The organism is Agrobacterium pusense (assembly GCF_900102105.1).
Classification (GTDB): Bacteria; Pseudomonadota; Alphaproteobacteria; order Rhizobiales; family Rhizobiaceae; genus Agrobacterium; species Agrobacterium pusense.
The window spans coordinates 1-227,680 of the sequence record NZ_FNBB01000006.1; the positions used below are offsets into that span (position 1 = coordinate 1).

215 protein-coding genes and 5 pseudogenes (1 of these 220 cut by a window edge) are annotated in these 227,680 nt (G+C 59.8%); 87 read left to right on the forward strand and 133 right to left on the reverse strand.

The features are described 5' to 3' along the window. The first annotated feature begins 249 nt into the window (after positions 1 to 249). The 5 genes and pseudogenes from BLU28_RS14910 to BLU28_RS25990 all read left to right on the forward strand — a co-directional run. On the forward strand, positions 250 to 810 hold the full coding sequence (locus BLU28_RS14910) for a P-loop nucleotide/nucleoside kinase family protein (protein ID WP_022563969.1): 561 nt from the start codon (positions 250 to 252) through the stop codon (positions 808 to 810). 23 nt (positions 811 to 833) lie between these two features. Next, the gene (locus tag BLU28_RS14915; protein ID WP_077987592.1) at positions 834 to 1,445 is read left to right on the forward strand and encodes a histidine phosphatase family protein; all 612 of its coding nucleotides are present in this window, start codon (positions 834 to 836) and stop codon (positions 1,443 to 1,445) included. Between the two features lie 106 nt (positions 1,446 to 1,551). Then, complete coding sequence (locus tag BLU28_RS14920) at positions 1,552 to 1,935, forward strand: ester cyclase (protein ID WP_077987591.1); 384 nt, start codon at positions 1,552 to 1,554, stop codon at positions 1,933 to 1,935. A gap of 208 nt (positions 1,936 to 2,143) precedes the next feature. Further along, a complete protein-coding gene (locus BLU28_RS14925) occupies positions 2,144 to 2,803 on the forward strand; it encodes an outer membrane protein (RefSeq protein ID WP_022563966.1) in 660 nt (219 codons plus the stop codon). 395 nt (positions 2,804 to 3,198) lie between these two features. Further along, positions 3,199 to 3,298, forward strand: a pseudogene (locus tag BLU28_RS25990) (alpha/beta fold hydrolase); the annotation flags it as partial. Between the two features lie 134 nt (positions 3,299 to 3,432). Here BLU28_RS25990 and BLU28_RS14930 read toward each other — a convergent pair. Both BLU28_RS14930 and BLU28_RS14935 read right to left on the reverse strand, forming a co-directional pair. Further along, positions 3,433 to 4,395: a D-2-hydroxyacid dehydrogenase family protein gene (locus tag BLU28_RS14930; RefSeq protein ID WP_022563964.1), complete on the reverse strand. Its 963-nt coding sequence runs from the start codon at positions 4,393 to 4,395 to the stop codon at positions 3,433 to 3,435. Next, positions 4,392 to 5,417 (reverse strand): NADP-dependent oxidoreductase, encoded by a 1,026-nt coding sequence (locus BLU28_RS14935; RefSeq protein WP_022563963.1) that lies wholly within the window; start codon positions 5,415 to 5,417, stop codon positions 4,392 to 4,394. The genes BLU28_RS14930 and BLU28_RS14935 overlap by 4 nt, the downstream gene beginning before the upstream one ends. Before the next feature lie 258 nt (positions 5,418 to 5,675). Here BLU28_RS14935 and BLU28_RS14940 point away from each other — a divergent pair, with 258 nt between their 5' ends. Next, positions 5,676 to 7,259 (forward strand): Na+/H+ antiporter, encoded by a 1,584-nt coding sequence (locus tag BLU28_RS14940; RefSeq protein WP_022563962.1) that lies wholly within the window; start codon positions 5,676 to 5,678, stop codon positions 7,257 to 7,259. A gap of 112 nt (positions 7,260 to 7,371) precedes the next feature. Here BLU28_RS14940 and BLU28_RS14945 read toward each other — a convergent pair whose 3' ends face one another. Further along, the gene (locus BLU28_RS14945; protein WP_022563961.1) at positions 7,372 to 8,184 is read right to left on the reverse strand and encodes a nickel-binding protein; all 813 of its coding nucleotides are present in this window, start codon (positions 8,182 to 8,184) and stop codon (positions 7,372 to 7,374) included. A gap of 164 nt (positions 8,185 to 8,348) precedes the next feature. Beyond that, positions 8,349 to 10,292: an ABC transporter ATP-binding protein/permease gene (locus tag BLU28_RS14950; protein ID WP_022563960.1), complete on the reverse strand. Its 1,944-nt coding sequence runs from the start codon at positions 10,290 to 10,292 to the stop codon at positions 8,349 to 8,351. A gap of 217 nt (positions 10,293 to 10,509) precedes the next feature. Here BLU28_RS14950 and BLU28_RS14955 point away from each other — a divergent pair, with 217 nt between their 5' ends. The 11 genes from BLU28_RS14955 (at position 10,510) to BLU28_RS15000 (ending at position 22,291) form a co-directional block, all read left to right on the forward strand. Then, on the forward strand, positions 10,510 to 11,718 hold the full coding sequence (locus tag BLU28_RS14955; protein WP_022563959.1) for an MFS transporter: 1,209 nt from the start codon (positions 10,510 to 10,512) through the stop codon (positions 11,716 to 11,718). Positions 11,719 to 11,855: 137 nt separating this feature from the next. Then, complete coding sequence (locus BLU28_RS14960; RefSeq protein WP_022563958.1) at positions 11,856 to 12,365, forward strand: cytochrome P460 family protein; 510 nt, start codon at positions 11,856 to 11,858, stop codon at positions 12,363 to 12,365. A 181-nt stretch (positions 12,366 to 12,546) separates the two neighbouring features. Beyond that, positions 12,547 to 14,325 (forward strand): cytochrome c biogenesis protein DipZ, encoded by a 1,779-nt coding sequence (locus BLU28_RS14965; protein ID WP_077987590.1) that lies wholly within the window; start codon positions 12,547 to 12,549, stop codon positions 14,323 to 14,325. A gap of 36 nt (positions 14,326 to 14,361) precedes the next feature. Then, positions 14,362 to 15,120, forward strand: coding sequence for an alpha/beta fold hydrolase (locus tag BLU28_RS14970; RefSeq protein WP_022563956.1), 759 nt, complete (start codon positions 14,362 to 14,364; stop codon positions 15,118 to 15,120). Between the two features lie 204 nt (positions 15,121 to 15,324). Beyond that, complete coding sequence (locus BLU28_RS14975) at positions 15,325 to 16,371, forward strand: alpha/beta fold hydrolase (protein ID WP_022563955.1); 1,047 nt, start codon at positions 15,325 to 15,327, stop codon at positions 16,369 to 16,371. A 94-nt stretch (positions 16,372 to 16,465) separates the two neighbouring features. Then, entirely contained in the window at positions 16,466 to 17,206 is a 741-nt protein-coding gene (locus tag BLU28_RS14980) for a response regulator (RefSeq protein WP_022563954.1), read from the forward strand. Continuing rightward, positions 17,203 to 18,519, forward strand: a complete 1,317-nt coding sequence (locus tag BLU28_RS14985; RefSeq protein WP_022563953.1) for an ATP-binding protein — start codon at positions 17,203 to 17,205, stop codon at positions 18,517 to 18,519. Before BLU28_RS14980 ends, BLU28_RS14985 begins: the two co-directional genes overlap by 4 nt. A gap of 143 nt (positions 18,520 to 18,662) precedes the next feature. Next, positions 18,663 to 19,079: an organic hydroperoxide resistance protein gene (locus tag BLU28_RS14990; RefSeq protein ID WP_022563952.1), complete on the forward strand. Its 417-nt coding sequence runs from the start codon at positions 18,663 to 18,665 to the stop codon at positions 19,077 to 19,079. After that, on the forward strand, positions 19,057 to 19,215 hold the full coding sequence (locus BLU28_RS26340; protein ID WP_173402660.1) for a hypothetical protein: 159 nt from the start codon (positions 19,057 to 19,059) through the stop codon (positions 19,213 to 19,215). Before BLU28_RS14990 ends, BLU28_RS26340 begins: the two co-directional genes overlap by 23 nt. A gap of 154 nt (positions 19,216 to 19,369) precedes the next feature. Then, entirely contained in the window at positions 19,370 to 20,788 is a 1,419-nt protein-coding gene (locus tag BLU28_RS14995) for an aldehyde dehydrogenase family protein (protein ID WP_077987589.1), read from the forward strand. 180 nt (positions 20,789 to 20,968) lie between these two features. Beyond that, positions 20,969 to 22,291, forward strand: a complete 1,323-nt coding sequence (locus BLU28_RS15000; RefSeq protein ID WP_022563950.1) for an epoxide hydrolase family protein — start codon at positions 20,969 to 20,971, stop codon at positions 22,289 to 22,291. A gap of 117 nt (positions 22,292 to 22,408) precedes the next feature. On the opposite strand, the gene BLU28_RS15005 is transcribed toward BLU28_RS15000, so the two are convergent. The 3 genes from BLU28_RS15005 to BLU28_RS15020 form a co-directional block, all read right to left on the reverse strand. Beyond that, entirely contained in the window at positions 22,409 to 22,615 is a 207-nt protein-coding gene (locus BLU28_RS15005) for a hypothetical protein (protein WP_022563949.1), read from the reverse strand. Between the two features lie 393 nt (positions 22,616 to 23,008). Further along, positions 23,009 to 23,989 carry an alpha/beta fold hydrolase gene (locus tag BLU28_RS15015; protein WP_022563948.1) on the reverse strand — a complete coding sequence of 327 codons (981 nt, stop codon included), beginning with the start codon at positions 23,987 to 23,989 and terminating at the stop codon, positions 23,009 to 23,011. A gap of 15 nt (positions 23,990 to 24,004) precedes the next feature. Next, positions 24,005 to 24,523 (reverse strand): Dps family protein, encoded by a 519-nt coding sequence (locus BLU28_RS15020; protein WP_006700527.1) that lies wholly within the window; start codon positions 24,521 to 24,523, stop codon positions 24,005 to 24,007. Positions 24,524 to 24,935: 412 nt separating this feature from the next. On the opposite strand from BLU28_RS15020, the gene BLU28_RS15025 reads away from it, so the two are divergent. The 9 genes from BLU28_RS15025 to BLU28_RS15065 all read left to right on the forward strand — a co-directional run bounded on the left by BLU28_RS15025 (position 24,936) and on the right by BLU28_RS15065 (position 36,059). After that, positions 24,936 to 27,230: an FdhF/YdeP family oxidoreductase gene (locus BLU28_RS15025; protein ID WP_022563947.1), complete on the forward strand. Its 2,295-nt coding sequence runs from the start codon at positions 24,936 to 24,938 to the stop codon at positions 27,228 to 27,230. Positions 27,231 to 27,428: 198 nt separating this feature from the next. After that, positions 27,429 to 29,009, forward strand: coding sequence for a PAS domain-containing sensor histidine kinase (locus BLU28_RS15030; RefSeq protein WP_022563946.1), 1,581 nt, complete (start codon positions 27,429 to 27,431; stop codon positions 29,007 to 29,009). Beyond that, positions 29,002 to 29,658, forward strand: coding sequence for a response regulator transcription factor (locus tag BLU28_RS15035; protein WP_006700524.1), 657 nt, complete (start codon positions 29,002 to 29,004; stop codon positions 29,656 to 29,658). The genes BLU28_RS15030 and BLU28_RS15035 overlap by 8 nt, the downstream gene beginning before the upstream one ends. Positions 29,659 to 29,724: 66 nt before the next feature. Further along, positions 29,725 to 30,099 carry a response regulator transcription factor gene (locus BLU28_RS15040; protein ID WP_004444449.1) on the forward strand — a complete coding sequence of 125 codons (375 nt, stop codon included), beginning with the start codon at positions 29,725 to 29,727 and terminating at the stop codon, positions 30,097 to 30,099. 274 nt (positions 30,100 to 30,373) lie between these two features. Then, positions 30,374 to 30,838 (forward strand): hypothetical protein, encoded by a 465-nt coding sequence (locus tag BLU28_RS15045; RefSeq protein ID WP_022563945.1) that lies wholly within the window; start codon positions 30,374 to 30,376, stop codon positions 30,836 to 30,838. 1 nt (position 30,839) lies between these two features. Then, a complete protein-coding gene (locus BLU28_RS15050; RefSeq protein ID WP_022563944.1) occupies positions 30,840 to 32,087 on the forward strand; it encodes an oxalate decarboxylase family bicupin in 1,248 nt (415 codons plus the stop codon). Positions 32,088 to 32,190: 103 nt separating this feature from the next. Further along, positions 32,191 to 33,303: an FAD binding domain-containing protein gene (locus tag BLU28_RS15055; protein WP_022563943.1), complete on the forward strand. Its 1,113-nt coding sequence runs from the start codon at positions 32,191 to 32,193 to the stop codon at positions 33,301 to 33,303. 95 nt (positions 33,304 to 33,398) lie between these two features. Then, complete coding sequence (locus BLU28_RS15060) at positions 33,399 to 34,208, forward strand: cyclase family protein (protein WP_022563942.1); 810 nt, start codon at positions 33,399 to 33,401, stop codon at positions 34,206 to 34,208. An 81-nt stretch (positions 34,209 to 34,289) separates the two neighbouring features. Beyond that, positions 34,290 to 36,059, forward strand: a complete 1,770-nt coding sequence (locus BLU28_RS15065) for a tetratricopeptide repeat protein (RefSeq protein ID WP_234794416.1) — start codon at positions 34,290 to 34,292, stop codon at positions 36,057 to 36,059. A gap of 47 nt (positions 36,060 to 36,106) precedes the next feature. On the opposite strand, the gene BLU28_RS15070 is transcribed toward BLU28_RS15065, so the two are convergent. The 9 genes from BLU28_RS15070 to BLU28_RS15110 form a co-directional block, all read right to left on the reverse strand. Continuing rightward, complete coding sequence (locus BLU28_RS15070; protein ID WP_022563940.1) at positions 36,107 to 36,805, reverse strand: glutathione S-transferase; 699 nt, start codon at positions 36,803 to 36,805, stop codon at positions 36,107 to 36,109. 66 nt (positions 36,806 to 36,871) lie between these two features. Then, on the reverse strand, positions 36,872 to 37,165 hold the full coding sequence (locus BLU28_RS15075; protein ID WP_022563939.1) for a hypothetical protein: 294 nt from the start codon (positions 37,163 to 37,165) through the stop codon (positions 36,872 to 36,874). A gap of 173 nt (positions 37,166 to 37,338) precedes the next feature. Further along, positions 37,339 to 39,129 (reverse strand): ABC transporter ATP-binding protein, encoded by a 1,791-nt coding sequence (locus BLU28_RS15080; RefSeq protein ID WP_022563938.1) that lies wholly within the window; start codon positions 39,127 to 39,129, stop codon positions 37,339 to 37,341. 451 nt (positions 39,130 to 39,580) lie between these two features. Further along, the gene (locus BLU28_RS15085) at positions 39,581 to 40,570 is read right to left on the reverse strand and encodes a Bug family tripartite tricarboxylate transporter substrate binding protein (protein WP_004444466.1); all 990 of its coding nucleotides are present in this window, start codon (positions 40,568 to 40,570) and stop codon (positions 39,581 to 39,583) included. A 100-nt stretch (positions 40,571 to 40,670) separates the two neighbouring features. Next, positions 40,671 to 41,363, reverse strand: coding sequence for a superoxide dismutase (locus tag BLU28_RS15090; protein WP_022563937.1), 693 nt, complete (start codon positions 41,361 to 41,363; stop codon positions 40,671 to 40,673). 165 nt (positions 41,364 to 41,528) lie between these two features. Continuing rightward, positions 41,529 to 41,855, reverse strand: a complete 327-nt coding sequence (locus BLU28_RS15095; protein ID WP_022563936.1) for a GCG_CRPN prefix-to-repeats domain-containing protein — start codon at positions 41,853 to 41,855, stop codon at positions 41,529 to 41,531. Between the two features lie 129 nt (positions 41,856 to 41,984). Continuing rightward, complete coding sequence (locus tag BLU28_RS15100) at positions 41,985 to 42,272, reverse strand: DUF3175 domain-containing protein (protein WP_006700511.1); 288 nt, start codon at positions 42,270 to 42,272, stop codon at positions 41,985 to 41,987. Positions 42,273 to 42,293: 21 nt separating this feature from the next. Further along, the gene (locus BLU28_RS15105) at positions 42,294 to 42,482 is read right to left on the reverse strand and encodes a hypothetical protein (RefSeq protein WP_006700510.1); all 189 of its coding nucleotides are present in this window, start codon (positions 42,480 to 42,482) and stop codon (positions 42,294 to 42,296) included. 14 nt (positions 42,483 to 42,496) lie between these two features. After that, the gene (locus BLU28_RS15110; RefSeq protein ID WP_022563935.1) at positions 42,497 to 42,700 is read right to left on the reverse strand and encodes a hypothetical protein; all 204 of its coding nucleotides are present in this window, start codon (positions 42,698 to 42,700) and stop codon (positions 42,497 to 42,499) included. Positions 42,701 to 42,842: 142 nt separating this feature from the next. Here BLU28_RS15110 and BLU28_RS15115 point away from each other — a divergent pair, with 142 nt between their 5' ends. Continuing rightward, positions 42,843 to 43,031 (forward strand): hypothetical protein, encoded by a 189-nt coding sequence (locus BLU28_RS15115; RefSeq protein WP_006700508.1) that lies wholly within the window; start codon positions 42,843 to 42,845, stop codon positions 43,029 to 43,031. Positions 43,032 to 43,079: 48 nt separating this feature from the next. After that, positions 43,080 to 43,319, forward strand: a complete 240-nt coding sequence (locus BLU28_RS15120) for a DUF6894 family protein (RefSeq protein ID WP_022563934.1) — start codon at positions 43,080 to 43,082, stop codon at positions 43,317 to 43,319. Here the strand turns inward: BLU28_RS15120 and BLU28_RS15125 are convergent. Both BLU28_RS15125 and BLU28_RS15130 read right to left on the reverse strand, forming a co-directional pair. Further along, entirely contained in the window at positions 43,275 to 44,048 is a 774-nt protein-coding gene (locus BLU28_RS15125) for a Crp/Fnr family transcriptional regulator (protein WP_022563933.1), read from the reverse strand. The genes BLU28_RS15120 and BLU28_RS15125 overlap by 45 nt on opposite strands. Before the next feature lie 171 nt (positions 44,049 to 44,219). Next, the gene (locus BLU28_RS15130; RefSeq protein ID WP_022563932.1) at positions 44,220 to 45,206 is read right to left on the reverse strand and encodes an MDR/zinc-dependent alcohol dehydrogenase-like family protein; all 987 of its coding nucleotides are present in this window, start codon (positions 45,204 to 45,206) and stop codon (positions 44,220 to 44,222) included. 214 nt (positions 45,207 to 45,420) lie between these two features. On the opposite strand from BLU28_RS15130, the gene BLU28_RS15135 reads away from it, so the two are divergent. From BLU28_RS15135 to BLU28_RS15180, 10 genes are all read left to right on the forward strand, one after another. Continuing rightward, a complete protein-coding gene (locus BLU28_RS15135; RefSeq protein WP_022563931.1) occupies positions 45,421 to 46,527 on the forward strand; it encodes an NAD-dependent epimerase/dehydratase family protein in 1,107 nt (368 codons plus the stop codon). Further along, positions 46,524 to 48,560, forward strand: coding sequence for an NAD-dependent epimerase/dehydratase family protein (locus BLU28_RS15140; RefSeq protein WP_077987588.1), 2,037 nt, complete (start codon positions 46,524 to 46,526; stop codon positions 48,558 to 48,560). Before BLU28_RS15135 ends, BLU28_RS15140 begins: the two co-directional genes overlap by 4 nt. Further along, the gene (locus BLU28_RS15145; protein WP_022563929.1) at positions 48,557 to 49,672 is read left to right on the forward strand and encodes a glycosyltransferase; all 1,116 of its coding nucleotides are present in this window, start codon (positions 48,557 to 48,559) and stop codon (positions 49,670 to 49,672) included. Before BLU28_RS15140 ends, BLU28_RS15145 begins: the two co-directional genes overlap by 4 nt. Before the next feature lie 3 nt (positions 49,673 to 49,675). Then, positions 49,676 to 50,806, forward strand: coding sequence for a CgeB family protein (locus BLU28_RS15150; RefSeq protein WP_022563928.1), 1,131 nt, complete (start codon positions 49,676 to 49,678; stop codon positions 50,804 to 50,806). Continuing rightward, positions 50,803 to 51,894 (forward strand): CgeB family protein, encoded by a 1,092-nt coding sequence (locus tag BLU28_RS15155; RefSeq protein WP_022563927.1) that lies wholly within the window; start codon positions 50,803 to 50,805, stop codon positions 51,892 to 51,894. The genes BLU28_RS15150 and BLU28_RS15155 overlap by 4 nt, the downstream gene beginning before the upstream one ends. Beyond that, complete coding sequence (locus tag BLU28_RS15160) at positions 51,891 to 53,042, forward strand: CgeB family protein (RefSeq protein WP_022563926.1); 1,152 nt, start codon at positions 51,891 to 51,893, stop codon at positions 53,040 to 53,042. Before BLU28_RS15155 ends, BLU28_RS15160 begins: the two co-directional genes overlap by 4 nt. Further along, the gene (locus BLU28_RS15165) at positions 53,017 to 54,051 is read left to right on the forward strand and encodes a UDP-glucuronic acid decarboxylase family protein (protein WP_022563925.1); all 1,035 of its coding nucleotides are present in this window, start codon (positions 53,017 to 53,019) and stop codon (positions 54,049 to 54,051) included. The genes BLU28_RS15160 and BLU28_RS15165 overlap by 26 nt, the downstream gene beginning before the upstream one ends. A 2-nt stretch (positions 54,052 to 54,053) precedes the next feature. Next, positions 54,054 to 54,788, forward strand: coding sequence for a TIGR04290 family methyltransferase (locus tag BLU28_RS15170; RefSeq protein WP_077987606.1), 735 nt, complete (start codon positions 54,054 to 54,056; stop codon positions 54,786 to 54,788). Positions 54,789 to 54,792: 4 nt separating this feature from the next. Beyond that, a complete protein-coding gene (locus BLU28_RS15175) occupies positions 54,793 to 55,449 on the forward strand; it encodes a UdgX family uracil-DNA binding protein (RefSeq protein WP_048902942.1) in 657 nt (218 codons plus the stop codon). Positions 55,450 to 55,531: 82 nt separating this feature from the next. Then, positions 55,532 to 55,879 carry a hypothetical protein gene (locus BLU28_RS15180; protein ID WP_022563922.1) on the forward strand — a complete coding sequence of 116 codons (348 nt, stop codon included), beginning with the start codon at positions 55,532 to 55,534 and terminating at the stop codon, positions 55,877 to 55,879. Between the two features lie 71 nt (positions 55,880 to 55,950). On the opposite strand, the gene BLU28_RS26345 is transcribed toward BLU28_RS15180, so the two are convergent. From BLU28_RS26345 to BLU28_RS15195, 4 genes are all read right to left on the reverse strand, one after another. Then, positions 55,951 to 56,097 (reverse strand): hypothetical protein, encoded by a 147-nt coding sequence (locus tag BLU28_RS26345; RefSeq protein ID WP_004444478.1) that lies wholly within the window; start codon positions 56,095 to 56,097, stop codon positions 55,951 to 55,953. 24 nt (positions 56,098 to 56,121) lie between these two features. Further along, complete coding sequence (locus tag BLU28_RS15185) at positions 56,122 to 56,346, reverse strand: hypothetical protein (RefSeq protein WP_006700497.1); 225 nt, start codon at positions 56,344 to 56,346, stop codon at positions 56,122 to 56,124. 28 nt (positions 56,347 to 56,374) lie between these two features. Further along, positions 56,375 to 56,755 (reverse strand): DUF982 domain-containing protein, encoded by a 381-nt coding sequence (locus BLU28_RS15190; RefSeq protein WP_139190403.1) that lies wholly within the window; start codon positions 56,753 to 56,755, stop codon positions 56,375 to 56,377. Positions 56,756 to 56,845: 90 nt separating this feature from the next. Then, positions 56,846 to 57,346: a YciE/YciF ferroxidase family protein gene (locus tag BLU28_RS15195; RefSeq protein ID WP_004444481.1), complete on the reverse strand. Its 501-nt coding sequence runs from the start codon at positions 57,344 to 57,346 to the stop codon at positions 56,846 to 56,848. A 243-nt stretch (positions 57,347 to 57,589) separates the two neighbouring features. Between BLU28_RS15195 and BLU28_RS15200 the strand changes: the two genes are divergently transcribed. The 6 genes from BLU28_RS15200 (at position 57,590) to glgA (ending at position 61,783) form a co-directional block, all read left to right on the forward strand. Next, a complete protein-coding gene (locus BLU28_RS15200) occupies positions 57,590 to 57,949 on the forward strand; it encodes a hypothetical protein (protein ID WP_022563920.1) in 360 nt (119 codons plus the stop codon). A 14-nt stretch (positions 57,950 to 57,963) separates the two neighbouring features. Next, complete coding sequence (locus tag BLU28_RS15205; protein ID WP_022563919.1) at positions 57,964 to 58,725, forward strand: Crp/Fnr family transcriptional regulator; 762 nt, start codon at positions 57,964 to 57,966, stop codon at positions 58,723 to 58,725. Positions 58,726 to 58,840: 115 nt separating this feature from the next. Continuing rightward, positions 58,841 to 59,077 carry a hypothetical protein gene (locus BLU28_RS15210; protein WP_022563918.1) on the forward strand — a complete coding sequence of 79 codons (237 nt, stop codon included), beginning with the start codon at positions 58,841 to 58,843 and terminating at the stop codon, positions 59,075 to 59,077. Between the two features lie 110 nt (positions 59,078 to 59,187). After that, entirely contained in the window at positions 59,188 to 59,802 is a 615-nt protein-coding gene (locus tag BLU28_RS15215; protein ID WP_022563917.1) for a cysteine hydrolase family protein, read from the forward strand. A 121-nt stretch (positions 59,803 to 59,923) separates the two neighbouring features. Next, positions 59,924 to 60,106 carry a hypothetical protein gene (locus BLU28_RS15220; RefSeq protein ID WP_004444486.1) on the forward strand — a complete coding sequence of 61 codons (183 nt, stop codon included), beginning with the start codon at positions 59,924 to 59,926 and terminating at the stop codon, positions 60,104 to 60,106. Positions 60,107 to 60,268: 162 nt separating this feature from the next. Continuing rightward, positions 60,269 to 61,783 carry a glycogen synthase GlgA gene (gene glgA / locus BLU28_RS15225; RefSeq protein WP_022563916.1) on the forward strand — a complete coding sequence of 505 codons (1,515 nt, stop codon included), beginning with the start codon at positions 60,269 to 60,271 and terminating at the stop codon, positions 61,781 to 61,783. 24 nt (positions 61,784 to 61,807) lie between these two features. On the opposite strand, the gene BLU28_RS15230 is transcribed toward glgA, so the two are convergent. Next, on the reverse strand, positions 61,808 to 62,020 hold the full coding sequence (locus BLU28_RS15230; protein WP_022563915.1) for a hypothetical protein: 213 nt from the start codon (positions 62,018 to 62,020) through the stop codon (positions 61,808 to 61,810). Between the two features lie 196 nt (positions 62,021 to 62,216). Here BLU28_RS15230 and BLU28_RS26605 point away from each other — a divergent pair, with 196 nt between their 5' ends. Both BLU28_RS26605 and BLU28_RS15235 read left to right on the forward strand, forming a co-directional pair. Further along, positions 62,217 to 62,768, forward strand: coding sequence for an alpha-amylase family protein (locus BLU28_RS26605; RefSeq protein ID WP_234794417.1), 552 nt, complete (start codon positions 62,217 to 62,219; stop codon positions 62,766 to 62,768). Beyond that, complete coding sequence (locus BLU28_RS15235; RefSeq protein ID WP_234794418.1) at positions 62,660 to 64,006, forward strand: DUF3459 domain-containing protein; 1,347 nt, start codon at positions 62,660 to 62,662, stop codon at positions 64,004 to 64,006. Before BLU28_RS26605 ends, BLU28_RS15235 begins: the two co-directional genes overlap by 109 nt. 2 nt (positions 64,007 to 64,008) lie before the next feature. Here the strand turns inward: BLU28_RS15235 and BLU28_RS15240 are convergent, their stop codons facing one another. The 4 genes from BLU28_RS15240 to BLU28_RS15255 all read right to left on the reverse strand — a co-directional run bounded on the left by BLU28_RS15240 (position 64,009) and on the right by BLU28_RS15255 (position 65,753). Further along, a complete protein-coding gene (locus BLU28_RS15240) occupies positions 64,009 to 64,533 on the reverse strand; it encodes a sigma-70 family RNA polymerase sigma factor (protein WP_022563912.1) in 525 nt (174 codons plus the stop codon). A gap of 95 nt (positions 64,534 to 64,628) precedes the next feature. After that, positions 64,629 to 65,324, reverse strand: a complete 696-nt coding sequence (locus BLU28_RS15245) for a class I SAM-dependent methyltransferase (RefSeq protein WP_022563911.1) — start codon at positions 65,322 to 65,324, stop codon at positions 64,629 to 64,631. Between the two features lie 11 nt (positions 65,325 to 65,335). Beyond that, the gene (locus BLU28_RS15250) at positions 65,336 to 65,593 is read right to left on the reverse strand and encodes a hypothetical protein (protein WP_048902941.1); all 258 of its coding nucleotides are present in this window, start codon (positions 65,591 to 65,593) and stop codon (positions 65,336 to 65,338) included. Beyond that, positions 65,562 to 65,753 carry a hypothetical protein gene (locus BLU28_RS15255; protein ID WP_022563909.1) on the reverse strand — a complete coding sequence of 64 codons (192 nt, stop codon included), beginning with the start codon at positions 65,751 to 65,753 and terminating at the stop codon, positions 65,562 to 65,564. The genes BLU28_RS15250 and BLU28_RS15255 overlap by 32 nt, the downstream gene beginning before the upstream one ends. Before the next feature lie 150 nt (positions 65,754 to 65,903). On the opposite strand from BLU28_RS15255, the gene BLU28_RS15260 reads away from it, so the two are divergent. Continuing rightward, positions 65,904 to 66,134, forward strand: coding sequence for a hypothetical protein (locus BLU28_RS15260; RefSeq protein ID WP_004444504.1), 231 nt, complete (start codon positions 65,904 to 65,906; stop codon positions 66,132 to 66,134). Between the two features lie 40 nt (positions 66,135 to 66,174). Here BLU28_RS15260 and BLU28_RS15265 read toward each other — a convergent pair whose 3' ends face one another. Then, positions 66,175 to 66,372, reverse strand: coding sequence for a hypothetical protein (locus BLU28_RS15265; RefSeq protein WP_022563908.1), 198 nt, complete (start codon positions 66,370 to 66,372; stop codon positions 66,175 to 66,177). Between the two features lie 329 nt (positions 66,373 to 66,701). Here BLU28_RS15265 and BLU28_RS15270 point away from each other — a divergent pair, with 329 nt between their 5' ends. Continuing rightward, positions 66,702 to 67,508, forward strand: coding sequence for a c-type cytochrome (locus BLU28_RS15270; RefSeq protein WP_139190405.1), 807 nt, complete (start codon positions 66,702 to 66,704; stop codon positions 67,506 to 67,508). Between the two features lie 4 nt (positions 67,509 to 67,512). On the opposite strand, the gene BLU28_RS15275 is transcribed toward BLU28_RS15270, so the two are convergent. From BLU28_RS15275 to BLU28_RS15310, 8 genes are read right to left on the reverse strand one after another with little or no spacing between them, the layout of a single operon-like run. Continuing rightward, complete coding sequence (locus BLU28_RS15275; RefSeq protein WP_022563906.1) at positions 67,513 to 67,920, reverse strand: c-type cytochrome; 408 nt, start codon at positions 67,918 to 67,920, stop codon at positions 67,513 to 67,515. Continuing rightward, the gene (locus BLU28_RS15280) at positions 67,901 to 68,788 is read right to left on the reverse strand and encodes a cytochrome c oxidase assembly protein (RefSeq protein ID WP_022563905.1); all 888 of its coding nucleotides are present in this window, start codon (positions 68,786 to 68,788) and stop codon (positions 67,901 to 67,903) included. The genes BLU28_RS15275 and BLU28_RS15280 overlap by 20 nt, the downstream gene beginning before the upstream one ends. Further along, positions 68,776 to 69,087: a hypothetical protein gene (locus BLU28_RS15285; protein WP_022563904.1), complete on the reverse strand. Its 312-nt coding sequence runs from the start codon at positions 69,085 to 69,087 to the stop codon at positions 68,776 to 68,778. Before BLU28_RS15285 ends, BLU28_RS15280 begins: the two co-directional genes overlap by 13 nt. Beyond that, positions 69,084 to 69,686, reverse strand: a complete 603-nt coding sequence (locus tag BLU28_RS15290; protein ID WP_022563903.1) for a cytochrome c oxidase subunit 3 — start codon at positions 69,684 to 69,686, stop codon at positions 69,084 to 69,086. The genes BLU28_RS15285 and BLU28_RS15290 overlap by 4 nt, the downstream gene beginning before the upstream one ends. Further along, a complete protein-coding gene (gene ctaD / locus BLU28_RS15295; RefSeq protein WP_022563902.1) occupies positions 69,683 to 71,593 on the reverse strand; it encodes a cytochrome c oxidase subunit I in 1,911 nt (636 codons plus the stop codon). The genes BLU28_RS15290 and ctaD overlap by 4 nt, the downstream gene beginning before the upstream one ends. Continuing rightward, positions 71,593 to 72,585: a cytochrome c oxidase subunit II gene (coxB, locus tag BLU28_RS15300; RefSeq protein ID WP_022563901.1), complete on the reverse strand. Its 993-nt coding sequence runs from the start codon at positions 72,583 to 72,585 to the stop codon at positions 71,593 to 71,595. Before coxB ends, ctaD begins: the two co-directional genes overlap by 1 nt. Further along, on the reverse strand, positions 72,582 to 73,184 hold the full coding sequence (locus BLU28_RS15305; RefSeq protein ID WP_022563900.1) for a c-type cytochrome: 603 nt from the start codon (positions 73,182 to 73,184) through the stop codon (positions 72,582 to 72,584). Before BLU28_RS15305 ends, coxB begins: the two co-directional genes overlap by 4 nt. An 18-nt stretch (positions 73,185 to 73,202) precedes the next feature. Further along, complete coding sequence (locus tag BLU28_RS15310) at positions 73,203 to 75,605, reverse strand: FdhF/YdeP family oxidoreductase (RefSeq protein ID WP_022563899.1); 2,403 nt, start codon at positions 75,603 to 75,605, stop codon at positions 73,203 to 73,205. A 204-nt stretch (positions 75,606 to 75,809) separates the two neighbouring features. On the opposite strand from BLU28_RS15310, the gene BLU28_RS15315 reads away from it, so the two are divergent. Further along, positions 75,810 to 76,979, forward strand: a complete 1,170-nt coding sequence (locus BLU28_RS15315) for a zinc-dependent alcohol dehydrogenase (RefSeq protein ID WP_022563898.1) — start codon at positions 75,810 to 75,812, stop codon at positions 76,977 to 76,979. 9 nt (positions 76,980 to 76,988) lie between these two features. Beyond that, a complete protein-coding gene (locus BLU28_RS15320; RefSeq protein ID WP_077987605.1) occupies positions 76,989 to 77,783 on the forward strand; it encodes an SDR family NAD(P)-dependent oxidoreductase in 795 nt (264 codons plus the stop codon). Between the two features lie 54 nt (positions 77,784 to 77,837). Here the strand turns inward: BLU28_RS15320 and BLU28_RS15325 are convergent. After that, positions 77,838 to 78,082 (reverse strand): annotated as a pseudogene (locus BLU28_RS15325) (hypothetical protein). Between the two features lie 187 nt (positions 78,083 to 78,269). Here BLU28_RS15325 and BLU28_RS15330 point away from each other — a divergent pair. After that, positions 78,270 to 78,482, forward strand: a complete 213-nt coding sequence (locus BLU28_RS15330; protein WP_035209601.1) for a hypothetical protein — start codon at positions 78,270 to 78,272, stop codon at positions 78,480 to 78,482. A 51-nt stretch (positions 78,483 to 78,533) separates the two neighbouring features. Here the strand turns inward: BLU28_RS15330 and BLU28_RS15335 are convergent, their stop codons facing one another. The 6 genes from BLU28_RS15335 to BLU28_RS15360 form a co-directional block, all read right to left on the reverse strand. Then, on the reverse strand, positions 78,534 to 79,193 hold the full coding sequence (locus BLU28_RS15335) for a DUF6766 family protein (RefSeq protein WP_173615968.1): 660 nt from the start codon (positions 79,191 to 79,193) through the stop codon (positions 78,534 to 78,536). A gap of 138 nt (positions 79,194 to 79,331) precedes the next feature. Then, positions 79,332 to 81,485 carry a catalase gene (gene katE, locus BLU28_RS15340; protein WP_077987586.1) on the reverse strand — a complete coding sequence of 718 codons (2,154 nt, stop codon included), beginning with the start codon at positions 81,483 to 81,485 and terminating at the stop codon, positions 79,332 to 79,334. A 45-nt stretch (positions 81,486 to 81,530) separates the two neighbouring features. Beyond that, entirely contained in the window at positions 81,531 to 82,133 is a 603-nt protein-coding gene (locus BLU28_RS15345; RefSeq protein WP_006700454.1) for a general stress protein, read from the reverse strand. A gap of 39 nt (positions 82,134 to 82,172) precedes the next feature. After that, positions 82,173 to 82,514, reverse strand: coding sequence for a hypothetical protein (locus BLU28_RS15350; protein WP_077987585.1), 342 nt, complete (start codon positions 82,512 to 82,514; stop codon positions 82,173 to 82,175). A 168-nt stretch (positions 82,515 to 82,682) separates the two neighbouring features. Continuing rightward, positions 82,683 to 83,300, reverse strand: a complete 618-nt coding sequence (locus BLU28_RS15355) for a flavodoxin family protein (protein ID WP_022563889.1) — start codon at positions 83,298 to 83,300, stop codon at positions 82,683 to 82,685. Between the two features lie 81 nt (positions 83,301 to 83,381). After that, positions 83,382 to 83,789, reverse strand: a complete 408-nt coding sequence (locus BLU28_RS15360; RefSeq protein WP_022563888.1) for a low affinity iron permease family protein — start codon at positions 83,787 to 83,789, stop codon at positions 83,382 to 83,384. Between the two features lie 244 nt (positions 83,790 to 84,033). Between BLU28_RS15360 and BLU28_RS15365 the strand changes: the two genes are divergently transcribed. The 7 genes and pseudogenes from BLU28_RS15365 (at position 84,034) to BLU28_RS15395 (ending at position 90,017) form a co-directional block, all read left to right on the forward strand. Continuing rightward, on the forward strand, positions 84,034 to 84,237 hold the full coding sequence (locus BLU28_RS15365; RefSeq protein ID WP_004444538.1) for a CsbD family protein: 204 nt from the start codon (positions 84,034 to 84,036) through the stop codon (positions 84,235 to 84,237). A gap of 234 nt (positions 84,238 to 84,471) precedes the next feature. Further along, positions 84,472 to 85,622: pseudogene (locus tag BLU28_RS15370) on the forward strand (extracellular solute-binding protein). A gap of 32 nt (positions 85,623 to 85,654) precedes the next feature. Beyond that, complete coding sequence (locus BLU28_RS15375) at positions 85,655 to 86,503, forward strand: ABC transporter permease (protein WP_004444540.1); 849 nt, start codon at positions 85,655 to 85,657, stop codon at positions 86,501 to 86,503. Position 86,504: 1 nt separating this feature from the next. Beyond that, positions 86,505 to 87,329 (forward strand): ABC transporter permease, encoded by an 825-nt coding sequence (locus BLU28_RS15380; protein ID WP_004444541.1) that lies wholly within the window; start codon positions 86,505 to 86,507, stop codon positions 87,327 to 87,329. Positions 87,330 to 87,338: 9 nt separating this feature from the next. Next, complete coding sequence (locus BLU28_RS15385; RefSeq protein WP_022563885.1) at positions 87,339 to 88,373, forward strand: ABC transporter ATP-binding protein; 1,035 nt, start codon at positions 87,339 to 87,341, stop codon at positions 88,371 to 88,373. A 1-nt stretch (position 88,374) separates the two neighbouring features. Further along, positions 88,375 to 89,211, forward strand: a complete 837-nt coding sequence (locus tag BLU28_RS15390; RefSeq protein ID WP_077987583.1) for a glycerophosphodiester phosphodiesterase — start codon at positions 88,375 to 88,377, stop codon at positions 89,209 to 89,211. Next, positions 89,208 to 90,017, forward strand: a complete 810-nt coding sequence (locus BLU28_RS15395) for an inositol monophosphatase family protein (RefSeq protein WP_072493736.1) — start codon at positions 89,208 to 89,210, stop codon at positions 90,015 to 90,017. The genes BLU28_RS15390 and BLU28_RS15395 overlap by 4 nt, the downstream gene beginning before the upstream one ends. A 39-nt stretch (positions 90,018 to 90,056) precedes the next feature. On the opposite strand, the gene BLU28_RS15400 is transcribed toward BLU28_RS15395, so the two are convergent. The 12 genes from BLU28_RS15400 to BLU28_RS15455 all read right to left on the reverse strand — a co-directional run bounded on the left by BLU28_RS15400 (position 90,057) and on the right by BLU28_RS15455 (position 106,102). Beyond that, positions 90,057 to 91,868 (reverse strand): ABC transporter ATP-binding protein, encoded by a 1,812-nt coding sequence (locus BLU28_RS15400; RefSeq protein WP_077987602.1) that lies wholly within the window; start codon positions 91,866 to 91,868, stop codon positions 90,057 to 90,059. Positions 91,869 to 91,872: 4 nt separating this feature from the next. Beyond that, a complete protein-coding gene (locus BLU28_RS15405) occupies positions 91,873 to 93,657 on the reverse strand; it encodes a gamma-glutamyltransferase family protein (RefSeq protein ID WP_077987582.1) in 1,785 nt (594 codons plus the stop codon). A 21-nt stretch (positions 93,658 to 93,678) separates the two neighbouring features. Continuing rightward, positions 93,679 to 94,551: an ABC transporter permease gene (locus tag BLU28_RS15410; protein ID WP_175477701.1), complete on the reverse strand. Its 873-nt coding sequence runs from the start codon at positions 94,549 to 94,551 to the stop codon at positions 93,679 to 93,681. 12 nt (positions 94,552 to 94,563) lie between these two features. Continuing rightward, positions 94,564 to 95,511, reverse strand: a complete 948-nt coding sequence (locus tag BLU28_RS15415; RefSeq protein ID WP_006700442.1) for an ABC transporter permease — start codon at positions 95,509 to 95,511, stop codon at positions 94,564 to 94,566. 67 nt (positions 95,512 to 95,578) lie between these two features. After that, complete coding sequence (locus tag BLU28_RS15420) at positions 95,579 to 97,087, reverse strand: ABC transporter substrate-binding protein (RefSeq protein WP_077987581.1); 1,509 nt, start codon at positions 97,085 to 97,087, stop codon at positions 95,579 to 95,581. Positions 97,088 to 97,165: 78 nt separating this feature from the next. Further along, positions 97,166 to 97,927 carry a FadR/GntR family transcriptional regulator gene (locus BLU28_RS15425; RefSeq protein WP_072493740.1) on the reverse strand — a complete coding sequence of 254 codons (762 nt, stop codon included), beginning with the start codon at positions 97,925 to 97,927 and terminating at the stop codon, positions 97,166 to 97,168. A 146-nt stretch (positions 97,928 to 98,073) separates the two neighbouring features. After that, positions 98,074 to 98,961, reverse strand: a complete 888-nt coding sequence (locus BLU28_RS15430; protein ID WP_077987580.1) for an aldose 1-epimerase — start codon at positions 98,959 to 98,961, stop codon at positions 98,074 to 98,076. Continuing rightward, on the reverse strand, positions 98,948 to 100,135 hold the full coding sequence (locus BLU28_RS15435) for a galactarate dehydratase (RefSeq protein ID WP_022563876.1): 1,188 nt from the start codon (positions 100,133 to 100,135) through the stop codon (positions 98,948 to 98,950). The genes BLU28_RS15430 and BLU28_RS15435 overlap by 14 nt, the downstream gene beginning before the upstream one ends. 42 nt (positions 100,136 to 100,177) lie before the next feature. Beyond that, a complete protein-coding gene (locus BLU28_RS15440) occupies positions 100,178 to 101,902 on the reverse strand; it encodes an ABC transporter ATP-binding protein (protein ID WP_175477702.1) in 1,725 nt (574 codons plus the stop codon). An 8-nt stretch (positions 101,903 to 101,910) separates the two neighbouring features. After that, a complete protein-coding gene (locus BLU28_RS15445) occupies positions 101,911 to 103,035 on the reverse strand; it encodes an ABC transporter permease (RefSeq protein WP_072493744.1) in 1,125 nt (374 codons plus the stop codon). A gap of 9 nt (positions 103,036 to 103,044) precedes the next feature. After that, on the reverse strand, positions 103,045 to 104,031 hold the full coding sequence (locus BLU28_RS15450) for an ABC transporter permease (protein ID WP_003521681.1): 987 nt from the start codon (positions 104,029 to 104,031) through the stop codon (positions 103,045 to 103,047). A 121-nt stretch (positions 104,032 to 104,152) separates the two neighbouring features. Further along, on the reverse strand, positions 104,153 to 106,102 hold the full coding sequence (locus tag BLU28_RS15455; RefSeq protein ID WP_077987600.1) for an ABC transporter substrate-binding protein: 1,950 nt from the start codon (positions 106,100 to 106,102) through the stop codon (positions 104,153 to 104,155). Positions 106,103 to 106,403: 301 nt separating this feature from the next. On the opposite strand from BLU28_RS15455, the gene BLU28_RS15460 reads away from it, so the two are divergent. Genes BLU28_RS15460 through BLU28_RS15470 form a run of 3 tightly spaced genes read left to right on the forward strand, consistent with a single transcriptional unit; the run spans position 106,404 to position 108,991 of the window. Continuing rightward, the gene (locus BLU28_RS15460) at positions 106,404 to 107,123 is read left to right on the forward strand and encodes a FadR/GntR family transcriptional regulator (protein ID WP_003521683.1); all 720 of its coding nucleotides are present in this window, start codon (positions 106,404 to 106,406) and stop codon (positions 107,121 to 107,123) included. Positions 107,124 to 107,181: 58 nt separating this feature from the next. After that, entirely contained in the window at positions 107,182 to 108,063 is an 882-nt protein-coding gene (locus BLU28_RS15465) for an SMP-30/gluconolactonase/LRE family protein (protein WP_072493745.1), read from the forward strand. 31 nt (positions 108,064 to 108,094) lie between these two features. Beyond that, a complete protein-coding gene (locus BLU28_RS15470) occupies positions 108,095 to 108,991 on the forward strand; it encodes a dihydrodipicolinate synthase family protein (protein WP_077987579.1) in 897 nt (298 codons plus the stop codon). A 135-nt stretch (positions 108,992 to 109,126) separates the two neighbouring features. Here the strand turns inward: BLU28_RS15470 and BLU28_RS15475 are convergent, their stop codons facing one another. The 8 genes from BLU28_RS15475 to BLU28_RS15510 form a co-directional block, all read right to left on the reverse strand. After that, complete coding sequence (locus tag BLU28_RS15475) at positions 109,127 to 110,779, reverse strand: OFA family MFS transporter (protein WP_077987578.1); 1,653 nt, start codon at positions 110,777 to 110,779, stop codon at positions 109,127 to 109,129. Positions 110,780 to 110,894: 115 nt separating this feature from the next. Next, positions 110,895 to 111,239: a formate dehydrogenase subunit delta gene (locus tag BLU28_RS15480; protein WP_077987577.1), complete on the reverse strand. Its 345-nt coding sequence runs from the start codon at positions 111,237 to 111,239 to the stop codon at positions 110,895 to 110,897. Between the two features lie 62 nt (positions 111,240 to 111,301). Beyond that, a complete protein-coding gene (gene fdhF, locus BLU28_RS15485) occupies positions 111,302 to 114,184 on the reverse strand; it encodes a formate dehydrogenase subunit alpha (RefSeq protein WP_077987576.1) in 2,883 nt (960 codons plus the stop codon). A 4-nt stretch (positions 114,185 to 114,188) separates the two neighbouring features. Then, on the reverse strand, positions 114,189 to 115,745 hold the full coding sequence (locus tag BLU28_RS15490) for a formate dehydrogenase beta subunit (RefSeq protein WP_077987575.1): 1,557 nt from the start codon (positions 115,743 to 115,745) through the stop codon (positions 114,189 to 114,191). Further along, complete coding sequence (locus tag BLU28_RS15495; protein WP_077987574.1) at positions 115,742 to 116,221, reverse strand: formate dehydrogenase subunit gamma; 480 nt, start codon at positions 116,219 to 116,221, stop codon at positions 115,742 to 115,744. Before BLU28_RS15495 ends, BLU28_RS15490 begins: the two co-directional genes overlap by 4 nt. A 114-nt stretch (positions 116,222 to 116,335) precedes the next feature. Next, positions 116,336 to 117,259 carry a LysR family transcriptional regulator gene (locus tag BLU28_RS15500; RefSeq protein WP_006700319.1) on the reverse strand — a complete coding sequence of 308 codons (924 nt, stop codon included), beginning with the start codon at positions 117,257 to 117,259 and terminating at the stop codon, positions 116,336 to 116,338. A gap of 99 nt (positions 117,260 to 117,358) precedes the next feature. Continuing rightward, positions 117,359 to 118,081, reverse strand: a complete 723-nt coding sequence (locus BLU28_RS15505; protein ID WP_072493768.1) for an aspartate/glutamate racemase family protein — start codon at positions 118,079 to 118,081, stop codon at positions 117,359 to 117,361. 21 nt (positions 118,082 to 118,102) lie between these two features. After that, entirely contained in the window at positions 118,103 to 118,732 is a 630-nt protein-coding gene (locus BLU28_RS15510; protein WP_077987599.1) for a flavin reductase family protein, read from the reverse strand. A gap of 129 nt (positions 118,733 to 118,861) precedes the next feature. Here BLU28_RS15510 and BLU28_RS15515 point away from each other — a divergent pair, with 129 nt between their 5' ends. Then, on the forward strand, positions 118,862 to 119,539 hold the full coding sequence (locus BLU28_RS15515) for a GntR family transcriptional regulator (protein WP_006700316.1): 678 nt from the start codon (positions 118,862 to 118,864) through the stop codon (positions 119,537 to 119,539). A 9-nt stretch (positions 119,540 to 119,548) separates the two neighbouring features. Here BLU28_RS15515 and BLU28_RS15520 read toward each other — a convergent pair whose 3' ends face one another. The 7 genes from BLU28_RS15520 to BLU28_RS15550 all read right to left on the reverse strand — a co-directional run bounded on the left by BLU28_RS15520 (position 119,549) and on the right by BLU28_RS15550 (position 127,977). Next, positions 119,549 to 120,571 (reverse strand): ABC transporter ATP-binding protein, encoded by a 1,023-nt coding sequence (locus BLU28_RS15520; protein ID WP_077987573.1) that lies wholly within the window; start codon positions 120,569 to 120,571, stop codon positions 119,549 to 119,551. Next, complete coding sequence (locus tag BLU28_RS15525; protein ID WP_004444579.1) at positions 120,568 to 121,551, reverse strand: ABC transporter ATP-binding protein; 984 nt, start codon at positions 121,549 to 121,551, stop codon at positions 120,568 to 120,570. The genes BLU28_RS15520 and BLU28_RS15525 overlap by 4 nt, the downstream gene beginning before the upstream one ends. Then, a complete protein-coding gene (locus BLU28_RS15530; protein WP_077987572.1) occupies positions 121,544 to 123,037 on the reverse strand; it encodes an amidohydrolase family protein in 1,494 nt (497 codons plus the stop codon). Before BLU28_RS15530 ends, BLU28_RS15525 begins: the two co-directional genes overlap by 8 nt. After that, complete coding sequence (locus BLU28_RS15535) at positions 123,037 to 124,230, reverse strand: amidohydrolase family protein (RefSeq protein WP_006700312.1); 1,194 nt, start codon at positions 124,228 to 124,230, stop codon at positions 123,037 to 123,039. The genes BLU28_RS15530 and BLU28_RS15535 overlap by 1 nt, the downstream gene beginning before the upstream one ends. A 5-nt stretch (positions 124,231 to 124,235) precedes the next feature. Then, positions 124,236 to 125,183, reverse strand: a complete 948-nt coding sequence (locus BLU28_RS15540) for an ABC transporter permease (protein WP_006700311.1) — start codon at positions 125,181 to 125,183, stop codon at positions 124,236 to 124,238. A gap of 18 nt (positions 125,184 to 125,201) precedes the next feature. Then, positions 125,202 to 126,170, reverse strand: coding sequence for an ABC transporter permease (locus tag BLU28_RS15545; RefSeq protein ID WP_004444583.1), 969 nt, complete (start codon positions 126,168 to 126,170; stop codon positions 125,202 to 125,204). 241 nt (positions 126,171 to 126,411) lie between these two features. Beyond that, positions 126,412 to 127,977 carry an ABC transporter substrate-binding protein gene (locus BLU28_RS15550; protein WP_077987571.1) on the reverse strand — a complete coding sequence of 522 codons (1,566 nt, stop codon included), beginning with the start codon at positions 127,975 to 127,977 and terminating at the stop codon, positions 126,412 to 126,414. 160 nt (positions 127,978 to 128,137) lie between these two features. Here BLU28_RS15550 and BLU28_RS15555 point away from each other — a divergent pair, with 160 nt between their 5' ends. Next, positions 128,138 to 129,673, forward strand: coding sequence for an amidohydrolase family protein (locus tag BLU28_RS15555; RefSeq protein WP_077987570.1), 1,536 nt, complete (start codon positions 128,138 to 128,140; stop codon positions 129,671 to 129,673). A gap of 189 nt (positions 129,674 to 129,862) precedes the next feature. Here the strand turns inward: BLU28_RS15555 and BLU28_RS15560 are convergent, their stop codons facing one another. The 7 genes from BLU28_RS15560 to BLU28_RS15590 all read right to left on the reverse strand — a co-directional run bounded on the left by BLU28_RS15560 (position 129,863) and on the right by BLU28_RS15590 (position 137,685). After that, positions 129,863 to 130,927 (reverse strand): porin, encoded by a 1,065-nt coding sequence (locus BLU28_RS15560; RefSeq protein WP_092651341.1) that lies wholly within the window; start codon positions 130,925 to 130,927, stop codon positions 129,863 to 129,865. Positions 130,928 to 131,379: 452 nt separating this feature from the next. After that, complete coding sequence (locus BLU28_RS15565) at positions 131,380 to 133,554, reverse strand: putative bifunctional diguanylate cyclase/phosphodiesterase (RefSeq protein WP_077987598.1); 2,175 nt, start codon at positions 133,552 to 133,554, stop codon at positions 131,380 to 131,382. A gap of 229 nt (positions 133,555 to 133,783) precedes the next feature. Beyond that, a complete protein-coding gene (locus BLU28_RS15570; protein WP_077987569.1) occupies positions 133,784 to 134,719 on the reverse strand; it encodes a 2-hydroxyacid dehydrogenase in 936 nt (311 codons plus the stop codon). A 23-nt stretch (positions 134,720 to 134,742) separates the two neighbouring features. After that, positions 134,743 to 135,474, reverse strand: a complete 732-nt coding sequence (locus tag BLU28_RS15575; protein WP_004444596.1) for an amino acid ABC transporter ATP-binding protein — start codon at positions 135,472 to 135,474, stop codon at positions 134,743 to 134,745. Next, positions 135,455 to 136,114: an amino acid ABC transporter permease gene (locus BLU28_RS15580; protein WP_044458914.1), complete on the reverse strand. Its 660-nt coding sequence runs from the start codon at positions 136,112 to 136,114 to the stop codon at positions 135,455 to 135,457. Before BLU28_RS15580 ends, BLU28_RS15575 begins: the two co-directional genes overlap by 20 nt. After that, positions 136,111 to 136,815: an amino acid ABC transporter permease gene (locus tag BLU28_RS15585; protein WP_077987567.1), complete on the reverse strand. Its 705-nt coding sequence runs from the start codon at positions 136,813 to 136,815 to the stop codon at positions 136,111 to 136,113. The genes BLU28_RS15580 and BLU28_RS15585 overlap by 4 nt, the downstream gene beginning before the upstream one ends. 66 nt (positions 136,816 to 136,881) lie before the next feature. Continuing rightward, positions 136,882 to 137,685, reverse strand: a complete 804-nt coding sequence (locus BLU28_RS15590; RefSeq protein WP_004444612.1) for a transporter substrate-binding domain-containing protein — start codon at positions 137,683 to 137,685, stop codon at positions 136,882 to 136,884. A gap of 295 nt (positions 137,686 to 137,980) precedes the next feature. On the opposite strand from BLU28_RS15590, the gene BLU28_RS15595 reads away from it, so the two are divergent. Together BLU28_RS15595 and BLU28_RS15600 are read left to right on the forward strand one after the other, a co-directional pair. Then, entirely contained in the window at positions 137,981 to 138,301 is a 321-nt protein-coding gene (locus tag BLU28_RS15595) for a hypothetical protein (RefSeq protein WP_006700306.1), read from the forward strand. Between the two features lie 172 nt (positions 138,302 to 138,473). Next, positions 138,474 to 139,496, forward strand: coding sequence for a LacI family DNA-binding transcriptional regulator (locus tag BLU28_RS15600; RefSeq protein WP_006700305.1), 1,023 nt, complete (start codon positions 138,474 to 138,476; stop codon positions 139,494 to 139,496). 118 nt (positions 139,497 to 139,614) lie between these two features. Here BLU28_RS15600 and BLU28_RS15605 read toward each other — a convergent pair whose 3' ends face one another. The 7 genes from BLU28_RS15605 to BLU28_RS15635 form a co-directional block, all read right to left on the reverse strand. After that, positions 139,615 to 140,643 carry a trans-3-hydroxy-L-proline dehydratase gene (locus BLU28_RS15605; RefSeq protein WP_077987566.1) on the reverse strand — a complete coding sequence of 343 codons (1,029 nt, stop codon included), beginning with the start codon at positions 140,641 to 140,643 and terminating at the stop codon, positions 139,615 to 139,617. Positions 140,644 to 140,653: 10 nt separating this feature from the next. Next, entirely contained in the window at positions 140,654 to 142,348 is a 1,695-nt protein-coding gene (gene lhpI, locus BLU28_RS15610) for a cis-3-hydroxy-L-proline dehydratase (protein WP_077987565.1), read from the reverse strand. A gap of 110 nt (positions 142,349 to 142,458) precedes the next feature. Further along, entirely contained in the window at positions 142,459 to 143,700 is a 1,242-nt protein-coding gene (locus BLU28_RS15615; RefSeq protein ID WP_077987564.1) for an NAD(P)/FAD-dependent oxidoreductase, read from the reverse strand. Beyond that, entirely contained in the window at positions 143,700 to 144,422 is a 723-nt protein-coding gene (locus BLU28_RS15620) for an amino acid ABC transporter ATP-binding protein (RefSeq protein WP_004444624.1), read from the reverse strand. The genes BLU28_RS15615 and BLU28_RS15620 overlap by 1 nt, the downstream gene beginning before the upstream one ends. Beyond that, a complete protein-coding gene (locus BLU28_RS15625) occupies positions 144,415 to 145,068 on the reverse strand; it encodes an amino acid ABC transporter permease (protein WP_006700301.1) in 654 nt (217 codons plus the stop codon). The genes BLU28_RS15620 and BLU28_RS15625 overlap by 8 nt, the downstream gene beginning before the upstream one ends. Before the next feature lie 12 nt (positions 145,069 to 145,080). Next, positions 145,081 to 145,746 (reverse strand): amino acid ABC transporter permease, encoded by a 666-nt coding sequence (locus BLU28_RS15630; RefSeq protein WP_004444628.1) that lies wholly within the window; start codon positions 145,744 to 145,746, stop codon positions 145,081 to 145,083. Between the two features lie 69 nt (positions 145,747 to 145,815). Then, positions 145,816 to 146,622 carry an ABC transporter substrate-binding protein gene (locus tag BLU28_RS15635; RefSeq protein ID WP_004444630.1) on the reverse strand — a complete coding sequence of 269 codons (807 nt, stop codon included), beginning with the start codon at positions 146,620 to 146,622 and terminating at the stop codon, positions 145,816 to 145,818. 444 nt (positions 146,623 to 147,066) lie between these two features. Between BLU28_RS15635 and BLU28_RS15645 the strand changes: the two genes are divergently transcribed. Then, positions 147,067 to 148,104, forward strand: coding sequence for an Ldh family oxidoreductase (locus BLU28_RS15645; protein WP_077987563.1), 1,038 nt, complete (start codon positions 147,067 to 147,069; stop codon positions 148,102 to 148,104). 287 nt (positions 148,105 to 148,391) lie between these two features. Here the strand turns inward: BLU28_RS15645 and BLU28_RS15650 are convergent, their stop codons facing one another. The 3 genes from BLU28_RS15650 to ftsZ form a co-directional block, all read right to left on the reverse strand. Continuing rightward, positions 148,392 to 149,357, reverse strand: coding sequence for a dihydrodipicolinate synthase family protein (locus tag BLU28_RS15650; protein ID WP_006700297.1), 966 nt, complete (start codon positions 149,355 to 149,357; stop codon positions 148,392 to 148,394). Between the two features lie 109 nt (positions 149,358 to 149,466). Next, on the reverse strand, positions 149,467 to 150,165 hold the full coding sequence (locus tag BLU28_RS15655; RefSeq protein ID WP_004444640.1) for a GntR family transcriptional regulator: 699 nt from the start codon (positions 150,163 to 150,165) through the stop codon (positions 149,467 to 149,469). Positions 150,166 to 150,406: 241 nt separating this feature from the next. Continuing rightward, positions 150,407 to 151,369 (reverse strand): cell division protein FtsZ, encoded by a 963-nt coding sequence (ftsZ, locus tag BLU28_RS15660; protein WP_004444641.1) that lies wholly within the window; start codon positions 151,367 to 151,369, stop codon positions 150,407 to 150,409. Positions 151,370 to 151,848: 479 nt separating this feature from the next. Here ftsZ and BLU28_RS15665 point away from each other — a divergent pair, with 479 nt between their 5' ends. Then, a complete protein-coding gene (locus tag BLU28_RS15665; protein ID WP_006700295.1) occupies positions 151,849 to 152,292 on the forward strand; it encodes a response regulator in 444 nt (147 codons plus the stop codon). A gap of 497 nt (positions 152,293 to 152,789) precedes the next feature. Here the strand turns inward: BLU28_RS15665 and BLU28_RS15670 are convergent, their stop codons facing one another. The 11 genes from BLU28_RS15670 to melA (BLU28_RS15720) form a co-directional block, all read right to left on the reverse strand. Then, positions 152,790 to 152,936, reverse strand: coding sequence for a DUF1127 domain-containing protein (locus BLU28_RS15670; RefSeq protein WP_004444643.1), 147 nt, complete (start codon positions 152,934 to 152,936; stop codon positions 152,790 to 152,792). Positions 152,937 to 153,153: 217 nt separating this feature from the next. Then, positions 153,154 to 153,756 (reverse strand): hypothetical protein, encoded by a 603-nt coding sequence (locus tag BLU28_RS15675; RefSeq protein WP_022563847.1) that lies wholly within the window; start codon positions 153,754 to 153,756, stop codon positions 153,154 to 153,156. Between the two features lie 138 nt (positions 153,757 to 153,894). Continuing rightward, complete coding sequence (locus tag BLU28_RS15680) at positions 153,895 to 155,013, reverse strand: ABC transporter permease (RefSeq protein ID WP_077987562.1); 1,119 nt, start codon at positions 155,011 to 155,013, stop codon at positions 153,895 to 153,897. Continuing rightward, entirely contained in the window at positions 155,010 to 157,778 is a 2,769-nt protein-coding gene (gene rbbA, locus BLU28_RS15685; protein WP_077987561.1) for a ribosome-associated ATPase/putative transporter RbbA, read from the reverse strand. Before rbbA ends, BLU28_RS15680 begins: the two co-directional genes overlap by 4 nt. An 11-nt stretch (positions 157,779 to 157,789) precedes the next feature. Next, positions 157,790 to 158,854: an HlyD family secretion protein gene (locus BLU28_RS15690; protein ID WP_077987560.1), complete on the reverse strand. Its 1,065-nt coding sequence runs from the start codon at positions 158,852 to 158,854 to the stop codon at positions 157,790 to 157,792. A 416-nt stretch (positions 158,855 to 159,270) separates the two neighbouring features. Further along, a complete protein-coding gene (melA, locus tag BLU28_RS15695; protein WP_077987559.1) occupies positions 159,271 to 160,644 on the reverse strand; it encodes an alpha-glucosidase/alpha-galactosidase in 1,374 nt (457 codons plus the stop codon). 23 nt (positions 160,645 to 160,667) lie between these two features. After that, positions 160,668 to 162,332, reverse strand: a complete 1,665-nt coding sequence (locus BLU28_RS15700) for an ABC transporter ATP-binding protein (RefSeq protein ID WP_022563841.1) — start codon at positions 162,330 to 162,332, stop codon at positions 160,668 to 160,670. Positions 162,333 to 162,345: 13 nt separating this feature from the next. Further along, positions 162,346 to 163,482, reverse strand: a complete 1,137-nt coding sequence (locus BLU28_RS15705) for an ABC transporter permease (RefSeq protein ID WP_022563840.1) — start codon at positions 163,480 to 163,482, stop codon at positions 162,346 to 162,348. Position 163,483: 1 nt separating this feature from the next. Further along, positions 163,484 to 164,491, reverse strand: coding sequence for an ABC transporter permease (locus tag BLU28_RS15710; protein ID WP_006700288.1), 1,008 nt, complete (start codon positions 164,489 to 164,491; stop codon positions 163,484 to 163,486). Between the two features lie 141 nt (positions 164,492 to 164,632). Further along, positions 164,633 to 166,720: an ABC transporter substrate-binding protein gene (locus BLU28_RS15715; RefSeq protein WP_022563838.1), complete on the reverse strand. Its 2,088-nt coding sequence runs from the start codon at positions 166,718 to 166,720 to the stop codon at positions 164,633 to 164,635. Between the two features lie 106 nt (positions 166,721 to 166,826). Then, positions 166,827 to 168,293 (reverse strand): alpha-glucosidase/alpha-galactosidase, encoded by a 1,467-nt coding sequence (gene melA, locus BLU28_RS15720; protein ID WP_034497937.1) that lies wholly within the window; start codon positions 168,291 to 168,293, stop codon positions 166,827 to 166,829. Positions 168,294 to 168,491: 198 nt separating this feature from the next. Here melA (BLU28_RS15720) and BLU28_RS15725 point away from each other — a divergent pair, with 198 nt between their 5' ends. Together BLU28_RS15725 and BLU28_RS15730 are read left to right on the forward strand one after the other, a co-directional pair. Next, positions 168,492 to 169,379, forward strand: coding sequence for an AraC family transcriptional regulator (locus tag BLU28_RS15725; protein ID WP_077987558.1), 888 nt, complete (start codon positions 168,492 to 168,494; stop codon positions 169,377 to 169,379). A 77-nt stretch (positions 169,380 to 169,456) separates the two neighbouring features. After that, positions 169,457 to 169,924, forward strand: coding sequence for a hypothetical protein (locus BLU28_RS15730; RefSeq protein WP_034497939.1), 468 nt, complete (start codon positions 169,457 to 169,459; stop codon positions 169,922 to 169,924). A gap of 10 nt (positions 169,925 to 169,934) precedes the next feature. On the opposite strand, the gene BLU28_RS15735 is transcribed toward BLU28_RS15730, so the two are convergent. Genes BLU28_RS15735 through BLU28_RS15745 form a run of 3 tightly spaced genes read right to left on the reverse strand, consistent with a single transcriptional unit; the run spans position 169,935 to position 174,491 of the window. Next, the gene (locus tag BLU28_RS15735) at positions 169,935 to 170,846 is read right to left on the reverse strand and encodes a DMT family transporter (protein WP_034497940.1); all 912 of its coding nucleotides are present in this window, start codon (positions 170,844 to 170,846) and stop codon (positions 169,935 to 169,937) included. Beyond that, the gene (locus BLU28_RS15740; protein ID WP_077987557.1) at positions 170,843 to 173,245 is read right to left on the reverse strand and encodes a PIG-L family deacetylase; all 2,403 of its coding nucleotides are present in this window, start codon (positions 173,243 to 173,245) and stop codon (positions 170,843 to 170,845) included. Before BLU28_RS15740 ends, BLU28_RS15735 begins: the two co-directional genes overlap by 4 nt. Positions 173,246 to 173,264: 19 nt before the next feature. Then, positions 173,265 to 174,491, reverse strand: a complete 1,227-nt coding sequence (locus BLU28_RS15745; protein ID WP_077987556.1) for an ROK family transcriptional regulator — start codon at positions 174,489 to 174,491, stop codon at positions 173,265 to 173,267. Between the two features lie 251 nt (positions 174,492 to 174,742). Between BLU28_RS15745 and BLU28_RS15750 the strand changes: the two genes are divergently transcribed. Genes BLU28_RS15750 through BLU28_RS15775 form a run of 6 tightly spaced genes read left to right on the forward strand, consistent with a single transcriptional unit; the run spans position 174,743 to position 181,243 of the window. Beyond that, positions 174,743 to 175,996, forward strand: coding sequence for an extracellular solute-binding protein (locus BLU28_RS15750; protein WP_037092597.1), 1,254 nt, complete (start codon positions 174,743 to 174,745; stop codon positions 175,994 to 175,996). Between the two features lie 17 nt (positions 175,997 to 176,013). Next, positions 176,014 to 176,955, forward strand: coding sequence for a carbohydrate ABC transporter permease (locus tag BLU28_RS15755; RefSeq protein WP_077987555.1), 942 nt, complete (start codon positions 176,014 to 176,016; stop codon positions 176,953 to 176,955). Next, complete coding sequence (locus BLU28_RS15760; RefSeq protein WP_006697289.1) at positions 176,952 to 177,794, forward strand: carbohydrate ABC transporter permease; 843 nt, start codon at positions 176,952 to 176,954, stop codon at positions 177,792 to 177,794. The genes BLU28_RS15755 and BLU28_RS15760 overlap by 4 nt, the downstream gene beginning before the upstream one ends. Positions 177,795 to 177,798: 4 nt before the next feature. Beyond that, positions 177,799 to 179,313: an argininosuccinate lyase gene (gene argH / locus BLU28_RS15765; RefSeq protein WP_077987554.1), complete on the forward strand. Its 1,515-nt coding sequence runs from the start codon at positions 177,799 to 177,801 to the stop codon at positions 179,311 to 179,313. After that, the gene (locus BLU28_RS15770) at positions 179,313 to 180,353 is read left to right on the forward strand and encodes an ABC transporter ATP-binding protein (RefSeq protein WP_077987553.1); all 1,041 of its coding nucleotides are present in this window, start codon (positions 179,313 to 179,315) and stop codon (positions 180,351 to 180,353) included. The genes argH and BLU28_RS15770 overlap by 1 nt, the downstream gene beginning before the upstream one ends. Then, positions 180,350 to 181,243, forward strand: coding sequence for a carbohydrate kinase family protein (locus BLU28_RS15775; protein WP_037092563.1), 894 nt, complete (start codon positions 180,350 to 180,352; stop codon positions 181,241 to 181,243). The genes BLU28_RS15770 and BLU28_RS15775 overlap by 4 nt, the downstream gene beginning before the upstream one ends. 15 nt (positions 181,244 to 181,258) lie before the next feature. Here BLU28_RS15775 and betC read toward each other — a convergent pair whose 3' ends face one another. Both betC and choX read right to left on the reverse strand, forming a co-directional pair. Then, the gene (gene betC, locus BLU28_RS15780; RefSeq protein WP_077987552.1) at positions 181,259 to 182,773 is read right to left on the reverse strand and encodes a choline-sulfatase; all 1,515 of its coding nucleotides are present in this window, start codon (positions 182,771 to 182,773) and stop codon (positions 181,259 to 181,261) included. Positions 182,774 to 182,787: 14 nt separating this feature from the next. Continuing rightward, entirely contained in the window at positions 182,788 to 183,741 is a 954-nt protein-coding gene (gene choX / locus BLU28_RS15785; protein ID WP_077987551.1) for a choline ABC transporter substrate-binding protein, read from the reverse strand. A 94-nt stretch (positions 183,742 to 183,835) separates the two neighbouring features. On the opposite strand from choX, the gene BLU28_RS15790 reads away from it, so the two are divergent. Next, positions 183,836 to 184,732, forward strand: coding sequence for a choline sulfate utilization transcriptional regulator (locus tag BLU28_RS15790; protein ID WP_022563824.1), 897 nt, complete (start codon positions 183,836 to 183,838; stop codon positions 184,730 to 184,732). A 29-nt stretch (positions 184,733 to 184,761) separates the two neighbouring features. Here BLU28_RS15790 and BLU28_RS15795 read toward each other — a convergent pair whose 3' ends face one another. The 6 genes from BLU28_RS15795 to BLU28_RS15820 all read right to left on the reverse strand — a co-directional run bounded on the left by BLU28_RS15795 (position 184,762) and on the right by BLU28_RS15820 (position 190,732). Next, the gene (locus BLU28_RS15795; protein ID WP_022563823.1) at positions 184,762 to 186,213 is read right to left on the reverse strand and encodes an aldehyde dehydrogenase; all 1,452 of its coding nucleotides are present in this window, start codon (positions 186,211 to 186,213) and stop codon (positions 184,762 to 184,764) included. Between the two features lie 16 nt (positions 186,214 to 186,229). Then, positions 186,230 to 186,952: an ABC transporter ATP-binding protein gene (locus BLU28_RS15800; protein ID WP_077987550.1), complete on the reverse strand. Its 723-nt coding sequence runs from the start codon at positions 186,950 to 186,952 to the stop codon at positions 186,230 to 186,232. Beyond that, on the reverse strand, positions 186,945 to 187,673 hold the full coding sequence (locus BLU28_RS15805) for an ABC transporter ATP-binding protein (protein WP_077987549.1): 729 nt from the start codon (positions 187,671 to 187,673) through the stop codon (positions 186,945 to 186,947). Before BLU28_RS15805 ends, BLU28_RS15800 begins: the two co-directional genes overlap by 8 nt. Beyond that, positions 187,670 to 188,578, reverse strand: a complete 909-nt coding sequence (locus tag BLU28_RS15810) for a branched-chain amino acid ABC transporter permease (protein ID WP_077987548.1) — start codon at positions 188,576 to 188,578, stop codon at positions 187,670 to 187,672. The genes BLU28_RS15805 and BLU28_RS15810 overlap by 4 nt, the downstream gene beginning before the upstream one ends. Continuing rightward, on the reverse strand, positions 188,575 to 189,447 hold the full coding sequence (locus BLU28_RS15815) for a branched-chain amino acid ABC transporter permease (protein WP_077987595.1): 873 nt from the start codon (positions 189,445 to 189,447) through the stop codon (positions 188,575 to 188,577). Before BLU28_RS15815 ends, BLU28_RS15810 begins: the two co-directional genes overlap by 4 nt. A gap of 70 nt (positions 189,448 to 189,517) precedes the next feature. After that, complete coding sequence (locus BLU28_RS15820; RefSeq protein ID WP_077987547.1) at positions 189,518 to 190,732, reverse strand: amino acid ABC transporter substrate-binding protein; 1,215 nt, start codon at positions 190,730 to 190,732, stop codon at positions 189,518 to 189,520. Between the two features lie 133 nt (positions 190,733 to 190,865). Here BLU28_RS15820 and BLU28_RS15825 point away from each other — a divergent pair, with 133 nt between their 5' ends. Beyond that, positions 190,866 to 191,738 (forward strand): helix-turn-helix transcriptional regulator, encoded by an 873-nt coding sequence (locus BLU28_RS15825; protein WP_022563817.1) that lies wholly within the window; start codon positions 190,866 to 190,868, stop codon positions 191,736 to 191,738. A 19-nt stretch (positions 191,739 to 191,757) separates the two neighbouring features. Here BLU28_RS15825 and BLU28_RS15830 read toward each other — a convergent pair whose 3' ends face one another. From BLU28_RS15830 to BLU28_RS15855, 6 genes and pseudogenes are all read right to left on the reverse strand, one after another. Then, positions 191,758 to 192,057, reverse strand: coding sequence for a HigA family addiction module antitoxin (locus BLU28_RS15830; protein ID WP_077987546.1), 300 nt, complete (start codon positions 192,055 to 192,057; stop codon positions 191,758 to 191,760). A gap of 55 nt (positions 192,058 to 192,112) precedes the next feature. Beyond that, positions 192,113 to 192,392, reverse strand: a pseudogene (locus BLU28_RS15835) (type II toxin-antitoxin system RelE/ParE family toxin). A gap of 74 nt (positions 192,393 to 192,466) precedes the next feature. Continuing rightward, positions 192,467 to 193,276, reverse strand: coding sequence for an ABC transporter ATP-binding protein (locus BLU28_RS15840; protein ID WP_077987545.1), 810 nt, complete (start codon positions 193,274 to 193,276; stop codon positions 192,467 to 192,469). Next, on the reverse strand, positions 193,273 to 194,307 hold the full coding sequence (locus BLU28_RS15845; RefSeq protein ID WP_077987544.1) for a FecCD family ABC transporter permease: 1,035 nt from the start codon (positions 194,305 to 194,307) through the stop codon (positions 193,273 to 193,275). Before BLU28_RS15845 ends, BLU28_RS15840 begins: the two co-directional genes overlap by 4 nt. A gap of 2 nt (positions 194,308 to 194,309) precedes the next feature. Then, entirely contained in the window at positions 194,310 to 195,347 is a 1,038-nt protein-coding gene (locus BLU28_RS15850) for a FecCD family ABC transporter permease (RefSeq protein ID WP_411462556.1), read from the reverse strand. 2 nt (positions 195,348 to 195,349) lie between these two features. Next, on the reverse strand, positions 195,350 to 196,357 hold the full coding sequence (locus BLU28_RS15855) for an iron-siderophore ABC transporter substrate-binding protein (RefSeq protein WP_077987594.1): 1,008 nt from the start codon (positions 196,355 to 196,357) through the stop codon (positions 195,350 to 195,352). 221 nt (positions 196,358 to 196,578) lie between these two features. Between BLU28_RS15855 and BLU28_RS15860 the strand changes: the two genes are divergently transcribed. Next, on the forward strand, positions 196,579 to 198,699 hold the full coding sequence (locus tag BLU28_RS15860) for a TonB-dependent siderophore receptor (RefSeq protein ID WP_077987542.1): 2,121 nt from the start codon (positions 196,579 to 196,581) through the stop codon (positions 198,697 to 198,699). A 133-nt stretch (positions 198,700 to 198,832) separates the two neighbouring features. Here BLU28_RS15860 and BLU28_RS15865 read toward each other — a convergent pair whose 3' ends face one another. Further along, positions 198,833 to 199,726 carry a helix-turn-helix domain-containing protein gene (locus tag BLU28_RS15865; protein ID WP_022563809.1) on the reverse strand — a complete coding sequence of 298 codons (894 nt, stop codon included), beginning with the start codon at positions 199,724 to 199,726 and terminating at the stop codon, positions 198,833 to 198,835. 222 nt (positions 199,727 to 199,948) lie between these two features. Here BLU28_RS15865 and BLU28_RS15870 point away from each other — a divergent pair, with 222 nt between their 5' ends. Then, the gene (locus tag BLU28_RS15870) at positions 199,949 to 200,125 is read left to right on the forward strand and encodes a hypothetical protein (RefSeq protein WP_004444725.1); all 177 of its coding nucleotides are present in this window, start codon (positions 199,949 to 199,951) and stop codon (positions 200,123 to 200,125) included. Positions 200,126 to 200,251: 126 nt separating this feature from the next. Here the strand turns inward: BLU28_RS15870 and katG are convergent, their stop codons facing one another. Next, entirely contained in the window at positions 200,252 to 202,423 is a 2,172-nt protein-coding gene (gene katG, locus BLU28_RS15875) for a catalase/peroxidase HPI (RefSeq protein ID WP_022563808.1), read from the reverse strand. A gap of 205 nt (positions 202,424 to 202,628) precedes the next feature. On the opposite strand from katG, the gene BLU28_RS15880 reads away from it, so the two are divergent. Then, positions 202,629 to 203,537 (forward strand): hydrogen peroxide-inducible genes activator, encoded by a 909-nt coding sequence (locus BLU28_RS15880; protein WP_037092575.1) that lies wholly within the window; start codon positions 202,629 to 202,631, stop codon positions 203,535 to 203,537. Positions 203,538 to 203,556: 19 nt separating this feature from the next. On the opposite strand, the gene BLU28_RS15885 is transcribed toward BLU28_RS15880, so the two are convergent. Then, positions 203,557 to 204,099, reverse strand: a complete 543-nt coding sequence (locus BLU28_RS15885) for an NUDIX hydrolase (RefSeq protein ID WP_077987541.1) — start codon at positions 204,097 to 204,099, stop codon at positions 203,557 to 203,559. 113 nt (positions 204,100 to 204,212) lie between these two features. Between BLU28_RS15885 and BLU28_RS15890 the strand changes: the two genes are divergently transcribed. From BLU28_RS15890 to ku (BLU28_RS15900), 3 genes are all read left to right on the forward strand, one after another. Then, positions 204,213 to 204,857: a DUF47 domain-containing protein gene (locus tag BLU28_RS15890; protein ID WP_022563805.1), complete on the forward strand. Its 645-nt coding sequence runs from the start codon at positions 204,213 to 204,215 to the stop codon at positions 204,855 to 204,857. Next, positions 204,857 to 205,861, forward strand: coding sequence for an inorganic phosphate transporter (locus BLU28_RS15895; RefSeq protein ID WP_004444749.1), 1,005 nt, complete (start codon positions 204,857 to 204,859; stop codon positions 205,859 to 205,861). The genes BLU28_RS15890 and BLU28_RS15895 overlap by 1 nt, the downstream gene beginning before the upstream one ends. An 86-nt stretch (positions 205,862 to 205,947) precedes the next feature. Further along, positions 205,948 to 206,739: a non-homologous end joining protein Ku gene (ku, locus tag BLU28_RS15900; RefSeq protein ID WP_022563803.1), complete on the forward strand. Its 792-nt coding sequence runs from the start codon at positions 205,948 to 205,950 to the stop codon at positions 206,737 to 206,739. A 9-nt stretch (positions 206,740 to 206,748) separates the two neighbouring features. On the opposite strand, the pseudogene ligD reads toward ku (BLU28_RS15900), so the two are convergent. From ligD to BLU28_RS15945, 9 genes and pseudogenes are all read right to left on the reverse strand, one after another. Further along, positions 206,749 to 207,678: pseudogene (ligD, locus tag BLU28_RS15905) on the reverse strand (non-homologous end-joining DNA ligase); the annotation flags it as partial. Positions 207,679 to 207,742: 64 nt separating this feature from the next. Next, positions 207,743 to 208,570, reverse strand: a complete 828-nt coding sequence (gene ku / locus BLU28_RS15910) for a non-homologous end joining protein Ku (RefSeq protein WP_077987539.1) — start codon at positions 208,568 to 208,570, stop codon at positions 207,743 to 207,745. Continuing rightward, on the reverse strand, positions 208,567 to 208,854 hold the full coding sequence (locus BLU28_RS15915) for a hypothetical protein (RefSeq protein WP_004444758.1): 288 nt from the start codon (positions 208,852 to 208,854) through the stop codon (positions 208,567 to 208,569). The genes ku (BLU28_RS15910) and BLU28_RS15915 overlap by 4 nt, the downstream gene beginning before the upstream one ends. A gap of 41 nt (positions 208,855 to 208,895) precedes the next feature. Next, on the reverse strand, positions 208,896 to 209,789 hold the full coding sequence (locus tag BLU28_RS15920) for an SDR family oxidoreductase (RefSeq protein ID WP_045533903.1): 894 nt from the start codon (positions 209,787 to 209,789) through the stop codon (positions 208,896 to 208,898). Between the two features lie 246 nt (positions 209,790 to 210,035). Then, complete coding sequence (locus tag BLU28_RS15925) at positions 210,036 to 212,375, reverse strand: bifunctional diguanylate cyclase/phosphodiesterase (RefSeq protein ID WP_077987538.1); 2,340 nt, start codon at positions 212,373 to 212,375, stop codon at positions 210,036 to 210,038. Positions 212,376 to 212,560: 185 nt separating this feature from the next. Next, entirely contained in the window at positions 212,561 to 213,664 is a 1,104-nt protein-coding gene (locus tag BLU28_RS15930; protein WP_092651345.1) for a hypothetical protein, read from the reverse strand. Positions 213,665 to 213,926: 262 nt separating this feature from the next. After that, positions 213,927 to 215,465, reverse strand: coding sequence for an ABC transporter substrate-binding protein (locus tag BLU28_RS15935; RefSeq protein ID WP_234704094.1), 1,539 nt, complete (start codon positions 215,463 to 215,465; stop codon positions 213,927 to 213,929). Positions 215,466 to 215,589: 124 nt separating this feature from the next. Next, complete coding sequence (locus BLU28_RS15940) at positions 215,590 to 216,570, reverse strand: mannonate dehydratase (RefSeq protein WP_077987537.1); 981 nt, start codon at positions 216,568 to 216,570, stop codon at positions 215,590 to 215,592. Between the two features lie 67 nt (positions 216,571 to 216,637). After that, complete coding sequence (locus BLU28_RS15945; RefSeq protein ID WP_004444769.1) at positions 216,638 to 217,351, reverse strand: FadR/GntR family transcriptional regulator; 714 nt, start codon at positions 217,349 to 217,351, stop codon at positions 216,638 to 216,640. A 206-nt stretch (positions 217,352 to 217,557) separates the two neighbouring features. On the opposite strand from BLU28_RS15945, the gene BLU28_RS15950 reads away from it, so the two are divergent. The 4 genes from BLU28_RS15950 to BLU28_RS15965 are packed head-to-tail and all read left to right on the forward strand — an operon-like array spanning position 217,558 to position 221,048. Continuing rightward, on the forward strand, positions 217,558 to 218,586 hold the full coding sequence (locus BLU28_RS15950) for an ABC transporter permease (protein WP_022563795.1): 1,029 nt from the start codon (positions 217,558 to 217,560) through the stop codon (positions 218,584 to 218,586). Next, positions 218,583 to 219,482 (forward strand): ABC transporter permease, encoded by a 900-nt coding sequence (locus tag BLU28_RS15955; protein ID WP_064264118.1) that lies wholly within the window; start codon positions 218,583 to 218,585, stop codon positions 219,480 to 219,482. Before BLU28_RS15950 ends, BLU28_RS15955 begins: the two co-directional genes overlap by 4 nt. After that, positions 219,469 to 220,314 carry an ABC transporter ATP-binding protein gene (locus BLU28_RS15960; protein ID WP_077987536.1) on the forward strand — a complete coding sequence of 282 codons (846 nt, stop codon included), beginning with the start codon at positions 219,469 to 219,471 and terminating at the stop codon, positions 220,312 to 220,314. Before BLU28_RS15955 ends, BLU28_RS15960 begins: the two co-directional genes overlap by 14 nt. Beyond that, complete coding sequence (locus tag BLU28_RS15965) at positions 220,311 to 221,048, forward strand: ABC transporter ATP-binding protein (RefSeq protein ID WP_034498002.1); 738 nt, start codon at positions 220,311 to 220,313, stop codon at positions 221,046 to 221,048. The genes BLU28_RS15960 and BLU28_RS15965 overlap by 4 nt, the downstream gene beginning before the upstream one ends. A 60-nt stretch (positions 221,049 to 221,108) precedes the next feature. On the opposite strand, the gene BLU28_RS15970 is transcribed toward BLU28_RS15965, so the two are convergent. The 6 genes in view from BLU28_RS15970 to BLU28_RS15995 are tightly spaced (at most 49 nt apart) and all read right to left on the reverse strand, a layout consistent with a single transcriptional unit that may run on beyond the window. Next, positions 221,109 to 222,161, reverse strand: coding sequence for an ABC transporter ATP-binding protein (locus BLU28_RS15970; protein WP_077987535.1), 1,053 nt, complete (start codon positions 222,159 to 222,161; stop codon positions 221,109 to 221,111). A 17-nt stretch (positions 222,162 to 222,178) separates the two neighbouring features. Next, positions 222,179 to 223,021: a carbohydrate ABC transporter permease gene (locus BLU28_RS15975; RefSeq protein WP_077987534.1), complete on the reverse strand. Its 843-nt coding sequence runs from the start codon at positions 223,019 to 223,021 to the stop codon at positions 222,179 to 222,181. Then, entirely contained in the window at positions 223,011 to 223,943 is a 933-nt protein-coding gene (locus BLU28_RS15980) for a carbohydrate ABC transporter permease (protein WP_064264112.1), read from the reverse strand. The genes BLU28_RS15975 and BLU28_RS15980 overlap by 11 nt, the downstream gene beginning before the upstream one ends. 10 nt (positions 223,944 to 223,953) lie before the next feature. Beyond that, positions 223,954 to 225,225 carry an ABC transporter substrate-binding protein gene (locus tag BLU28_RS15985; protein ID WP_077987533.1) on the reverse strand — a complete coding sequence of 424 codons (1,272 nt, stop codon included), beginning with the start codon at positions 225,223 to 225,225 and terminating at the stop codon, positions 223,954 to 223,956. 49 nt (positions 225,226 to 225,274) lie between these two features. Next, positions 225,275 to 226,876, reverse strand: a complete 1,602-nt coding sequence (locus BLU28_RS15990) for an FAD-dependent oxidoreductase (protein WP_077987532.1) — start codon at positions 226,874 to 226,876, stop codon at positions 225,275 to 225,277. 5 nt (positions 226,877 to 226,881) lie between these two features. Beyond that, positions 226,882 to 227,680, reverse strand: the 3' portion of a protein-coding gene (locus BLU28_RS15995; protein ID WP_077987531.1) for a LacI family DNA-binding transcriptional regulator. The gene runs 272 nt beyond the window's last position; the window shows 799 of its 1,071 coding nt (coding positions 273-1,071); the start codon falls outside the window, past its right edge — the gene reads right to left on this strand; the stop codon is at positions 226,882 to 226,884.

Below are 227,680 nucleotides of genomic sequence, written 5' to 3' on the forward strand. Positions count from 1 at the left end.
AGGTTGGCTATGGCTTACGACTGGTACCGCAATGAACGCGACGGCCGGTTCGATGAACTGGCGGCAGGACTGATATTCTTCACAATAATCACCCTCCTTCTGGCGTCAGCTTATCTCGTGACAAGCCTTGCCAGCTAGGGCGGTTCATTGCCTGCGTGCCGGCCAATATAGACGCCAGATTGGCAACATCGATAGCACAATGATCACATCATCATCCGATTTATGCCTGCCAAAGGTCAGTAATGGAACATGACGGACGATCTTGGCGGCCATATCCTGCTTCTCTCCGGCCATCCCGGCTCCGGCAAGTCGACAATCGCCGAAACGCTGGCTCACTTGCCCGGGGTACCAAAGGTGCATTTTCACAGCGATGATCTGTGGGGATATATCAAGTATGGCCGCATCGATCCCTGGCTACCGCAATCCCATCGGCAAAATCGCATGATCATGCAGATCGCCGCCGACGTTACCGATCGATACGCCAAAGACGGCTACTTCGTCATCCTTGACGGCGTCGTGCGACCGGACTGGTTGCCGACCTTTACGGCACCTGCCCGGCCACTCCACTACATCGTTCTGCGCACAACAGCGGCAGAGGCAATCGAACGCTGTCTGGCCCGCGGTGGCGACAGCCTGAGCGACCCCAATGTCGTGGCCGATCTCCACTCGCAGTTTGCCGATCTCGGCGCCTTTGAGCACCACGTCCTACAAGTGTCAGGCATGGACAAGGATCAGACTTTCCAGTCGGTCATCAATGCGCTGCAATCGGCACGTTTCCGTATCGATGCTTTGGATGAAAGCAATCGATAACGAACGGGCAGGATGAAACGAGCGTGGCTCTACCGACCCTTTACCTCCTTCGTCACGGCGAAACTGTCTGGAAGTCTCTTGGCCGGTTTCAAGAACAATTGGATTCACCCTTGACGCCACGCGGCGTTGAACAGGCGGACCAAGTTGCTCACCTGCTGTTCGACGCACTCTGCAACGATGACCAGTTGTTCCAGATGCAGATCAGTCCGCTGGGACGCGTGCGCGAGACCGCGGAACGCATAAAGGCCAAGGTGCCGCTTCCGTCTGTCGATGATGACCGACCGGTTGAGGTTACCACCGGCAACTGGGACGGGATGACGCGATTTGAGATCGACAACAAGTTTCCCGGCCATCTTGACGGGTCAAACGCGTTCGACTTGTATTTCAGGGCGCCAGACGGCGAAAGTTTAGATGACGCCTGCAAGCGCGCGATGTCATGGATCTCGGATATCCGGCATCCGACAATCGTCATTTCCCATGGTCTGTTCGCGCGGATCCTTCGCGGTGTTTTTCTCGGACTTTCAAAACACGAGATGCTCGAACTGCCCGTTCCGCAGGATGGATTTTACCGGCTAGACGATGGCAGGTGCGATCTCGTCACCGGTTCCCCGTCCATACCTGCACCTGTTCAATGACGGAGCACAGTTCGCTGTCCCAACGGACCGCGAGCAACGCGCAAACTGCTGACATCGACCCCGGCGCCGAAGCAGGCTCGACCCTTCGATCGATACGGAGAAACACATGCCGACACTTCAGGATATCTATCTTTCCTATCTCGACTGCCTCAACCGTCAGGCTTTCGATGAACTCGGAACCTTCGTCGCCGACAATGTCGAACACAACGGCCGACCATTCGGATTGTCGGGCTATCGCGACATGCTGGAAAACGACTTTGCCGACATTCCCGACCTGCGGTTCGAGGCAGAGATCCTTGTCATCGTGGCGACACGGGTTGCCGCCCGGCTTTCGTTCGATTGCATGCCCAAATCCACCTTCATGAGCCTTCCGGTCAATGGCAGGAGGGTTCAGTTCTGCGAGCATGTATTCTACGAATTTGAGCACATGAAAATCCGCAGGGTCTGGTCGGTCATCGACAAGCCCGCAATCGAACGTCAGCTTGGCTGAGAGCCCTGGCCTTGCAAAGACATCGGCGGCCGGCAAAGGTCCGTAAAATTACCCTGACGCGCGCGAGCGCAAGCGACTTCCCACCGCGCCCGGGCAGCCTCGAATTTATGCAGACCGCTGCACGGATCGCAGGCGTTGCACAAAAGTTACATCATTTTTCAGGCAAAAAGCATATGAATGATCTCTCACGTAAGGGAGTTCAGAGACTATGAAGAAAATCGTATCGACTATCGCATTCGTGCTCGCGGCATCGACTGCAATGGCGGCCGATGCCGTATCAGAAGTTCCTGCAGCCCCGGCAGCAGAGGTTGCGCCGCTGTTCAGCTGGACCGGATTTACCGCCGGTGTGCAGGCTGGTTACGGTTGGAACAACAATGACGCTTCGATCGTCGGCCTTCCCGGCGAAACGTCCGCAGATTTCGACGGCGCTCTCGCCGGCGGTTTCGTCGGCTTCAACTATGACCTTGGCAACAGCTGGGTCGTTGGCCTCGAGGCTGACTTCGAAAAGAACTGGGGCGATGATTCCGCCACCATTCTCGGCACGGGCTTTGACTACGGGTTTGACTGGCAGGGTTCGGTTCGTGGCCGCGTCGGCTACGCATTTGACCGTGCCCTGGTATACGGTACCGCAGGCTGGGCCTATGCTCGCGGTTACGCGGAAGTTCCGGGCATTGCCGACGTGAAGGAAACCTTCAACGGCTACACCGTCGGCGTTGGTCTCGACTATGCATTTACCGACATGGTGTTCGGACGCGTTGAGTACCGTTACACCGACTTCGGCGACAAGGATTTCAACTTCGGTGGCGCTGCAATCAACGCGGATGTCGACCAGCATGCAATCCGCGTCGGCCTCGGCGTAAAGTTCTGATCCACCTGGACAGCAACAACAAAAGCCCGGCCTTCGTGCCGGGCTTTTTCCTGTACCTTTTTAAAAGCGGCAGCAAGGAACCGGGGCCGGCAAGTGCGGGCAACCGGTTCGTCAGCGTATCCGCAGCACAATTACTGAACATGCCGACCAGGACCGAACGCGGACGGACACGTTCCTTCTTCCGCCAGCAGACGCTCAGCCGGTCTCATCCATGATCTTCCCTTTGAGCGAATCCTCAAGCAGTTGACGATCGGCACCACGCAGCGCCATCCGCGGCAATTGACGCCGCAGCAAGTCCCACAGCATCTGCGCATCCGTCCGCCGATTTTTGCAGTTGGTAGAGCATTCTCATGCCACGCAGCACCTCCAGCAGCACCTAAAGTTCCCGTTCCTTCAAGGCCTTCTCGGAAACCGACCAGACCGAGAACCTGAAGAATCTCCGTTCCGACGCTTGTTCTGCACGGTGAAGACGACCAGATCGTTCCGATCGCCGACCTGCTGGCCCTCATCAAGGGCTGATACTTTTGTGACATCAGAATGTCGCCGATCATTCGGCCGCATTATTATTTGGGCGAGGCCAGATGGTGCCGCCAGGCGGTGCGACGGGAACCAAGGGTCAACTCGGAAGTTCACAAAACCCGCAGTGGCGTTCCGTTCAGCCATGCGACGAGATTGTCCACGGTATCTCGATAGAAAATCCGATATGAGTTTTCGGTAACAAACCCGATATGAGGCGTCGCGATCACATTGCCAAAAGTCCGAAGCGGATGATTACTGGGCAAAGGCTCATGATCAAACACGTCCACTGCAAGACCTGCGATCCTCTTGGTTTCCAGGGCAGCGATCAAAGCTCCTTCATCGACAAGCGGACCTCGTGACGTATTCACGAGCCAGGCTGTTGGCTTCATCAAAGCCAGCTGCTCCTGACCGATTACGCCCTTCGTTCGCTCCGACAGAACAAGATGCAACGTCACCCAGTCGGACTCGCGAAGAAGCGTCTCTTTTTCAACCCGTCGCACACCGGCAGCTTCTGCCGCCTCATCGGTCAGATTCTGGCTCCAGGCGATCACGTCCATACCGAAAGCAAGCCCGACCTTTGCGATCTGGCGGCCGATCCTGCCCAGACCGATGACACCCAGCGTGCTGCCCGAAAGGTCGCGCCCGACCGTGGTTTGCCAGCCACCACTCCGAAACGAGGCAATTTCTGTGGAAATATGGCGTGCCGCCGCAAGGATGAGTGCCCAAGTCAGCTCCGGGGCGCCCGATCCGTTCGCACCCGTCGCCGAAACAACGATGCCAAGATCACGGGCCGCGGCAAGGTCGATTGAGGCGTTGCGCCCTCCAGTCGTTGCGATGAACCGCAGGTTCGGCAGGCGCTTGAGAACACGTCGCGGCAGCGGCGTCCGTTCGCGCATGACGCAGACAGCATCGAACGGCAAGAGACGATCAACCAGGCGTTCTTCGTCCGCGATGTGGTCATTGAAGATCGTGATTTCGGCACAGTCTTTCAATGGCGACCAGTCGGCGCTGGTGATCGCCACATTCTGGTAATCATCCAAAACCGCGATATTTCTTACGTCATGGCGGCTCATGAGACGACGCCACCGATTTTGACGATAAGCTTGCCGAAATTCTTGCCTTTCAGCATGCCGATGAAGGCGTCAGGAGCATTCTCCAATCCATCGACGACATCCTCGCGGTACCTGATCTCGCCGCTAGCGACCCTTGGGCCAATCTCCGCGAGAAAGTCATTGAAATGATCGGCCGCAAATTCAGTCTGGATGAAACCTCGAACGAGAAGGCTCTGTCTCAGGATCGCCGACATCGTTGCCGGAAGACGGTCTGTCTGCGACGAGTTTGCACCGTTATATTGAGAAACGAGGCCGCAGACGGGAACACGCCCGAACTGGTTTAGAAGAGGCAGTACCGCATCCCAGACGCGTCCTCCGACATTCTCGAAATAGACATCAATCCCGTTTGGAGAGGCCGCGTTCAGATCGCTGACAAAATTCTCCGAGCGATGATCAACCACGCTGTCGAAGCCAAGTTCATCCTTCACGAATGCACATTTGTCGGGCCCACCGGCTATACCGACTGCCCTCGCCCCGTAAAGCTTTGCAAGCTGTCCGACCATGGAACCAACGGGGCCAGAGGCTGCAGCGACAGCAACCGTCTCACCCTGCTTCGGTTTGCCAATGAACTTCAGACCACTCCATGCAGTAAATCCCGGCATGCCAAGGACGCCGATCGCGGTCGTGACCGGCGCGCCGTGCGTCTCGACCTTTCGTAGCAAGTCCCCATTGATGACCGCCCCCGTACACCAACCGGTCCGCCCGCGCACGATGTCGCCGGGCGCAAAACCGTTGTGCCGTGACTTCACCACCTCGCAGATCGTCTCGCCTTCCATGATACCGTCGATGGGTACAGGCGCCGCGTACGATTTGGCATCGCTCATACGCCCACGCATGTAAGGGTCGAGCGAAAGATAGAGAACGCGGACCGTGACATCGCCCTCGGCTGCTTCGCGCAGCTCGGCATCCTCAAGGCGGAAATTTTCATGCGATGGTTCTGCCAAGGGTCGGCTTGCCAGCACAATACGTTTTATCGTCATCATAAGGTTCGTTCCTCGTTTATTAGCCCAAGTCTTGGGCCGCCCTCGGCTTGGATATTCCACCGCTTCTCGAACTCCACGGGTGGCGGCATCCCATTCCTGATGTGCTTGCGTTTTGGGTTGTAGATCATTTTGATGTGCGGCGCTGCCTAAAGAACCGGTGATAATTGCCGGAACTCAGTCAAACCAGCAAAAATGACTGCGTTGCTTTTTCGCAAATCTCGTCATTTGATGTGAGTCCGACGCGGATTGGGGGCGCATATGGACGGTACGCATCTCTTCGAACTCGTGATCGCGATGTTTCTCGCCATCATCGTGCTGCACTACATCGCACATCGCATGGGCCTGCCGCCATCGGTAGCGCTACTGGTGGGCGGGGGAACGCTGGCGTTCCTTCCCGGCTTGCCCACGATCGCTGTCAATCCGGAACTGGTTCTTGTTATCTTTCTACCGCCACTGCTTCTCGACGGAGCGTGGTCGATCGCCGTCGATCGCCTGAAACGACACGTCTTCGGAATTGCATCTCTCGCGATCGGTGCAGTGCTGTTCACGACAATCGTCATCGCGGTCGTTGTCCACCTCCTGATGCCGTCTCTGCCATGGGCGGCCTGCGCAGCCCTTGGCGCCATCGTCTCACCTCCGGACGCCGTGTCAGCCCGTGCCGTGCTGGAAAGGGTTAAGATTCCGAGGCGTCTGCAAATCCTTCTTGAAGGTGAGAGCCTTCTCAACGACGCCAGCGGGCTCGTGCTCTTTCGTTTTGCTGTAGCGGCTGCGGCCGGAAGTACATTCAGCACCACCGACGCGATCGGCACCTTCATTTTTCTGGCCCTTGGAGGCGCCGCAACCGGCGTGGTCGTTGGCTTCGCATGGGTAAAGCTCGTCCGGCACCTTGGCGACGAGTACCTCATCATTGCCGCCACCGCAATCTTGTCATGGATCGCCTATCTTTTGGCGGAACAGATCCATGCGTCCGGTGTAATCGCCACCGTAACGGCCGGGCTGATAGCGTCATGGCATCAGCACACCGTCTTTTCTGCGGCGACGCGAATGCGCGGCACCTCATTCTGGAACGTCCTTGTTTTCCTGATGGAGGCTATGGTTTTCATCCTGATAGGACTATCGCTGCGGGACGTCGTTGAACGTGGCGGCGGCTTTGGCTCACTGGTTGGTTCGATGGCACTCCCCGCGGCCGCAATCCTCGTTTCGCTCGTCATCGCGCGGTTCGTGTGGATATTCACATCGGATCTGGTCATCAGGTTTTTTCACGGGGTCAAGGTCGCTCGCTCGACGCCCCTCGGAGCAGGAGGGGTGACGGCGCTCGGCTGGGCAGGCATGCGCGGCGTCGTGACGCTGGCACTTGCGCTCAGCCTGCCGGAGGATTTTCCCGGACGTGACTTCATTCTGGTCATGGCATTCGCGGTTATCGTGGGAACCGTTCTCATACAGGGAACGACGCTTGGGTGGATTATCGCCTGGGCGGGGCTTGGCAATATCGAACCGGAGCGCGCACCGATGACGATGAGTGAGGCTGAAGCCGCCATGGCGCAGGTCCAGCTCGCAGCCGTTCAGGGGCTTGCCTACGACGAAAGTGGGGAACTCATCCATCCCCAACTCCTGAAGAGATACGAACACCGGCTGGCAGCAAGTGTCAGATACGCCGAAAGTACCGAGAAATATTCGCCACTTCTTCATGCCCACTTCGATGTCGTTCTTCAGGCTGTCGCCGCCGGCAGAAAGGAACTTATTCGTCTGCGACGCGAAGGAAAGATCGACGATGAAACTCTAAGGGAGCTTGAGCATGATCTCGATCTTGAAGAGCTCGGCGCAATTTCTGCCAAGGCGTGACTGGCTGGATGCTTTCCAACTTAAGGAAACCAGCACCTATAAGCAGCAGGAAGCCAAGGAAAGCATCGCAACGGTAGTGCCGCGTCAGGATCAGCCCTGAAGAACACCATAATCAATGCAACCACTCGCAACGATAGGCTAGGACCGGCTTGGCGAAGCCTTTAAGCCTGTATCGATGGCCATATACGGGGACATCGGCGCTGCCATATTCCTGCAGGGTCTTGTCCGATATCAGGATCTGATCGCTATGGGCGGCAGCACAAAGCCTTGCAGCCAGTTGAACGGTCGTGCCGAAGAAATCATTGCTGTCTTCAACCGGCTCACCACAATCCAGCCCGATGCGGATGTGAATGGGTTCGCCCCTGTCGCTGTTGTAGCGATGGAAGGCGCGCTGAATATCGATTGCACAGTCGACTGCAAATGGCGTGGAGGAGAACACTGCCATTATGCCGTCCCCGGTGTGCTTTACCTCCCGTCCTGACCGTCTTACCAGACAGCCACGCACGAGCGCATCATGCGCGCGGACGAGTTCAGCTGCCATACGATCGCCCAGGCGAGCGGTCATTTCGGTTGAACCGACGATGTCAGTGAAAAGTATCGCACGGTGGCCAGCATCCATGTGTTTGGGGGCAGGCTCGAGCGGCGTCGGGTCCTGTATTCGCCCGAGAAACGCCTCCACAGCCGACAGAGCGACTTCCACAACTTCGCTGGCGACGAAACCGTGCGCTTCGCGGTGCACGCATTGCGCGGTTTCAGCATCCGGCGCATCCATGAGGCAGAAGGCGGTACCGCGCCTTTCATCGAACCAGTAGGTTAAAAACCTGACGCCATACCGGTCCTGAATGTCGATATCCTTAAGATGCGCGGCGGCAATATCGGCCGCAGAAACTCCGGCGAGCTCATGCCGGTCCATGAAGATAGGCATTGTTTCCTCCCCAGAGTATGTCGTTGCCTCATCTGGCGGCCAGATTACGACGTCACCGATTGACCGTCCACCGTTCATACGGGTGACGTGGAAAACATAGAAGCACCGAAAGAGCGATACTCATTCGCATTATATCAGGGGGTGGAGGTGCTGCGCGACTTTCGTCACCTGCGTTTGACCATGCGGCGGAGCAACGAGCCGGACCGGGCCTTCCTCGGAATGAGGTGGATATCGCTGACCAGCTTCGCGCCACCTTCCCGGCGTTCCAGCGTAATCTTGCGGCTGTGGAAGGCCTCCAGCTCAGCGCGATGTGCCACGCTGATGATCGTAGCATCTGGTAATTCGTCGATGACCGTCTGCATCATCCTGTCCTGGCTTTTTTCATCCAGGGCGGCGGTCGCTTCATCCATGACGATGATATCGGGATCGTTCAGCAGCAGGCGGGCAAAGGTGAGACGCTGTTTTTCACCACCGGAGAGCGTCTGGTCCCACGGCGCCTCTTCTTCCACCTTGTCCTTGAGGTGGCCGAGACCGACCTTGTCGAGAGCTGCGCCGATCTCGTCGGCAGTCCAGCTCTCCGCTGCCTGCGGATAACAGACCGCCCGACGAAGCGTTCCGGACGGAATATATGGCCGCTGCGGCAACATGAACAGCCGGCTACCGGCACGAAAACTGACGCTGCCGCCGCCCCATGGCCACAGGCCGGCGATTGCCCGCACGAGCGTGCTTTTTCCGGATCCGGATTCACCTGCGACGAGCACCCGCTCGCCGGGTCCGATTTCGACATCGGTTTCCTTAACGACAGCAGTACCATCGCCCAGCGAAACGGATACATCCTTGAGGCTCAGCATCGTCTCACCCTCCGTTTCACCGCGCACGATCCGGCCGAGCGTATCGCTCTGTTCGGCCCGCTCGAGGCCGTCAAGCGACATCATCAGCGATGCGACACGCCTTGCGCAGGCATTCCAGTCCGCCAGCCGGGGATAGTTATCGACCAGCCAGCCGAAGGCGGACTGAACGATGGTGAAAGCCGATGCCGCCTGCATGACCTGGCCCAGCGACATGCTTCCGTCGAGGAACTTCGGCGCGCACAGCAGGACCGGAACGACGGGCGCAATCAGCATCGATCCATGCGACACGACGGTGGTACGCATATATTGCTGCGCCATTCGTTTCCACTGATGCCGGACATTGCGGAACCTGCTGTCGAGATCGCTTCGCTCTTCTTCTTCGCCACCCAGCAGCGCAATGCTCTCGCCATTTTCCCTCACACGGGTCAGCGTATAGCGGAATTCCGCCTCGAGCTGGTTCTTGACTTCCGAGACTTTGACGAAGTTCCGGCCGATCCACGCAATCGAGCTTGAGGTTATAAGCGCGTAAATTACCGCTGCCACCACCAGAAAGCCGGGTATCGTTATCCAAACGCCGCCGATCGGCAACGTCAGCGCGCCGCCGATCGTCCACAGGACGACGATGAAGGTGGATGCCGATACGAAGGCGGCAATGACCCCTGCGACGAAATCCACCGGCGCTTCAGTGGCGATCCTCATGTCCTCCGACAGCCTCGCCTCCGGATTTTGATGGTCGCCGTCAATCAGGTTAAGCTGGTAATAGCGGCCATTTGCAATCCACCGGGAGACCAGCACCTTCGTCAACCAGGAGCGCCAGCGCCGCTGGATCCGCATCCTGACATAGACCTGCGATGTTACGATCAGGACGCTGCCCAGAACCAGCGGCGGGAATATGGAAGCGAGAAAATAGACCGTGGACGCATCCCGTTTTTCAATCGCGTCGAAGATGCCACGATTCCAGACGTTGACACCGTATTGGAAAGCGACATTGATGCCGATCATCACCAACAGGCCGATGGAGAACGGCCATGCCAGCCCGTCGCCACGGCGGCTCCAGAAGCCGCGCGCGCTGATCCAGAAGCGTTTCAGCAGATATTTTTTGCGGGCCTTCTCGGCTTCCTCGGGCGTCAGGCCCTCAGCAGGTTCGATTTCCTCCGGCGGCAGCGGCTCATCGGCTGCATTCTCGACATGTACTTTCCCTGCACCATTCTTGCCGGTGCCATCGGCTCGTTTCGAATTTGCGTCAGCATCGGTCATGGACGGCTAAACGGATGGCGGTTTGAAAGGTTGCCCGCCGGCAAAGATTTCCCGCGGGCAGAAAGGCGCACGACCCCCGGACACATCCCTGCGTCAACGCACGCGCCTGCGTTGTGCGCCGCACAAATTTGGACAAATAGGCATGAAATTCGGACTTTTAGATACATATCATCCAGCAAAATTCCTTTAAAACTCTCCCAACTCAAGGAGAGATACCATGACCGACACCACATCAGAGTTTGACGGGACAACAATGTCCCTCGACATCGAGGAGCAATCCGCGTGGACAGCCGCCACATGGTTCGCGGTTCTTTCGATGGCGGCCACCAGCTTTGCGCTGGTATCGGCCGAGTTCCTGCCGGCGGGACTGTTGACGCCGATGGCGCGTGACCTCGGTATCACCGAAGGGACCGCCGGACAGGTCGTCACGGCCACGGCATCCGTCGGCGCAGTGACGGCGCTGTTGAGCAACGTCCTCATCGGCAGGCTGAACCGCAAGACCGTGCTTGTCGGTCTGAGTGCACTGGCGATCGGCTCAAACCTTCTTGCTTCCTTTGCAACCGATTTCTGGCTTCTGTTGCTGGGCCGGGCCGGGCTCGGGATTGCTCTCAGCGGGTTCTGGGCGCTTTCGGTTGCCGTCGTGGCAAGGCTTGTCGGCGCAAATGCGACCGGGCGCGGCATGGCTATCGTTACCCTCGGCGTTTCGCTCGCCACAATCGCCGCGCCTTCGATGGGAGCCCTTATCAGCGACTGGCTGGGATGGCGCACGGCAATGTCGATGACGGCAGGGCTTGCCGTCATTGCCATGCTGCTGCAAATCCTCAGCCTGCCGTCGCTGCCTGCAAGCACCAGTAACAGCCTTTCCGATGTTTTCCGGCTGACGCGGCGGCGTAGCGTTCAGCTGGCCATGCTCGCGATCCTCCTGCTCATGACGGGACATTTCGCCGGATCGGTCTATGTCCGTCCCTTCCTCGAGCAGGTGACGCTCCTCGGTACAACGCCGATTGCTCTCGCACTGCTTGGATTTGGCGTCGCCTCGGTGATTGGCAACGTCGCGGGTGGCCGGATGGCTGATGCCAGTATCCGTCTCGCACTCATCGTCACCGCCGCGCTGATGGCATTTGCAACGATTTCCCTGGTTCTTTGGGGCGTCCATACCGGTGCCGCATTTGCTCTCGTCGCCCTTTGGGGCCTTGCCTTCGGCATGGCGCCTGTCGTGCTGCCGACCAACCTTTCCCGGGGCGCGCCGGATGCGCTGGAGGCGGCAGGCAGCCTGATGGTCGTTTCTTTCCAGGTGGCCATCAGCATCGGTGCAGTGTTCGGCGGCTATATCGTCGATTCCTACGGCGCCACCGCGCCGCTGGCTCTGACCGCGATCCTCGCGACATCCACCGTCGCGCTCGCGCTGCTACAGCGCGCCGATTGATATGTGTGTGCCGGCGCTTCCCTCGCCGGCACAATCGCTGCTACGATCTAATACATAAATCCCGGTTTCAGGAAACATGCCGGATACCTGCCGCGCAGATCATCGTCTGATCGTTTTCGGATCAGGCAGGATTTGTCATGAAGAACCAGATTTTCTTTGCCGTCACTCTTGCAGTTGCGGCAGCAGGTTTCGGAGCCGCTTATTCAAGCCTTGCGGACAGCCCGCCGGAAAACGCCTCACCCCTCTATGGCGTTACGCTTCCCGAGGGATATCGAGACTGGCGCTTCATCGCTCCCGCACAGGAAGCGCCGCCGCTCGATGAGCTTCGTGCCGTTCTGGCAAACGACATCGCCGTGAACGCTTACAAGAGCGGAACCCTGCCCTTCCCTGATGGCTCGATACTGGTGAAGCTTGCCTACAAGCGGCAGCAATCCGCGGAATTTCCACCAGCCACGGTGCCGGGCGCGGCAACCACCGTGCAGGTGATGGTCAAGGACTCCAGGAAATATCCTGACAGCCATGGCTGGGGCTTCGGGCGCTTCGTCAACGGCAAACCGGTCGATACCGCACAGCACGAGACTTGCCTTTCGTGTCATGTCGGCAACGTCAAGGACCACGATTTCGTTTTCACACGATACGCGCCCTGACGAGCAAAGGGCCACGCCGCCGTTACCCTTCATGGTCGACGGTCCGTCCGCTCGCCTACACTCCCATACAAAATCACCCACACACCGACACATCAGAGATACGCGACGCCGGGAAGGTGGCGCCATTACCGGCTCACCTTCGCCGCCCGGTGCCCCTAATCCCAGCTGAAAGGAAAAGATAATGACGCTTCTGGTCGTTGCCTATCTCGGGGGCGTGCTGACAATTCTCAGCCCCTGCATCCTGCCTATTCTTCCCTTCGTCTTCGCGCGGGCCGGCCAACCGTTCCTGCGCAGCACGCTGCCGCTGCTCGCCGGAATGTCGATCACCTTTGCCGCCGTTGCGACGCTCGCTGCCATCGGCGGCAGCTGGGCGATCAACGCCAACGAATATGGCCGGCTCGCCGCCCTTTCAATGCTCTCCCTTTTCGGAATTGGGCTGATGTCACCGAAGTTCGCCTCTGTCCTGTCCCATCCGGTCGTTGAATTCGGCAACCGACTTGCCAATGCCGCCGGCAAGCCCGATGCCGCCCCGACGGTCACTGGCTCCCTGCTGCTCGGCATCCCCACCGGGCTCCTGTGGGCGCCCTGCGCCGGCCCAATCCTCGGGATCGTGCTGACCGGTGCGGCCCTGAAGGGCGCCAATCTGGAAACCAGCCTGCTGCTTTCCGCCTATGCCGCCGGTGCTGCGACATCGCTTGCCGTCGCCGTCCTCATCGGAGGCAGGGTGTTTGCGGCGATGAAGCGTTCCCTCGGTTTCAGCGAGCGTGTTCGCCGGGCAACCGGGGCAGCGGTGCTGGCAGGCGTTGCCGCCATCGCCCTTGGACTGGACACCGGTTTTCTATCGCAGATTTCCTATGCCAGCACGACATCGTTCGAACAGCACGTTCTTGATCGTCTCGACGCCGCCAGAGGGCCCGAACAGAAGGTCGAAGTAGCGAAGAAATCCGCAGCCACAGCGCCGGACGGTGACGCTGCCACCATGCGCCCGGCACTGCCGGTTGAAGGCCCCGCGCCGTCCCTCGATGGTGCTGTCGAATGGCTGAACTCCCCGCCGCTCGCCCGTGAAGACTTGCGCGGCAAGGTCGTGCTCATCGACTTCTGGACCTATTCCTGCATCAACTGCATCCGCACCCTTCCTTATGTGCGTGCCTGGGCGGAGAAGTACAGGGATCAGGGTCTCGTCGTCATTGGCGTGCACGCGCCCGAATTTGCCTTCGAAAAGAAGATCGACAATGTCAGACAGGCCGTCGCCGGCTTCAAGATCGAGTATCCGGTAGCAATCGACAATGATTACAGGATCTGGCGCGCCTTCGATAACAGCTACTGGCCAGCGCATTACCTGATCGATGCCAAAGGCCAGATCCGTTACCACCATTTCGGTGAGGGAGACTACAGGGAGACCGAAGAGGCGATTCAGGATCTGCTGCGCGAGGCGGGCAGCACCGGCGCATCCGCCACCGAGACTGTGACGCCTGAGACAAAGGGGGCTGAAGCCGGCGCGGACATGAGCCACATGCTCTCCGGCGAAACCTATGTAGGCTACCGTCAGGCGCGAAGCTTTGCATCGAACGAGACAATACGTGCAGACGCGCCCCAAGACTATTCGGTCACGGCGCCTGCCCTCAATGAATGGGGGCTCTCCGGCGAATGGACGGTTGGCGCGGAAGCGGCCACCCTTGATGCGGCCAAAGGCGGTATCACCTACCGCTTCAGCGCCCGTGACCTGCATCTGGTGCTGGGTCCGATTGATTCCGGAAAGCCGGTCCGTTTCCAGGTGACCGTGGATGGCCATCCGCCGGGTCCTGATCATGGCGCCGATACGGATGCCAATGGCAATGGCGTCGTCACATCAACCCGCCTTTACCAGCTCGTTCGCCAGTCCGGCACCGTGACAGCAAAAACCTTCACCATCCGCTTCCTCGACCCCGGTGTGCAGGCCTACGCCTTCACCTTCGGTTGACCCGTTTTTATCCGGCCACATGAAAGGAATAACACGATGCATCATCGTCTCATGCCAAGATTCGCGCTCGCCTTTGCAACCGCGCTGATTGCGTTTGCCGCACAGGCAGCGGAGGTAAAGAATATCGTCATCGTCCACGGGGCGCTTGCAGATGGTTCTGCCTGGCGCAAGGCAACGGACATCCTCGAAAGCCGTGGTTTCAACGTCACCATCGTCCAGGAACCCATCACCTCGCTTGCCGATGATGTGGCAGCAACAAACCGCGTGCTCGATCTCCAGCAGGGCCCCAGCCTGCTGGTCGGACACAGCTACAGCGGCATGGTGATTTCGGAAGCTGGCAATCGGCCCGATGTGGCGGGGCTGGTGTATGTCGCCGCCTTCCAGCCGGAAAAGGGAGAGAGCCTTCTTGACCTCGCCACAGCAAAACCACCCGCCGGAAGCGGCATAAAGCAGACGAAGGATGGCGCCTTCCTCTATCTGGATCCGGCGGTCTTTGCGCAGGATTTCGCCGCCGACCTGCCCCGCGACGAGGCTGCCTTCATGGCCAAAAGCCAGGTCTTCGCCGCCAAGGCAGCCTTCGCAGCCAAGTCGGGCGAACCAGCCTGGAAAACAAAGAAAAGCTGGTCGATCATCGCGACGCAGGACAGGTCGATCAACCCCGATCTCGAGCGTGACATGGCAAAGCGCGCCGGCAGCGCGGTGACCGAGATCGCCGGGAGCCACGCAGTCTTCGCATCCAAGCCCGAAGAGGTCGCAGACGTCATCACAGAGGCTGCCCGGCGGTCCGCGAAATAAACACGGATCTGGTGGAACGCCACCACAGCCGCTCCTGACATCGGGAGCGGCTGATCTGCATTCAGAGGGCAAGCTGAATGTATCAGTCTGTATATAGAAGGCTCGCTGCTACAAAACCATTCACATCAGGTTCGCCCGGGACACATCGGGGATACACGTACAGCGTTAACTGCCTGTCATCCAAAAAGGACAGGAGAGACGAGAATGAATTCCGAGATCAATTTCCAGCGCCGCCGGTTCTTCGGCATTGCCGCAATGACTGTTGCCGCCGTAGAGTTCGGCGCGGCGGGCCTGGCCCAGGCCAAAGGCGAGGCGCCTTCAGCTACCCCGTCAGCACCAACAGGCGAAAAAACGTCCTTTGGGCCCCTGAAGCAGGTCAAAGCGGGTGTACTCGATGTCGGTTACGCCGAAGCCGGGCCCGAGGAGGGCCCGGTCGCTCTGCTGCTGCACGGATGGCCTTATGACATCTACAGCTATGTTGACGTTGCGCCCATCCTCGCTTCGGCAGGATATCGCGTGCTTATTCCCTATCTGCGCGGATACGGCACCACACGTTTTCTTTCTGATGAAACGGCACGCAACGGGCAGCAGGCAGCACTCGCGGTTGACATGATCGCCTTTCTCGATGCCCTTGGCGTGAGACAGGCCGTCGTGGCGGGCTATGACTGGGGCGCTCGCACGGCCGATATCATGGCGGCACTCTGGCCCGAGCGCTGCACCGGCCTCGTGTCGGTCAGCGGCTATCTGATCGGCAGTCAGGAAATCAACAAAAAGCCACTTCCGCCCAGGGCGGAACTTTCCTGGTGGTATCAGTTCTACTTCGCGACGGAACGCGGCCGTGCGGGTTACGCCGCGAATACCCGCGACTTCGTTCGCCTGATCTGGCAAACGGCCTCCCCGACCTGGAAATTCACCGACGAAACCTTCAATCGTTCCGCTTCCGCGTTTGACAATCCCGACCACGTGGCGATCACCATCCATAATTACCGCTGGCGGCTGGCACTTGCCGAAGGCGAAGCCAAATATGACGACTACGAGCGCCGGCTTGCGAAACTTCCCCTCATCACGATCCCGACGATCACGCTGGAAGGTGACGCCAATGGCGCACCGCATCCGGACCCCTCCACTTACGCATCAAGGTTTTCGGGCAAGTACCAGCATCGCAATATCAGCGGCGGCATAGGGCACAACCTGCCGCAGGAAGCGCCCGAGGCATTCGCCAAGGCCGTTCTCGACGTCGCAAAGCTTTAGGCTTGCCGAAGCCCGCGAACCGTTGTCTTACTGCTGTTGGCAGCGGGCAATGCAGTAGCGGGCCACTGAAACGTCCGCACGATGAAGGCATCCAATGGAACATATCGATCACATTCTCGTCGTGGACGACGACAGGGAAATCCGGGAGCTGGTTTCCAGCTACCTGAAGAAGAACGGCTTGCGAACAACGGTGGCTGCCGACGGACGGCAGATGAGAAGTTTTCTTGACGGCAATACCGTCGATCTGATCGTGCTCGACGTGATGATGCCGGGCGATGACGGTCTGGTTCTCTGCCGTGAGTTGCGGGCCGGAAAGCACAAGGCCACGCCGGTTCTAATGCTGACTGCCCGCGATGACGAGATGGACCGGATCATCGGGCTCGAAATGGGCGCCGACGATTATCTGTCGAAGCCCTTCGCCGCCCGGGAGCTTCTCGCACGGATCAAGGCAATCCTGCGCCGCACCCGGATGTTGCCGCCCAATCTGCAAATCAGCGAAGCGGGGCAGCTCCTGACCTTTGGCGACTGGCGTCTTGACACGGTGGGCCGCCATCTGCTGGACAGGGACGGTACGACCGTGGCACTGAGCGGCGCTGAATACCGGCTTCTCAGGGTGTTCATCGATCATCCCCAGCGCGTCCTCAACCGCGACCAGTTGCTGAACCTCACACAGGGGCGCGATGCCGAAATCTTCGACAGATCGATCGATCTTCTTGTAAGCCGCGTGCGTCAGCGGCTGGGAGATGATGCGCGGGAACCCACCTACATCAAGACGGTGCGTGCGGAAGGTTATGTCTTTTCCGTTCCGGTGGAGATTTCGGAGCCAAGGGCATGAAAGGCCGGCATCTGATTGCCGGCTGGTGGCCACGCTCGTTGCGGTCCAGACTCTTTCTCATCCTGCTTGCCGGGCTTGCCATTGCCTACGGGTTGTCGTTCAGCATCCTCTTTGCCGAACGGTATATGTCTGCCAAAGCAGTCATGCTCGGGACACTGGAGCAGGACCTTGCGGTATCCATCGCCATCATAGACCGCCTGCCTGCGGAAGAGCGGGCGGGATGGGTGAACCGCCTCGGCCGCAGCAACTACCAGCTCATACTCGGTCCGGGCCTTCCCGGCGTCGCCGACATGTCCGGGCGCGGGGCAGAAATCGCGCAGAGGATCGAAGAGGCCGCCGGGCACCGGTTTCCGGTCAGGGTGGAATCCATTCCCGGCGACGGCAAGAGGCTTCAGGCTCATCTGACGCTGTCGGACGGCTCGCCCCTGACAATTGACGTAACACCACGGGGTGTCATGCCCATCGCCGAATGGCTGCCCTACGTCTTCGCCGCACAAATGGCGCTTCTCCTCCTCTGCACCTGGTTTGCCGTGCGGCAGACGACCAGACCCCTCAGCGCGCTGGCAGCCGCGGCGGAAGCGCTCGATCCGGGGGAGAAGGGGTTGCCGATGAGTGAGAGCGGCCCGAGCGAAGTTGCCCACGCGGCTCGTGCATTCAACGCCATGCGCGATCGCGTCGCACAATATCTTGAAGAACGCGTGCAAATCCTCGCGGCGATTTCACACGACCTGCAGACGCCCATCACTCGAATGCGGCTGCGGGCCGATATGGCTGATGATACGCCGGAAAAGGAAAAGCTGGTCAGTGACCTGCGTGAAATCGAACGTCTGGTGCAGGACGGGATCGCTTATGCGCGCAGCGCCCACGGCAACGGCGAGAAGTCCTCTCGCATCGATCTGGCATCCTTCATCGACAGCATCGCCTACGACTATCAGGATACCGGAAAGGCGGTCACGGTTTCAGGCATTGTGCGCGGCACGGCGTCTACAAAACCGCACGCATTGCGACGGATACTCACGAATTTCATAGATAACGCCCTCAAATTTGCTGGCAGTGCCGAAATAAAAGTGGATCGGCATGCTGAAGGCGCCGTTGTCATCACGGTGCTCGACAAAGGACCGGGCATTCCCGACGAGATGCTGCACAACGCCATGCAGCCATTCTTCCGGATTGAAACATCGAGAAATCGCGACACGGGCGGAACGGGCCTCGGGCTTGCGATTGCGCAGCAGCTTGCCGGAACGATCGGCGGCTCGGTGCGCCTCTATAACAGGCAGGGTGGCGGGCTGGCGGCCGAGGTTTCTTTTCCCTGACGCGGAGGCAGGCCGAGCACCTCGTAACGCGCCGATACGTTTCGATACAGTTTCGCGTTTTCCGGAAACATGGCCGATACGCTGATCCCTCACAAAGCTCCTATCGCAAAACGCCGCGGCAGCGGCAATCAAAGGAGCCTCCCATGACCAGAATCGAGACTGTTCTTTATACGGGCAAGACCCGCACGACCGGCGGCCGTGACGGATCGGCGCAAAGCGACGACGGCGCGCTTTCCATCAAACTCTCGCCTCCGGGCAGCGGCAAGCCGGGAACCAATCCCGAACAGCTTTTTGCGGCAGGCTGGTCGGCATGTTTCATCGGCGCAATGACAAAGGCAGCGGCCAGGCGCCAGCTTCGCCTTCCGGCTGACACCGCCGTCGATGCTGAGGTTGACCTCGGCACGACGGGTGGCGAGTTCTTCCTGCAGGCCCGCCTGTCCGTCAGCATGCCGGGCATCGATCGTGCCACGGCGCAGGCGATCGTCGAGGATGCGCACCAGATCTGCCCGTACTCCAAGGCAACGAGGGGAAACATCGATGTCACACTCAAACTCGCATAAACCGCTTTTCCGCCCGCGTTGGCTCGTCATCGCCCTCGTGCTCTCGGCAATATTCGCGGTGCCCTGTGTCTATGACGCAAGTTCAGACGAGCCTTCGCCGCTTGCGGGACTTCTGGGCGCGCTTTCAGCGATGTGACCCTGGGAGCGGCTCGGCGCATGTCGCAGCCGCTTCACGCTTTCACCTCCGCGTGCCCCTCCAATCCACTCACGGAAGTTCCTTTGGGGGCAGTTCGCCGCGTTACGCTGCGACCAGTCGAACCGAACTTCCGACCTTCAATGAGGCCAGATCAATGCGAACAATAGAACAGATCTACGTCGACGGTGAATTTGTCATCCCGGTCGGCGATGAGCGGCTGGACCTTTTCAATCCGGCAACCGAAGAAAAAATCGGCGAGGTCCGTCTCGGCAACACCCATGATGCAAGGGCGGCGGTGGCAGCTGCAAAACGCGCTTTTCCGGCCATGGCGGCCTCAACCAAGATGCAGCGTATCGATATGCTGCGCAGCTTGCGCGATGTGGTCGCCGAGAGGCCGGATGAGCTTGCGCAAGCCATGACCGAAGAATACGGCGCACCCGCTTATTTTACGGCGTTCTCTGTTCAGAACGCCGCTTCAGTTTTTGATGTGATGGCCGAGACAGTTAGGAACTACGACTTTGACCGTGTTGTGGGCAAAAGCACGGTCAGGATGCTGCCCCGCGGCGTTCTTGCCGCCATCACACCTTGGAATAGCAATTTCGGATTTATCGCCACCAAGCTTGCCCACGCGATCGGCTCCGGTTCGTCCCTCGTCATCAAACCGGCAGAACAGAGCGCATTTCAGACGGATTTATTCCTGAGGAGGCTGCACCGGGCCGGCCTTCCGGCGGGGGTCTTCAATGTCATTAACGGCACGGGGCCCGTGGTCGGTGCGGCGCTGACGCAGAATCCCGACGTTGCGACCATCAGTTTCACCGGCTCCACTCAGGCCGCAAAAATAATTCAGCGCTCCGCGATCGACGGCATGAAAAGGTTGGTTCTTGAGCTCGGAGGAAAGGCGCCCACAATCATCCTTCCGGACGCCAACCTCGAAACGGCGATCCCTGTTGCCCTGATGTCAGGTTTTGCAAACAGCGGTCAGGCCTGCGTCGCGGGCACCCGCATCATCGCCCCTCGGTCCCGCCTTACAGAGATTTCGGAGAAGCTCCGGATGGAGACTGGGAAATTCAAGGTCGGCAACCCCCGCGATCCGGAGGTTCGGATAGGACCTCTCGCGAACGCTGCGCAGTGGGAGAGGATTCAGGCCTATATCCGACTCGGCATCGACGAAGGGGCGACCCTGCTGACGGGCGGCACCGGGCGGCCGGCTGGAATGGAAAAGGGCTGGTTCGCCCGTCCAACAATCTTTGCCGGGGTCAGGAACGACATGCGCATCGCCCGCGAGGAGATCTTCGGCCCGGTCCTCTGCCTTATTGCCTATGACAACGAAGACGAGGCCATCGAGATCGCTAATGACAGCGATTATGGACTTCAGGCATATGTGCTCGGATCCGACCTCAGGCGCGCCGAAAAAATTGCCGAAAGGTTGGTGGCAGGCCGTGTCGTCATCAACGGCGCTCCTCATGATCCCCGCGCGCCCTTTGGCGGTTTCAAACAGTCTGGCATTGGCAGGGAAATCGGTGCCTTCGGCCTCGATGGTATGCTCGAACCGCGCGCCATTCTCACTCCGTGACACCAATTTTTTCCAAGCCGATACCGGCGCGCTCCGGTCTGCTGCACGCCGCAGCGTCAGCCGTCTGAAAGCCGACGTTCGGTGACGCAACACCAGGTCGAACCTAGCAGCCGGGACACGAGCAACATCTACCAGTCTCGGGTGCGAATAATTGCAAAAACTCATCATATGGAGAGAAATATGACCTACATACTTCATCCGGCGGAAACCGGGCGCGGCACAGCGATGGTGCTTGGGTCTGCCATAGCCGTACTGATGGCCTTTTTCCCGGCCCTGGCAGCGGAAACTGCCAAACCATCCCAATCACAGACAGCCCGGGAAGACGATAGCATTCACCCGTTCCAAGTGCATATTGACCAATCACAGATTGACGACCTCAAGGCGAGAATCAAAAATGCACGCTGGCCGGACAGGGAGACCGTGGGGGATATCTCCCAGGGCATCCAGCTCTCGCGGGTTCAGGACCTCGTTCGATACTGGGGCAGCGGCTATGACTGGCGAAACGCCGAAAACGAGCTCAACGCATTGCCTCAGTTTATCACCAGTATCGACGGTGTCGACATCCACTTTATTCATGTGCGCTCACGCCACCCCAATGCCCTGCCTGTCATCCTTACCCATGGCTGGCCGGGTTCAATCTTCGAGTTCACGAAGGTTATCGGCCCGCTGACGGATCCGACCGCTTATGGGGGCAAAGCCGAAGACGCATTCGATGTGATCATTCCGTCGATACCCGGTTATGGTTTTTCAGGTCATCCAACAGATCTCGGCTGGGGACCGGATCGTGTTGCACGCGCTTGGGACGTTCTTGTGAAGCGTTTGGGCTACACACGTTATGTCTCCCAAGGTGGCGACCATGGCTCGGTCATTTCCGATGCTCTCGCACGCCAAGCTCCGAAGGGTCTGCTTGGCATCCACCTCAATATGCCGGCCACAGTTCCCGGAACGCTGATGAGGGGTATCAGCAGCGGTGACGCTGCGCCGGCAGATCTCTCGCCTCCCGAACGAGATGCCTACAACGCTCTGCAGACGTTTTTCGGCAGAAACGCTGCTTACGGCGCGATGATGGTTACGCGACCGCAGACGATCGGATATTCTCTCTCGGACTCTCCCATTGGTCTTGCATCGTTCATCTATGAGAAGTTCGCGCAGTGGAGCGACAGCAATGGTGAACCCGAAAGTGTTCTTTCAAGGGACGAGATGCTCAACGATATCACCTTATACTGGTTGACCAACAGCGGCGCCTCTGGCGCACGCTTCTATTGGGAAAACAACAACAACAACTTCAGCGCGGACGCTCAGAAGACCCGCGACATTAAGATCCCCGTCGGTATCACGGTGTTTCCCAAGGAGATCTACCAGGCGCCCGAGAGCTGGAGCAGGCAGGCCTATCCGTCACTCGCCTATTATCATCAGGTGGATCACGGCGGGCATTTTGCAGCCTGGGAGCAGCCCGATATTTTCTCCCGTGAGCTGCGGGAAGCTTTCCGAAAACTGCGCTGAATTCCGTCAGACAAGCGCGGGATCAGCCCGCGCTTCACCACCTATTGCGTCTGGTCTTTCTATAACGCAAAGAAGCCGCCCCCGATTTGGGGCGGCTTTATACCAAGCCGAGCCATTTCAGGCGGCAGCAGCAATCCGTTCCTTCATCCACTGATCCAGCGACAGTCGCAGGGTTAAACGTTCGACCTCATCGGTTGAGGCAATTCCAATCAGGTATCTTGCGGCATCGACGGCCATGGCGCAGCCGATCGGAAGACGATTATCTTCGCAAAACTCATTTAAAACCTTGCGGATCGCCAGGAGCGATACGACTTCATTGGACATCACGGTTCTCCATACTTGATAGCGACCTTGTGCCAATCGATGGGCAAGTCTTGTGTCTGGAGTTTTTCGTCAAAAGCCGGGAATGGTACCCGGATGTAGTTTCGCCGGTTTGCGATACAATAAGCGACTGTCAACGGTGGCGATCGAAGCACGCGGCTGGCACTTTGGTGCTGGGACTTGACCTCGACTGCTTAAGCCCGGCGTCGCCCTCAATATCCCGCCCTGTTCTGCACGAGAGCGGAAGCTCAAGCTGGATATCCTCCATCTCCGGCAGGCTCGCGATCCCGTCACGAAGGATAGGAGTTTCATCAGCTGGTCTGAACGGCATCGAAATCTCCTTCTCCGTGGAAACCGGCCGCCGCCCGCTTTCGCTGGTAGCGGCGCCTTACGCGATCAGCCTTTCACAAAAGCCAGCAGATCGGGATTGATAACGTCTGCATGGGTGGTGAGCATACCATGCGGGTAACCCTTATACACCTTCAGCGTCCCGTTCTTCAGAAGCTTGACCGACAATTCGGCGGAGGCCGCAATCGGCACGACCTGATCGTCATCGCCGTGAAGGACGAGCGTGGGCACCGAGATTGCCTTCAGGTCTTCCGTCTGATCGGTTTCCGAGAAAGCCTTCACGCCATCGTAATGGGCCTTGGCGCTACCCATCATGCCCTGACGCCACCAGTTCTGGATAACACCGGGATGGACCTTCGCGTCCGGACGATTGAAACCGTAGAAGGGGCCGGTCGGGACATCTAGGAAGAATTGGGCGCGATTATCGGCGACGCCCTTGCGGAAACTGTCGAAGACTTCGATCGGCAGGCCGCCGGGATTGGACGGCGTCTTCAGCATCAGCGGCGGAACGGCGGAGACAAGCACGGCCTTAGCGACACGGCCGTGCGGCTCGCCGAATTTTGCGACATAACGCGCGACTTCACCACCGCCTGTTGAGTGCCCGATATGAACCGCATTTCTGAGATCGAGATGTTCTACGACGGCAAAGGCATCGGCGGCGTAATGATCCATGTCGTGCCCATCGCTCACCTGCTCCGACCGGCCGTGGCCGCGGCGGTCATGCGCCACGACGCGATAACCATTCTCTACGAAGAACAGCATCTGCGCGTCCCAGTCGTCGGATGACAATGGCCAGCCATGATGGAAGACGATCGGTTGGGCATCCTTCGGGCCCCAGTCCTTGAAATAGATATTGACGCCGTCCTTGGTCTTTACGAATGATTCAGTCATTGGAAATTCTCCTTCGGTGGGAGATGGGGTGGAGTTTGAAAAAGCTGTCGATGGCATGGCCATCGCCGTGGAAAGTGCCGCGCCCGCCAGCAGCAGGTGCCGTCTGGAAAGCGCGAGCTCGATGAGATTGCCGGCCATTTCCTTGTCTTGCGTTCAGCGCGCACGGCGCGTGGTTTCAAACAGAAACCATGTGCGCCGCTCGGTCTCGTCGATCCAGTTCTCGATCAGACTGGTGGTCGCGTGGTCGTTGAGGTCGGAGGTAAGGCTGTGCGTTTGCCGAAGGATGGCGGTCAGCTGTTTGTTATCCTCGCGCAGTTCGGCAAGCATATCCTCAGGCGTGACGAAGTCGGCGTCATTATCGAGGAGGCGCTGGAGGCGAGCGATATGTCCGATGGAGCGGATGGTGGTACCGCCGATCTTGCGCGCCCTTTCGGCGATGTCGTCGGTCATGGCAAAGATCTGGGCGCCCTGTTCGTCCAGCAGCGTGTGATAGTCGCGGAAATGCGGACCGGAAACATGCCAGTGGAAGTTCTTGGTCTTGACGTAGAGCGTAAAGACATCCGCCAGCAGGGCGGTCAACGCCGCGGCAATGTCGCGGCTTGCCTCCGCTCCGAGATCGGTCGGGGTTGCAAGTGGAAGCTTGCGGTTTCTGGAAGCTGTTGTCGTGTCCATGATCGTTCTCCTTTGGCAATTGACCGCCCGTTGTTGAGCGTCCCTGTTGCGGCTGTCTGATCGGCCTCGAGAATAGGGAGAAGAACGGGTGAGGAGAAATCGGCTGCTGGTACAGTCTACCCGATACCTAAGTGTAGTTTCGGCTAGCGCCGGCCCGGGATAACGTTTGCCCGTCGCCCCGCCCCTCGGCGATTGGCTCACAGAAGCCAGAAGCTCCGGCGTCCCCTCCCCGGAGCCGCGGATCTCCCTCCCGATCCGCAAAAGGCCGCCCCCGCCGCAGGAGGCGGCCTTTTCGTTTCGCCCTCTGGTGAGCAGGCAACCTATGCATGAGTATGATGTTTAAGCTTGCGTACGTGGGCTACCGTCGTTGCCCACGACAATCGCCAGGCTGCAAAATCGAAGGACTTCCTACATGACAGAACAACGCCCGGAAGGTATCGAAAAATATGATCATCCCGCCGGCGGCTGGGATGCGTTGAAAGCCGTCGCGAAAACCCTCGCCCACCAGCAGATCGTCGCCCAGGGCACCATGACGCTGCTCAAGGCAAATCAACCCGAAGGCTTCGACTGTCCCGGCTGCGCCTGGCCCGATCCCAAACACACCTCATCGTTCGAATTTTGCGAAAACGGCGCCAAGGCGATCACATGGGAATCGACCGCCAAACGATCCGGACCTGAATTTTTCGCACAGCACACGGTCTCCGAATTGTGGCAGTGGACCGACCACAAGCTCGAGGATGCCGGAAGGCTGACCCTTCCGCTGCATTACAAAGCCGAGAGTGATCGCTATGAGCCGATCGCCTGGGACGATGCATTCCGCCTGATCGCGCAGGAGCTCAACAAGCTTGGTGACCCAGACATGGCGGAGTTTTACACGTCAGGCCGGGCGTCCAACGAGGCTGCTTTTCTCTATCAGCTTTTCGTGCGCGCCTTCGGGACGAATAATTTTCCCGATTGTTCCAACATGTGCCATGAGGCAACCAGCGTCGGCCTTCCGAAATCCATCGGCGTCGGCAAAGGCACAGTGACGCTGGAGGACTTCGATCATGCGGATGCGATCTTCAGCTTCGGCCATAATCCGGGCACCAATCATCCCCGCATGATGACGACGCTGCACAATGCCGCAAAACGCGGTGTGCCGATCGTCGTTTTTAATCCGTTGAAGGAACGGGCTCTGGAGCGTTTCGCCGCGCCGCAGGACCCGATCGAAATGGCGACGCTCTCTTCCACTCCGATCGCCTCCGCCTATTATCAGCTGCGCACCGGCGGCGATCTCGCCGCCCTGAAGGGCATCATGAAGGCAGTGTTTCAAATGGATGCGGAAAGCCTCGATGCAGGCGGAGCCGGCGCACTGGACCGGGCCTTCATCGAGCAACATACCTCAGGCCTCGACGTGCTGCGCAGCGATATCGACGCCACCTCATGGGATACGATCTGCTCGGTCAGCGGGCTGACGAGGGAGGCGCTAGAGAGCGCTGCCCGGGTTTACGTGAACGCCTCCAATGTCATTATCTGTTACGGCATGGGTATAACACAGCACGCCAAGGGTACGAGCAATGTCCAGCAGATTGCCAATCTATTGCTTCTGCGCGGCAATATGGGCCGCCAGGGTGCGGGGATAGCGCCCATTCGCGGTCATTCCAATGTTCAGGGCGATCGCACTGTCGGCATCACCGAAATCCCGAACAAGGCGCTGCTGGATGGCATGGAACGCGCCTTCGGTTTTCGCCCCTCCGCCGAAAAAGGCCACAATGCCATAGAAGCCGTCGAGGCAATCATCGCCGGAAAATCCCGGGCGCTCATCTGCCTTGGCGGAAACCTCGCCGTCGCTATGTCGGATACCGCCGCGACCTTCGAAGGTATGCGCAAACTCGATCTCGCTGTCCACATTGCAACGAAGCTCAATCGCTCGCATCTTCTGACGGCACGGACATCGCTGATTTTGCCCTGTTTCGGGCGAACCGATCTGGATACACAAGCCTCCGGCCCGCAGGCGGTGACCGTCGAGGATTCCATGTCGATGGTGCATGCCTCACGCGGTTTCCTCAAACCGCCAGGCGAACTTGTGCGGTCGGAGCCCGCAATCATCGCCGGCATCGCCAAGGCAACCATCGGAAACCGTCACGGCATTGACTGGGACTGGCTGATTGCCGATTACGATCGCATCCGCGACAAGATCGAAGAGGTCTTCCCTGACTTCAGGGATTTCAATAGCCGGGTCCGCGTGAAGGGCGGCTTCCGCCTTGATGTCGCAGCCTCCTTCCGCCGCTGGAACACGGAGAGCGGCAAGGCCAATTTCCTTGTCGCCACCGGGATCGAGGAAGATCCGCTGATCTCCAATCCGGACGCCCTCGTGCTGACGACCATCCGCAGCCACGACCAGTACAATACAACGATCTACGGCATGGATGACCGTTATCGCGGCGTCTTCGGTCGCAGGGACGTCATCTTCATGAATCGGCAGGACCTCGCCGAACGGGGCCTGAAGGATGGCGACCGCATCGATATTCACGGTATCGCCAAAGACAGTGAGGGGCGCCACCTCGTTCAGGGTTTCACGGCTGTTGAGTACGATATCCCGAAAGGCTCGGCAGCGGGTTATTATCCCGAGATGAATGCGGTGGTGGCGCTAGACCGTTATGATCGCCTTTCGGGAACGCCCTCCTATAAAGGCGTACCGATTACGGTGAGTGCAGCAGCTGTCTGACGAGCCAAGGGCCGGTGCGCATTGCAGAGGCCATGGGTGCCTGTGGACGACAGGTCCTGGATGCATATTTTTGCATATGGCCCCGCACCCATTTCCCGCTATCCTGATGTTAAGAGGGCGGTGGCAACCAAGACCTATGTATAGGTCAGGTTGTGCTGAAAAAACCGTATTGTCGGCAAAAATCGCATCGGGGGAACAATGTCGATTGCGTCAATGATGTTTCGCGCGAGAGAGCCGGAGGATGGAGCCCACCATCTGTTTTTTGGAGTTGGCGCGCTGGTGCTGGCAGCAGGTGTATTTTACGTCGACACCTATACCGACATAGAAGGCGCGATCGCCGTTCTTTATGTGATCACGGTTCTTCTGGCCGCGCAGGCCGTGAGCTGGTCAGGACTCATCGCGACCTCCTGCACCTGCGCCATTCTATCGCTGCTGTCCTATGCGGCGACCCATGCGGAGGACGCCGACTTCCAGTCTGCCCTTCGATTGGTGGTCGCCCTTGCAGCGCTGGCCGTTACCACCATGCTGCTGCTGAAAACCGAAACCGCGCGGCTGGCGATGCTGTCCGTCAACGCGGCGCTCAAAGAAAGCGAGGAGCGCTATCGCTCCATTTTCGACCGCACGCGCGTAGCGCTCTGGGAGCGGGACTATTCGAAGCTTCACGCCCTGTTGATGGGCCTCAAGCAACAGGGCGTCACCGATATGCGCGCCCACGCACGCGCCAATCCGGGTTTTACGCAGCAATGCATCGACCTCATCACGGTCGTTGCGTCGAATGAGGCCGGAAAGGAAATGCTCGGTTACGACTCCTCTCTGCGCGGAACCCTTCAGCGGTCGATCGTTTCGTCTTCCGGAAAATTCGTCGATGTCCTGCAGGCGATCATCGACAACCGGCGTGTTTTTGAAGACAAGGTGGTGGTGCGCACGGAAAGCGGTGAAGACAAGCTGGTGCTTCTTTCCATCAGCTTTCCGGCCGAGGCCGCCGCCTTCAATCGCGTGGTGGTGAGCATGGTGGATATCACTCAGCGCGAAATGGCGCTGAAGGCGCTGGCCGAAGCACAGGCGGAGCTGACGAAGGCTTCAAAGGCCGCGGCGGTGGGCGCCATGTCGGCATCACTCTCCCACGAATTGAACCAGCCGCTTGGGGCCATCATCGTCAATGCACAGACATTGCTGCGGTGGCTCGATCGCGATCCGCCGGATCTCGCCGCGGCCCGCCGTTCGGCCGAACGCATGATCCGTGACGGCCAGCGCGCCAGCGACATCATCCAGAACACACGCAGTCAGCTCGCCCATACCAGCGGCAAGACGGAAACCTTCGATCTTGATGAGTTCATTGACGAAACGCTCAGCCTTCTCGAACACGAGCTCGAGCGCAGCGGCACCGCCGTCCACGTGGATAAACAGGCCACTCCGCCAATAACGGCCGTCAGGATCGAATTGCAGCAGGTCCTCATCAACCTTCTGACAAATGCCATTCAGGCGATGGAAGAGGCAGGCAGCACCAATCGCACCATCACGGTGCGGAAAGAACGTGAAGACGGCCACAATATCCATATTACCGTTCACGACAACGGACCGGGTTTCCCCGCGCAGATGAAGGAAAAGCTGTTTTCACCATTCTACACGACAAAGGAGACGGGGATGGGCATGGGGCTATCGATCTGCCGCACCACTCTGGAAGGGCGCGGCGGCAGGCTGACCGGTGACAATCACCCCCTCGGCGGGGCGATCTTTACCATTTCCATGCCGATCAGCCAGGAGGTGGACCATGCCTGACCCACGCAAGCAGGCCAAAGAGCCACCCCAACCCGTCGTTTTCATCGTCGACGACGACGTGTCGATGCGCGAGGCGCTGACCGATCTGTTTCGCTCCATGAAGTTTGATGCCGAAGCTTTCGACAGCGCCACCGCCTTCCTCGAAAAAGCCAATCTGAACCGGCCGGGTTGCCTGCTGCTCGATGTGCGGCTTCCGGGCATCAGCGGCCTCGACTTCCAGATGCAGCTGGAACGCGTCGGCAACAGGATGCCGATCATCTTCATGACCGGCTTCGGCGATATCCCGATGAGCGTGCGGGCGATGAAAGCAGGCGCCGTGGATTTCCTGACAAAGCCCTTCAAGGAACAGGACATTCTGGACGCCGTCGCGGCCGCGATGGAACGGGATGCTTCCCGACGCCGCGAAAGCGCCCAGAACGAGGCCGTCACCTCCCTTGCCGAACAACTAACGCCGAGGGAACGCGAGGTCATGAGCGCTGTCGTCCGCGGTCTGATGAACAAGCAGATCGCCTATGAGCTAGGCATCAGCGAGGTCACGGTGAAACTGCATCGCGGCAATGTGATGCGCAAGATGGAAGCGAGGTCGGTCGCCGATCTCGTTCGCAAGGCGGAACTGATCGGCGAGAAGATGCGCCCACCTGTATCTTAGTATGGTATCTTTGAGGGCGGCATGGGCGCATAGAGGAAAAAAGAAAAACAGAAAAGGTCGCTTTCATTGCCCCCCGTTCCCGTCATTGCCGTCGTTGACGACGACCCTGCCATCCGTGAAGCCATGGACGATCTCATCATGTCCTTCGGTTACCAATGCCGCCTGTTTGCTTCTGCCGAACAGTTTCTGGACGCGCAGCAGCAGGCGGACATTGACTGCATCGTTGTGGATGTGAAGATGCCCGGCCTCTCAGGCATCGAATTGCAGAGTGAATTGAACCGGCGCGGCGAGCATGCGCCGATGATTTTCGTGACCTCCTACGAGGATGACCGCACCCGCAACGCCGCCCTGAGCGGCGGCGCCCTCGCCTTTCTGCGCAAGCCGGTCAATATCGGCAAACTGATGGGATGCCTGGAATCGGTTCTCGGACCGCAGCCCTGACCTTCGGTTGACGCCTGGCGAAGACAGCCTTTCATCACGCGAGGCCTCTTCCTTCGAACCCTGTTTTTTATGCCCCGGCCCCGTGCCGCCAGGGCACGCATTGCCGTTGACGGAATTCCTCCCGGCGTTTGCCATACCGCCACGACCTTCCGCCATACCAACTAGACCTCTGTATAGGTGCCCGCAGCGCTGACCCGCCGTAGCCTTGTCCCAGTCAAACGCCTCCCTCCCGGACGGTCCTGACGACACGATCATCCATTTTGAGGAGCAGGGCATGACCTCCATCAGTCAGAAGACAGACGAGCGCAAACCTCGACATCTCAAGCTCGCAACGGTGCTGGCATTGGGCGCGACCGCAGTGCTCGCCGGCAACGCTCTCCTGATCAGGAATACCGAGCCGGCGCTTGCCGCCTCTGAAAACGTTGCATCGGCCAGCGCCTTCCGCATCCTCACGCCGCAGGCGATCGACAGGCTGGCCGGACTTTCGGGTCCTGTTGCTCCAGGGGAGGATGCGGCAACAGGCGTGTCAGCTCCGGCAGATGACGAAACGTCCTGCATCGCCATCCGCGCCGCCCGAAAAACGGACCGGTACGAGGCGCTCGAGCCAAAAGCCTTCTGTCAACTGCAGCACCGTCTCTTCAATGCCGAGCTGATTGATCGCATTGCCGCGCTCCAGCTCGCATCACAACCCGACGATACCGGTACCTCGTCGCAACTCGCCATGAACAAGGAGTTCTGAAATGGAAGCTTTGACCAGACGCGCAGTCCTCGCAATCGGCGCCGTCGGCGGCACCGCGCTTGCCGCCAGCACCGCCGGTGCTGCATCTTTCGGCAATCCCGATCAGCCTGCGGAGGGAGCAATCAACGCCGATGCCGCGGGGCTCAGCGATCCCGGCCCGAAGAACCCTGTTATCAACGACCAGTTCCCCTCCTTCCAGAGCCCGCCCGCGACGGATGTCGGCGACATGCAGCTCTTCTGGGGTTCGTTCAACAATGCCGCCAAGCGTATCCAGAACGGAGGCTGGGCACGTCAGGTGACCAAATCCGATTTCGCGATTTCGGATGCCGTGTCCGGGGTCAACATGCGACTGGGACCGGGCGGCATTCGCGAGATGCACTGGCACCGCGCCGCAGAATGGGCGATCATGACCAATGGACGCTGCCGTATCACCGTACTCGATACCGAAGGCCGTGCTTATGTCCAGGACGTCGAGGCCGGCGATCTCTGGTATTTTCCGGCCGGTTATCCCCATTCGCTGCAGGGACTTGGTCCCGACGGGTGCGAATTCGTCATTGTGTTCGACGAAGGCGACCAGTCCGAATACGGCACCCTGCTACTGACGGACTGGCTGGCACATACCTCACCTGAACTGCTGGCGAAGAATTTCGGCGTCGAGCAGGATGTGTTCCGCAATATTCCACTGCAGAACCTCTGGATTTTTCAGGGCAAGGAGCCTGGACCTCTCTCCAGGGATCAGGAAGCCGTTGCCGGTGCAGGACTTCCCCCTCACCCCTTTACTTACAAGCTCACGGCCTCCAAACCGCTGAAGGAAAACGCTGCTGGCGTCATTCGCCTTGCCGACAGCAGCGCCTTTACCGTGTCCAAAACCATCGCCGCCGCCATCGAAACGATCAAGCCCGGCGGGGTGCGCGAAATGCACTGGCACCCCAACGCGGACGAATGGCAATACTGGATCAAGGGTGAAGGCCGGATGACCGTGTTCGACGCCGGTCCGCGCAGCCAGACCGCCGATTTCCGCGCCGGCGACATTGGCTACGTGAAACGGAGCCAAGGCCACATCATCGAGAATACCGGCAAGACCGACCTGCAGTTCGTCGCGGTCTTCAAGACGGCAGAGTATCAGGAAGTCAGCCTCTCTTCCTGGCTCACGCATACCCCGCCGGCGCTCGTTGCCCAGCACCTGAATGTCAGCATCGAGGATGTCGCCAGGTTTCCCGCAAACCAGCCGGCAATCATGCCAGGCTGAACATCCTCTCCTTCAGTAGGGCCGGCGTATCCGATCCGCCGGCCTTCTCCCGTCGAGACAGAACGAACAATTGCCAGGTCGATATCGAAAGGCAGGTACGGCCATGAAACCACTGAAAATCCGCATCGCTGGCGGTTCGCTTGCCGGTCTTTTCACCGCGATACTGCTTCAGCAGGACGGACACGATGTAAAGGTCTACGAACGCTCGTCATCCGGGCTTGCCGGGCGCGGTGCGGGACTGGTGCCTCAACAGGACCTGTTCGACGTTCTGAGGGAAATCGGCTGCGAAGACGTTGCCCAGATCGGTGTGGTTGCGAAGGAGCGCATCTACCTCGATGCCGGCGGGCACATTGCCCAGCGCCAGCAAACGCCGCAGATGCAGGTCTCATGGGACTACCTCTTTGAGAGAGTATCCTCACGCCTCCTCTCCGATACCTATCGTCTCGGCCATCACGTCAACGCTGTTCGCGAAGACCCGCAGGGAGTGACGCTCTCCTTTGCCGATGGCATGGAGGAACGTGCTGACCTCGTTATCGGCGCGGATGGTGTGGGTTCGGCCATCCGCAGCGCCGTCAACCAGCATTCGGAAAACGCCTATGCGGGCTACGTCGCCTGGCGCGGGCTGATCCCCGAAACAAGACTGCCTGCCGACGCCGCCCTGCTGCTGGACCGTTTCGCCTTCTACATCACGTCCGGAATTCATGTTCTTGGTTATCTCGTGCCGGGATCGCGCGGCGAGACCCGGCAGGGACAGCGTCGCTATAACTGGGTCTGGTATCGTCCAACGCCTGCCGAAGATCTCGCCCGAACCTTCACGGGCCGGGACGGCAGGCATTTTGAGCATTCCCTCCCCCGCGGCGAGCTCTCCGGCAGCCGGAGGACGCAACTGCGCGAAGAGGCTTTTTCCCTTCTGCCGCCGCAAATGGCGCTTGCCGTGGACGTAGAGGAGACGCCATCGATCCAGGGGATTTTTGATTACGAGGCGGAACACATGGTCTCCCAGCGTATCGCCCTGGTCGGAGATGCCGCCTTTGTCGTTCGTCCTCACACGGCAATGGGTGTCTCAAAGGCGGCAGGCGATGCAATGGCGCTACGCGACGCCCTGCGGCAAACGGACGACCTTCCTGCCGCCCTTGCGCGGTATCAGAACACCCGCCTGCCAGTGGGCAAGGCAATCGCCGCCTATGGACGCCGACTTGGCGAAACCGCGATTTGAATACGGGTGAAAAATCGGCCACGCTCCCGCCTTGCGCCCCTGCGTGTTTGCGTTACGCTTGCAACCGGGGAATTTCTCATTGGAGGGAATAAGGCATGTGCAATAGCTGCGTGATCGAGAACGTCAAACAGAACATGCTGTCACGGCGTCTGCTGTTCAAGGGTGCAGTGGCGGGTGTAACGGCGATGGCGGCGGGAAGCCTCGCGGCCCCGGTTCTGGCGCAATCGCCCAGACAGGTCGTCGATCTCACCCATACCTACGATTCCACGTTTCCGACGTTCGATGGAAAACCCGGCATTGAGATGGAGTGGGCAGCAGATATCGCCAAAAGCGGCTATCAACTCCATAAGCTGACCATCTTCGAACACACCGGAACGCATATCGATGCGCCTTTCCACTTTAGCGCAGACGGCGCCAGCGTCGATCAACTCGAGCCGCAAAAGCTCGTCGCCCCTCTGGTCATCATCGACATTACGGATCGCGCGAGGGAGGACGCCAATTCCACGGTCGAGGCAGGCGACATCGAACGCTGGATATCGGAAAATGGCGACATTCCGGCAGGCGCAATCGTGGCTTTGCGCTCCGGCTGGGCAACGAAAGTGAAAAGCCCGGCCTTCCGTAATGACGATGCCGGAAAATTTGCCTTCCCCGGCTTCGGCAAGTCGGCCACCGACCTCCTGCTCACGCTGGATACAGTCGCCATCGGCGTCGACACACTCTCGCTGGATCCGGGCAATTCTGCAGACTTCGCTGTCCATAATTCCTGGCTACCTGCTGGGCGCTACGGGATCGAGGGACTGAACAATCTGGAAGCACTGCCGGCCAAGGGGGCGACCATCATCGTCGGCGCGCCTGCCCACCGAGGCGGAACAGGCGGACCAGCCCGTATTTTGGCTCTGGTCTGACGCCGGTAGAGTTTGCCGCAAACCCGAAATCCGAGACGGATACCATCCGCTTGCCATCGCAGGTACAAAAGGGATTCTAAAATGAAAGGCCTTCGGAAGACCCTCGTTTTGCTCCTTTCGCCATGCCTGTTGAGCGGGGTTCAAGCTCTTGCCGCCGACAGCGTGGTCGTTCCCGCCTACGCCCCGGAAACGGGGGTGGAATATCTCTACCGTTCCCATAGAACCACCTCCACCGACATGTCGTTGTGGTTCGACAGGCCGGCAGCGATCATGCGCGGAAATTTTCGGCAGCGCATGACGGTCCTGTCGCGGGATGCGGAGGGTATGCGCGTGCGCTGGTCCCTCAGCGCAGATTTGCCTCAGGACGCCGAAGGCGCTGCAGACACTTACGCAATGAACGCTCTCTATCGGAACACTCTGTCGGCCTATGGCGTCCGGCAGGTGGAATATGAAGCGGGACTTAACGGCTTTCCTGGCAAACTCGTCGGATTGGATGTGATCCTCGGCAACCTGCACAACACCTCGGTCGTCGGAGCGGATGGCGGCGTTGCGAACCAGCCAGCGGGTTTGCGCGATATTGTCGAGGGTATCAAAAGCAATCCAGTCCTGGTTATTCATAATCTCGCACCGGAGGCAGAGCTTCTTTCCACAGGACAGGAGCAGGATAGTTCCACATACGAGATCGGCCAGTCAGGTACGGCGTCGGTGGTGGAATATGCACGGGGAACGCCCATTCCCGTCGCCATCGAATGGACGCTCGAGACCGCGGATTTCTCCAGGCAAACCGCCACTTTCAGCCTCCAAAAAACCTACGATCGCGTTGCGCTCCAGCAATCACAGGCTTCTGCGGTGGAAGGAGTGATCTCAAGCTTCGGTGAAAAGGCCAAACAACTTGGCGACGAGCAACTGGCGGCCGCCAGAAACGCAAGCAAAAACGTGCAGATGACTGTCGTCATGTCACTGCGCGATGGATCGACCCTCGAAGCGACGGAAACCGTTTTGGCGGAAAGCGGCGGCATTAAAATCATGACCCAAACCCATGTATGGCGTGAGGACCTGCCACGAAATCTGCCAGACCTGCCCGACTGGAACAGTCACACCGTATCTGCAGCCTCCATTGATCCGTTGCCGGAACGTGGCGCCAATGCTGCGGCCCTCACGTCAGGCCTTACCGCGCCAACGGCACTTGAAGAAGGCCAGGCGGCCTATGACAGCGGCAATTATGGCGCCGCCCTGCGCTCGTGGAAACCGCTCGCCGATGGGGGAAGCGCGGCCGCGCAATATAAGGTTGCCGTTCTTTACCAGGCGGGTCTGGGCGTCGACCGTGATACGGCACTCGCCGCCGCATACATCCGCAAAGCGGCGGATCAGGGCTGGGCGGAAGCGCAAAGCAGCCTTAGCGATCTCTATGCGGTCGGCCAGGATGTTCCGCAGGACCTGGAACTCGCCGTGTCCTGGGGCCGCAACGCAGCAGAACAAGGGCTGGCTGTCGCCCAGTACAATCTGGGGTACAGCTACGAAAGCGGCCAGGGTGTCGCTCAGGATTATGCAGAGGCGTTGATCTGGTATCGCCGTGCCGCCGATCAGGGTTTCGCAACCGCTCAGTACGCTGTCGGCCTGCTCTACGATCAGGGTCTCGGCGTTACCCGCGACTATGGTGAAGCAGTCAGCTGGTATATAAAAGCCGCCGATCAGGGGCTTGCCGTCGCCCAGGGCAATCTAGGGAACATGTATGCAATGGGACATGGCGTTGCGCAGGATCGGGCCGAGGCCATCACATGGTTCCGCAAGGCCGCCGATCAGGGACACGCGACTGCGCAGGAATCGCTAAAAAGGCTGGAGCAACCCTAGCTGCGGCCGGGTCGCCTTCTGACCGGGGGACGATGATGCCCCGGTCCTCAGCCAGCTACTTTCCGTAGCGATTTTTCAATCTGCCCACCGCAATAAGCGTCGCCATAGTCGTCAAAGGCGCGGCGGCTCAGGGCGGCCAGCGGGGCCGTCTCTTTCATTCGGCTGGAATAGGCCCAGATGACGGGTGAAGTATCCTCGATTATGCGCCTGATGACTGGAAAGCGGTCTGCAACTGTCGTCCAGAGAATGGCCGTGACGACATCTGCGACGCCGGGTGTCTCCGTTCCCAGCATGAACCCCGAATCGCCGGTCAGACCGTGTCTCGCTCCCGTATCCTCGAAAATGCGGATCCACTCCTGCAACCGGGGAACGAACGCCTCCCATTTTTCAGGGGTCCACATCTCGCGCCCACCGTCGAGCGTCAGTTCATCGATCACATCGTTGGCGTCGTTTACGATCTTGGCAGTGAGCGCGCGTCCCTCGGCGCCCGGCGGCAGAAGCTGCAACCGCTCGCCGAGATAGAGGGCGATTGCGGGCATCTGCGAGAGAGCGAAATTGCGCTCTCGATCGATCAGCACCGGCGGTCCCATGAACGCTATGGGCTGCTTGCCGGCATCACGGCCCATGATCTCCTCGATTGCACCGGCATCGTGCTCGTCCCAGGTACACCCGCCATGCGCTAAAAGTCCGCGAATGAACTGGCCTCGGAACGGGACCGGCCAGTAATAGAGTTCGAAGTTGCTCATTGCGGGCTCCTCGTTGCGGTGAGCGGCGCGGGCGGCAGGTACGGAATTGGCCTCCCGGTTTTGACATCACCGGTGTGAAACGCGGATCGCACCGGCGTCACCGAAGCTGCGCTGGACAGCTGCAATCCGGCTGGATGCAATATCGGCGGACACCTCGATCTCGCCCTCATGCGGCGCATCGCTGCGAGGCAGGTCACCACGTGAAGATTGGGTGCCGGTCGTATTCTGCTCTGATTTGGACTGGATGAAGATATCCGGACGGGAGATCCCGTGCTGCTGGACCAGATGCTCGACGGCGATATCGGCTGCCTCGCGTGTTTCGAAAATGGCGCGAATGGTAACGGTGGCGTCGTCGGCCATGGCTGTTCTCCCTTCAGGCTTAACTCAAACACCCAAACGCCCGGAGAGGCTGGTGGTTTCCAGGCTCCGTCAGTTTTTGCTCGGAGATACGCGTCCGCAGCGGAAAAGTCGTGCACGGATCGACGATGCGGCACGGCAACGCCGGAGCATCACTTGCTCCGGCGTTGCTTTTGTCATGCGACCAAGCCCTTGGTAAGTTCCAGGGCCTGCCGCTCGAACAACCGGCGATAAATGCCGTCATTGAGCCGGATCAGCGCCTGATGGTCGCCCTCTTCAACGATCCTGCCCTTGTCGAATACGAGCAGACGGTCCAGCGCCCTGACGGTCGAAAGCCGGTGGGCGATGACCAGCGTGGTGCGCCCTTCCATCAGGCGTTCCATAGCCCGCTGGATCTGCACCTCGCTTTCGCTGTCGAGGCTTGAGGTTGCCTCATCAAGGATCAGCACCGGCGCATCCGCCAGGAAGGCGCGGGCGATCGCGACCCGCTGGCGCTCCCCGCCCGACAGCTTGACGCCACGTTCGCCCACCATGGTCTCATAGCCCTTGGGCAGGGACATGATGAAGTCATGGGCGCTGGCCTGTTTCGCCGCCTGCTCGATTTCGCGCCGCGACGCGTCCGGCCGGCCATAGGCGATGTTTTCCGCCAGTGTGCGGTGAAACAGGATCGGCTCCTGCTGCACGATGGCAATCTGCCCTCGCAGGCTCGCCTGGGTGACATCAGCAATGTTCTGCCCATCGATGCGGATTGCACCGGACCTGATATCGTAGAGGCGCTGGATGAGCTTGACGAAGGTCGTCTTGCCAGAGCCGGAGTGGCCGACCAGTCCCACACGCTCACCGGGTTTTATGGTGACTGAGAAGTCATCATAAAGCGGCGTGGCGTGCGCGCCATACTGGAAGGTGACGTGATCGAAAACGATCTCGCCTTTTCCAATATGAATCGGTTTCGCATCCGGCCGGTCCTCGACGCCAAGCGGCATCTTGGAAAGCAGCACCAGCTCTTCCATATCGTTGACGGCGCGCTGCAGGTTGCGGATATCCTGCCCCACGTCCCGCAGATATCCCTGCAGCACGAAGAACATGGCCAGCACGAAGGTTATGTCGCCCGGCGTCGCCAATCCCTGTCGCCACATGATGAGGCCGGTGCCGAGAATGCCGGCCTGCATGGAAACCATCATGAAGCTCTGGATCGTGCCATTTATCGTGCCGCGTTTCCATGTCCTGCGCGTGCGGTTATCCCACTTCACCAGCACCTGGCCGAGCCGCGTTTCTTCACGCGTTTCCGCGCCAAAGGCCTTCACGACCGAATTGCAGCTGATGGCATCCGCCAGCGCGCCGCCAAGCCTCGTATCCCAGGCATTGGCAAGCCGTGCGGCCGGAGAAACATATCCCATGGAAAGCCCCACCGTCACACCGACATAAATCAGCGAGCCGAGACCGACGATGAGGCCCATGACGGGCCAGTAACTGCCGAGCACGATGGTGGCGCCCACGAGCATGACGAGCGATGGCAGAAGCGCGATGAGCAGGAGGTCATTGAGCGAATCGAGCGCCCACATGCCGCGCGTGATCTTGCGCACCGTGGAGCCGGCAAAGCTGTTCGCGTGCCAGTCCGTGGAGAAACGCTGCACCCTGTGGAAACCGTTATTGGTAACATCCGCCATGGTTTTCAACGTCAGCCGGATGATGCCGTTGAAGATGAACCAGCGCAGCGCGACGCTGGTCAGCCCCAGCGCGACCACGATGATGAAGGCGCGCAGCGCCTGATCCGCCGCATCGCCGCCGGCGATGGCATCGACGATCCGCCCGGAAAAGACCGGCACCATGACTTCGGCCAATGTGCTGGCGATGACCAGAACGATGATGAAACCCACCAGCGCCGGCCGGTGGCTCCAGTGGTGAAAGACAAAGCCGAGCACATGGCGATAGGCATCGGCGCGGAAATCGAGCTTCTTGCGAGACATTTTTACCAGCACGGCGCCATTCTACTCGGCGACCGGTCCTTGAAATGGAAGTTGGAAGGCACAGCCCGGGCGGGAGACAAAATGATCCCGTCAGATCAATCGGACTGTGAAGGAAAACAAAACCGCATGTCGGGCGCGCAAAAGGCGGGCCGCGAATGGATATGACCTAGTGTCTGGTCATTCCCTGCGGGAGGGTTTCGATGAATGCTGGTGTCATGCAACGCCTCCCTTGGTTCGATCTGACGCGGTAAAGAAATTTCTAGCTGAACCTGGCAGACTTGCCAAGCCGGTTTTTGCAACCTTGTGGCAAGTGATGCGAAAACGCCACATTGGCGGTTGGCGACTATATCCGTGGCCGATGCGGCCCGGCCACGGCCTTATGATGCCAGAAGCCCCGCCGCGCCCCTCTGGGGACGCAGCGGAGATCGGAAGATCGGTCTATCGAGCCCGATCAATCCATCTGGACATTTGCCGCCTTGACGACGGGTTCCCACTTGGCGATTTCAGCCGAGACATGGGTTTTCAGCTCCTCTGGCGTGGAGGCGACGATTTTGGCGCTGAAATCCGCCATGCGGGCGGCGACGGCCGGATCGGCAAGCGCTTTCTTGGCGGCGGCATTCAGCTTGTCGACCACCTCGGCCGGCGTTCCGGCCGGTGCAAAGAGCGCGTTCCAAGTATAGGTCTCATAACCCGGTACGGTTTCGGCGATCGTCGGCAAATCCGGGAAGGATGAAGCGCGCTCGCTGGTGGTCACGCCAAGTGCGCGCAAGGTGCCGGATTTCATGTGGCCCGACGAAGACGGCAGATTGTCGAACATGATGGAAATCTGGTTGCCGAGAAGATCGTTGAGCGCCGGGCCGGAACCCTTGTAGGGCACGTGCTGCATGCTGACGCCAGCCATGCTCTTGAACAGCTCGCCGGAAAGATGAAGCGGAGTGCCGTTGCCGGAAGACGCATAGGCGTGTTTGTCCGGCTCGGCTTTCAGCAGCGCGATCAGTTCCTCGACGCTGTTGACGTTGAGCTTCGGGTTAACGACCAGCACGTTCGGCACCACCACCAGCAATGAAACCGGAGCAAAGTCCTTTTCGGGATCATAGGGCTTGGTCTTGAGGATGAGCGGGTTAAGAGCGTGGGTCGCCACCGTGCCCATCAGGATCGTATAGCCATCCGGTTCCGCGCGGGCAACGCGGTCGGCGCCGAGATTGCCGCCTGCGCCGGCGACATTTTCAACAACGATCTGCTGGCCGAGTTCGTCGCCCATCTTCTGAGCGATGACGCGGGCGACCACATCGGTGGAGCCGCCGGCCGCAAAGGGAACCACCAGCGTTATCGTCCGATCCGGAAAGCCCTGCGCGCTCGCCGTCATTCCCAACATTCCGAAGGAAACTGCCGCCGCGGCAAGTTTCAACACCATGCGCCGTTTCGAAAACCGGTAATTCATGAACCCTCCTGTAACATGGCCTCCCCGCCATGGCGGCATAGTAGCTCAAATGCACCTGAGGGCAAGCCGCCGGGAAACATGGCCCGGCGGCGAAACGCGGCTAGGCTTTCATGCGCTCCTCCACGACCCGCCAGTTGACCAGCTTGTCGAGCACGGCGCGGATGTGTTCGGCCTTGCGGTTTTCATAATCGACGTAATAGGCATGTTCCCAGATATCGATGCCGAGATAAGCCGGCCGGCCGACGGCGACAGGGTTGTTGCCGTCCTCATAGCCGATCAGCGCAAGCCCGCTGTCGTCACGCGTCAGCCACACCCAGCCGGTGCCGAACACGGTGTCCGAGACATCGACGGCGCGCTTGACGAAGCCGTCATAACCGCCAAAGGCCTTGTCGATTGAGGCGGCGAGATCGCCCTGCGGCCGGTTGGGGCCGCCCGGAACGAACTGATCCCAATAGGCAACATGGTTCCAGGCCTGGGCCGCATTGTTGAAGATCTTGACGTCCGCAGCCTCCTTCGACCGGGCGGCTTCGACGACGATGCGATCGAGCTCCATATCGGCATAACGGGTGCCGGCGGCCAGCGTATTGAGCTTGTCGTAATAGGCCTTGTGATGCTTGCCATAATGCAGCCCCACCGTCTTTGCCGAAATCACCGGCGCAAGATCCGCCTCGGCGAACGGAAGTGCCGGCTGGCTGAGGGGAAGCGCCGCCCGCGCCACGTGCGGCCGGGGAAAGATGGCTGCGGCAGCGGTTGCCGCGCCGGCGGCGAGAATCGTGCGTCTGGTAATCTCCATGATGGTCCTCCTTGTCAGTGACGATTAAGGCAAACCCTGAAGGACGCCGGAAGTTGCCTGGATTTCCCCGAATTGTCCGGGCGGATATCCCCGGTCAGAAACCCCGGGGCCATTTCGCAAAGAAGGAAAAGCAAAAAGGCCCTCCGGATGGAGGGCCTAGTCTGCTCAGTAGCGGTAATAATCGCGACGGTCTCGCCAGTCACGATACTCCCGCCGGTCACGCCACTCGCGCCATTCGCGCCGTGCCTGACGTTCGCGCCATTCGCGGCGACCCTCCCAGCGATCGCGCCGGTCCCAGCCACGCTCGTAGCGCGGTCCGTTCGGGCGGCAATAGCCGCGGGGTGTCAGATGAAAGCCGCGGCCGCAGGCATAGTCCACATTCTGAATGTGGGATGCCGAAGGTGCGGATGGTTGACCGACGGGCATGGCGTTCGCGCCAGTGCCCAAAAGGGCGCCGAGAATTACTCCAGCGGTTAAAATCATCTTACGCATCGCATCTCCCTCCTTATGGGATAGAGCGATTTAGCGCCCCGCCGGGTGAACTGTGGCTGAATGAATCTGGGTGTTTTCGTGGCAATTCGGCGGCAGCACCGACTGATGAATTCCCGGAAAACCGCCCTATTATGACTTGCCGAATTCCTTTCTCAGCTTGTCCTTTGCCTCCTCCAGAACCTCTTTACGCTCCTTCGGAAGTTTGCCACCTGCCCGATTGATATAGAAAACCAGCATCGACATTGCCGAGCGGAACGGATTGGCCTTGCGCCGTGTCGAGTGTTCCGCCGAGGCTTTCAGCGACCGGGCAATGCCGGTGGGATCCTTTTTCGTGAAAACATCCTTCTCGAGATCAAGCGCATCGCTTTCGCTGGTTACCTTCTGCGACCACTTCTTTTTCTTCTTGCCCTTTTTCATCGGTCTTCTCCCGAACCGGCGTCATTTTCGCTCCGGATCATGCGTGTGGTGGCTGTCGCGCTCGCCGCCACCACCCGAGACCTTGCTTTGGGAGCGCCTGTCGCTGTCTGCGGGCGGCTTCTTGATGTCCAGCGGCGCCTTGGCGTTTTCATGGGACGCGCCGGGGCCGCCCTGGCGGATGCTTGCCGGTGTCTTTGTCGAGGTCGACATCGTTTCCTCCTGTCCTATTGGTCGTCCTTGGTCTTCATCGCGTCGGAGACGCGTTTTTTCCTTGGATCGCGCAGATTTTCGCCCACGGCGTCCCTGTCACGTTCTGGATCGTCCTTGGGCTTCAGGTAGCCGCGCGGCCTGTTTTCTTCCGGCCCCTCCCAGCGCGGTGATTGGTCGGTGGTGCCCGGCGCACCGTCGCTTGGCGAGTTATTACCCATTTTTGCCTCCTGAGTCGTTTCGCTGATCCCGAACCACTCAGCCCGGGCAATGTTCCCGGCCCGGCGACCGGGGCGAATTTTTCGAAACCATTCCGCCGGGTCGAAGTTAGGCGGTTTTGACACAAACTGGTGGAGCACGATGATGACGGACAAACCCCATGAGCCCGATCGCATCTCCCGGATCGCGTATGAGCAACAGCAGGACTTTCTGAGGCGGTCGTCGCTGCAGTTCCTCGAATGCGCAATCCATCTCTGTGCGACGAACATGAGCATCTCCGAGCTTGCCGGGCGGCTGGAAAAGCAGGCGCAAATTTTGCGGGAATTCGGTTAGCGGCGGGCGAAAACCCGCCGGAAGCCGTCAGGTTCTGGGGACACTTCAATGCCAAGGTTTTTCTTCAGCATCGTCAGTGGCCAGCATATTCTCGATGATGACGAGGGAAGTGATCTCGCCTCGCTCGATCAGGCCATAGAGGAAGCCCGCAAGGACGCGCGCGAACTGATGAGCGAGGCGATCCTTCAGGGACACGACATCTCCGAAGGATGCGTCGTCATTCGCGATTCGGCCCGCGAGCTCCTAAAAGTGGTTCCCTTCGCCGATGCCCTCGACAGGAAGCCCTGAGGGAACGGGAATCTCTGCCCGCCATTGCGCCATCAGGCTCTCATATTCCTTTTCGGGGACACCATAGGTGACCCCTGCTATCTCCTCGAGCACCTTGCGATCGATGATTCGCACATTGCCGCGTGTTGCCCTGATGGCCCGCATGCCCTCGAGGATATGCAGCTCATTGGTGATTCCCGGCCGTCGCACCCCCAATACACTCGACATGAACTCATGCGTAATGGGCAGATCATCGGTGTCGAGCCGGTCGTGGCACATCAGCAGCCAGCGGGACAGCCTTTCACGCAGGGCATATTGTCCGTTTGCGAGGACAAGCTGACCCACCTGAAGCAGACAGATATTGATATATCCCAGCAACAGGTCGCGAAGGCGTGCGTCCCGTTCCATCTCGTGCCTGAGATCGGCTGCAGCGATGACGAATCCCTCGCCCGCGACGCCCATCGTCGTCTCGTCGGGCGTTGTCCGCGCGCCGAGCAGAACAGGCCATCCGGTCATGCCCTCGCGGCCGACAAGCATGTTCTCCATGCTTTTGCCGCCTTCCGTCCGGGCCACGGACGAAGCAATACCGCTCTCAATGAAACAGACGCGCGAGATGGGCGTGTTGGCGCCGACCAGTTGATAGCCCACGGGCAGATTGATCATCTCCATCCGGGCGACCAGCCGCGAAAAGCCCACTTCACCCAACGCCCTCAGCAATCGGTTGCGCGCAAAAATACTCGATCCAGGCATAACCGTTACCCGCTTCCCCCTCGCTCGACGACACCAAACGGGCGGCAACTTAGCAGCTTGAAATTGCAAGGAAATACCATGTACGTTTCCGTACCCTTGCACCTTTGCTGCCTTGCGATCGAACCGGGCAGAACCAGAAATCCCATCAATGCCGGCGACCTTACGGTTCGCTTATGGGTAGGTTATCAGCGCTTTGAGAAAACCCTCGGGTCGATCCCTGGTATCGTTCAGCGCCCGGTCCAGATCATTCAGAGTATACCGGTGAGTATACAATGTCGACGGATCGAGCTCGCCCGCGGCAACCGCTGCCACGGCCTTCCTCATTCCGGTGATATAGATGGCCGGATCTCGTTCATGCGCATTGATGACATCAAGCCCGCGCCAGTTCCACAATTGCATATTGATCTGGCGCGGCCCGTCCTGGTGATAGCCGGCGATGATCAGCCGGCCGCGTTCGGCCGTCAGTTCGCCTGCGAGATCAAGCGGCCACTGTTTGCCCACCGCTTCGATGACACGATCGCAGAAGCGCCCGTCAGTCAACTGCCTGACACATTCAATGATGCGCCAGTGATCATCCATCTCGACAAGCTCAGTCGCGCCCATCCGGTGCGCTACTTCAAGCGAAAAAGGCCGCCGCGATATGGCAATGACCCGTGCCCCGCGGCGGGCGGCAAGCTGCGTCAACAACGCGCCGATGAAGCCGATACCGATGATGGCGACCGTCTGCCCTGCCTCAATCCCGCTGCGTTCGAAAATGTTCATGGCGCAGCCGAGGGGCTCGCCCGGAAATGGATGACGATCCAGCTGGGACGGCAGGCGCACCACGAGGCCGGCATCGGCAATATCATGGCTGGCATAGGCGTGGTAACTCAACGCCGCGACCCTGTCGCCGACCTTGAGATCGTCGACACCCGTACCCACCCGGTCAATCACCCCCCAGCCCTCATGGCCGAGACCGCCTGGCTCCGTCGGAAACTGCATCCATTCGGGACCGGACCAGGGTGTCAGATTGGAAGCGCAGACGCCGCATCCTTCCAGCCTTATCCGAACCTGATGCGGTCCCGGCGCGGCAAGGGGATGGGCTTCGACGTGCAGCGTTCCAGGGCCAGTGACGACGGCAGCCTGCATGGTGCTGCTACGGTTATCGACGAGATTCATCACAACGCTCCTTGTCCTGATTACGGCAGGCATGCCCGTCGGAAGCAAAACAACGGGCTCGGAGGTGCCGAACAACAGTGCACGGCTTTGGTTCCGGAAGAAGTCATTGATGAAGTAGAAGACAACATTGAAGTCATTCAAGAAGGAACTTTTGCAACGGTCTGCGGTTGGGCCCCCCAATTCGCTCCCCGACGACCGGGCAAAGGATATTCAGATGGCGACAATTCTCGTAACAGGCGGCGGCGGTTTCATCGGCCGGCATGTAGCGGCGGAACTGGCCGATCACGGTCACAGCGTTCGCATTCTCGACGCGTTCATCGACCAGGTCCACGGCAGCGGAGGCCCAGCGCCGGGAAATATCACCGACATCGTCAAGGCCGACATACGTGACAAGAACGCCGTCATTGCCGCGCTGGATGGCGTGGATGCCGTGGTGCATCTTGCGGCCGAAGTGGGTGTCGGCCAGTCCATGTACGAGATCGCCCGTTATGTCGGCAGCAATGATCTCGGCACGGCCATTCTTCTTGAAGCCATGATCGAACGTCCCGTCCGCAGGATCGTTGTGGCCTCCTCGATGAGCGTTTACGGCGAAGGGCTGTACCGCGACCGCCAAGGCGCGATCCTGGGCCACGTGCGCCGGCGCGCCGATCTGGTCAAGCGCCATATATGGGATCCCGCCGATGCCCATGGCGCCAGCCTGACGCCAGTCGCCACGGACGAGGAAAAGCCCGTCGATCTGGCCTCGATCTATGCCCTGACCAAATATTCGCAGGAGCAGCAGGTGCTGATATTCGGTCGTGCCTACGGGGTTGAAGCGGTGGCCTTGCGTCTTTTCAACGTTTTCGGAGCGGGCCAGGCGCTTTCCAACCCCTATACCGGTGTACTGGCGAATTTTGCAGCACGCCTTTCCAACGGCCAGCGCCCGATCATCTTCGAGGACGGCGAGCAGCGCCGCGATTTCGTTCACGTGCAGGATGTTGCCCGCGCCTTCCGTCTCGCGCTGGAGAAACCCGCAGCACCCGGCCACGTCTTCAACGTCGGCAGCGGTCAAGCCTACACGATCGCCGAGGTGGCCGCCCTTCTGGCGCAGGCGATGGATTGCCCCGACCTCACGCCGGAAATTACGCTCCAGGCCCGGGCCGGGGATATCCGCAACTGCTTCGCGGACATTTCCAAAGCGCAGGAGCTTCTGGGCTTCACGCCCCGCCATCGTCTGGAAACCTCCCTTGGCCCATTCGCCGCCTGGGTGCGCAGCACAGGTGGACAGGACCGCGGCGCCCAGATGCAGCAGGAACTGCTTGCAAGAGGGCTGGTGTCATGACGGAGCGCGTCAGCAGCCTGCCGGTTCCGCCGCGGAAATTCGGTTTCGTGGAATGGTTTCGCCCTGGCGAATATGAGAGGGCGAAAACCGCCCTGCCGGATATCTGCGCCAGCGGCGCCAGCTATCTACGCACCCATCTCTCCTGGGCGGAGTATCTGGCTCCCGGTGGCGAGGAATGGTTCGACTGGCTCATCCCCCATCTCGCCGGCCAGATAGAAATTCTGCCCTGCATCCACTACACCCCGCCCTCGATGTCGCGCACCGGGCGCTCGTCCGGCGCGCCCGTGGAACTGAAATCCTATGCCGATTTTGTCGACCACATCCTTACCCGTTACGGGCGGCATTTCACCCATATCGAATTGTGGAACGAACCGAACAACCTGCTCGACTGGGACTGGCGGGAAGACAGCGACTTCATGCTGTTTTGCGAAATGGTGGGCGGTGCGGCTTATTGGGCGAGACAGCGGGGCTTCAAGCCCGTCCTTGGCGGCCCCTGCCCGTTCGATCCGTTCTGGCTGAACCTCATGGGGGAACGCGGCGTTCTTGGCGTCGTGGACGCCGTGGGTTTTCACGGTTTTCCCGGGACATGGGACAGCGAACAGGGTGCGTGGGGCGGTTGGGACATGCATCTCGGCGAAATGCGCAAGGTTCTCGACCGCTACAATCCCGGTGCGGAAATCTGGATCACGGAAACCGGTTATTCGACCTGGCGCAAAGACGAAATCGAGCAGGCAAGGCGCTTCATGGTGGCGCTCAACGTCGACGCCGACCGGATGTACTGGTATGCTTGGCAGGATGTGCCGCCCGACGTCGCGGTACAGGAGGGCCTCTGGTTTGACCCCAGACACTACCATCTCGGCGCCGTCACTCATGACAATCAGCCCAAACTCCTGGCGCGCCTGCTGACCGAAGGTGGCATTGACCGGCTGGCGGACGTAACGCGGCTCGCGACGCCGCGTCTTGCCACCCATGCGGCACCCATCGTCATTACCGGCGGCAGCGGTTTCATCGGGTCCAACCTGGCGGACAGTTTCCTCAGGGATGGCGAGGATGTCGTCATTCTCGACAATCTTCAACGCCCGGGCGTCGATCAGAACCTCGCATGGCTGATGGAGCGGCATCGCGACAGGGTTCATCCGGTTCTTGCCGATGTCCGCGATTTCAATGGTATCGACGCGGTGTTTACCGATGCAAAAGCGGTCTTTCATCTGGCCGCCCAGACGGCGGTAACGACCAGCCTCGCCCATCCGCCGGACGATTTCGAAACGAACGGGCGCGGCACGCTCAATGTGCTGGAGGCGGTGCGCAGGGCAGGTCGCAGGGCTGGCGTCATCTTCGCCAGCACCAACAAGGTCTATGGCGCTCTCGACGATCTTGACATGATCGAGGCCGGCGACCGCTATCTTCCAGCTGATGAGGATATACGCGCCGTTGGAATAGACGAGGACCGTCCGCTGGCCTTCTGCACGCCTTATGGCTGTTCGAAGGGCGTGGCGGATCAGTATGTGCTGGATTACGCCCACTCCTTCGGCATTCCCACCAGCGTGCTTCGCATGAGCTGCATTTATGGCCCGCGCCAGTTCGGTACCGAGGATCAGGGCTGGGTTGCGCATTTTCTGCTTCGGCTGCTGGCGAACGAACCGGTATCAATCTATGGCGACGGCAGGCAGGTCCGCGATGTCCTTCATGTCAAGGACGCGGTCGCGGCCTATCGTGCGGCGCTTCTGAACATCGCGACCGTGACAGGTGAAGCCTTCAATCTTGGAGGTGGTCCGCTCAACGCCGTCAGCGTCTTGGAAGTGATCCGGGAAATCGAGGCTGTGATCGGACGCGAGGCCGACATTCATTTCGGCGACTGGCGCGCCGGCGATCAGCTGTTTTTCGTCGCAGACACCCGAAAACTACAACGGATGCTGGGATGGCAAGCCAGCACACCCTGGCGTTCCGGGCTTCGCGATCTCGCGGCATGGCTGATCGAAAGCCGGTTTCGTGACATGGCCTCGCCAGTCGATGCCGGCAGGAGGCGCGCATGATACCGCCGGCGATTAACAGGCGGATCCGGACCATTCTCGTTACCGTCGACGCGGTCGGAGGCGTCTGGCGTTACGCGCTCGATCTCGCGGCCGGGCTTGAGGACGAGGATATAAAAATTATCCTGACCGGTTTTGGGCCACCTCCAACGGCCGAACAGATCCTCGAGATACCCCGGAATTGCCGGCTCCTCTGGCTGGATGCGCCGCTCGACTGGATGGCGAACGACCCGGCACAACTCTCCGCCATACCGGCCATGATCGAAGAGGTCGTCCGACTGCACGACGTCGATCTGCTGCACCTCAACCTGCCGTCGCAGGCCGCCGGGCTTGCTGTCGCAAAGCCGGTGGTGGTGGTGTCGCATTCCTGCATACCGACGTGGTTTTCCGCCGTGCGTGGAACAAAGCCGCCACCCGACTGGGCGTGGCATGAGGAACTGGGCCGCCGGGGCCTCAACCAGGCCGATCTCGTTCTGGTTCCGAGCCGGAGCCATGCAGAAAACGTGAGGGCGGTCTATGGGCCGTTACCCTCTCTTCAGGTCGTCCACAATGCGAGCGACGACGTACCGCAAACCGGGGACAAAGGCGATATCGTGGTGGCAGCGGGACGCTGGTGGGACGAGGGGAAGAACGGTGCGGTTCTCGTCCAGGCAGCGAGGGATACACTCTGGCCCATTTTTATGGCCGGTTCGACGAGCGGTCCGAACGGCCAGCATCTGGATATCGCCAATGCCCGCCCGGTCGGGGAATGTGCACATTCCGAGATCCTGAAGCTGATGCGCGAAGCCGCGGTATTCGTCTCGCCCTCCATTTATGAACCTTTCGGCCTTGCCGCGCTCGAAGCCGCAAAAAGCGGCTGCGCGCTAGTTCTGGCGGACATCCCGACATACCGCGAATTATGGGGTGGCGCCGCACTCTTTGCTTCGCCACGCGATCCATCCGCGTTCGCCGCCGCCCTGAACCGTCTTGCGGGCGATGAAGCTCTACGGGAGAGGCTGGCGACGCAGGCGCTGCTGCGCTCCGGGACCTTCACCCGCAAGGCGCAGTGCGACGCCATGCTCGATCACTATCGCGCGGCGGCACGTTCGCCCCGCCTCCTCACAGCTGCGGAGTAGACCATGAAGTTCGTCTTTTATACGCACTCTCTGATCTCGGACTGGAACCACGGCAATGCGCATTTCCTGCGGGGGATCATGCGCGATCTCTTGCGGCGCGGACATGTCGCCATCGCGCTCGAGCCCGCCGGATCGTGGAGCCGTAAAAATCTGGAGGCCGATCAGGGCAGCGCCGCTATCGCCGCCTTTCACGATACCTTTCCCGATCTGCGGTCCGTCATCTATGACGAGGATTTCGATCACGAGACGGCGGTTGATGATGCCGATGTCGTCATCGTGCATGAATGGACGGAACCGGCAACGATTGCGCATCTCGGCCGCCTGCGGCAGTCGGGCGCGACCTTCACACTCCTGTTTCACGACACGCATCACCGCGCAGTCTCGACCGACGGTGACATTGCTGGCCTTGATCTTTCTGCCTTTGACGGTGTTCTTGTTTTCGGTGAGACATTACGCCAGCGCTATCTGGACGCCGGCTGGGGACGCAACGTCTTCACATGGCATGAGGCCGCTGACGACACTATCTTCAGGCCACAGCCATCGGCAGAGAAGACTGGCGATCTGATCTGGATCGGGAACTGGGGCGATGACGAACGGACGGCCGAAATCGGTGAATATCTCGTCCGCCCGGCGGCGGAACTCGGCCTCAAGACGACGGTGCGCGGGGTTCGTTACCCGCAAGATGCGCTGGATGCTCTGAAACGGGCGGGGATCGCCTATGGAGGATGGATCGCCAACGCTTCCGTGCCCGGCGCCTTTGCGCAGAACAGGGTGACCGTTCACATTCCACGCCGGCCCTACGTCGAGCATCTGCCCGGCATTCCGACCATTCGCATGTTCGAAGCCCTCGCCTGCGGCATTCCTCTCATTTCGGCCCCCTGGGACGATTGCGAAGGGCTATTCCGTGCGGGCGAGGATTATCTCTCCGTCAGTTCCGGGGAGGCGATGGCGCGACAGCTTCGCAGCGTCCTTGCCGATCATGAGCTGGCCGGACATCTCGTCAGCTCCGGTCTCGAAACCATACGCACCCGGCATACATGCCGCCACCGCGTTGACGAGCTTTTCGAAATCCTCAGGGCCTGCGGTCCTGCACGCGTCGATGACGCATTGTCCGCACGGGAGGCAGCACAATGAAGATCGCCTTTTACGGATCGAGCCTCCTCTCCGCCTACTGGAACGGCGCCGCCACCTACTATCGCGGATTGCTGAAGGCCCTGGCGACAAGAGGTTACGATATCACCTTCTATGAGCCCGACATATTCGACCGGCAGAAGAACCGCGATATCGACCCGCCGGACTGGTGCAGGGTCGTTGTTTATGAAGGAACCGTCAGCGCGCTGCGGCAGGCTGCAAGCCGCGCGGCGGAGGCCGACATCGTCGTCAAGGCAAGCGGCGTCGGGTTTGAGGATGATCTGTTGATGGCCGAGGTGCTGGATCACGCCCGCGAGAATGCGCTGACGATTTTCTGGGATGTCGACGCCCCGGCCACGCTTGCCGAACTGCGGACCTCCCCGGACCACCCGTTGCGCCATGCACTGGCCCGGACGGATCTTGTGCTGACTTATGGCGGCGGCGAGCCGGTGATCGACGCCTATCGGTCGCTCGGCGCCAGAGACTGTATCCCCGTCTATAATGCACTCGATCCCGAAACCCATCACCCCGTTCCACTCGACCCGCGCTTCGCGGCCTCTCTGGGATTTCTGGGAAACCGCCTTCCGGATCGTGAGGAAAGGGTCGAGACATTCTTCCTCGAGCCGGCCGCACGTCTCGATAAAGAAACCTTCCTGCTCGGCGGATCGGGCTGGCAAGGAAAGGCGATGTCCCCGAACATCCGCTATGTCGGACATGTTTCCACCCGCGACCACAATGCCTTCAACGCGACGCCCAAAGCGGTCCTGAACGTCTCGCGCGCTTCGATGGCCCAGAACGGGTTCTCGCCCGCCACCCGTGTCTTCGAGGCCGCGGGGGCTGCCGCCTGTATCATCACCGACCATTGGGACGGTATCGACCTTTTTCTGAAACCCGAGGAGGAAATCCTGATCGCACGCGACGGCAAGGATGTCATCGATATCCTGTTGGCGCTCACCCCTGCAAGGGCGGCCGCCATCGGCGAGCGCGCCTCGACAAGAGTGCGACACGAACATACCTATGAACATCGCGCCGAGGACGTGGACCGATTGTTTCGCGCCCGCAGTGCCATGAGCGTGGAGGCGGCGGAATGATAAAACCGCTCGACATCGTCTTCCTGGGCCTCAGCCTTTCGTCATCATGGGGCAACGGCCATGCCACAACCTTCCGCTCGCTCATTCGCGGTCTCGCCGCGGCTGGCCACCGGGTGCTCTTTCTGGAGCGCGACACGCCGTGGTATGCGACAAAACGCGATTTGCCCGCTCCCGATTTCTGCGAGCTCGTCTATTACGATGACCCGATCGCCGTGACGCAGGAGTATGCGCAGCGGCTGCGGGAGGCGGATGCTGTCATCGTCGGATCCTATGTGCCGGATGGGGTCGGCGTCATCGACGCCGTCAAGGCGCTCGGACCGAAACGGCTCTGCTTCTATGATATCGATACGCCGGTAACTCTTGAGAAACTCAACAGGAACGACGAAGAATATCTCGCCCGAAGGCAGATCCCCCTGTTCGACATCTATTTTTCCTTCACCGGCGGCGACACGTTGCATCGCCTTGAACGGCAATATGGCGCGCAGCGCGCGGAAGCGCTCTACTGCTCTGTCGATGCGGCCCGTTACCGGAAATCTGGCGACGAAACCCGGTGGGATCTCGGTTACCTCGGCACCTATAGCCGGGATCGCCAGCCGAAACTTGAAGCGCTGCTGATCGAACCGGCACGCCGGTTGCCCCACATGCGGTTCGTTGTCGCCGGCCCGCAATATCCCGGCAACATCGACTGGCCGGAAAATGTCGAGCGCATCGAACATCTGCCGCCTGAAAAACATTCGGCATTTTATAGCTGCCAGCGTTTCACGCTGAACATCACGCGCGCCGATATGGTTGCGGCCGGCTGGTCGCCGAGCGTCCGTCTTTTCGAGGCCGCTGCATGCGGCACGCCGATCATTAGCGACTTCTGGCCGGGCCTCGCAGACCTTCTGCCCGAAAATGAAGCCGTTCTCATTGCCCGCAACACGGAACAGGTGGTGCATGCACTAACTTCCGTAGGGGCAGAACGCAGACAAGCCATGGCGGCTCACGCCCAGCGACGGATTCTCAAGCACCACACCGGCGAAACAAGGGCCGCCGAACTGACATCATATCTCACCGGAATACCGGCGAGGGTTCCGGAAACGGCGAAACACCCCTTCAGGCTCCAGAACAGGGAGAGCGAGTATGCCGCAGCGAAATCAAGGTACTAGAACGGTTGTTGTCGCAGGTGGCGGCGGCTTTGTGGGTTCGCATCTCTGTGACGCGCTGCTTGCACGCGGCGACAGGGTCATCTGCGTCGACAGCTTCCTGACCGGTTCGAGGTCGAATGTCCGCCCGCTTGTCAATCATCCACGTTTCCGGCTTATCGAATCCGACATATGCGAATTGCGGGACATCGATGAACCGGTTCAGCAGATCTATAATCTCGCCTGTGCGGCGTCCCCGCCGCAATATCAGGCCGATCCCGTTCATACGATGATGACCTGCGTTTCAGGCACCGGCAATCTTCTTGCTCTCGCGCAACACCATGGCGCCTCCTTCCTCCAGGCTTCCACGAGCGAAGTCTATGGCGACCCGGACGAACATCCGCAGCGCGAAGACTACCGCGGCAATGTGAGCTGCACGGGCCCCCGTGCCTGTTACGACGAAGGAAAACGCGCGGCGGAAGCGCTGTGCTTCGATCTTTTGCGTGCGGGCAAGGTCGACGCACGCATCGCCCGGATATTCAACACCTATGGGCCGCGCATGCGACCGGATGACGGGCGTATCGTGTCCAATCTGCTCGTGCAGGCGATTGCGGGCGAGCCGCTGACAATCTACGGGACGGGCGAGCAGACACGTTCTTTCTGTTATGTGAGCGATCTCGTCACGGGTTTGATCGCACTCATGGATGTCGACCCCAATCCGGGCGTTCCCGTCAATCTTGGCAATCCCGGCGAATTCACGATCAGACAGCTGGCCGACCTCGTTCTTCTGACAGTTCCCACGCGGTCGGTACTGGTACACCGTCCCCTCCCGACTGACGACCCGCGACGGCGGCGGCCGGATATTTCCCGCGCCCGGGAACTGCTTCGCTGGGCGCCGCAAGTGCCGCTCACCGAGGGCCTTCGCCACACAGCGGACTGGTTCGCCTTCGCCCTGGCTGGCGGAAACTCCAAGGCAGGAGCGCCCCCGGCAGGCAGCGGAGCAATCGCCGCCGGCGCGGTGCTGGGACCATGACCATGCGCCGGAAACTGGAAAAGCAGATCGAGGATCTCGGGCCCTGGTTCCAGAACATGGCGATCGCAGGCGTGGAAACAGCGCCAGACCACTTTCTCGGCAACTACCCGGCATTTAAGTGGGAGGGGTTTCGCCACATCATTCCAGAAGATCTCGGCGGTCGCAGCGTTCTCGATATCGGATGTAATGCCGGGTTTTACAGCGTGGAAATGAAACGTCGCAATGCCGGGCGTGTCGTCGGCATCGATGCCGACCCGCACTATCTCGCCCAGGCCCGCTTTGTCGCCGAGCAATCCGGACTCGACATAGAGTTCCGGCAATTGTCGGTTTATGACGTGGCCAGGCTTGAAGAGCGTTTTGACCTCGTGATCTTCATGGGCGTGTTTTACCATCTGCGGCATCCGCTTCTGGCGCTCGATCTCATCCACGAACATGTCGCAGCCGATATGATGCTCTTCCAGTCGCTTCAGCGGGGTGACGGGAGAATACCCGACCTCGAAGAAGATTACCCGTTTTCCGAATGGGCCATGTTCGAGGACCCCGCCTATCCCAAACTGTTTTTCGTGGAGGAACGGTATGCGGCTGATCCGACGAACTGGTTCATACCCAACAGGGCCGCGGTGGAGGCAATGCTTCGCAGCGCCGGCTTCATCATAGAGCGACATCCGGAACGGGAGGTTTATCTATGCCGGCGCGGGGCACGCCACTATGCGGCAGAGCCGCCGCCGGGAGAATAGACCCGTGCCGACCGCGGCCCGCAAGAACCGCCCCCCACCGGCCTTTCAGCCCGATCATGCCGAAGCGCCTTCACTCGCTGCATTGCACAGACAGGCCGAAGGCTGCGAACGTTGCGATCTTTACAGGAATGCGACCCAGCTGGTTTTTGGCGAGGGCAGAAACGATGCGAGTGTCGTGCTTGTCGGCGAACAGCCCGGCAATGACGAAGACCTGAAGGGCCATCCATTTGTCGGCCCCGCGGGCCGGCTGCTAGACGCATGCCTGCAGGAAGCAGACGTCGATCGCTCGCAATGTTATGTCACCAATGCCGTCAAGCATTTCAAGTTTGAACAAAGAGGCAAACGGCGGCTCCATGCGCGCCCCAACAGCGGGGAAGTGCAGCGCTGCGCCTGGTGGCTGGGAGCGGAACTGCGGTTACTCAAACCAGAGCTGATCGTCGCCATGGGCGCGACGGCTTTTTATTCGCTCACCGGCCGTACCAGCGGAGTCACCACGGAGCGGGGGCATTTCTCCACCACCCCTGGCGGAACACGCCTTCTCGTGACCATTCACCCTTCCTACCTGCTGCGCCTTCGCGACCGCGACGAGGCGCGACTACAACGGCAGGCCTTCGTCGCCGATCTGCGCAAGATAAGGAAATTTCTGGCGGCGGCAGAATAAGCGGTCTGCTGCCAGTAATCATTTCCAGCCGCGGGAACAAGCTTCTTCAAGCGTGGTTAGGCACTGCCGAAAGGGAGGATTGATGGCAATGAAGAAGAAGATCGAATGTGAGATCATGGCACATGAAAATGGCTGGGCCGTTCTGGTCGGCAATGTCATGGAGGCTGTTTATCCAAGCCGTTATCTCGCGGTAACATCGGCGAAGACGCGGCACATGGACTTCATCCTTGTGGACGAAGCCATGCCACTGCGTCACTCGACGACGGACGTCATGGCGACCGACCGGGCGGTATCGCGCCGAAACGGTGAAGCGTTCCGGCTGACAGTCGCCGCGCCTTACCAGGTGGACATTCCCTTGAAACGCAGGCGGGGGGAAATAAACACGCCGGTCTCGATTGAAGGCCGGGACCTGGTCACTGGAAAATTTTGAGGGATACGGTATGGATGCCGTCCGGAAAAGATGCCGGACGGGATCGCTCCATCTATCCGCTAGGCGCCGGTTCAGCCGGCCAGCAGCCAGACGAGAAAGCCGCCGATAAGGATGAAGACCAGGATGACGCCAAGCAATCGCGCCAGCCCCTCATTGGTATTGGTGTCTGCGCCGACAATCGTCCAATAGATCGATTTTTCGTCTGTCCGTTCGCTCATCTGCCTCTCCTCGCGGGATACTTGTCAGGATGCGCGGCCAGGATGCGTACCGACAAGGAAAGATAATGCAATCACGATAGCCAGTGCGAAGATGACCAAAGCATAGATCATCATCCTCTTCCATGTTCGCTTCCGTCCGCGAAAGGCACCGTCATCGACGCCGACGGGCGAATATTTGGAATCGAACTCCTCACTGACAGGGCGATTGAGGTCCTCTTCCGGTTTTATGCGGTCGCGTGGCTCGGCCATCTTGTCCTCGTGCTTTCTGTTCCGGGTCTCAGCGGCGGGGCGCGGCCGCCAAACTCCCTTTGCCGCCGGCTTTCGCCCCCGGAAAGAGCGGCAGCTGAGTATTTTCGATACCTGACGATGGGCCAAGCGGAATACCGGCCTCAAGACATGCTGCAATCAAATGCTCCCTCGCAACCGCCGAAGAGCCATTTCTCAACATGGCCAGGCGGCAACTCCTCAAAGCCCGAGCGTAATGGACGCCTGCCTTTTCAGGCCATTCCTCCTCCAGCAAACGAACCGCCTCATCCACGCCAGAAACGTTGAAGCAGCGGCCGCCCAGAGAAATTTCAAGCGGATATGCGCCGAGCAGCGGAATTGTCGTCATCTTTTTCTCCATCGCCGTGGCGTTTGCCACGCGGTCGTGGACCATGCAGGGTTCGGGCGCGGAAACAGCCCGCGCCGTCACTTACGGGTCGACTTTCGCATCCGAAATGCGGAAGACGGATCCAGCGCTATTCCGTCAGGCAGCTTTCTGGCTTTTCGGGTTGGCTACCGTCGCGGCGAGTTTCGTCAGTTTTTTGTCGGTTGCGCCTTCTTCGTCGAGGTTTGCCTGAAGCAGCGGAACGCCTTCATCGATGCCCAGCTGGCCCGCCCACGCCACCAGAGTGCCATAACGGGCAATCTCGTAATGTTCGACGGCCTGCGCGGAGGCAATCAGGCCCGCGTCGAGCGCCGGCGAATCCTTGAAGGATTCGATGATTTCCTCGGCTTCCGCAATAATGCCCTGAATGGCCTCGCACGTCTTGCCGCGCGCATTCTTGCCGATGATTTCGAACACGCGCTCCAGACGCTCGATCTGGCCTTGCGTCTCATCCCGGTGCTGCAGGAAACCCTGTTTCGCCTCTTCGAGCTGCGCGGCGCGCGCCATTTTCGGCAAGGCCTTGAGTATCTGTTTTTCCGCATAATAGATGTCCTTCAGGCCATCCAGAAACAGATCGTCGAGCGTTTTTTGACTAGCCATTTACGTCTCCTTGAGTGAACGACGCCCCGAACCCCGAGTGCCCAGAATTGTTCCGCTCTGGCTGAAAAGACCTGAAAAAAGCGCATCCGGACGTGCCGCGTTCATCGCCGGTGCATGTTCAGAACTACACAGTAGTGCCGTCTCGCATATATTTGATGAAATCGGATGAACCGACTACGGTTAGTTAGACATTATAGTATTGAATAGAGATACGCATTGCCGGTGGCGTGCGAGGAGCAAGGCATGCAGACTATCAAGCGTCTCCCTATAATGGTCATCGGCGCGGCCGACACAGTCACACCGGAAATAGCAAAAGCCTGGTCCCGAGCGCAGGTCGGCCTGATAGGTCCCTACCCGGCCGACGTTATGGAAAATGACGATACGCTGCTGTTTTCCGCCGCCATCATCGATGTCCGCTACGAGGCGGAGATCATGCTTCGTCTGACCGATCAGCTTGAAGAGAAGGCCGTTCCCTACCTGTTTTTCGTGCCCCGACCGGTCTTCGAGAGCGAACCGGGACCTTTTGTGCTCTCCGCACGTTCAGAGGACATAGACAACATTGTCTCCGCCTTGATGGCGCAGGGAGGGGGCATAAGACACTAGCGAGGCAAAGTGTTATGCTGGAGCGGAGCAACGGGCGGGAAGAAACGGGTTTCCTCCTTTCCCTTCTTGATGCGGAAATCCGGAGCGAGGTGCTGAAGGCGTCGACATCGTTGACACTTTCGCTTGGCGACAAACTTTTCTCAGCCGGTCAGCGCATCGATCGCGTGCTTTTTCTCGCCTCGGGCATAGCATCCATCGTTGTAGTTTCCAGATCAGGACGGAAAACCGAGAGCGGCATCGTCGGACATGAAGGTTTCATACCCACCGGTGCACTCGCCGGCGCGGAGGAGAACTTAACCGAGATCGTCGTTCAGGCGCCGGGCAAGGCGGTGGCTATGGACATGGAGGTTTTCCGCAGCCTGATGGCGAAACATCAAATATTCTCGGACATCGTGATCTGCGCCTCGCACGTCGCGAGGACGCAGGTGGAATGCACGGCCGCCGCCAACGCCACAGGCACGGTCAGCCAGCGCCTGGCGCGTTGGCTCCTGATGTGTCACGACCGCGTGCGTGGCGACCAGCTACAGTTGACCCACGATTTTCTCTCGCTAATGCTGGCGGTGAGGCGCCCGAGCGTGACGGATGCCCTGCACGTCCTCGAAAGCGAACGCCTGATCCGCGCCGAGAGAGCGAAAATCACCATAAGGGACCGGCAAGCGCTGGAAACATATGCGCAGGAATATTACGGGCTGGCAGAGGAGGAAAGTGCGCGGGTATTCGCGCGCTTTCATGCGCAGATATCCGAAGTGGCCGGAAGACATAATCTCGCATTATAGGCAGATCGGCGCCTTCGGTACGGTCACGACCATTTACCTCCACTCTTTTCCGTATAAGATAGACATGTGATCCCTTTTTTCGGCCTCGCAAAACGCAGCCGCCAAGGAGGTGAAATTGTCCGCCTATCGCGCCTATCAGAGTTCGGGTATCTTCCTGAATGACGATATCAATACGGTCAAGTCGGCTTATGATAGCGTCCTGGCCGGAGAGCACGATCCCAGCCTTTGCTTGGAGGACGTCGCCCGTTACGTCCTCAAAATGTATAATCGCGGCATTGTCGATCCCGGCAAACTCCACGAAATGTCGGCGCTTTATTTCAGAATGAGGCGCACCGGCCAACGCCGGGCGTAGGCCCTTGGGTCGTCGATGCGGCCGGGCTAAGGCGGCCGTGCGGGCGGAACTTTCGGCGGACCGGATTGTTAGCTGACCGTAGCTGACCCACAAATCATTCGGACATTCCCATGAATTCTGAAGAGGGCCTCTTTCCCCGGTGGTGTCATCTTTGCATCGACATGCAGCGCATGTTTGCGGAAGAGACGCCATGGCACGTGGACTGGATGCCGCGCATCATCGACAATGTCGGGCGGGTGGTTGAGAACTCGCCGCACACGACCGTTTTCACCCGCTTCATCCCACCGCCGGATGCCGACGCCGCCTCGGGGCGGTGGGGGCGTTATTATGAGAAATGGTGGATGATGACCGGCGAGTATCTTCGCCCCGAAATGACCGATATCGTCCGCGAGTTCGCGGGCTACGTTCCACCTGCGGAAGAATTCCTGAAAACCACCTATTCCCCCTGGACGGATGGTCGCCTGCACCGAAAACTCGTAGGCCAAGGGGTCGGCACGCTTGTCATATCCGGTGGGGAAACGGATGTCTGCGTGCTCGCAACCGTGCTGGGGGCGGTGGATCTGGGGTATCGCATCTTCCTTCTTGAGGACGCCGTCTGCAGCGCGCGCGATGCAACGCATGATGCCTCGCTGACGGTATTGAGGGGCCGTTTCGCGGCACAATTGACCCTCGTCAGCACGCAGGACTGGCTTCAGGCCAAAGAGGAATTCCTGCGCAGCGATTAACCCCGAAAACGCCGCGCGGAAAATTAGCGACCGCGACGAAACGGACGGGAACAATCGCTCGGAAGCAGGGTTCGAGTCGTTCGATCGAAACGATCAGCACCAGATGCGAACGAGGTTCAAAATGACCAGAAAAACGCTCCCCATTCCGAAAGACAACCAAACGGACAAGGGCCCGGGCGACAATGAGCGCCTCAATGCGGAGGAAGCCTCTTCTGCGAAGGAGAAGAACGCCTCCACCCGCACGGGACGACAGGCCAACATAAAAATCAACACCACCCATCAGGGACATCAGCAGGATCGATAGCGTTCCTCGGCGCCAAGGCAGAATTGCGGATCGGCCGTCCTTCTGAGCGCCGCCGCCTGCCCCCCGTGATGCGGCACACCACTAAAGCGGCGAGAGGCTTTGCAAACAATAAAAGCCCCGCGTCTCCTCACGATGACAGATCGACGAAATGCGGAGGCATTCATGCACATTCTTGCCGTCACGGCCGAGATGTTCCCTTTCATCAAAACCGGCGGGCTGGCCGATACGACGGGAGCATTGCCGGACGCGCTTGCCAAACTCGGTGCGGAGGTGCGCACGCTGCTGCCGCTCTATCGCAAACTGCGTCCCCTCATCCGCGGGCATCAGCCCTGCTTTTCCGGGAGCGTGCTGGGACAGGACGTTAAGGTATATTCGCTCGTTGCCGACCAGAAGAATTTGGTGCTGCTCGATGCGCCCCATCTCTTTGACCGGGATGGGCATCCCTACGGCGAAAAGGACCATCCGTTTCCGGACAACGACCTCCGGTTCGCCGTCCTGTCCAAGACCGCGGCGGACATTGCCCTTGGATCAATGCCCGGTTGGAGGCCGGATATCGTCCACGTTCACGACTGGCACGCCGCCTTGACCTGTGTCTATCTCGCCGACGCGGCGCCGGGCGAGGTGCCGACCGTCCTGACCATTCACAACCTCTCATTTCAGGGTCAATATCCTTTTTCGCGCGCAAGGGTTCTGGGGCTTCCGGACGAGCTCTGCACGGTGGAATGCCTCGAATATTACGGCGACATCTCTTTTCTGAAGGGCGGCCTGACGACCGCATCGGCCGTTACCACGGTCAGTCCAACCTATGCGCGCGAAATCCTGACACCGGAAGCCGGCATGGGCATGCATGGCGTGTTCGGCACGCGAAGCGAAAGTGTGCGCGGCATCGTCAACGGCGTCGATCAGGATGTCTGGAATCCCGCGACCGATCCCTTCATTCTCGCGAATTTCATGTCGGCGACCGTGGCAAGGCGGAGCCTGAACAAATATGCGCTGCTTCAGGCTCTGGGCCTTGCCCACACACAGGGTCCGGTATTTGGTGTGGTGAGCCGCCTCACCTGGCAAAAGGGCGTTGATCTCTTGCTCGATGTTGTTCCCCTCATCATCGCGCGGAAAGGCAGGCTCATCGTTCACGGAGAAGGAGACGGGCAACTGGAAGATGGCCTGCGTGACCTGTCAAAAAGATATCCGGAAATGGTCTGTGCCCATATCGGTTATGACGAACGTCTGGCCCACATGATCCATGCGGGGTCGGATTTCATCATCCAGCCTTCGCGCTTCGAACCATGCGGCCTGACCCAGCTTTACGCATTGCGATATGGCGCCCTGCCCATCGTCAGCCGCACCGGAGGTTTGGCCGAGACGATCATCGACGCCAACGACGCCGCCATAGATGCGGGGGTTGCTACCGGCTTTCAGTTCGAACCGGCAAATATCGACGACCTGCGGGCGGCGCTGGAGCGCGCCATCGCTGCGTTCAACAACAGGGAACTCTTCAAGCGCCTCCAGGCCCAGGCCATGCGTGCCAACTTTTCCTGGGAAAAGAGTGCGGCGCAATATCTGGCGCTTTTTGAAGGGCTCGTCAGCAAAGAGCCTCAGGAGTCACTTTCGTTTCCCGACATATTGCCGGACGCATTTGCGAGAATGCGTATCGAGCGGCGGCAGGCCAGACAATAAGGCAAACGCCGACTTTACCGCGTATCAGAGGAGCCGGTCCTGTTTCCAGCGGACATAGGGAGCGAGCGACTGGCCAGGAAACCGGTTTTCGATCTCCGTGGCTGTCAAATCCACCAGTGCTTCCACTTCCTCCAGCCCCTCCTTCTCGCTCTTCGCTTCGAGTTCGCGCATCTTGTGGAATAATTCGTCGTCCGTTGCCACGCGGAGAAAGTCGGCAAGGTCGGTTTCCTTTGTCATGTCACCGTCTCTTTCTGTCTTCAGGTCAGCGATCGGGCGGCAAGCTATGCCCGCCGAGCCGTCGTTTTGGCTGTTCAACGGCGAACGACGGCCAAACCCGTTTGTTCCTTTCATCAGCATATTCCCGGTGCGGAGGCAGGAACCGACCGACGGCGATCCGGTTAGGACCAAACGAGGCTGACTCGAGGTTCCGTGAATGTTCAACGCAATGAAATATCGCAAATGGGGCGTGCAATTCGATGCTGCAGGAGATGCGCGCTTTCGCATCTGGGCGCCCGGTTCTGATGCGCCGAGGCTCGTTATAAACGGCGCGGAATACGAAATGCGGTCTGAGGAGAACGGCTGGTACGAAGCCGTTGCAGCGAATGTGAGTAGCGGCGCCACCTATCACTTTGTTCTGCCGGACGGGCATGAAATTCCCGATCCGGCCTCACATTGGCAGGAAGGCGGCCTGGACGGCCCGTCAACCGTCATCGATCACGACTTTGCGTGGCAGCATGAGAACTGGAACGGTAGGCCGTGGCACGAGGCTATGATCTACGAGGTTCACATCGGCACGTTCACGGAAGAAGGGACGTTCCGGGCGGCCGAAAAGAAGCTGGAACGACTGGCTGAACTCGGCATCACCGTCATTGAGGTATGCCGCTCGCGAGTTTTCAGGGAGATCGCGGCTGGGGCTACGACGGCGTTCTGCAATTTGCGCCGCAGCGGGATTATGGATCGCCGGACGACCTCAAAGCCTTCATAGACGCGGCCCATGGCCTGGGGATGATGGTTTTGCTGGATGTGGTCTACAATCATCTCGGGCCGGAGGGGAACTTCCTTCAAACTTATGCGCCCGACTTTTTTCAGAAAAACGAAACACCCTGGGGCCCTGCTCCCGATTTCAACAGCGTGGATGTGCGATCATATTTCCTGCAAAACGCCCTTTACTGGCTTCAGACCTACCGTTTTGACGGGTTGCGGATCGATGCCGCCGATCATCTGGCCGGCGGCGGCGGCGAGGTGGATTTCCTGACAGAGCTTGCCCAGACGATCAGGCACAAGGTGACGGGCAGGCATGTGTATCTTGTCATAGAGGATGCAAGAAACACGGCAAAGCCGATGACGCCCGAAGAAGATGTTCCGCCGCTGGTAGACGCCCAGTGGAACGACGACTTTCATCACGTCGTCCACGTCATGACGACCGGCGAAGATGGCGGTCTTTATCGGGATTTCGTTTCGAACCCGGAGAGCCTGCTTCGTCGGTCGCTTGCGACCGGTTTCGTTTATCAGGGCGATCCGCGCCCTTCCCGGGACTTTGCGAGGAGCGGCGAACGCAGCGATCATCTCTCCCCGCAAACCTTCGTGAACTTTCTCCACAATCACGATCAGGCCGGAAACCGGCTTTGCGGCGAAAGACTGCGTGCCCTGCTCGAACCAGCTCTTTTCGATGTACTAGAGTGCATTCTCCTGCTCTCCCCACAAACGCCGCTGATGTTCATGGGTGACGACCACGCATCGACGCAGCCTTTCTACTTCTTTTCCGACCACCCGCAACACGATCGGGAAGCCGCGATAAAAGGGCGGTTGCGGCAGGCTGAAATGTTTCAGGGAGCTCTTCCCGAGAACGCGCGCGATCTCGTCCAGGACCCCAATGACGTGCGCACGCGGCTCCTTTCTACCTTGAACTGGCGTCAAGCCGATGAGGAAGATGGGAGACGGGCAAGCGAGATCCTTGCAGGATTGCTCGCAAAGCGCCGGCAGCATGTCTGGCCCCTGCTCGCTTCGGAATTCGGAGGCGGGACGGCACTCGGTTCTCCTGCGCGAACGCTTGCCATAGACTGGGCGTTTGCGGCCGGCCGGTTGCAACTCAGGGCCAATTTATCCGATGCTCCGGCGGATCTGCCACCGGTGGAAGGGGAAATCTTCCACCGGCTTGGCGACATCAACGGGCAGACGGGGAAATCCTGCAGCTACAGTGTGCTGTTTGCAGTGGCCCGATGATGTCAGGCGAGAGTGCGCCGCAGGGACTCGCGGGCGCGGTTGACGCGGCTCTTAATGGTGCCCACCCTGCAGCCGCAGATGGAGGCTGCATCGGCGTAGCTCGTTCCTCCGGCGACGAGCAGCAGCGCCTTCTTCTGATCCGCATCCAGATCGCGGATCGCGCGCATGACTTCATCATGCTCCATCCGCCATTCCTGACTGGCGGGGACCGACATCGTTTGCTCTATTCCCGCCGGCAGCCCGACGCATTCGCGCCTTCCAACCTTGTATCGGGTACAGAAGGTGTTCCGCAAAATAGTGAACAGCCATGATTTCAGGGCTGTTCCGGGGGTGAAGCGGTGCAGGGAACGAAGCCCCCGCATCATGGTTTCCTGAACGAGATCGTTGACATCTTCGTCATTTCTGACGAAACGACGCGCAAACGCCGTCAGCGCTGGCGCTAGATCGGCAATTTCGATGCGCAAGGTCTCAAGTTGCGCTTCGCTTAGTGCGGGGCCGGACTCTTCATTTATAGCGTGTTTGGCCATGGTCCTTCCTTTCACATAGAAGGGAAATGGCCCATCTGCCGCTTGGTTGCCGTACGCCAACGTACAATGCGTATTTTTCGGCGGTGCCAGAGATCCTAGTGACCCGAAGGTGACGCGGCCTTCTCAGACGTCTCCGGCGAGGAGCGGGAAAGACGCAGCAGACGAAAATACCCGGTTGGGGGGATCGTCCTGTTTTCCGCCAGATGGAATGACGGGTTGCGGCGCAGCCAGTCCTCGATCCCGTCCAGACGAAATGCCGAACTGAGCCCGATGTTATGGGCCACCGGCGAGACCATTTGTTCTATGCGGCGAACTGCGCCGCTGCTGTCGGTGATCTTGCTGACGATGACGATCTCGCCACGCGGCTTCAGCACTCGGGCGCATTCGGAAAGCAGCCGGCCGGTATCGGGAATAAGCGTGATGACGAAGGGCAGCGAAATCACGTCGAAGGACGCATCCGGAAACGTGGTTTCGCAGGCATCCATCACATGCAGTGCTTTCACATGCGGCAGCGAACCGCCTGCCACTTTTGTTTTGGCCTTCCGAAGCATGTCCGCTGAAATGTCGATCCCGGTCACGTTGCTGGCCGGAGGATAAAGCGGAAGGACCAGCCCCGTGCCGACGCCGATTTCGAGAATGTCGCGACCGGCACCACCCACACATCTGGCCAACTCCATCTGCGCCCGCTTGAGAAAGAAGCCGTAGACACGGTCATAAACCGGGGCCCAGAACCGATATGCCTTTTGCTGCTGTGCCCGGTTCGGGATGCTCGATACCGTTTCGTCGCTCACTCGCCTCTCCCTCAGCGTGAAATGAACTTGTTGAAGCGGCTCTCGCCGCCCGACGTTCTGTCCTGATAAAGGAATGCCAGCTTCCTGTCCTCGAAGATTTCAAAAAACTCGTCCCATGATATGGCCTTCAGCGCATCCTCCGGCTCACCGAAATCGATCCTGAGGATCCCTCCATCGCCCGAGACGTCCACTTTGGCAGGGTGGCCATCGCGCTGCTCCGCCCATTTCCGTATCGTGTCATGATCGGTGGTTGTTGCCGATTCCGTCATCGTTGTTCTCCTTGTCTTCGTCGCGTCCATAGCGCGAGCGCCTTTCGCGTTCGGCGTTTTCTGTCGCCTTTTCACGGTCTTTGCGGCTTTCATCGCTTTCAGTCGAGCGTGCGTCATCGGTGCCGGGTTCGGGCCTGACATCGTCCTGTGATCGGGTCATCGCGGAAGCCCCTTTTTTTAAAACATCCTGCAGCGCAGACCCTGCGGTCCGCTCTCTCCTTCTAACCCCGGGAGCAAAAAGCGGTTCCGCACTGATGGTTCGAGGGAACAGCATCGGCGTAAAAAGGTTAGGGACAGACAGGAGGATGCCATGACGAAGAAAGACAAGCTCGAGCAGATTCACAAGGACAGCGCGCCCCAGTTTGCTCCCGGCAAAAAGACCTCGACCAATAACGGCGTTGCGAGCGCGAAGCCGAGGGTCATCACCGGCTCGGACGACGCAACCGCCAACAAGCTACCACCAGGCACAAAAAAGCCGGAAAAAGACTGGGACATCAATTACGACGAGCGGGAAAGCAACGAGGGCGACTTTCGCGGCTAGAGGCGCGGCGCCCTTGCCGCGCCGAGTGTTCGCGAAGCGGCTACCGAGCCAGGTCCTCGACAACCAGTTCGATGGATTGCGGCTCGGCGCCCTCCTTCGTCTGCACGCTCAGAACACTTCCGGTGTTCAGCACGCCTTCGAGGAGCGTTCGACCGTCGATGGTGATTTTGACCACCTTGGGGGTTGCAGCCTCTATGTTCAGGCTGTTGCAGGTCTCGTGATCAGTTTCCGGGTCCACGTGCCGACCTCCATTGGGATTGAACGTGCCGGCCTAACCACGGTCGGCTCCGGTTGTTCCCGAACGGCGGCCATGACTGGCGATATGATCGCGCGGGAACCACAAACGGCATGCGAAGTTCGATAGAGGCGGATCAGCCGTGCGGCCGGACCCGGCGCAATCATAAAAGTATGCTCTGACGATGGACCTTTCCGATGATGGTTCGCGAGACTCCCGGTTTTCATCTGTCGGTTCAGGCAGGCCGCCTGTTGATATGGTGTCTCGCAGCGGCGGCCTGCCTGGGGGGCTGGCTTCTGACCACGCCGAAGCCGGTCTTCGGACCGAACGACATGGGATCATCGCCCGGCGATCCGCAGCAGGGAAGACTGGTATTTCTGGCATCAAGCTGCGGGTCCTGCCATGCCACGCCGGGACAGCCGGACTCGCTCGTGCTCGGAGGCGGATTGGCGCTTTCCTCCTCCTTCGGCGTTTTCCGTCCGCCAAATATATCCCCCGACATTGCCGACGGAATCGGCTCCTGGTCCGTTGAAGATTTCGCAAATGCGCTGGTCGCCGGCATATCGCCTGACGGCCGCCATTATTATCCGGCCTTTCCCTATACGAGCTATACGGGAATGAAGATCGAGGACATAAAAAACCTTTACGCCTATCTTCGGACCCTGCCGCCTGTTTCCGGCAAAGCGCCGCCGCATGACCTGTGGCCGCCCTTCAGGTTGCGCCGTGCCGTTGGCGTCTGGAAGCTTTTGTTCTTCGACGAGGTCGGCAAGCCGCAGGCCATCACCGGCGATCCCGCTCTTGATCGCGGCTCCTATCTGACGGAGACGCTTGCCCACTGTGCCGAATGCCATTCCAGCCGTAATATCTTCGCCGCCATCCGCCCGGAAACCCGTTTTGCTGGTGGTCCCGACGCGGAAGGCACGGGCTTTGTGCCAAACATCACGCCGACACGTCTCAGCACGTGGACGCAGACCGACATCTCCACCATGCTCGCAACAGGCCAGACGCCACAGGACGGACATGTCGGGTCCGCAATGGTGGACGTGGTCGCCAATCTTTCGCAGTTGCCACAGGAAGATCGCGACGCGATTGCCCGCTACATCAAGGCCTTGCCGGCAAGGCAAACCCCGCATCCGTGACCCGTCAGTGAGCATAAAGATAGGCCGCGACATGGCGCGCTTCGGCCTCGGTGATACCGGTTTCCGGCATAGCGCTCTGCCGCGAAAAATGCGTCGGCGAGACAATCCAGCGAATGAGGTTGTCCGGTGTGTTGTTGAGGCCGTCACCGATATAGACCCGCTGGCGAAGTGAACGTAGTTCGCCCCCCACCTTCCCGTCCGCACCGGCAACGCCGGGGATCGCGTGGCAGCCCGTGCAGCCGTAGCGCCGGAAAATCCCGGGCGCCAGGCGCGCATCACCGCCCGTCATTGCCGTGGCAACGGCGCCGCGCTGTGACACGTTCTTGACGATTGCGACCGCAATGCCCGTGGCAAGCGCCGCCGAAAGCACCGCAACGAGTATAAGGCAGGTTCTAGAGAAGGGACGCGCCATATCGGTCCTCCCTGCCCGACCGGGAAATCCACATCGCCAGCATCGCGAGCGCCGCCCCGGCATAGATGACACCACCGGGCACCCACATCAGGAGACCGGCAAGCTGCTGGTCCTCGAAGGGCGTCAGGCCCCATGCCGGCGCGTCTCGGGTCTGGGCCACGTAAATCACCTGTGGCGCAAGCGCGATCAGGGCGCCGAGAATGCTGGTATGCATCATCGTGACAAACAGGTGCCAGGCCGCAAGCCCCCGGTCCGCGCGCCAGAAAACTGCCCACCAGAACAGGATCGCTGTCAGAAAGAAAAAGAGATGCTGTATCCGGTGCAGCGGCACGTTGCTGACCGTCGCATCGAAGAGCGCAGGCGCATGCCAGCCCCAGATGGCAAGCCCGTGCAGAGATGTTGCCACACCCCCGCCGGCAAGAACATTCCATCCGGCACGAACGCGCCTGTCGGTCATCACCGCAGCCAGACGACGACGAACCATGCGCGGCATGCTCCAGAGAAGGATACCGACGGGGCGCGCCAGCACGATCAGCGGCGCGGCAACCGCCATTACCATCTCGTGCTCTATCATGTGGAATGTAAACAGGTGCTCGCCCATGGAATGGATCGGAGAGACAAGTGCAGCAACCAGAACAAGCCAGCCGCCGGAAAAGGCGAAGGCGGACCTCGCCATCCACCGGCGTGTGCCCGACCGTCTCCACAGCCGAAAAAAACCGGTACTGAAAAGGCCGGCTGCGACAAGCAGCGGTCCGATGATCCAGCCGTCGAAAGTCCATATCATCGCCGTCGGATGCGCCTCCCCCTCATGGGCCGAGAGCGGCCCGGCGCTGACCAGCAACAGAAAGATCAGTGTCAGCGCGTGCATGGGTTCAGCAGCAATGTCGCTGCCCCCTGAAGAAGGAGTGCGAAGGCAAAAACCAGCGCGACCAAGACGCCCAACGACGTCAGGAACACCGCCATTCGCGATGCCGTGGAACTCCGGCCCCTTTCCGAAAGAACGCCGCAGGTAACGGCTATCCCGGCAGAGAGGAAGGCGGCGGTGGCTGCAAAGCCCGTCCGGCTGCCGCAATCGACCGCCGGCAAGATCTGGCCGAGCTGCGTGTTGAACGCCCAGATCAGGGGAGCGCCGAACAGTCCGGCAATATCGAGGGTTTTCAGGGTCATAGCCGTGGTATCCAGTAAAGGCAGGCGTAAAGCGGAAACCAGGTCACGACGACAAAATTCCAGTAAAGCGCGTTGTCCTCCACATCGCCGTAACGGCGGGCGCTGTCGCCATGCCGGGTAAACATCAGGCAGGTCAGGACGATGGTATCGATGAGGTCGGTCAGAATATGGGTCGTGTGCAGTCCGAGGATCGTCCACACGATCGATCCATAGGCATTGTCGTCCCACTTCACCTGAAGGGCGGGGAATTCAAAGGCGCGCATCGCCAGCAGGACAAGCCCGATGGCAGACATAACGACTAAACCGAAACGGACGTGAACAAGCCGCCTCTGCCTGGCCCAGCGACTGACGAGGACATTCGGGACGACGCTGACGACAAGCAGCGCTGTCAGCACCGTGCCGGCTGAAAGATCCGGCGGCGGGGCGTCGATCGGCCATCGTAGTGCCAGGCTCATCAGGTAGAAATAGACGGCGACCGCCAGCGCGAAACCGGTTCCTTCGATCAGCATGAAGGCGCAGGTTCCCCACCATGTGGGGCTGGCGGTGCCGTTGCCGGACATCGGCAGCTTGGAGACATCGAGCGCGACACGTTCTTTCATGCTTCCTCCTCCGCCATTCCTTTCGGCCAGAACCAGCCGATCAGCGCTACAGCAATCGGGATCGATCCCCAGACGACTGCCCAGGGGGAGAACATGGACCAGATGAGCATGATGGACGTTGCGATGGCCGCCCAGAACGGCCACACGGAGTCCGTCGGGGAAGCCTCGCGGGCTTCGGGCAGCGCCTCGACGACGCTGGTGACCAGAATTTCACGGCGATCCACCCGCATCCCCGCGACAACAGGCAGTTCTCCGGTGTTCTCCCACAGTGGATCGCGGCTACCCACCACGGGTATGGAGCGGAAATTGAAGGGCGGCGGCGGAGAGGCGGTTGCCCATTCCAGCGTGGCGGCGCCCCATGGATTGTCCCCGGCGGGACGGCCTTTGGCGAAGCTTCGGACGACATCGATGAAAAAGACGAGAAAACCTGTCGCCAGCACGACGGCGCTGAGGCTCACGAAGAGGTTGAGGCCCGCCCATGGCATCTCCGGCTGATAGGTATAGATGCGTCGCGGCATTCCCTGCAAACCGAGAATATGCATTGGAAAAAACGTCAGGTGGAAGCCGGCGAAGATCAGCCAGAAGCTGATGCGGCCGAGCGTTTCGCTCATCATCCGGCCCGTCATTTTTGGAAACCAGTAATACACGGCTCCGATCAGGGGAAAAACGGCGCCCCCGATCAGGACGTAGTGAAAATGCGCGACCACGAAATAGGTGTCGTGAACCTGCGTGTCGAAGGGCACGGACGCCACCATGACGCCCGTCAGACCGCCGATGACAAAGGTGACGATGAAGCCGATGATGAAAAGAAGCGGTGTCTTGAAAACCGGCCGCCCGGCCCACAATGTTGCCAGCCAGCAGAATATCTGCACGCCGGCCGGCACGGAAATCGCCATGCTGGAGGCAGTGAAGAAACTTTCTCCGAGTTTCGGCAGTCCAGCCACAAACATGTGATGCACCCAGAGGCCGAAAGACAGGACACCGGTTGCGACAAGCGCCATAACCATGGGCATGTAACCGAATATCGGCCGGCCGACAAAGGCGGGCAGGATGGTGGAGACCATGCCCACAGCCGGCAGGAAGATGATGTAGACCTCCGGATGTCCGAAAAACCAGAAGACATGCTGCCACAGGAGCACGTCCCCTCCTTCGGCCGGATTGTAGAAATGGGTGCCGACGAGACGATCCATGATCATCGTGGAACTGGCGAACATGATCGCGGGCATGGCGATGATGACGAGAAAGGCCATGACCACCATTGCCCAGACAAGAAGCGGAATTCGATCGAGCGACATGCCGGGGGCGCGCTGCTTGAAAACCGTCACCACGATTTCCACCGCAATGGAGAGCGCGGAAAGCTCCGTAAAGGTTATCATCTGCGCCCATATGTCGGCGCGTTTGCCGGCGCCATATTCCGGACCAGCGAGCGGCACATAGGCGAACCAGCCGACATCGGGCGCGCTGTCCAGCACGAACGAGACCCAGAGAAGCAGCCCGCCCACAAGGAATACCCAGTAGGAATAGGCGTTCAGCCGGGGAAAGGCGATGTTGCGCGTCCCGACCATCAATGGCACGAAATAAACCGCCATCGCCTCCATGACCGGCACGGCGAAGAGGAACATCATGTTCGCGCCATGCATGGTGAATATCTGATTATACCGGTCCGGGTCGATAAAACGCGCTTCGGGCGTTGCCAGCTGCAGGCGCATGACGAGAGCAAGCAGGCCGCCGAGTATCAGGAACACGAAGGCCGTGACAATATATCGCCGGGCCACCACCTTGTGGTCGACAGTACCAATCGCGCCCCAGAAACCGCGGCTCGACCCCCATGTTTTTTCGAGCGCGCTCTCCATGCCGGGAACCGGCAGATCGGTATCCATGAGGACGGAGGCCTGTTTTCCCGCCATCAGTCGAGCCCCTCCATATAGGCGGAAACCTGCCGCAACTCTTCCCCGGTGAGCGGCACCAGCGGCATGTTGTTGCCCGGTTTCAATGTTTGTGGATCGGCGATCCATGCCGCAAGCGAGCCGCGTGTGGTCTCCAGCAGGCCTGCGCCGATCGTACGGCGGCTGCCGACATGGGTAAGATCAGGCCCCGTGGTGCCGGCGGCCGGCGTTCCCCTGACGGTATGGCAGGCGGCGCATTGCTTGCGCAGGAACACGGCCTTCCCGGCCAGAGCATCGGCGTCCTGCGGCATGGCGGCCTCCGCCTTCTGCTTATTGGCCCACCGGCTATAGGACGCCTCGTCATCGGCCATGACCATGAAAGCCATGTGGCTGTGCTGAAGGCCGCAGAACTCCGCGCATTGGCCCCGGTAAACACCGGGCCTGTCAGCGCGAAACACAAGCTTATTCTCCCGTCCCGGAACGAGGTCCATCTTGCCGGCAAGGCTGGGCACCCAGAAGGAATGAATTACATCCGGGCTTTCGAGCAAGACCCGGACATTCCGCCCGACCGGGATGTGCATTTCGTTGGCGGTCTGAAAACCGCCATCCGGTGTGGCATCTTCGTATATGAACTGCCACCACCATTGCTGGGCGCGAACACGTATCGTCAAGTCTGCCTCGCCGGTGAAGCTGATGGCCCGGGTTGCAAGAAAGCTCGCAAGCGTCAGGCCGGCGACAATGAAAACCGTCATCATGACCGCGCCCGTGACGAAAAGCTGCAATCGCTTGTCACTTGCCGTCTCGTCCTGCGCCGCCATCCGCCGACTTCTGACGAGAGACAGGATCAGGATCGCGATCACTGCCAGCCACACGACGAGGCTCACCGCCACGATGAAGAGGATCAGGTGCTTCAACATCGCCGCTGACGGCCCTGCAGCGTTCAACGCCGACTGAACGTCGCCGCACCCCGAAAGCAGGGTAAGGACAGCAAGGAGAGCAGCGACCGTCTTCAAGGCACCGGCTCCTCCGGTCTTTTCCACGCCGACCCTTCGTTGAAGAAAATGACAGCAGGCGCCCGGTTCTCAGCCGGACGTGTCTGACGGTCGTCATTACGGGCCGGGGCCGCCACCGATGGCGAATAGGCCCCGATGGTTCTCACATATCCCGCGAGCTGCCAGATCTCTTCAGTCGTCATCTTGGTGCGGAAAGGAGGCATCCCGTGCGGCCGGCCATCCCTGATCGACGCCGCGACAGAGACCATGGATGGGCCATAAATCCATTGACCGTCGAGAAACGATGGACCTTTTCCGCCTTCACCTTCACCGTGGCAAGCCGGGCATCCGAACCATGAATAGAGGCGTTTCCCTTGGGAAAGATCATAAGCACCGTTTTCGAACGGCCTGCCGAGAGCAAAATAAACTTCCGGCGGCGCGCCGGCCACGGGAACGGGCATGAAGCGCAATCGCTCAAGCGCTGCCGTTACCGGAGGGTCGCTGCGGAATGTTCGCGGTTCACGCCAGTAACCCATGATCGCCGCTGCCCCGATCAAAGAACCGCTGAGAGCGGACCATAGAAGTGTCGCTGAACGATTGGCCTTTTCCGTCCTCCGCATCCCGCACCTCGAGTATCCTCAGTTGGAAGGAACTGTGGTTGACGGCGTCAATCGGACGGGCAGCAGCTTGTATGATGGCGTCTTTGCTTTCGGACTATGATGGCTCAGCGGAAACAACGGGTTGGTTTCCGGAAAATAACCAGCACAACAGCCATGGGGAATATCATAAGCAACGATCCTGAACCCGCGGACCGCCCTTGGCGTCTGCGGCTCGATTGCCGTGACGATATCGACGATATCGCCGTCGGCAAACCCGAGCAGGGCGATATCATCGACATTCATGAACAGAACCTGCCGCGTTCCTTCCACGCCGCGAAAACGGTCGCTGTAGCCGTAGACGGTCGTGTTGAACTGGTCGTTGGATCGCAACGTCGACAGGTGCAGGACGTCCGGACCCGACGCCTCAGGCGGAAATTCGGGGAACAGGCGGTCGGGGGTCAGGAAATTCGCCTTGCCGCTTGAGGTTACCCATTTTCGCTCCCTTGCGGGCAATGGGCGCGGGATGCCGCCGGGTTTGAAAAGCCGTTCGTTGAAGTTCCTGAAGGTTTCCGGATAGGTTTGCTCTATGGCGTCGCGAATGCGCGAATAATCGTGAACCCATTGCTGCCAAGGCACGTTGCCGCGCGTCAAGGTCGCCACGGCCATGCCGGCAATGATCGCCGGTTCCGAGAGCAACTCCCGGCTGGCCGGCTTTGCCCTGCCACGCGAACCATGGAAATGCGCAACGGAACTTTCCATGGAGACGGCCTGGGGGCCTGTCGTCTGTTCATCGATTTCGATACGTCCGAGACAGGGAAGCAAAAAGGCGATCTCGCCATGGATGACGTGGCTGCGATTGAGTTTTGTTGCGATCTGGACCGTCAGCCGCAGCTTGCGCCACGCGGCTTCCATCGCCTCGGTTTCCGGCGCTGCGCGCAAAAAATTGCCGCCGAGGCTGATGAAAGCCTTTGTTTCCCCGGCGAGAATGGATTTGCAGCTGTCGACCGTTGAGTGGCCTTCCCACGTGGGCGGCTGGAACTGGTATAGGTCGGCAAGCTTGTCCAGCGGCACGAGGCCGGGTTTTTCCGTAATGCCGACGGTACGCTGGCCCTGCACATTCGAATGGCCCCTGACGGCACAGATATTTGCACCGGGCTTGCCGATATTGCCGCGCAGCAGCGCGAGGTTGGCAACCATGTGAACGTTCTCCACGCCCATCACATGCTGGGTGAGGCCCATGCCATAGACCATCATCACCGCGTCGGAATCCGCATATATGGCGGCGGCTTCCATCATCTCCTCGCGGGTCAGGCCTGAAACGCGCTCCAGCTCCTCCCATTCATGGCGGCGGGCTGCGGCGGCGAAATCGTCAAAACCTGCCGTGTGCTCGGCAAGAAAATCATGATCGAGCACATGCTTCTTGTCAGCCGCGGCAATGGCGGCGGCAAATGCGACCGCCGCCGCATTGGCCGGATCGCGCGGCTGCCCATCCGAGCCGGAAACCTTGCTTGCGCCACTCGCATGCAGCACGTCGTCTGCCTCGATAAGCGCCTTGCAGATACCGAAAAGGGCAGCGATATCGCCGCCATTCTTCACCTGGTAATATTTCGTCGAGATCGGCGTCGCGGGGGTCCCCAGCATCTGGCCGGGCGACTGCGGGTTGACGAAGCGCTCCAGCCCCGGCTCCCGCAGCATGTTGAATGTCAGTATCTTCACGTCGCGGTCGACCGCATCCTGCAGATCGTGCAGCAGTCGCGGCGAGGATGTTCCGACATTCTGCGCCATATAGAAAATGCAGTCGCAATTCTGGAAATCCGAAAGGATCGCCGTTCCCACGGAAGCACCGATGCTTTCGGGCAGGCCGACGGACGAGCTTTCATGGCACATGTTGGACGAGTCCGGCAGATTGTTACTGCCATAGATGCGGGCAAAGAGCTGGTACATGTAGGATGCTTCCAGCGAGGCGCGGCCTGAGGTGTAAAACTCTGCCTGCTGCGGCGCGATGGCGCGCAGCTCCCGGCCTATCTCCTCGAATGCGGCCTGCCAGCTGACCGGCAGATATCTATCCGTGGCCGCGTCCCAACGCATCGGCTGGGTCAGCCTGCCCTGTTCTTCCAGATCGTGGTCGCGCCAGCCTTCCAGTTCGGCAAGGGTGTGTCTGGCGAAAAACGCGCTGTCGGCGCGTCGGTTCGTTATTTCCCACGCGGTGGCTTTCGCACCATTTTCGCAAAATTCCAGGGGATGGGTCTTGGCCGGTTTCGCCCAGGCGCAGCTGACGCACATGTATCCCTGCGGCTTGTTCTGGTGTTTCAGCAATGTCGGACCGGACAGGGGAACATGTTCCCTCAACAGCACCTCTCCCACCGACTTGGCCGATCCCCAGCCGCCGGCCGGACCGGGCTTAAACCCGATATCGGGAGCTGCCTTGCGTCGTGATGTCATGATCGATGAACTCCCGAATTGCTGAGCAACCGAACCTCTGAAAGCGCGGCGGGTTTCCGTTCTCTAAAAAAATTCTGCCCTGCCTTGTCGCCGGGAGCGAGAAGGTCCCGGTGCCGCGGGGAACTTTCGCGCGGACACCCGGTTAGGCACCCGCTCGACAAAGGGCGGCTTCTGACAACCCAGCAGACAATGAAGGTGAGCGACATGAAGGCACTGACCTGGCACGGCAAACACGACATTCGCTGCGAAAGCGTTCCCGATCCGAAAATCGAGCATGGGCGCGATGCGATCATCAAGGTCACGGCCTGCGCGATCTGCGGCTCAGACCTCCACCTCTATAATGGCATCATGCCGGACATGCACAGCGGCGACATCATGGGCCACGAAACCATGGGCGAGGTGGTTGAGGTCGGTAAGGACAATACCGCGCTCAAGGTCGGAGACCGCGTCGTCGTCCCCTTTACCATCGCCTGCGGCGAGTGCTTCTTCTGCAAGCGTGGCTATTATTCCGGCTGCGAACGCAGCAATCCCGATCCGCACAAGGTGCGGAAGATGTGGGGCAATTCGCCTGCCGGCCTGTTCGGTTACACCCATCTTCTCGGTGGCTTCAGCGGCGGCCAGGCGGAATATATGCGGGTGCCTTACGCGGATGTCGGGCCAATAAAGGTTCCGGACGGCCTGACCGACGAGCAGGTCCTGTTCCTGTCCGACATCTTCCCGACCGGCTATATGGCCGCGGACTTCTGCAACATCCAGCCGGGCGATACGATTGCCATCTGGGGCTGCGGTCCGGTGGGTCAGATGGCGATCCGTTCCGCCTTTCTCCTCGGTGCGGAACGGGTCATCGCCATCGACGCCGTGCAGGAGAGGCTTGATCTCGCGGCGTCAGCCGGCGCGATGACACTCAATTATCTCGACGAGGACATTTACGACCGCATCATGGAGCTGACCCATGGTCGCGGCGCAGATGCCTGTATCGACGCGGTAGGAACGGAGCCCGATCCCGCGGCAGGATGGGATTCGAGGATCGACCGCATCAAGGTCGCCACCTTCATGGGGACCGACCGGCCGCATGTCCTTCGTCAGGCAATCTATTGCTGCCGCAATTTCGGTACGGTCTCGCTGGTCGGCGTCTATGGCGGTCTTCTTGACAAGATTCCCATGGGCTCCGCCATCAATCGCGGCCTGACGTTCAAGATGGCGCAGACGCCCGTTCAAGCCTACCTACCCAGCCTCATGGGCCGCATCGAAAGAGGCGAAATCGACCCGTCCTTCGTCATTACCCATCGCGCCACCCTCGATGAAGGACCCGACCTCTACAACACCTTCAGCCACCGCGACGATGGCTGCATCAAAGTCGTCCTGAAGCCATAGGAGATGATCATGAGCAGGGAAGAATCCACCAAGGGCCTTGCGGTCGTCACCGGCGCTTCGTCCGGCATCGGTTATGAACTCGCCCGATGCGCCGCGCAGGATGGTTACGACCTCATCATCGTGGCCGATGAAAATGACATCGATGCCGCGGCCACCCGGCTGCGCGCGGCCGGCACGCAGGTGGAAGCGGTGCGGGCCGATCTTTCGACACAGGCGGGCGTGGAGGAGCTTCTCGCCCGCATCACCGCCTCGTCGCGGCCAGTCGATCTTCTGTTCGCCAACGCAGGACAGGGCCTGGGCGATGGCTTTCTCGATCAGAGAATGGAGGACATCCAGCGGGTCATCGCCACCAATATCAGCGGCACGATTGCGCTGGTTCATGCCCTTGCAGGCGGGATGCGCCAGCGTGGCAATGGACGTATCCTGTTTACGGGTTCCATCGCCGGTTTCATGCCGGGCACGTTTCAGGCGGTCTATAACGCCACCAAAGCGTTTATCAATTCCTTTTCCTTCGCGCTGCGCGAAGAGCTCGATGGCACGGGTGTGACGGTAACCTGCCTAATGCCGGGCGCGACGGACACGGAGTTCTTCGAGCGTGCGGACATGCTTGACACCCCCGTTGGCAGACAGAAGAAGGACGATCCCGGTTTCGTGGCCAAGACCGGCTATGAGGCGATGATGAATGGTGAGGGCGATGTCGTGTCCGGCTGGAAAAACAAGCTGATGTCGGCGATGGCCAATGTAACGCCGGCGGAAACGCTCGCCAGACAACATCGCAAGATGGCAGAGCCGGATGGGAAATAGCCTCGCAGCACCTTCGGCGCCATGAAGCCACATCCGGCCCGGCCGGACTTCACCTCAATCATCCGCGCCGCGCTTGTGGTGCGGGCTTTCCTGATTTTCACCGCGCAGCATCTGGCGATCATCCTTATCCGTTAATTCCGCATTGCCACCGCGAAGTTCTCCGCCCCTCGGCGGGCATCCCGTTCTTCCTTCGACCGCTTCAGCTCCGCCTCGGCGTTAAAATCATCATCGGCATTAGCGGTGTTCTCGCGTTTTTCGATGATGCGGAGCTGTTGTTCATGCGTTTTTGGACCGGCCATCGTTGCGCCTCCTGTCATCTGTTCGTGCGTCCGCGCCGTCGTTCAAGACAAAGCCCCTTTCCCTGCGATCACGAACCACGGAGGGCGACAGAAGTTCCGGAACGAAAAGGCATGGGGGAAGTTCGGGAGCGACGGGTGGCGGCCTCGACTGCCGCAGCAGCCCATCCGACGCCAAGAGGAGGCGATTATGGCACATGCAGACAGGAAACACTTCGGAAAAGGCACGCAGGGGAAAGGTACCGGCGCAGGCGCAATGACCGAGCTGGACAAGGGAAGCATTGAGGAAAACCAGATCCTTTCCAACCGCGACAAGAAGCAGCATTCGAAAGAGCGGGGCCAGGACGGTGCCGCCATCAAGACCGATCAGGAACAGGACCACGCCGCCAACAGGCGTCCCTAGGATAAACGCTGACGGGGGCGGCCAGACTTTGGGATCCACCCCCTCTGCCTTTCACCCGCCGGTCTCGCTATGGGGTGCTGCCACAGGCTTGGATTCGGGCGACCGCCTGAACCGCAGGAAGATGGACAGGACGATCAGGACAGCGGTGGAGAGGAATTCCGACTGCCAATTCTGGAAGGACTCGAACCAGAACTTAACGCTTCCCAGATGCGCCATCAATGTCGTCGCAGGTTCGCCATGCAGGCGTGCCTCCACTGCCGCGGCATCGGCGCTGTATCTCAGATGCAGCAGGAAGCTCGCTACAAAAAGAACAAACAGCGCCACGCCGAGCGAATAGGAATAGACGACGCGAATGATGCCGCCGGCCCTTACCGGCCATGGTGCATCAGGGTCGTTTTTCTTGCGTGAAGGGTCCTCGTCTTGCGCTGTCGGCTCATCGGGATCCTTGGATTCTGCGGACCCGCGCTGGAACAGGAATGCCGTCAACACCACATAGGCCGACATCTGCAAAAATTCGCTTTCCCAGTTTTCGAACAGCGCCGAAAGGAAATGCCCGCTCGTGGCGTAGGATAAAAGCGTGAGTGGTTTATCGTGATGTTGCACGAGTTCATCATTGTGAACGACCCAGCCTGTGGCGAACATGCCGCCGATCGTCAGCAGTGATGCAAGGACAAGGACGATGGTCAATCCGTTGTCGCGGACAAGCTTCATAATCAGACCTCGCTTTGGACAAGACCTCCGGGTGAGAAGTGCCGCCAAATGTGGCGGCACTTTCGTCTGCCGGTGCTGCGGCGCACTGGCCGCGGGCGCGGCGCTCCCTTAAACGATGAGGGCACGCCGCCGGTTGCGTTATCCGTTAGCGACAGGGACTGATGCCTTCCCAAGCTTGACCGATGGTTCGCGCGCCCAAACGCGCAACTTGCCGAGTTCGGAAACAAAGGCTGCCAACCCGTCTTCTCCCGGCAGAGGCAAGACGCCCTCATCCATGGCATCGGCAATTCCGGCCTTTTCCAGCAATGGCAGGGCCGACTGGTCATAACCGATGAACTTGCAGTGCTGGAACGCATCCGCGACAAAATCACGGGCCGTTGCTTCCTTGACGAGATCGTCGATGGCCTCTGCCGATGTCAACAAGGCCACCGCATCAAAGAGAACCGAAGGACCGCCATCGATCATGTAATGCGCTTTGATGAGAGTGCCGTCCGAAGCCACGGCGCCCCCGACTTTAGGCGCGATCAACTCGAAGACGGCCTTCTCGGCCGTAACAGACTCGGTCAGCCCCTGCAGCAATTTTGCGTCGACGCCATCCGTAATGAGAATGCCGAGCTTTCGTCCTTCGAAACGTTGCGGCCCTCGATTGACGATGCTGAGGGCGGGTGAGGGCTCCAGGTCCTGTCGGGTCGGCACTGCCGCCTCCGCCGGTTTAGGCATCGTCTGGAAACCAAGCTTCTGGGCAACGGTCGACGCAAGCGTTTCATCGATGTTGAGGAGGTGTGACACCATCCGTTCACGTATGGCGACCGTCTCCACCCTGCTCAGCTCGAAAGTGAGGGCGGAGGCGATATGGCGCTGTTCGGGAGGAGTCTGGCTGAGATAGAATTGCCTCGCCTGACTATAGTGATCTGCGAAGCTCTCCGGCCGCAATCTCGCCTTGGCGCCCTGCTCTTCGCCTGCAAAATGTGTAAAGCCGCGCGCTGGCGATTCTCGCGGGCCTTCGCCAAAGGAGTTTGGCTGATAATTGGCGCGCCCGGTTGGATTGCGCATCGCCATGTGGCCATCCTGCTGGAAATGCGCGAAGGGACACTTGGGCGCATTGATGGGCAGGTGCGTGAAGTTCGGCCCGCCGAGACGCTTCAATTGTGTATCGAGATAGGAGAAATTTCTTCCCTGCAGCAGCGGGTCGTTACTGAAATCGATTCCCGGCGGCACGTTCTGCGTCATGAACGCCACCTGTTCGGTTTCGGCAAAGAAGTTGTCTGGCATGCGGTCGAGAACCAGCCTGCCGACCGGCTGCGGCGGCAATATCTCCTCGGGAATGATTTTGGTGGGATCGAGGACATCGAAATCGAAGCTTTCGGCGAAATCCTGGTCGAAAAGCTGGACCTGCAACTCCCATTCCGGAAAATTGCCGGACTGGATGGCCGCCCAGAGATCGCGACGGTGGAAATCGGGATCGGCACCATTGATCTTCACCGCCTCGTTCCACGCCACGGACTGGAGACCCAGCTTCGGCTTCCAGTGAAACTTCACGAAAGTCGACTGGTTTTTCGCGTTGATGAAACGGAAGGTGTGCACGCCGAACCCTTCCATGAACCGGAACGACCGCGGAATGGTGCGGTCGGACATGATCCACATGACCATGTTCATGCTTTCGGGCGTGAGGCTGATGAAATCCCAGAACGTATCATGAGCCGTTTGCGCCTGCGGAAAGTCGCGGTCTGGCTCCTGTTTTGCGGCATGGATGAGGTCGGGAAATTTGATGGCGTCCTGGATGAAGAATACCGGGATATTGTTGCCGACGAGATCCCAGTTGCCTTCCTGCGTATAAAGCTTGACGGCGAAGCCGCGCACGTCGCGCGCAAGATCGAAGGAGCCCTTATTGCCGGCCACGGTCGAAAAACGCACGAAAGCGGGGGTTTTTTCGCCCGCACGCTGGAAAAGATCCGCTTTCGTGTAGGCGGCCAGGGAATCGTAGGTCTCGAAATAGCCATGGGCCCCATAACCGCGGGCGTGAACGACACGTTCTGGAATTCGCTCATGATCGAAATGAAAGAGCTTTTCCCTGAAATGGAAATCGTCCATGACAAGCGGGCCACGAGGACCGACGCGAAGCGTATTCTGGTCATCGGCGACGGGCCCGCCCTGCGCGGTCGTCAAGACGGGTGCGTCGCCTTCGGCGGTCTGGTGCAACTCGCCGCCCTCGCCGCGGGAAAGTTTCTGGTCGTGGATCGTAACAACGTCGATTTTTCCCGCCGATGCGGTGGTTTCCGGTTTTTTGGCCATGGTAACTCCTGAAAGCTTTTCGGTGGGCGGTGAGGAATGCTCCTGTCAAAGCGCCGAGCGGCGATATCGGTTCCGCTCCTGCTCAACATCTTCAGCGGCGTAGGGCCTCGACGTTTCGTCAAAACGCGTCCAGCCCTCCTGACCATAGGCCGAACGCCGTTCGAAGGGGTCGACCCAATTCGAGCGTCGGAGGATAGCCTCCGCCTCAGGCACGAAATCGTCTTCAACCCGCGCAGTGACTAGAGTTCCGCCTCTGCGCACGCCCTCCGCATAGACATTGGCGTCCTCTTCCGAAACGCCTGAGCGGGTCATGGCTCCGATCAATCCGCCAGTGGCTCCTCCGGCAACAGCACCGCCTGCCGCACCGACGGCGGTGGCGGCCAGCCAGCCAGCGGCGACGACGGGTCCGACACCGGGTATAGCCATCATGCCGAGGCCCGTCAGCAGGCCGCCGGCGCCGCCGACAATGGCCCCGATGCCGGCACCGGTGCCGGCACCTTCAGCGGCTTTGCTGTCCTCGCCGTGGCGTCTGTCGGCGTTACTGGCCACAATGCTGATGTCGCTTGAGGGGATGCCCGCGCGCTCGAGTTCGCTGACGGCGTTACTCGCATCATCATAATCATCAAAAAGTGCAGTTACGGTTCTCATCATGTTTCTCCCAAAAGTCCGTGCGCTTAAGTCCTGCCCTCACCTGGCGACAACGTTGCCCTGGTAATCGAGTGCTATGGCCACGGTTTTTCCGTCTTTCATTCCCGATGCCATCCACACGCCCTTGTCATTCTTGGTGAGGCCTGTGATCCCGGTGTAACCGGACTCCTCCATCCGCTTCTTCGCCTGCGCCTCCGTGAAGCTGTTGGCGCCTTCCACCGGAGCCGTCGGGCTTTTCGTGTCCGGCGTCACAACCGCCGGCGTATCACCACCGGGATTGGCTGTCGGAGCCTGCTGGGCAAAGGCCGAAACAGCCCCTGCTCCAACAAAAACGCCATGAAAAAAGTCTTCTTCATTTGGGTCTTCCTCCCTTTTCACCATCGGCCATACTTCCCGTCGGAGGCGGTGCCTTTCCGGCCCGGGAAAGGCACCTTCCGAACGAGGCGCGAGGCGGAGAGTTCCAAAAAATAATGAGGGGTGCCGCTTGAACCGTCGCCTTTGCGCGGCGACCGAGGCGGTGCCTGTTCACCAGCCGGAACAGGACCCGCGCTACTGATCGCTGCCGGGATACGGGGAATTCCTGAGAAGAGCCGCCAGGTGCGCGGTATTGCGCACCAGCATGCTGACCATGGTTTTGACGGCATCGGGCGTCTTGTCCAGATCGACGAAATTCGTCGACCCCATGGCTTCCCCGACCCAATAGGCAACCGCATTGGCCGGGATGGTGAAGCCGACGTCATTCAGCGCCTGAAAGAGCTCCGCCGAGACATGGTGGGCGCCGTCTTCATTTCCGACAACTGCGACAGCCGCAACCCGGCCATAAGAAACCATCCGACCCTCATCATCGGTTTCCTCCAGGAATGCATCCATGCGCTCCAACGCTCTCTTGCAAACGCTCGAAGGTTGGCCAAGCCAGATCGGTGTTCCCATGAGCAGGATATCGGCCTTCAGTATCTTTTCCCGAATGGCCGGCCAGGCATCGCCTTCGCCCTCGTCTGAACTGACGCCCGGCTTGATATCGTGATCGGCGAGCCTGATCGTCTCGGCCTTGATATCCTGGCTGGCGAATTCCCGTAATATGAGGTCTAGCAGCTTCTCGGTGGAGGATGGTTCGGACGTGGCCGACGGTTTGAGCGTCGCGTTCAAAGCAAGAACGGTGAGTGGCATGGTAACTCCTTCTGCCATACGGTCTTTCCAGGGTTTGGAAAGTGTTGTGAACAATGATCGGCCATCGATCAGGGCCGGTGACTAACGCCGGGAAAGCAGACGATCCATGGCGTGATGGGGCGGCGGCTTGTGGCTTTCCCGCCCGTTTTCTTTTTCGAGACGGGTCCGGATCTCCTCGATCTCGTCCTCTGTCAGATGCTCGATGCCGATGAAGTCGGCGCGCGCCTGCTCTACAGCCCGCAGCAACTCGTCCAGTTTCGCCTCCATCGCGGCGGAATCCCTGTTCTGGGAATTCTGTACGAGAAAAATCATCAGGAAGGTGACGATTGTCGTGCCGGTGTTGATGACGAGTTGCCAGACCTCGGAAAAATCAAACAGGGGTCCGCTGATGCCCCAGATGAGGACGGTGGCGAGCGCCACGACAAAGGCGCTGGGCGAACCTGAGAAAGATGCGATACGGCTCGCAAAGCGAGTGAAGAACTTGTTCATGACACGCTGAACCCTGCGGCTCGACACGAAAGCAAAGCCCGGTAAGGACCGTCGCTTTCCAGTGAAGTTAACAATCGAGGGCAGCGATTGTTCCGTGATGTAGAAACACACACAGAAAGGAATTCCGTGCCGCGCTTTATCTTCGCCCAATGTTTCAAGCCCGGGTGAGATGTTCGCGTTTTGCCGGAACCCGATCTGCCTTCGCACATTTACAGGTGCAGACCAAAAACAGTGGGAGGATCCAATGGATTGGAATCGTGTTGAAGGCAACTGGAAGCAGATGAAGGGCAAGGTCAAGGAGCAGTGGGGCAAACTCACCGACGACGATCTTGACGTCATCAACGGCAAGCGCGAACAGCTGGAAGGCAAGATTCAGGAGCGTTACGGTTACGAGAAGGACCGCACCCGAAAAGACATTGACGACTGGTATGGTCGCCAGACCTGGTAACGGAAACCCCGCTTCGGCGGGGTTTTTCTTTATGCTCCGTCGCGAATAAGCGCGATATGAGCGCGCGGCTCCGAGGCGGCGCGGGCGGACTGTCACGAAAGCGTTATGGAAAGACATTAGAACCGCCGCCGGCTGGTCCAAAAATGCACGGCTGTGCAACGACCGGCCTGCGCCTACCAGCCCCTCGGGCAGCGCTCGACAGTTCCACTCGCGCCGACAATATCGGAGACATAGATGAAACGCCGCACCTTTATGATGTCCGCCGCAGGCGCCGCCGCCGGTCTCGCCCTTGCACCGCGCATGAGCTTCGCCGCTGCGGGCACGATCGACTGGTACACCAGTTCGGATACAAACATCCTCGATTTCTGGTCCAACACGATCAAGCCCGCCTTTGAAGCCGCCAATCCTGGCCTGAAGCTCAATCTGGTCGACGCCGGCGACGGCGCCGGCATTATCGCCATCGGCGAGCGCGCCGTTGCCGCGAAGCAGACCGGTACCGATCCGCAGGCCGATTATTTCGAAACGGCCGATCCACTGCTGCCTGCCGGTGCCATCGAAGCCGGTATCTATGTGAACATGGCGAAGGCCGGGCTTTCCAACTATTCGCGTGTCAACCCGCTCGCTATCCAGAGCGAGTACAGCCTGCCCTATCGCGGCAGCCAGGTCCTGCTCGCCTATGACACGAGCAAGCTGAAGCCGGCGGATGCGCCGAAGACATGGGATCAGCTCGTCAGCTGGATCAAGGCCAATCCGGGTCAATTCGTTTACAACCGCCCCGACAAGGGCGGTTCGGGCGGCAATTTCGTTCGTCGCGCCATCCATCAGGCGAACGGCCTTGATCCCAAGGCATTCATGTCGACAATTACACGCCGGAAGCAGGCGACAAGGCCCTCGGCAAGGCATGGGAACTGCTCAAGGACATCGCACCGTCGCTTTACGACAAGGGCGCCTACTCGTCCGGCAACACCCAGTCGTTGCAGCTTCTTTCCCAAGGCGTCGTCACCATGACCCCGGTCTGGTCCGACCAGGTGCTTCAGGCCATCGACCAGGGCGTTCTGCCGAAGGAAACCGGTCTGGTGCAGCTTCAGGATCTCGCGCTGTGCGGCAATTTTTCGCGTGCCGTCGTACTGGCGAACGGCGCCAATCGCGATGCGGCCCTGAAGCTCGCGAATTTCGTGCTGTCGGAAGAAATCCAGGGGGCAATCCTCACCGAACTTGGCGGCTTTCCCGGCGTTTCCTGGGACTTTGTGCCGGCAGAACTGCGCAAGCGTTTCGCCGACATCATCCCCCAGACTATTCCAACCTTCCCGGCCGGTAAATGGGAAACCGCCATCAATGATGGCTGGTATCGCAACGTCGCTCCCAACGTTGACCGCAAGTCGTGACCGAAGTCGCAGAAGGAGCGGCTCGCCCGCTCATGGACAATACGTCAGGCAGGAGGCCAAGCGGCCTCCTGCTCGTTGCCATACCCGTATTCCTGATGATCTGGCTCGTTATATGGCCAGCGATCAACGCCATCGGCCGCACTGTCTGGCGCATCGACGCCAATGGTGAAACGCGTTTCGACCTTTCCAGCTACGCTTTTTTCTTCTCGGACCGCTACAGTCTCGACAATCTTGCCGTGACATTGTGGACGACGATGGTCTGCGCGATCCTCCTGCTGGTCATCTGCCTGCCGATCGCGCTTTACCTGCGCTTTTCGCAGGGCCGCCTCTCGGCCTACGTGCAGGCGCTGGCCATATTCCCGATGTTCGTGCCCTCCATCATCCTCGCCTTCGCCTTCATCCGCGTTCTCGGTCCGAACGGCATGGTTGACATATTGCTCAACGCCGTCGACCTGCCGAAAATCCGCACGCCCTATCTCACGCCCTGGGGACCCGTCATCGGTCTTGTCTGGGACAATATTCCGCTGACCGTGCTTATCCTGCTCGCGGGGCTTGGAAGCGTTGCCAACCAGTCGGTAGAGGCGGCGCGGGATGTCGGCGCAAACGCGCTGCAGGTTTTCTGTCACATCATCCTGCCACGCATTACCAATTCCATTCTCGTGGCGCTTTCCTTTTCGGTGCTCGGCATTTTTTCCTCCTTCACCCTTCCATATCTTCTCGGACCGGCATCTCCCGAAATGCTTGGACCTTTCATGCAGCGCACGCTGCGCGAAGTGCAGGATCCCATCGGCGCCATGACACAGGCCGTCATCGCTTTCGGTTTCTGCATTGCTTTCGGCCTGTTTTATGTGCGTTCGGTCGCGCGCAACCAGGGGAAATGACATGACGACGATGACGCGGGCTCGGGCCCGCATGGACTGGCCCGGCATTTTTTTTGCTACGCTTCTCACCATCGCCATCGTCGGGCCGCTGCTTGTTGTGGGCACATGGGCATTCACCGAGGTCTGGCGTTTCCCCAATGTCATCCCACAACAGTTCGGTTTCCGGTTCTGGGGCCAGACACTTGGCCGCGCTGACGTGTGGAACGCTTTGATGCTGAGCCTGCGGCTGACGACGGTTGTGACGCTGCTTTCGGCGGTGATCTGCCTTCCTGCCGCATACGCCTTCGCGCGTATGAGCTTTCCCGGCCGCAACCTCCTGTTCTTCTCCTTCCTCGCCGGCCACGCCTTCCCGAAATTCGGGCTTCTGGTGGCAATTGCCGCCATTTTCCTGCAGCTCAACCTCATCGGTACCTTCTGGGGCGTCGTTCTCATCCAGCTGGTCGGCACGCTGATGTTCATGATCTGGATTCCCGTGGCGGCATTCCAGGCCGTCGATCGGCGCATGGAAGAAGCCGCCCGGGATGTCGGCGCCAGCCCGCTCAGGGTCTTCTGGTCAATTACCCTGCCACAGGCGGGACCGACTATTGCCGCCGCCGTTATGCTGAGCTTCGTTGGTACTTTTTATGAGACCGAAGGTGCATGGCTGATCGGGGCGCCCGGCATTCGTACGATGCCGGTTTTGATGATCAGCTACATCAACAACCAGATGGTCATCCAGTATGGTGCAGTTCTGTCCGTCCTGCTCTGGGTGCCGTCCTTCATTGCCCTCATGTTTGCCCGCCGCGTCATCGGAGGCGGCGCATTTGCCCGCGGTTTCGGCGGTTAGGAAATCTACATGTCCGTACTCCACATTCGCCAGGTCACGAAAAGCTTTTCGGGTGGCACCAATGCAGTCGACAGTTTCTCGCTCGATGTCGCTGATGGCGAACTCGTCTGCCTTCTCGGCCCCTCCGGTTCGGGAAAATCGACGTTGCTGCGCATGGTTGGCGGGTTCGAGCAACCGACAGGCGGGCAAATCACCATAGATGGCGAAGACGTCACCCGCCTGCCTCCGGAGCGGCGGCCGACCGGCATGGTATTCCAGAGCCACGCGCTCTGGAGCCACATGAATGTGTTCAAAAACCTTGCTTTCGGCCTCAAACTGCGCCGCATGCCGGCTGCCGTGATCAGGGAGAAAGTGGAGGCCGTGCTCGAACTCGTCGGTCTCTCCGGTTATGGCGAGCGAGCCACGAGCCAGCTTTCGGGCGGCCAGCAGCAGCGTGTGGCGCTTGCCCGCTCGCTGGTTCTGGAGCCGAAAATCCTGCTTCTCGACGAGCCTTTCGCCAGTCTCGACCAGCATCTGCGCGAAAGGCTGCGGGAAGAGGTTCGGGATATCCAGCAGCGTCTCGGCATCACCACGCTGTTTGTCACCCACGGTCAGGACGAGGCGCTTTCCATGGCAGACCGCATCGTCGTGATGGCGAATGGCAAGACCGAACAGATAGACCGGCCGAATGTGATCTACCGGGAGCCGAAGACCCCGTTCGTCGCCGGCTTCATCGGCACCATGAACCTGATTGAGGGCATGGTTTCAGGTGGGAACTTCATGCGCGCTGGCTTCACCTTTCCGCTTCCCGTCTCTGATGGCCCGACCATTCTCGCCGTTCGCCCGGAAGCCATCGATCTGGCGACCTCCGAAACACCGGAGGGGAGTGTGCACCGGGTGACGGATTATGGCACCCATGGCCTTGTCGACCTTGATCTGACCGATGGTACCAGGATCAAATCCATGGTCTCCCATCCGGATATGTTCCGGGCGGGACAGGGGGTACGGATTTCGCCCCGTTCCATCACGGCCTATCGCGACAACCGCCCGATCTACCGGAGCTGACATGACCCATCCGATACTCATCGACCGCAACGGCCACAAAACCTGGCTCAAATGGCACCGCGGCCGCCGCCGTGCTTCCGATCCGGTCTTTACGGGGGAGCGCATCATCGAAGCGATGCGGCTCGGTGCAAGCATCGAAGTCGATCTCGTCATTCATGCCGATCACGGTTGCGCCGTTTTGCATGACCGGACGCTGGAGCGGGAAACCACTGGCACCGGCCGGGTACGCGATACATCCGCCGCAACCCTGCGACAGCTTCACCTGCGCGATAATGACGGCCAGCCAATCGCTTCGAAAGTGATGTTGCTCGAAGACCTTTGCGCCCTGCTTGCGGACGACACCGTTCATCCCGACGCCCTGCTACAGCTCGATTTCAAGGAAAACCGGCAGGCGCTTGCCCCACAGATGGTCGCCGGCTTCGGGATAAGCGTTTCACCTATCGCAAAGTCGGTGATCCTGTCAGGCGGCGATTTCGACGCTATTACCGCGCTGGCTGGCTCGGCCCCCGGCCTTCGCACTGGCTATGACCCCTGCCATCGCGGCACCCTTGCAGAGTTGCAGGCAAGCGGAAACTATCTGGACTTCATCGAAGACGCCCTTGCCACAGCACCCCATGCGGACATGATCTACCTCGCGTACGAGATCGTGCTTGCAGCTGCGGATGCTGGTGTCGATATCATCGCCCCGATTCATGCCGCGGGCCGCCGTGTGGATGCTTGGACGATCAACAGCGTCACGCCGCAATCCACTGATGCAGTCGAGCGGCTCTTGAGGCTGAAGGTGGACCAGATCACCACCGATGACCCGGAAGGGCTCGCAGAGGTTTTCAGCAAATGACAGTCAATTACAGCGCCATCCTCGAGCACATGGTCGCCACCGCCCGCGAAGCCGGCGCATTGACGCTCGACCATTTCCGGCGCTTTCGCGACATCGAGATCGGCGTCAAGGGTCCGGGAGACTTCGTTTCCGACGCCGATAGGGATTCCGAGACGCTGATCCGAAAGCGTCTGCTCGGCCAATATCCCTGGGGACTGACCGGCGAGGAATTTGCGCCTGTGGAAGGAGCCGATCAGGATCATCGCTGGCTGGTCGATCCAATCGACGGCACCACCAATTTCCTCTTCGGCCAACATTACACGATCACCATCGCGCTTAGGCGCGGCAACGAGACCATATGCGGACTGGTCTACAATCCCGTCTCCGGCGAGATGTTTACGACGATCAAGGGGGAAGGCGCCTATCTCAACGGCGAGCGCCTGCAGGTCAATGCCAGCACCGATGTTGCCTTGATGTGCGTCGGCACCGGCCTGCCGACGCCCAATCTCCAGCTTTATCCAGGCGCCTATCAGCGCCTCGACGCAATCCGCGCCCCCATCGGCGCGGTCCGTGTGGTCGGTAGCGCCGCCAATTCATGCGCTTACGTGGCCTGCGGCCGGCTGACCGGTTATTATGAGGAAACCGGTTTCGTCGACACCGCAGCCGGCATCCTGCTGGTGCAGGAGGCGGGCGGAATCGTGACCGACTGGTGGGGTCGCGGTCCGGAATTCTACGAAAAGACGGGCACGCTGATCGTCGCCAATCCCGCGACCCATGCTTACCTGATGGAGCACCTGCGAGGCGTCCCGTTCAAGAACCCGGCATAAAGGCTTCTTCTTCGAAGCACTGATACCGCAGCAACCGCCTCAGGCCGACTGCACCAGATGGCCGGGCGATACCGTCCTGTAGGTTCGCGCGGGTGTTTCATATCCCATTGCCCGTATCGGGCTCTTCAGCTCATCATTGGATATGCCGCGCCTTATTCCCCGTCTTGACGGATCGGGCACTGGCACTGCCGCCATCAGCTTTTTTGTGTAGGGATGCTGCGGATTGTCGAAAATAGCCGCCCGCGGGCCGATTTCGACAATCTCGCCCAAATACATCACCGCGACACGATGGCTGACACGCTCCACCACCGCCATGTCATGGCTGATGAAAAGAAAGGCGAGGTTGAGGCTCTGTTGCAGGTCTAGCAGCAGGTTGCACACCTGCGCCTTGATCGAGACATCGAGCGCCGACACACTTTCGTCGGCGACGATAACCTTCGGATCGAGGGCAAGCGCACGGGCAATGGCGATACGCTGGCGCTGGCCGCCCGAAAATTCATGGGGGTAGCGCTTGGCCATGTCGGCTGAAAGCCCGACCTTTTCGAGAAGATCGGCGGTCTTTTCCTTCGCCTGTTTCGTGGTGCCCAATTTATGCTTGATGAAGGGTTCGGAAATTGCCGTACCCACCGTCATGCGCGGATTGAGCGAGGAGAACGGGTCCTGAAAGATCATCTGCACGGATTTGCGCATGTTGCGGAGCCCGACCGTATCGAGACGCATCACATCATAACCATCGAGTGACACATCGCCGGACGACGGCTCAACAAGCCGCATGATCGAGCGGCCGGTGGTGGATTTGCCGCAGCCGGATTCGCCCACAAGCGACAGCGTTTCACCCTGAAAGAGATCGAAGGAGACGTTTTCAACGGCGTGAACCGCACCCGTCTGGCGCGCCAGCAGGCCGGACCGGATGGGAAAACGTGTCACAAGATTCTTCACCGACAGGACCGGCGTCTGACCGCTCGCAACGGTCTCGGCCACCTCCTCCGGCTCAGTCGAAAGACCGGTCTTCATGTCGAGCACGGGAAAACGCGTCGGCCAGTGCCGGTCACGCATCGAGCCGAGCTTCGGCACCGCCGAAAGCAGCGCCCGTGTATAGGGATGCTTGCCGCGTTTGAATATCTCCTCGGTCGGCCCGGTCTCGACCTCGTCGCCGCGATACATCACGATTGTCCGGTCGGCGATTTCGGCCACGACGCCCATGTCATGCGTGATGAAGAGCACCGACATGCCCTCCTCTTCCTGCAGCAGTTTGATGAGGTCGAGGATCTGGCCCTGAATGGTCACGTCGAGCGCCGTCGTCGGCTCGTCGGCGATCAGCAGCTTCGGTTTGGAGGCGAGCGCCATGGCGATCATCACGCGCTGGCGCATGCCGCCTGAAAACTGGTGCGGATACTCGTCGAAACGGCCCGCCGCGTTGGGAATTCGGACCTTTTCCAGAAGCCGCACCGTCTCGGCCCGCGCCTCGTGTTTCGAAAGCCCCTTATGGCGAATGAGAACTTCCGAAATCTGGCGGCCGATGGTGAAGATCGGATTGAGCGACGTCATCGGCTCCTGAAAGATCATCGAGATATCGTTGCCGCGTACACCGCGCATTTCCTTTTCGGAAAGCGAAAGCAGATCGCGGCCGTTAAGCAGCACCTCGCCTTCTATCCGGCTGGAGGCCGGCGCAAGCAGACGCATCAGCGACAGCGACGTCACGGATTTGCCGGAACCGGATTCCCCGACAATGGCGACGGTTTCACCGGGCGCGACATGAAAGGAGACATCACGCACGACACTCTTCCAAGCGCCATCGACGAGGAAGGAGGTGGTGAGGTTGCGGACGGAGAGGACTGGATTTGTTTCCATGGTCTCACCGCCCCACCGCATAGGCCTGCATCAACCGCGGTGTTGCGGCGGCGCGCAGCAGGCCGTCCGCATCGCGGCGCGCGGCGGTGAGCCGCCCGACCGACCAGGCATCGGCAACGGTAACCCGGTGGCCACGACGGCGAAGCTCGGCAAGCGTCGCCTCACCCACCGTGCCCTCCACCATGATTTCACCCGGTGAACTGGTGCGCGGATAAAACGAACCCGGAAAATGCGAGGTATGGAACAAGGGCATATCGATCGACGCCTGCAGGTTCTTGCCGTGGTGGGCATAACGCAGGAAGAAGGGCAGCTGCCACTGGTCCTGCTGGTCGCCGCCCGGCGTACCGAAGACCATGGAAGGCCGGCCCTGATGCAGCGCAAGCGAGGGCGTCAATGTGGTGCGCGGGCGTTTACCCGGCGCAAGCGAGGTCGGCAGGCCTTCCTTCAGCCAGAACATCTGGGCGCGGGAATTGAGCGCGAAACCGAGGCCCGGCACGATGGGAGACGACTGCAGCCAGCCGCCCGACGGGGTGGTGGACACCATGTTGCCCCAGCGGTCGATGACATCGATATGCACGGTGTCACCGCGCTTTTCGGTCAGATGCGACATGGTCGGCTCGTAGACGGTGCCCTTGCCGCTCATTTCCGCCAGCATCGCCATTGTCGCGTCCACCTGCTTTTCGTAACCCGGCACGATGCCTGGGCGCAGCTTCAGCGAGGCCTCGCTGCCAATCAGCGCGCGACGTCCGGCATTATAGCCTTCCGACAGGAGATATTCCGTCGGAATCTGCCCGAATTCCGGATCGCCGTAATAGACCTCGCGGTCAGCAAAGGCGAGCTTCATGGCTTCGACGATGGTGTGGATGAAATCGGGACCGGACGGGTCCATGGCCGCAATGTCGAAGCCCTTCAGCAGCGCAAGCGATTGCAGCAGGACCGGACCCTGCCCCCAGGCTGGCGTCTTGGCAATCGTCCAGTCGTGGTAATCGAGCGTCTGCGGCGCTTCAACGGTAGCGCTCCACCCGGCCATATCCTCCGCCGTCAGCACACCCTTGTGCCTTGTGCCGCTGGCATCCATCACCTCTGAAGTGCTGACGTAACTGTCGATGGCTTCCGCAACGAAACCCCGGTAGAAGGCATCGCGCGCCGCCTCGATCTGGTTTTCGCGGCCAGAACGCGCTTCAGCTTCAGTGATGATCCGCTGATAGGTCGCCGCCAGAACAGGATTACGAAAATTGGCGTGGGGCTCCGGTGCGGCCCCGCCCGGCAGCCATGTTTCGTAGGATGTCGGCCATTCCTTTTTGAAGAAATCGGCGAGCCCCTTGATGGTGGCAGAGACACGCGGCAGCGTTGGATGCCCATGTTCGGCATAATAGATGGCCGGTTCCAGCACGTCGCGCACGCTCATCGTGCCATAGTCGCGCAGCATCAGCATCCAGCCATCGAAGGCGCCGGGGATGACGGTGGCAAGCAGCCCGTCGCCCGGGACGAGTTTCAGACCTTCCGAGGTATAATGTTCAATCGTCGCACCGCTCGGAGCCGGGCCCTGGGCACAGATGACCTCCACCTTGTCCTTCTGCTTCGAATAAAACACAGCGGGCATATCACCGCCCGCACCGCACAGATGCGGCTCGACGATCTGCAGCACGAAGCCGGTGGCGACGGCGGCGTCGAAAGCATTGCCGCCCTTCTCAAGGATCGCCATGCCAACTGCCGAGGCGATCCAGTGGGTTGAGGTGACAACGCCGAAGGTGCCGAGGATTTCAGGGCGTGTGGTGAAATCAGTCATTCCGATATTCCTTGTAAAAAATCATGCTTCGCGCGGATCGAGCGCATCGCGCAGACCATCGCCCAGAAGATTGAAACCGATGACGACGAGGAAGATGGCGATGCCGGGCCACATCGTCATCCATGGCGCCTGGCTCAAGAAGTTCTTGGCGATGTTGAGCATCGAACCCCAGGAAGGCGCCGGCGCCTGCTGGCCAAGCCCTAGGAAGGAAAGGCTCGCCTCCGCGATGATGGCGGTCGCCACCGTCAGCGTCGCCTGCACGATGATGGGGGCAAAGACATTCGGCAGGATGTAGCGGGTCATGATGTCGATGTGATTGAGGCCGATAGACCTTGCACCCTCGACATAATCCTCCATCTTGACGGCCAGCACCTGCCCGCGCGTCAGCCGCACGAAGATCGGCATGGCGGAAAGGCCGATGGCGATCATCGCATTGGTAAGGCTCGGGCCGAGGAAGGCGGCAAGCGCAATCGCCATGATCAGGAACGGCATCGCCAGCAGCGCTTCGGTAATCCGGGAGATCACCATATCCGCCCAGCCACCGAAATAGCCGGAGATCAACCCGAAGGGGACGCCGATCATCACGGCGATCATGACGGAGACGACGCCGGCCATCAGCGACGCGCGAGCGCCATAAATCATGCGCGAGAGAATATCGCGGCCGAGATCATCCGTGCCGAGCCAGTGGGCAGCCGACGGCGCCTTGCGGATGGCCGACCAGCTGGTCGCGACGGGGTCGGCAATCGGCAATATCGGCGCGGCAATCGCCAGCACGGCGAAAAACACGACGATGATCAAGCCGGCGAGCGCCGACTTGTTGCGCTTCATCTTTTTCCAGGCGCGGCTTTCCTGCCGTGTCGCCGGTATCGAAAGGCTTTGATCCAGAACGGTCATGATATCAGGGCCTTAGATTGTCGCCCTGAGGCGGGGGTTGAGCAGGACATAGGCAATGTCGGCCAGGAGGTTCATGAGGATGAAGCCGACGGCGGTGCAGAGCACGATGCCCTGCACGACGGCATAGTCACGCGTGAAGACCGCATCGACCGTCATCTTGCCGAAACCGGGAATGGTGAAAATCTGCTCCGTCAGAACCGCACCGGCCAGCAGTTCGCCGAAGAGCAGCGCCAAGAGCGTGATAACGGGCAGAAGCGCGTTGCGGAAACTGTGAGACAGGATGATTTCGCGCGGGGAAAGCCCCTTGGCGCGGGCGGTGCGGATGTAATCGGAGCTCAACACCGCCACCATCGCCGAACGTGTATGGCGCATCAGCGTCGCCGCCAGTGCATTGCCCAGCACGAAGGCGGGCATGATCATGGTTTCGATAGAGCGGACAGGGTCTACGAAGATCGATTCATAACCCGATGCCGGTAGCCAGCCGAGTTTCACCGATACCAGCAGAATGAGCATGATGCCGAGCCAGAAATTCGGGATGGACAGGCCGGAAAGCGCCACGATATTGGCCGTGTAGTCAATCCACGTATTCTTCTTGACGGCGGCCAGAATGCCGATGGGAATGCCGATGATCATCGCAAAGAACATCGCCATGACAGCCAGCTGAATGGTCACCGGCAGCTTCTGGCCAATCAGTTCCAGAACCGGCTGGTTCGTGCGTAGCGAAATGCCGAAATCGCCGGTTACCACGCCGCCCAGCCAGTTGACGTATTGGAGTGGAACCGGGTCGTTAAGACGGTATTTCTCTCGCAGGAATTCGATCGTGGCGGGGTCGCGCTCCTCGCCAGCCATCGCCAGGATGGGATCGCCTGGTAGAAGTTTCTGCAGGGAGAAAACGAAGATGGAAATGATCAGAAGCGTCGGGATCGCGACCAGCAGTCGCTTGCCGATATAAACAGGCATGGCATTGCCCCCGTTTTGGTCCGGTCTTGGCGGCCGCACGGCAAGCCGTGCGGCCTATGCGAAGGGATCAGTCCTTGGAAACGCCGAGAAGGCGGATCATGCCGTCAGGCGAAGGCGCCCAGTCCTTGACCTTTTTGGAGATGGCATAGGCATAAGGCTGGTGGCCGAGATAGATGATCGGCATGTCATCGTTGAGGATGACGCTTGCAGCATCGTATTTTTCCTTGCGCACCGCGTCGTCGGTCGAAGCGCGGGCATCGTTCAGCAGCTTGTCCACTTCAGGATTGCAATATTTCACATCGTTGATGCCGCCCTTGCAGGTGACGAACTGGTGCAGGTTGCCATCGGGATCGATACGTCCCGACCAGTCGGAGCGGCTGAGCTGATAATTGCCGGCGGTCTGTTCGGAAAGAAGCGTCGCGAATTCCGTGGCCTTCAGGGTGACGTTGAAGCCGGCCTCCGCCACCATGGACTGGATGACCTGCATCATCTGCGTCTGCGTTGTGTTGTTGGCGTGCTGAAGCTCGACGTCCAGCGTCTCATAACCCGCCTCCTTCATCAACTGCTTGGCCTTGTCGATATCACGCGGCGGAACCGGCAGGTTCTGGTTGAACCAGGGGCTTGTGGGCGGATATGCCTGATTGCCGGCCTTGGAGGTGCCTTCAAAAACAATCTGGCCGATCGCTTCGCGATCGATCGCGTGGGAAAAGGCCTGACGCAGGCGCTTGTCCTTGCCGAGCGGATTGTCAGCACGTGCCCCATTGTTGATGTTGACATACATGGCCATGTAGCCCGGTCCGATGACATCGGCATAGTTCAATTTGGGGTCACTCTTGACGGATTCCGCATCGGAAGCCGAAATGCGCTCGGCGATATCGAGATCGCCGGCACGAAGATTCGCAAGCTTCACCGTGGTGTCGGGGATCGGCAGGTAGACGACCTTGTCAACGAGGATTTTGTCTTTGTCCCAATAGTCAGCAAATTTTTCGAGTACGATGCGATCCTGCTGGATGCGCTCGACAAATTTGAACGGTCCGGCGCAGACTGGCTTGGAACCGAAATTCGCGCCCAGTTCCTTCGCCGCTTTCGGTGCGACGATCATGCCGGCGCGGTCGGAAAGCTGTGCCAGCAGGGTAACGTCGGGCGTCTTCAAGGTGAATTTGACTTCCAGCGGTGCCGTCGCCTCGACCTTCTCGACGGAGGACAGCTCGCTCTTGCGGCGGGATTCCGGCAGCGTCATGTTGCGCTCGATGGTGGCGACGACAGCCGCCGCATCAAGCGTTTCACCGTCGTGAAACTTGACGCCATCACGGATTTTCATGGTCAGAACCTTGCCGCCTTCGGACCAGGCCCATTCGGTGGCAAGCTGCGGCACGATCTTCATGTCCTGCGAGATATCAACCAGCTTGTCGCACATGGCGGTGTAAACGATGCGGCCGACAAAGGTGCGCGATTGCGCGGGGTCGAGCACATCGGCATCGTCATTGAGGCCGATGCGCAATTCGGACGATAGCGCTGGCGAGGCCAGAAATACGCTTGCCAACAGCGCCGCAGTCAATGTCTGGATTTTCTTCATGTTCGTTCCTCTGGTCAGGTTATTTTGACTTTTTGTCATTGGCCGCCCCGTGAGGGGCGGCAGTTTTCATCCGTGGCCTCAAGAGGCCTCAGTCATAGAACTAACAGCTTCGGCCGCATCGCCCTTCCCGACGCCTTCCTCCAGAAAACCGAGAGACGTGGCGCGGATCAGCCTTTCCTGATGCATGAGAAGATGCTGACGCATGGCTTCACCGGCTCTGGCGGGATCACGGTCGGCGATGGCGTCGACAATGGCCATATGCTGTTCGAAAGACGCCCTGCCGTTTGCGCCGCTGCGCCGGGCAAGCTCCCGTATCGACTGCCAGGCATCATCCTGACGCACGCGGTTGATGACATCGAAGATGGACAGGAAAAGTTTGTTGCCAGCGCTCTGGGCAATCTGGCGATGAAGCGAGCCATCCCATAATTCCTTGGCGTCGGCATCCGTGCTCTGACCGGTCTTTTCGACAAGGGCGCGCATACGCTCCACCTCGTCCGGCTTGGCGCGCATGGCCGCGAGCTGCGCCAGCTGCGGCTCGATGCGTAGGCGCACTTCCATGATTTCCATGAAATCCGTCCCGGCGACCAGTTCCGTGACCTGGGCGGACCAATCATCCGGTTTTTCACCCACAAAGGTTCCGGCCCCCTGCCGCCGCCATATGAGGCCTTCGGCTTCCAGAACCTCAAGGGCGCGACGAACCGCACGACGGCCGACATTGAAGGTTTCCGCGAAGGCCCGCTCCGTGGGCAGGCGACGGTCTTTCGCAAGATCCTGCGTCTGAACGTACTCCCGCAACTTCGCAAGCGCGTAGTTGGAGTTGTCGTTGGGGTTCACCGTCACGTCGCACCATTTACCGAACCAATCTTACATTGGTTCATTTGGTGAGAAATTTTCGCCGTCGTCAAGCTTATTTTTAAGCGGCAATAACTGACGCTCAAAATATGGGCATGTGGCGTTTTTAAAGGTGAACGGTGGGAGATTGGGCGCTATAGACGCACCCACCCCTCCTGAAGATCGATGGAGAGCCTGATGCGCCCCGACAGGCGCTCGCCGGGGCCAACCGTCATCAGACCCTGCCCTTCTCGCTGCGCCTGGGGCAGGCCAAGCGCTCCGGCGGCCATGGAAACGGGTTCAAGACAGAGATAACGTTCCATGCGGTGTACGGCGAGATGGCCGAAAACCGCATCGGCTTCGAGCCGTAGTGAAAACCTGTCGAAGTCGACCTGCGCGCTTGACCAATCGGTGAAATGCAATGTGTATCCCGTTGCAGCGGGAATGGCGGGTTTCGGGCGAGGTGCCGGCGGCTGGCCGGTTGGCACGTTCTGCGCGTCCAGCGGATATTGCAGTTTGGCGTCCGTCCGCGCATCGCAACCGAGCCCGGCCGCCAGATAGGGATGCCAGCCCAGCGACACCGGCGCAGGCACATTAGCGCGATTTGTTATCGACAATTCCACGGTCATGCTGTCGTCTTCCAGCAGGAAAGACTGCTCGGCGCGGAAGGAAAACGGCCACTCTCCGTCAGCCTCGTAGTCCAGTGCCAATGCGACCCGATCCGAAGACAGGTCCGAAATCTCCCACGGCCGGCGGTGAGCCGGGCCATGCATGGCGTCAGGCGCAAGCGCCGGATGCGGCAGCAGGTCATGCCGGATACCCGTATGGACGAAGGACCCGCGATAGAGCCGGTTGTGATAGGGAAACAGCGGGTATGCGCCGGCCCTCGGCCAGTTGAACGGATCGAAATCCTGCTCCGTTGTCGGCACCAGAATATCGCCGTAGTCCCCGTGCCACAGATGGGTCATCCTGCCACCCCAGGCCGGGCGCAGGCGGGCAGAGAGCCGCCCGCAGGCAATCGTAACCGTTTCAGGCGAAGGCATAGGAGCCGTCAGGCCGTTTCGGCACCCGTCTTTGCCAATGAACATAGCCATCTTCCTGCATGGCTTTTTCATCCATCTCGACACCCCAGCCTGGGCGGTCGGGCCTCAGCTCCAGATATCCGTCCTTCGGCAGATAGGGGTCGACGACATAGCGGGTTTCGTCCTCGCGTTTTTCGAGATCGGTGCCGCCATAGACGTAGCATTGCCCTTTCGGCAGCCGGTATTCGAGAATCCGGAAATTCTGCTGGGCAGCGGAAAAATGCACGTTGACGGCGGTGGCGAGCGGTCCCATCGGGTTATGCGGCGCGATGCTGACGAAATGGGCTTCCGCGAGCGTGGCGATGCGGCGCATCTCCGAAATGCCGCCGACGACGCAGATATCGGGCTGGATGATATCCGCACCCTTTACCTGAAGAAGACGCAGGAACTCATTGCGATTATACAGGCTTTCACCCGTTGCCAGCGTGCAGTTCAGCCCCTGTTTCAGGTCTCCCCACATCTCGATGTTTTCCGGGCGCAAAGGCTCTTCGAAGAACAGCGGATCGTAAGGGGCAAGCGCATTGCCAAGCTGGCGGGCGGCCGCTGGCTCGAAAATCTTGGCATGGGCGTCAAAGGCGATGTCGTAGTCGGGCCGCACCGTTTCGCGAAGCGAACGGAAATACTCGGCGGAACTGCGCACCACCTCGCCCCAGCGATGGGCGTGGATATCGAGGCGCCACGGGCTGAGCTTGAAGGCCGTGAAGCCCCAATCCTCGTTGAGACGGTCGAATTCCTCCTTTGCCGCCGGCGCATCCGGAGCGGTGTAGACACCGGCATAGACCTTGATACGGTCGCGCACTTCGCCGCCCAGCAGCTTGTAGACCGGCACGCCCGCCGCCTTGGCCGCGAGGTCCCAGAGGCAATGATCGAGCGCCGAGATCGCCGACAGACCGAGCGCTCCAGGCGGAAAGCGGTTCTGCTGGAGCAGGAGATTATAGAGATACTCCACCCGTGTCGGATCCTGACCGGCGAGGAATCCGTAGAGGTAATCCAGTACCGGCGGCAGGGCGAGATCGGGGCCGTGATTGTAACATTCACCCCAGCCGGTCAAACCGTCATCGGTATCGAGAGCGACGATGACACGGGGGCGGTCCTTGTCGCGGGTGACGAATACCCGCATGCGATCGATTTTCATGCTTCAGTCTTCCTCATGAATTGCAGCGTGCGAGGCCCGGCATCATCGCGCGACGGCCCCGTTCTTGACTTCGGATGGTTCGACGTAGCGGAATCTGCGGGTACGGTCCCGGTCGCGTGGGTCCGGGCGCGGAATGGCGGAAAGAAGCGCCTGCGTATAGGGATGATCCGGCGCGTTGCAGACCTTTTCGGCGTCTCCCACTTCCACCAGCTTGCCGCGATACATCACGCCTACGCGGTCGCACATATAGCGGATGACGCCGATATCATGACTGATGAAGATATAGGCGAGCCCCAGCTCGTCCTGCAGCCGCATCAAAAGATCCAGCACCTGGAACCGCACCGAAACATCGAGCGCCGAAGTCGCCTCATCCGCCACGATGATACGCGGCTTCAGGGTTATGGCGCGGGCGATGCCGATGCGCTGGCGCTGGCCGCCGGAAAAGGCGTGCGGGTAACGCTCACGTCCGGCCGGATCGAGACCCACCTGCTCCATCAGGGCGCAGACACGCTCATCCAACTCCCTGCCCCTGGCAATGCCGTTGACCAGCAACGGCTCGCCGATGACCTGTGCCACGGTCATGCGCGGATTGAGCGAGCCGAACGGGTCCTGGAAAACCATGCGCAGCTCACGCCGTGCGGCTTTCAGCTCGGGACCTTCTATCCTGGCCAGATCGACCACGCTGCCATCTGCCCGGCGATAGAGCATCGCGCCGCCGGTCGGATCGTAAAGGCGCATGATGGAGCGGCCCATCGTGGTCTTGCCGGAACCGCTTTCGCCGACGATGCCGAGCGTCTCGCCCGGCAATAGCTTGATCGACACGCCATCCAGCGCCTTCATCTCGCCGAAATGCATGGAAAGGTCATTCACTTCGAGCACCGGCGCGGCCGTGAGATCGAGCGGAGGTCGCGCGAGCCGGATTTCAGCCTTCTGCTCCAGCTTCAGCACGGAGCCGATCAACATGCGGGTATAGGGGTCCTGCGGATTGTGGAATATCTCATCCACGGTTCCATATTCCTTGGCGACCCCATGGTGCATGACCAGCACGTCGTCGGCAATCTGCGCCACCACACCCATATCGTGGGTGATGAACAGCACCGCCATGCCATGCGCCTTTTGCAGCCGCGATATCAGGTCGAGGATTTCGGCCTGTGTCGTCACATCGAGCGCCGTCGTCGGTTCGTCGGCGATCAGAAGCTGCGGTTTGCAGGCCAGCGCCATGGCGATCATCGCACGCTGGCGCATGCCGCCCGAATATTGGAAGGCGTAGCGATCCAGCGCCTTTTCGGGGTTGGGGATTTCCACCTGCCGCAACAGTTCGATGGCCTCGGCGCGCGCCTCAGCCTTGCTCATCTTGAGGTGCAGCCGCAGGACCTCGGTGATCTGGTCACCAACGGTATGCACGGGTGAAAGCGACGACATCGGCTCCTGAAAGATCATCGCGATATCAGCGCCGCGCACCGAGCGGATGGCACGGCTGCGCGGATCGAGCTTTGCCAGATCCAGAGCGGTGCCGTCGGCGCGGTTGAGGATGATCGACCCGGACGCAATGCGACCGGGACTGTCGATGATCTGCAGGATGGAGCGGGCGGTGACGGATTTGCCGGATCCGCTTTCGCCAACGACGCAGAGCGTCTTGCCGGGATCGATTGAGAAAGACAGATCGTTGACGGCCCGGAAAACGCCGTTTCTGACCGGAAATTCAGTGACCAGATTTCGGACTTCAAGCAGCGGTTTGGCTGGCTTCATGGAAAGAATGTCGCTCATCCGGGGCCTCACTTGTTATAGGGGTCGGCTGCGTCGCGCAGGCCGTCGCCGAGCAGATTGAGAGCCATGACGGCAATAACGACAGCCACACCGGGCAGGAACAGCCAGGGTGCGGTTGCAATCGAGCGGATATTCTGCGCCTCGCGAAGCAAAACGCCCCAGGAAATCGTCGGCGGCTGCAGACCGAGACCGAGGAAGGACAGCGATGTTTCCGCAAGGATCATCGCCGGAACCGCAAGCGTGACCGAAGCGATGATATGGCTCGAAAAGCTCGGCAGCATATGGCGGAAGATGATGCGCCCTTCCGGCACGCCATCCAACCGGGCCGCGGCCACGAACTCTTCGGTCCTGAGCGACAGGAACCGGCCGCGCACGACACGGGCGAGCTGCGCCCAACCGGTCAGGGACAGGATGATGGTGATCATCATATATTGCAGCGTGGCAGGCCAGCCCTGCGGCAGGGCGGCGGCCAGCGCCAGCCAGATGGGAATGGTGGGGAGCGACAGCACGAAGTCGATTACGCGCTGCATGACGAAATCGATGCGGCCGCCGTAATAACCGGATATGCCACCGAGAACGACGCCGAGCAGCAGCGAGAAGAACACGCCGACAAGACCGATCGACAGGGAGATCTGCGCGCCCTGCACAACGCGACTGAAGACATCGCGGCCGAGACGATCCGCGCCGAAGAGGAAGAGCGGCCGCGTTTTATCGGTGGACGCCAGCAGATGGAGGTCCGTGGTGAACAGGCCGAACACGGAATACTCGTAACCGCGACCGAAAAGCTGAACCGGAATTTTCTTCGCCGTATCCTCGACGAAGACCGCCGCAAGCGTCTCCGGATTGCGGGTCAGCTTCAGCGGATAATAGTGCAGCCCGAGCGAGAAACCCTCGGTCGTATCGATGAAGTGGACGCGCTGCGGCGGATGGAAGGTGGCGCGGGCATTCTGCAGCACCGGATCGTTGATGGCGAAGAAGCCAGGCACCAGCGCGACGATATACATGGCGATGGTGATGAACAGGGCGGCCATGGCCAGCTTGTGGCGTTTGAACGCCCACCAGATGAGCTGCCACTGCGAAGCGACGGCGGCGCGGTCCTGCCGGGCATTGGTGGTCATGGTGATATCGCTCATGGCGCCCTCCTATTCGAGCCGGATGCGCGGATCGACCAGCGCAAGCAGGATGTCGCTGATCAGCGAACCGATCAGCGTCAGCGCGCAGATCAGCAGCACGAAAGCGCCGGCGAGATACATGTCCTGCGCCATCAGCGACTGCAAAAGCAGCGGCGCGGCCGTCGGCAGATTGAGCACGATGGCGACGACCACCGAGCCCGAAATGAGATTGGGCAGCAGCCATGCGATGGTGGAGATGAACGGATTGAGCGCAATTCTGAGCGGATATTTCGTCAGCAGCTTGAACTCGGACAATCCCTTCGCCCGCGCCGTGGTTACATAGGGCTTGGGCAATTCATCCAGCATATTGGCGCGCATGACGCGGATGAGGCTTGCGGTGGAAGACACGGCAAGGATGGCGACCGGCAGCCAGATATGAGCCATCAGGTCCATCATCTTGGCGATGCTCCACGAGGCGGTCTCATATTCCGCGGAAAACAGCCCGCCGACATCGGCCCCGAACTCTACCGCCGCGACATACATCAGCACCAGCGCCAGCAGGAACGAGGGTATGGAAAGGCCGAAAAAAGAAAAGGCAGTGAAGAGATAGTCTCCTATCGAATATTTGCGCACGGCGGAGAAGACGCCGATGGGAAGCGCGATGGCCCAGGTTGCAAGAAGGCTTGCGATGGCCAGAACCAGCGTCAGCGCCATGCGCTCCCAGATGAGGCCTGAAACCGGCTGCTGCCATTCGAACGAAATGCCGAAATCGCCGCGGCTGACGATGCCCCATATCCATTTCAGATATTGCACGATCATCGGGTCATCGAGGCCGAAACGTTCGCGCAGCTGCGCCGCCGTATTGTGGTCGATGACCTCGTTGGAGGCGGCCAGTGTGGCGATATAGGTCGTCACATAGTCGCCGGGCGGCAGCTGGATCAGGACAAAGGCAAGGAAACTGACGGCAAACAGGGACGGTATCATCCACAGCAGGCGTTTTACGATGAAAAGCAGCATGTCGTTCTCGCAATCACATTGTGCCGCACGCACCGCCTTCCACTCAAGAGACGGGCTGTGGGTGGTCGAAACAACCTGAGAGGCGTCGCCGCGTTGCGGCAGCGACGCCCATGTGGCGTTATCAGCTTGTGAAGGTGAACTGTTGCGGCAGCGCCGGGCCGGGATTGGGCCAGGTCCAGCTGTCGGGTTCCGTTTCCGGCACGTTGCGCAGATTGTTGCGGATGATGCCGAAACCGCCCACCGCAAGGCAGAGGCCGATCGTTTCGAACTCTTCCGCCGCAATGTCGAAGATCTGCTTCATCTTCTCGCCGCGCTTGGCAAGGTCGGCCGTGGAGCGCGCCTCATCGAAAAGCTTGAAGCGCTTTTTCTGGCTTTCTGGCGGCTCCTCGCCCTTCTGGCCGTTGGATGTATACCAGAGCGCCCACGGAATGGCGTAACGCGACCCCTGAGGGTGGAAGGCGAAGAAATCGCGCGGGTCGAGCATCGGATCGAGACCGCCGGGACCGGGCCAGACGGCGGCATCATGGGCGTTGTCATCGCCGCGTGTATAATAGAGCGCGCGTTCGATGGTATTGACCTTGATGTCGACGCCGATCTGCGCCCATTGCGCCTTCACCAGCTCCAACGCATCGACCAGATCGGGATAGAGCGTCGGGATAACATCGATGGAGAAGAAGATCGGCTGACCATCGGGACGAAGCCGAATGCCGTTGCCGTTCTTCTTGTCGTAACCGGCCTTGTCGAGAAGCTCGTTCGCCTTGTCGGCGTCATATTCGGTGAATTGCCGCGCGAGCTTTTCATTGTACCAGGGATGTGTCGGGCGTGGCCCGGCCTGATACCCTTCGCTTTGGCCGAAATAAACGATGTCGATGATTTCCTGCCGGTTGAGCGCAATGGACAATGCCTGACGGAAAGACTTGTCTGCAAACATCTTGCGCATTGCCGGGTCTTTGTGGGTGATGTTCAGGTAAATCTGGCACTGCTGCGCGGCAGACGGCACCAAAGTCAGCAGGCGGTAGTCACCCTTTTTCATGTTCTGCGACAGGGTCGGCTTGTTGGCGAGAACGCTGATATGGCGCTCTTGAATGTCGATCTTGCCGGAAATGACGTTCAGCATCAGCGATTCGACATCCTGCGAAATGCCGAAATTGATTTCGTCGATATAGGGTAACTGGTTACCTTCGGTATCGACCTGCCAGAAGTATGGGTTGCGGGTCATGACCACCCGTGTCGCACCGCCGGAGTAAGGCTCCTTCACCACCCATGGATCAAGCGTCGGCTTGTCGACATTCGACCAGCGGGAGGGAATTTCGATATCCCCGCATTTGGCGCGGAACAGTTCGGTCCAGCTGGAGACGCCCGCCGCCTTCACATCAGCATCGAGCGCCATGTTGTATTTCGGCAGGAACTTGCTGCAATAGTGTTTGGGAAACAGCGTCGGATGCTGGCCGAGCGGCGTGGCGAGGTTTTCGAGATAAAGCGCATTCGGCGCGGCGAATTTGAACTTTACCGTGAAATCGTTGACTTTTTCGACATCGACCGCCTTGCCGGCCACGGAGAGCTGCGCCGGCGTGGCGCTGTAAAGCTCCTTGTTCTTGATGCAGTCCTCGATGGCGAACACCACGTCATCGGCGGTGAAGGGGTGGCCGTCCGACCATTTTGCGCCCTCCAGCAAATGGAAGGTGAATTGCGAGGCATCGTCGTTGACCTCCCATTTCACCGCAAGGTTCGGCAGAACCTCGGTGAAATCCATGTTCCAGCGAACAAGGCCCTGATTGCCGACCATGCGCAGGATGCCGTTATGGTCCGACGAACCGCGCAGGCCACGGCGCAATGTGCCGCCATAGGTACCGATTTTCTCGTGCGGCGTCACCACCATCGGATTTTTCGGCAAGCGTTCGGCCAAGGGCGGCAATTTGCCGTCCTTTACCAGCGCCTCCAGTTCCGGCGCCTGCTTGCCGGCAGCAGCCCGCGCCGAGGCTCCCATGACGGAAAGTGCGGCCACGCCGCCAACACCCGCCATAAAGGTTCGGCGCGTTACGCCCAGTGAAAATGCTTCGCCATCGCGCATCGACAATCCTCCCAAAAAATCACCGGCAGCGAGACGGCTTTCACCGAACCGCGACGGCCCTCCCGGCCAGCCAGCAAGCCGATCCTCCATCGGCAGGGGCAGACCATATGGGCGTTTTCAGATGATTACAAGTATTGACAGATTTTTACATCTTTTTTATCTGTAGGCCGGCTTTCAGGATCAGGCTTGAAGAAAAAATCGGCAGGACAGCCCCCTCGCGCATCAAAACTCCGGTATTTCTGTTGCGATTAAAATGCAGGAAACCCATTAACTTCAGCGATTTGCAACGAAAGGGCTGCTGATGGACAATCACACTGCATCTGCCGCCGCTCGAGGCGAAACTCGGCTGAGCGACATCATCTACGAAAAAATCGTCGGCATGATTTCGGACGGGCGGTTTCCTGTGAACGAGCGGCTGCCATCGGAACAGAATCTGGCGTCGCTGTTCGGTGCATCGCGGCCGGTCGTGCGGGAGGCGCTGGAGCGGCTTCGGAACGACGAGCTTATCGTTTCGCAAAAGGGATCCGGCTCCTATGTACGCCAGCAGCCGGATTCTTCCGTGTTGCAACAGGTGCCGGTCGGCTCGCTGGCCGACGTGCAGCGTTTTTTTGAGTTCAGGGCCGGATTGGAGGCTTCCGCGGCTGAGCTTGCGGCGCGCAACTGGCAGGCCGCTGACAGGGTGCGGATCGAGCAGGCGATTGCCGCGCTGGAACAATGTCTCGAGCGCAACGATCTCGGTGCTGAGGAAGATTTCGCCCTGCACGAAGCCATCGCGAAGGCGAGCCACAACCAGTTCCACATCACGGTGCGGATCTGGTTCAAGCCGCATTTCGCAATCGGCCAGTCGGTGACACGCAGCCTCAGCCTCAAGCGGACGCCGCAGCATGTGCGCGAAGTCCAGAACGAGCACACGGCAATCGTGGAAGCGATTTTTGCGCGACGGGAGCAGGCTGCGCATGACGCGATGAAAGACCACATATTGAAGGCGCGCGCCCGCATGTTTCAGGGCGTTGGCAGTTAGGCCGCATCCTGCACTGTCGAAAATAGAATCATAATGGGCGGATGAGAGAGAGGAACCAGTGAGCCAGCCGCATATCATAGAACCGAAGCTCCGTTCCTTGATCGATACCCCGTTGAAGGTCGGCGAATCGCCTGCCTGGGACGAGCGAACCGGCGATCTCTGGTTCGTCGATATTCTCGCGCCCGCCATTTTCCGCCTGCATCCCGGCGGAAAACTCGACAGATACGACATGCCCGCCCAGGTCGGCTGTCTCGGCCTTTGCGACAATGGCTTGATAGTGGCAGGCCTCAGGACCGGCGTGCATCTTCTTAATCCCGCGAGCGGCAAGCTCGATCTTCTGTGCGATCCGGACGGCGGGCGGCCCGACAGCCGCCTGAACGACGGAAAAGTCGGCCCGGACGGCCATTTCTGGGTGGGGACCCGCGATGAGGCCGCGATACAGACGGGCAATGCACGCCTCTATCGCGTTGCCCCGGATGGTGGCATCGAACGCATCATCGATGGCGACATGTTCACTTCGAACGGACTTGCCTGGAGCCCGGACGGCAGACGCATGTACCATTCCGACAGCAGCGGCCTCATGCTTCAGGCGTTCGATTTCGACGCTGCGACCGGCAGGATCGGCCCGGCCGAACGTCTGCACGATTTCGCGCCGGATGAAGGCAGGCCGGACGGTGCGGCGACCGATTGCGAAGGCTGTTACTGGAGCGCCGGCGTTCAGGCGGGACGTCTCAACCGCTTTTCACCGGACGGCGAATTGTTCGAGGTCTACAGGCTGCCGTTCAAGGGGCCGACCATGCCCTGTTTCGGCGGTCCCGACCTCAAGACGATCTACCTTACAAGTCTCGTCACCGAGACGGACGGAATAACCACAGCAGGTACGGTTGTTGCATTCGATGCCCCGGTCGCCGGCACGCCCGTTCACAAATTCTCCATCTGAAGATGACTTTTGATCTTAAGGAACACAGTTGATGACGACATTCGATTTTCGCCAGGCCCTGAAGGGCATCTCCGGCGTTCCGGTAACGGCTTACGATGCAAGCGGCGAAGTGGAGACCGGTGTTACTGCCGAGGTTTACGCACGCGTTGCAACGGCTGGAATCCATAATATCGTCGCGGCAGGCAATACCGGCGAATTCTACGCCTTGACGCCTGCAGAAATTCTGAAGGTCTATGAGGCCGCGATAGAAGGTGTCGGCGGGAAAGCCCCGGTCACGGCGGCTATTGGACGCTCTCAGCGCGAAGCGCTCTCCTTGGCGCGTCAGGCAAAAGAAATGGGCGCATCCGCCGTCATGTCGCATCAGCCAGTCGATCCTTTCGCGGCCCCGCAATCGCAAATCGACTACTTTACCGGCCTCGCTGAAGGCAGCGAACTGCCGCTGGTCGCTTATGTCCGGGCGGACGGCTTTTCGGTCGATGACATGGTACGGCTTGCGAGCCACCCGAATGTCGCCGGCATCAAGTTCGCGACGACCGACATCATGCTTCTGTCCCGCGCGATTGCCGCTTCCGATCCGGACGGCGCTCTATATGTCTGCGGACTGGCTGAAAGCTGGGCGGCTGCCTTCGCGGCGGTTGGTGCGCGCGGCTTCACCTCCGGCCTCGTTAACGTGGCGCCGCAATTTTCGCTGCAGGTTCATGAGGCACTGACCTCAGGCGATTTTACGGCTGCACGGAAGATTGTTAAAAAGATCGAATTGTTCGAGCGGCTGCGCACACAATATCGCAACGGCGCCAATGTGACCGTTGTGAAGGAAGCCATGGACATACTCGGGTTCAAAGTTGGCCCGGTGCGCGCACCGGGACTGGCGCGTCTGGATAAAGAGGACCGTGCGACCCTTGAGGGACTGCTTGCCAGCTGGTCTTGATGGCGCCGCACCGTCCAGCTGCGAATTACGCAAATAACGGGGCGCGGTTCATCTGACGTGATCCGAACCGCGCCGCCTCGCCTTGCTCGATCATGTGCCGGCCAAGAGCCGGCACATGAGTTTTTGGCGGAACGCCTAGCCGAATAGCGCCAGACTGCTTTTTACCGTGACCCACACGCCCCAGAGAAGCGGAATACCAACCGCAGCCCAGGCAAGAGCGGCCTTGGCGTCCAGTCCACCGCGACCGATCCCGAAGGAGCCTGTCGGCCCGGCATTCGCGGCCGCGGTCTTCGCCTGAAGCGCCGCCACCTCCGAATCCGACATGAACCACTTGTCCGAGAGCGGCCGCACGAAGGCGTTGGCCACGAGGCCGATCGCCAGCATGCCTGCCAGAATATACATGGTGCTTGTGTAGAGTGCGGGTCCGGGTGCCACGCCCGCCGCGATCTGCGCCTCGCGGATGTAATTGACGACCACGGGACCGGCGATGCCGGCAGTCGCCCATGCCGTCAGGAGACGGCCGTGGATTGCGCCGACGAACTGCGTGCCGAAGATGTCCGCAAGATAGGCCGGGATGGTGGCGAAACCGCCGCCATACATGGACAGGATGATACCGAAGGCGAGAACGAAAAGCGCCTTGTTGCCCATCATCGCGAGCGTCGGCGCCAGCGCGTAAAGAATGATGCCGAGAATGAAGAAGCAGAAATAAGTGTTCTTGCGGCCGATCTTGTCTGACATGGAGGCCCAGAAAAAGCGGCCGCCAATGTTAAAGAGCGAAAGAAGGCCGGTGAAGCCGGCAGCAATCGCCGCAATCTGCGCCTTCTGGCCGGCATCGAGATCAGCAAAACCGACACCGGGAAGGCCGATCAGAGAACCCGCAAAAATTTCCTGCAGCATCGGAGAGGCCATGCCGATGACACCGATGCCGGCCGAAACATTCAGGCAGAGCACCGCCCAGATCAGCCAGAACTGTTTCGTCTTATGCGCGTCGCGCAGATGGACGTGTCGCGTGGTGATCATCGCGCTTTTGGCCGCCGGTGCCGTCCATCCTTCCGGGCGCCAGCCTGCAGGCGGAATGCGATATCCGAAGGCGCCGGCCATCATGAAGACTAAGTATATCAACGCCATTACGACGAAGGTCTGCCAGACGCCGACAGAGGTTTCAGTCTTGAAGGTATTCATCAGCAGGTTAGCGAGTGGCGCGCCGATCATCGCGCCACCGCCGAAACCCATGATGGCCATGCCCGTGGCCATGCCTCGACGATCCGGGAACCATTTGATCAGGGTGGACACCGGCGAGATGTAGCCAAGGCCAAGCCCGACGCCACCGATGACACCCGCTCCCAGCCACATCAGCCAGAGTTGATGGGTCATGACGCCAACGGCCGCCACCAGAATGCCGCCGCACCAGCAGCAAGCGGAAACGAAGCCCGCCTTGCGCGGTCCCACCCGTTCCAGCCAGCCGCCCCAGATAGCCGCCGAGCAGCCGAGAAGCACGAAGAAAAGCGTATAGATCCATCCAAGATCAGCCACACGCCAGTTGCATTCGGTGGTAAACAGTGCGGCGACCAGCGTGAGGCTGGAGCAGCTCGGATCCGTCGCTGGCAACGCTTTCGACAGCGGCAGCCAAAATACGCTAAAGCCATAGGCCATGCCTATGCACAAATGAATGGCAAGCGCTGCCGGCGGCACCAGCCAGCGATTGAAACCCGGTCTTGCGATTATTCGTTCGCGGTCCAAAAACCCGGCTTGCGCCGCCTCTCCCGCCGTTGCGCCTGCTACTGCCATTGACACTACCTCCCTCGTGAATGTCTGGACATTTTTCATTCGCCCCGCCAGGCGAATAGCGATGCCGCCGAACGTCCTCCCATGCGGCGGCAAGCTTCATTCATTTCCGCACGCGTCAGACGCGCGTTGTTTCGGGCACGCTCGGTTCCGAAAGGGATTCTCCCGCAATCGGTCCCTTGCCGCCCGGTGCGCCCTTTGCGTCTTCGCCGAGCCCTACGGCATCGGCCGCTGGCGCGTCTGGCCTTCTGATCTCTCTGGATGCGGCAATCACGAGTGGCAGAAAATCACCGAGACCGGCGTCCACCATCTCAAAGAAGCGCCGCCGCATGCGCGGTTCCCAGAACTTGTTGATATGGGTGGCAACACCATCGATACGGATATCTTCCGGCTGCGACAGAAAAAACGTCGCAATCTGGTTCGCCATCCTCACCAGTTTTTCGTCCGTGTGATTGAGTAACATGATCTACTCCCCGCGCCAGTTCACGTCCCATGATGAAAAGGCCGGGACAAGCCCGGCCCCGATTATTCCGCAGCTTCCAGCTTGCCGGCGATGCGGCGGGACTGACGCGAAAGCGCATCATATTCTTCCTGCCATTCCGTCGGCCCGTTGGAGGGAGAGACCTGAACCGCCGTCACCTTGTATTCCGGGCAGTTGGTCGCCCAGTCGGAAAAGTCTGTCGTGATGACGTTCGCCTGCGTGCCGGGATGGTGGAAGGTCGTATAGACCACGCCCGGCGCCACACGATCCGTAATCAGCGCTCGCAGCGTCGTATCGCCCGAGCGGCTCGCAAGCTTGATCCAGTCGCCATCCTTGACGCCGCGCTGTTCGGCGTCATGGGGATGGATTTCCAGACGATCCTCCTCGTGCCAGACGACGTTTTCGGTGCGCCGTGTCTGCGCCCCGACATTGTATTGCGACAGGATGCGGCCGGTGGTGAGCAGCAGCGGGAAACGCGGACCGGTGCGCTCATCCGTCGCCACATATTCCGTGCGGATGAACTTGCCCTTGCCGCGCACGAAGCCGTCGACATGCATGATCGGCGAACCCTCTGGGAACTTCTCATTACAGGGCCACTGCACCGAGCCCTTCTCTTCGAGATAGGCGTAGGAAACGCTGGCAAAGCTCGGCGTTGTCGCCGCGATTTCATCCATGATCTCTGAAGGATGGGTGTAGTTCCACGAAAGACCCATGGCCTGCGCCAGCTTCTGGGTTACCTCCCAGTCGGCATAACCGTTCTTCGGCGACATGACCTTGCGCACGCGGTTGATGCGGCGCTCGGCATTGGTAAAGGTGCCGTCCTTTTCGAGGAAGGTGGAACCCGGCAGGAACACATGCGCGTAATTCGCCGTCTCGTTCAGGAAGAGATCGTGCACCACGACACATTCCATGGCGGCAAGGCCGGCGGAAACGTGCTTGGTATCGGGGTCCGACTGGAGAATGTCCTCGCCCTGAATATAGATGCCCTTGAAACTGCCATCAACGGCAGCGTCGAGCATGTTGGGAATGCGAAGCCCCGGTTCGTTGTTAAGCTTCACGCCCCAGAGTTTCTCGAACACATCGCGTGTCGCATCATCGGAGATATGGCGATAGCCAGGCAGTTCGTGCGGGAAAGACCCCATATCGCAGGATCCCTGCACATTGTTCTGACCGCGCAGCGGATTGACGCCCACCCCGGGACGGCCGATGTTGCCGGTCGCCATGGCAAGATTGGCAATCGCCATGACGGTCGTTGAACCCTGGCTGTGTTCTGTGACACCCAGACCATAATAGATCGCGCCATTGCCGCCCTTGGCATAAAGCCGGGCCGCGCCGCGCAAGTCTTCCGCGGGAACACCGGTGAAACGCTCCGTCTCTTCCGGGCTGTGGCGCGGCTCGGCAACGAAGGCGGCCCAATCCTCGAACTCCGACCAGTCGCAACGCTCGCGAATGAAGGCCTCATTGAACAAACCTTCCGTGACGATCACATGGGCAAGCGCCGTCAGCACCGCAACGTTGGTTCCCGGCAGCAGCGGCAGGTGGAAAGCGGCCTCCACATGTGGCGTGCGGACAAGATCGATACGGCGCGGATCGATGACGATCAGCTTTGCGCCCTGACGTAGCCGCTTCTTCAGCCGCGAACCGAAAACGGGATGGCCGTCGGTCGGATTGGCGCCGATGACAAGCACGACATCGGAATGCTCCACGCTGTCGAAATTCTGCGTGCCGGCAGATGTGCCGAAGGCCTGGCCAAGACCATAACCCGTGGGCGAATGGCAGACGCGGGCGCAGGTATCAACGTTATTGTTGCCGAAACCGGCGCGAATGAGTTTCTGGACGAGGAATGTTTCCTCATTCGTGCAGCGGGACGAGGTGATGCCGCCAATGGACTCTTTCCCATAGGTGCCCTGGATACGCCGGAACTCGGACGCAACGTGGGAGAAGGCTTCCTCCCAGGTGACTTCCCGCCACGGATCGCTGATCTTTTCGCGAATCATCGGGTTGAGGATACGATCTCTGTGGGTCGCATATCCGTAAGCGAAGCGGCCCTTGACGCAGGAATGGCCACGGTTTGCCTGTCCATCCTTCCACGGCACCATGCGCACCAGCTCTTCACCACGCATTTCCGCCTTGAAGGAGCAACCGACGCCGCAATAGGCGCAGGTGGTCACCATCGAATGTTCCGGCTGGCCAATCTCGATCACCGATTTTTCGGTGAGCGTCGCGGTCGGACAGGCCTGCACGCAGGCGCCGCAGGACACGCAGTCGGAATCGAGGAATGCCTCGTGCGCGCCGGGCGATACCCTGCTTTCAAAACCGCGGCCTTCGATCGTGAGCGCGAAGGTGCCCTGCACTTCCTCGCAGGCGCGCACGCAACGGGAACAGACGATGCATTTGGACGGATCATAGGTGAAATAGGGATTGCTTTCGTCCTTCGGCATCCAGCGGGCATTAAGATCGCCCTCCCCGGTGCGGGCCTTGACGTGATTGTCGCCCTCGTAACCATAACGCACATCGCGAAGGCCCACCGCGCCCGCCATATCCTGCAACTCGCAATCGCCATTGGCGGCGCAGGTCAAGCAGTCGAGCGGGTGATCGGAGATGTAAAGCTCCATCACGCCCTTGCGGATCTGCTTCAGCCGCTCTGTCTGCGTATGCACGACGAGACCGGCGGCAACAGGCGTGGTGCAGGAGGCAGGGGTGCCATTGCGGCCCTCCACCTCAATCAGACAGAGCCGACACGAGCCAAAGGCATCCACCATGTCGGTGGCACAGAGCTTCGGCACATCGATGCCCGCTTCGCGCGAGGCGCGCATGATCGAGGTTCCAGCGGGAACAGTCACCTGGCGACCGTCGATCGTAAGCGTTACCATGTCCGTAGCGTTGGACTTGGGGGTGCCGTAGTCGAATTCAGTTACAAGGGCCATGGTCTTACTCCGCCGCTTCAACACGTGGGGTGGGGGCAAAATCAGCAGGGAAATGCCGGAGCGCGCTCATGACGGGATAGGGCGTGAAACCGCCGAGCGCACAGAGCGAGCCGAATTTCATGGTTTCGCAGAGGTCTTCCAGCAACGCCGTGTTTTTCTCCCGCTCGATTCCGAGCGCGATCTTGTCCACCGTCTCGACACCGCGTGTCGAGCCGATGCGACAGGGTGTGCACTTGCCGCAACTTTCGACGGCGCAGAACTCCAGCGCAAACCGGGCCTGATGCAGCATGTCTGCCGTATCATCGAACACCACGATGCCCGCATGGCCTATCAGGCCACCAGCCGCCGTAAACGCTTCGTAGTCAAAGACCGTGTCGAACAGCGACACCGGGAAATATGCGCCGAGCGGACCTCCCACCTGCACCGCCTTGACGGGACGGCCGGTGATCGTACCGCCACCGATATCGTTCACCAGTTGCCCGAGCGTCAAACCGAAGGCGGTTTCGTAAAGCCCGCCATGCTTGAGGTTGCCAGCAAGCTGGATCGGGATGGTGCCGTGCGAACGGCCGACACCGAAATCGCGATAAAACGCCGCGCCACGATCCATGATGACCGGAATGGAAGCGAGCGAAATCACATTGTTGACGACCGTCGGCTTACCGAACAGGCCCTGCAGGGCGGGTAGCGGCGGCTTGGCGCGCACCGTGCCGCGTTTGCCTTCAAGGCTGTTCAGGAGTGAGGTCTCCTCGCCGCAGACATAGGCGCCGGCGCCCATGCGCACTTCCATATCGAACGCACGGCCTGACCCGAGGACGGAGGACCCAAGAATACCCTCACGCCTTGCGATCTCGATCGCCTTTTCCATGACCCTGATGGCGTAGGGATATTCCGAGCGGGTATAGATGAAGCCCTTGGACGCGCCGACGGCGAGGCCGGCAATCGCCATGCCTTCGATCAGCACGAAGGGGTCGCCTTCCATGATCATCCGGTCGGCGAAAGTACCGCTGTCGCCCTCATCCGCATTACAGACGATGTATTTCTGGTCCGCCACCGCATCGGCAACGGTCTTCCATTTGATGCCGGTGGGGAAACCAGCGCCGCCGCGTCCGCGCAGGCCGCTCCGGGTCACCTCCGCAACGATATCCAGCGGGGCCATCGCCACAGCTTTTTCAAGACCCTTCATGCCCTGATAGGTGCGGTAATCCTCCAGCGACAATGGATCGGTGACGCCACATCGGGCAAATGTCAGACGCGTCTGGCTCTTCAGGAACGGAATGTCCTTTGTCAGCCCGAGACAGAGGCGATGGTCGCCACCAGTCAGAAAATCCGCGTCAAAAAGCGAGGCGACGTCGCTTGCCTTGACGGGGCCGTAGGCGATACGGCCATGCTCGGTGCGCACTTCGACCAGCACTTCCAGCCAGAGCATGCCACGCGAGCCGTTGCGGACAATCTCGACCTCAAGGTTACGGCCAGCGGCCTCGCGGGCGATGGCATCGGCAACACGGTTTGCGCCAACGGCAAGAGCGGCGGAATCGGCGGGAACAAAAACGGTGACACTCATCGGCGCGCCTCCGTCAGAATGTCGCCAAGACAGTCCTCATCAAGACGGGCATGGACTTCGCCATCCAGCATCAGCGCCGGTGCCTGAGCGCAGAGCCCGAGACAGAAGACCGGCTCAAGCGTGACGGAACCGTCAGGCGCGGTTTCGTGCCAGTCGAGGCCGAGGCGGGACTTGATGGTTTCCGCAAGAGGCTCGCCACCCATCGACTGGCAAGCCTCGGCGCGACAGAGCTTTAAGACATGGCGACCATGCGGATGATCACGGAAATCGGGGTAGAAGGTGACGACGCCATGAACCTCGGCGCGCGATATGTTCAGCGCGGATGCGATGATCTGCTTGGCGCTTTCCGGGATATAGCCGAATTCTTCCTGCATTGCATGCAGGATGGGCAGCAAAGGCCCCTCCAGATGGAGAAATTCATCAATGATGGCGGAAACACGCGCCGCCTCATCTACGGCAACCGCTCGAATATTCATAAGCCAGTCCTCCCAAACCGACAGGGGCAGGGATAACGAGCGGGATATAGTCAATCCTTTCGCCGCCCTGCAGTGCTTGCAAGAATGTCGAGATCGGCGGGATCAGGTCAATAATCAGTTTCCGTCATTTGATAGGAAATTCCTATCAAATGCCTTTTCGGCGGCCCTTTGGCGAGCCTCGTGAAGCAGCGCGGAGACAAGGGGAGTGTGTGGTTCCCGGTGGGTGGCAATCAGGCCCACGAGGTGTTCGGGGTCCGGATCAGTAATCGGGATTATCCTGATCTGCTTAGGAAAACCAAACGATTCCGCGAGGTTACGCGGCATTATTGAAGCCCATTGTCCGGTGCGGATATGAGAAAAAAGCACGATCATCGAGTTGGATTCGAGAGTTGGCTTGGCCTCCACGCCAGCCTCGGCCATGTGCCGGTTGATGATGCGCCTGTTCTGCATGTCCGGAGTTAATAGACAAAGCCTAAGACTGGAAACCTGTTGCCAGGTAACGCTTTCCTGATCGGCAAGTGGCGTTCCGGCAGCCGCGATGAGGTGATAACGCTCGGAATAGAGCGGCACGGTGGTCACGCGTCCGAGCGGCTCATTGTCGAGGTAACTGATTCCCGCGTCGATCTCGAGGTTTTCAATCTGGCTCAAAACCTGCAGCGAGGTGCGGGACGTGACGGAAAAAGTCACATCGGGATGGCGCGCCTGGAAGGATTCGGTCAATCGCGGCACCATGGCAAGCGCGGTCGGAATGACGGCCAGACGTATATGTCCGGCCAGGCCCCTACGGGCCGCGCGCATTTCCTCACGCATGGTGCGTGTATCGCCAACGATACGACGCGCCCATTCCAGCACACGCTGGCCTTCCGGCGTCAGCCCCTGATACCGCGCTGAACGCACCACGAGAACGACGCCCAACTGATCCTCCAACTGCCGGATTGCCGCCGACAGGCTGGGCTGGGAGACACCACATTCCTCCGCCGCCCGGCCGAAATGTTCAGCCCGCGCCAATGCAATGAAAAATTCCAGCTTGTCGATCATACGCTCCCCCCGCGGCGCGCCCGCTTGACCGGTGTGCGCGGGAGAACACTAGAACGTGGCGCAAGCGCCCGCAAATGGCCGCGGGCATTTTCCTGCAGACTAGGCGCAGGCGACGAGGGCCGGCCCCTTCACCCGCGGATAGTCGTAAGCATTGACCTTCGAGGTATTGTAACCGGCGCCAACGAGAGCTTCGGCAAGCTTGATCGCTGCCGTCACACCATCGATGACCGGAACACCTGTGGCGTCGCGCAGCCGGTCGCAGAGCGAGGACATGCCCGCGCAGCCGAGAATGATCGCTTCTGCCGCATCCTCCCGCTTGGCGGCCTCGATTTCGCGCCGAAGCAGCGCTTCCGCAACCTCTGGATCCTCCTCAAGACCAAGAACCGGCAGGTTGATTGCCCGGACCTTCCGGCAATGCCGTTGCGCGCCGTAATCCTCCACCAGATCTTCGATGATCGCGATGGAACGCGGCAGCGTCGTGATGATCGAGAAGCGGCGGCTGATCGTCATCGCCACCTGCACGGCGGCCTGGCAGATGCCGATGACGGGTCCACGCGCCACTTCGCGTGCGGCGTGAAGTCCGGGATCATCGAAACAGGCGATCACATAGGCATCCACGCCCAGCGCCTCGCCCTTGCGGATTTCCGCGAGCAGCCCGGGAACGGCCATGGCCTCATCCGCCTGCCCTTCGATGCTGACGGGGGTATCGTCAGGATTTGCCGCGGAGACGTGGGTCTCCTTCTGCTTGACCCTTAGCGCGCTATCGAGAGCCTGCGCGGTCATGGAGGCGGTGGAATTGGGATTGATCAAACGAATATGCATCGCACGCATCCTGATGAGCTGTCACTTGCCGTCAGGCGCGGTGAAATCGGTGATTGGTGGCGCCTTCAAAACAAACTGGCGGTCCGAGGTAATGTAGTTGTCGGCGTGAAGCCGGGCGATCGGCTGGTAGCGATCGGCATCGACATAACGTCCCTCCTCATCGAGGCATTCGTTATGGACATGCATATGAACCACTTCGCCCAGCACCAGCGTGCGGCGGGGGTAATCGATCAGTCGGTCCACCTGGCACTCGAAGGCGCAGGGCGATTGCGCCGCATAACTCACGTCGATCTTGCTGCAGGGCATGGCCGTAAGCTTGGCCATCGACATCTCGTCAACTTCATTGTCGAAGCCGAGACCGCAGATCAGCATCTGCTCCGAAAGCGACATATCGACCATATTGACCACGAACTCGCCAGTGCGGCGGATATTCACCATCGTATCCTTTTCCTCGCCGCTCACCTTCGGCTGAATGCCGAGGACCACGATGGGCGGATCATGCGAAAAGACGTTGAAGAAGCTCATCGGCGCTGCATTGTTATGGCCAGCTTCCGAGCGGGTCGTCACGAGTGCGATCGGCCGCGGACCGATAAAATTCGTCAGAAGGCGGTAGCGGCTCTGGGGCTCAAGCGCGCTGAAATCGAATTCCATGATCGGCATCCTAATTTAGTCTACAATTATCTCTCATATTGTTGACAATGTTGCAACCAAAATCCCGTTGATACGGTTGACTTTTTCATTCACATCACGCTTCTCTAGGACGATTGGGGAGTATGTCGAATGAGCGAGCAGGCCGGCCCGTCCACGCAGCAGATTGTCGAGAAAGTATGGCTTTCGATCGCCGAACGCCGGCTGCGTCCGGGTGTGCAGCTGAAAGAAGAGCAACTGGCGACAATCTTTGGCGTCAGCCGTGCCAGAATCCGCCAAGCCTTGTCCGTTCTCGAACGTGACGGACTGGTGACCATCGTTCCCAATCGCGGTGCTTTCGTCTCCAAACCGTCGGTCGAGGAAGCCCGCGACGTCTTCTTCGTGCGCCGTACCGTCGAGCAATGCGTTGTCGAAAGACTTTGCAAATCCGCCACCAAGACCGATCTCAAAAAGCTACGCGACCACGTGGCCAAAGAGCGCGTGGCCAATGCCAAAAACGTCACGACCGACATCATCAAGCTTTCCGGCGGGTTCCACCTTCTGCTTGCGGAAACGCTCGGTTCTGATTTTCTCTTTACCACCATGCGCGACCTCATTTCCCGCTCGTCGCTGATAACAGCCGTTTACCGTAACACGGATCGCTTCAACTGCGGCCCGGACGAACATGCGGAAATCGTCGATGCGATCGCCAACAATGATCCGTCGCGGGCCATCCACCTGATGACCCACCACCTCGAGCATGTGGAAGCGGAGCTCGATCTCAGCGAAATCCGCGACCTTTCCCACGACCTGCGCGCCGCGCTCGGCTGATTTTTCCGCTCAGGCGCGATGTCGCTCGCCCGCCCATTGCGTGTCATCTTCGACCAGATGACAGGCAACCCGCGTGCCGTTGGCAAGGCTCTTCACCTTAGGCACTTCTGCCGAACATTGCGCCGTTGCGAGCGGACAACGCGGGTGAAACGCGCAACCCGAAGGCGGCTTCAGAGGGCTTGGCACTTCACCGGCAACAATCTCCCGGTCCCGCTGCGGCGCCTTGATATTAGGGATCGTCTGGAGAAGCAGCCGTGTATAGGGATGGCGCGGATTGGCGAAAAGCTCTTCCGTATCCCCCTCCTCCACAATCCGGCCGAGATACATCACCGCGATACGGTCTGACATGTGACGAACAACGCTCATGTCGTGGCTGATGAAGAGATAGGTGAGGCCGAGTTCATCCTGCAGGCGGCGCATGAGGTTCAGCACCTGCGCCTGCACCGAAACGTCGAGCGCCGATGTCGGCTCATCGCAGACGAGGAATTCCGGTTCGCTTGCCAATGCACGGGCAATGGAGATGCGCTGGCGTTGACCGCCGGAAAATTCATGCGGAAACTTTTCGCCATCGGAGGCTGAAAGGCCCACGGTTTTGAGAAGCTCCTCCACCCGCTCCATCGTTTCAGCCTTGGTCGCGCGTAGCTTCAGTTCGCGGATCGGTTCGGCGATGATGTTCTTCACCCGCCAGCGCGGATTGAGCGAGGCATAGGGATCCTGAAAGATCATCTGTGCCGACAGCGGTTTACCCTTGCCGCCTGCCGCGAAACGAAACTCGCCGGCACTTGGCCGAAAAAGTCCCGTTACCAGGCGGGCAACAGTCGATTTGCCACAACCGCTTTCACCGACGATACTGAGACAGCCGCCGGCCGGAACGGAAAAGTCGATATCGTTGACGGCCTGCACGAACTGCCGTGGTTTGCGCTCGATGATGCGATTGAGCAGCGGGGCCGAAACGTCGAAGGTTTTCGTCAGGCCCTTCACCGTCAAGGCCGGCTTGTTCTGTGGGGCCTTTTGAGATGCGGATTGTGTCATGCTGTGCCTCCTGCATTCAGCCAGCACGCACTGGCGCCGTTGCCGACGGTTTCGAGTTCAGGCCTTTCCCGCCGACAGCGCGGCCCGGCGAATCCACAGCGTGGATTAAACGCGCATCCGGGCGGGATCGCATCGAGACGCGGCATCGCGCCGTCGATCTGGTTCAGCCGCTCCACCCGTGCGCCAAGTGACGGGATGGAGGCCATCAGGCCCTGCGTATAGGGGTGGCGCGGTTCGTGCAGCACCTGCTCGACCGGGCCCACCTCGATCAGCCGGCCGGCATAAAGCACCGCCACACGGTCGGCAGCCTCGGCAATGACGCCCATATCGTGGGTGACAAGCATGACCGCCGTCTGCTTTTCCTTGCACAGCCGCCGCAGCAGGGAAATGATCTGCGCCTGGATCGAGACATCGAGCGCCGTCGTCGGCTCATCGGCAATGATGAGTTTCGGAGAGGCGGCGAGCGCCAGCGCGATGACGACACGCTGGCGCATGCCGCCAGAAAACTGGTGCGGATAATGATCGACACGATCCGCAGGTGATGGAATGCCGACATCCTTCAACAGTTGAACGGCCCGTGCGCGTGCATCCGCTTTCGACAGCGGCAGGTGCTGGCGGATCGTCTCGACAAGCTGCGCACCGACCGTGAAGAGCGGATTGAGCGAGGTCAGCGGGTCCTGAAAGATCGCACCGATCTCACGACCGCGAATGCTTTCCATCGCCCGGTCATCCAGTTGATCGATACGGCGCGACCCGAGCCAGATTTCACCATCGGCAATGTGGCCGGGTTTCTCGAGCAGGCCCTGTATGGCAAGACCCGTCATGGATTTGCCGGCGCCGGATTCACCGACAACACCAAGAATTTCACCGGGCCGAATCGAAAGGCTGATATCGGAAAGCGCGGTAACGGTGCCTCGACGCCCCGGAAACTCGACCTTGAGATTGCGGACATCAATAACCGATTGGTTCATGTCAACCATGCTGGGCGACCTCCACCGGATAGCTCGGAGGGAAGATTTCGTAGACGGGCGGATTTGCCCAGCTCCGTTCGGGATATTTTGCAATCAGGCGATCGAACTGCGCCTGCGCCTGTTCACGGGCACGCCGCATGTCGATACGGGCGACCTGCCTTTCACGCATGGAAAGACGGCCGTCGACAAAAACGGCCCGCGTGACCTTGCCCGAACCACCGGTCACCAGCGTGGTGATCGGATCGATGCTCGGCGCCATGACGGTATCGTCGAGATCGAAGACAGCAATGTCTGCCCTTGCGCCCGGGGAAAGATGGCCAAGGTCAGATCGTCCAAGAGCCCGCGCGCCGCCAAGTGTGGCCGCATCGAAGAGATCGGCACAGCGGATCTGGTCCGGAGCACCGTCATTGATGCGGCAGGTGATCAGCCCTACGAGCAAATTCATCAGCATGTCCGCCGGGGCCGTATCCGTTCCCATCGCAATGTTGATGCCGCGTTTGCGGCAGGAGGAGAAGGATGAGAGCGTGCTGCCGCCACGGCTCGAAACCAGCGGACAGTGGACGATGGAGACGCCGTTTTCCGCATAAAGCGCCAGATCTTCTTCCGTCGCATTAGTGGCGTGCGGGGCGATAAGCCTTTCGCTGAGCAGCCCGGCCTTGGCGAGCCAGACTGGCGCGGTCGAACCGTGGAGCTTGCGAACCGTATCGACCTCCATGACGCCCTGCGCCATATGGAGACGGAACTTGCAGCCGAGTTCGCGGGCCGCTGCGTCGGTGCGCTCAATGAGCGCCAGGGTGGAGGTTTCCACGCGGTCCGGCGCGAGCATGCCGCGCACCAGATCGCCGTGCCTTCCACTCTGCTTTTCGATGAAGGCGATTGCGTCGGCGAGGCCCTGAAAACCACGCTCCTCATCAAAAACAGGCACCATGCGGCCCGGTTCTTCCAGCACCATGCCGCCTGAACGGAAGGCGGGGCTGAGATAAACGCGCAAACCAAGTTCTCCGGCGGCATCGGCGGCCGCCTCGAATTCCGCCACGCTCTCCCCCCATTCGCGATAGAACAGCGATGCGATGGGGGCTGCCGTGGTGATGCCATTGAGGAGCAACTGCCCGAAGGCGAAACGCTTCTGGAAGGCAAGCTCTTCCGGGGAATACATCTCGTAAGGACCGGCCTCGACATAGGAGCGCGGCCAGACACGACCCTTCGCCCAGCCCGGATGATGATCAATGCCGAGGATCGTCGTATCGAGATCGGAAAGCGCATCGAGATCGATCAGGCCGGGGCTGACGAGCGCATTGCCAAAATCGATACGCCGGGCGACCTCTCCGGGAAATCCATGCCCGACAAAGACGATTTCGCCGTTTTCGAAGACAACCTCGCCGTTTTTCAGAAGGCGGTGCGATCCGTCCTTGTGCCCGACAACCCAGCTGGCTGTGAGCAACGTCCGCCCTTGCGGCCTTTCGCCAAGTTGCAACGCATTGAGAACGTCGCTCATCACGGCGCCTCCACAATGGCTTTGCCATCTCTCGCCGTAACCCGGCCGCCTTTGACGACCAGCGGCCGCGGCGCGATATCAACAACAGCATGCGCCAGCGTTTCGCCGGTCAGCAGCGTGAAGTCGGCAGCACAGCCGATCTCCATGCCGTAATCCTCAAGACCCATGACATCGGCGCCACCCTTGGAAACGACATGGAGCACATGCGCAAGCTCGATATCCGAACGCAGACCGTTTTTCATGCCAATGATCTTGGCGCGATCCAGCATGTCCGGCTGTCCCCACGGACCCCATGTGTCGCGGATGCCATCACAGCCGCCGCCAACGCGCACACCCGCCTCCTTGAGGCGCATGATCGACGGCACGCTTGCCGATGGCGCACCCGTGGTCAGGATGGCGACATCAAGCCGCGCAATCTCGTCGATCAGCCTGCCAACGCGCAGATAGTCGTTCATGCCAAGGGCAAAGGCGTGGCTGATGGCAACGTTGCCCTGCATGCCGTTTGCCCGGATGCGCTCGAAGATGAGCTCCATCGTGAAGGCGCCGAGGTCGGCGGCTTCGTGCAGATGAATATCGATCGGCACGCCGTGTTTTGTCGCCAGTTGAAAAAGAATGTCCAGCTGGCCCTTCGGATCGCGGTCAATTCCGCAGGGATCGATGCCGCCAAGCACCTCGCAGCCTTGCTTCAACGCCTCATCGAGAAGCTCCAGCGTGCCGGGCATGACCATGACGCCGGATTGCGGGAAGGCGACGACCTCGATGTCGATGATGCCATCAAGCTTCTCACGGGTTTCCCATATGCCCTCTACCAGTTTCAGGCCATGGGTGGGGTCGATATCGACATGGCTGCGAATATGGGTGCCGCCATTGGCCGCAAGGCCGATCGCATGGCGCATGGACTGGCGATGCGGATCGATGCCGATCTGAACGCGGTTTTCCCGCTCGAAATCGATCCGCTCGCGCAGGATGGCAGCACGGTTGTTGACGTGCCAGGGCATGCCCCACGTCGTCTTGTCCAGATGCGTATGGGCATCGATAAGGCCGGGAACGGCAATTGCTCCCTTGCCATCCTCAACCGGCATGCCGGGTTCGGCGTCAAATGTTCCGAAACCTGAAATCTTGCCGTTCCTGATCAAAATATCGCAGGCTTCGCCCGCCATGGGCCGTACGTTGCGCAGAAGAAGATCGTGCATGGAGCTCACCTCAGTTTCGGATTGAGCGCATCGCGCAGCCAGTCACCCAGAAGGTTGACGGTGACGACGAGCAGGCAGAGTTGGAAGACAGGGAACAGCACGATCCACCAGGAGCCGGAGAACAGGAACTGGTTGCCGATACGGATCAGCGTGCCGAGCGACGGCTGGCTTGGTGGCATGCCAATGCCAAGGAAGGACAGCGTCGCTTCCGTCAGGATCGCCATGCCGAAATTCAGCGTGGCGGCAACCATGATCGGCGTTAGCGTATTAGGGAGGATATGCGCCGCCATGATGCGGCGGGCGGGCACGCCGATCAGCTTAGCGGCCTGAACATAGTCCTTGCCGGTTTCAACGATGGCCTGGGCGCGCACCGTGCGGGCATATTGCACCCAGGCGGAGAGCGCGATGGCGAGAATGAGCACGGCGGATGCGCCGACCTCACGCAGATTGTCGGGCAGCATTTGCCGCACGACTGTCGATACGAGGATCGCAACCAGAATGGTCGGGATCGAGAGCGTGATGTCACCGATGCGCATCAGGAGGCCATCGGCAAAACCGCCGAAGTACCCCGCCACCAGACCTGCCGTCATGCCGATGACGAGCGAAAGCAGCACGGAGGCGACACCGATGACGATGGAGATGCGTGTGCCGTAGAGAATGGCCGAGAGCATGTCGCGTCCCTGCGTATCTGTTCCAAGCAGAAACGGCCATTCGCCGCCCTCCTGCCAGATCGGCGGAAGCTCGGCCTTCCACATGTCCAGCGATGCACCGTCATAGGGATTCTGGGGCGCAATCCACGGCGCGAAGACAGCTGCGAGGATGAGGATTGTCAGGATGAGCGCGCTGATCTTGGCCGATTTACTGCGGCTGAACGACCAGTAGAGATCGCTATCGCGCATGCGGCTGAAAAGTGACCGACGGGCGGGTTTTTCCGTTTGCGAAAGGTCTGTCATGAAACTGGCTCCCTTCGGTCAGCGCGCGGTGCGCAGACGCGGATCGATGACCGCATAGGCGATATCGACGAACGTGTTGAGGACAACGAAGATGAAGGAGATGATGCAGAGATAGGCCGCCATGACGGGGATATCGAGGAAGGTGACCGCCTGAATGAACAGCATGCCCATGCCCGGCCACTGAAACACCGTTTCCGTGATGAGCGCGAAGGCGATGAGCGAACCCACATTCATCGTCGTCAGTGTCACCACCGGCATCAGACAGTTGCGCAGCGCATGACGGAAGTAGATCCGCCAGCGCGGAATGCCACGTGCCCGTGCGAACTTCACGAAATCGGACCGCAGAACTTCAAGCATTTCAGCCCGCACCAGACGCATGACGAGGGTGATCTGATAAAGCGAAAGCGCGATAGCCGGAAGAATGAGCGCAGCACGCCCGGACGAGGTCAAAAGCCCGGTTGACCACCAGCCCAGCTGAACGACATCGCCACGGCCGAAGGCCGGTGCCCAGCCGAGGGAAACGGAAAAGACAAGAATGAGAAGAATGCCGACAACGAAGCTTGGCAGGGAAACCCCGACGATCGACAGGAACTGCAGACCTTCTGTGTACCACTTCCCGCGCCGGATCGCCGTCAGAACACCCAGAGGCAGGCCGACGACCAGAGAGATCACGGTGGCAACCAGCACCAGCTCAAGGGTCGCGGGGAACCTTTCCGCGATCAGCGGTAGCACCTGCTGGCCGTTGCGGTAGGAAACGCCGAAATTGCCCTCCGCCGCGTCTTTGACGAACCGCAGATATTGGGTCGGCAGGCTGTCATTGAGGCCGAGCCGCTCACGGAGCGCTGCGCGATCCTCCTGCGACGTCTGTTCGCCGACCATCAGCTCGACGGGATCACCCGCCAGCCGAAAGATGAGAAAGGCGATAAGCGCAACGGAAAGCATGACCAGCACGGCATTTCCCAAACGCTTGATGATGAATACCAGCATTGTTACCTCTCGGACGCGAGCCTGAGCCGCGCAGGCTTTCAGGTTCGATCATTCTCTTCCAGAGATGGGGCAAAGGTTGCGCGGGCTGCAAGAACCACGAACACGATGCAACTTTGTCGACAATTTTGACGCAGCTTCGTTCGGCTTCACATTCAGTCAAACGAACTGGCGCGTGCTCGAATATCTGCTGAAACAGTCAGGGCGCTCGGTCCAGTGACCGGCGCCTCGCTTGCTGTCCGTCTTATTTGTCGAGCTGGGTCAGCCAATGGCGTGGCTTGTTGTCGGCGCGGAAGTCGACGCTTTTGACCTTGGCCAGCATAGCCCACGCAATCGGCTGCTGATGCAGCGGAACGAGCATGGTCTCGTCCTTGGCGAATTTCAGCGCAGCTTCTTCGAGCGCCAGGCGTTTCGTATTGTCCTGCTCCTGCGCCGCCTGCGCAACAAGCTTGTCGATCTCGGGATTGGACCAGCCGCCATAGTTGGAGACGCCCATCGCGCCCTTGCGGGTCGAGAGGATCTGCGACAGCATCGAGAAGGCGTCAAGAGTCGGCTCGTTTGCCCAGCTGAGGTTGAAGACGTCAGCCTTGCCGCCATTGCGCTTGGGTGACTGCACGGAACGTGGCGCAATATCGATGGTCGGCTGGAAACCGCCGCGCTTCAACATGTTGGCAACGCCCGAGCAGATATCCTCTTCGTTTACGCTCTCGTCATTCATGCAGGTATAGGTGAAGGCAAGGTTCTTCATGCCCGCATCGGCAAGCAGCTTCTGCGCCTTGGCCGGATCGGCCGGCTCGAACGTGTCCAGCGATTTGGCATAACCAGCGATTTCAGGTGCGATCAGCGAGCCGGACGGCCTTGCAAGACCACGCATGACTTTTTTGTTGATCAGGTCACGATCGATGGAGGCTTCGAAGGCCTGACGAACGCGCAGATCATTAAAGGGGTTCGGCTGACCGTTTTCCAGTTTTTCGCGGCGGTTGAAGCCAATGAAAAGCGTGCGAAGCTCGGTGCGCTTCTTGACCGTGATATTGGGCGAGGATTCCAGACGCGGCAAATCCTGGATCGGGGCGGAGTCGATCAGGTCGATTTCACCTGACAGCAGTGCCGCGACGCGTGTTGCCGCAGATGCGATCGGCACGAATTCGATGCGGTCGAGATTGTGCTTCTTCTGGTCCCACCAGCCTTCATTGGCAACGAGAACAGTCTTGCTGTCGGGAACGCGGCTTTCGAGCTTGAACGGGCCTGTGCCATTGGTGTGCATGGTGGTGTAGCCATCGACCTTCGACGCGAAGTCGGTAGGCTTCTCGCTATTGTTATCTTTCAACCACTTGGCGTTAAAAATGAAGATATTGGTTATGTCGTTCAGAAAGAGAGAAGTCGGTGCGTTGACATCGAGGTCGACCGTGTAGTCATCAACCTTTTTAACGCCGGCGAAAATCGGAATATTTCCTCGCAGCGGCGATGTCGCGTCCGAAGCGCGAGTAAAGGATGCGACGACATCATCGGCGGTGAAGTCTGCGCCGTCATGAAATTTCACGCCCTTGCGAAGGGTAAAGCGCCAGGTCTTTCCATCAATCAGCTTCCACTCGGTGGCGAGTGCCGGCTCGATCTGGAAGTCCGGTCCGTAGCGGACGAGACCCTCGTAGATATGATTGAGAAAAGCGAGGTTGGATGTGGACGGAACCGAATAGGGATCGAGCGAATAGAGATCGGCGCGACCACCCCAGCGAAGGGTCTCCGCGCTGGCGGGAACGGCAATGGCGGCAGCAGCCATGGCCGCCAGGACAAAACTTCTGATACGGGACATTTGATCCCCCCTTTTTATTGATCGTTGGAAACCGGCACGGGTCCGGTCAGGCAGAAGGAGTATTGTTTCGCCGAGGCTTATTGTCAATAATATTGTTGACAATTATCGTACTCAAAATCGCAAGTTTTTGAATACGAGTTTAAGCGAGGGAGGAGAGAATATGACAGGCTTTCAGCTGCGGCACGGAACGATCGTTACGGTCGACAAGGAGCGGCGTATCATTGAGAACGGGGCACTGGCGATAGAAGGCGACAGGATTGTCGACATCGGCACTGTGGATGAACTTGACCCCCGCCACAGTGATAAGGTGGTTATCGACTGCAGGGGAAAGCTTCTCATTCCTGGCCTGATCGATGCCCATGGCCACGCGGGCCACGCCCTTCTTCGCAGCATCGCAGCGGACACCAATGCGATGTGGATGAAAATCATCACGGCGACCTATTACCACTACGTCACCCGCGACTACTGGTATGCCGACGGGCTGATTTCCGGCATTGAACGGCTGCGCGCCGGGGTGACGACCGCGGCCAGCATCATCACTTCGATGCCACGCGCGGATGACCCCGTCTTCGCCACCAACCACGCTCGCGCCTATAGCGAACTCGGCCTTCGCGAAATCATCTGCGTCGGGCCGTCAGGCCTCCCATGGCCTCATCCGGTCACACGGTGGGAGAGCGGTCTACCGGAACGTCGCGACGTTAGCTTCGACGAGATGATGGATGGCAGCGAAGCGGTGATCGAAGCATTGCACGGCAGCGCCGATGGCCGCATCAGCGTTTTCCTGACGCCTTTCACCATCGCACCGTCGGTCGAACCCTCCAATGCATCGACGCCGGACCAGGCAGTGAAACTGACAGAGGGTGACAGAATGCAGGCCCGCCGGATACGCGAGATGGCGCGCAAGACCGGTGTCAGGCTTCATTCCGACGCCTTTGCCGGGCAAATCCGCATGGCGTTTCAGGACAAGGAAAATGCCCTGCTTGGCCCTGACATTCACCTTCAGCATTGCTGGGGTATCTCCCACGACGAAATAGACATACTGGCCGAGACCGGCACACGCGTGACCCATGCGCCGCCGGGCCGCGCAACTCCCATCATGGAAATGATGTCAAAAGGGATTCGTGTCGCCATCACCACCGATGGCGCAGCTCCAAGCCGCCATTTCGACATGTTGCAGACGGCGCGCCTCGCGCAATTTACGCAACATCTCCTGCACAATCACGACCGCTACCTGCTTCCGCCGGGCAAGATCTTAGAGATGATCACGATCGATGCCGCCCACGCTATCGGCATGGAGGACGAGATCGGTTCGCTCGAGATCGGCAAGAAGGCTGACGTCGTCATCATCGACATGCGGAAGCCGCATCTCATGCCCATGTGGATGCCGGTCCACCGTCTGGTCCATCAGGTTCTTGGCAGCGATGTCGATACCGTCTTCGTGGACGGTAAATTGCTGATGGAAAATGGCCGGGTACTGACATCAGATGTAGACGCCGCCATTTCCTTCGGCCAACAGGAAGCCATGGCACTGGCAGAACGGGCGGGTCTGAAAGCACACATGCACGATCCGGGCTGGGGCTGCCTGCTGCGCACGTTCGACGAACCCGTGCTCCCTCCCCGTCCGCCGGCAGATGCGAGATTCCGCGCCGCCGACCAAGGGCCTGTTCAGGATCACAAATCGACTCGGGATCACTAATCGACTGGGGTCGGCAAGGTCCCCTGGCACTTCTTGCCAAGATCACGACAAAGACTCCCCGGCCAGGAGAGGGCCGGGGAGCAAACCTGACATCATGTCAGGAACTTTGACTGGAGCTAGCACTCACCCGTTCAAGAAACGGGGTGGATCTGAGTTGTCTAACCCGGTTATGCTCTTTGTCAGGCTCTGTTAGAACGAACGCTCGAGACGAACGAAACCGGTCCAGCTGTCGCCACCACCGTTTACGCCCTTCTTTCCATCGACGTCCTGATAGGTCACCGCAACCTTGGTGGAAAGACCAGAGGTGATCTTGTAACCAGCAGCGACGCCAGCGCGCCATGCATCGCGGCTGCCAACGAAGTCGTTGTTAGCGCCGATGTCGATCGTGCCGAAATACTGGAAGCCGGGGGTGATGGTCAGCTTGTCAGTTGCCTTGATGGCGTATTCAGCAGCAACAGTCCACTCGGACTCTTCGTAGTAGTAGTTGGCGCCGGAAGCCCAAGCACCGGAGATGCCGAGCGTGCCCGGACCGATGTCAGCCGTGATGATCGCACGGATTGCACCGTTTTCCTGGTTCGTGTCGTAACCGCCAAGCAGGTTGGCCTTAACGCCGCCGATCTTTGCGCCGATGATGGCGCTGATGCCAACATCGTTCGTGCTGGTCTGGAACTTGCCGCCCTTCGTAACGCCGAGTTCGGAAGTGCCCTTACGCGAACCTTCGAGCTCTTCAACAGCGGCACCGACGTAGAATGAGCCGGCGTCGTAGGTGTAACGGATAGCGTTCAGACGGGTGCGGTTGGAGCTGAGCTGGTCATACTCACCGGAGAGACCGTCGTCCCACCAGTTGTAGTAGAAACCGACTTTCAGGCCGCTGAGTTCGATGAAAGCCTGATCAAGAACGAAGTTGCGGTCAGTATCGTTGTCGGCCTGACCGCGCAGACCGATGTAGCCACGCAGGGCGCCGAGTTCGGTGTCGGTGCGGGTGTCAATGTTGAACTGGGCGCGGGTGAAAGAGTCCCAGTCAGATGTACCGGACTGGTTGCGACCGAAGTCCGTCTGGAAACGAACGTAACCGTCGAACTTCAGGCAGGTTTCGGTGCCGGGGATGTAAAAGAAGCCGGTGCCAAAAGCATCGCAGACGCGAACATATTCCATGGGCTCGGGCTCAGCGGCGACGATGGCGTCAGCGGCCTGTGCGCCGGATACTGCTGCGAGAGCCGCAGCGGAGCCGATCAAAAGGCTCTTGATGTTCATTTGTAATCTCCAGTCAAAAATTTTTCAACGAATGCGCAAATTTGTGGGCTGGTCTTTTCCCTGCCGCCCGCTTCCCTGCGCTGATCAGCAAATGACAGAAATCGCGGGGGAGTCGCAATTCAAATCTCCGGATTTAAAATACAACACGATGACGCAATCACAATGCGTAGTAATATTACAACAAATATAAAGTTTAAAATATAAAAATACGCTTATGTACATCGGGAAAATAAGATTTATTGGATATTTAATTTACGATAATATTCTAATATGACGAGAGTAGTAACAATATTGCTGCGGCAGGAGCCCAAAAGCTCACCTTGAATAACAACGGTGATGTGACAATAGCCGAGGCTGGTGCAGTGAGTGCGCAAGGCGGCGATACCCGACCCGAAACTCGCGCGTGGTGCTTCAATTCCGTTCGGATGACGCAGCGGGCGGTGGATCGGCGATTACAGCGGTTGGCTGGAAGAACCGGTTGCAAATGTGGGCATCGCCTTCAGCATGCCCTCGATCTCGCCAGCCGCCACGGGGCGGCCGAAATAGTAACCTTGCCCGTAGGGACAACCGGCAGCGCGCAGAAAGTCAGCCTGCTCGGCCGTTTCCACGCCTTCGGCAATGACATCGATGCCCAGTGAACCGGCAAGCTGGATCATGATCGAAACAATGGCGCTGTCTTTGGTTTTTGCCGGCAGATGCGTGAGGAACGAGCGGTCGATCTTCATGCACGAGAGAGGGAATGTCTTGAGCATGCCAAGACAGGAATAGCCGATGCCGAAGTCATCCAGTGCCAGGCTGACGCCCATCTGCTTGATGGCGCGCATGATGCGCACTGACGTGTCGACATCCTGAATGATGAGCGTCTCGGTAATCTCGATTTCCAGCAGCGAAGGTGCAAGGCCGGTTTCCTTCAGCACCGAACTGATCTGGTCCGCCAAACCGGCCTGGAACTGCCGGGGGGAGATATTGACTGCCATTTTGAGAGGCGACAATCCAGCAGCCATCCAGTCTCGCGCCTGACGGCACGCTTTTTTCAGAATGCTCTCCCCAAGCTCCACGATGAGGCCGGTTTCTTCCGCAAGGCCGATGAATTCCGCAGGCCCAAGCAGTCCCTCCGCCGGGTGCTGCCAGCGCACCAGCGCCTCCACCCCACTGATTCCGCCGGTAAGTAGATCGACCTGCGGCTGGAAATGCAGGATGAATTCATCCCGTTCCACGGCCCTGCGCAATTCCTCGATACGCGTGACCTTCTTTCGCAAATCGTCTGCCATGCGCGGCGAGAAGGTGGCGATACCGTCCCGACCATTATGTTTCGCCTGATACATGGCAAGATCGGCAGCGGCGACGATCTCCGCCGTGGTTTCCCCATGTTCCGGAAAAAACGCCACGCCGATGCTGGATGTCGCCTTGATATCATAATTGCCGATGCGCAGCGGCTGTGAGACCGCAGCCTGGATGCCTTGAAGCCGGGATTCGAAACCGTCCGGCTGCTTCTCCAGAATGACAACGAACTCATCCCCGCCCACCCGCAACACGAGATCGTTCCGACCGAGGCTCCCTGCAATGCGCGCCGCCGTCTTCGAAAGCAGCGCATCGCCGACGCTGTGGCCCAGCGTGTCGTTGATCTGCTTGAAATTGTCGAGGTCGAGGAAGCAGACGGCGATCGTCCGCCTGGCTTTTGCCGCCGCCGCAAGAACTTCCGGCAGTCGTGTATCGAGAAAACGGCGATTGGGGAGCCGGGTCAGCATGTCGTGATCGGCCAGAAAGGCGATATGTTCGGCAGCACGTTTGCGGTCGATCGCGAGCCCCGCCATGCGTGCAGCCGCACCGATAAATTCCACCAGTGCCGGATCTGGCTGGCGGGCCGCGAGCATGCACCAGACAAAACCGTGCGCCTTGCCGTCGCTGGCGGGAATATCGAAGCTGAAGGCCGTGTTATCGGCAGGGGAAGTGATGATGTCAGGATCGCTAACCGAGGAAATCAGCGCCGTCAGCCCCGCATGCGGAGCGAGTGCCGGCGATGCATAAACCGAAGGTTCACCCGTAGCGGCGTCGAACACCCGTACGGCACAGGCAAGCCCTGTGGCGAGATTTTCAATCGCCTTGACGAATTCCTCCAGGAAATCCTCGATACGCGCCGCCGCGACAATCATTTCGAGAATGCGCGCCTGCGTCTGCAGCAGCCTTTCGGAAGCCTTTTTCTGGGTTATGTCCCTAGAAGCGCCGACCACCCCGATGATGTTGCCGGACTTGTCCCGCAGCGGCACGCGCGACATCATCAGCCAGCGGTCGATATCGCCGCGCATGGCCCGCTCTTCGTAACCGAGATCCGGTTCTCCCGTGCGCATCACCCGTGCCTCGGTGTCGGGAATGCCCGCCCGCCGTGCTGCTTCGCCGTGAATATCGTAATCGGTGAGGCCAATCAGCTCCTCCACCGTGTCAAAACCATTTTCCTTGACGATTGCGCGGTTCGCAAACAGGAAACGACCTTCCAGATCCTTGGCATAGATAAAATCCGGGACGTGGTCGATCATCGCTTCCAACAACACATGCCGGTCGGATGGATTACTATTTTCATCTGTTGGGGTAGAGGCAGACGGCCCTGTTTCGCGCTTTTTTCGCGATATCCGGTTCTGCACGGGTGTCTTCGGGCCCTTGGAACGCACCTATCCGCCTCATCACTTTATAAGAGAGCAGAATAGTAGGATTATACATATTATATAAATATGAACGAGGGGCGGAGATAGGGTGGCCGGTGGCCGTCTGTACGCTTGCGGCGATGAAATAGCGCCTGTCTCAGGGAAACGGCGCGGATAGAAGCCGCGCCGCAAGAATTCCGGCATCCAGCAAGGCCCGTCACACCACCGGCGTCGGCAGCTCCCTGCCGGCAAAATGCGCGTCGAGATTGGCAAGAACGAGTTCTGCCATGGCCCGTCGCGTCTGATGCGTGCCGCTGCCGATATGTGGGGCGAGCGTGACGGTTTCGAAAGCAAACAGCGCTTCCGGCACACGCGGTTCATCCTCGAAGACATCAAGCGCAGCACCTGCGATCACGCCATTCGAAAGTGCCTCAATGAGCGCCTTCTCATCCACCAACGAGCCGCGAGCCACGTTGACAAGCACACCCTGCGGGCCAAGCGCGTTCAGAACCTCGGCATTGACGATATGACGCGTTTCGGCGGTGGCCGCTGCGGCGATGATCAGCACGTCACAATTAGCGGCCAGAGCTTCGATGCTGTCATAATAATCATAGGCGACATCGCGACGATTTCTCGCGGTGTAGGAGATATGCGCATCGAAACCTTCGAGCCTCCTGGCAATCGCCTGACCGATGCGGCCGAAACCGAATATGCCATAGCGACGACCGGCCACGCGGGTGGAAAGGCCCATGTCGCCCTTCAGCCATTGCCCGGTGCGGACATATTGGTCTGCCTGCGGCAGCCTGCGTGCCTGCGCCAGAATAAGGCCGAGAGCAAGATCCGCGACATCGGCCGTCAACACGTCAGGCGTATTGGAAACACGAAAGCCGCGCCGCTTCGCTTCAGCCAGATCAACCTTGTCGAAGCCGACGCCGTTGATGGCAACGATTTCAAGCTTTGGTAACGCTGCACCAATATCCACCGGCAGGCCGATATGACCGCCGGTGACGACGCCGCGGATCGCGCCGCCTTTTTCAGCGAGGAAAGCGGCCCTGTCTGACACTTCGAACAGGCGATGCACGGTGAAGCGCTGCGCAAGTTCTTCCTCCAGTGCCGGGATGAGCGGGCACAGCTGCACGATTTCAGTGGTCATGGATTTTCCTTTGTGCCGGTGAACTACTTTACATCGGCCTTGACGAATTGCCGGAGTTCCGGCGTTTGCGGATTGGCGAAGAGTTCGGACGAGCGGCCCTGTTCCCAGATCTTGCCCTTGTGCATGAAGATCGTTTCGGTCGCCACGCGCCGCGCAAAGGCCATCTCATGGGTCACCAGGATCATGGTCATGCCGTCTCTGGCGAGGTTTTCCATGACAGTCAGCACTTCTTCGGTGAGTTCCGGATCGAGCGCAGACGTCACCTCGTCGAACAGCATTACCTTCGGCCGCATGGCAAGCGAGCGGGCAATCGCCACACGCTGCTGCTGGCCGCCGGACAGCTGGTCCGGATAGGAATCGAATTTCTCCGAAAGACCGACGAGCTGCAGAACCTCACGAGCGATATCCTTGGTTTCCGATTTTGCCACGTCCTTGACGATGCGCGGCGCAAGCATGATGTTTTCACCCACCGTCAGATGCGGGAACAGATTATAGCTCTGGAACACGATGCCGACATCGGTGCGCAGCTTCCGCAGGGCCTTGGCGTCTTCGCCGATCGCATGACCGGCGATTTCGATGCGGCCGGAATTGATCTTTTCCAGCCCGTTCATGCAACGCAGAAGCGTGCTCTTGCCCGAGCCCGAGCGGCCGATGAGGGCGAAGACTTCACCACGGCCGACCGTCAGCGACACGCCTTTGAGGACTTCCAGAGCGCCAAAGCTCTTGTGAACGTTTTCAACGATTACTTCCGGCATGAAGCCTCCTTTCCAGCCAACGCGACAGCTGGGATAACGGGTAGCAGACGATGAAATAAAGAATGGCCACCGCGACGAAGACGCGGAACGGCTGGAACGTGGCATTGTTGATGAGCTGCCCCGCTCTTGCCAGTTCGACGAAACCGATGATCGATGCGATGGACGTGTTCTTGACGACCTGGACGGCAAAACCGACGGTCGGCGGTAGCGAAATTCGGATCGCCTGCGGCAGGATGACGTAGCGATATTGCTGGGCCCGGGTGAGAGCGAGCGACTCCGACGCTTCCCATTGCTGTTTCGGCACCGCCTGGATGCAACCGCGCCAGATTTCCGCGAGATAACCTGACGTATAGATGGTCATCGACGCGCCGGCGGCAAAAAGTGGCGGCAGTTCCAGCCCGGCAAGGCTGAGGCCGTAATAGGACAGGAACAGGATCATCAGCACCGGAATGCCCTGGATCACCTGAATGTAGGTGCCGGCGGCAATGCGCAGCGCCTTGAAATTCGAGGTGCGGGCGAGCGCCACGAAGAAGCCGACGATACCGCCGCCGATTAGCGCAATGATCGTCAGAAGCACGGTCCATTGCAGGGCGGTCAGCAGAAAGCCGAATTCGTTCCAGCCGAAAGTTCTAAGGGTCATGACTGCACCTCCGGCAAAGCGGTCATCGTCTTGCGGGCCACGCGGCGACCGAACAGCCACATGCCGACAAGGGCAAGGATGAGCCGCAGGCTGAGCGCCAGCACCAGATAGATGAGCGTGACGACGATGTAGACCTCGAAGGAGCGATAGGTCTGCGATTCCACGAAGGCTGCAGCGGCGGCAAGCTCATGGGTGGAGATGGCCGAGCATATGCTCGATGCCAGCATCATCAGCACGAACTGGCTGCAGAGGGATGGATAGACCTTGGCAATGGCGGGCACGATAATGACGTGACGATAAATCTGGTACTTGGTGAAGCCCAGAGCCTCACCCGCCTCGATCTGCGACTTGTGCACCGCCTCGATGCCGGCGCGGATGATCTCCGTCGAATAGGCGGCAAGATTGATCGTCATGCCGATCAGCGCCGCCGTATCCGCCCCGACGCGAAAGCCGAGACCCGGCAGGCCGAAATAGACGATGAAAAGCTGCACGAGGAACGGCGTGTTGCGGATGACTTCGACATAAGCATCCACGATGATGCGGACGATGCCACCATTGATGGAGCGCAATGAAGCGAGAAGAATGCCGAAAGCGCAGCCGAGCACGATGGAGAGGACCGACAGTTTGATCGTCAGCCATATGCCGTTCAGAATTTCATCCTGATATTGGGCGAGCGCGCCGAATTGGAATGTATAGGACATGCGTCACTCCGTTGACATTTCCCGGCCCGCCGAACGTATTCCCGGCGGGCGCGTTGAAAGGCTCAATCAGAAGCTTGGCAATTGCGGCAGCGGGCGACCGGTCCATTTGACCGAGATGCGGTCGAGATCGCCGGACATCTTCATCAGGTAAATGGAGGTGTTCAGCCACTGGCGCAGCTCGAAATCCTCAAGCTTGGTCGCCATGGAATTGCCCTGCTGGAAGAAGGTGAACCCGACCTGGAGACCGGCTTCCGGGCGCTGCTTGATGATTGCTTCACCAACCGTGGACGGCAGGGCGACGGCATCCACCTGACCCGCAAGCAAAGCTTGGGCGCTGGTGGAATCGTCTTCGTAAACGACGATTTCGAGACCTTCGACGTTGGCCTTGCGCAGCGCGGTTTCCTGTGAGGAACCGCGGTTGACCGACACGCGCTTGCCCTTGAGGCTGTCGAGATTTTCGAATTTCTGGTCCTTGCCGGAGATGATATCCATGTTGAAGGCGCTGTATGGCTGCGTGAACATCACAGTCTTGGCGCGTTCGCCGGTCGGCGCAAGCGTCGCAACGAGGAAATCGACCTTGCCGGTCTGAAGGGCCGGAATACGCGCTGGAGGCGTCAGCGGCACCAGTTCCACCGGCAGCGACAGGTAGGAACCGATGAGATTGGCAACATCGACGTCATAACCGGAAGGGTTGCCCTTTTCATCCACCATGCCCATCGGCGGCGCGCCCGTGAGGACACCGATCTTGACCTTGCCGCGCGCCGTGATCTCGCTGAGCGAGACGGCATGGGCGGACGTTGTAGCCGCAAGCGAAGCTGCGGCAACGCCAACAGCAACGGTCATGTTTTTCAGAAATCTGGATATGCTCATGGTTTCTCCTCCAACCCAAATAATAGCTGCCCCATGCAGAACAGCGGCCTTCGCAAACCGAAAAATGTTCTCGATAACATTTCTAGGCGCTTGACTAAAAACTCCTCCCAAGAAACTGTGAAAACACAGAACCAGATGAACTTCTTATGACATTCAATCAGTTAGCACGATTATCGATTTTCCTCTCTTCGACATCGCTTCACGTTCTTGGCAGGATCAATAATGCATGTTATCGGTATCATTGCAAGTCCGATCTACAGAACTGTTTCGATCGGCATTCATTTCGGGAGGAAACATGTACACACGCTCGGCAATTTTCGAAGGCAGGATTCACGCAGGCCGGGAGGAGGAGTTTTTTCGCATCGTCGAGGAAAAATTACTGCCTGTCTGGAAGCGCATGCCGAATGCGCAGGCGGTGCGAGTGATGCGTACGGAGCGCACGGACCCGGACGCGGCCCAGATCATCATGGTGCAGGAAATCGACTATCCGTCGATGGAGGCCGTGGAGGAAGCACTGGTCTCGCCGGTCCGGCTGGAAGGCCGGGTACTGACGGATGAGATGATGAGCATGTGTGACGGGCGTTTCTACCATCTGGTCTATAGCCGCGTCGCGTAAATCCGGTGCACGTCGCATTGATCTGCAATCATACGGCGTGCTTTCCCTTGGTATCTTCGTGTATGTCTTGTCGTGAACCGGTCTTCATTCAGCCGGATTGTAACTGGGGAGACATGCTTTGGTGGAGCGCACGCCCTTGGCCGCAGCGTTAGTCACGTCAAAAAAAGCTACCATGAGCGACGTCTCGAAACTCGCGGGCGTCTCCAAGATGACCGTTTCGCGGGTGCTGGCCGATCCTGCCCTGGTGTCGGAAGAGACGCGCCAAAAGGTGATGAAGGCCATTGAGAAGCTTGGTTATGTGCCTGACCGAATCGCCGGTTCGCTTTCTTCTCGCCGCACCAATTTCATCACCGCCATCCTGCCGACTCTCACCAACTCAAACTTCGCCGACAGCGCTCAAGGCCTCGCCAATGCGCTACGCGCCGCCGATTACCAATTGCTGATCGGTTACACCATGTACGACCTGCAGGAAGAAGAGCGCGTCATCCGCACCATGATGGAGCGCCGTCCCGACGCGATTGTCGTCGCCGGCACGGTTCATACCAAGATGGCAAGCGAAGTGTTGATGCGCGCCGGTATCCCGATCGTTGAAATCTGGGACGTACCCGAACATCCGATCGACCATGCGGTCGGCTTTTCCAATTACGAAGTGGGAAGAACCGCCGCCAAACACCTGATATCGCTTGGATTCACGCGCATAGGCGCACTTGGCTCCCGAGCCGATGGCGACGTTAAGGACTGGCGCGGCGAAAGCCGCCTGCTCGGTTTCGGGGCGGCGCTGCGCGAAGCCGGCATCGCCGATGATCTCATCATCCGCGAGGGCAGCGCGCCGGTCTCATACGATCACGGCGCGAAAACGCTGGGCTCCCTGTTGGCCAAGGCGCCCGATGTCGAAGCCATCTTCGCCGTGTCGGATATTTCCGCTGTCGGTGCGCTGATGGAATGTCATCGCCGCGGCATTCATGTACCAGACCAGATTTCCATTCTCGGCTTCGGTGATTTTGATATTGGCAGACAATGCTATCCGGCGATTTCAACGATACGGGTCGACGCACAGATGATCGGCCGCAAAGCGGGCGAGTTGCTGCTTTCGATATTGGAGGCAGAAAAGGATGCCGCTGTTCCCGAGGGTGCGCGGGTGGATGTCGGCTTCCAGCTTATCGTGCGGGAGACGACGAAGCGGTTGGGCCGGTGAAGCTTTAGCCCTGTTGGAACGAGCGGCTACCGCATCTTTCTTCTCCCCGCCGGGGAGAAGAAAGATGCGGTACCGCTGTGGCGTACTCACCATTCCACCCGAGTGACCTGTAACGCTCTTACCTCGCACCCCAGGTATCCGTCAGCCGATACCCTTCCGGCCATGGATCCGACGGATCGAGCATGTGCTGGTGTATTCCGGTGATCCAGCCGCGGCCGGATATTTCCGGCAGGATGGCCGGGCGGTCGCCGACTGTTGTGGTCCCGAGGATACGGCCTGTGAAGGTCGAGCCGATCAGCGACACCGCCGTCAGCGTTTCCCCTTCCTTCATTTCGCCGCGTGCATACAGCACGGCCATACGGGCCGAAAGCGCCGTGCCGGTGGGGGAGCGGTCCACCTTGCCCGGCTGGATGGCGACGGCCGCCCCTGCCCGCAGGCCTTCGGCCGTGCGTTCCACCTTGCCGGCGAACAGGCAGAAGGAAAAATGCCGCCAGTCCGGGTTTTCGGGATGATCGAAACCCAGAGCCTTGTTGGCGGCGTTGGTGATGCGCACGCCGAGGCGGGCAATCTCGTGCGCCTCTTCCGGTTTCAGGCTGAAGCCCATTGCTTCGGCATCGACGATGACGAAACTGTCGCCGCCGTAGGCCGTATCCACTTTGAGCTTTCCAAGGCCTTCGACCTCGAGTTCGGCATCAAGCTTCGCGGCGAAGCTTGGCAGGTTCTGCACGAAAATACGCTCGGCCTTGCCGTTGCGGCATTCGGCCCGCACCTTCACCAGCCCGCCGGGAGCTTCCAGCAGCATATGGGTTTCCGGCTCCTGCATCGGCACGATACCGCCATCGAGAAGGACGGTGGACACGCAGATGGAGTTAGAGCCGGACATGGGCGGCGTATCCTCCGGCTCCATGATGATGAAGGCGGCATCCGCATCAGGATGTTTCGGCGGCACCAGCAGATTGACGTGGCGGAATACGCCGCCGCGCGGCTCATTCAGCACGAAGTTGCGCAGCGTCTCATCACGGGCGATGAAACGGCTCTGTTCCCAGATCGTTTCGCCTGGTGGCGGCTTGACGCCACCGACAATCACATCCCCCACCTCGCCTTCCGCATGGGCGGAAATGACATGAACGGTCTTAATACTGCGCATTGAATTCTCCTCAGGAAAGCCAGGCGGGAAGACGGGAAGCGGCACGGCCGGTCAACGCGCTCTCGACGCAATCGGCAAGGCTGCCGAAGCGCACCGCGCGGCCGCTGAGGCCGGGTCCGTAATGGGCGTATTTGCCGGAATTGGTCATCAAGGCGCGCGTCTTCGTCGGGAAGACCGGCTCGGAAATAGAACACCAGCAGAGGTCAGGCAGTACCTGTACACCGCTATCCTTCAGGCTTTTCAACGTGCCGTCGTGGGCAGCTGCATCGATGACCTGCTGGCCGGCTGTGACGATGACGGCGACATCCGCATGGCGCTTGCGACCGTTGAAAACGGCCGCAAGGGCGCGGCACTCCTCCAGCGACGCGTGGGGACTACCGATGGCGACCAGTTGCACCTCCTCCGGTCCCTCGTTCAGCAGCGACCACCCGGCCGCCATATCGGCAAGCGAAATGCCGACCGTGTCGGCCGTTTCCAGAGGCGCGATACCGGCTTCCGGCGTAACGCCCTCTATATGCAGCATGGGCGCTGCGGAGGTGGTGCCGAAGGCAGCGCAGAGCGCTTTCAAATCATCCCGCGAGGGTTTCGCAGCCCCAAGTCCGCGCAGCAGCGGTATGCAATCGGGGGCAGCCTTGCCGGCGAGATAACCGACGAGCGGCCAGAACGCATCGTCTATCCCTTGCGGCAGCATCACGTCCACGATGCGCTGCGGCCGGCGATTTTCCTCCAGGTAAACACCCGAAAGCGGCGCCCTGCCCGTCATCGCGATACATAGATCGAGGAAATCGGGATGTTTGGCAGTGCGTGCACCAAGCACCGTATTGGCAAAAATCACCGCGTTCGATTCCGCCCAGGCAATCGATTCACCCGCGCCCGGCGCGCTGTCGAGCAGGTAAGGCGAACAGGTGAAGGTGGGCCGACAGCCCATGCGCACATAAGCATCCGCCAGTCTCGCCGCCGGATCGCCGAAATCATCCGGCACGCCCTGTGCCCGCCAGTTAGCCTTGTCCACCGAGATGGCGTTCATGGTCGTCGGCACCCGGACCTTGCCACCCATCTCAGCCATTTTTTCCGCGAAAGTGAGATTGGCGGGGCTGGCATAGATGCAGCCGTCAATATGGCACTGTGTGACATTAACGAGCGCGGAAGCGCCCTGCTGGGCTGCCATGGCGACGATGATGCGCATGGCCTGGCGCACGGCGATGCCGTCGCGCCCTTCCAGCATAGCGCGGTCGTCACCCGTCAGATCGAGACGGGCAGTCGCGGGATGCGCTATGGCAAGCGAAAGGCCATCGGCCTCGATGCTGTTTTCATCGATGCGAACATGGGTCGCGCGGGAAAAGCGGGCAAAACTTTCGGGGTCGAGACGGACGACCGGCAGCGCCCGCTCGAACATTTCCGCCGCGACAAGTGCGCCCAAGGTCAGCACATCCTCCGCCTCGCAGAAAACGAGAGCGGATGGCGCCCGGCCCGTTAGAATAAGGTCGAGCAGAACGCCAGACCCGGTGCACGAGCCCCGGCTGGTCGGCATGAAGAGCACGCCGCCGGTTAGACTGACGCCGTGCAGCGGGTGATGCACGTCGATCACCCTGCCGGTGGCGGGATCGACACCGCCCCAGAAACTCAGCGCTTCCGTCGTGGCGATCAGGGGGCCTTCGGCCGCACCGGTAAGAATGCTGCGGGCTTGCGGAACGGCAGAAGACATCGAAAATCTCCCTAAGGCATTTCCAGTAAAGCGCGTCGCGCTTTGCGCCCCGGTAAATGCGTGAAAAAGTGCTAGAGAATTTTTGCGTTTCGGGGAAAAGCTGAAATCCTCTAGAAACGTTGCGGCGAAAAAGCGCTTGTGTCGATGGCGGTTTTTTGCCCCGTCAGAATGTCGGCGACGATGCGCGCCGTACCCGCAGATTGCGTCAGTCCCAGATGTCCGTGGCCAAAGGCGTAGACCACCCGCGCCGTGTGTCGCGCATGCCCAATGGCCGGCAGGCTGTCCGGCAGCGAGGGGCGAAAGCCCATCCACTGCTTGCCGCCTTCGGTTTTCAGGCCCGGCAGGAAGGCTTTCGCCTTGGCCAGCAGCGCTTCGGATCGGGCAAAATTGGCCGGAAGCTCCAGCCCGCCCAACTCGACCGCACCGCCGACGCGGATGCCGGAGGAAAGCCGGGTAACGACGAAACCATGGCCGCCGAAGGTCACCTGCGTCCGCAGATCGAATGCGCCTGAAGGCAGGGTTGTATTATAGCCCCGTTCCGTTTCCAGCGGAATTTTTTCCCCGAGCGAACGGGCAATGCGGTGCGAAAAGGCGCCTGCCGCCAGTACCACCCGGCCTGCCTTGCGCGTGCGGCCGTCATGGCTAACCACCTCGACCCCATCCTCCAACGGCCGGAGCGACGCGATATCGAGGCATTCGATACGCCCGCCCATGGTGCGAAAATGGTCGGCCAGCGCCAGCGTGTAAAGCCTGGGATCGGCAATGGAATACCAGCCAGGCGTGAACGTGCCGCAGATGAAGCGCGGTGCGATGCCGGGCTGTATCTCGGCCATCTGCTCTGCGTTCAGATGCCGGAACTCGATACCGTGGCGCTCACGCGCCTTCCAGCCCCCGAGTGACGCTTCGAATTCCGCATCGCTTTCATAGACCTGGAGGTTTCCTTCCTTGCGTAGCATGGCAATGGTGTCGGTTTTTTTGAGGAACGGCTCCAGTTCGGCCCTGGAAAGGTCCATCAGTGCCGTCTGCGCTGCAGCTGAGTGCTCCACCTTCGAGGCGGCGCAGGCCCGCCAGAACCGGAACATCCAAGGCGCGATCTTCAGCGCATAGGCCGGCGGCACGCTGAGCGGCCCAAGCGGATCGAGCAGCCACTTCGGCGCCTTCCAGAGAATGCCGGGCGACGCGAGCGGCAGGATATCGGTGAAGGCGAAGGCGCCGGCGTTGCCAGCCGAAGCGCCCGCCGCCGGTCCCTCACGGTCGATCACCGTGACCGAAAGACCGCGGCCCTGCGCCGCGATTGCCGCCGAGAGGCCGACAACGCCGGCCCCGATGACGATGACATCATTTGCAGGCATTACCGAACGCTCGCCAGGAACTTCTGCGTCTCGGGATGCTGTGGTGCGCCGAACAACTGATCTGGCGTGCCGATCTCGGCCATCACGCCCTGATGGAAGAAGGCCACGCGGTTCGAGACGTCACGGGCGAAAGCCATTTCGTGCGTGACGCAGATCATCGTCATGCCCTCATCCGCGAGCATCTTCAACGTGTCGAGCACCTCGCCGACCAGCATCGGATCAAGCGCCGAGGTAACTTCATCGAACAGCATGTATTCCGGCGACATGGCGAGCGCGCGGGCGATCGCCATACGCTGCTGCTGGCCGCCTGACATGCGGTTCGGATAGACCTTCAGCTTTTCGGCAAGGCCGACGTGGGTCAATTGCTTGACCGCAATTTCTTCGGCCTTCTCTTTCGAAATACCGAGCACCTTGCGCGGCGCCAGCATGACGTTTTCAAGCACCGTCAGATGCGGAAAGGCGTTCCATTGCTGGAAGACGATTCCGACCTTGCGGCGCAGCTTGTTGAGATCGGTCGACTTTGCATGCACCTCGGTGCCATCGATGACGATCTTGCCGCTGTCGATCGGCTCGAGGCCGTTGATGCAGGTGAGCAGCGTCGACTTGCCGGAACCGGAGCCGCCGATGATGGTGACGACCTCGCCCTTGTTGACGGTGAGGTTGATCCCTTTCAGAACCTCCAGCGGGCCGAAGGATTTGCGGACGTTTTCGATCTCAATCATTGGGGGACCACCGTCTTTCGAGATACCCGCCAAAACGGGCGATGGGGAAGCTGATAAGGAAGTAGATGGCGCCGCAGATCATCAGGATGGTCAGCGGTTCCTGCAGGCGGGTCACGAGAATCTGCGAGGCACGCAGAAGCTCAATGAGCCCGAGCCAAAGGACGAGCGCTGAATCCTTCATGACACCCAGCGTCAGGCCGATCCAGGCAGGCAGCGACACGCGCGTGGCAAGCGGCAGAACGATGTACCTCATGTCCTGCGACCAGGTCATACCGAGCGACCGGCAGGCGCGGCGGGTGTTCGAGGGCACCGCTTCGATGCCGCCACGCACGATTTCCGTGCAATAGGCCGCGGTATAAAGCGACAGAACCACGCAGGAGGTCGTAAAGGGTGGCCAGCCGAGCTTTGCGATCGACTGGAAGGCATTGCCGAGAACCAGCTGGATAAGCAGCGGCACGGAACGGAAGACATCCAGAACGAAGGTGAGCGGCAGGGCCCAGTAAGGCCCGAGCTGGAAGCGGAGAACGCCGAAGATGATCCCCATGATGGTGCCTGCCGTGACGGCGACGGCGGTGACGGCAAGTGTCATGCCGGCACCCTTGGCCAGGAAGGCGAGATCACTCCAGGTGAGAGCGGTTTCAAACATGGCTCACCTCTCTCAGTAACGGAACAGACGCGCGGCCAGCAATCTGGCGGCGAGCGTGACGATCTTGGCGATCACGTAATAGATGACCGCGGCGAGCGCGAAAAATTCGAAGGTGCGGAACGAACGGGCGTTCAAGGCCTGCGTGACACCGGCGAGATCCGTGTTCATGCCGACCGTGACGCCGAGCGAGGTCATGAGAATTGCCCAGACCATCTGGTTGGTGGCAGGCAGGAAGGCAACCCGCAGCATCTGCGGCAGGATGATCAGCCTGAAGGTCTGCATCGAGGTCATGCCGAGCGAGCGGCCCGAACGCGTCTGCGTATCCGGAATGGCCTTCAGCGCGCCACGGAAATTTTCCGCGAGATAACCGGCATTATTGAAGGCGATGCCAACCAGAAGCGCGGTATAGGGGCTCAGATGAATGCCGAAATTGCCGAGCCCGAAATGGGCCATGTAGATCTGGAACAGCGCAGGCGTATTGCGGGCGATTTCCACCCAGACCGAGGCGAAGGCGCCGAGGATACGGTTGCCCGAAAGCCGGAACAACGTGAGCACGATGGCGCAGGACACGCCGATGACCATCGACAGGATGGCGATCTGCAGCGTCACCACCGCACCGTCCAGAAGCTGTGGCAAAGCCTTCAGCGCCTGATTCCAGTGAAATGTGTAGTTGAACATAACCGTCTCACCTTTCAGAAACGATCGACGGCGCGATCATTCGACCGCGCCGTTTCCGAAAAGTCCTGATCAGCGATAAACGCCGTTGACGGTGAGCGAAGGCACTTCCCCGCCAACCCATTTTTTGTAGAGCTCGGCGTAGCGGCCGGTGCGAACCTGCTGATTGATGAAGAGGTTCAGGTAGTTGATGAAGCCGTATTCATCCCGGTTGGTGAAGAGCGCGACGTAATCGATGTCGTAAGGCGCCTTGCCGACCACCGAGATACCGGCGAACTTGCCGCTCTTGACGTTGGACTGCGCAACGGTCGACGTGGAAACGGTGGCATCGATCTGCCCCTGGCTCAGGGCAAGGAATACATCAGCCTGGGTCTGGTAAGGACGGAATTCGCCGACGCCCCACTCCTTGACCGACTTTTCAAGCGCAATGGCTTCGAACGTGCCGGCGGTTGCACCGACCGTCTTGCCCTTCATGTCCTCGAAGGACTTGACGCCGGACTTGTCGTTGGCGGTAACGGCCATTTCGAAGGCAAAGTAAGGCACGGTCATGCCAACCGTTTTGGCGCGCTCCAGCGTATCGGAGGTCGAAGCAACACCGACGTCGACGCGGCCGGACATCAGTGCCGGAATACGCTCGGGGAACGGCGTCTCGACGATTTCAGCCGTGACGCCGAGCGCCTTGGCGAGGTCGTTGCAATAATCGACGTCGAAACCGATAGGATTGTTGGCGTCATCGCGCGCGCCCATGGGCGGGAAGTCGAGCACAACCGCGCAACGCAGCGTGCCAGACGAGATGATGTCGTCAAGCTTGTCGGCCTTGGCCGGGGTGATAGCGGAAGTGGCGGCCAGCAGGCCGGCGAAAATGACCGATTTTTTCATTCTTGATTTGCTCCCAGAATTGGTCTGCCCTTGAAGGCGCGGTCACTATTTCCCTGTGGGGCTGAGAAATCAATAGAAAAATACAATGAGTATACAAAAAGAATTTTTTGCATCTGCGAACTGATGAGGTATCGCGGATGATTACGCGAGCCGGCGCGGGGGAGCGGACAAGGTGGGCTAAACATTCAGCATCCTTCATGCCTGTGCTTGTCACAGGAATCTGGCCAACCCAAGTCTTTGGACCGAAAGAGGCTTTCCGACGCGCAGACGCGCGTCGACTGCAATCCTGTGACAAGCACAGGAATGAGGGCTTGAGGTATCTTCGTGTTTGAGAGGGTGGCCTTCTGCTGTGACTGAGCTTCATCGAAAAGACACGTTGCAATACGCACACCTTTGTATACTTTATGTATTCAAAATGTGCGAGCCCGACATCGGAGGATAATGATGAGCGACACCACCACCTTGACCATTGAAGAGCTTTCGACGCGGGTCGAGGCGATTTTCAGCAAGGCGGGCCTCAATAAGGTGCAGTCGGGCGCATTGGCACGCGTCATCACCGCCGGTGAGCGCGATGCCTGCAAATCGCACGGTATTTACCGTATCGAAGGCGCCCTCCGCACCGTCAAGGCCGGCAAGGTGAATCCGGATGCGATACCTGAAGTGGCCGAAGACGACGGCACGGCCATCGTCAAGGTCAATGCCCATGGCGGCTTTGCCAACCCCGCCTTCGAACTCGGTCTGCCGGTTCTGGTGGAGCGGGCGAGACGCTCGGGCATCGCAGCACTCGTCGTCAATGACTGCACGCATTTCTCGGCGCTCTGGCCGGAAGTCGAAGGGCTGACCGAAAACGGTCTCGCCGGGCTGGTCATGTGCCCGAGCTATTCCACCGTCGCGCCCACCGGCGGAACCAAGCCTCTGCTTGGCACCAACCCCTTCGCCTTCGGTTGGCCGCGCAAGGCCACCTCCCCTTATGTCTTCGATTTCGCGACGTCGGTTGCGGCCCGCGGTGAAATCGAACTACACCGGCGGGCCGGAAAGCCCCTGCCGGAAGGCTGGGCTCTGGACGCCGACGGCAAGCCGACGACCGACCCGGAGGCGGCCCTTGCCGGTTCCATGCTGCCCTTTGGCGGCCACAAGGGATCGGCCATCGGCACCATGATCGAGCTTCTCGCCGGCATCATGATCGGCGATCTCACCAGCCCCGAAGCGCTCGAATTTCTCGGCACCACCACGCTTGCCCCCACCCATGGCGAATTGATCGTCGCTTTTTCACCTGAAGCCTTTGCCAAGGGCCGCCCCGGCGACCCCTTCCAGCGCGCGGAAGTGCTGTTCGACGCCATTATCGGCCAGGGCGCCCGCCTGCCGTCGGGCCGCCGCTTCACTGCCCGCGCCAAATCCGAAAGCGAAGGCATCACGCTTACCGCTGCCGAAATGGCCGGGCTCGACCGGCTGCTGGAAAAGGGGCTGGACGCGGTTTCCTGACCATTTGGATGGGGAAATGGAAAAAAGGCCCGCAATTGCGGGCCTTCATAACGACAACGTCACTCAGCGTTTTTTTGCGACTGCATAGCATCCCGGCCCTGTCAGACCGGACTAGATCCGGGGTCCAGCGCGATCAAGTCCTTGACCGCGGAAGAGACCCTTCATGACGCAGACGCGCCCTGGCTGGATGCCGGATCTAGTCCGGCATGACGGAGGAGAGACATCAAACCTCATCACATGCAAAAAAGGCCCGCAGTTGCGGGCCTTTTTTTCACAGCAGCAATATCTCAGGCGGCCTTGCAGGCCTGCACTGCGCCCGGAAGCTTGCTCCAGTCAGCGTACCAGCTGTTGAACAGCTTGAACTGTGCTTCGACATAACCGCGCTGGCTGTCCGTCAGTGCATCTGTTTCGTTGAAGTGCAGCGTGTATTCCTTGTCGCCCTTCAGCACCATCATGTGCTTGAAATAGAGAACCAGATCCGGGCCCTCGTCGAAGGACGAAAGAACGGCCAGCGCCTGTTCCAGTTCCAAGGCGCGTGCGCGGGCATCGGCGTCACCCTTGGCGGCAGCCTGCGACAGCTTGCAGAGGTGGATGACTTCCTTCGGCAGCACGTTGCCGATGCCGGTGATGGCGCCGGTTGCGCCGCAATTGACGAAGCCGTGGAAGACAGCGGTGTCGACACCGATCATCAGCGTGACTTCATCGTCGCGACTGGTGATGTTTTCAGCCGCATAACGCATATCGGCCGGGCCGCCGAATTCCTTGAAACCAACGAGGTTCTTGTGCTCGGCGCGCAGCGCGAAGAAGAGATCGGCGCGGGTCGCAAAACCATAATAGGGGCTGTTATAGATGACGGCAGGGATTTCCGGTGCAGCCGAGAGGATTGCCTTGAAGTGAGCCTTCTGGGCGGCGATGACCGAACCGCGCGACAGAACGCGGGGAATGACCATCAGGCCCTTGGCGCCAACCTTCTGGGCGTGGGCGGCATGGGCAACGGCAGACGCCGTGTTGACCGCTCCGGTACCGACGATGACGGGAACACCGGCCTTCACCAGACGCTCCACGCCTTCCATGCGCTGCTCGTCCGTCAGGAGCGGCCAGTCGCCCATGGAGCCGCAATAGACCACGGCGGACATGCCATCGGCGATCAGTTCCTTGCCCTTGCGAACAAGCGCATCGAAATCGGGGGTGCGATCATCCTTGCAGGGGGTCATCAAGGCGGGAATCACGCCGGAAAAAATGCTGGCCGTCATTACTAGCTCCTAAGGGACATGTTTTTCGGGAATGGACGCACGTCCGCGCGACCCTTTCGAGAGGGACATTACTATCTTGTATTTTATTTGTCGACAAGAAATCGACAAGCTACAGATTTATTTCCAGCCGTTCGTTTCGCACCAGCAGTTTCTGCACCTGCCGGACGATCTGTTCGGCGTGCTCCCGCGCCAGCCTTTCGGAAAGAGCGATATCGCGTGCGGCAATCGCCTCGATCATCTCTTCATGATCATCGACAAAGCGCTTCGGCAGACGATCGTCATAGGACTGGTAATAAAGCCTGAGAATGCGCCGCCCCTCGTCCAGCAGCCGCTTGAACAGGCTGGTGAAATAGGGGTTACGTCCGGCCTCCGCGATGGAAAGATGAAGGGCGGCGTTGGTGGAAATCATCGCCAGCGCATCCTGCTCCTCCACCGCAACGGCGAATTCCGCATTATGGGCGCGAATGCCAGCCAGATCTTCCGGGCGGTGATATTGCGCGGCAAGCTGGGTCGTTACCCGGTACATCAAGACCAGCGCATCGAAATAGGTGTGCATGTTGAGGAAATCGATGTTCGACACCATGGTGGAGCGGTTCGGCAGCGTATCGATCAGCCCCTCGCCCGAAAGCCGTACCAGCGCCTCACGGATCGGCGTTCGCGACATCTTGAACCGTTCGGCAAGCTGCACTTCATCGATGGGACTGCCGGGTGGCAGGACGAGATCAAGAATCTCGTCGCGCAGCAGATCGTAGACCATCTTCACACCGGAGCCGCGCTTGCGCTCGGCAGAAGCAATTATATCCGTCATAATCAAATCCTTCTTGTCGACATAAAGAGTACTATTATATTTTTTCGTTATCAACGACGTGTCACCGGGTCGCTGGCTTGCATGACGGAATAATTGTTCAAAAACAACAAAAAGCCGTCGCGAAAATTGCCCGCGACGGCTTTCGATCGTTCGGTTTGTGGCGCAGACGTCTTCATCGCGCTTTCACGGCCGAAGCGGCGGATAGCGGCTTCCAGCGACGACGCGAGGCCTTATTCCGAGATCAGTTCCGCAAGCCGGTGGCCACGACGGAAATCTTGAAAGCGCCGTCCAGCGTTGGGTCGAACGAAGCGCCCATCACCACATCGGTTTCCTCGCTGACAGCCTCACGTACCAGCGTCATCGCTTCATCAATCTCGTAAAGCGTCAGGTCGTTGCCGCCGGAAATGGAGACCAGCGCGCCACGTGCTTCCTTCAGCGAGGGCTCGCCGAGCAGCGGATTGGCAATGGCCGCTGCCGCTGCTTCCGAAGCACGCTTTTCGCCCTTGGCCTGTGCGGTGCCCATGAGCGCCCGGCCGCCATTCTTCATGACGTATCGCACATCGGCGAAATCGAGATTGACCAGACCTTCACGCAAAATGAGATCGGTGATGCAGCGCACGCCGAGCGACAGCACCTTGTCGGCGGTTTTGAGCGCATTTTCGAAGGTGGTGCCGGCATCGGCAATGCGCAGCAGGTTCTGGTTGGGAATGACGATGACGGTATCGGCCGTGTTGAGCAGATTGGCGAAACCGTACTCAGCAGCCCGCATGCGGCGCACGCCCTCAAAGCTGAAAGGAAGCGTGACGACACCAACTGTGAGAATGTTCTTTGCACGGCAGGCTTCGGCAATAACGGGTGCCGCACCCGTCCCGGTGCCGCCGCCCATGCCGGCGGTGATGAAACACATATCATAGCCGCTCAGGTGATCCATGATCTCATCGAGGGAATCGATCGCAGCCTGCCGGCCAACCTCGGGATCAGCACCCGCTCCAAGCCCGCCCGTCAGTTCTGAGCTGAGCTGCACGAGCCGTGGCGCATTGGTCTTCTTCAGCGCCTGCGCATCCGTATTGGCCGCGATGAAATCGACGCCGCCGATACCCTCGGCAATCATGTTGTTGATCGCGTTTCCGCCACCGCCACCAACTCCGACGACGGCGATGTTGGGAGTGTTGCGGGCAATGGTGGCGCGCGGAGACTGTGTCATCGTCTAATTCTCTTTCCAAATTCATAAGGTCCCGCGCCGGTTTTGACCGCGGCACGCGATTGATCGGTGGCGTTCCCGCTCTTCCTTCCTGGCGCGCGAAGGAGGCCGTAACGTCTTGAATTTCCATGTAAGCCTTAAGGACCGATTGCGGCCAAAAGACTGGTGCTCCAGCGGCGAAAGATGCGCTACGGCGACGTTCCTCCACCCTTCCCCCGGATGAAAACCAAACCGAATCAACTGCTTCGCTATCAAGAGGTGATAGCCCAAAAGGCACGTTGTTTACACTCCATTCACTATGTTTATCTCACTTTGGAACGAGTTGGCCCGCCGGGTGTTTGCTTGCCGACCGTGCTGAGGCGGCGGGTGATGAGATCAAACAGTCCCGACGCTCCAGATATTGTCGAAGCACCAGACGACCCCAAACCGCGGCGTATTTTTTCAGTTCGGTGCTTGGTAGCGTACTCAATGGAGGCAGGCATATGTTGGCAGACGTTTTGCAGAGTGAACCCGGCTTCCGCATGGAGCAGCCGCGGGTACTGATCGTGGAAGACGAGTTCCTCATCGCCATGGACATAGAGGATTCCATTCTTCAGGCGGATGAAGAGGCAGACGTCATCGGTATCGCCAACAAGCTGGATGATGCCGTGGCACTTGGCCGCCGCGCCGATATTGCATTTGTCGATGTCAATCTTGCCGATGGACAAACCGGGCCGGAAATCGGGCGACGGCTTTCCGAAGAGCACGGTGTGGTGGTCATCTTCATGACCGCAAACCCCGAGGTCGTGGTCAATCTCGGCATCGGCGCTGGCGTCATCGCCAAGCCCGTTCCGCAAGATGCAGTCGAACAATGCCTCACTTATGCACTCGCCAGACGCGCAGGCACCCGTGCCGTGACGCCCATCGGCATGATGGCATTCGACTGAGATATACCAACAAGGAAAACGGCCAAAAACAAAAAAGCCTGCCGCGGGAGGAGGTGCGGCAGGCTTTCTGAAAAGATGAACAGCGATATGGGAGGAGGAAAACCGCTGTCCCCGGGGCAATCCTTTGGGAGGAGGAGTAGGATCACCCGCTTTACGAAAAGGATGTGGGAGGAGGTACATCCGTTTCGATGAGAGGAACATACCATTTCCCTGCGCATTTGACAGGCACAAGGTTGCAGCACAGATATGCGCTGAGCGCATGGCGTCCGTCACGAAGGAAGATACCGGGCACCCACCCGCTTATCGCGGACCGGGCCTTTACCGATTTCCCAACCTGCACGGAACCTCGACAGCAATCGAGAAGAATGCGGCGCATCCGGTGAGAGCGCCGCCTCGCTGTCAGACACCCCAAATGAAGTGCCTTCATTGTCAAACCAAAACAAAAACGCCCGCAATGCGGGCGTTGAAGCATTCAGAATGAGGCGGTATCGCCCTATTTACTTGCCAACAGCGGCGCGAGCGACACTGGTGATCTGGCTGCGATCGATACCGAGATCGTGCAGTTCACGGGTGCTCATGCGGCCGAGTTCGGTGATGGTCTGACGATATTTGCGCCAATTGTTGAAGCTGCGTGCTACGTTCATGACATAACCCTTTCTGAGGTTTAGGTGACGTCAGTAACGTTTTCGTTCCGGCGTCCTTCGATGACCTCTATATGCGCTTTCCAATGGGGATTTAACAGACAGAATAAGGCAATCCACCCATGCATCAGACGCAAGGGTTGCCGGCGCCGGTTTGCATTGAAACAGAAACCTGGCTGAAATTCAGACAGTTCACAGGACCTTATAAAGTCGCGGCGGCTCAGAACTTGTAGCGGACTCCGAACACGTTGGCGTTTGTGGCGCCCTTCATGTTGCCAAGTGTTTTGCCGCCACCGGAACGGTGGTGGAGGCGCCAGAAGAATTCCGTCGAGGAACCCTCGCTGAAAGACACGTTGATTTCCGGCCCCAGATAAAAAAGGACATTGGCGTTGCCGTCGTCCTTGATTTCCTGTTCGCGCTCGCGGCCGGGCTGCGCATCCGTAACAAGGCTGAGCCCTGCTGTAAAACTTGGGGTGATGAACAGTCGCTCTCCAAGCCTGATCTGTTCATAACGCGCGACCGGGCCCGCCCACACCTCGCCGGTGAAGCCCTTGCCGAACCTGACGGCCATGCCGACCTCACCGCCCAGTTTTATATTGCCGATACGGTAAGGATAGAACTGATAGCCGCCGCCGATGACAGCGTTTCTTTCATAGTCCACGGGAATAAGCGCCGCGCTTTTCAGCATGTCTTCTTTTGTCATGGCGCCAGCGAAGCCGAATATCGCCTCACTCGTCTCAGAGGTCATATCCTCCGACGCGAAAGATGACGTGGCAGCCAGTGCGACCATGGCTGCCGTCGCCAGACGTGCTGCAATACTCATCGTGCTACTCCTGAACAAAGCCCGCTTTACCCAGCCGTCCTCATAGGCATAATCGCGGAAGGCGAACATACCGTTACCGAACACAATTAATTCAACTTACGTGGAATCGGCTGAAACATGCGCGTGATCCCGATGCTGTCAGCGCAGGAAACGCCTGAACCGGCGAAGCGCAAAAACGAAAAGAGCCGAGCCGATGGCCAGCAGCGCCAGCAGTTGCGGCCAGACCACATCCAGCCCCGCCCCTCTGAAAAGCACCGATTGCGCCAGGATGATGAAATGGGTGTTTGGCGCAAGAAGCATGATGTACTGGATGATATCAGGCATGCTTTCGCGAGGCGTCATGGCGCCGGACAGCACCTGCAACGGCAACAAAAACAGGATCAGCAACATGCCGAATTGCGGCATGGACCCGGCGACTGTTGCGAGAAAAATTCCCATGGAAGTCATGGCGAAGAGTTGCAATGCCGTTCCGAGCAGGAAAAGAGAAAGCGAGCCTTCGATGGGAATGGCAAGCAGGCCCCTCACCACCACGAACAGCGAAAATGCAGAGGCCACCAGCACGACCAGCCCCATGGACCACACCTTGCTGAGCATGATTTCCAGAGGCGTCACTGGCATGACCAGCAGATGCTCGACCGTTCCGTGTTCTCGCTCGCGAATGAGCGCCGCGCCCGTCAGCACGATGGATAGCATGGTAATGGCGGTGATGATGTTGTTGATCGAGCCGAACCAGGACTTGTCCAGTTCCGGATTGAAGCGGGAACGTAGCGTGAGGTCAACCGGCACCGAGGTCGCGCCGCGATAGCGGTCGACATACTCCTGTACTTCGCTCGTCACGATGCTCTGCACGTAACCACCACCGCTGAAAGCCTGGCTCATGCGGGTGGCGTCGATATTGAGCTGGATGGCCGGCTGCTGTCCGGCCATCAGCCGGCGCTGGAAATCCGGTGGAATGTTGAGCGCGAAGGTATCGAGGCCCGCATCCATGCGCTTGTCCATTTCAGCGATGGAAATCTGCTTCGGCGGGGAGAAATAGGGCGGATAAAACGCCGTGCTGATGCGGCTGGAAAGCGGCGACTGATCCTCATCGACAATGGCGATGGCCGCGTTGTTCAGCGTCTCCGGCAGCGCGCTGGAACCGGTATAGATCTGCAGCGTGAAGGCATAGACGATAAGCAGCATCAGCATTCCGTCTCGCGCGAGACCGCGCAGTTCCTTTATGCCGAGCTGGAAGATGTTGGACGAAAAAAGCCTCATGACGCCTGCTTTCTCAAAAGTGCAGCGCCGGCAATGAGGAGCAGTGGAATGGCAATGAGAAGCGGTAGAAACGAGCCGGAAAGTCCGGCGAAATCCAGGCCCTTGGAGAAAGTTCCGCGTGAAATGGTCATGAAATAGGTGGCAGGATAGACGTTGCCGATAAAGGCGCCCGCCCCTTGCAGCGACGAGACGGGATCGATCATGCCCGAATATTGCGTCGCCGGAATGAGCGTCAGAAGAGCCGTGCCGAAGATTGCCGCAATCTGGCTCTTCATGAAGGAAGACATGAGGAGGCCGATGGATGTGGCGATGATGACATAGAGCAGCGCGCCCGTCGCATAAGCGAGATAACTTCCGGTGAACGGCACCTGAAAGATGAAGACCGCAAATGCCGTCAGAAGCACGAAATTGAGCATGCCAAGGGCGACATAGGGAAGCTGCTTGCCGATCAGGAATTCCAGCCGCGTGGTCGGCGTCACGTATAGATTGACGATCGAACCGAGCTCTTTTTCCCTGACGACGCTGAGGGCCGCCAGCATTGCGGGGATGAGCATGAGAAGCAGCGGAATGACCGCCGGCACCATGGCGACAAGGCTCTTGACGTCGGGATTGTAACGATAGCGCGTTTCGATGCTGAAGCTGCTTTGCGTGGCCGCGCTGCCGTAAATCTCGGCGGCCTTCCGCGCCAGCCATGTCTGATGCATGCCCTGCACGTAACCGCGAACGGTCTCCGCCCGCTGCGGCATGGCGCCGTCTATCCAGGCCCCTACCTCCACAGTCTTGCCGCGCAAGACATCGCGGCCAAAGCCAGGAGGAATTTCTATGGCAAGGCTCAGTTCGCCATCACGCATGCGCCGGTCCATATCGGCATAGTCCCGGATAGGTTCCTTCTCGATGAAATAACGGGAGCCGGCAATGTCGAGCACGTAATCGCGGCTGATAGTGGAATCGTCGCGATCCAGCACCGCGAAAGTCAGGTCCTCGACATCGAGATTGATGCCGTATCCGATGACGAACATCAGGATGACGCTGCCGAGCACGGCCAGCGTGCCGCGAATGGGATCGCGCTGCAGTTCCAGTGCCTCGCGGCGCGTATAGCTGAACATGCGCCTGAAATCGAAAAATCTCTTGCGGGAGGGCGCCGCATGTTGCGTCACCGGCACGTCCGCTGCTGCCACAGATGCTGTCGCAGGCGCGTCCCTCGTAACCCCGGAAGCATCTTCCAGATAGGCGACGAAAGCCTCTTCAAGTGTTGCGGCATTACGGCTCCTGGTGATCGCATCGGGCGTATCGCTGATCAACACCTTGCCGGCATGCATCAGCGAAATCCGGTCGCAGCGCTCCGCCTCGTTCATGAAATGGGTGGAGATGAAGATGGTGACATTATCGTTGCGCGAGAGATCGGCGAGGATTTGCCAGAAGCCGTCACGCGCCACCGGGTCGACACCAGAGGTCGGCTCATCGAGGATGAGAATATCGGGCGAATGGATCATCGCCACCGCAAGCGACAGCCTCTGCCGGATGCCAAGCGGCAGGTCGTCCGGCAGCGTGTCCATGACCGCGCCAAGATCGAAACGCTCCGCCATTTCGGCGATACGCGGTTGAATTGCCTCTTCCGGCAGCTTGAACAGGCGGGCGTGCAGATCAAGGTTCTGCCGCACCGTCAGTTCGGAATAGAGCGAGAAGGCCTGGCTCATGTAACCGACGCGGTGGCGGATCGCCATGTCGCTCGCATCCACCTTGTGTCCGAAGAGCTTCGCCTCTCCTTCGCTGGCGGCCAGAAGCCCCGTCAGCATCTTCATGGTGGTGGATTTTCCGCAGCCATTGGAGCCGAGAAAGCCAAAAATCTCGCCGCGCGGAATCTTGAAGCTGACATTGTCGACGGCGGTGAAATCGCCGAAACGCATGCTAAGGTGGGATGCCTCGATGGCATAATCACCTTCACCGGTCGGCTTTCGTGGCGCGATATGGACTTCTTGGTAATCCTTGCGCTTTTCTTCGGGAAGAAGCGCGATGAAGGCGGCGTCGAGATTGGGTGCCGCGGTGCGGTCGAGAAGTTCGGCGGGCGAGCCGGTGGCAAGAATCTTGCCGCCATCCATGGCAACCAGCCAGTCAAAACCGGCGGCCTCCTCCATATAAGCCGTTGCGACGATGACGCTCATGCCCGGACGCCCGGCACGGATAGAGTCGATCAGTTCCCAGAACTGCCGCCGCGATAAAGGATCAACGCCTGTCGTCGGCTCGTCCAGGATCAGCAGGTCCGGGTCGTGGATGAGCGCGCAGCAGAGCCCCAGCTTCTGTTTCATGCCGCCGGAGAGCTTCATCGCGGGACGATCGGCAAAAGGTTCGAGGCCGGTGCTCTTGAGCAATTCGGCGATACGCGCCTGCCGTTCCCTTCCGTCCTGTCCGAACAGCCGGCCAAAAAAGTCGATGTTTTCAAAGACTGACAGGGTGGGATAGAGGTTCTTGCCAAGGCCCTGCGGCATATAGGCGATACGCGGGCAGGTATCATCACGGTGGCGCGGATCGGACATGTCGCCGCCCAGAACCTCTACCTTGCCCTTCTGGATGGCGCGCGCGCCCGAGACCAGCGACAACAGGCTCGATTTGCCGACGCCGTCAGGCCCGATGAGCCCTATCATCAGCCCGGCGGGTATCTCGACCGATATGTCGTCCAGCGCAACCGTGCTTCCGAAGGTCAACCGCACATCGGTCAATCGCGCAACGGGTGCGTTTCTGTCATTCGTTTCTGGAGGCGCGACCATAGCGGCCACCCTCACTTGACGAGATTGCGTTCGAGATTCTCCGGCCAGGCGGCCTCCGGATCAAGCCGGACATAGGCCATGCCGGGCAGCCCTGTTTTCACATATTGAATATATTTCTGCAGAAGTGCCTGGGGGATTTGCGCCCTTACCCGGAATGTCAGCTTCTGGCGTTCCTCTTCGGTCTCCACCGTTTTCGGCGTGAACTGCGCGACATCCGCGACGAAGGACACTTTTGCCGGAATGGTGTATTGGGGGGCGGCATCCAGTATCAGTCGAACATCAGACCCCATCGACGTGCGGCCAGCCTCGGCCGTCGGCAGGAAAAACGTCATATAGACGTCGCCGAGATCGACGAGGTTCAGAACCCTTCCACCGGCGGACAGCACTTCTCCGGGCTGGGCGATGCGATATTGCACGCGACCGTCGCGGGGCGATTTCAGCGTCGCATCGGCTATGTCAGTCTCGATGCTCTCGATGTCAGCCTGTGCGGCGTCTACCGCCGCTTCGGCGTCGACGATCTGCGCCTTGGCGGCGTTGATCGCGGCGTCGGAAGCCGCAAGCGAGGCCTGCGCAGAGGCGAGCGTTGCGCGGGCGGACTGCTCGGCGGCCTCGCTGTCATCGACGATCTGCTGCGAGACCGCATTGCCCGTCAGCAATTGTTTCGAGCGTGCATTGGTCTTGGAGGCGGAATCGAGCTGGGCCTTTCGCTGTTCCACCACCGCAAGCGCCGACGTCTTTTCCGCTTCACGCTGGGCGACAAGACTGTGGGCCGTGTCGATTGCTATTTTCGCACGGCGAAGCTGTGCTTCCGCCTGGCGTTTCCTCGCCTCCAGCTGGGCCGTATCCATCTGCGCCAGAACCTGTCCGGCCTTCACGAAATCACCCTCACGGACCATAATATCCCGAAGGCGGCCGGCGGTCTCGGTGGAGATATCGATCTCGACGGCCTCGATGCGACCGTTACTGGCCACGAATCCCGAAGGCAGGCCCTCGGCCGTCAGCTTCGACCAGGCGAAATAGCCGGCCACGGCCAGAACCACAACCGCCAGACCAATGAGCAAGCCCTTTTTAGACATCCGTCTTCCCCATGAACCCTTCAGGTTTCAACCGTAGTACGATAAAACCGAAGAAGCCAGCCACCATCACGTTCATAATTCGTACCTGGTATTTCCCGCACTGAAAGCGGAATAACCGGTTTCGGGGACTGTCTACGCCAGAGAGCGGCCTGCAACCTTGACACAAGTCAAGCGGCGAAAGGATTTAATGGAGAGCGTCATCAAGGCGCCCCCCGTTCGCCGGCAGTTAACCGGCTCACCTTTGAGAACACCGACAGTACCAAGCGATCATACCGATGCCGCGCCATCCCGTCGACAATCGGACGTCATCCTCGAGCTTGTCCCGAGGATGACAGAGTAGGGTCTTCTATAGCGCTTGCGAAAGGATGATGTGGGCTCGCTGCACACCTCCGATCCGTTATTGAGGGCGATGATGTTTACACAGCCCGCGCCCGGTTCACCTCCGCCTGCGTCCATTCCGGCAGCCAGTCACTATGGGCCAGCAGCAGATCGTCCACCAGCGACCAAATCTGATCGAGATCGAGTTCCGCCGCAGTATGCGGGTCCATCATGGCAGCGTGAAAGATGTGATCGCGGTTTTCGCTCATCAACGCCCGCACGGTCAGCTCCTGAACATTGATGTTGGTGCGCATCAGCGCGGTGAGCTGCGGTGGCAACTCGCCGATGAAGGTGGGCTGCACGCCGTTATGATCGACCAGGCAGGGCACTTCCGCCGCGCAATCCGATGGCAGCGAGGTGATGCATCCATTATTGCGCTGGTTGCCGTAGATGACGGAGGGCTCGCCGGTCCAGACCGAATTGATGATCGAGGAGGCATATTCCTTCGACTGCTTGACCTCGATTTTTTCGGCCGAGCGATAGGCGGCCGCCTGGCCCTTCCAGCGCTCGATCTGTTCGATGCAGCGCTTTGGATATTCGTCGAGCGGAATGCCGAATTTCTCGATCAGGTCTTCGCGCCCCTCCTTGATGAAATAGGGCGTGTATTCCGCGAAATGCTCGGAGCTTTCGGTGACGAAATAACCGAGCCTCGTCAGCATCTCGTACCGCACCTTGTTGGGGCAGCGTGGGTTCCAGCCGGGTTTTGGCGCGCGGCCTTCGCGATAGGCGCGCACGAGATCGGGGTAGAGGCTCCTGTAGCTGCCATCGGGCTGGCGATGCTCGAATTCCAGGAAAAACGCCATATGGTTGATACCGGCCGAACGGTAGCGGATTTCCTCATAGGGAATATCGAGATCATGGGCGAGTTCCATCGCCGTGCCCTGCACGGAATGGCAAAGACCCACCTGCCGGATCGTCGGGTATTTTTCGGCAATCGCCCAGGTGTTTATCGCCATGGGGTTCACATATTGCAACATAATGGCATTCGGGCAGACGGCCAGCATGTCCTCGCAAATCTTCCAGAGGTGAGGCACTGTGCGCAAGCCGCGCATGATGCCGCCGACGCCAAGTGTGTCAGCAATGGTCTGGCGCAGCCCGTACTTACGCGGCACTTCGAAATCAGTGACCGTGCACGGCTCGTATCCGCCGATCTGGAACGCCACGACAACAAAATCCGCGCCGGAAAGCGCCTTTTTCTGGTCGGTATAGGTCTCGGCCTTCGCCTTTGCTCCGAGCGTCGAAATCAGCTTGTTGACGACGATGGCGCTTTCTTCCAGCCTTTCACGGTTGATATCCATCAGCGCGATTGTGGCGCCGGAAAGGGCCGGACGCTGCAGCACGTCACCGATGATGTTCTTCATGAACACCGTGGAACCTGCGCCGATGAATGCAATCTTGGGATCTCTTGACATGTCTACCTCCGGCAATTGGGAATTCAAGCGATTTCGAAGGCGGCTCGCACAAGCCGCTGTGTATATTCAGTTTTTGGCTGACTGAGCACGTCCTCGACAGGCCCCTCTTCGACAATCCGGCCGCGCTGCATGACGATGACGCGGTGGCAGAGGGCGCGGACCACTTTCAGGTCGTGGGAGATGAACAGGTAGCTCAAGCCACGCTCATCCTGCAGCTTGCGCAGGAGATCGATGATCTGCGCCTGCACGGAAAGATCGAGTGCGGAGGTCGGCTCATCGAGCAGGATGAATTCCGGCTCCAGCGCGACGGCACGCGCAATCGCGATGCGCTGTCTTTGGCCGCCGGAGAACTCATGCGGGAAACGCGAGAGGATGTTGCCAGGCATACCCGCCGCCTCCAGCGCGTCGCGCACCCGGTCCAGCCTCTCGGCCTTTGTCTTGCCAAGACCGTTGATGATAAGACCTTCCTCGATGATCTGGCCAATGGTCATGCGCGGGTTTAGCGAGGCAAAGGGATCCTGAAAGACGATCTGCATACGCGACCGCAGAGGCCGCATTTCAGCCCGGGAACGGCCATCGACCCTCTGACCGTCAAAAACCACCTCGCCGCCCACAGGGTCGTTCAACCGGAGCAGGGACTGGCCGAAGGTCGTCTTTCCGGAGCCGGATTCACCCACGAGCCCCAGTGTCTCGTGCCGCCTGAGCGTCAAGCCGAGACTGTCGACCGCTATCAGCTCCTTGAGTTCTGGTTTGAACAGGCCGCCATATCGCATCATGAAGGAAACGCGCACGCCGCTTGCCGTCAGGAGGACGCCGGAGTTCTCCGGCAGCGGCTTTGCCGTGCCCCGAGGTTCGGAAGCAAGCAGCCTTTTCGTGTAGGGATGCTGAGGCGCTGCAAACAGCTTCTCCGTGGTATTGTGCTCACGCATCTCGCCGTGCTGCATGACATAGACGTAATCGGAGAACTGCTTCACGATCGTCAGGTCATGGGTGATGAGGACCACGGCCATGCCGCGCTTCTTCTGGAGATCCCGGATGAGGTTGAGTATCTGCGCCTGCACCGTCACATCCAGCGCGGTCGTTGGTTCGTCGGCAATCAGCACGTCAGGATCATTGGAGAGCGCCATGGCGATCATAACGCGTTGGCGCTGGCCGCCGGAAAGCTGGTGCGGGTATTGTTTGAGCCGCGCTTCCGGCTCCGGTATCTGCACCTGACGCAGCAGATCGAGCGCCCTCGCCTCTGCCTGCTTCTTGCTCAATTTCGAGTGGACGCGGATTGCCTCTACAATCTGGCTGCCGATCGTATAGATCGGGTTCAGCGAACTCATCGGTTCCTGAAAGATCATCGAGATGCGATTGCCGCGCAGCGCCCGGCGCTGGCGCGACGAGAATTTCAGGATGTCGTCGCCGTTGAACCGGACGACTGCCGATTTCGCGACTGTGGCGCGCTTGGTCAACAAGCCCATGACGGTGCGGGCGGTGACCGATTTTCCCGAACCGGATTCGCCGACGATGGCAATGGTCTCACCCCGGTAAAGCTGGAAGGAAATGTCCTTCACTGCCTCCACCATTCCGTGTTCCACCTTGAAAGTGACGGCAATATTGCGGGCATCGATGATGGCGTTATCCTGACGATCATCGGCGTCGAAGCGGATGGCGGGGGCGTAGGTGTTTTGTGCAGCTACCATTGGCGCGCTCCTCTCAATAGGGATCGACGGCATCGCGCAGGCCGTCGCCCAGCGCGTTGAAGGCAAAGACGGTGACCAGCACGAAACCAACCGGTGCAAGAATCCAGGGATAGGAACCGATGACCGAATAGGTCGCGGTGTCCTGCAGCATCAGCCCCCAGGAGATCAGCGGCGGCTTCACCGCAAAGCCGAGGAAACCGAGGAAGGATTCGAGCAGCACGACGCTTGGAATATGCAAGGTCACGGCCACAATCACATGGCTCATCACATTCGGCAGGATGTGCTGGAAGATGATGCGCCTGTCCGTGGCGCCGACAGCGATCGCTGCCCGGACATAATCGATCCGCGCCAGTGCCAGCGTCTTGCCGCGCACCTCCCGCGACATCTGCGCCCAGCCCAGCGCCGACATGACGCCGACCACAAAGACGAGGAACACGGTTGTTGGTGCGGTGACGGGAATAAGAGAAGTCAGCGCGAGATAGAGAGGCAATTGCGGGAAGGCGAGCACCACCTCCACGAAACGCTGCACCCAGGCATCCAGCGGTCCGCCGAAATAGCCGGAAATCAGCCCGACGCTGGTGCCGATGACGGTAACGATGGCGACAACACTGAGTGCAATGGCAAGCGAGATGCGCGAGCCGTAGATGGCGCGCGACAGCACGTCGCGTCCGAATTTATCGGTTCCTAGGAAATGCACGGGCTGGCCATCGGTAGAGCCGAAGAAATGCCGGCTCATCGGAATGAGACCCAGAAGTTTGTATTCCGCACCCTTCACGAAGAAGCCGAGATAGACGGGATTGTCGTAATCCGGGCCGACGATCGGCTGGAAGGTGACCGGATCGAGCTCTTCCGTCTCCGCAATGGCATAGACCCGTGGCGCCAGGCTGAAATTGCCGTCCTTGTCGGTGAACCGGACCACCTGCGGCGGCGAAAAGCTGCCATGGGTTTCGAGCGGGTTCATCGGCGCGAAGAAGTCCGCAAAAATGGAGATGAGGATCAGCAGCACCACTAGTACCAGCCCGACCATACCCGTGAAGGATCGTCTGAGACGCCGCCAGACAAGCGCCAGATAGGTCTCGTTGCCATTGGCGGAGCGGTCGGGTTTTGCCGCGGCGGCCGTTTCGGTTTTCATCTCGTCAAACGCCATCATCTCAGGCCCTCCCGAATTCGCGGACGCGCGGGTCGAGCATGGCGAGCAGCATATCGGCGATGATATTGCCGACGATCAGCGTGGCGGCCAGCACCATCATGAAGGTCGCGGTGACATAGACGTCCCCCACCGCCATGGAGCCGACGATGGCCGGGCCGACGGTCGGCAACGCGAAGATGATCGCGGTCTCGATCTCGCCGCTCAGCATGTAGGGCAGCACCACGCCCTGATACATGACGAGCGGGTGCACGGCATTCGGCACCGCATGGCGCATGATGACGGCGCCTTCCGAAAGGCCCTTGGCACGCGCCGTCTCGACATATTGCGCATTCAGCGTATCGAGCAGATTGCCGCGCATCACCCGCATATTGTAGGCCAGCCCCCCGAAGACGGCGATAGCGACGACCGGCCAGACGTGGCTGACCAGATCGACGAATTTCGCCCATGACCACGGCGCACCGCCATATTGCGGTGAAAAGAAACTGCCGATCTCCGACACATCGAAATGAAATACCATGAGGTAGACGAGGATCAGCGCCATCAGGAAGCGCGGGATCGTCATGCCGAGGAAGGCAATGGTGGAGAGCAGGTTGTCGACCCAGGAATATTGCCGTGTGGCGGCCCATATGCCGAAGGCGATGCCAAGTACCGATGCGAAGATGTGGCAGACCAGCGCCAGCACGATAGTGCGCGGCAGGCGTTCGCCAACCACATCGGCGACCGGCTTGTTGTAATAAAAGCTGTAGCCGAAATCGCCGCGGGTGAGGATGCCGCCGATCCAGTTGAAATATTGAATAACGAGCGGCTTATCGAGTCCGTGTTCGATACGGTATGCCTGCGCCTGCGCTTCCGCCTGCTCGAAGGACGCTCCGCCCTGGTTCATCAGCTGCGAGCGGATGTAGTCGGCGTAATCGCCGGGCGGTGCCTGAATGATGGCGAAGGTCACCACGCTCAGGATCAACAGCACCGGAATGGCGGATGCCACGCGTATCGTCAGAAATCTCAGCATCGAACGGTCTTCCTCGGTTTGGATTGGCCGTGTGTTGCCGGCCGCGCTTCACGCGCGACCGGTACCGGGTGTGCTCCGGGAGGAGTTCTTCAGGTTTCGTACTTCCGGACATAATGGCGTTACGCACCTTTACCGGAAGCTTCAGTTGATCGGCCCGCCCTCGCCCGGCTTGCCGGGAAGCTGCTCAGGGAAAAGTTCATATTTGCCCTGCTTGTCGGCCGCGACCCACAGGCGTTCGCGGATGATGGCGTCTTCGGCCCAGTTAAACATGAAGATCGGCGTACCCTGCGGCACATTGGAGAACCGCTTGTTGACGATGAGCGCACCGGGATATTCGGTGAGGCCAATCGTGTAGAGGTTCTGCGTGTAGACCTTCTGGTACTGCTTCATCAGCTCGGCCCGCTCGGCATTGTCCTGCGAAGATATGAACTTGCGCACAATGTCGGCCATGTCCTTCTCGAACGGCATCAGGTCCAGTTCCTTGCCTTCGGGTGCACGATGGTTCCAGCTGGTGCGCGGCCCGACAGGCGCCAGTTGCTCGGTATTCTGCACCACGGATGAAAGCTCGGTGGAATTGCGCCGCACCAGCCAGTCAAACTGCCCGCCATAATGGGCGGCGTCACGCTGGTTTGAATCGAGGCTATTGATGACGACGCGAAGCCCAAGTTTCGCCATCTGGCCGACGAGACCTTCCGCAAGGCTCTTGTCTGTCGCGTAACCGTTGTTGACGAGAAGGGTAATCTCGACATTACGGCCGCCAAGCGTTTCCTTGGGGAAATTCAGGAAACCGTCGCCGTCAGTGTCTTTCAGGCCAATCGAAGCCAGCGCCGCCTTGGCAGCCTCGAGGTTGAAGGGGTAATAGACCGTCGAAGCACGATCATAGAAGCTTGTCCCGGACGAAATGCCACCCGGATAGATCGCCGTGAAAGGCCCCTTCACCAGCGAGTCACCGATCGCCTTGCGATCAAGAGCGGAGGTGACGGCCTGGCGGAACACCTCGTTACGGTTCAGCTCACGAATGGCCTGTCCGCGCTCATCCGGATTGCCCCAGCCATTGGCGGAAAAATTCATCTGCAGATTGTACCCGATAAGGCGCGGTCCAAAGGCAAGGCGGGCTGGCGCATTGGGGTCAGCGGCGCGTTTCAGCGAGGCGACGAAATTCTCCGGCTGCTCGAGATTGGAGAAATCGCCCGATCCCGCCACGGCCTGCACGTCACGGTCCGCCCAGGTGGAGAGCTTGTAATGGACTTCATTGAGATAGGGCAACTGCTGGCCTTTCTCGTCCACTTTCCAGTAATAGGGGTTGCGCCGCAGCACGATGAGATCATCCGGCCGATAAGAAACCGGAACCCATGCGCCCATGACCGGCATGTTCATATACTCAGGCGGGAACGCGTTTTTGAACTGGTTATAGGTGTTCTTGGAATATTTCGGATGCTGGGGTTTCAGAATATGCGACGGCCCGGGGCAGAAGCTCGGATAGGCCATGGTGTAGAGATATTGCTTGGGGAACGCCGCCTTGAAGGTCCATTCGACGGTATAGTCATCGATCTTCTTCAGCGTCGTTCCTTCACCGAAAGCCTCAGGCGATGCACCACCGCCAAGCGGTGAGACATTGGGATCGATGACGGCGTCTTCCCAGTAGAACATCACGTCATCGGCGTTGAAGGGCTCGCCATCCGACCATTTCGCACCCTTGACGAGATGCATCGTCAGCTTGTGGCCATCTTCCGACCACTCCCAGCTTTTCGCCAGATTGGGCAGCGGCTCGGTATCCTTGGCATCTACCTGGAACAGTGGCGCGGTGCGCGTCAGGCACTCGGAAAGGGCGATATCGATGCCGCCCCAGCCCTGGCTCTGGCCGGCAATATAGTTCCAGCCCTCCGGCCTGCCGCCGACCACATGGCGCATCGTATCGCCGTAGACGCCCATGCCGTCGGGCATATTGCCTGTTTTGTAGACTAGCGGCTCCTCGGGCAGGCGCTCTTTCAGCGGCGGCAGCTTGCCGGTCTTTTCGAATTTCTCGGTAATCCAGCCGGGTTCGCTGTAGCTTGGCAGCGCCTTGAATTCGAGGATCGAGTCGCGCGCCACATAGTTGATCTTGCCTTCGGCCGGAAATTGCGGCGGCTCGGGCGGCGTCGTGGTCTCGAAGGCATTCGCATTGAGTGCGATCATCGAAACACCGAACCCCAGTGCCGAGATGATACCAATCCTGCGTTGAAGTAACATCGTCATTCCTCCCAAATGGCAGCTCTTCGACCGCCGACCCTCTCTCATCGTTGAGACCGGACGGCGAACTCCCTTCCGCCGCCGGCCTTTTCCCATGTCTTTTCCTTCAAACGGCCTTTTTCAGCGCCGATTTCTCGGCCCGCAATTCCTCGATGGAACGCACGTTGCGGCGCGCGGCACCCGCCCAGTCACGGGTCTTGACGCTGGACTTCGCAAGTCGCTCCTTCGCCGCCGGAACGGCATCGGCATATTGTGGCAGCCAGCGCGCCTGAGCGACAACCATCTCGTCAACCATCTGCCAGACCTCCTCCGGCGTGGCGACGGCGCCGACCAGCGGATCATGCAGCACGGCGAGTTTCAAAAGATCGATATCGCCAGTGACTGCCGCATGGACCGACATGCGCTGCACGTTGATGGACGCCATGCAGGTGGCCGCGCAGGCTTCCGGCAACGTGATGCCGGAAACCATGTTGATGCCGAAACGGTCGACAAAACCGGGCGATTCGATGATGGCGTCCGCCGGCAGATTGCTGATGACGCCATTGTTCTTGACGTTGAAGTGGCCGCGATAGACACGCCCGGTCTCCAGCGCCTCAAGAATATGGCTTGCATGTTCGTTGGAGCGCTTGGCCGGATCAATCGGCTTGTCGGCCGAGGCGAGAAACTGCGGGAATTCCGTTTCGAACCAGTTGCGCGTTTCGGTGGAGTGGCGGAGATAACCGCCGGTTTCCCCGTGAATCCAGTCGGACATGTCGATCCAGCGGGCGATTTCCTCTGGCCGCTTACGATACCATGGCAGATATTCGGAGAGATGGCCGTTGCTTTCGGTCGAATAGACGCCGAAGCGCTTCAGCACGTCGATGCGAAGCTTCTCCTGCTGCGAGAAGACCGGATGCGCCTCAAACGCGGCAACCAGCTCCTCCTTACCGATCTTGCCGCCATTGAGCCGCAGATCGATGAACCATGTCTGGTGGTTGATGCCGGAGCAGATGTAATCGAGTTCTGCCGGGGATTTCGCACCGAGGATTTCGGCAATCTGTTCCGCCCCGTGCTGAACGCCATGGCAGAGACCGACCGTGTCCACCTTGCCATATTCGATGGCTGCCCAGGTATTCATGGCCATGGGGTTGGCATAGTTCAGGAACTTTGCGCCGGGTGCCGCAACCTCGCGGATATCCTTGCAGAAATCGAGAATGACGGGAATGTTGCGCTGACCGTAGAGAATGCCGCCGGCGCAGATTGTATCACCTACGCACTGGTCGATGCCGTATTTCAGCGGAATGCGGATATCGTCCGCATAGGCTTCGAGCCCGCCGACCCGCACGCAGCTGATGATGTATTTCGCGCCCTCCAGCGCCCGGCGGCGGTCGGTATGGGCGGTCACCTTCACGGGGAAACCATTTGCCTCAACGATCTTGTCAAGGATTGCCCTGATCATATCGAGATTGTGCTGGCTGATATCCGTGAGCGCGACTTCAATATCGCGAAACTCCGGCACACACAGGAGATCGGTGAACAGTTTTTTCGTGAAACCGACGCTGCCAGCGCCAATAATAGCGATTTTGAAACTCATAACGCCACCTCTGTTGCGAATCGAACGGGTGAAACGGGCCGACGGATCGTGAAATGGCATTGCAGAAAAATACCCGTGAGAATCCCGGAAAACCGGCCTTCCTCTCCAATTTTTCAGCAACAATATCCTGCTGGCTGTCTCCTCGGATCGGGATTATGCGTATAATACCGGCGAGGACCAGAGAAGGATTATGCTTTCATGGGTAATTTTGTGCTGCAGGATTTGATCGATCAGGGACCCGGCATGCGAACCGTCTCGCTGCCGCGCGGCCGCCAGACGCTGCACACCATGCCTACCAGCAGCGGTTATGAAATCCGCCGTGGCGGCAATTATGATTGGGATGGTCGCAAACGCGGACAGACGCCCTTTACCGTCCTGCAATATTGCATCGGCGGTCAGGGCAACCTGCGCTATGAGAACCGCCATTACCTGGTGAGGCCCGGCGAAACCCTGCTGCTGCTCATCCCTCACAATCACCGCTATTGGCTGGAAGGTGGCAAGGAGTGGGAGTTCTTCTGGATCTCAATGAATGGCGAGGAAGCGCTCCGCATCCACCGCAACATTCTTTCCGTCACCGGCCCGATCCTCAAGCTGCAGCCTGAAACGGTGGATCATCTCGCAGGATGCTGCTCACGTCTCGTCAACGGTGCCGAGACACCGGGGGCGGCGTCGGCTGTCGCCTATGAGGCGGCGATGACGCTTTATGACGATGTCTTCGGCTCGCATCCTTCCTTTGGCGGCGAATATCGCACGATGCAGCAGGTGCTGAGCTATATAGACAGCCACCTTGGCGACCGACTTTCCGTCAGCGACCTTGCCGCCGTGGCGGGTCTCAGCCGCGCGCATTTTTCCCGAATCTTCACCGCAAGCGAAGGCCTGCCGCCGGCGGAATTCGTCTTGCAAAGACGCCTGAGACGGGCAGCGAAGCTATTGACGACCGCAGCCAACATTCCAATCAAGGAAGTCTCGGTGCTATGCGGTTTCGAGGATCCGAACTATTTCTCGAAGGTGTTCCGCAGGCTTTACGGCACCAATCCGAGCGAGTTCCGCACCACCGGCATGTATGCCAGTGTGAGGCAGGGCTGACGCGAAACAGGACTTGGTTTTGACATGTTTCAGGCGATTAAGAATAGGCGTTACACCTTCTTTGGAGGCTGGCAGAGGTGAACAGCAAAATCCGGACGATTCTCGTCTTTCCGCTCAGGGCGATCATCGTTTTCGCCATGGTTCTCGACGGCATTTTCCGTCCGCTCTACCGGCCGGTCATCAGGGCCCTGTCGAACCTGAAAATCATCCAGCGGCTGGAAAGCCGGATAGCGCAGCTGCCGCGCCTTGCCATTCTGCTCTGTCTCGCCGTTCCCTTCGCGATTGCGGAACCGATGAAGATCATAGGCCTCGTCCTCTTTGCCCATGGGGCTTTCAAGTCGGGGGTGGTTCTGACGATCATTGCCCATCTTTCGACCTTCCTGATTGTCGAACGCATCTACCATGCTGGCCGGGAAAAGCTTCTCACCTATGGCTGGCTCGCCTGGATCATGCGCTATGTGCGTTTTGCCCGTTCGTTTTACGACCGTTTGAAACTTGCGGCGCTGAGCTGGATTAGGCTTCGGGTCCTTGCACAATCGCGATAGAACCTGCCCGTCATCTTTTGCGGCGCAGCCATTTCAAGAGATATTCCGCAAGCGCAGTCGATTGCAGCGACACGAGAATGATGATGATGCCGAACACAACGCGGGCTTCAGGCACTTCGTCGAACAGAAAATATCCGACCGCAGTCACAAACAGGATCGACAGATAACTGACCGGCGCAAGGACGCTTGCATCCGCGATACGATAGGCCCGCAGGAAGCAATATTGTCCCATTTGCGCCAGCAATCCGATGCCGAGCAACGGAACCCAGTCAAATGACGCAACCGGCTTCCATGTCCAGATTGCCGGAATGGCGGTGATGACGGCGAGGCCCACCGTGTAGAACACCATCATGACAGTGGTGTTCTCCCGCCGCAGCGCTCGTGTCTGGATAACCGCAAGCGCACCGAACACCACCGATATCAGAACAACAATCACGCCCACGCCAAATTCCGCGCCGCCCGGCCCAATGACGACCAGAACGCCGACAAATGCAAGACAGGCTCCCGCCCAGCGAAAGCGGCTCACGCTTTCGCCAAGAAAGGCGACAGCCATCGCCATCGTCACCAATGGCCGGGAAAAACCAACGGCATTGACGGTCGCAAGCGGCAACAGGGTGATGGCGATGAAATTGCTGGTGAGTGCGATGGCATTGCAGCAGATGCGGAAAATGTTACGCCAGGGATATTGGATGCGCGCCATTTCTCCCCGGTGCCGCCAGATCAGTGGCAGGATGAACATCAGGCCAATCATCGCCCTGATAAAGACGAGCTGGAAGGCGGGATAGGTGACGCCTTGTGCCTTGACGAGCGCGGTCATACCGCCCGCAACAAGGGTCATGTCCAGCAACAGCCAGCCTATGCCCGCGCGGGTGTCCGTTTCGCGAGGGCCTTGCTGTTCTTCGCTTTGATCGTCGCCATTCACGCCGGTTGCACAAGATTGGCCATGAGGCGGAAAGCGCCAGGCACAAGCTTGTCCATCTGGTGATGCAGCACGAGGCTGGTATGGGTATGCCTACCCTTGCCGATGGCGCCCGAAACCAGCGCACCCTTCAGCGGCTGCTCATCGACATCATGCATGGCGAGCAATGGCTCGTAGACATCATCCCAGCGCGAGGCGAAATAAAGCCCGCGCTCCTTGTCCCAGCCCCCCCAGTCAGCGGCATCAATCCTGTTCGGCCCGACAAGCAGCGGATGGTCGGGCAAGAGCACCGTTACTTCCGCCTGCGGATCGGTCACACGCCAGCGCAGGGAAGGCTTGCCGATCTCAAGACGCCGAACTGGTGTCGTTTCCGGATTCCATCCGTCAGTCGGCCGGTGATAGAGCGTGACCAGATGACCGCCGTTTTCGACGAAGCGGTGAAGTTTCTCCGTCTCGGCAGCGAGATCCCTGCGGATGCCGAAGGCGAAGATGCCAATAACGATCGTCGTGAAGGATGACAGGTCCCCGCCAAGCGCCTGAGCGTCGAGGTCGGTGACATCGAGTCCCATTCGCGACAGCCAAAGACCCACCCTGTCAGCACCACCACCGACATAGCCGATCCGCGCCTTCTCGGGCAGCTTCAGGTCCAGCGAGAGGATCTTCAGAACGGACGGCGCCAGAAATCTTGCCCGACCGATGTGCGGATAAGCGATCGGCGTTATCTGAAAAGCGGGTTGCGCACCGACAAGCGCCTCGATCTGGGCAAGGCCCACCCTGGCCTCGCCGTTACGTTCGGCAATCCAGTCGCCGCCGTTCTTGCGCAGGTTCCAGCCGCCCGTATTCCTGAACGACAGCGACGCATCGGCGCCCTTTATATGCGCCTGAAAGACATGCGCCTCCTGCCCCTGTCCGAGCGGAACCAGAAGAGCGTCCGGCGCAATGGTCAGCGACTGCGCCGGCGTCACGAAAAACGGTTCCTCAAGGTCGAAGGCGGCCGAAACCGTTCTGCCTTCAACCGTTGCGGAAAGCCGCACTGAGGCATGGCCATTGCCGCCCATGGCTTTCCAGTCAGGCTGATACAGCCCGGAAACAGGTGCATCCTGATCCGCGACAAGCGTAAAGACCCGCGTCTCGCCAAGTGACTGGATGGATGACGATACACCTGATGGCAGGACCAGGGTGACCTCGACATCAATGTGAGCCGCCTTATCTGAAAGCTCCACGGAAAGAACCGACGTTCCACCTGGTACGATCTCCGCCGGCGCGGCGTAGGCCCGCTCGAAAACATCAAGCGCCGTCAGGATGGCGGCATCGACCTGCGCCCGTTTGCGCCTGATCCGATGTCCGTGCAGTTCCCTGAAATCCGCAGTGGCGGATTCGTCCACCGTCTGCAAAAGCGCTGCCGCCGCAAGAAGTGACGCCGTGATCCGCTGCCTGTCGGGAAAGGCTGATATCGCTTCGCTTATCGCCTGTTCCGCCTTGACCAGCGCCTTTGCCAATTCGGCATCCAGGCCCGGGAACACCGCAAGGTCTGACAACGAAGACGGCAGCCCGTCGAGGATCGAGTGTTCTTGGCCCCTTGCATCACTGGCGAGTTCGAGATGCAGCGGCCAGACCTCCTGCGCCAGCTTTGGCCAATATCCCATTCCCTGAGAAGCGTGATAATAACGCGACCATTCGCCGATCCGGTCATATTGCGCGCCAGTCGCCTGCTCCCTGCCGCGAGCGTTTACCGTTACGGTCGTCTCGGGCGGCGGCACTTCGTCATCATAGGTGTCACCACCGCCCGACCACGCGGGAAGGTAATATTTCGCCACCTGCCACGGCTTCAGCCCCTCTGCAAGATGTTCAGGACAGGCCGCAGGGTCCGCCGCCAGCGCGATGGCGCTCTTTGCCGCACGCGTCATGGCGCGGTGGTGCCCATGTTGTCCCGGCACATCGAGAAAGGTCGGGATGACGATATCCGGCCGCTCCTTGCGATAGGCGCGCACCAGCCGCTCAATGATGCGCTGCTGCCCCCAGCGGCCAAAGGTCTGGTCGCCATCCTTCGAGAACCCGAAGTCATGAATGAGATCCGCCGGCCCATGGCCGAGCCAGCTGATATCCGCATCGATGACGCGGGCCGCCTCCTCCAGCTCCCGCGAGCGGATGACGCCGAGCGCGCCGAGCCTTTCCGGCCCCAGCGCATTCTGACCGCCCTCGCCACGTGTCGAGCAGGCGATGATGGTACGCATGCCAAGCTCCATGCGGAAATAGGCAAGCAACCCGTTCTGCTCGTCGTCCGGATGTGCGCCGGTATGCATGACGGTCACCGTGGACTTCAGCGCGCTCAGCCTGCGATGCAGGCGTATGAGCCACGGATCGGCCATTTGCCGTTCGATGCGCTCCCGGGGGGTAAGCATGGGCGGTCTCCTCCAATATTCAGCCGGGTGCCTGCGCTGCGGCTCCCATGGATGTCTCAAGTTTTGGCGTGACGATATCGAAAAGCGGCAAGGCGGCAGCGCCGAGGGCAGCAGTCAACTGCCCGGACTTGCCATGGATGACACGCGGAAGTTCCCGCTGCCTGCGACTTGCGACCGAGGTCGGCAAAGGCCCCATCCGTACAATGATTTCACTGATGATGACCTCAGGCAGAGCGCCGCCGAGAATGACTGTCTGCGGATCGAGAATATTCTCGAGCATCGCCACCATGGGCGCCAGATGCGCCGCAGCTTCGTCGATCCATTCCCTCACCACGGGATGGCCTGCCTTGAACAGGGCCTCCAGATCATCAAGCTCCGTATCCGCAACACCGGCGAATACAAGCTTTTCCTTCAGTACATAGACTGAGGCATAAGCCTCCAGGCACCCTCTCTGCCCGCAAGAAGGACAAGGCCTTCCCCTCGGCGAAACAGTCACATGGCCGATTTCGCCGGCATTCCCGAATGCACCGCGATAGGGCGCGCCATCCTGGATGATGCCGAGGCCGATACCGACGCCGAAATAGATCATGCAGAAATTCGGGATCGCCAGACCAGCACCAAACAGCCGTTCCCCGACTGCTGCGGCCGTGGCATCGTTTTCAACCACGACCGGCTGGCCGCAGGCTTCGCCCAGCATCTGCCGGGCATCAATGCCGCCCCAGCCGGAAAGCGTCGTCGGTCCCACCGAAGTCATGCCATCGATCTCGAAGGGACCGGGCATGACGACCCCGGTGCCAAGAAGCCTGCAGCCTAGATTTTTGGCAACGGCGTTATGCTCGGCGGCAAAGGTCTTGAATATGGCTTCCGGTGTCGTGTCCGAGAGCGGCGTGATGCGCTGCGTGCGAAGAACGCCGGCGAGATCAAGACCGACGGTGACCATATGGTCGGCGGCGATTTCCACGCCGATCGTCGCCCCGCCATCCGGGTTGACCGAAAACTGGATCGGCGGCTGGCCGCGACCGGAGCGACGACGGCCGAGCTCCTTCAGCAACTCCTCGCCCATGAGTTCATCGACGATATTGGCGACCGCCTGCGGCGTCAGATGCGTGATCTTGGCGATCTCGGCGCGGCCGAGGGAGCCGTGCCGCCGGACAATATCGAGGACGACTCGCCTGTTATGTTCGCGGCTCCGCTCAGGGTTTTTTCCGATTGCTACGGGATAAGCGTCCACCGTGTGCACCGTCATCTCTTCAACTTCCCGTCTGTTAGAAAATTAATAGCGTGGAACCGACGATAAGCGCAATATAATAATTCAAGTAAATTATCTTATTGACAAATGCCTGCCTTCAGAGAACCGTAAGAGCGACCGGGGGCCAGGCTTGCCCCGGCGGAAGAGGAAACTCCGCCACCGGCAGATCGATGAGCGCGCGCGAAAGCGCGGAAAAGGGAACGATGGCTCCGCATCCGGAAGACCGGGCGGAGGAAAAGGAGGCTTACATGCGCAGAGCAACTCTGTTCGCCGGCTTGGTTGCCGGTTTCAGCACATTTGCATTCAACGCCGCGCAGGCGGTTGAAATCGAATATTGGCAATATGTCTTCGACACCCGCGTGAAGGCCATGGACGAGCTGATCGCACAATTCCAGAAGGCCAATCCCGACATCACCGTCAAGCAGGTAACCTTCCCTTATGCCGATTACCAGACGCGCGTGATTGCCGCCAATATGTCCGGCAAGGGCCCAGACGTGATGCAGCTGTTTTACGGCTGGCTCGACAAGTTCGCGGCGGGCGGGATTTTGCAGCCACTGCCAACAGACGCTTTCCCGCATGACAAGATCGAAAGCGAATTTTTCCCGATCGTCAGCGCCATGAAACGCGGCGAGGACTATTACGGCCTGCCGACCGCGGTTCGTTCGCTTGCACTGTTCTACAACAAGAAGCTCTTTACCGAGGCGGGTCTCGATCCCGCAAATCCGCCGAAGACGCTCGATGAATTCGTCGCCGCCGCGCAAAAGATCGCTAAGCACGATGCCGCCGGCAATCTCACCGTCGCCGGCTCCACGCTCGATATGGGCGGACAGGATCACCAGTGGTGGCGTGAGGTGCTCATCCGCCAATATGGTGGCGAGCCCTATACCGACAACGACCAGAAGGTCGCATATAATAGCGAGCCCGGCATACAGGCTCTGAAATTCTACACCAGTCTGCAGCTCGAAAAAAAGATCGGTCAGGCGGGTTTCATGGATGAAGGCCAGGCCGCATTCCGTGCGGGCAAGGCGGGCATGACCATCGACGGCACTTTCCGGCTGGGCTCGTTCCGCACCATCAAGGATTTCGAGTGGGGCGTGACCGAACTTCCGACCAATGACAAGAATATCCGCTCCAACTATGCGAGCTATTTCGCCAACGGCATCAGCGCCAAGACAACGGGTGAAGAGCTTGAGGCGTCCAAGAAGTTCCTCGCCTATATCTCTTCACCGGAAGCCATGGCGATCTGGCTGAAGACAGTCGGCGAACTGCCGGCGCGACGCTCCGCAGCGCTGACCGAAGAAAACCTGAAGGATCCGATCTACGCGCCGTTCCTGAAGGGTCTGGAATATGCCCACACGACACTGTTCATGGATGAGGCCGCCCAGCGCCAGAACGCCATTGACATGACCAACCGGGTCCTGCTCGAGGGCCAGTCGGTTGAAGATTCCATCAAGCAGGCCGCCGAGGCCGAGCAGGAAATCATCGACGCGGCGAAACCCTGAAAACCGCAGGTCCAACCATGACAGCGACAGATCAACAGGGGGCGGTATCCGGCCGCCCCGGCGGCTCCTTTGGGGACCGTCTTTCCATGCGCACGAAACGGCTCTTATGGATATGGAGCTTTCTGGCAATCCCTATCCTGTTTTACAGCATCATCCGTTTTTACCCGACGCTGCAGGCCTTCTACCTGTCCTTCACCAACTGGGACCTGCTGAGGCCGGCAAAGTTCATTGGCGTCACCAATTACGTCAAGCTCTTCAAGGACCCGCAATTCTGGAAGGTGTTCAAGAACACCTTTGCGTATCTCATCGTCGGCACGCCGATCAGCCTCGTGCTCGCCTTCGTCATCGCCTTTTATCTCGACCGCGTACGCATCCTGCACGGTTTCATCCGCGCGCTTTATTTCCTGCCCTATCTGACGACGGCGGCCGCGATGGCCTGGGTCTGGCGCTGGTTCTATCAACCGCCGCCCATCGGCATCATCAACGACGTCTTCGCAATTCTCGGCATTCCGCAGCAACCCTTCATCCGCTCTACGGACCAGGCGCTTTATTCGATCATGGTGACAGCCATCTGGGCAGGCCTTGGCTTCCAGATCATCATCTTCATGGCCGGGCTGCGCGCCATTCCAACGACATTTTACGAAGCCGCCCGCATCGACGGGCTGGGCGAATGGGCGATCCTGCGCAAGATCACGCTTCCGCTTCTGAAACCCACCACGGTCTTCCTCGTGGTCTTCTCGTCCATCGGTTTCCTGCGCATCTTCGACCAGGTCTACAACATGACGACCAATGATCCGGGCGGACCGCTCGGCTCAACCAGACCGCTTGTGCTGATGATCTATCAGACGGCGTTCAATTCCTATGCCATGGGCTATGCCGCAGCGCAGACGGTCGTCCTGTTTACAATTCTTCTAGTCGTATCGCTGATCCAGCTCTGGGTCCTGAGGGAAAAGAAATGAGCGAAGCAAAGCCACTTTCCCACGCCCGTATCCGCCCCGGTCGCATTCTCGCCTGGACGTTGCTGTTCATCGGCGGTCTGATCATGGTTTCGCCGCTACTATTCATGTTCTCGACCTCGTTCAAGACGGCGGACCAGGTCTATGATCTCAGGCTCATTCCCGCGGCACCGACGCTTGCCAACTATATCACGGTCATGGCCGACGGCCGTTTCCTGCGCTGGTTCTTCAACTCCATGCTGGTTGCGGTCATCGTTACCGTCTCCAACTGCTTCTTTGACAGTCTGGTCGGGTACACGCTGGCGAAGTTCGAGTTTCGCGGCCGCTATTTCATCTTCCTCGCCATCCTGTCGACGCTGATGATCCCGACCGAAATGCTCGTCATTCCCTGGTATCTGATGTCCAGCCAGTTGGGCTGGCTCGACAGCTACTGGGGCATCATGTTCCCGGGCATGATGACGGCCTTCGGCACCTTCCTGATGAAGCAGTTCTTCGAGACGGTTCCGAACGACTTCATCGAGGCCGCGCGCGTCGACGGACTGAACGAATTCCAGATCTGGTGGAAAGTCGCTCTGCCGCTGGTGACGCCCGCGCTCTCCGCGCTCGCGATCTTCACCTTCCTAGGGAACTGGACAGCATTCTTCTGGCCGTTGATCGTCACGACAAGCAAGGAGCTCTACACCCTGCCGGTCGGCCTTTCGAGCTTTGCCGTGGAACAGCAAATCCAGTGGGAAATGATCATGACGGGCGCAGCCATTGCGACCATCCCCACCCTCATCGTCTTCATCGTCCTGCAACGCTACATCGTTCGCGGTGTGATGCTGGCGGGCCTGAAAGGATAACATCATGGCCGATATCAACCCGCGCCAGTCGGATACCAGCAAGTTTCCCGACCCTGTCTACAAGGAAACCGTGCTGCGCCCGCTGTTTGACGGCGCCAAGAACCACCACGTAGAGGCGTTCCGCCGCATAGACCGCGCCCACCTTGTCATGCTGCGCGAAACCGGCATTCTCGATGCCGATACGGCGGCCAAGATCGCCGGCGCACTCGAAGACATCGACAAAACCATCGAACCCGCGGAGCTTGTTTATACCGGCGAGGTCGAGGATTTCTTCTTCCTGATCGAGAAAGAGCTGAAAGCCCGCATCGGCGTCGATGTCGCCGGTCGCCTGCACACGGCCCGTTCGCGCAACGATATCGATCACACGCTGTTCAAGATCGGCCTCAAGGACAAGATCGACACGCTCACCGTCAAGGCGCGTGTCCTCCTGAAAGCGCTGATCGATGGCGCCGAACGCAATCAAGCCACGCTGATCGTGGCTTACACCCATGGGCAGCCGGCCCAGCCCACCACCTTCGGCCACTACCTTTCGGCAGCGATCGAGGTGCTGATCCGGGATATCGAACGTTTTGCGGAGGCGCGCCGCATCGTCGATCTTTCGCCGATGGGCGCTGCCGCCATCACCACCTCGGGCTTTCCCATCGATCGGGCGCGGGTCGCCGAATTGCTGGGCTTTGCTGCGCCCTTACGCAATTCCTATTCCTGCATCGCCGCCGTGGATTACACGACCGCGACCTATGGGGCGATCGAACTGATGTTCCTGCATCTCGGACGGCTCATCCAGGATTTCCAGTTCTGGACAAGTTTCGAGGTTGGGCAGATCTACGTGCCGAACGCGCTGGTGCAGATTTCCTCGATCATGCCGCAGAAGCGAAACCCGGTGCCGATTGAACATCTGCGCCACCTCGCCAGCCAGACATTCGGGCGGGCGCGCACGGTGCTGGATGTGATGCATAATACGCCCTTCACCGACATGAATGACAGTGAGGGCGAAACGCAAGGCATGGGTTATGAGGCCTTCGCCTCTGCCGGCCGGGTTCTCGATCTTCTTGCCAGCCTCGTTGGCCAGATCAGCATCGATCCCGAAAGGGTCGACCAGAACATCCGCCGGTCGTGTATCACCATCACGGAACTGGCGGATTCGCTTGTCCGCATCGAAGACCTGTCTTTCCGCCAGGCCCATGAGATTGCCGCGACTGTTGCCAAGAGCGTCGTCGCGCTGAAAGGCGATCTGCCGAACGACGGTTACCAGCCGTTCCTCAAGGCGTTCCATGAGCTGACAGGGCGGCAAACCGGGATCGATGAGGAAAAATTCAGGCAGATCGTTTCGCCCGAGCACTTCGTTGCCGTACGCAGCCGTTTCGGCGGCCCTGCCCTCGAACCGATGCGGGAGGCGATTGCCACCTATCGCAACAGGCTTGCTGCATTCGAGGCGGAAGCACGGCGATCCGCCGATCACGAAGCGGCAAAGGCCGCGGAACTCACAGAGAAATTCACCGCCCTGACGGGAGCCCGATGATGGCGACAATCGAACTCAATAAACTGGTGAAGCGCTATGGCAAGGTCGAGGCGGTCAAGGGCATCAATCTTGCCATTGAAGACGGCGAGTTCGTCGTTTTTGTCGGCCCGTCCGGCTGCGGCAAATCAACTACCCTCAGAATGATCGCCGGGCTGGAAGAAATCTCCGACGGAGCGCTGAAGATCGGCGGCGACATCGTCAATGAGAAGGAACCGAAACAGCGCAACATCGCGATGGTCTTCCAGAACTATGCGATCTATCCGCACATGACGGTTCGCCAGAACATCGGCTTTGGCCTCTACACCTCGAAGCTTGACCGCGAGGAAAAGAACCGCCGCATCGAGGAGGCCGGCCGGGTGCTCGGTCTGGAGGCCCTGCTCGACCGGCGGCCGGCGGCCCTGTCAGGCGGCCAGCGGCAGCGTGTCGCCATCGGCCGCGCCATGGTGCGCGATCCCGCCGCCTTCCTGTTCGATGAGCCACTGTCTAACCTAGACGCCCAGCTGCGCGCACAGATGCGTATTGAAATCAAGCGCTTGCATCAGCGTCTTAAGACGACAACCGTTTATGTCACCCACGATCAGGTGGAAGCCATGACCATGGCCGACAGGATCGTCGTCATGAAGGACGGCCACATCCTGCAGGTCGGCACGCCAACGGAACTTTATGAAACACCCGTCGACATCTTTACCGCACGCTTCATCGGCAGCCCCTCGATGAACCTGCTGCGCGGAACCAGAGCCGGCGACAGCGTCGCGCCGTCCGCCACGGGTGAGCTTCTGATCGGCGTCCGGCCGCATGATCTGCTTGTTGGCGAGTCTGGGTCCGCTCAGGGGACGTTTACCCTGGAAGGAACGGTAACGGCAGTCGAGCCGCTCGGGCCGGAGACGCTTGTTCATCTGGACACCGACACCAGTTCGGTAATCGCCACGGCGAGAAGCAAAACCATTCCGGCCGTCGGCGGCAGGCTGCAATGCCAGGCGGCGCGAGGTTCGCTTTATCTTTTCGACGCCAAGACGGAAAAGCTTCTGGGCCGCGCATGATGACAACGGAAAAAACTGCCGTCATCAGCATCGGCCGGATCTATTGTGACCTCATTTTCACCGGTCTTAATGAACTGCCAGTGCTCGGCCGGGAACTGTTTGCCCGAGACATGGAAATCGCCCCCGGCGGCGGAGCCTTCATTGCCGCCGCCCATTTTGCCCACGTCGGACGCCCGGTTGCTCTGCTCGCAAGGCTTGGTACCGATACGTTTTCGCGCGACATCGGTGAGAAAATGGCGCAAAGCGGCGTCGACCTGCGGTTTCTGGAACATGCAGCAGATGCCGGACCGCAGGTGACGGTGGCGACGGTGGTTGGCCAGGACCGGGCATTTTTGACGCGCCGCGCCGGTGCCGCCCGTCCCTCGACGCTCGATGCCGCCTTCGCGTGGGATAACGCCCGGCATCTGCACATCGCCGAATTCGCCACGCTGCATGAGATGCCCGATCTGGTTTCACGCGCCAAGGCAAGCGGATTGTCAGTATCGCTCGATCCAAGCTGGGATGCTTCGCTGATCTACGATAAGGGGCTGCTCAAGGCCTGTGCCGGTGTCGACGTGTTTTTGCCCAATCTCGAAGAGGCGGAAGCAATCACGGGGCATTCTGACCCGGAAAGAGCCATCCACGCCCTGTCAGAGGCCTTTCCCGTCGTGGCGCTGAAAGGCGGTGCGCAGGGCGCGTGGATATCTTGTCGAAGGGGCTTGCAGCATCTGGCAGCCCAGGAAGTACCCGTCGTCGATACGACCGGCGCCGGCGACGCCTTTAATGCCGGTTTTCTTGATGCCTGGCTTCAAGGCAGGGACGAACAGCAATGCCTCACAGCCGGGGTTGCCGCGGGCAGTCTTGCCGTGCAGGCGGCGGGCGGCGCACCGAGGGTGTCGACCACCGCTTGAGGCACCTTGCCCACCTCACTCGCCGCGCGGAAAACGCTGGTTTTCTTCCAGAACGTTGAGGTCCATGTGGTTACGCATGTAGCGTTCCGAAGCCTTCTGCAAGGGTTGGTAGTCCCACGGGTAATAGGCGCCGTTGCGCAGCGCCTTGTAGACCACCCAGCGCCGCGCCTGACTTTCGCGAACGGCGGCGTCGAACACCGGCAACTGCCACCGCCGGCCAATTTCGGCGGAAAGCGACGAGAGCACGTCGCTGAAAGCGGGATCGCCGGCGAGATTGGTGCGCTCTTCGGGATCGGCGTCCAGATCGTAAAGCAGCGGCGGATCGGCCTCACAGACGGACAATTTGTATCGACCGTCCCTGATGGCGACGAGCGGCGAGATTGAGCCTTCGGCCGCATATTCCATCGGCACCGGGCCGCGCCCGCCGGTGCCAGCAGCCAACGGCGCCAGATCCTCGCCATCCGTCCAGCATTTAAGCGAGGTGATATCAAGCCCTGCCAGACCGCACAGCGTCGGCGTCACATCCAGTGTCGAGGCCGGCGTATCGATCAATGCCGGCTGCCATCCTGGCGCGGCGATCATCAGCGGTACGCGGGCCGAGCCCTCGAAGAAGCACATCTTGAACCACAGGCCGCGCTCACCCAACATATCGCCATGGTCTGAAAGGAAGAGGACGATGGTGTCCTCCTCCATCCGCGTCGCCTTCAGGACGCCAAGGATTTCGCCGACCTTCTCGTCGATATAGGAGACGTTGGCGAAGTAACCGCGGCGTGCCCGGCGTATCTGCTCCGGCGAAATATCGAAGGCATTGTGGTCACAGGCTTCCAGCAACCGTTTCGAATGCGGGTCCTGCTGATCGAAAGCAATGGCCTCCGACTGCGGATCGAGTGCCGGGCAATCCTCATAGAGATCCCAGAATTTCCGCCGCGCCACATAGGGATCGTGCGGATGGGTGAAGCTGACGGTCAGACACCACGGCCGGTCATCGAGCCGACGAGACAGGTCATAGAGTTTGCGAGTGGCGTGGTAGGCTACCTCGTCGTCATACTCCATCTGGTTGGTGATTTCGGCAACCCCTGCACCCGTCACCGAACCCAGATTGTGATACCACCAGTCGATCCGCTCGCCCGGCTTGGTATAATCGGGCGTCCAGCCAAAATCCGCGGGATAGATGTCGGTCGTCAGACGCTCTTCGAAGCCGTGCAGCTGGTCAGGCCCGACGAAATGCATCTTGCCTGAGAGACCGGTGTAATAACCGGCTGCCCGCAGATGGTGCGCATAGGTCGGAATGTCGGAGGCGAACTCGGCGGCATTGTCGTAAACCCGTGTCCGGCTTGGCAATTGCCCGGACATCAGGGAAGCACGGGCCGGCGCACACAGCGGGCTGGCCGTATAGGTATTGGCGAAGCGTACAGACCGCTCCGCCAAGGCTTTCAGATGCGGCGCATGGAGAAAATCGGCCGGTCCATCGGGAAACAACGTCCCGTTGAACTGGTCGACCATCAGAATGAGGATATTGGGACGCGGCATTTCCACTTTCCGGCTCAGAGACCAAGCTTGCCCTTAACGGCATCCGCACCCGGTTTTCCATCCAGCGTGGTAACGCCCTGCAGCCAGCCATCCAGCGCTTTGGGGTTGGCCTTCACCCAGGCCGCTGCCGCGGCTTTGGAATCCTCTCCGCCGAGAATCGAACCCATGAGGGTATTTTCCATGCCGATATCGAACTTCAGGTTTTTGAAGAGCGCCGCCGCGTTGGGGCATTTTTCCGGCCAGCCGGTGCGGGCAAGCGTATAAACCTCTGCGCCGCCGAAATTCGGGCCGAAATAGGCGTCACCGCCGGAGAGATAGGTGATATCGATCTTCTCGTTCATCGGATGCGGCGCCCAGGCAAGGAAGACCACGGCCTTCTTATCCCGGCCCGCCCGTTCCACCTGCGCCAGCATGGCCTGCTCACCGGATTCGACGAGCTGCCAGCCTTTAAGGCCGAAATCATTGGCGTCTATGATCTTCTGGATATTCTGGTTGGCGGGTGCGCCGGGCTCGATGCCGTAAATCTTGCTCTCGAATTCATCGGCATGTTTGGCGAGATCGGCGAAATCCTTCACGCCCTTCTCCGCCATATAGGACGGCACCGCCAGCGTGAACTTGGCGCTCTCGAGATTCTTCGTCAAGACCTCGGCAGCTTTCGCCGAATTGAGGTCATCTACGAAGGATTTCTGCGCCGGCATCCAGTTCCCGAGGAAAACGTCAATTTCGCCGTTCTTCATCGCCTGATAGCCGATGGGCACGGAAAGCGTCTTGACGTCGGCTTCATAACCCAATGCATCGAGCAGTACCGAGGCGACGCCATTGGTTGCGGTAATATCCGTCCAGCCGGGATCGCTTAGACGTACCAGCTTGCAGGACGCGTCATCGGCCGCCTGAAGCGGGGTGGAGAAGGCCGCCACGGACAGGAACAGGCCGGTCGCGATGCGGTGCAGATGAGAAACGGTTTTCATTGCGGCTCCCCTTGTATTAGTCCAGTTTATTGAACACCACATTGTTTTTGCCTGTGAAGCAGGTATTTTTCGATAAGTGATATAAGGAAATTTAATGTCAGACCGGCAGCTCGATCTCGGATGGATGCGCATCTTTACCGAGGTTGCCCGCCAGGGCAGCCTGACCGCCGCGGCGGGCTCCCTGCGGCTCACCCAGCCTGCCGTCAGCTATCAGATGCGCAGGCTCGAAGAGGAGCTTGGGGTGGCGCTCATCCGCCGCAAACATCGCGGCATCGATCTGACGGCAGAAGGACAAAGGCTGTTCGAAATCGTCTCCCGCAATGTCGATGCCATTGATCTGCTCGCGCAGCAGCTTCGGCGGACGGAGGAACGCCAGACCATCCGCCTGCATACGGACTATGCCTTTTCGTCATTATGGCTCATCCCGCGGATGCACGGATTTCGAGCGCTCAACCCTGACATCAACATCCAGATCGTTGCCACGCAGGACCCGTTGGGTCAGGGCAAGCATGACAGCGACGTGATGATCATTTTCGGCACCCGGCAGGAGGCGGGTGACGGGGCCTTACTGCTGCTTTCGGAAAAAGTCACGCCGGTCTGTTCACCTGCGTTTCTGGCAGCAACGCCGGCGCCCGCAGGCGTTGCTGATTTTTCGCGGCGGAAACTCATCCACCTCGAAAATACATCATCAGCGCACTGGTTCGACTGGCCTTCCTATTTCAAGCATTTCGGCGTTCAGAGAGGCCCCGAAAACGACGGCGGCGACATCAGCTTCAACAATTACACCATGGTGGTTCAGGCGACCATCGGAGAACAGGGCTTTGCGCTCGGCTGGGCCGGGCTCGTCGATCCACTGCTCGAGGCTGGCGTACTGGTCACGGCAGGCCCTAGCCTCGATGCACCTGGGCGCGGCTACTGGTTGATGCGGCCGAAAAGCAGCGACAGCGCGGTGAGAAAACTCACCGGCTGGCTGATTGACGAGCGGCGGTGAGGCCGCCGCAGCCACCCCCGGCGTCCGGTTCAGATCGGATAATGCAGCGGCCCGTCCTGGAGCGTGACCCAGCGTAATTCGGTGAATTCCGCAATGCCCGCCGTGCCGCCGAAGCGGCCGTAACCGGAGGCCTTGACCCCGCCGAAGGGCATCTGCGCCTCATCGTGAACAGTCGGCCCGTTGATGTGGCATATGCCGCTTTCGATCCGCGCGGCAATGGCAAGCGCCCGCGCCTGGTCCCTGCCGAAAATCGCGGCGGAAAGACCAAACTCTGTTTCATTGGCGATGCTTACCGCCTCATCGACGCTGCCGGCCCTGATGATGGAAACAACCGGACCGAAACTTTCCTCGGAATAAAGCCGCATGGCGGGAGTGACGCCATCAATGGCGATCGCATCAAGCATGGTGCCGGTGCCGCCACCGCCCGCGACCAGCTTTGCGCCTTTGGACACGGCGTCGTCCACCAGCGCCCTTATGCGTGACGTCGCTTCGGCGCTGACCAGCGAGCCAAGCGGTGTTTTGCCCTCGCGTGGGTCTCCGGCCGTGAGGCTGGACGCTTTTTTGGCGAAGGCCTGAACGAATGTATCGGCAACGCTGTCAAGCACGATGATGCGCTCTGTCGACATGCAGATCTGGCCCTGGTTCATGTAGGCGCCGAAAGCGGCAGCCGCGACCGCCGCATCGATATCGGCATCGTCAAGCACGATGAACGGCGCCTTGCCGCCCAGCTCCAGCAGAGCGGGCTTCAGGTAACGGCCGGCCGTTTCGGCAATCACACGGCCAACGCGGGTCGAGCCGGTGAAATTCACCCGTCTGACGGCGGGGTGCGCGATCAGCGTATCGACGATCTTTGCCGCATCTTCCGGCGCATTGGAGACGGCGTTGAGCACGCCCTTCGGCAGACCTGCCGATGCCACCGCCTCGATGATCAGCGCATGGGTGCGCGGGCAAAGTTCCGAGGTTTTCATCACCACCGTATTGCCGCAGGCGAGCGGCGTGGCGATGGAACGTACGCCGAGAATGACGGGAGCATTCCACGGCGCGATGGACAGCACAACGCCCGCCGGCTGGCGCAGCGCCATCGCCATGGTGCCGGGACGGTTGGAGGGAATGATCTCGCCCTTGATCTGGGTGGTCAGGCTTGCGGCCTCCACCAGCATATCGCTTGCGAGCTTTACATTGAAACCAGCCCAGGCATCGGTCGCGCCGATTTCTTCCTTCATCGCCTGGGTAATGTCAGGCCCGGCGGCGAGCAGCGCCTGAGCCGCCGCCAGCAGCAGGCGGCGGCGCTCGCCGGGCGATGTGGCCGACCAGACGGGAAAGGCGGCAGCGGCAGCATCGGCCGCACGGGTAGCGTCCTCCACCGTTGCCGCCGCCGCGCTGGTGGCGACGTCGCCGGTGATCGGATTGTGACGCTCGAAGCGCTTTCCGCTCGCGGCCGGGCAATGGTCGCCACCGATGAAAAGATTGACAGTCTGCATGGTCTTCCTCCTGAATTCAGACAATGGCGGCGGTGGTGCCGCCGAGAAACGCCCGTTGCACGGCGGTATCGGCAGAGAGGGCTTCAGCTGTGCCTGCCCCGACGATACGCCCCGCTTCCAGCAAATAACCCCGGTCGGCCAGCGCCAGGCTTTCGCGCACATTCTGCTCCACGAGCAGAATGGAAAGGCCGCTTTTCTTGATCTCGGCCAGGGCGGCAAAAAGTTCCTGCGTGACGATGGGCGCAAGACCCAGACTCGGCTCGTCCAGCAAGAGATAATCCGGTGCCGACATCAGCGCCCGCCCGATGGCGACCATCTGCTGTTCGCCGCCGGACATGGTGCCAGCAAGCTGCTGCCGGCGTTCGGCGAGACGCGGAAACAGCGAGAAAATATGCTCCCGTGTCACTTTCTCTGCTGAACGGGCATGGCGGGGATTAGCGCCGAGGCGAAGATTATCCTCCACCGTCAGCGCCGGGAAAATTCCGCGTCCTTCTGGCACCAGCGCCACGCCGCGGTCCACGATCCCATGAGGAGGGACAGCGGCAAGCGACGCACCGTCGACGCGCACTTCGCCGGACGCCGGCACAACCATGCCGCCGACCGCTTTCAGCAGTGACGACTTGCCCGCACCATTGGCGCCGAGCAGCACCACGGTTTCGCCCTTGGCAACATTGAGCGATATGCCGTCAACCGCGAGATGTTTGCCATAGCGGATTGTCAGTGCATCTATTTCAAGCATGTGCCGCTCCCAGATAGGCGGAAATGACCTGCGGATCGTCAAGCACCGCTGCCGTCGGCCCGTCGGCGATCTTGCAGCCGGCGGCCATGACCACGGAGCGCGGGCAAAGCGCGCGCACGGCGGCCATGATATGTTCCACCAGCAGGATCGTCGTTCCCTGCGATGCCAGCCGCCGGATCAGCGCTATTCCTTCCTGAAGTTCGGTGGGGTTGAGGCCGGCGAGCCATTCATCCAACAACAGAAGCTTCGGCTCGCCAGCCAGCGCACGCGCCAGTTCAAGGCGTTTCTGATCGATGTAGGTGAGGTCGCCGGCCGGCATGGTTTGCCGCCCGGCAAGGCCTATTCTTTCGAGGCAGGCGCGCGCGACCTTCTCCGCCGCTGGGCGGGACAACCGCTGCGGCCCGAACATGGCCGAAACCGCGACATTGTCCAGCAGGGAGAGCGAAGGCAAAAGCCGCACGAGCTGGAAGGTGCGCGCCACGCCGGCGCGCGCAATCGCATCCGGCCGCCGGCCGGCAATCTCCTGCCCTTTCAGCCGGATCGACCCTTCGGTCGGCTTCAGCGCTCCGGAGATCAGATTCATTAGCGTCGTCTTGCCGGAGCCGTTCGGCCCGAGCAGCCCGACGACCTCGCCGGCCTCGATGGTGAGACCAAGGCCATCCACCGCCTTCAGCCCGCCGAAGGTCTTGCGGATATTGGTGATTTCGAGAACGGCGCTCATGCCGTCTTCTCCTTTTTGCGCAACTTCTCCAGCGCCGCCAGCACGCCATCCGGCAACACGAAGACGATGAGGATGAAGAGAGCGCCGAGAATGATGGAAAAATGGTTGGGGAAATTGGCGCCCAGCCATTCGAACAGCAGGAACAGCGGCACAGCACCGAGGATGGGTCCCCAGCGGCGCGTGGCTCCGCCAAGCAGGGCCATGATCACGGTGAGGAAGGAAACCTGAGGATTGAAGACGATGGCCGGCTCGATATAGACCCAGCGCGGGGCCTGGATGGCGCCAACAAGCGTGATGATGGTGGCGGACAGCACGAAGAGCGCCAGCTTGGTACGGGCAAGATTAATTCCTGCGTGGGCGGCCACCACCTCATCATCGCCGATTGCCTTCAGCGCCAGGCCGAGCTTGCTGCGGTCGATGAGCGTCGACAGGACAAGAGTAACGGCGGCCAGCGCCAGCAATTGCCAGAGGACATGCTGCGGCTCCACCGGCAGGAAGATATAGCGCCCGAGCGTTCCGGTCACATTCACTTCATACCAGGTGATGAGCTGTCGGATGAGTTCGGCAAGGCCGAAAGAAAAGATCACGAAATAAATGCCGGCAACGCGCAGCGTGGAAAGCCCGACGACGAAGGCAAGCGCCGCGCCGACAAGGGCGGAGCACAGGAGGACGAGCGGCCAGGGCAAGACCTCGCTCAGCACCGCGACCGCATAGGCCCCGACACCGAAAAAGGCGACGGTGGCGAGCGATATATAGCGGGTCGGACCGGAGAACATGGCCCAGGCGGAAGCAAGCGTGGCATAACCGAGAAGGCCGATGATGACGCCGACACCATAGGCATCGAAGAAGAAGGGGGAAAGCGCCAGCAGCGCGGCTGCGGCGAGGCCGATCAGAAGCGGAATCATTTGCCCCTCCTTGCGAAGATGCCTTCCGGACGCCAAAGCAGGACCACGAGAAAGAGCAGGTAGGTGGCGGCAAGTGTGAGGCCGGGATCGACATAAACCAGCACAAAGGTTTCCACGAGACCGAGCAGCAGCCCGGCGACCAGCGCGCCGAGCAGATTGCCGACACCGCCCATGATGACGACGACAAGCGCCTTCATGGTGAAGACCACGCCATAGGAAGCGGAGAAGGTCTGGTACATCGAGATCATCACCCCGCCCGCCACGGCGAGTGCGCCACCGAGAGCAAAGCCGAGGGAAGCCACACGGTTCACATCGATGCCGACCAGCGGCGCGGAACTGGGCGACAGCGCCACTGCCCGCAGGTTAAGACCCCAGCGGCTGTGGGTGAGCGCCAGATAAAGCCCACCGCCAATCAGGACGGACAAGCCGAAAGACAGAAGCCGGTTCATTGCCACCGTCGTGCCGAAGATATCGACTCCATCGGCGAGATAGGAATAAGAATGGTAGTTGCCGCCGAACGCCACGAGCATGATGCCCTGGATAACGAAGAGCAGTCCGAAGGTTGCCAGAATGGAATCGACTTCCAGACGGCCAGAGCCGCCCGAACGGCGCACCAGCGGCCGCATCATGACGCGGTAGATCGCGAAAGAAAGGCCGTAACCGAGCGGTACGATGATGAAAAGCGACCCGAGCGGCGAAAGCCCGTAACCGGAAAACAGAACGAAGGTGATGAAGGCCGCCGCGATCAGCACTTCGCCATAAGCGAGGTTCATGATGCGGGCGATGCCATATTGCAGCGAAAGTCCAAGCGCGATCAGCGCATAGGTCCCTCCCAGCATCAAGCCGAAGATGAGGGTGGATAAGAACAAGGAAATGTCTCCAGTCTGGAACATGGCCGAAGCCTTCCGGCCGGGTTCACAGGTCCCGGCCGGAAAGGGCTTACCATTGCGGCTTCGGGACAAGGGGCTTGGCCGCACCTGGACGTTCCGCAGGCGCAATCGCGACGAAACGCTCGCCCTGCCATTGCCCCGCCCACCACAGCTGACGAAGCTGGTTGTCTTCAAGTTTGACCGGCCCGATAACGGTGTCGAAGCTTCCCGTCGAAAGCTCGCCCGCCACCGCCGCCTTGTCGAGCCCGACGCGCTGGATTGACTGGGCCAGCATTTCGAGGCTCGCATAGGTGATGGCGCTTGCCCAGCTGTCCGGCTTGGTGCCGATGAAGGCTTCGTGACGCTTGAAATAATCCTCGATCCTGTCGCTGCTGCCATCGACGCCGCCGATGCTGATGACACCTTCCTGCTTGCCATCGGAAACCTTCGGGAAAATCGGGAAAGCACCGCCGACACCGACGTAGAACACCTTCGGATTATATCGTGCAGTCTGCGCCTGCTTCGTTACCGCGAAACTGTCCGGCGGGTAGGAGAAGGCGATGAAACTGTCCGCACCGCTTGCCGCGGCCTCGTTCACAAGCGCGGCAAAATCCGAGGTGCCGACCGGATAGGTCTTGTCATAAGCAAGCGTAAAACCTGCTTCCTTCAGCGCGGGTCGCGCGGCCTTGATGAGATCGATGCCGAAACCGTCCGCGACAGATATCACTGCCACCTTGTCATTGATCTGGCCTGCTTCGCGGGCGGCTTTCAAAACATCGGCCAGTGCATTGGCATAGTCGTGCCCCCCGCCCAGCATCCAGAAGCTCTTCTTCCAGCGCGCGGCGAAATCGGGCGCCTTATCGGTGACGCCGGTGACCGCGAGCTGCGGATAACCGAAACGGTCATAGAGCGGCGCAACCGCCAGATTAAATCCCGTGCCCCAGGGCGGCAGGATAAAATCCACCTTGTCCTGGCTGGCCAGCCGCTCGGTGAACCGCACCGCGTCCTCGGCCGAGGAACGGTCGTCATATTCGACCACGTCAACTGGCAAGCGCTTGCCATCGGGCAAAGTGAGGCCGCCGGCATCGTTGACCTCCTTCACCCATAATTTGTAGTTCGGAATGGTCGTGATACCCGCGCCGGTGGCATTGGCGCCGCTTTTTGACACGGCATAGCCAATCTTTACGGAAGTGCGGTCCTGCGCAGTGGCATGACTGAAAGACACTGCAGACAGGGCAGCACCGGAGAGCAGGCAGAACAGTGTTCTGCGCTTCAAATTGTTCATGATGTTCCTCCCAAAGCGCTCGATCGGGCAGCCCTTCTCCTCAAGACTCCCCCGCGCGCTGATCGAAGTTTAGCAATGACAGTCGCATATAAAATGCACTAGTGTAGTGCATTATTGCACTTTTGGAGGTTGAATGCCGCTGCACAGCCAGTTTGCCGCCAATCGCGTGGAGATCACGGCACGTACCTTCGCCTCCTCGCTGCGCGTATCGGAATTCCGGCTGGAAGCAGACAGCGCCCACCTGCTTTTGCTTTCTGTCGGGGAAGCGGAGATCACGCAGGGCGATAAGAGACTGGATGTCCCTTCGCCGGGACTCATCTGGCTGCCCATAGGCCCGGCCGGCCGCGTGAGACTGAGCGCTGGAAGCCGCGGATCGCTGTTGACGACCACCGAAATCGGGCTGGCTCACGCGATGCCGACGGGCACGAGCGCAAACGCCGTACGCGCGATACTGCAGCGTATTCTGGTACAGACACCCGAAGAACAGGGCCAAAAGGAACTGGAGGCTTATCTCCAGACAATCGCGAGCGAAAATGTCCGCGCAGCGACCGGTTCCGACACGATCATCGCCAGCCTGCTCTGCGTCACCCTTGTCCGGGTCTGTCAGCACGCCATCGCCGATGTTGCTGCCGCCGTCTCCACCCCGGGCGGCCTCACCGAACGTTTCGTCCTTCTGGTGAGCCAGCACAAGCACGATCAATGGGCCGTGGAAGATTATGCACACCATCTCGGCGTTACCCGCGAGCGACTGGGATTTGCGGTCCGCAAGGCCACGGGGCTTTCGCCACAGGCCTATATCCACCGGGAACTCATGTCAGATGCGCGCGACCTTCTTCTGAACTCTTCGCTGCAAGTTGCTGAAATCGCGTTTCGACTGGGGTTTCAGGACCCCGGTTATTTCAATCGCTTCTTCACCCGCAACGAGGGCACGTCTCCCGGCCGTTTCAGGAGAACGGCTACGCGCATGCAGAACGTGCCGCCGCCGTCTTATGCGGCCTGGCCTTGACCTGACGGGCGGCTGAGAATTAGGCCGCTTCCAGTTCCTTGATATTGGCAAGGTCCGCTTCCAGCCTCACAGCCGCCGCCTTAATGTCAAAAGCGTTCTGCAAGTTCAGCCAATATTCCGGGGTGGTCTTGAAAAACTTTGCCAAACGCAAGGCGGTGTCCGCGGTGATACCAAGTTTCTCTCCTGCAATCCGTTCTATGCGGGTGCGCGGAACATTGAGGTGCCTTGCGAGCGCGTATGCCGACATCCCCAGTGGCTCAAGATAGAGTTCCCGCAGGATTTCGCCCGGATGGATCGGAGGCGATTTACTGATTGTCATATTAGCCGGCCCTCCTTGGCCGATTTGTCATGAAGGTCTCCACAAGAATGACAGGCTAGTGATAGTCGGTTATTTCCACGCTCCGGCCCTGCTTGCGTCCAGACGAAGCAGATGCGCCACTGCTTGTTGATCCGGATCGAATATTGGCCCTCACGATCGCCGGACAGCTTTTCCAAACGATTGCCGGGCGGTGAGCGAGGGTCTTCTACCGTAGTCGCCGCATCCAGGACCGTGAGCAGTTGCTGGGCGCGGCGTAGCATATCGGAGGGAAATCCCTTCTTCACAGATCCGTCGTCAATCGAAGCAGCCAGCTTGTTTTTGAAAGAACGGATCATTGCCTGCCTCTTGATGTTCGTATCATAAATAGATACGTGCAGAAGCCAACAAAACCGTATCTCAAAGAGATACGTTATTGCGTGCTCTGCACGGTCCGATGCCGCCCGATCGGCAGCATCATCGGTTTGCCCGATGTCGGATCCGTGATGACACGGCTTTCAATACCAAAAACGTGGCGGACATTTTCTTCCGTCAACACCTCTTCCGGGGTGCCGAAGCCATGCAGCTTTCCGTCCCTCATGGCGACGAGATGATCGGCATAACGGGCTGCGAGATTAAGATCGTGCAAGACCATGACGATGGTGGTCTCACGCGACTGGTTGAGGTCTGTGAGAAGGTCCAGCACCTCGACCTGATGGCTGATATCGAGGAAGGTGGTCGGCTCATCCAAGAGCAATATGTCGGTCTGCTGGGCAAGCGCCATGGCGATCCACACGCGTTGCCGCTGGCCGCCAGATAATTCATCCACCGGCCGTTCGGCAAGCTCGACCGTGTCGGTGGCGACGAGTGCTGCGGCAACCGCTTCGTCATCCTCACGTGTCCAGCGTGCGAACAGGCCGTGATGCGGGTGCCGGCCACGGCTGACGAGATCGGCAACCACGATACCTTCAGGCGCTATCGGCGATTGCGGCAGGAGACCCATCCGCTGAGCCAGTTCCCGGGAAGGCAGACGATGGATCGACTTGCCGTCAAGCAGGACCTGACCGGCGCGCGGTGTGATGAGCCGCGACATGCTGCGTAGCAGAGTGGACTTGCCGCAGGCATTGGCGCCGACGATGACGGTGATCTTCCCGCGCGGGACGGTGAGGTCCAGCTCTTCTATGATGAGGCTGTCGCCATAGCCGGCCGAGAGGCCGCTTAGGGAAAGAGAGTGGCCGGTCATAACGAGCCTCCGCTGCGGTTGACCCGCACGATCAGATAAATCAGATAGGGCGCACCGAGCGCACCGGTGACGACGCCGACGGGGTAACGGCCGGGCAGCAGGAACTGGCCGCAATAGTCACCCGCCAGCACCAGCACCGCCCCGACCAGTGCGGCGGGAAGGAGCAGCGATCCATTGCTGCCAACGATACGCGCTGCAATTGGTCCGGACAGGAACGCAACGAAGGCGATCGGCCCCGAGACGGCCGTAGCAAAGGCGATCATGCCAACGGCTGCGACGATGACGATAATGCGTGTTGCCCCGACCCGAACGCCGAGTGCCGCGGCGGCATCATCACCGAGCCTGAGCGTCTCGAGATCCCGTGCACGGCTGAGAAGCAGGCCGCCGAAGAAAACCAGCGCGATGGCAAGCGGCAGTGTCTGGGCAAGTTTGGCGCCATTGACACTGCCGGTCAGCCAGCGCATCGCCTCCTGCAATGTCCAGGCTGGCGCGACGGAGAGAATATAGGCGATGATGCTTTCCAGCATGGCGGAAACACCGATGCCGACAAGGATCAGACGCGTTCCGGCCACGCCGTTGCGGAAGGAGAGGAGATAGACCAGCAGGGCGATGCCAAGGCCGGCGACGACGGCGACAACCGAAACCAGCGGTCCGTTCATCTGCAATACGACGATGGCAAAGACGGCGGCGGCGCTGGCGCCGGAGCTGATGCCGATAATGTCGGGGCTGGCAAGCGGGTTGCGTAACATGATCTGAAAGGCGACGCCGCCAAGGCCGAAGCTCAGCCCCGCCAGCACCGACAGCAGCGCGCGTGGCAGGCGCAATTGTCCGACGGTAAAGCTGACGCCGGCGATGTCCTCGCCAAGGAGCACGCGGATCACCTGACCGGGCGGGGTGAATGATTGGCCGAGCGTCAGCGTGAGCGCAAAAGCCGCGACGAGAAGCGTCAGCAGGCAAAAGATGACGAGACGGCGCCGGCCCTGCCGACGATGGCGGTTGAAACCCAGCGTTTCGACGACTGACGGAAACATGCTCACAGCTCACGCACTCTCTGCCGTCTGACGATCCAGATGAAAAAGGGTGCGCCGACCAGCGCCGTGACGATACCGACATCGAGTTCGGAGGGCCGCGCGACGATGCGGCCGACAATATCGGCGGCCAGCAGCAGGCAGGCGCCTCCAAGTGCAGAAAACGGGAGGAGCCAGCGATTGTCCACCCCGACCAGCGAGCGGCAGAGGTGAGGCACCACCAGACCGACAAAACCGATCGGGCCGCAAATGGCGGTGGCAGCGCCGCACAGAAGAATGGCACCGAAGGATGCCATGGCTCTGGCGACGGCAACGTTTTCTCCAAGGCCGGCGGCCAGCTCGTCGCCAAGCGCCAGTGAATTCAACTTCCGCGCCGAAAGCAGGCTTACGACGAAACCGGCAGCCAAGAAGGGCAATACGGTCTCGATACGTTCGAAGGTCGCCCCGCCGACACCACCGATCTGCCAGGAGCGGATGCCGCCGGCGATATCGCTGCGCGGCAACACCACGGCGATGACGAGCGACGAGAAGGCCACGGAGGTGGCGGCACCCGCAAGTGCGAGTTTCAGCGGCGTGGCCCCGCCTCGCCCGAGCGAACCGACAACATAAACGAAGATCGCGGATACCCCCGCCCCGGCAATTGCCGTGACGATGAAGGCCTGAGCCGAAGCGATGCCGAACCAGACGATACCGATGACAACGGCAAGCGACGCCCCCATGTTCACGCCGAGAATACCGGGATCAGCAAGCGGATTGCGTGTGACCCCCTGCATGATCGCGCCGGCCAGCCCCAGCGCGGCACCGGCTATAAGCGCAAGCACGGTGCGCGGCAGGCGCACAGCAACCGCCGCTTCTGCAACCGTTTCGACACGGCCACTCACCCCACCAAGAATATCCGCAAATGAGACCTCACGCGTGCCGATGGCAACCGACAACGCACATAGCAGCCCGAGAAGCGCCAGCACCGCGCCAAGCCACGCCATCCGCACGCGGTTCGAGCGCCCGGCCAAAAGCACGGCAGCCGCTTTGCCGGATCCGGACATTGTCACTGTGATTTCCCGGACTTACCGGCGGCCCTTGCCAGAAGATCGGCATAGTCCTTCAACACCCATGAAATCGACAGAGGCGTGGGATTAGAAGCCGTGCCGAGCGGATCGTGCCCCAGCATAACGACAGCATCGTTTGAGACGGCGGGCATCCGGGCGAGAAGCGGATCGGCGCGCATGGCATTCAGCAGCGGCTCGCTACCATAGGTCACTATGATATCGACATCGTCGAAGGCATCGACGCGCTCGGCGCTGATACCGGCAGCGAATTGCCCAGGCCTCGTTGCCTCCGCGACGCTTTTGGGGGACGCAAGGCCAAGATCTTTGAAGAACTTAACTCTGGTATCATTGGCCGTATAGAAATTGACAACGCTGAGATTTGTGGCGTCGAGATGGGTGACAAACATGGCCGACTTGCCCTTCAGTTGCGGGTGTCCGGCAACGACCTCGGCTATTTCGCCCTCGATGCGCTTGATGAGCGCCTCCCCTTCTGCGGCCATTCCAAGACCGGCGCTATTCAGCCGGATCATGTCGCGCCAGTCCGTCGCCCATGGCGAGACAGGATAAGCGACCACCGGCGCGATCTGGCTGAGCGTGTCGTAGTCGGACTGGCTGAGGCCGGAATAGGCCGCGAGGATGACATCCGGCTGCGTTGCCGCCACAGCCTCGAAATCGATGCCGTCACCCTCATCGAACAGCACAGGCTTTGGCGCGTCTAGCTCGGATAGCCGCTTCGCCACCCAGGGCAGCAGCCCGTCACCGTCATCATCGCCGAAGTTGGCGGCGGCAAAACCGACGGGCACGATGCCGAGCGCCAGCGGCACCTCATGGTTGGCCCAGGCAACGGTGGCGACCCGCTCGGGCTTCTTCGCAATCGTCGTCGTGCCGAACGCGTGTTTGATGATGACGGGATAGGGTGCCGTCTCCTCCGCCACAGCGATATTCTGTGCGATTACGGACAGAAGAAACACGAAGACCGGTACAAGACCACAAAACAGGCGGGGCATCAGCGAGGCTTTCAAAATTCAAAAGTAGACTTGAATTCTCAGCTTCAATTGCCCCCGTCAAGTCCGGTGAGGAAATGCTGCCGCAACAGCGGTGAAATTTCCGGGGTTTTGTACAAAACCGCAAAAATCTACAATACCGGACAAACTTTCTCAAGTTATTGGGCGCATCGAGAGTGGTCCGTGAAAACGGCGATCGGGGCATTAATTTCTGGAACCTACCAATGAATATCGAAATCCAAGGCAGAAACCGCAAAACCGCGCGACGTCTCCACGGGAAAGCGGCCCTGCTGACCTGCACGGCGCTTGCCGCATCCATGCCCGGCCTTCTCGTGGCGCAGGAGGCTGCCAACACGGGCGGCAGCACGGTTCTGGAGACCATCACCATCGACAGCGGTGACAATGATCAGAAATCGATCGTCGCCACCCGCACGACGAGCGGCAGCAAGATGGCGACCGATATTCTCGACACACCTGCCTCTGTATCTGTCATCACCGCCAAGGAAATGCAGCAGCGCGGCGTGCAGACGGTAGAAGAAGCACTGCAATACACCGCCGGCGTCACCACGGATTTTTACGGCTCCGACGACCGTTTCGACTATTTCAAGATTCGCGGTTTCGACGCTTACATGTACCGCGACGGCTTGACGCTCGGCCGCCCCTTCGGCGCGCTGCGCGAAGAAACCTATGCCTATGAGCGCGTCGAAGTGATAAAGGGCGGCAATTCTACCACCTTCGGCGTTTCGGACCCCGGCGGTTCGGTAAATTACTCCACAAAAGTGCCGAAACATGCGCGCTTCGGCGAAGCCTATGTGACCGGCGGTTCTTATGGCCGCGCCGAGACCGGCTTCGATTTCGGCGACAACATCACCGGGGACGACACTCTGTCCTATCGTCTGACCGGCAAGCTTCGCAACGCCGATGCGGAATATGACTATTCCCGCGACGACGAGAAATTCTTCATGGGCGGTCTTACCTGGCGTCCGACCGACGCCACCAGCCTCACTGTCGTTTACGACCACCTTAACAAGGATGGCGTTCCCGGTGGCGGCGGCCATCCCGTCGGCTCGCATTTCGACCGGAGCCGCTTCTTCGGAGAACCCGACTACAACTATCGCGGCACGAACCGCAACTCGCTGAGCGTGATGTTCGATCACGATTTCGGATCCGGTCTGACGCTGAGTTCCAACGCCCGCTACAGCAAGGCGAATACGGACTTCGGTTATGCCTATATCTCATCGACGCCGACCAACGGTTCGACCGTCGCCAATCGTTCTTACTTCGGCAACGATACCGAGACCGAAAACTTCCTGATCGACACGCGCCTGCAATATGACACTCGGTTCGACAACGTCGAAAGCCGCAGCCTGGTCGGTGTTTTCTATAATGACTACACCTCCGGCAGCAAAAGCTACTTTGGCGCTGCACCGAGCATCAACTGGATGAACCCGATCTATACCGGCGCGCCCTCTTCCGTGCCGCTCTATGCGGACTCCCTGACGGACCAGAAGACAAGAGCGCTCTATCTGCAGCAGGACCTGACCTTCTTCGACAGGCTCACCATCAGCGCCGGCCTTAGAAACGACTGGATCGACACCGACCAGACAAACCGGCTGAACCGCACGACGGCGAGCGGCGACATCAGTGAACTCACGAAGCGCATTGGCGTGTCCTACAAGATAACCAACGAGATCGCGCCCTATATCAGCTATGCTGAATCGGTAGTGCCCGCGTCCGGTCTCACCGTCGAGCCGGAGCGCGGCGAACAGATCGAACTCGGCGTGAAGTACCGGCCGGACGCTTTCCCGGCTCTCTTCACCGCCTCGATCTACGATCTGAAAAAGAACAACATCACCGTCACAAGCCCGATCACCAGCCTGCCCACAACGATCGGCGAGGTGCGTGTGCGTGGTCTTGACCTCGAGGCCAAGGCTGAGGTCACAGACAGTCTCAGCCTGACGGCAGCCTATTCCTATCTCGATGCGGAAATCACCGAAAACGGCACTGGCGGCAATGTCGGCAACAGGCCGCAGTTTGTGCCCGAACATCAGGCCTCGCTATGGGTCAACTATACGCTTGCGGGCAACGACCATTTCGGTGACATGACGTTCGGTCTCGGCGGCCGCTATACCGGCGCCTATTATTTCGACAACGCCAACAAGGTCGAAACCGGAAGCAGTGTGACCGTGGATGCGGCATTCAGCTACAAGATCCAGGAAACCGCCTCGCTGGATGTCAATGTCTCCAACCTTTTCAACGAAAAACACGTTTCTTATGGCGGGTTCGGAGCAGACTTCTACAATCCGGGCAGGGCGTTTTCGGTTACCCTGCGCAAGTCATGGTGATGGAAGATATCCACAATATTTCAATATATTGTGGATATTTCCTGATGGACGATGTCATGCTCTGACTTGCCCCGAGATTCAAACCGGCGGTCGCCCGCCACCGCCTACGCATCAAGACGCAAATCCCGTCTTTTCAAAGCAGCCTGTGCAGACGTCGCCAGGCAGCAGGTGTGTTACCCACGGACTGACGGAAAGCCTTGGTGAGATGAGCCTGATCGGAAAAACCGAGCTGGGCAGCAATATCGGCCACCGTCAGATCGCCTTCCAGCAGAAGTTTTTGTGCGGCATCGATACGCCGCTCAAGTTGCCATTGCAGAGGTGTTTTGCCGGTTGTCTGGCGAAACACCGTGGCGAACCAGCTTTCCGACAGCCCGACAATATCGGCCATCTCGGCGACCGTCATGCGGTCATCACCGCGCTTTTCCACGCGGGCGAGTAACCGGTTCATTTGCGCCTGCGTCAGCCTGCCATTGGCCTGCTCGGGCGTTGGTTCGGGAATATCCAGCAAGCCGGCAACAATACTGCCGACGAGGCTTTCGGCATAAAGCGGATGTTTCTGCGGCTCGGCCAGTTCATCCACCATCAGGCGCGCCAAGGTTTCCACTCCGCCGATATCCTGTATCTCGACCGGACGGCGTAACGCGGTCATGGCCGCCGAACCGCCGACCGCCGGGGACAGGAAGCGCAGGAGCCGGTCCTTGTGAATATGCAGGTTGAGATGGGAAAAACGATGCGTGGCGTTGCTGCCCGTCCACATGGGCACGCCTGCCGGCACGTAAACCGCCCGCGTCATCGGCCGCGAATGCTGCGAAAGCTCGCCGTCGCGATTTGATATGCGGATCCGTGACGAGACGTCGTTGAAGAAAATCATGATGCGCGGATCGGCGGCGAGATAATACCCTTTCGCCCCCACTTGGCTCTCCGCCTCCCAGAAAGCGCTGACCAGCCCGTCGAACTGGCGCCACTTGACCGGCGCGGTGACGCTGATCCCTTCCGTGTACCAGGTCATGGAATGCCAGAAACCCAATGCAATTACCGTCCGGTTGTCGAGCCGAGGCCGAGGCGTGGAAACAAACGTGGCACAGGGCAGTCGTGGCGATCACCCTGCACGCCGCCATAACATGACTTATCTATTCATGTTAATAGCAAAGATCATTATGAATAGAAACATTCTCCCCCCAAATGGCTGGAACCTCTGCCCGGGACGACCGTTGAATTCCTGACAGGAACCAAAAGAGGGAGATTATTCATGGACCGCAACAAGGAACCCGGCGACTTCGCAGAGAAGAAGCGCGAGGAACAGGGCCGCGGCGTCATCGTCGCCGGACCGGATGCCCACGAGAATGAAAAGAGCGGCAGAACCCCGTCGCAGGGGGCGGAGAAATCATCCCCGGAGCGTCCGGTGCCGTCTTCCGACCGTCGGTGAGCCGCCGCCGCGTCCAGCACATTTGCGCAACGCGTGTGAGGGCGCCAAGCCGACCTACGAGAAGTCGAAAACAAAAGCGCCTCCCCGATCACTCAGGGAGGCGCTTCTTAGTGGCAAACAGGCTCGTTACAGAAGATCGAAACGGTCCGCGTTCATCACCTTCGTCCAGGCGGCGATGAAGTCGCGGACGAATTTTTCCCTGTTGTCGTCCTGTGCGTAGACTTCCGCATAGGCACGCAGGATCGAGTTCGAGCCGATCACGAGATCGACACGAGTGGCGGAGTATCGTGCCACGCCAGTCCTGCGGTCACGAATCTCATAGAGATTGTTGCCGGTCGGGACCCAGGAATAGGCCATATCCGTCAGCGTCGTGAAGAAGTCGGTCGTCAGGGCGCCGGGCTTGTCAGTGAACACGCCATGTGCCGCACCGCCATAATTGGCGCCGATGACGCGCAGGCCGCCGATCAGCACTGTCAGTTCCGGCGCAGTCAGGCCGAGAAGCTGGGCGCGGTCCAGCAGCAGTTCTTCGGGGCTGACAACATAGTCCTTCTTGATCCAGTTGCGGAAACCATCCGCCAGCGGCTCTAGCGGAGCGAAGCTGTCAGCATCCGTCTGCTCGGCGGAAGCGTCGCCGCGGCCCGGTGCAAACGGCACGGCGATATCGAAGCCGGCCGCTTTCGCGGCCTGTTCCACGCCGTAATTGCCGGCCAGAACGATGACATCCGCGATGCTCGCACCGGTTTCACGGGCAATCGGCTCGAGAACCGAAAGCACATGGGAAAGACGGGCGGGCTCGTTGCCTTCCCAATCCTTCTGCGGGGCAAGACGGATACGTGCACCATTGGCGCCGCCGCGCTTGTCCGAACCGCGGAAGGTGCGAGCACTGTCCCAGGCGGTGGCAACCAGATCTGCGACCGGAAGACCCGAAGCGGCGATCTTGGCCTGTACGGCAGCCACATTGTAGCTCGTGGAGCCTTCAGGCACCGGGTCCTGCCAGATCAGGTCTTCTGCGGGAACGTCCGGTCCGAAATACCGGGATTTCGGCCCCATGTCACGGTGCGTCAGCTTGAACCAGGCGCGGGCGAAGACTTCTGAGAAATGATCCTGATCATCCTTGAACTTCAACGAAATCTCACGGTAGATCGGATCGACCTTCAGTGCCATGTCGGCATCGGTCATCATCGGGATGGTGCGGATCGAGGCATCCTCGACGTCAACAGGCTTGTCTTCTTCGGCAATGGTGATCGGCGCCCATTGCGATGCACCGGCGGGGCTGTGCGTCAACGTCCACTCATGCTTGAACAGCATGTCGAAGAAGCCATTGTCCCACTTGGTCGGATGGCTCGTCCACGCGCCTTCAATACCCGAGACGACCGTATCACGACCGATGCCGCGGCCCTTGGTGTTGATCCAGCCGAGGCCCTGATATTCCGGGCCTGCGGCTTCGGGATCAGGGCTGAGATTGGCCGCGCTGCCATTGCCGTGCGACTTGCCGATCGTGTGGCCGCCGGCGGTGAGCGCCACGGTTTCCTCGTCGTTCATGCCCATGCGCGCGAAGGTCTCGCGCATCTGCGCGGCCGTCGCCAGCGGATCGGACTTGCCGTTCACGCCTTCGGGATTGACGTATATGAGACCCATCTGCACGGCGGCAAGCGGGTTTTCCAGCGTTTCCGGCTTTGTCACGTCGCCGTAACGACCGTCGCTCGGCGCCAGCCATTCCTTTTCATCACCCCAATAGGTGTCCTTTTCCGGAGCCCATATGTCTTCACGGCCGAAGGCGAAGCCGAAGGTCTTTAGGCCTGCAACGTCGTAGGCAATGGTGCCGGCGAGCGCGATCAGGTCTGCCCAGGAAATCTTGTTGCCGTACTTCTTCTTGATTGGCCACAGCAGGCGGCGGCCCTTGTCGGTGTTGACGTTATCAGGCCAGGAATTCAGCGGCGCAAAACGCTGGTTGCCGGTGTTGGCGCCGCCGCGGCCGTCCGTTACGCGATAAGAGCCGGCGGCATGCCAGGTGACACGGGCCATCATACCCACATAGCTGCCCCAGTCAGCCGGCCACCAGTCCTGGCTGTCGGTCATCAGGGCCCGAAGATCGGCCTTGAGGGCCTCGACATCAAGCGTCTTCAGCGCTTCGCGATAGTTGAAGGAGGTGCCAAGCGGATTGGTCTTGGTGTCGTGCTGGTGAAGAATATCGAGGTTCAGCGCGTTCGGCCACCAGTCGGTCACCGATTTGCCGGAAGCCGTATTGCCTCCGTGCATGACGGGACATTTGCCAGCCGGTTTTGAAGTTGCGTCCATTTCGCCCTCCGATGGGTTTAGCAATTAAACAAAATAAGTTCGACACGGGCAGCGGTATGAATCAGCGTTCGCAACGGGTTACTGCCAACCGCAGCGACACCGACGGCCTTTCACAGCTACAGCCTCTTTCTGTCATGATGATGACTAGCAGGCGGGTTCCATAATTTCCAATTGTATATTCTAAAGGGTGCGATATGCTGAGCTTATGATTGCGCTCTCCATGAAACATCTCCGCTATTTTGACGCTCTGGCCAAGATCGGCCATTTCGGGCGTGCTGCCGAGGCCTGCGCCATTTCGCAGCCCGCCCTTTCGCTCCAGATCCGTGAACTGGAAGAACTGATCGGCGCACCGCTGGTCGAAAGAGGCAACCGGCAGATCAGGTTGACCGCTCTTGGCGAGGAGTTTGCCGACCGCACCCGCGCGATCCTTCAATCGGTCGATGAGCTGCAGGATCTGGCGCGGGCTCGGCACGGGCCGCTCAGCGGCCGCCTGCGCATCGGCGTCATTCCGACCGTTGCCCCCTATCTCCTGCCGCAGGTCATCAAGACGCTCACCCGGCATTATCCCGGACTGGAAGCACGCCCGCGCGAGGCGGTGACGCAAAAACTGATCGAGGACCTTCTGGAGGCCCGGCTGGACATGGCCATCGTCGCCCTCCCCGTCTCGGAACCGTCGCTGGAGGAAATCCCGCTGTTTTCCGAGGAATTCATCCTGGTGCGGCCGATGGAGGATGCAGGCATGCCGGTGCCGAGCGCCGACAAGCTGGGCGAAATGCGCCTGCTGCTTCTGGAGGAAGGCCACTGTTTCCGCAATCAGGCGCTATCCTTCTGCAGCACCACGAATGCGCCGCCCCGCGTGCTGATGGAGGGCAGCTCACTATCCACGCTGGTGCAAATGGTCGGCGCCGGCATCGGCGTCACACTCATTCCACAAATGGCCGTCGACATGGAGACAAGGCAGTCCACAGTCTCGGTCTTCCGTCTGGCGGAACCGCGACCGTCCCGCACCATTGGTATCGTGTGGCGGAAGAGTAACCCGCTTTCGGCGCAGTTCGCTCATATTTCGGAGATCGTCCGAGACTGTGGTCTTCAGAAGCTCGGCCTCACATCCTGATGGCTACGATCTCAGGTCTTCATGCACTTCGGCCTTGCGGGCCCTTCCGTTTGCCCTTTGGCCTGAAATCGACCAGCAGCGTTTTCAGCTCGATATCCCTGACCCTTCTTGCGGCCTCGTCCGGGCGAACCCATTCCACCAGGCGCTCGCCACGCTCCTTGAATTTGGTTTCCGCGCCCGTCACCTCGATCTGAAACACGTCCACGACGCAGGGCACGACTTCGCCATCATCGAGCATCTTGAGATAGGTATAGCGGCCGACCGCTTCCTTTCTGACCCGGCCACGAACACCGGCCTCCTCCCAAGCCTCAATTGCCGCGGCCTCATGGGGCTTCTTGCGCTTCATCGGCCAGCCGCGCGGAATGATCCAGCGACCGCTGGTGCGTGAGGTAACGAGCAGGATTTCGACATTGTCATCGCCCCCGCCATATCTAAAGCACAGCGCAGCATATTGCTGCCGGAAAGCGCCTGTGAAGAGCTTTTCCGGAACCGCAGCAAGCTGCTGAAGCAATGTCAGGGGGCGGGCCGGGCGGGATTTCCGGCTTTTTTTCGTCGATTTCATATCCGTTGATAGTGCTGATTTTCCGGGTTGCATCAATGCCCCGCGTGCATTTATGACAGTTTTATGACAATTACCCCCCACAACATTAAAAGCGCCACTGAGGGCCAATTCGCATGATGAGCTTTTTCCGCAAACTGATGCCGCGCGAGGATCGTTTCTTCGACCTGTTCAGCAAACATTCCGAAACCGTCATCAAAGCGGCCGAAGCCCTGGACAGCCTGTTGAGCGGCGTCGATGTCGAAAAGAACTGCGATCTCATCGTTGCCCTCGAACATCAGGCGGACGACATCACCCGCGACGTGTTACTTGCGGTGCGACGCAGTTTCATTACGCCTTTCGACCGCGGCGATATCAAGGACCTTATCCAGTCCATGGATGACGCCATCGACATGATGCACAAAACGGTCAAAACCATCCGTCTCTTCGAGCAGAGCGAATTCGACCCGCTGATGAAGGAGATGGGCCATGAGATCGTGCGCGCGGCTAGCCTGATCGCAGAGGCCATTCCGCTTCTCGAAAAGGTCGGCACCAATGCCCAGCGCCTGTCATCGATCGCCGAAGAGATCACCCGCGTCGAGGGGCGCTCCGACGACCTGCACGACCAGGGACTGAAAGACCTGTTCCGCCGCCATGGCGCCGCCGGCAATGCCATGGCCTACATGATCGGCAGCGAGATCTACGGCGAACTCGAAAAGGTGGTTGACCGCTTCGAGGATGTGGCCAACGAGATCAGCGGCATCGTTATTGAGAACGTCTGATGGATGTCGCACTTGCACTGCCGCTGCTTGTCGGCCTGATCGCCATTGCACTGTTCTTCGATTTTCTGAACGGTCTTCACGACGCCGCAAATTCCATTGCCACGATCGTTTCCACCCGGGTGCTGCGGCCGCAATATGCCGTTGCGTGGGCGGCCTTCTTCAATTTCATAGCCTTCCTCTTCTTCGGCCTGCATGTGGCGGAAACGCTCGGGACCGGTATCATCGATCCGGCCATCGTATCTCCGCAGGTGATTTTCGCGGCGCTGATCGGCGCGATCGTCTGGAACATCGTCACCTGGATTTTCGGCATCCCCTCCAGTTCGTCGCACGCCTTGATCGGCGGCCTCGTTGGCGCAGGTCTGGCAAAGGTCGGCTTCAATTCCATCGTCTGGTCGGGGCTGCTGAAGACAGTCGGCGCAATCTTCATGTCACCGGCTATCGGCTTTTTCCTCGCGCTGCTTCTGGTGCTTGCGGTATCGTGGCTTTTCGTGCGGCAGACGCCCTTTGCAGTCGATCGCACCTTCCGCGTCATGCAGTTCATCTCCGCCTCGCTATATTCGCTGGGCCATGGCGGCAATGACGCGCAGAAGACCATGGGCATCATCGCCGTGCTGCTGTTCAGCCAGGGACATCTCGGGGAGAGTTTCTACGTGCCTTTCTGGGTGGTGATTTCCTGCCAGTCTGCCATGGCGCTCGGCACCTTGTTCGGCGGCTGGCGCATCGTGCATACGATGGGTTCAAAGATCACGCGGCTCAACCCGATGCAAGGTTTCTGCGCTGAAACCGGCGGCGCATTGACACTGTTCGGCGCCACGTGGCTCGGCATCCCGGTCTCCACCACGCATACCATCACCGGTGCCATCGTCGGCGTCGGGGCCGCACGGCGCGTCTCCGCGGTGCGTTGGGGACTGGCCGGCAACATCGTCATCGCCTGGATCGTGACCATGCCGGCCGCGGCACTGATTTCCGCTTCCGTTTACTGGCTGACGTCGCTGTTCGGCTGACTCCCTGCCCCATCGGCCCTCCCGGAACAAAAACCACACCGTGGCGGTTTGATACGGGAGATCAACGGGCAAGCGGATCGCGGGAAATGGCACGTCAGGTTTTCTGGAAGGGTTATCTGAAGCTCTCGCTGGTGACGGCCTCCGTATCGCTGACACCTGCAACGACAGAAGGCAACAAATACCGCTTCCACGTTCTCAATCGCAAGACCGGCAATCGCGTCGAAAGCCGTTATGTCGACAGCGTCACCCATCGCCCCGTTGCGGCGAAAGACCAGGTGAAGGGTTTTCCCCGTGGCGAGGACGATTATGTGCTGCTCGAGGATGACGAGATCGATGCCGTAGCGCTCGAAAGTACCCGCACCATCGATATCAAGACCTTCGTGCCAAAAGGCTCCATAGACTGGATCTGGTACGACCGACCGCACTTTCTTCGCCCGGAAGACAAGATAGGCGCCGAAGCCTTCAGCGTCATTCGCGAGGCCATGACGGCAAACGGCGTTTTCGGCATTGCCCGGCTTGTGCTCTACCGGCGGGAACGGGCCGTGCTGCTGGAACCTTCCGGTAAGGGCATCATCCTGTGGACATTGCACTACGGCGAGGAGGTGCGCGAAAGCATCGACGCTCTCGACCCGAAGATGAAACTTGAAAAGCCGCTACTGCAGGCCATGGAAAAACGCATTTCCAGCCAGATGACGGAGTGGAAACCGACGTTGGTTCAGGACCCGATCCAGAAAAAGATCAAGTCGCTGCTCAAGAGCAAAGGCAATGAAGCGCCCGCCTCGAACAAGAAGGCCGGCACCAAGGCCCGAACCGGCGGCAGCGTCATCAACATCATGGACGCTTTGAAGAAAAGCATCGCGGCCGAAAAGAAGCGCTGAGACGCGGTCTTAGCGCGCCTTTTTCGGCAAAACCTCCGCGGCGGCAAAAAAGCCCTCCCAGGGATCATTCTTCAGTGCGGAAAGACGTGGCCCGATATTGTTGACCGTGAAGTGGGCAGGACCGATATCGGCCGTGAGTTCGGACCATTCGAGGGGGGCGGAGACGGCCGCACCCGGCCGCGCCCGGGTCGAATAAGGCGCCACCGCGGTATTGCCGCGACCGTTGCGCAGATAGTCGATGAAAATCCGGCCTTTGCGTTTTGCCTTGGTTGCGACCGAGAGATACCTGTCCGGCTCGGCCTTCGACATCTCTGCGGCCATGGCTTTGGCAAATGCCTTGACTGCCGTCCAGCCCGCCTGCGGCTTCAGCGGGGCAACTACATGAAGCCCCTTGCCGCCTGATGTCTTGACGAAAGCTGCCAGACCCGCCGCTTCAAAACGCTGCTTCAGTTCGAACGCCGCCTCTATCACATCCTCCCAGGAGACATCCTCGGCGGGATCTATATCCATGGTGATCATATCCGGCTTTTCCCAGCTCGCGGTGGTTGCTCCCCACGGGTGGATTTCAAGCGCCGCAGACTGCACGAGCGCCATTATGCCGTCAAAATCGGTGATGTGGATCAGGGGTTCACCGGCCTTGTCCTTTGGATCCCTGATCTGTTCGATGGCCTTGTTGATGCCGCGCCAGGCGTGTTTCTGGAAAAACCGCTGCCCTTCTATACCTTCCGGGCAGCGCAGCAGCGCCAGCGGCCTGTCGACCACGAAGGGCGCCATCTGCTTCCATACCCGAGCATAATAATCGGCAAGACCTTCCTTCGTCACGCCGTCATCCGGCCAGTAAAGGCGGTCCGGGTGAGTGAATTGGATGGCAGACTGCGGCGGCTTGGTGTCGTTCACGGCCTTCTCCTCGCGTTCGATTTCTTGAGCAGGCTTATCCTTCGTCCTTTTGGGCTCAGGGTCTTATCGAAGCTGCGTTTGGCGTTATGGGTCTGCAATCCATGGATCAGCTCGCTTTCCGCGAAGTCTTGCGGCCTGACGGCTTCGCTTTTTTTCCAGCGTCTTCCCTTGCGCTGCGACGAAGCGCCTCCTTGAGATCAATCACATTGTCCTGTTTCTGCGGTGCCCGCTTGCGGATTTCCCGGCCCTCAATCTTGGCTTTCACCAGCTCCGCAAGGGCATCGTTGTAACGGTCGCTATAATCGGAGGGATCGAAGGTGCCGGCCCGCGTTTCGATGATATGCCCGGCAAGTTCCAGCATTTCGTCATCGAACTCGATGTCCGGGATGGATTTGAAGACGGTATTCTCTGCCCGAACCTCGTAACCGAAATTCAGCGTGGTTGCGACGAGCGCCCTGCCGCTCGGGCGGATGAGGACCACGCGGTTGCGCCGGAACAGCACGGCCTCTCCGAGGGCAGCAACATTTTCGTCTTCCATCGCTCTGGCGAAAAGCGTCAGCGCCTCCTCGCCACCTTCCTGCGTCGGCGCTAGATAATAGGATTTGTCGAAATAAAGCTTGTCTATGTCGTCGCACTGGAGGAAGTGCCGGATACGGATGACCTTGTCATTTTCCGGCATCAGCTTTGAGATTTCGTCACCCTCGATGACGATGTAATCGCCATTATCGCGTTCGTAGCCCTTGACCTGCTCGTCCCGTTCGACCGCCTCGCCGGTATCGCTATCCACATACTGCCGTTCCACGCGGTGACCCGTCTTGCGGTTGACGATGTTGAACGAGATTTTCTCCGACGAGGTCAGAGCGGAATAAAGACCGATTTCACAGTTCAAATCACCAAAGACCAGATGGCCTCTCCAGCTCGCCCTCCTGTTCATGACGCCCGCCCGTGATTGTCGTTACGCGACGAGCGGCCGCCATTCCGGTCTGCGGCAAGAATGCGCTCGATGGCAGGAACGTCCGCTTCCGCAAGAACCGGCACAGGGTCGGAGGCCATGGCTTCCAGCACTTCAGGGGAAAGGCCGCCATTGCGAATGACCCATTCCATGGCCTCTCTCGTCTGCCTTTCCGCCTTCAGCTGCGCGTAAAGGGCCAGTATCAGCCGGTCGCGTACATCGAAGGGTTTTGCATCCGTTTGTGAACGTCGTTCGTGCCTTTTCATGTCTGCTCCTCGAACAGCCAGCTGATGACAAAGTCATTGCCTCAGGCAATACCCTTGCCGCCGGTCACGCCGTAAACCTCGCCATTGATAAAACTGCCGTCCTGCGATGCGAGCAGGACATAGACCGGCGCAAGCTCCACCGGCTGGCCGGGGCGGCCAAAATCGCTATCCTTGCCAAAATTGCGCACCTTTTCGGCGGGCTGGCCGCCGCTCGGTTGCAGCGCCGTCCAGAACGGGCCCGGTGCGACAGCGTTGGCGCGCACACCCTTGTCTATCAGCTGCTTCGCGAGCGCTTTGGTGTAGGCAACGATGCCCGCTTTTGTAGTCGCATAATCCAAGAGGATTGCGGAAGGCTCGTAGGCCTGTATCGAGGCCGTGGTGATAACGGAGGCGCCCGGCTGCAAATGGGGAACTGCGGCCTGCGCAATCCAGTGAAGAGCGTAAAGATTGGTCTTCATCGTGCGGTCGAAATCTTCGGTCGACAGCTCCTCGATACCCTCGCGATATTGCTGTCTCGCGGCATTGATAACCAGAATATCCAGGCCGTTGAGATCGCCAGCGGCTTTTTCGACCAATTCGCGACACCAGCCTTCATCGGTAATGTCGCCGGGTAACGCCACCGCCAGACGGCCTTCCGCCTCGATAAGCGCGACCACCTCCTCGGCGTCGGATTCCTCTTCAGGAAGGTAGGAGATCGCGACATCCGCTCCTTCTCGTGCGAAAGCGATTGCCACCGCACGGCCGATGCCGGAATCGCCGCCCGTTATCAGCGCCTTGCGACCGGCAAGCTTGCCCGAGCCCCTGTAGGTCTTCTCCCCATGATCCGGCAGGGGCGTCATGTTGGTCACGAGACCCGGCATCTCTTGCTCCGGCGTCGAAAAAGGCGGGCGCGGATACTGGCTGCGCGGATCCTGGGGCTCGAGGCGGTCTGTCATTGCGGGCTCTCCCAATAAAAGGTGTCCATTCATCTCGCGCGGCCCGGTAAAAGCTGATCCGACAGCTTTGTCCGAGCGGTTGTCCGGCGCCGGCACCGACACGGACAACAGGGCGCGCCACACGCAATCCTAACGATCTGCGCAGGCTCTCGTTCCATGAAATCAGGCTGGGAGGATGAATGGCCGAGCGTGGATGGCCGACTTAGAGATGGCCGGCAGCGCGCCCCACGCGCTGCCGCGCCTTCCTCAAACGGTATATTTCTTCCGCGTGGTTGTGCCCGCGGCCTGTGCCGGCGCCACATCCGGCTTGCCAAAGAGATAGCCCTGGGCCTGAGCGCATCCTTCATCGACGACCATGCGATATTGCGCATCGGTTTCGATTCCTTCCGCCGTTACCGGCAGATCGAGGCTGCGGCCAAGGCCGATAACCGCGCGCACGATGGCGCGGGCATTGTCGTCATCGCTCATGGCGGCAATGAAGCTGCGGTCGATCTTGATCTTGTCGAAAGGGAAGCTCTGCAGGTTGCTGAGCGAAGAATAACCCGTACCGAAATCATCCATGACAATGGCAACGCCAAGCGCCTTGAGCTGGGTCAGAATTGTCAGCGTCGCCTTGCGGTCTTTCAGCAGAGCAGCTTCGGTGATCTCCAGTTCCAGCCGGTTCGGCGAAAGGCCGGTTTGCATCAGGATCGTACAGACGACATGGCCCAGATTGGCAAGGGAAAATTGCAGCGGCGAGACATTGACCGCGATTTTCAGATGCGGCGCCCAGGTGTTCGCCTGACGGCAGGCCTCGCGCAGCACCCATTCGCCGAGCGAGATGATGATCCCACTTTCCTCGGCGATCGGGATGAACACGTCTGGAGGCACCACGCCTCTAGTGGGATGCTGCCAGCGTACCAGCGCCTCATAACCGACGACCTCACCGCATTCGACGGAAAGGACCGGCTGGTAATTCAGCACGAGCTCATCACGATTGATTGCCAGCCTCAAATCCGTCTCGAGCTGGCGACGCTCGCGCGCCTCCTGATCCATCAGTGGGTCATAAAAGGCCAATATGCCACGGCCGCCCATCTTGGTGCGATAAAGCGCGAGATCTGCGGCATGCAGGATACTCTCGTCATCCTTTCCGTCGCGCGGAAAGACGGCAATACCGATGCTGACACCGACGGCGGTCGGATCGTTGGCGGCATTCATTTTGAGGGCGAACATGGCGAGGATCGTCTCGGCAAGCAGGCGCGCTTCTTCCGCCTTGGTATGCCGCGCGGTCAGAATGACGAATTCATCACCCCCGAGCCGGGCGACCACATCGCCAGATCTCGCACATTCATCGAGAATCGCCGCGACTTTCTTGAGTACCCTGTCGCCTTCGGCGTGGCCGAATATATCGTTGACCGCCTTGAAGCGGTCGAGATCGAGCGCGAGCAGCGCAAATTCGTCGCCCTCGCCGCAATGTTCGATCTGCTGGCGCAGCCGCGTCTGGAACATGGTGCGATTGGAAAGGCCGGTCAGCACATCGTGGCGGGCAAGATATTCGATCTCCCGCTGCGCCTCACGCTTCTCCGTCAGGTCGCGAATGGCCATGACCTCGCAGGGACGACCTCGATATTCGATGGTGCGCACGGCGAGTTCGAACACCTGCGCGCGGTCGGCGCGCTCACGTATGGCCTCTACGGGCGCATTACGGGGTACATAGACGGGTTGCCCATCCGTGGCCCGGAAAAGTTCATCGGGATTCTTTCCGACCAGCGACGTTTCATCGCGCCCCAGCAGGCCTGCGAAACGCGTATTCAGCTCGACGATGCGGCCATCGCGCACGACCGCAAGGCCGTCCAGTGTCGCGTCGACGAGACCCTTGAGGTCGACGAGATACCGGTCCACGAGCGCCGCAGTCGCCGTTGCGGAAAGGATCAGGAATGTCACGCCGGAAACCGCGCCGATCATGATCAGCCGGCCAAGATTGTCGGGGTCTGGTCCGGAGATGGACGGGTCGGGCGAAAGAACGGTGGCCGACACGGCAGTGAAATGCAGCGCGCAGATTGCAAGGATCGACGCGGCGGCGGGAAAAACGATGCGCTTCCAGGAGCCGAGGCGGTGAAACAGCCAGAAGGAGAGAAGAAAAAACGCCCAGGCGACGGCAAAACCGCCAAGAACAGCCCCCCAATCGTAGCTGACCGTGGCGGCGACATCTATTCCCGCCATTCCGACGAAATGCATGACGGCAACCGAGAGCGTCAGCAGGGTGGCAGAAATCACCGGGCGGTAGATTGCCTGCGTGCGGGCATTGAGCGCCAGCCAGAAGCCGAGTACGGCAAGAACGGCCGAGAGAGCGGTGAAGGAAAAATCGAAACCGATGGGAACAGTGCCTTTATAGGCGAGCATGGCCACGAAATGAGTGGCCCAGACGCTTAGCCCCGCCGCAAAGGCGGCAACCAGGACCCAATAGGGCTTTCTCCCGGAGGGACTTTCCTCAGCGCGCAACAAGAGGTGAAAAAAGGCGAGCATTCCCAGCAGACAGATCAATGCCGCAAGAAGCACGATCTCCCGATCGTGTTGGACGGCAACGCATTCCAGCACCGTGAACATGATGCACTCTCCCAGCCTCTGAAGAACCGCTCACGATGGCACTATGAAAGTGGTTTATTTATAAATCTCTAATGCAACTATTGATATCTGCCTCTACTCAACAAGAATCCTGAGTAGAGTCCGGGCCGGTGTGCCAGGCTGTAACGCTTTTGGCAAACCGACCCGACTGCACAAAGGAAAACCCTTTATTTCCAGCTTTGATAATCCGCGGCGGCGCAGCCAAACGGAGCCCGGCCGTCAGAGAAGCGTTCTTGCAGGCGGGCGCAGCCCCACTCGTTGAGTGCCGCCGGCAGCATGTTGTTGATGTCCATGCCGGGGGAATTGAATTGCGACGGAGCGCTTGTGACATACCACAGCCAGTAGCCCATGACCGCCACGATGATGACGGCGAGAATGGCGACGAAAGTCCCGAGCCTACGCAGGAGACCGGGCCCCTTGTTCATCGACGCGGCCTGGGCGGCGGCAGCCTCCTGTGTCTCATGCGCGACCATCGGGGCGAGCGATGCGAGAGCTTCCGCTCGCTCCTGTTCCGTCAGGTCGATCCGCTCCAGCTGATCGTCAAGCAGAACAGGCAAGGCGCCGTTACCATGCAGGACTGCAAGCGCCACATCCTGTTTGCCGGTATTGCCGATGACAACTGGAATGCGACCCCGTTCCAGATGCGTGAAGGATTGCCGCTTGGTTTTATCGTCTCTGACCGTATCGGCATAGGTCACGAAAAGACGGCTGCGTTTTTCGGCAACGGCCGTCAGCGCCACCGGAATAACGGTCAAGGGCGCCGGGTTGCGTAGCTGCAGGCGGACCCGCAGCATGCGGACAAGTGTGAACAGCATGGCGAGACTGCCGAAACCAAGCAGAAAGACGAACACGCCGAGTGTGATGATGCGGTTCCAGAGCATGTCCAGACCCAGCGAAATCGTTGCGAGTTCCGGGTTCTTCGCGGAGATGACCAGCCCGGTTTCGTAATCGCCGGAATGGAGATCGACGAACATGACCTCGACATCCTTCTTGTAGCTCACGCCCGCATGGTCGTAGGAAAGATCGGCCTTGCAGGTCGTGAAGATCGCCTTGCGTGTCTTGCAGCTGCCGCTGATATCGCCGTTTTCAATCTCCAGCGGATCCTGGCTGATCTTGTAGTCACGCACGACGCCCGGGCCTTCGGCTACCAGCATGACAATCGTGATTACGAGAAGCACGGGAACGGAGTAATAATAGGCTGCCGGCACCGAAATGACGCCACGTTTGAGGCTGAGTGGCCGAGACGGAAGTTTTATCTGTGCAAGGTTCATAGTCGTCAACGCATTCTTCGGGAGGTAGGTGAGCGGAGTTCGCGACTCTCGCCCGACGGAAGGAAAAGTTGCCGCACGGTCTAAACCGATGAAGTCCTTGAGAAAACCCCCTGAAATTACGGGATGGTGCGCGACTATTTCCCGTATAGGCGCTGTATTCCTGGTCAATGTGCGGGAGAAGACTCTGGCGCATGGGCCCAGTCACGCATAAAAACGGGCGGTAAAACCGCCCGTCACCTGTTTCGCAAATTATGCTTTGCCGTCAGTCCTTCGTGACCTTTTCAAGCCGGGTCGTCTGGCTGGGGTGGCCCACATAATCCTTGACGCGTGCATTCAGCACGATCGGCTCGAATCTCTCGAACATCGGCAGCACCGCCGGCTTCTGCGCGACGAACATTTCCTGCATCTGGGTGTAGATTTCCCCGCGCTTCTTGGCATCAGGCTCGAGCGACGCCTTTGCCGTGAGCGCGGTCAGTTCCGGAATATCCCAGGCCGAGCGCCAGACGAAATTGCCGGCGTTGTTGGCGGCAAGCGAGTTGTCCGGGTTGCTGGAGAACTGTTCCATCGAGCCCAGAACATTCGGCATGTAGGCTCCGGTCTGCGGGATGAGCAGATCAAAATCCCGCGCGCGGTGCGCGGCAATCACGTCCGAGCCGTTACCCTGCTGGATATTGACCTTGATACCGATCTGGCTGAGCGTGGCCTGAATGGCAGTGGCGAGGTCGATGCGCGGCGTCTGCGCGATCGTCTTCAGATTGAGCGTGAAACCGTTCTCGTAGCCGGCCTCCTTGAGGAGCGCTTTTGCCTTCTCCACGTCGAGCTTCCAATCCGGGCTCGGAATGGCATATTCGAAATTCTCTGGCACCGGCACCGTGCGCGCCCGGCCGTAGGGACCCATGATGGTCTTTTCCATGCCCTTATAGTCGATGCCGTAGGCGATCGCTTCGCGGACCTTGGGGTTGGACAGAGGCTCCTTGCCGGCATTCATGGACAGGACGTAAAAACCGCCCGTCGGCACACGCTGGATCTGGAAACCGTCCTTGTTGTTGAAGGTCGCAAGATCCGCAGCCGTCAGCGCGCTGGCGATGTCGATATCGCCGCGCTCCAGCATCAGGCGTTCAACCTGGCTTTCCGGCACATGCCGCACGATGACGCGGCGCATTTTGGGGCTGCCGGCCACATAGTCCTTATTCGCCTCCAGAATGATGATCTCATTCGGCGACCAGCGGTTGAGGGTGAACGGGCCGGAGCCGGCCGAATTTGTTCTCAGCCATGCATTCCCCCAGTCATCATTGACCTCGTGGGACTTCAGTTCCTTGCTGTCGACCACGCTGGCAATGACCATGGCGAGACGATAGAGCAGCAATTCCGAAGTCGTTTCACCTGAAAGATCGACGCGAACCGTTTTTTCATCCGGAGCACTTACCAGCTTGTCGATATTGTCGGCATTGTAGCCCACGCGCTTGAGGTTCGCTGCGGCCGCCTGGTTCATCTTCAGAAGGCGGCTGAGCGAATAAACCACATCGGCCGAGGTCACCGGGTTACCGGAGGCGAAATTCGCCTCGCGAAGATGAAAGGTGATGCCTTTCTCATCCGTTTCCCAGCGCTCGGCGAGCTGCGGCGAAACCTTGCCGGAACCGTCCACCGAGATCAGGCGATCATAAAGATTGGCCATGATTTCGTTGGCTTTTGCCTCGGTGGCCTGATGGGGGTCGAGTGACAGCACCTGGGCCAGCGACGTGCCGATAACCAGCTGGTCGTTGGGGGTTTTGGCCGCGACGGGCGATCCCTGCACGAGCATAGCGCCAAGAACGGTGGTGAATGCGAGACGGATCAATGTTTTTTTCATACCTGCTCCTCCTACAGATCGGTGATTGATGTTCGGGAAAAGCCGCGACGCAGCGGGGCGTCGCGGGCCAAAACGGTCAAAGATGTTTGTTATCAAGCGCTTCGATCAAGGCTGCGATGTAGCCGTAGCAGAAGGCGAAAGCGACGCCGACGGGATCGCGTCCGGCAATCGTCGGCACATGGTCCGGCATGATCATGTAGCGATAACCGAGTTCGTGATAGAGTTTCAGCGAGCGCACCATGTCCATGTCCCCCTCATCGGGGAAAGTCTCCATGAAGGACAATTTCCCGCCGCTGATGTTGCGGAAGTGGACGTTGAAAATCTTGTCGCGGCTGCCGAACCAGCGGATGATGTCGTCGATCTCCTCGCGCGGATCATCAAGCATCTCGCCGATTGACCCCTGGCAGAAATTCAGGCCGTGATAGGGGCTCTCGCGCATCTGCACGAACTTCTTCAGCCCATCGACTGTGCCGAGCACACGGGTGACTCCCCTGTAGCCTGGCGGTGTATAGGGATCATGAGGGTGGCAGGCGAGACGCACCCTATTGCTTTCAGCAACCGGCACGACGCGTTCGAGGAAGTAGTCGATGCGTTCCCAGTTCTCGTCTTCGGACAGAACGCCGGCGAGGCCCGGTGCGGCATCATGGTCCGCCTTGTCCCAGCGCCATGCCTCGTTGAGCGAACCGCCACGGCCGCGCTCCATCTCCGTGCGCGGAATGCCAATGAGGTTGAGATTGTATTTCGCGGCAGGAATTCCGGCCCTCGCGATATTTTCGATCATCGTGCAGACGGCATCGATCTGACGGTCACGATCCGGCCCGGCAAGCAGGATATCGGGATATGACGCCTGCTCGATCGGCCGGGACGGCAACGGCAGTTGCACCATATCAAGGACAAGGCCAAAGCTTTCGACCTTGTCACGGTGGCGCTCGAAATCCTGGAAAGTCCAGCTCGCGGGTGCTCCGGGCGGATCCGCGCTGATGTTTTTGACGCCGAGCTGCGCCCAGACCTTGTAATCCTCGTCATCGCGCGCAGCAACCTGGGTGCCGACATACATCGATTCTCTCCTCTCTCCATGCAAGTCATCATATGACATCGCATGAAATAAGATGAGTGTCGAGATGCTATTGCGCCTCCGAGAGCAGCCTGTATCGCCGCTGGCTTGCAAGCATGTGTTCACGCATGGCTTTTCGGGCCGCATCGGGATCCTGCTCGACGATGGCGCGCAGGATTGCCTCGTGCTCGGCCTGGACTTTGCGAAGATAATTCGCGTCGCCGGTTTCAGGCAGCGTTGGGAACTGCCCACGCGGTATCGAGCGTGAACCGAACTGGCGCAATGCCTCCAGATAGAAGCGGTTATTGGTTGCGGTCGCGATGGCCGAATGGAATTCGTAATCCGCATCGACGGTTGATTCGCCAGCGTCGATGGCACGGGCCATTTTCCGGTGCGCCGCCGAGATTGCCGCTTCCTGCTGGGCCGTCCGGCGATAGGCTGCGATCGCCGCCGCCTCCCCTTCCGTTGCCAGGCGGAACTCCAGCATTTCCAGCGTCTCGGCAATGGTGCCAACTTCAGACTGCGTCAGTTTCACGCCGGCCCATTCACTGTCGCTACTGACAAAAACCCCCTTGCCCTGGATAGGGACGACGTAACCGGCAGAACGCAAATCGGCAATCGCTTCGCGGACCACCGTCCGGCTCACGCCATAAGCGCGTTCCAATTGCGGCTCCGTGGGAAGCTGGTCGCCATTTTTCAGTTTTCCACTGCGAATTTCTGCGCTGAGATTATCGATGATCTGTTGCGCCCGCCTCTCCCGCGGCCTCGCTTTGTCGCCAATCATGCCAGTCTTCCCTCTTGCAGAATACGAATCCCTTCGTTACTCATATGATGACGTGGCGGCACGTCATATGTTTTCATGTTAACTCAGGGAGGGGTTGGGATGAAGTACCATCAAGAGTTTTTACAAAAGAGAATTGCGCGTCTGCGGCGAGCAGCGAGCAAAGGGCCGGCCCCTGACGGATTTCTCTCAAGGAAGCGCGGCCAGCAATGACGGAGATTTCACTGCGCGGGCTTGGACATCGTTTTCTGCAACTGATCGTCAGCCTCTTCATCCTGCTCTGCATCACCTTCATCATAGGCCGTGTGATGCCGACCGATCCGGTCGGAGCAATCGTCGGCGAGCTTGCCGATCCAAAAGCCTATGAGGCCATGAGGGCGCGGCTTGGCCTTGATCTGCCACTTTATCAGCAGTTCTTCATTTACTTGCGTGGTCTGCTGCATGGGGATTTCGGTATCGCGATCCTGACGGGCAATCCCGTGACGCGCGATCTGGCGCAGGCCTTCCCCGCAACCTTCGAACTCGCGACCCTGGCGATCATCATATCAACGATCATCGGCGTTCCCCTCGGTCTTGCAGCAGCCCTGTTTCGCGATACGTTCATCGACAAGTTCGCGCGTGTCTTTGCGCTGGTTGGACATTCGATACCTGTCTTCTGGTTCGGCATTGTCGGGCTCGTCATTTTTTACGCCAGTCTCAATCTGGTCGGAGGGCCGGGCCGGGTGGACGTGTTCTACGAGGGTCTGGTGGAACCCAGAACCGGCCTGATGCTGGTCGACAGCCTGCTTGCGGGCGAGACGGAAATCTTCTGGAACGCGCTCGGACATATCATCCTGCCGGCCGTAATCCTTGCCTATATGGCCATGGCCTATATCACCCGCATGACGAGGGCTTTCACCCTCGAACAGCTGAGCCAGGACTACGTCATCGCGGCGCGGGCCAAAGGTGTCAGCCCCGCACGCACCATAACACGCCATGTACTGCCCAATATCGCCGTGCAGCTCATCACCGTTCTGGCAATTTCCTACGGCAATCTGCTGGAAGGCGCCGTGGTGACCGAGATCGTCTTTTCCTGGCCGGGCATCGGCCAATATATGACCAATGCGCTGCTCATCGGCGACATGAATGCGATCCTCGCCGCCACGATCGTGATCGGCTTCATATTCATGTTGCTCAACTTCCTCGCCGATCTGGCCTACACCACGCTTGATCCCCGTACACGGGAGGCCGCACGATGACCGATATCGCGCAAAACAATACCGTCGATCGCCCCGGCGTCCTGTCGCGCCTGTCGGCCACAACTGTGCGGACACTTAGGAAACTCGCAGACGAGCCACTTGGGATGTTCGGCTTCGCCATTCTGGCGGTCCTGGTTCTGGTCGCCATTTTCGCTCCGCTCATTGCGCCTTACGATCCTGCCCGCCAGGCGCTCGAAAACGCGCTTCAGCCGCCAAGCTGGGCGCACCTGGCCGGAACCGACGAATTTGGCCGCGATATTTTCAGCCGGCTCGTCTACGGCACCCGCATCACCATCCAGACCGTCCTGTCGGTCTCGGTCATCGTCGGTCCGATCGGGCTTGCGATTGGCGTCATGGCCGGTTTCTTCGGCGGGCGCACCGATGCCATCTTAATGCGCGCGACCGATATCGTCCTCTCCTTCCCCTCGCTCGTGCTCGCACTTGCCTTTGCGGCAGCGATGGGAGCCGGTCTCGGAACAGCGATCATCGCGATCTCGCTGACGGCGTGGCCACCGATTGCGCGTCTCGCCCGCGCGGAAGCACTGGTGGTGCGAAACACCGATTATGTGGCCGCCGCCCGCCTCTACGGTGCCTCGCCGCTGCGCATCCTGTTTCTCTATATCGCGCCGATGTGCATCCCTTCGGTCATCGTTCGCCTCACGCTGAACATGGCGGGCATCATCCTGACGGCTGCTTCGCTCGGCTTTCTCGGCCTTGGGGCGCAGCCGCCGCTGCCTGAATGGGGTGCGATGATCTCCAGCGGCCGCAAATTCATGCTCGATTACTGGTGGGTCGCCGTCATGCCCGGCATCGCCATCCTGCTGACGAGCCTTGCCTTCAACATCGCCGGCGATACGCTGCGCGACCTTCTGGATCCGCGTCATGCCCGTTCCTGACAGCACTCCCATACTCTCGGTACGCGACCTCAATGTCCGTTTTGGGCGCAATGCCATTTCCGCCGTTTCCAACGTCAATTTCGATGTCGGCCGCGAAAGGGTCGGTATTGTCGGTGAGTCCGGTTCCGGCAAATCCACCACCGGCCGGGCCGCCATGCGCCTTTTGCCAAAGAGCGCGACAGTGACGGCGGAGGAAATGGATTTTCTCGGCGAAGCGCTGCTCACAAAAACCGAACGGCAGATGGGCGCGATCCGCGGAAGCGAGATGGCGCTGATCATGCAGGACCCGCGTTATTCGCTGAACCCGGTGCTGCCCATCGGCAAACAGGTGGCGGAAGCCGCCGAACTGCATCTGGCGCTTACCGGCCAGGCGGCAAGGGCTGCTGCGCGCGACATGCTGCTGCGCGTACGTATCAACGATCCCGACCGCGTCATGGCGCTTTATCCACACCAGATATCGGGTGGCATGGGGCAACGGGTGATGATCGCCATGATGCTGCTCGCCAAGCCGAAGCTTGTCATCGCCGACGAACCGACCTCGGCCCTCGATGTCAGCGTGCGCAAGGATGTACTTCTGCTTCTGGACGAGATGGTGCGCGAGAACAATTCCGGCCTGATCCTCATCAGCCACGACATCCGCATGGTGGCGGCCTTCTGCGAACGCGTGCTGGTCATGTATGGCGGGCGCGTGGTGGAAACGCTGACGAAGCTTGAAGATGCGCGGCATCCCTATACGCGCGGCCTGATCGCGGCCATGCCCGATCCCCGCAATCCGGTCAGGCGTCTCAAGGTGTTGGATCGTCAGGCAATCGATGCGGAGGTGATGCGATGATCACGGTAGACAAGCTCGACGTCGTCTACGGCGCCAAGGAAAAACGTAACCACGTCGTACGCGGCGTCAGCCTTACGGTCAACAAAGGCGAAACCCTCGGAATTGTCGGCGAAAGCGGCTGCGGCAAATCGACCTTGCTGCGCTCGCTGGCAGGTCTGGAGGGTGGCTGGACCGGCTCGATAAGCTTTAATGGAAAACCGGTCGGCAAGACCCGCAGCCGCGACGAACTGAAACTGGCCCAGATGGTGTTTCAGGATCCCTACGGTTCGCTGCATCCTCGCCACCGCATCGGTCGGGCTCTGGCCGAGCCCATCCGCGCCATGGGGCTTGGCGACGGCTGGTCGAAGGTTCCTGCCGCCCTGCAACAGGTTGGCCTGCCTGCGCATTTTGCCGAGCGGTTCCCGCATGAACTTTCCGGCGGTCAGCGCCAGCGCGTGGCAATCGCCCGCGCGCTGATCCTCGAACCACCGATCCTGCTGCTCGATGAACCGACATCCGCGCTCGACGTTTCCATCCAGGCTGAAATCCTCAACCTTCTTGCCGACCAGCGCGAAGAACGCGATCTGACCTTTGTTCTCGTCAGCCATGATCTGGCTGTCATCGCCCATATGTGCGACCGCGTGCTGGTGATGCAGAACGGCGTTTTTGTGGATGAGCTGACCAAGGCCGACCTTGAAGCAGGCGTTACCCATGCCGCCTATTCAGGCGAGCTGTTCGAAAGCAGCTTTCTTTGAGATGATCGGTCGCGGAGATGGCTGAAGCGCGGCCGGACCTTTCTGGACGCGCGCCGGGGCTCAGTTCAGCCGATTGCCGTTCTCGTCCGAAAACAGATGAATGCCGTCCAAAGACGGGGATATCCTTATCTCCTCGCCGACTGCCTGGACTATGCGTTCGCGAAAAACGCCGAGCACCCGCGAACCACCCAGTGTCATGGTGACCTGCGTTTCCGATCCCAGCGGTTCGACGAGCAGGATCTCGGCCGGTACGCCCGAGGGATCAAGGGCGAGGTGCTCGGGCCGGATGCCATAAGTCGCCCCTTTTCGCGCAAGAGCGGCGGCAGCGGCCGGCAATGGCAAGACCACACCGCCGGTTTCAAAACCGGCTTTCGATATCACGCCGGGCAGAAAATTCATGGAAGGTGAGCCTATGAAGCCGGCAACGAACTGGTTTGCCGGACGGTCGTAAAGTTCGAGCGGCGTGCCGACCTGCTCGACACGGCCGCCGTTCAGCACAACGACCCTGTCAGCCATCGTCATCGCCTCCACCTGGTCATGCGTCACATAGATCGTGGTGGTCCTGAGTTTCTGATGCAAAGCCTTGATCTCGCCACGCATCACGACGCGCAGTTTGGCATCAAGGTTTGAGAGGGGTTCGTCGAAAAGGAACACCTGCGGATTGCGAACGATTGCGCGACCCATTGCAACGCGCTGGCGCTGACCGCCGGAGAGCTGGCGAGGATAACGGTCGAGCAATGCGGTAAGACCAAGGATCTCCGCCGCCCAGTTCACCTTCTCGGCGATTTCCTGTTTGCTTGAGCCGCGATGCTCCAGCGAAAAGCCCATATTGGTTGCGACCGTCATATGCGGATAAAGAGCGTATGACTGGAACACCATGGCGATGTCGCGGTCCTTGGGATCGAGATCGTTGACGATCCGCTCGCCGATCTTGAGTTCACCACCCGTGATCGTTTCGAGACCGGCGACCATCCGCAGCAGGGTCGACTTGCCGCAGCCGGAGGGTCCGACGAGGACGACAAATTCGCCATCCCTGATATCGAGATCGACGCCGTGAATGGTTTTTACCGCGCCATAGCTTTTGCGGATGTCGGACAGGGTTACGTTAGCCATCGATTAAATCCGGTTCTTCAGCCCTTGAGGCCGGTATGGGCGAGGCCTTCGACGAACTGCTTCTGGGCAATCACGAAGACGATGAGCACGGGCAGCGCCGTCAGCGTCGCTGCGGCAAGCTGGATATTCCACATCGGTCCGCCATAGGCGTCGGTATATTGGGTCAGCGCCTGCGGCAGCGTGAACATCTCTGCGCTGGAGAGAAAGACGATGGGCTCAAGGAACAGGTTCCAGGAGTGCAGGAAGGTGAAGATCGCAACCGAGGCCAGCCCTGGTTTTGCCAGCGGCAGCGCGATCTTGCGGAATATCTTGAAGCGCCCGAGACCATCGACACGCGCCGCCTCTTCGAGCTCGGCGGGCAGCGTCACAAAGAACTGCCGCATGACGAAAGTGGCAAAAACACTGGGCGCACCGAAGATCGGCACAAGAATGAGCGGCCAGTGTGTGTTGACCATGCCCGCCTTCAGAAACATCTGAAACAGCGGCACGATCGTGACTTCCGACGGAATGAGCAGGCCAAGCAGCACGACCATGAAAATGAGATTTGCGCCCGGAAACCGGATCCGCGCAAAAGCATAGCCTGCCATGGACGATATGATCATCGTTCCTGCCGTCACCACAGCGGCGATATAGGCGGAATTCCAGTATTGCCGCACGAACGGCTGCAACTCGAAGACCTTGGAATAGCTCGTCCAGTCCTGGTTTTGCGGGAAGAATTGCGGCGGGAATGCGAAGATATCACTGATCGGCTTGATCGATGACGTCACCATCCACCAGGTCGGAAAGACGAACGGGATCAGGAGCACGCACAACAACCCGTAAAGAGCGACCTGCATGCGTGGGGAAAGGTCAGCTTTCATAAAAGACGATCCTCTTGCGCATCTGCCACTGGGCGAAGGTCAGTACGGCGACGATCACAAACAGCAGGATGGACAGCGTCGAGCCGTAGCCGAAGAAATGAAACTGGAAGGCCTGCTGATAGAGGTAATAGACCAGCACCGTGGTCGAGAGACCCGGCCCCCCCTGGGTCAGAACTGCGATCTGCGCAAAAACCTGCAGCGAGCCAACAATCGTAATGATCGAGGTTAACAGGATCGTCGGGCTGATCAGCGGCAGGGTAATGCGACGAAACTGCTTGAAGGCGGGCGCACCGTCGATGCGGGCCGCCTCGTAGAGTTCTTTCGGCACACCCTGAAGTGCTGCCAGAAACAGGATCATGTTAAGCCCGACATTCTTGAAGACCTGCACGACGACGACTGAAATCATCGCGGTCGTTTCCTCGCGCAGCCAGTTGGGGCCTTCGATGCCGGCCATCAGCAACATGCCGTTGATGCCGCCATTTTTCTGCAACAGGAACCCCCAGACGATCGTCCAGGCAACCAGCGAGACGACGACCGGCGAGAAGAACAGCGTCCTGAATATCGCGATGCCAGCCAGTTTCTGGTTGAGCAACACGGCCAGAAGCAACGCCAGTGACAGGTTGAACACGACGAGCCCGGCCGAAAAAATCGCCGTCGCGCCAAGGACGTCGCGAAGATTGCTGTCCTCGACCAACATCCGGTAGTTCTGCGCACCCGTATAGGTGAAGGTGTTGGCGAGCACATTCCATTCATGCAGCGAATACCAGAACACCAGCCCGAGCGGGATCAGAACGAAGATGACGATGCCGATCAGCTGCGGGGCGATGAACAGGAATCCCGCAAGGCTGTCGCGCCGCGCGATGGTCCAGAACGCCGGGGCCGGACGATCCTGAGTACGGGCAATATCCTGCGCGACAGCCATGGTTTTCTCCTCAGCGCTTCAAGAGCGGCCCGATCTGGCCGCAGATTTTTTGAAGCGCGCCGGCCACATCGGCCTGCGGCCGCCAGACGGCGTCGAGGTTCGAACGCACGATCTGCTGGATCTGGGCAAAACCGGTATGGCCGGGCATGACCTTGCCGGTCGAGATGCCGGAGATGACAACCTTTTCGATCTGCTCCTCGCTGAGCAGCGGGTTCGTCTTTTTCAGCACCTGCGCATTCAGCAAAGACTTGCGCGCTGAAGGGAAGAACTGGCTGAGTTTGGCGGAATTTTCCGGATTGGTCATGTAAGCCACGAATTGCGCCGCGGTCTCGGCATTCTTGCCTGATTGCATGACGCCTATACCCGCCTGGCCGATCAGCGCATAATCGCCCGCAGGGCCCTTCGGAAGAGGCACGAGGTCCCAGCCAAATGGCTTTTCCTTCGGCAGAAGCGAGGCACGGCTGATCTGCGTAATCGTCATCGCCGCATTGCCAGCGAAGAAATCGACCGTCTCGCCGGGGCCCGGAATGGCCTTCTTGTCGAAGATGGCGTCGTGGATGAACGAAATGGCATCCGCCATCGGCTTTTCCGCCATGGTGCAGGTTGCGCCGTCAGCGCTCCAGGGTGAAGCCCCCCAGCCATTCCAGACGGAGGTGAGGTATTGCCAGCTCTGGTAATTGAAATCGCGGACGACAAGCCCGCCCTTTCCGGTCTTGGCGACAGCCGACGCGGTTGCGATGGCGTTGTCCCACGTCCATTCGCCGGCAGCGATCATGTCGGCAGGGGTCTTGGCACCGGCAGCCTTGATAAGATCGTTATTGACGAAGACGGCGAAGGGCGAGGTCGAAAACGGATAGGCGTAAAGCGTACCGTCCTGCGACCAGCGTTCCGTGGCGCCGGCACCCACCTCCTCAACATTATATCCCGGCGCAGCCTTCAGTGTGTCCGTCAGCGGGTAGAGCGCCCCGGACTTGACGAAATCATAAGCCGACGTCTCGAAAATCCAGGCCATGTCAGGTGCGTTGCCGCCCGCGATCTGTGTGGTGAGTGCAGTCGTGTAGGTATCGAAAGGCAGGGACTCATAAGTCACGCTGACATTTGGATGATCCTTCTTGAAACCGGCTGCGATCTCGTTGAAGAGCTTGAGATGCGCCTCGTTGGCGCTCCAGATCGTCATGCGCAGATTAACCGCATCCTGCGCAATCGCTCCCCCCGCAAGCGCAAACGAGCCGACCAGGGCAAGCGCACAGGCCGTGGATTTCAGTTTAAAATGATTGTTCATTCCCGGTCCTCCTCCAAAGATGGGTTCGATGAGACGGCAAACCGCCGTCCTAATAGGCCGTGATATCAGGCCAGCGTATTTCGATGCCCTGACGGGTCAGCTGCGTCTGGAAGGCTTCCAGGCGGTCATCGTCTTCCTGCACCTGATGCGGCGTGAGACCATTTTCCAGGCAGTGCGCCGCAAGCATCCCGGCCACTTCGCCGATGTTCCATTCGACCGGATGCAGGCGGTAGCAACCATTGGTAATATGCGTCGTGCCGATGTTCTTGCCGGCCGGGATGAGATTTTTCACCCGCTGCGGGATCAGCGCACCGAGCGGAATTTCAAACGGACAGGATGGCACGTCGATGTAGTTGTCGCCGCCGGTGGATGGATGCAGGTCGATGCGGTACATGCCGATACCGATGCTGTCGCGATAGCGGACCGCGCCCCTTTCGCCGCGAACCGTGTAGGAAAGATCCTGCTCAACGATGCGCGTCACCGGCTTGATACGGCGGCTCTCGCGAATGTAGGGCGCCATGGCGAGCCCATGGTCGGTGCCGGTGATATCGCCACGCAGCCGAAGCCCGCGGAACCCCTGCCCGCCATCAAGACGCGGCGCTTCCGTCTGCAGCCAGTAAAAGACCGAATAAGAAAGATCTGCCGCCGCCTTGAGGTGGCGCGCCTTTTCTTCCTCGGTCACATCGATGATCGTGCCATCCATGTAATCGATCATCGGCCAATTCACGAGGCAGATATCCGATTGGTAGAAGCCGGGCGCAAAGTTTTTCCGTGCCGCGATGCGCCGGAAAATCCAGAGATTCTCATCACCGCCGCCCTTGCGCTGGTCGGCATCGACCAGCAGGGGATTATCATCGGGATTTGGCGTGAAGGAGCGGGTGGTATGCTCCAGCGTGCGCGGATGGGGCGCGGTGAAGCCGAGGAGCGGACCACCCCAGAAATGCGGCTGGTAAGAGCGCCAATAGTCATAGTTCTCAGGCTTGTCGATCGTCTGGTCGCCATCGACATGGTCAATGGCAAAGCAGATTGAGACAGCCTGCACATTGTCCGGTTGAGCGTGCTCTGGCGCGCTCGGTTCTTCCGTGTCCGACTGCGCCTCAAAACCCTTGGCATATTCCGTGCCGGTCATCGGCAGCAGATCGCCAAGTTCGGTGGCGTCGAGTACGTAATCGGCCGATATGACGACTTCAGCGCCGCTGTCGCGATGGCGGACGGTCACGGAGCGAACCCGGTCGCCGTCCACATCGGCCGCGACGGGACGCCAGGGCTTGAGTATCGTCAGGCGACCCGCGCCAATATAGGGCATCAGCATGCTTTCCATGACCGCGAGGCTGACACGCGGCTCGGCGCAGATGCGGCTCACCCATCCGCCGCCCGGATTAAGGTCGCCCCACGCGCGCGCGCCTTCCGTCAGCGGATAATAGTCTCGATAATATTGCCGCACACCGTTGCGCAGCGCCCGGTAGGACCGGGTGATGCCGAACTGTTCAACCCATGTATGCTCGTCCGAGGGAACGGCCTGACTGGTCAATTGGCCGCCGATCCAGTCGTATTCTTCGGTCATGATCACGCGTTTGCCCGCTCGTGCGGCCGCCAGTGCCGCCGCTACGCCGCCAAGGCCGCCACCGACCACGAGAATATCTGCTTTCATGTCTTTCACGACGTCACATCCGTTTTGTTGACTGAGGACTTGTTTGCCGAGCCGGTCGGGGCCCGCCCCAACGTCTCTCCCTTGACGGGTTCACATTTGAGAAGGATCTGCCCACCGGCGCTGCCGGTCTCGATGCGGTTGACCAGCATGGCGGTTGCCTGCCGCCCCATCTCTTCGCGCGGAATTTCATAGGAGGTGAAACGCACGGGACTGCGTGCGGCCCTGATATGGCTGCCAAGCACGATCATCGAAAATGCGTCCGGCACGACAAGCCCCCTCGCCCGCGCCAGCGCCTCGACGCGCACGGCATCGGCCAATTCTATGAAGAAGGCGGCTGTGGCCCCGCTCTCAATGATGGCATCGAGTATTTTGTCGGCCGGGCGGTTGACCGCCTTGATATGCAGGGCAATCGTGGCCGCATCTGCGAGCGCCGCGCTGAAACCTTGCCAGCGATCGGCAATCGATTCTGCCGGACCATGCGGGCCGATATAGGCAAGCTTGGTGTGTCCCAGCGCGATGGCGTCTTCGACGAGCTGACGCGTGCCCGCAGCGTAGTCGCCGCCGACATAGGGAACCGGACCACCGGCATCTTCACGCCGGCCGATCGCGACGAAGGGATAGTCTTCCGAAACCAGCCGGGCGAGTTCCTTGCGATCGAACTCGCGGCCGAGAACCAGACAGCCGTCCGCAATCCGAAGCCTGTTGCCTTCCGAGAAAATCTTGCGGTTATCGCCGACACCGGCGCTCGTCAGCAGCAGAAGATCATAAGCCTGCTGCTGCGCCTCTTCTTCGATGCCCAGCAGG

Bases quoted from the DNA above. Each gene is read 5' to 3' on its own strand.
- BLU28_RS15675 (WP_022563847.1), bottom strand. From the start codon at position 153,756: ATGAGTATTGCAGCACGTCTGGCGACGGCAGCCATGGTCGCACTGGCT.
- BLU28_RS15615 (WP_077987564.1), bottom strand. From the start codon at position 143,700: ATGCCTGCAAATGATGTCATCGTCATCGGGGCCGGCGTTGTCGGCCTC.
- BLU28_RS26340 (WP_173402660.1), top strand. From the start codon at position 19,057: ATGTCACACTCAAACTCGCATAAACCGCTTTTCCGCCCGCGTTGGCTC.
- BLU28_RS15700 (WP_022563841.1), bottom strand. From the start codon at position 162,332: ATGGTAGCTGCACAAAACACCTACGCCCCCGCCATCCGCTTCGACGCC.
- BLU28_RS15830 (WP_077987546.1), bottom strand. From the start codon at position 192,057: ATGACAATCAGTAAATCGCCTCCGATCCATCCGGGCGAAATCCTGCGG.
- BLU28_RS14950 (WP_022563960.1), bottom strand. From the start codon at position 10,292: ATGACCGATGCTGACGCAAATTCGAAACGAGCCGATGGCACCGGCAAG.
- BLU28_RS15060 (WP_022563942.1), top strand. From the start codon at position 33,399: ATGTGCAATAGCTGCGTGATCGAGAACGTCAAACAGAACATGCTGTCA.
- katE (WP_077987586.1), bottom strand. From the start codon at position 81,485: ATGGCCAAAAAACCGGAAACCACCGCATCGGCGGGAAAAATCGACGTT.
- BLU28_RS15495 (WP_077987574.1), bottom strand. From the start codon at position 116,221: ATGAATATTCGAGCGGTTGCCGTAGATGAGGCGGCGCGTGTTTCCGCC.
- BLU28_RS15160 (WP_022563926.1), top strand. From the start codon at position 51,891: ATGATAAAACCGCTCGACATCGTCTTCCTGGGCCTCAGCCTTTCGTCA.
- BLU28_RS14960 (WP_022563958.1), top strand. From the start codon at position 11,856: ATGAAGAACCAGATTTTCTTTGCCGTCACTCTTGCAGTTGCGGCAGCA.
- BLU28_RS15455 (WP_077987600.1), bottom strand. From the start codon at position 106,102: ATGCGCGATGGCGAAGCATTTTCACTGGGCGTAACGCGCCGAACCTTT.
- BLU28_RS15405 (WP_077987582.1), bottom strand. From the start codon at position 93,657: ATGACTGATTTCACCACACGCCCTGAAATCCTCGGCACCTTCGGCGTT.
- BLU28_RS15505 (WP_072493768.1), bottom strand. From the start codon at position 118,081: ATGCATATTCGTTTGATCAATCCCAATTCCACCGCCTCCATGACCGCG.
- BLU28_RS15375 (WP_004444540.1), top strand. From the start codon at position 85,655: ATGGACAATACGTCAGGCAGGAGGCCAAGCGGCCTCCTGCTCGTTGCC.
- BLU28_RS15085 (WP_004444466.1), bottom strand. From the start codon at position 40,570: ATGAATTACCGGTTTTCGAAACGGCGCATGGTGTTGAAACTTGCCGCG.
- BLU28_RS15930 (WP_092651345.1), bottom strand. From the start codon at position 213,664: ATGAACCTTGCACAGATAAAACTTCCGTCTCGGCCACTCAGCCTCAAA.
- BLU28_RS15415 (WP_006700442.1), bottom strand. From the start codon at position 95,511: ATGCCTGTTTATATCGGCAAGCGACTGCTGGTCGCGATCCCGACGCTT.
- BLU28_RS15345 (WP_006700454.1), bottom strand. From the start codon at position 82,133: ATGAGAACCGTAACTGCACTTTTTGATGATTATGATGATGCGAGTAAC.
- BLU28_RS15750 (WP_037092597.1), top strand. From the start codon at position 174,743: ATGCGCAGAGCAACTCTGTTCGCCGGCTTGGTTGCCGGTTTCAGCACA.
- BLU28_RS15450 (WP_003521681.1), bottom strand. From the start codon at position 104,031: ATGCTGCTTTTCATCGTAAAACGCCTGCTGTGGATGATACCGTCCCTG.
- BLU28_RS15070 (WP_022563940.1), bottom strand. From the start codon at position 36,805: ATGAGCAACTTCGAACTCTATTACTGGCCGGTCCCGTTCCGAGGCCAG.
- BLU28_RS15665 (WP_006700295.1), top strand. From the start codon at position 151,849: ATGTTGGCAGACGTTTTGCAGAGTGAACCCGGCTTCCGCATGGAGCAG.
- BLU28_RS15630 (WP_004444628.1), bottom strand. From the start codon at position 145,746: ATGTTCAACTACACATTTCACTGGAATCAGGCGCTGAAGGCTTTGCCA.
- BLU28_RS15670 (WP_004444643.1), bottom strand. From the start codon at position 152,936: ATGAACGTAGCACGCAGCTTCAACAATTGGCGCAAATATCGTCAGACC.
- BLU28_RS14985 (WP_022563953.1), top strand. From the start codon at position 17,203: ATGAAAGGCCGGCATCTGATTGCCGGCTGGTGGCCACGCTCGTTGCGG.
- BLU28_RS15185 (WP_006700497.1), bottom strand. From the start codon at position 56,346: ATGGCCGAGCCACGCGACCGCATAAAACCGGAAGAGGACCTCAATCGC.
- BLU28_RS15480 (WP_077987577.1), bottom strand. From the start codon at position 111,239: ATGTTACTCAATCACACGGACGAAAAACTGGTGAGGATGGCGAACCAG.
- BLU28_RS15980 (WP_064264112.1), bottom strand. From the start codon at position 223,943: ATGGCTGTCGCGCAGGATATTGCCCGTACTCAGGATCGTCCGGCCCCG.
- BLU28_RS15390 (WP_077987583.1), top strand. From the start codon at position 88,375: ATGACCCATCCGATACTCATCGACCGCAACGGCCACAAAACCTGGCTC.
- BLU28_RS14945 (WP_022563961.1), bottom strand. From the start codon at position 8,184: ATGCCTATCTTCATGGACCGGCATGAGCTCGCCGGAGTTTCTGCGGCC.
- BLU28_RS15315 (WP_022563898.1), top strand. From the start codon at position 75,810: ATGAAGGCACTGACCTGGCACGGCAAACACGACATTCGCTGCGAAAGC.
- BLU28_RS26345 (WP_004444478.1), bottom strand. From the start codon at position 56,097: ATGAGCGAACGGACAGACGAAAAATCGATCTATTGGACGATTGTCGGC.
- BLU28_RS15395 (WP_072493736.1), top strand. From the start codon at position 89,208: ATGACAGTCAATTACAGCGCCATCCTCGAGCACATGGTCGCCACCGCC.
- BLU28_RS15035 (WP_006700524.1), top strand. From the start codon at position 29,002: ATGCCTGACCCACGCAAGCAGGCCAAAGAGCCACCCCAACCCGTCGTT.
- BLU28_RS15290 (WP_022563903.1), bottom strand. From the start codon at position 69,686: ATGAAAGAACGTGTCGCGCTCGATGTCTCCAAGCTGCCGATGTCCGGC.
- BLU28_RS15740 (WP_077987557.1), bottom strand. From the start codon at position 173,245: ATGCTTACCCCCCGGGAGCGCATCGAACGGCAAATGGCCGATCCGTGG.
- BLU28_RS15105 (WP_006700510.1), bottom strand. From the start codon at position 42,482: ATGTCGACCTCGACAAAGACACCGGCAAGCATCCGCCAGGGCGGCCCC.
- BLU28_RS15860 (WP_077987542.1), top strand. From the start codon at position 196,579: ATGAATATCGAAATCCAAGGCAGAAACCGCAAAACCGCGCGACGTCTC.
- BLU28_RS15575 (WP_004444596.1), bottom strand. From the start codon at position 135,474: ATGCCGGAAGTAATCGTTGAAAACGTTCACAAGAGCTTTGGCGCTCTG.
- ku (WP_022563803.1), top strand. From the start codon at position 205,948: ATGGCACGTCAGGTTTTCTGGAAGGGTTATCTGAAGCTCTCGCTGGTG.
- BLU28_RS14920 (WP_077987591.1), top strand. From the start codon at position 1,552: ATGCCGACACTTCAGGATATCTATCTTTCCTATCTCGACTGCCTCAAC.
- BLU28_RS15130 (WP_022563932.1), bottom strand. From the start codon at position 45,206: ATGAATCTCGTCGATAACCGTAGCAGCACCATGCAGGCTGCCGTCGTC.
- BLU28_RS15790 (WP_022563824.1), top strand. From the start codon at position 183,836: ATGTCAGACCGGCAGCTCGATCTCGGATGGATGCGCATCTTTACCGAG.
- BLU28_RS15770 (WP_077987553.1), top strand. From the start codon at position 179,313: ATGGCGACAATCGAACTCAATAAACTGGTGAAGCGCTATGGCAAGGTC.
- BLU28_RS15550 (WP_077987571.1), bottom strand. From the start codon at position 127,977: ATGTCCCGTATCAGAAGTTTTGTCCTGGCGGCCATGGCTGCTGCCGCC.
- BLU28_RS15945 (WP_004444769.1), bottom strand. From the start codon at position 217,351: ATGATTGGCGACAAAGCGAGGCCGCGGGAGAGGCGGGCGCAACAGATC.
- BLU28_RS15990 (WP_077987532.1), bottom strand. From the start codon at position 226,876: ATGAAAGCAGATATTCTCGTGGTCGGTGGCGGCCTTGGCGGCGTAGCG.
- BLU28_RS14925 (WP_022563966.1), top strand. From the start codon at position 2,144: ATGAAGAAAATCGTATCGACTATCGCATTCGTGCTCGCGGCATCGACT.
- BLU28_RS15545 (WP_004444583.1), bottom strand. From the start codon at position 126,170: ATGCTGGTATTCATCATCAAGCGTTTGGGAAATGCCGTGCTGGTCATG.
- BLU28_RS15810 (WP_077987548.1), bottom strand. From the start codon at position 188,578: ATGATTCCGCTTCTGATCGGCCTCGCCGCAGCCGCGCTGCTGGCGCTT.
- BLU28_RS15025 (WP_022563947.1), top strand. From the start codon at position 24,936: ATGACAGAACAACGCCCGGAAGGTATCGAAAAATATGATCATCCCGCC.
- BLU28_RS15870 (WP_004444725.1), top strand. From the start codon at position 199,949: ATGGACCGCAACAAGGAACCCGGCGACTTCGCAGAGAAGAAGCGCGAG.
- BLU28_RS15380 (WP_004444541.1), top strand. From the start codon at position 86,505: ATGACGACGATGACGCGGGCTCGGGCCCGCATGGACTGGCCCGGCATT.
- BLU28_RS15255 (WP_022563909.1), bottom strand. From the start codon at position 65,753: ATGACCCGATCACAGGACGATGTCAGGCCCGAACCCGGCACCGATGAC.
- BLU28_RS15020 (WP_006700527.1), bottom strand. From the start codon at position 24,523: ATGGACACGACAACAGCTTCCAGAAACCGCAAGCTTCCACTTGCAACC.
- BLU28_RS15590 (WP_004444612.1), bottom strand. From the start codon at position 137,685: ATGAGCATATCCAGATTTCTGAAAAACATGACCGTTGCTGTTGGCGTT.
- BLU28_RS15145 (WP_022563929.1), top strand. From the start codon at position 48,557: ATGATACCGCCGGCGATTAACAGGCGGATCCGGACCATTCTCGTTACC.
- BLU28_RS15620 (WP_004444624.1), bottom strand. From the start codon at position 144,422: ATGATTGAGATCGAAAACGTCCGCAAATCCTTCGGCCCGCTGGAGGTT.
- BLU28_RS15470 (WP_077987579.1), top strand. From the start codon at position 108,095: ATGACGACATTCGATTTTCGCCAGGCCCTGAAGGGCATCTCCGGCGTT.
- BLU28_RS15220 (WP_004444486.1), top strand. From the start codon at position 59,924: ATGACCAGAAAAACGCTCCCCATTCCGAAAGACAACCAAACGGACAAG.
- BLU28_RS15155 (WP_022563927.1), top strand. From the start codon at position 50,803: ATGAAGATCGCCTTTTACGGATCGAGCCTCCTCTCCGCCTACTGGAAC.
- BLU28_RS15015 (WP_022563948.1), bottom strand. From the start codon at position 23,989: ATGGCCGGCAATCTCATCGAGCTCGCGCTTTCCAGACGGCACCTGCTG.
- BLU28_RS15170 (WP_077987606.1), top strand. From the start codon at position 54,054: ATGCGCCGGAAACTGGAAAAGCAGATCGAGGATCTCGGGCCCTGGTTC.
- BLU28_RS14980 (WP_022563954.1), top strand. From the start codon at position 16,466: ATGGAACATATCGATCACATTCTCGTCGTGGACGACGACAGGGAAATC.
- BLU28_RS14970 (WP_022563956.1), top strand. From the start codon at position 14,362: ATGCATCATCGTCTCATGCCAAGATTCGCGCTCGCCTTTGCAACCGCG.
- BLU28_RS15570 (WP_077987569.1), bottom strand. From the start codon at position 134,719: ATGACCACTGAAATCGTGCAGCTGTGCCCGCTCATCCCGGCACTGGAG.
- ftsZ (WP_004444641.1), bottom strand. From the start codon at position 151,369: ATGACACAGTCTCCGCGCGCCACCATTGCCCGCAACACTCCCAACATC.
- BLU28_RS15095 (WP_022563936.1), bottom strand. From the start codon at position 41,855: ATGCGTAAGATGATTTTAACCGCTGGAGTAATTCTCGGCGCCCTTTTG.
- BLU28_RS14935 (WP_022563963.1), bottom strand. From the start codon at position 5,417: ATGATGACGATAAAACGTATTGTGCTGGCAAGCCGACCCTTGGCAGAA.
- melA (WP_077987559.1), bottom strand. From the start codon at position 160,644: ATGTCAAGAGATCCCAAGATTGCATTCATCGGCGCAGGTTCCACGGTG.
- BLU28_RS14975 (WP_022563955.1), top strand. From the start codon at position 15,325: ATGAATTCCGAGATCAATTTCCAGCGCCGCCGGTTCTTCGGCATTGCC.
- BLU28_RS15065 (WP_234794416.1), top strand. From the start codon at position 34,290: ATGAAAGGCCTTCGGAAGACCCTCGTTTTGCTCCTTTCGCCATGCCTG.
- BLU28_RS15275 (WP_022563906.1), bottom strand. From the start codon at position 67,920: ATGGCGCGTCCCTTCTCTAGAACCTGCCTTATACTCGTTGCGGTGCTT.
- BLU28_RS15090 (WP_022563937.1), bottom strand. From the start codon at position 41,363: ATGGAGATTACCAGACGCACGATTCTCGCCGCCGGCGCGGCAACCGCT.
- BLU28_RS15335 (WP_173615968.1), bottom strand. From the start codon at position 79,193: ATGAAGCTTGTCCGCGACAACGGATTGACCATCGTCCTTGTCCTTGCA.
- glgA (WP_022563916.1), top strand. From the start codon at position 60,269: ATGCACATTCTTGCCGTCACGGCCGAGATGTTCCCTTTCATCAAAACC.
- BLU28_RS14965 (WP_077987590.1), top strand. From the start codon at position 12,547: ATGACGCTTCTGGTCGTTGCCTATCTCGGGGGCGTGCTGACAATTCTC.
- BLU28_RS15705 (WP_022563840.1), bottom strand. From the start codon at position 163,482: ATGATGGCGTTTGACGAGATGAAAACCGAAACGGCCGCCGCGGCAAAA.
- BLU28_RS15055 (WP_022563943.1), top strand. From the start codon at position 32,191: ATGAAACCACTGAAAATCCGCATCGCTGGCGGTTCGCTTGCCGGTCTT.
- BLU28_RS15150 (WP_022563928.1), top strand. From the start codon at position 49,676: ATGAAGTTCGTCTTTTATACGCACTCTCTGATCTCGGACTGGAACCAC.
- BLU28_RS15320 (WP_077987605.1), top strand. From the start codon at position 76,989: ATGAGCAGGGAAGAATCCACCAAGGGCCTTGCGGTCGTCACCGGCGCT.
- betC (WP_077987552.1), bottom strand. From the start codon at position 182,773: ATGCCGCGTCCCAATATCCTCATTCTGATGGTCGACCAGTTCAACGGG.
- BLU28_RS15280 (WP_022563905.1), bottom strand. From the start codon at position 68,788: ATGCACGCGCTGACACTGATCTTTCTGTTGCTGGTCAGCGCCGGGCCG.
- BLU28_RS15510 (WP_077987599.1), bottom strand. From the start codon at position 118,732: ATGGAATTCGATTTCAGCGCGCTTGAGCCCCAGAGCCGCTACCGCCTT.
- BLU28_RS15645 (WP_077987563.1), top strand. From the start codon at position 147,067: ATGAGCGACACCACCACCTTGACCATTGAAGAGCTTTCGACGCGGGTC.
- katG (WP_022563808.1), bottom strand. From the start codon at position 202,423: ATGGACGCAACTTCAAAACCGGCTGGCAAATGTCCCGTCATGCACGGA.
- BLU28_RS15800 (WP_077987550.1), bottom strand. From the start codon at position 186,952: ATGCTTGAAATAGATGCACTGACAATCCGCTATGGCAAACATCTCGCG.
- BLU28_RS15935 (WP_234704094.1), bottom strand. From the start codon at position 215,465: ATGCTCGTGCAGGGATCGCCCGTCGCGGCCAAAACCCCCAACGACCAG.
- BLU28_RS15270 (WP_139190405.1), top strand. From the start codon at position 66,702: ATGGGATCATCGCCCGGCGATCCGCAGCAGGGAAGACTGGTATTTCTG.
- BLU28_RS15580 (WP_044458914.1), bottom strand. From the start codon at position 136,114: ATGACCCTTAGAACTTTCGGCTGGAACGAATTCGGCTTTCTGCTGACC.
- BLU28_RS15250 (WP_048902941.1), bottom strand. From the start codon at position 65,593: ATGACGGAATCGGCAACAACCACCGATCATGACACGATACGGAAATGG.
- BLU28_RS15205 (WP_022563919.1), top strand. From the start codon at position 57,964: ATGCTGGAGCGGAGCAACGGGCGGGAAGAAACGGGTTTCCTCCTTTCC.
- BLU28_RS15680 (WP_077987562.1), bottom strand. From the start codon at position 155,013: ATGAGGCTTTTTTCGTCCAACATCTTCCAGCTCGGCATAAAGGAACTG.
- BLU28_RS15135 (WP_022563931.1), top strand. From the start codon at position 45,421: ATGGCGACAATTCTCGTAACAGGCGGCGGCGGTTTCATCGGCCGGCAT.
- BLU28_RS15515 (WP_006700316.1), top strand. From the start codon at position 118,862: ATGAGCGAGCAGGCCGGCCCGTCCACGCAGCAGATTGTCGAGAAAGTA.
- BLU28_RS15805 (WP_077987549.1), bottom strand. From the start codon at position 187,673: ATGAGCGCCGTTCTCGAAATCACCAATATCCGCAAGACCTTCGGCGGG.
- BLU28_RS15075 (WP_022563939.1), bottom strand. From the start codon at position 37,165: ATGGCCGACGACGCCACCGTTACCATTCGCGCCATTTTCGAAACACGC.
- BLU28_RS15180 (WP_022563922.1), top strand. From the start codon at position 55,532: ATGGCAATGAAGAAGAAGATCGAATGTGAGATCATGGCACATGAAAAT.
- BLU28_RS15460 (WP_003521683.1), top strand. From the start codon at position 106,404: ATGGACAATCACACTGCATCTGCCGCCGCTCGAGGCGAAACTCGGCTG.
- BLU28_RS15200 (WP_022563920.1), top strand. From the start codon at position 57,590: ATGCAGACTATCAAGCGTCTCCCTATAATGGTCATCGGCGCGGCCGAC.
- BLU28_RS15880 (WP_037092575.1), top strand. From the start codon at position 202,629: ATGATTGCGCTCTCCATGAAACATCTCCGCTATTTTGACGCTCTGGCC.
- BLU28_RS15535 (WP_006700312.1), bottom strand. From the start codon at position 124,230: ATGCACGATCTTCTTCTGCGCAACGTACGGCCCATGGCGGGCGAAGCC.
- BLU28_RS15555 (WP_077987570.1), top strand. From the start codon at position 128,138: ATGACAGGCTTTCAGCTGCGGCACGGAACGATCGTTACGGTCGACAAG.
- BLU28_RS15710 (WP_006700288.1), bottom strand. From the start codon at position 164,491: ATGCTGAGATTTCTGACGATACGCGTGGCATCCGCCATTCCGGTGCTG.
- fdhF (WP_077987576.1), bottom strand. From the start codon at position 114,184: ATGGCCCTTGTAACTGAATTCGACTACGGCACCCCCAAGTCCAACGCT.
- BLU28_RS15855 (WP_077987594.1), bottom strand. From the start codon at position 196,357: ATGCCCCGCCTGTTTTGTGGTCTTGTACCGGTCTTCGTGTTTCTTCTG.
- BLU28_RS15400 (WP_077987602.1), bottom strand. From the start codon at position 91,868: ATGGAAACAAATCCAGTCCTCTCCGTCCGCAACCTCACCACCTCCTTC.
- BLU28_RS15475 (WP_077987578.1), bottom strand. From the start codon at position 110,779: ATGGCAGTAGCAGGCGCAACGGCGGGAGAGGCGGCGCAAGCCGGGTTT.
- BLU28_RS15585 (WP_077987567.1), bottom strand. From the start codon at position 136,815: ATGTCCTATACATTCCAATTCGGCGCGCTCGCCCAATATCAGGATGAA.
- lhpI (WP_077987565.1), bottom strand. From the start codon at position 142,348: ATGTCTTCTGCCGTTCCGCAAGCCCGCAGCATTCTTACCGGTGCGGCC.
- BLU28_RS15165 (WP_022563925.1), top strand. From the start codon at position 53,017: ATGCCGCAGCGAAATCAAGGTACTAGAACGGTTGTTGTCGCAGGTGGC.
- BLU28_RS15240 (WP_022563912.1), bottom strand. From the start codon at position 64,533: ATGGCCAAACACGCTATAAATGAAGAGTCCGGCCCCGCACTAAGCGAA.
- BLU28_RS15190 (WP_139190403.1), bottom strand. From the start codon at position 56,755: ATGGTCCACGACCGCGTGGCAAACGCCACGGCGATGGAGAAAAAGATG.
- BLU28_RS15410 (WP_175477701.1), bottom strand. From the start codon at position 94,551: ATGACCGTTCTGGATCAAAGCCTTTCGATACCGGCGACACGGCAGGAA.
- BLU28_RS15285 (WP_022563904.1), bottom strand. From the start codon at position 69,087: ATGACCCTGAAAACCCTCGATATTGCCGGACTGTTCGGCGCTCCCCTG.
- BLU28_RS15795 (WP_022563823.1), bottom strand. From the start codon at position 186,213: ATGCAGACTGTCAATCTTTTCATCGGTGGCGACCATTGCCCGGCCGCG.
- BLU28_RS15310 (WP_022563899.1), bottom strand. From the start codon at position 75,605: ATGACATCACGACGCAAGGCAGCTCCCGATATCGGGTTTAAGCCCGGT.
- BLU28_RS15635 (WP_004444630.1), bottom strand. From the start codon at position 146,622: ATGAAAAAATCGGTCATTTTCGCCGGCCTGCTGGCCGCCACTTCCGCT.
- BLU28_RS15440 (WP_175477702.1), bottom strand. From the start codon at position 101,902: ATGAGCGACATTCTTTCCATGAAGCCAGCCAAACCGCTGCTTGAAGTC.
- BLU28_RS15500 (WP_006700319.1), bottom strand. From the start codon at position 117,259: ATGATCGACAAGCTGGAATTTTTCATTGCATTGGCGCGGGCTGAACAT.
- BLU28_RS15940 (WP_077987537.1), bottom strand. From the start codon at position 216,570: ATGTATGTCGGCACCCAGGTTGCTGCGCGCGATGACGAGGATTACAAG.
- BLU28_RS15915 (WP_004444758.1), bottom strand. From the start codon at position 208,854: ATGAAAAGGCACGAACGACGTTCACAAACGGATGCAAAACCCTTCGAT.
- BLU28_RS15305 (WP_022563900.1), bottom strand. From the start codon at position 73,184: ATGCGGAGGACGGAAAAGGCCAATCGTTCAGCGACACTTCTATGGTCC.
- BLU28_RS15755 (WP_077987555.1), top strand. From the start codon at position 176,014: ATGACAGCGACAGATCAACAGGGGGCGGTATCCGGCCGCCCCGGCGGC.
- BLU28_RS15365 (WP_004444538.1), top strand. From the start codon at position 84,034: ATGGATTGGAATCGTGTTGAAGGCAACTGGAAGCAGATGAAGGGCAAG.
- BLU28_RS15845 (WP_077987544.1), bottom strand. From the start codon at position 194,307: ATGTTTCCGTCAGTCGTCGAAACGCTGGGTTTCAACCGCCATCGTCGG.
- BLU28_RS15435 (WP_022563876.1), bottom strand. From the start codon at position 100,135: ATGAAAATCGATCGCATGCGGGTATTCGTCACCCGCGACAAGGACCGC.
- BLU28_RS15100 (WP_006700511.1), bottom strand. From the start codon at position 42,272: ATGAAAAAGGGCAAGAAGAAAAAGAAGTGGTCGCAGAAGGTAACCAGC.
- BLU28_RS15605 (WP_077987566.1), bottom strand. From the start codon at position 140,643: ATGCGCAGTATTAAGACCGTTCATGTCATTTCCGCCCATGCGGAAGGC.
- BLU28_RS15140 (WP_077987588.1), top strand. From the start codon at position 46,524: ATGACGGAGCGCGTCAGCAGCCTGCCGGTTCCGCCGCGGAAATTCGGT.
- rbbA (WP_077987561.1), bottom strand. From the start codon at position 157,778: ATGGTCGCGCCTCCAGAAACGAATGACAGAAACGCACCCGTTGCGCGA.
- BLU28_RS15715 (WP_022563838.1), bottom strand. From the start codon at position 166,720: ATGTTACTTCAACGCAGGATTGGTATCATCTCGGCACTGGGGTTCGGT.
- BLU28_RS15125 (WP_022563933.1), bottom strand. From the start codon at position 44,048: ATGCCTGGATCGAGTATTTTTGCGCGCAACCGATTGCTGAGGGCGTTG.
- ctaD (WP_022563902.1), bottom strand. From the start codon at position 71,593: ATGGCGGGAAAACAGGCCTCCGTCCTCATGGATACCGATCTGCCGGTT.
- BLU28_RS15540 (WP_006700311.1), bottom strand. From the start codon at position 125,183: ATGACAGACCTTTCGCAAACGGAAAAACCCGCCCGTCGGTCACTTTTC.
- BLU28_RS15215 (WP_022563917.1), top strand. From the start codon at position 59,188: ATGAATTCTGAAGAGGGCCTCTTTCCCCGGTGGTGTCATCTTTGCATC.
- BLU28_RS15050 (WP_022563944.1), top strand. From the start codon at position 30,840: ATGGAAGCTTTGACCAGACGCGCAGTCCTCGCAATCGGCGCCGTCGGC.
- BLU28_RS15445 (WP_072493744.1), bottom strand. From the start codon at position 103,035: ATGAGCGATATCACCATGACCACCAATGCCCGGCAGGACCGCGCCGCC.
- BLU28_RS15420 (WP_077987581.1), bottom strand. From the start codon at position 97,087: ATGAAGAAAATCCAGACATTGACTGCGGCGCTGTTGGCAAGCGTATTT.
- BLU28_RS15820 (WP_077987547.1), bottom strand. From the start codon at position 190,732: ATGAACAATTTGAAGCGCAGAACACTGTTCTGCCTGCTCTCCGGTGCT.
- BLU28_RS15745 (WP_077987556.1), bottom strand. From the start codon at position 174,491: ATGACGGTGCACACGGTGGACGCTTATCCCGTAGCAATCGGAAAAAAC.
- BLU28_RS15080 (WP_022563938.1), bottom strand. From the start codon at position 39,129: ATGTCTCGCAAGAAGCTCGATTTCCGCGCCGATGCCTATCGCCATGTG.
- BLU28_RS15600 (WP_006700305.1), top strand. From the start codon at position 138,474: ATGAGCGACGTCTCGAAACTCGCGGGCGTCTCCAAGATGACCGTTTCG.
- BLU28_RS15350 (WP_077987585.1), bottom strand. From the start codon at position 82,514: ATGGTGAAAAGGGAGGAAGACCCAAATGAAGAAGACTTTTTTCATGGC.
- BLU28_RS15260 (WP_004444504.1), top strand. From the start codon at position 65,904: ATGACGAAGAAAGACAAGCTCGAGCAGATTCACAAGGACAGCGCGCCC.
- BLU28_RS15920 (WP_045533903.1), bottom strand. From the start codon at position 209,789: ATGACAGACCGCCTCGAGCCCCAGGATCCGCGCAGCCAGTATCCGCGC.
- BLU28_RS15530 (WP_077987572.1), bottom strand. From the start codon at position 123,037: ATGAGCGACGTTCTCAATGCGTTGCAACTTGGCGAAAGGCCGCAAGGG.
- BLU28_RS14955 (WP_022563959.1), top strand. From the start codon at position 10,510: ATGACCGACACCACATCAGAGTTTGACGGGACAACAATGTCCCTCGAC.
- BLU28_RS15960 (WP_077987536.1), top strand. From the start codon at position 219,469: ATGCCCGTTCCTGACAGCACTCCCATACTCTCGGTACGCGACCTCAAT.
- BLU28_RS15840 (WP_077987545.1), bottom strand. From the start codon at position 193,276: ATGACCGGCCACTCTCTTTCCCTAAGCGGCCTCTCGGCCGGCTATGGC.
- BLU28_RS15725 (WP_077987558.1), top strand. From the start codon at position 168,492: ATGGGTAATTTTGTGCTGCAGGATTTGATCGATCAGGGACCCGGCATG.
- ku (WP_077987539.1), bottom strand. From the start codon at position 208,570: ATGAACAGGAGGGCGAGCTGGAGAGGCCATCTGGTCTTTGGTGATTTG.
- BLU28_RS15975 (WP_077987534.1), bottom strand. From the start codon at position 223,021: ATGAAAGCTGACCTTTCCCCACGCATGCAGGTCGCTCTTTACGGGTTG.
- BLU28_RS15000 (WP_022563950.1), top strand. From the start codon at position 20,969: ATGACCTACATACTTCATCCGGCGGAAACCGGGCGCGGCACAGCGATG.
- BLU28_RS15885 (WP_077987541.1), bottom strand. From the start codon at position 204,099: ATGAAATCGACGAAAAAAAGCCGGAAATCCCGCCCGGCCCGCCCCCTG.
- BLU28_RS15330 (WP_035209601.1), top strand. From the start codon at position 78,270: ATGGCACATGCAGACAGGAAACACTTCGGAAAAGGCACGCAGGGGAAA.
- argH (WP_077987554.1), top strand. From the start codon at position 177,799: ATGGCCGATATCAACCCGCGCCAGTCGGATACCAGCAAGTTTCCCGAC.
- choX (WP_077987551.1), bottom strand. From the start codon at position 183,741: ATGAAAACCGTTTCTCATCTGCACCGCATCGCGACCGGCCTGTTCCTG.
- BLU28_RS15525 (WP_004444579.1), bottom strand. From the start codon at position 121,551: ATGGTTGACATGAACCAATCGGTTATTGATGTCCGCAATCTCAAGGTC.
- BLU28_RS15650 (WP_006700297.1), bottom strand. From the start codon at position 149,357: ATGACGGCCAGCATTTTTTCCGGCGTGATTCCCGCCTTGATGACCCCC.
- BLU28_RS15850 (WP_411462556.1), bottom strand. From the start codon at position 195,347: ATGTCCGGATCCGGCAAAGCGGCTGCCGTGCTTTTGGCCGGGCGCTCG.
- BLU28_RS15490 (WP_077987575.1), bottom strand. From the start codon at position 115,745: ATGAGTGTCACCGTTTTTGTTCCCGCCGATTCCGCCGCTCTTGCCGTT.
- melA (WP_034497937.1), bottom strand. From the start codon at position 168,293: ATGAGTTTCAAAATCGCTATTATTGGCGCTGGCAGCGTCGGTTTCACG.
- BLU28_RS15595 (WP_006700306.1), top strand. From the start codon at position 137,981: ATGTACACACGCTCGGCAATTTTCGAAGGCAGGATTCACGCAGGCCGG.
- BLU28_RS15760 (WP_006697289.1), top strand. From the start codon at position 176,952: ATGAGCGAAGCAAAGCCACTTTCCCACGCCCGTATCCGCCCCGGTCGC.
- BLU28_RS14910 (WP_022563969.1), top strand. From the start codon at position 250: ATGACGGACGATCTTGGCGGCCATATCCTGCTTCTCTCCGGCCATCCC.
- BLU28_RS15825 (WP_022563817.1), top strand. From the start codon at position 190,866: ATGCCGCTGCACAGCCAGTTTGCCGCCAATCGCGTGGAGATCACGGCA.
- BLU28_RS15925 (WP_077987538.1), bottom strand. From the start codon at position 212,375: ATGTTCACGGTGCTGGAATGCGTTGCCGTCCAACACGATCGGGAGATC.
- BLU28_RS15430 (WP_077987580.1), bottom strand. From the start codon at position 98,961: ATGCCTTCGCCTGAAACGGTTACGATTGCCTGCGGGCGGCTCTCTGCC.
- BLU28_RS15385 (WP_022563885.1), top strand. From the start codon at position 87,339: ATGTCCGTACTCCACATTCGCCAGGTCACGAAAAGCTTTTCGGGTGGC.
- BLU28_RS15030 (WP_022563946.1), top strand. From the start codon at position 27,429: ATGTCGATTGCGTCAATGATGTTTCGCGCGAGAGAGCCGGAGGATGGA.
- BLU28_RS14940 (WP_022563962.1), top strand. From the start codon at position 5,676: ATGGACGGTACGCATCTCTTCGAACTCGTGATCGCGATGTTTCTCGCC.
- BLU28_RS14930 (WP_022563964.1), bottom strand. From the start codon at position 4,395: ATGAGCCGCCATGACGTAAGAAATATCGCGGTTTTGGATGATTACCAG.
- BLU28_RS15120 (WP_022563934.1), top strand. From the start codon at position 43,080: ATGCCAAGGTTTTTCTTCAGCATCGTCAGTGGCCAGCATATTCTCGAT.
- BLU28_RS15045 (WP_022563945.1), top strand. From the start codon at position 30,374: ATGACCTCCATCAGTCAGAAGACAGACGAGCGCAAACCTCGACATCTC.
- BLU28_RS15625 (WP_006700301.1), bottom strand. From the start codon at position 145,068: ATGTTTGAAACCGCTCTCACCTGGAGTGATCTCGCCTTCCTGGCCAAG.
- BLU28_RS15195 (WP_004444481.1), bottom strand. From the start codon at position 57,346: ATGGCTAGTCAAAAAACGCTCGACGATCTGTTTCTGGATGGCCTGAAG.
- BLU28_RS15965 (WP_034498002.1), top strand. From the start codon at position 220,311: ATGATCACGGTAGACAAGCTCGACGTCGTCTACGGCGCCAAGGAAAAA.
- BLU28_RS15360 (WP_022563888.1), bottom strand. From the start codon at position 83,789: ATGAACAAGTTCTTCACTCGCTTTGCGAGCCGTATCGCATCTTTCTCA.
- BLU28_RS15950 (WP_022563795.1), top strand. From the start codon at position 217,558: ATGACGGAGATTTCACTGCGCGGGCTTGGACATCGTTTTCTGCAACTG.
- BLU28_RS15230 (WP_022563915.1), bottom strand. From the start codon at position 62,020: ATGACAAAGGAAACCGACCTTGCCGACTTTCTCCGCGTGGCAACGGAC.
- BLU28_RS15890 (WP_022563805.1), top strand. From the start codon at position 204,213: ATGATGAGCTTTTTCCGCAAACTGATGCCGCGCGAGGATCGTTTCTTC.
- BLU28_RS15775 (WP_037092563.1), top strand. From the start codon at position 180,350: ATGATGACAACGGAAAAAACTGCCGTCATCAGCATCGGCCGGATCTAT.
- BLU28_RS15955 (WP_064264118.1), top strand. From the start codon at position 218,583: ATGACCGATATCGCGCAAAACAATACCGTCGATCGCCCCGGCGTCCTG.
- BLU28_RS15355 (WP_022563889.1), bottom strand. From the start codon at position 83,300: ATGCCACTCACCGTTCTTGCTTTGAACGCGACGCTCAAACCGTCGGCC.
- BLU28_RS14995 (WP_077987589.1), top strand. From the start codon at position 19,370: ATGCGAACAATAGAACAGATCTACGTCGACGGTGAATTTGTCATCCCG.
- BLU28_RS26605 (WP_234794417.1), top strand. From the start codon at position 62,217: ATGTTCAACGCAATGAAATATCGCAAATGGGGCGTGCAATTCGATGCT.
- BLU28_RS15985 (WP_077987533.1), bottom strand. From the start codon at position 225,225: ATGAACAATCATTTTAAACTGAAATCCACGGCCTGTGCGCTTGCCCTG.
- BLU28_RS15895 (WP_004444749.1), top strand. From the start codon at position 204,857: ATGGATGTCGCACTTGCACTGCCGCTGCTTGTCGGCCTGATCGCCATT.
- BLU28_RS15115 (WP_006700508.1), top strand. From the start codon at position 42,843: ATGACGGACAAACCCCATGAGCCCGATCGCATCTCCCGGATCGCGTAT.
- BLU28_RS15560 (WP_092651341.1), bottom strand. From the start codon at position 130,927: ATGAACATCAAGAGCCTTTTGATCGGCTCCGCTGCGGCTCTCGCAGCA.
- BLU28_RS15970 (WP_077987535.1), bottom strand. From the start codon at position 222,161: ATGGCTAACGTAACCCTGTCCGACATCCGCAAAAGCTATGGCGCGGTA.
- BLU28_RS15690 (WP_077987560.1), bottom strand. From the start codon at position 158,854: ATGTCTAAAAAGGGCTTGCTCATTGGTCTGGCGGTTGTGGTTCTGGCC.
- BLU28_RS15235 (WP_234794418.1), top strand. From the start codon at position 62,660: ATGCCGCTCGCGAGTTTTCAGGGAGATCGCGGCTGGGGCTACGACGGC.
- BLU28_RS15005 (WP_022563949.1), bottom strand. From the start codon at position 22,615: ATGTCCAATGAAGTCGTATCGCTCCTGGCGATCCGCAAGGTTTTAAAT.
- BLU28_RS15520 (WP_077987573.1), bottom strand. From the start codon at position 120,571: ATGACACAATCCGCATCTCAAAAGGCCCCACAGAACAAGCCGGCCTTG.
- BLU28_RS14990 (WP_022563952.1), top strand. From the start codon at position 18,663: ATGACCAGAATCGAGACTGTTCTTTATACGGGCAAGACCCGCACGACC.
- BLU28_RS15655 (WP_004444640.1), bottom strand. From the start codon at position 150,165: ATGACGGATATAATTGCTTCTGCCGAGCGCAAGCGCGGCTCCGGTGTG.
- BLU28_RS15110 (WP_022563935.1), bottom strand. From the start codon at position 42,700: ATGGGTAATAACTCGCCAAGCGACGGTGCGCCGGGCACCACCGACCAA.